Origin of the sequence: Polynucleobacter sp. MWH-HuK1, assembly GCF_018881815.1 — a bacterium.
GTDB lineage: Bacteria > Pseudomonadota > Gammaproteobacteria > Burkholderiales > Burkholderiaceae > Polynucleobacter.
Genome location: NZ_JACVPP010000001.1, coordinates 808,854 through 1,036,478, shown reverse-complemented (window position 1 = coordinate 1,036,478; position 227,625 = coordinate 808,854). Strand labels below are relative to the sequence as shown.

250 protein-coding genes, 1 other RNA gene and 1 pseudogene (2 of these 252 running past the window's edge) are annotated in these 227,625 nt (G+C 44.4%); 64 read left to right on the top strand and 188 right to left on the bottom strand.

Annotation, left to right across the window (positions count from 1 at the left end; all coding sequences use genetic code 11):
• From ICE93_RS05420 to pmbA, 3 genes are all read right to left on the bottom strand, one after another.
• Positions 1–89, bottom strand: partial view of a sulfite exporter TauE/SafE family protein gene (locus tag ICE93_RS05420; RefSeq protein WP_216186307.1) — the 5' end (the start) only. Its footprint begins 697 nt before the window's first position; 89 of the gene's 786 nt are visible here — the first part of the coding sequence; its start codon is at positions 87–89; its stop codon lies off the left edge, out of view.
• A gap of 78 nt (positions 90–167) precedes the next feature.
• Positions 168–1,250, bottom strand: a complete 1,083-nt coding sequence (locus ICE93_RS05415; protein ID WP_216186305.1) for a TRAP transporter substrate-binding protein — start codon at positions 1,248–1,250, stop codon at positions 168–170.
• Positions 1,251–1,269: 19 nt separating this feature from the next.
• Entirely contained in the window at positions 1,270–2,616 is a 1,347-nt protein-coding gene (gene pmbA, locus ICE93_RS05410; protein WP_216186303.1) for a metalloprotease PmbA, read from the bottom strand.
• A gap of 26 nt (positions 2,617–2,642) precedes the next feature.
• Here pmbA and mog point away from each other — a divergent pair, with 26 nt between their 5' ends.
• Positions 2,643–3,266, top strand: coding sequence for a molybdopterin adenylyltransferase (mog, locus tag ICE93_RS05405; protein ID WP_216186301.1), 624 nt, complete (start codon positions 2,643–2,645; stop codon positions 3,264–3,266).
• A gap of 75 nt (positions 3,267–3,341) precedes the next feature.
• Here the strand turns inward: mog and orn are convergent, their stop codons facing one another.
• Complete coding sequence (gene orn, locus ICE93_RS05400; RefSeq protein ID WP_216186299.1) at positions 3,342–3,938, bottom strand: oligoribonuclease; 597 nt, start codon at positions 3,936–3,938, stop codon at positions 3,342–3,344.
• 15 nt (positions 3,939–3,953) lie between these two features.
• Between orn and ICE93_RS05395 the strand changes: the two genes are divergently transcribed.
• Together ICE93_RS05395 and rsgA are read left to right on the top strand one after the other, a co-directional pair.
• Positions 3,954–5,207 carry a M48 family metallopeptidase gene (locus ICE93_RS05395; protein WP_216186297.1) on the top strand — a complete coding sequence of 418 codons (1,254 nt, stop codon included), beginning with the start codon at positions 3,954–3,956 and terminating at the stop codon, positions 5,205–5,207.
• A 2-nt stretch (positions 5,208–5,209) separates the two neighbouring features.
• Positions 5,210–6,223, top strand: coding sequence for a ribosome small subunit-dependent GTPase A (rsgA, locus tag ICE93_RS05390; protein ID WP_216186295.1), 1,014 nt, complete (start codon positions 5,210–5,212; stop codon positions 6,221–6,223).
• Here the strand turns inward: rsgA and ICE93_RS05385 are convergent.
• From ICE93_RS05385 to rpsP, 6 genes are all read right to left on the bottom strand, one after another.
• Complete coding sequence (locus tag ICE93_RS05385) at positions 6,168–7,127, bottom strand: CobD/CbiB family protein (RefSeq protein ID WP_216186293.1); 960 nt, start codon at positions 7,125–7,127, stop codon at positions 6,168–6,170. The two genes, rsgA and ICE93_RS05385, sit on opposite strands and share 56 nt — an antisense overlap.
• Positions 7,124–7,861, bottom strand: coding sequence for a CoA pyrophosphatase (locus tag ICE93_RS05380; protein WP_216186291.1), 738 nt, complete (start codon positions 7,859–7,861; stop codon positions 7,124–7,126). Before ICE93_RS05380 ends, ICE93_RS05385 begins: the two co-directional genes overlap by 4 nt.
• Before the next feature lie 62 nt (positions 7,862–7,923).
• Positions 7,924–8,319, bottom strand: coding sequence for a 50S ribosomal protein L19 (gene rplS, locus ICE93_RS05375; protein ID WP_216186289.1), 396 nt, complete (start codon positions 8,317–8,319; stop codon positions 7,924–7,926).
• A gap of 133 nt (positions 8,320–8,452) precedes the next feature.
• Entirely contained in the window at positions 8,453–9,199 is a 747-nt protein-coding gene (gene trmD, locus ICE93_RS05370; protein WP_216186287.1) for a tRNA (guanosine(37)-N1)-methyltransferase TrmD, read from the bottom strand.
• A gap of 25 nt (positions 9,200–9,224) precedes the next feature.
• Complete coding sequence (gene rimM, locus ICE93_RS05365; protein WP_216186285.1) at positions 9,225–9,791, bottom strand: ribosome maturation factor RimM; 567 nt, start codon at positions 9,789–9,791, stop codon at positions 9,225–9,227.
• 92 nt (positions 9,792–9,883) lie between these two features.
• A complete protein-coding gene (gene rpsP, locus ICE93_RS05360) occupies positions 9,884–10,129 on the bottom strand; it encodes a 30S ribosomal protein S16 (protein WP_011902362.1) in 246 nt (81 codons plus the stop codon).
• Positions 10,130–10,354: 225 nt separating this feature from the next.
• On the opposite strand from rpsP, the gene ICE93_RS05355 reads away from it, so the two are divergent.
• Together ICE93_RS05355 and ICE93_RS05350 are read left to right on the top strand one after the other, a co-directional pair.
• Positions 10,355–10,879 carry an META domain-containing protein gene (locus ICE93_RS05355; protein WP_255554503.1) on the top strand — a complete coding sequence of 175 codons (525 nt, stop codon included), beginning with the start codon at positions 10,355–10,357 and terminating at the stop codon, positions 10,877–10,879.
• 26 nt (positions 10,880–10,905) lie between these two features.
• Positions 10,906–11,352: a hypothetical protein gene (locus ICE93_RS05350; protein WP_216186283.1), complete on the top strand. Its 447-nt coding sequence runs from the start codon at positions 10,906–10,908 to the stop codon at positions 11,350–11,352.
• Between the two features lie 66 nt (positions 11,353–11,418).
• Here the strand turns inward: ICE93_RS05350 and ICE93_RS05345 are convergent, their stop codons facing one another.
• The 5 genes from ICE93_RS05345 to ICE93_RS05325 all read right to left on the bottom strand — a co-directional run bounded on the left by ICE93_RS05345 (position 11,419) and on the right by ICE93_RS05325 (position 17,631).
• Positions 11,419–13,206 carry an acyl-CoA dehydrogenase gene (locus ICE93_RS05345; RefSeq protein ID WP_216186280.1) on the bottom strand — a complete coding sequence of 596 codons (1,788 nt, stop codon included), beginning with the start codon at positions 13,204–13,206 and terminating at the stop codon, positions 11,419–11,421.
• 62 nt (positions 13,207–13,268) lie between these two features.
• Positions 13,269–14,204, bottom strand: coding sequence for an electron transfer flavoprotein subunit alpha/FixB family protein (locus ICE93_RS05340; protein WP_216186278.1), 936 nt, complete (start codon positions 14,202–14,204; stop codon positions 13,269–13,271).
• Positions 14,205–14,960 (bottom strand): electron transfer flavoprotein subunit beta/FixA family protein, encoded by a 756-nt coding sequence (locus tag ICE93_RS05335; protein ID WP_216186276.1) that lies wholly within the window; start codon positions 14,958–14,960, stop codon positions 14,205–14,207. It lies immediately after the preceding gene.
• A 55-nt stretch (positions 14,961–15,015) separates the two neighbouring features.
• Positions 15,016–16,668 carry an acyl-CoA synthetase gene (locus ICE93_RS05330; protein ID WP_216186274.1) on the bottom strand — a complete coding sequence of 551 codons (1,653 nt, stop codon included), beginning with the start codon at positions 16,666–16,668 and terminating at the stop codon, positions 15,016–15,018.
• 42 nt (positions 16,669–16,710) lie between these two features.
• Positions 16,711–17,631, bottom strand: coding sequence for a histone deacetylase family protein (locus ICE93_RS05325; RefSeq protein WP_216186272.1), 921 nt, complete (start codon positions 17,629–17,631; stop codon positions 16,711–16,713).
• A gap of 83 nt (positions 17,632–17,714) precedes the next feature.
• On the opposite strand from ICE93_RS05325, the gene ICE93_RS05320 reads away from it, so the two are divergent.
• Positions 17,715–18,968, top strand: coding sequence for a lytic transglycosylase domain-containing protein (locus tag ICE93_RS05320; protein ID WP_216186271.1), 1,254 nt, complete (start codon positions 17,715–17,717; stop codon positions 18,966–18,968).
• Here the strand turns inward: ICE93_RS05320 and cysM are convergent.
• From cysM to gyrA, 19 genes and pseudogenes are all read right to left on the bottom strand, one after another.
• On the bottom strand, positions 18,965–19,876 hold the full coding sequence (gene cysM, locus ICE93_RS05315) for a cysteine synthase CysM (protein ID WP_216186269.1): 912 nt from the start codon (positions 19,874–19,876) through the stop codon (positions 18,965–18,967). The two genes, ICE93_RS05320 and cysM, sit on opposite strands and share 4 nt — an antisense overlap.
• 41 nt (positions 19,877–19,917) lie before the next feature.
• Entirely contained in the window at positions 19,918–20,343 is a 426-nt protein-coding gene (locus ICE93_RS05310) for a helix-hairpin-helix domain-containing protein (protein ID WP_255554502.1), read from the bottom strand.
• 134 nt (positions 20,344–20,477) lie between these two features.
• Positions 20,478–21,221 (bottom strand): hypothetical protein, encoded by a 744-nt coding sequence (locus ICE93_RS05305; protein ID WP_216186267.1) that lies wholly within the window; start codon positions 21,219–21,221, stop codon positions 20,478–20,480.
• Positions 21,211–21,999 carry a hypothetical protein gene (locus ICE93_RS05300; RefSeq protein ID WP_216186265.1) on the bottom strand — a complete coding sequence of 263 codons (789 nt, stop codon included), beginning with the start codon at positions 21,997–21,999 and terminating at the stop codon, positions 21,211–21,213. Before ICE93_RS05300 ends, ICE93_RS05305 begins: the two co-directional genes overlap by 11 nt.
• Positions 21,999–22,436 carry a hypothetical protein gene (locus tag ICE93_RS05295; protein ID WP_216186263.1) on the bottom strand — a complete coding sequence of 146 codons (438 nt, stop codon included), beginning with the start codon at positions 22,434–22,436 and terminating at the stop codon, positions 21,999–22,001. Before ICE93_RS05295 ends, ICE93_RS05300 begins: the two co-directional genes overlap by 1 nt.
• 44 nt (positions 22,437–22,480) lie before the next feature.
• Positions 22,481–25,630 carry a CHAT domain-containing protein gene (locus ICE93_RS05290; RefSeq protein WP_216186261.1) on the bottom strand — a complete coding sequence of 1,050 codons (3,150 nt, stop codon included), beginning with the start codon at positions 25,628–25,630 and terminating at the stop codon, positions 22,481–22,483.
• Between the two features lie 111 nt (positions 25,631–25,741).
• Complete coding sequence (gene rfaD / locus ICE93_RS05285; RefSeq protein WP_216186259.1) at positions 25,742–26,761, bottom strand: ADP-glyceromanno-heptose 6-epimerase; 1,020 nt, start codon at positions 26,759–26,761, stop codon at positions 25,742–25,744.
• Positions 26,758–27,687 carry a D-glycero-beta-D-manno-heptose-7-phosphate kinase gene (gene rfaE1, locus ICE93_RS05280; protein ID WP_216186257.1) on the bottom strand — a complete coding sequence of 310 codons (930 nt, stop codon included), beginning with the start codon at positions 27,685–27,687 and terminating at the stop codon, positions 26,758–26,760. The genes rfaD and rfaE1 overlap by 4 nt, the downstream gene beginning before the upstream one ends.
• Before the next feature lie 41 nt (positions 27,688–27,728).
• Positions 27,729–29,093: a UDP-glucose/GDP-mannose dehydrogenase family protein gene (locus tag ICE93_RS05275; RefSeq protein WP_216186255.1), complete on the bottom strand. Its 1,365-nt coding sequence runs from the start codon at positions 29,091–29,093 to the stop codon at positions 27,729–27,731.
• Positions 29,094–29,122: 29 nt separating this feature from the next.
• Positions 29,123–30,334, bottom strand: coding sequence for a lipopolysaccharide assembly protein LapB (gene lapB / locus ICE93_RS05270; RefSeq protein WP_216186253.1), 1,212 nt, complete (start codon positions 30,332–30,334; stop codon positions 29,123–29,125).
• Positions 30,335–30,400: 66 nt separating this feature from the next.
• Positions 30,401–30,739 (bottom strand): annotated as a pseudogene (locus ICE93_RS05265) (integration host factor subunit beta); the annotation flags it as partial.
• Positions 30,740–30,791: 52 nt separating this feature from the next.
• On the bottom strand, positions 30,792–32,465 hold the full coding sequence (gene rpsA / locus ICE93_RS05260) for a 30S ribosomal protein S1 (protein WP_068324328.1): 1,674 nt from the start codon (positions 32,463–32,465) through the stop codon (positions 30,792–30,794).
• A gap of 145 nt (positions 32,466–32,610) precedes the next feature.
• Positions 32,611–33,273 (bottom strand): (d)CMP kinase, encoded by a 663-nt coding sequence (cmk, locus tag ICE93_RS05255; protein ID WP_216186251.1) that lies wholly within the window; start codon positions 33,271–33,273, stop codon positions 32,611–32,613.
• A gap of 26 nt (positions 33,274–33,299) precedes the next feature.
• Positions 33,300–34,619, bottom strand: coding sequence for a 3-phosphoshikimate 1-carboxyvinyltransferase (aroA, locus tag ICE93_RS05250; protein WP_216188280.1), 1,320 nt, complete (start codon positions 34,617–34,619; stop codon positions 33,300–33,302).
• Between the two features lie 8 nt (positions 34,620–34,627).
• On the bottom strand, positions 34,628–35,509 hold the full coding sequence (locus tag ICE93_RS05245; protein WP_216186249.1) for a prephenate dehydrogenase/arogenate dehydrogenase family protein: 882 nt from the start codon (positions 35,507–35,509) through the stop codon (positions 34,628–34,630).
• Positions 35,509–36,639, bottom strand: a complete 1,131-nt coding sequence (hisC, locus tag ICE93_RS05240; protein ID WP_216186247.1) for a histidinol-phosphate transaminase — start codon at positions 36,637–36,639, stop codon at positions 35,509–35,511. Before hisC ends, ICE93_RS05245 begins: the two co-directional genes overlap by 1 nt.
• 27 nt (positions 36,640–36,666) lie before the next feature.
• Positions 36,667–37,746 (bottom strand): prephenate dehydratase, encoded by a 1,080-nt coding sequence (pheA, locus tag ICE93_RS05235; RefSeq protein WP_216186245.1) that lies wholly within the window; start codon positions 37,744–37,746, stop codon positions 36,667–36,669.
• Positions 37,746–38,843: a 3-phosphoserine/phosphohydroxythreonine transaminase gene (serC, locus tag ICE93_RS05230; RefSeq protein ID WP_216186243.1), complete on the bottom strand. Its 1,098-nt coding sequence runs from the start codon at positions 38,841–38,843 to the stop codon at positions 37,746–37,748. The genes pheA and serC overlap by 1 nt, the downstream gene beginning before the upstream one ends.
• Positions 38,844–38,869: 26 nt before the next feature.
• Complete coding sequence (gene gyrA, locus ICE93_RS05225; protein WP_216186241.1) at positions 38,870–41,578, bottom strand: DNA gyrase subunit A; 2,709 nt, start codon at positions 41,576–41,578, stop codon at positions 38,870–38,872.
• Positions 41,579–41,737: 159 nt separating this feature from the next.
• Here gyrA and ompA point away from each other — a divergent pair, with 159 nt between their 5' ends.
• The 4 genes from ompA to ssrA all read left to right on the top strand — a co-directional run bounded on the left by ompA (position 41,738) and on the right by ssrA (position 44,201).
• Complete coding sequence (ompA, locus tag ICE93_RS05220; RefSeq protein WP_216186239.1) at positions 41,738–42,307, top strand: outer membrane protein OmpA; 570 nt, start codon at positions 41,738–41,740, stop codon at positions 42,305–42,307.
• 96 nt (positions 42,308–42,403) lie between these two features.
• Positions 42,404–43,093 (top strand): bifunctional 2-polyprenyl-6-hydroxyphenol methylase/3-demethylubiquinol 3-O-methyltransferase UbiG, encoded by a 690-nt coding sequence (gene ubiG / locus ICE93_RS05215; protein ID WP_216186237.1) that lies wholly within the window; start codon positions 42,404–42,406, stop codon positions 43,091–43,093.
• 8 nt (positions 43,094–43,101) lie between these two features.
• Positions 43,102–43,782 carry an HAD family hydrolase gene (locus ICE93_RS05210; protein ID WP_216186235.1) on the top strand — a complete coding sequence of 227 codons (681 nt, stop codon included), beginning with the start codon at positions 43,102–43,104 and terminating at the stop codon, positions 43,780–43,782.
• A gap of 60 nt (positions 43,783–43,842) precedes the next feature.
• Positions 43,843–44,201: a transfer-messenger RNA gene (gene ssrA / locus ICE93_RS05205) on the top strand.
• 77 nt (positions 44,202–44,278) lie between these two features.
• On the opposite strand, the gene ICE93_RS05200 is transcribed toward ssrA, so the two are convergent.
• From ICE93_RS05200 to ICE93_RS05175, 6 genes are all read right to left on the bottom strand, one after another.
• Positions 44,279–46,357, bottom strand: a complete 2,079-nt coding sequence (locus ICE93_RS05200; protein ID WP_216186233.1) for a TonB-dependent receptor domain-containing protein — start codon at positions 46,355–46,357, stop codon at positions 44,279–44,281.
• An 84-nt stretch (positions 46,358–46,441) separates the two neighbouring features.
• Positions 46,442–46,621 (bottom strand): hemin uptake protein HemP, encoded by a 180-nt coding sequence (gene hemP / locus ICE93_RS05195; RefSeq protein WP_216186231.1) that lies wholly within the window; start codon positions 46,619–46,621, stop codon positions 46,442–46,444.
• 3 nt (positions 46,622–46,624) lie between these two features.
• Positions 46,625–47,116 carry an energy transducer TonB gene (locus ICE93_RS05190; protein WP_216186229.1) on the bottom strand — a complete coding sequence of 164 codons (492 nt, stop codon included), beginning with the start codon at positions 47,114–47,116 and terminating at the stop codon, positions 46,625–46,627.
• Positions 47,117–47,345: 229 nt separating this feature from the next.
• Positions 47,346–48,518: a methyltransferase gene (locus tag ICE93_RS05185; protein ID WP_216186227.1), complete on the bottom strand. Its 1,173-nt coding sequence runs from the start codon at positions 48,516–48,518 to the stop codon at positions 47,346–47,348.
• Complete coding sequence (locus tag ICE93_RS05180) at positions 48,519–49,373, bottom strand: pirin family protein (RefSeq protein WP_216186225.1); 855 nt, start codon at positions 49,371–49,373, stop codon at positions 48,519–48,521.
• A 21-nt stretch (positions 49,374–49,394) separates the two neighbouring features.
• On the bottom strand, positions 49,395–49,946 hold the full coding sequence (locus ICE93_RS05175; RefSeq protein ID WP_216186223.1) for a carboxymuconolactone decarboxylase family protein: 552 nt from the start codon (positions 49,944–49,946) through the stop codon (positions 49,395–49,397).
• 168 nt (positions 49,947–50,114) lie between these two features.
• On the opposite strand from ICE93_RS05175, the gene ICE93_RS05170 reads away from it, so the two are divergent.
• From ICE93_RS05170 to ICE93_RS05150, 5 genes are read left to right on the top strand one after another with little or no spacing between them, the layout of a single operon-like run.
• Positions 50,115–50,897 (top strand): sulfurtransferase, encoded by a 783-nt coding sequence (locus ICE93_RS05170; protein ID WP_216186221.1) that lies wholly within the window; start codon positions 50,115–50,117, stop codon positions 50,895–50,897.
• A 23-nt stretch (positions 50,898–50,920) separates the two neighbouring features.
• Complete coding sequence (locus ICE93_RS05165; RefSeq protein ID WP_216186219.1) at positions 50,921–51,898, top strand: D-2-hydroxyacid dehydrogenase family protein; 978 nt, start codon at positions 50,921–50,923, stop codon at positions 51,896–51,898.
• Between the two features lie 14 nt (positions 51,899–51,912).
• The gene (locus ICE93_RS05160; RefSeq protein ID WP_216186217.1) at positions 51,913–52,458 is read left to right on the top strand and encodes a chromate transporter; all 546 of its coding nucleotides are present in this window, start codon (positions 51,913–51,915) and stop codon (positions 52,456–52,458) included.
• Positions 52,455–52,976: a chromate transporter gene (locus ICE93_RS05155; RefSeq protein ID WP_216186215.1), complete on the top strand. Its 522-nt coding sequence runs from the start codon at positions 52,455–52,457 to the stop codon at positions 52,974–52,976. Before ICE93_RS05160 ends, ICE93_RS05155 begins: the two co-directional genes overlap by 4 nt.
• 17 nt (positions 52,977–52,993) lie before the next feature.
• Positions 52,994–53,971, top strand: a complete 978-nt coding sequence (locus tag ICE93_RS05150) for a tripartite tricarboxylate transporter substrate binding protein (RefSeq protein WP_216186214.1) — start codon at positions 52,994–52,996, stop codon at positions 53,969–53,971.
• Positions 53,972–54,011: 40 nt separating this feature from the next.
• On the opposite strand, the gene crcB is transcribed toward ICE93_RS05150, so the two are convergent.
• Genes crcB through ICE93_RS05130 form a run of 4 tightly spaced genes read right to left on the bottom strand, consistent with a single transcriptional unit; the run spans position 54,012 to position 55,538 of the window.
• Positions 54,012–54,389 carry a fluoride efflux transporter CrcB gene (gene crcB, locus ICE93_RS05145; protein ID WP_216186212.1) on the bottom strand — a complete coding sequence of 126 codons (378 nt, stop codon included), beginning with the start codon at positions 54,387–54,389 and terminating at the stop codon, positions 54,012–54,014.
• Positions 54,390–54,399: 10 nt separating this feature from the next.
• Positions 54,400–55,179: a 4,5-DOPA dioxygenase extradiol gene (gene ygiD / locus ICE93_RS05140; RefSeq protein ID WP_216186210.1), complete on the bottom strand. Its 780-nt coding sequence runs from the start codon at positions 55,177–55,179 to the stop codon at positions 54,400–54,402.
• A 9-nt stretch (positions 55,180–55,188) separates the two neighbouring features.
• Positions 55,189–55,326: a hypothetical protein gene (locus tag ICE93_RS05135; protein ID WP_216186208.1), complete on the bottom strand. Its 138-nt coding sequence runs from the start codon at positions 55,324–55,326 to the stop codon at positions 55,189–55,191.
• A 44-nt stretch (positions 55,327–55,370) separates the two neighbouring features.
• Positions 55,371–55,538, bottom strand: a complete 168-nt coding sequence (locus ICE93_RS05130) for a hypothetical protein (protein ID WP_216186206.1) — start codon at positions 55,536–55,538, stop codon at positions 55,371–55,373.
• 28 nt (positions 55,539–55,566) lie between these two features.
• Between ICE93_RS05130 and ICE93_RS05125 the strand changes: the two genes are divergently transcribed.
• Together ICE93_RS05125 and ICE93_RS05120 are read left to right on the top strand one after the other, a co-directional pair.
• Complete coding sequence (locus ICE93_RS05125; RefSeq protein ID WP_216186204.1) at positions 55,567–56,229, top strand: site-2 protease family protein; 663 nt, start codon at positions 55,567–55,569, stop codon at positions 56,227–56,229.
• Positions 56,230–56,293: 64 nt separating this feature from the next.
• Positions 56,294–56,746, top strand: coding sequence for a cytochrome c (locus ICE93_RS05120; protein ID WP_216186202.1), 453 nt, complete (start codon positions 56,294–56,296; stop codon positions 56,744–56,746).
• A gap of 17 nt (positions 56,747–56,763) precedes the next feature.
• Here the strand turns inward: ICE93_RS05120 and ICE93_RS05115 are convergent, their stop codons facing one another.
• Positions 56,764–57,444, bottom strand: coding sequence for a cytochrome b/b6 domain-containing protein (locus tag ICE93_RS05115; RefSeq protein WP_216186200.1), 681 nt, complete (start codon positions 57,442–57,444; stop codon positions 56,764–56,766).
• Positions 57,445–57,487: 43 nt separating this feature from the next.
• Here ICE93_RS05115 and ICE93_RS05110 point away from each other — a divergent pair, with 43 nt between their 5' ends.
• Positions 57,488–58,693 (top strand): MFS transporter, encoded by a 1,206-nt coding sequence (locus tag ICE93_RS05110; protein WP_216186198.1) that lies wholly within the window; start codon positions 57,488–57,490, stop codon positions 58,691–58,693.
• A 28-nt stretch (positions 58,694–58,721) separates the two neighbouring features.
• On the opposite strand, the gene ICE93_RS05105 is transcribed toward ICE93_RS05110, so the two are convergent.
• On the bottom strand, positions 58,722–59,663 hold the full coding sequence (locus ICE93_RS05105) for a 3-hydroxyacyl-CoA dehydrogenase family protein (RefSeq protein WP_216186196.1): 942 nt from the start codon (positions 59,661–59,663) through the stop codon (positions 58,722–58,724).
• 84 nt (positions 59,664–59,747) lie between these two features.
• Between ICE93_RS05105 and ICE93_RS05100 the strand changes: the two genes are divergently transcribed.
• The 4 genes from ICE93_RS05100 to ICE93_RS05085 all read left to right on the top strand — a co-directional run bounded on the left by ICE93_RS05100 (position 59,748) and on the right by ICE93_RS05085 (position 64,699).
• Positions 59,748–60,677, top strand: coding sequence for a 2-hydroxyacid dehydrogenase (locus ICE93_RS05100; protein ID WP_216186194.1), 930 nt, complete (start codon positions 59,748–59,750; stop codon positions 60,675–60,677).
• A 15-nt stretch (positions 60,678–60,692) separates the two neighbouring features.
• Positions 60,693–61,619: a dihydrodipicolinate synthase family protein gene (locus tag ICE93_RS05095; protein WP_216186192.1), complete on the top strand. Its 927-nt coding sequence runs from the start codon at positions 60,693–60,695 to the stop codon at positions 61,617–61,619.
• A gap of 32 nt (positions 61,620–61,651) precedes the next feature.
• On the top strand, positions 61,652–62,602 hold the full coding sequence (locus tag ICE93_RS05090) for a TAXI family TRAP transporter solute-binding subunit (protein ID WP_216186190.1): 951 nt from the start codon (positions 61,652–61,654) through the stop codon (positions 62,600–62,602).
• Between the two features lie 84 nt (positions 62,603–62,686).
• Positions 62,687–64,699: a TRAP transporter fused permease subunit gene (locus ICE93_RS05085; protein ID WP_216186188.1), complete on the top strand. Its 2,013-nt coding sequence runs from the start codon at positions 62,687–62,689 to the stop codon at positions 64,697–64,699.
• 71 nt (positions 64,700–64,770) lie between these two features.
• Here the strand turns inward: ICE93_RS05085 and ICE93_RS05080 are convergent, their stop codons facing one another.
• Positions 64,771–65,904, bottom strand: a complete 1,134-nt coding sequence (locus ICE93_RS05080; RefSeq protein ID WP_216186186.1) for a mandelate racemase/muconate lactonizing enzyme family protein — start codon at positions 65,902–65,904, stop codon at positions 64,771–64,773.
• Positions 65,905–65,964: 60 nt separating this feature from the next.
• Between ICE93_RS05080 and ICE93_RS05075 the strand changes: the two genes are divergently transcribed.
• Both ICE93_RS05075 and ICE93_RS05070 read left to right on the top strand, forming a co-directional pair.
• A complete protein-coding gene (locus ICE93_RS05075; protein ID WP_216186184.1) occupies positions 65,965–66,936 on the top strand; it encodes a 3-hydroxyacyl-CoA dehydrogenase NAD-binding domain-containing protein in 972 nt (323 codons plus the stop codon).
• 65 nt (positions 66,937–67,001) lie between these two features.
• Positions 67,002–68,456 carry a M23 family metallopeptidase gene (locus ICE93_RS05070; RefSeq protein ID WP_370624593.1) on the top strand — a complete coding sequence of 485 codons (1,455 nt, stop codon included), beginning with the start codon at positions 67,002–67,004 and terminating at the stop codon, positions 68,454–68,456.
• Between the two features lie 85 nt (positions 68,457–68,541).
• On the opposite strand, the gene ICE93_RS05065 is transcribed toward ICE93_RS05070, so the two are convergent.
• Positions 68,542–68,982, bottom strand: a complete 441-nt coding sequence (locus tag ICE93_RS05065; protein ID WP_216186183.1) for a universal stress protein — start codon at positions 68,980–68,982, stop codon at positions 68,542–68,544.
• 87 nt (positions 68,983–69,069) lie between these two features.
• On the opposite strand from ICE93_RS05065, the gene ICE93_RS05060 reads away from it, so the two are divergent.
• Together ICE93_RS05060 and ICE93_RS05055 are read left to right on the top strand one after the other, a co-directional pair.
• The gene (locus ICE93_RS05060) at positions 69,070–69,471 is read left to right on the top strand and encodes a DUF2177 family protein (RefSeq protein WP_216186181.1); all 402 of its coding nucleotides are present in this window, start codon (positions 69,070–69,072) and stop codon (positions 69,469–69,471) included.
• Positions 69,472–69,490: 19 nt separating this feature from the next.
• On the top strand, positions 69,491–71,116 hold the full coding sequence (locus ICE93_RS05055) for a SulP family inorganic anion transporter (protein WP_216186179.1): 1,626 nt from the start codon (positions 69,491–69,493) through the stop codon (positions 71,114–71,116).
• Positions 71,117–71,123: 7 nt separating this feature from the next.
• Here ICE93_RS05055 and ICE93_RS05050 read toward each other — a convergent pair whose 3' ends face one another.
• Positions 71,124–71,843, bottom strand: a complete 720-nt coding sequence (locus ICE93_RS05050) for a sulfite exporter TauE/SafE family protein (RefSeq protein WP_216186177.1) — start codon at positions 71,841–71,843, stop codon at positions 71,124–71,126.
• 76 nt (positions 71,844–71,919) lie between these two features.
• Here ICE93_RS05050 and fnr point away from each other — a divergent pair, with 76 nt between their 5' ends.
• Positions 71,920–72,690, top strand: coding sequence for a fumarate/nitrate reduction transcriptional regulator Fnr (fnr, locus tag ICE93_RS05045; RefSeq protein ID WP_216186175.1), 771 nt, complete (start codon positions 71,920–71,922; stop codon positions 72,688–72,690).
• On the opposite strand, the gene ICE93_RS05040 is transcribed toward fnr, so the two are convergent.
• The 10 genes from ICE93_RS05040 to ICE93_RS04995 all read right to left on the bottom strand — a co-directional run bounded on the left by ICE93_RS05040 (position 72,687) and on the right by ICE93_RS04995 (position 81,904).
• Entirely contained in the window at positions 72,687–72,947 is a 261-nt protein-coding gene (locus ICE93_RS05040; RefSeq protein WP_216186173.1) for a hypothetical protein, read from the bottom strand. The two genes, fnr and ICE93_RS05040, sit on opposite strands and share 4 nt — an antisense overlap.
• Positions 72,944–73,150, bottom strand: a complete 207-nt coding sequence (locus tag ICE93_RS05035; protein WP_216186171.1) for a FixH family protein — start codon at positions 73,148–73,150, stop codon at positions 72,944–72,946. The genes ICE93_RS05040 and ICE93_RS05035 overlap by 4 nt, the downstream gene beginning before the upstream one ends.
• A gap of 25 nt (positions 73,151–73,175) precedes the next feature.
• The gene (gene ccoG, locus ICE93_RS05030; protein ID WP_216186169.1) at positions 73,176–74,633 is read right to left on the bottom strand and encodes a cytochrome c oxidase accessory protein CcoG; all 1,458 of its coding nucleotides are present in this window, start codon (positions 74,631–74,633) and stop codon (positions 73,176–73,178) included.
• 12 nt (positions 74,634–74,645) lie between these two features.
• Complete coding sequence (gene ccoP, locus ICE93_RS05025; protein ID WP_216186167.1) at positions 74,646–75,572, bottom strand: cytochrome-c oxidase, cbb3-type subunit III; 927 nt, start codon at positions 75,570–75,572, stop codon at positions 74,646–74,648.
• Complete coding sequence (locus ICE93_RS05020; RefSeq protein ID WP_068324448.1) at positions 75,569–75,736, bottom strand: CcoQ/FixQ family Cbb3-type cytochrome c oxidase assembly chaperone; 168 nt, start codon at positions 75,734–75,736, stop codon at positions 75,569–75,571. The genes ccoP and ICE93_RS05020 overlap by 4 nt, the downstream gene beginning before the upstream one ends.
• Before the next feature lie 34 nt (positions 75,737–75,770).
• Positions 75,771–76,421 carry a cytochrome-c oxidase, cbb3-type subunit II gene (gene ccoO / locus ICE93_RS05015; RefSeq protein ID WP_216186165.1) on the bottom strand — a complete coding sequence of 217 codons (651 nt, stop codon included), beginning with the start codon at positions 76,419–76,421 and terminating at the stop codon, positions 75,771–75,773.
• Between the two features lie 12 nt (positions 76,422–76,433).
• Positions 76,434–77,873 carry a cytochrome-c oxidase, cbb3-type subunit I gene (gene ccoN, locus ICE93_RS05010; RefSeq protein ID WP_216186162.1) on the bottom strand — a complete coding sequence of 480 codons (1,440 nt, stop codon included), beginning with the start codon at positions 77,871–77,873 and terminating at the stop codon, positions 76,434–76,436.
• Between the two features lie 189 nt (positions 77,874–78,062).
• Positions 78,063–78,218, bottom strand: a complete 156-nt coding sequence (gene ccoS / locus ICE93_RS05005) for a cbb3-type cytochrome oxidase assembly protein CcoS (protein WP_216186161.1) — start codon at positions 78,216–78,218, stop codon at positions 78,063–78,065.
• Positions 78,219–78,227: 9 nt separating this feature from the next.
• Positions 78,228–80,660, bottom strand: coding sequence for a heavy metal translocating P-type ATPase (locus tag ICE93_RS05000; RefSeq protein ID WP_216186159.1), 2,433 nt, complete (start codon positions 80,658–80,660; stop codon positions 78,228–78,230).
• Between the two features lie 8 nt (positions 80,661–80,668).
• Positions 80,669–81,904, bottom strand: a complete 1,236-nt coding sequence (locus ICE93_RS04995) for an MFS transporter (protein WP_216186157.1) — start codon at positions 81,902–81,904, stop codon at positions 80,669–80,671.
• A gap of 86 nt (positions 81,905–81,990) precedes the next feature.
• Here ICE93_RS04995 and ICE93_RS04990 point away from each other — a divergent pair, with 86 nt between their 5' ends.
• Entirely contained in the window at positions 81,991–82,974 is a 984-nt protein-coding gene (locus tag ICE93_RS04990; protein WP_216186155.1) for a tripartite tricarboxylate transporter substrate binding protein, read from the top strand.
• Positions 82,975–82,982: 8 nt separating this feature from the next.
• Here the strand turns inward: ICE93_RS04990 and ICE93_RS04985 are convergent, their stop codons facing one another.
• Together ICE93_RS04985 and ICE93_RS04980 are read right to left on the bottom strand one after the other, a co-directional pair.
• Positions 82,983–83,738, bottom strand: a complete 756-nt coding sequence (locus tag ICE93_RS04985; RefSeq protein WP_216186153.1) for a 2OG-Fe dioxygenase family protein — start codon at positions 83,736–83,738, stop codon at positions 82,983–82,985.
• 58 nt (positions 83,739–83,796) lie between these two features.
• Entirely contained in the window at positions 83,797–85,098 is a 1,302-nt protein-coding gene (locus ICE93_RS04980; protein ID WP_216186151.1) for a TAXI family TRAP transporter solute-binding subunit, read from the bottom strand.
• 116 nt (positions 85,099–85,214) lie between these two features.
• Between ICE93_RS04980 and ICE93_RS04975 the strand changes: the two genes are divergently transcribed.
• Entirely contained in the window at positions 85,215–85,976 is a 762-nt protein-coding gene (locus tag ICE93_RS04975) for an SDR family oxidoreductase (protein WP_216186149.1), read from the top strand.
• 14 nt (positions 85,977–85,990) lie between these two features.
• Here ICE93_RS04975 and ccmI read toward each other — a convergent pair whose 3' ends face one another.
• From ccmI to ICE93_RS04880, 19 genes are all read right to left on the bottom strand, one after another.
• Positions 85,991–87,190 carry a c-type cytochrome biogenesis protein CcmI gene (gene ccmI / locus ICE93_RS04970; RefSeq protein WP_216186147.1) on the bottom strand — a complete coding sequence of 400 codons (1,200 nt, stop codon included), beginning with the start codon at positions 87,188–87,190 and terminating at the stop codon, positions 85,991–85,993.
• Complete coding sequence (locus ICE93_RS04965) at positions 87,187–87,660, bottom strand: cytochrome c-type biogenesis protein (RefSeq protein ID WP_216186145.1); 474 nt, start codon at positions 87,658–87,660, stop codon at positions 87,187–87,189. The genes ccmI and ICE93_RS04965 overlap by 4 nt, the downstream gene beginning before the upstream one ends.
• Positions 87,657–88,184: a DsbE family thiol:disulfide interchange protein gene (locus ICE93_RS04960; RefSeq protein WP_216186143.1), complete on the bottom strand. Its 528-nt coding sequence runs from the start codon at positions 88,182–88,184 to the stop codon at positions 87,657–87,659. Before ICE93_RS04960 ends, ICE93_RS04965 begins: the two co-directional genes overlap by 4 nt.
• A complete protein-coding gene (locus ICE93_RS04955) occupies positions 88,181–90,100 on the bottom strand; it encodes a heme lyase CcmF/NrfE family subunit (protein ID WP_216186141.1) in 1,920 nt (639 codons plus the stop codon). The genes ICE93_RS04960 and ICE93_RS04955 overlap by 4 nt, the downstream gene beginning before the upstream one ends.
• Entirely contained in the window at positions 90,097–90,531 is a 435-nt protein-coding gene (gene ccmE, locus ICE93_RS04950; protein ID WP_216186139.1) for a cytochrome c maturation protein CcmE, read from the bottom strand. The genes ICE93_RS04955 and ccmE overlap by 4 nt, the downstream gene beginning before the upstream one ends.
• Entirely contained in the window at positions 90,528–90,722 is a 195-nt protein-coding gene (gene ccmD, locus ICE93_RS04945) for a heme exporter protein CcmD (RefSeq protein WP_255554498.1), read from the bottom strand. Before ccmD ends, ccmE begins: the two co-directional genes overlap by 4 nt.
• Positions 90,716–91,486, bottom strand: coding sequence for a heme ABC transporter permease (locus tag ICE93_RS04940; protein ID WP_216186137.1), 771 nt, complete (start codon positions 91,484–91,486; stop codon positions 90,716–90,718). The genes ccmD and ICE93_RS04940 overlap by 7 nt, the downstream gene beginning before the upstream one ends.
• Positions 91,483–92,148 carry a heme exporter protein CcmB gene (ccmB, locus tag ICE93_RS04935; protein WP_216186136.1) on the bottom strand — a complete coding sequence of 222 codons (666 nt, stop codon included), beginning with the start codon at positions 92,146–92,148 and terminating at the stop codon, positions 91,483–91,485. Before ccmB ends, ICE93_RS04940 begins: the two co-directional genes overlap by 4 nt.
• The gene (ccmA, locus tag ICE93_RS04930; RefSeq protein ID WP_216186135.1) at positions 92,145–92,792 is read right to left on the bottom strand and encodes a cytochrome c biogenesis heme-transporting ATPase CcmA; all 648 of its coding nucleotides are present in this window, start codon (positions 92,790–92,792) and stop codon (positions 92,145–92,147) included. The genes ccmB and ccmA overlap by 4 nt, the downstream gene beginning before the upstream one ends.
• Positions 92,793–92,982: 190 nt before the next feature.
• A complete protein-coding gene (locus tag ICE93_RS04925; RefSeq protein WP_216186133.1) occupies positions 92,983–93,534 on the bottom strand; it encodes a flavodoxin family protein in 552 nt (183 codons plus the stop codon).
• Positions 93,535–93,556: 22 nt separating this feature from the next.
• A complete protein-coding gene (locus ICE93_RS04920; RefSeq protein WP_216186131.1) occupies positions 93,557–93,967 on the bottom strand; it encodes a DoxX family protein in 411 nt (136 codons plus the stop codon).
• 18 nt (positions 93,968–93,985) lie between these two features.
• Complete coding sequence (locus tag ICE93_RS04915) at positions 93,986–94,405, bottom strand: MarR family winged helix-turn-helix transcriptional regulator (protein WP_216186129.1); 420 nt, start codon at positions 94,403–94,405, stop codon at positions 93,986–93,988.
• Between the two features lie 157 nt (positions 94,406–94,562).
• A complete protein-coding gene (locus ICE93_RS04910; protein WP_216186127.1) occupies positions 94,563–95,990 on the bottom strand; it encodes a transglycosylase SLT domain-containing protein in 1,428 nt (475 codons plus the stop codon).
• Between the two features lie 10 nt (positions 95,991–96,000).
• The gene (locus ICE93_RS04905) at positions 96,001–96,414 is read right to left on the bottom strand and encodes a carboxypeptidase regulatory-like domain-containing protein (protein WP_216186124.1); all 414 of its coding nucleotides are present in this window, start codon (positions 96,412–96,414) and stop codon (positions 96,001–96,003) included.
• Between the two features lie 76 nt (positions 96,415–96,490).
• Positions 96,491–97,471 (bottom strand): zinc-binding dehydrogenase, encoded by a 981-nt coding sequence (locus ICE93_RS04900; protein ID WP_216186122.1) that lies wholly within the window; start codon positions 97,469–97,471, stop codon positions 96,491–96,493.
• Positions 97,472–97,503: 32 nt separating this feature from the next.
• Positions 97,504–97,938 carry a DUF2452 domain-containing protein gene (locus ICE93_RS04895; RefSeq protein WP_216186120.1) on the bottom strand — a complete coding sequence of 145 codons (435 nt, stop codon included), beginning with the start codon at positions 97,936–97,938 and terminating at the stop codon, positions 97,504–97,506.
• A gap of 70 nt (positions 97,939–98,008) precedes the next feature.
• Complete coding sequence (locus ICE93_RS04890; RefSeq protein ID WP_216186118.1) at positions 98,009–98,557, bottom strand: DUF3833 domain-containing protein; 549 nt, start codon at positions 98,555–98,557, stop codon at positions 98,009–98,011.
• Positions 98,558–98,560: 3 nt separating this feature from the next.
• Positions 98,561–99,109, bottom strand: a complete 549-nt coding sequence (locus ICE93_RS04885) for a chalcone isomerase family protein (protein ID WP_216186116.1) — start codon at positions 99,107–99,109, stop codon at positions 98,561–98,563.
• Positions 99,106–99,516: a thiol-disulfide oxidoreductase DCC family protein gene (locus tag ICE93_RS04880; RefSeq protein ID WP_216186114.1), complete on the bottom strand. Its 411-nt coding sequence runs from the start codon at positions 99,514–99,516 to the stop codon at positions 99,106–99,108. The genes ICE93_RS04885 and ICE93_RS04880 overlap by 4 nt, the downstream gene beginning before the upstream one ends.
• 61 nt (positions 99,517–99,577) lie before the next feature.
• Here ICE93_RS04880 and ICE93_RS04875 point away from each other — a divergent pair, with 61 nt between their 5' ends.
• Both ICE93_RS04875 and ICE93_RS04870 read left to right on the top strand, forming a co-directional pair.
• Complete coding sequence (locus ICE93_RS04875) at positions 99,578–99,952, top strand: DUF2237 family protein (RefSeq protein WP_216188274.1); 375 nt, start codon at positions 99,578–99,580, stop codon at positions 99,950–99,952.
• Positions 99,949–100,848, top strand: coding sequence for a histone deacetylase (locus tag ICE93_RS04870; protein WP_216186112.1), 900 nt, complete (start codon positions 99,949–99,951; stop codon positions 100,846–100,848). The genes ICE93_RS04875 and ICE93_RS04870 overlap by 4 nt, the downstream gene beginning before the upstream one ends.
• Positions 100,849–100,865: 17 nt before the next feature.
• Here ICE93_RS04870 and ICE93_RS04865 read toward each other — a convergent pair whose 3' ends face one another.
• The 3 genes from ICE93_RS04865 to ICE93_RS04855 all read right to left on the bottom strand — a co-directional run bounded on the left by ICE93_RS04865 (position 100,866) and on the right by ICE93_RS04855 (position 104,200).
• On the bottom strand, positions 100,866–101,417 hold the full coding sequence (locus ICE93_RS04865; protein WP_216861305.1) for a phasin family protein: 552 nt from the start codon (positions 101,415–101,417) through the stop codon (positions 100,866–100,868).
• 203 nt (positions 101,418–101,620) lie between these two features.
• Entirely contained in the window at positions 101,621–103,327 is a 1,707-nt protein-coding gene (locus tag ICE93_RS04860) for an amidohydrolase (protein ID WP_216186110.1), read from the bottom strand.
• A gap of 45 nt (positions 103,328–103,372) precedes the next feature.
• Complete coding sequence (locus tag ICE93_RS04855) at positions 103,373–104,200, bottom strand: hypothetical protein (RefSeq protein WP_216186108.1); 828 nt, start codon at positions 104,198–104,200, stop codon at positions 103,373–103,375.
• 248 nt (positions 104,201–104,448) lie between these two features.
• On the opposite strand from ICE93_RS04855, the gene ahpC reads away from it, so the two are divergent.
• The 3 genes from ahpC (at position 104,449) to ICE93_RS04840 (ending at position 107,442) form a co-directional block, all read left to right on the top strand.
• Positions 104,449–105,012: an alkyl hydroperoxide reductase subunit C gene (gene ahpC / locus ICE93_RS04850; protein WP_216186106.1), complete on the top strand. Its 564-nt coding sequence runs from the start codon at positions 104,449–104,451 to the stop codon at positions 105,010–105,012.
• Between the two features lie 108 nt (positions 105,013–105,120).
• Complete coding sequence (gene ahpF / locus ICE93_RS04845; protein WP_216186104.1) at positions 105,121–106,698, top strand: alkyl hydroperoxide reductase subunit F; 1,578 nt, start codon at positions 105,121–105,123, stop codon at positions 106,696–106,698.
• Between the two features lie 108 nt (positions 106,699–106,806).
• A complete protein-coding gene (locus ICE93_RS04840; protein WP_216186102.1) occupies positions 106,807–107,442 on the top strand; it encodes an NAD(P)H-dependent oxidoreductase in 636 nt (211 codons plus the stop codon).
• Between the two features lie 74 nt (positions 107,443–107,516).
• Here the strand turns inward: ICE93_RS04840 and ICE93_RS04835 are convergent, their stop codons facing one another.
• The 4 genes from ICE93_RS04835 to ICE93_RS04820 form a co-directional block, all read right to left on the bottom strand.
• Positions 107,517–108,089 (bottom strand): phasin family protein, encoded by a 573-nt coding sequence (locus ICE93_RS04835; RefSeq protein WP_216186100.1) that lies wholly within the window; start codon positions 108,087–108,089, stop codon positions 107,517–107,519.
• Between the two features lie 235 nt (positions 108,090–108,324).
• Positions 108,325–109,020 (bottom strand): nitroreductase, encoded by a 696-nt coding sequence (locus ICE93_RS04830; protein WP_216186098.1) that lies wholly within the window; start codon positions 109,018–109,020, stop codon positions 108,325–108,327.
• Positions 109,021–109,054: 34 nt separating this feature from the next.
• Positions 109,055–111,250 (bottom strand): OsmC domain/YcaO domain-containing protein, encoded by a 2,196-nt coding sequence (locus ICE93_RS04825; RefSeq protein ID WP_216186096.1) that lies wholly within the window; start codon positions 111,248–111,250, stop codon positions 109,055–109,057.
• Between the two features lie 93 nt (positions 111,251–111,343).
• Entirely contained in the window at positions 111,344–111,997 is a 654-nt protein-coding gene (locus ICE93_RS04820) for a cupin domain-containing protein (protein ID WP_370624592.1), read from the bottom strand.
• 113 nt (positions 111,998–112,110) lie between these two features.
• Between ICE93_RS04820 and ICE93_RS04815 the strand changes: the two genes are divergently transcribed.
• The gene (locus ICE93_RS04815) at positions 112,111–112,806 is read left to right on the top strand and encodes an SDR family NAD(P)-dependent oxidoreductase (RefSeq protein ID WP_216186092.1); all 696 of its coding nucleotides are present in this window, start codon (positions 112,111–112,113) and stop codon (positions 112,804–112,806) included.
• Positions 112,807–112,831: 25 nt separating this feature from the next.
• Here the strand turns inward: ICE93_RS04815 and ICE93_RS04810 are convergent, their stop codons facing one another.
• Entirely contained in the window at positions 112,832–113,401 is a 570-nt protein-coding gene (locus tag ICE93_RS04810; RefSeq protein WP_216186090.1) for an Rrf2 family transcriptional regulator, read from the bottom strand.
• A 232-nt stretch (positions 113,402–113,633) separates the two neighbouring features.
• Here ICE93_RS04810 and ICE93_RS04805 point away from each other — a divergent pair, with 232 nt between their 5' ends.
• Positions 113,634–113,981 carry a hypothetical protein gene (locus ICE93_RS04805; protein ID WP_216186088.1) on the top strand — a complete coding sequence of 116 codons (348 nt, stop codon included), beginning with the start codon at positions 113,634–113,636 and terminating at the stop codon, positions 113,979–113,981.
• Here the strand turns inward: ICE93_RS04805 and ICE93_RS04800 are convergent.
• Positions 113,973–114,401 carry a DUF2244 domain-containing protein gene (locus ICE93_RS04800; RefSeq protein WP_216186087.1) on the bottom strand — a complete coding sequence of 143 codons (429 nt, stop codon included), beginning with the start codon at positions 114,399–114,401 and terminating at the stop codon, positions 113,973–113,975. The two genes, ICE93_RS04805 and ICE93_RS04800, sit on opposite strands and share 9 nt — an antisense overlap.
• 307 nt (positions 114,402–114,708) lie before the next feature.
• On the opposite strand from ICE93_RS04800, the gene ICE93_RS04795 reads away from it, so the two are divergent.
• Positions 114,709–115,353, top strand: a complete 645-nt coding sequence (locus tag ICE93_RS04795; protein ID WP_216186086.1) for an LON peptidase substrate-binding domain-containing protein — start codon at positions 114,709–114,711, stop codon at positions 115,351–115,353.
• 4 nt (positions 115,354–115,357) lie between these two features.
• Positions 115,358–116,218, top strand: a complete 861-nt coding sequence (locus ICE93_RS04790; RefSeq protein ID WP_216186085.1) for an oxygenase MpaB family protein — start codon at positions 115,358–115,360, stop codon at positions 116,216–116,218.
• Between the two features lie 30 nt (positions 116,219–116,248).
• Here the strand turns inward: ICE93_RS04790 and ICE93_RS04785 are convergent, their stop codons facing one another.
• Positions 116,249–116,425 (bottom strand): hypothetical protein, encoded by a 177-nt coding sequence (locus tag ICE93_RS04785; RefSeq protein WP_216186084.1) that lies wholly within the window; start codon positions 116,423–116,425, stop codon positions 116,249–116,251.
• A gap of 53 nt (positions 116,426–116,478) precedes the next feature.
• On the opposite strand from ICE93_RS04785, the gene ICE93_RS04780 reads away from it, so the two are divergent.
• On the top strand, positions 116,479–116,880 hold the full coding sequence (locus tag ICE93_RS04780; RefSeq protein WP_216861304.1) for a dihydroneopterin aldolase: 402 nt from the start codon (positions 116,479–116,481) through the stop codon (positions 116,878–116,880).
• 104 nt (positions 116,881–116,984) lie between these two features.
• Complete coding sequence (locus tag ICE93_RS04775) at positions 116,985–117,557, top strand: histidine phosphatase family protein (protein ID WP_216186081.1); 573 nt, start codon at positions 116,985–116,987, stop codon at positions 117,555–117,557.
• Between the two features lie 104 nt (positions 117,558–117,661).
• On the opposite strand, the gene ICE93_RS04770 is transcribed toward ICE93_RS04775, so the two are convergent.
• Both ICE93_RS04770 and ICE93_RS04765 read right to left on the bottom strand, forming a co-directional pair.
• Entirely contained in the window at positions 117,662–118,717 is a 1,056-nt protein-coding gene (locus ICE93_RS04770) for an extracellular solute-binding protein (RefSeq protein WP_216186079.1), read from the bottom strand.
• Positions 118,718–118,779: 62 nt separating this feature from the next.
• Positions 118,780–120,336 (bottom strand): iron ABC transporter permease, encoded by a 1,557-nt coding sequence (locus ICE93_RS04765; RefSeq protein WP_216186076.1) that lies wholly within the window; start codon positions 120,334–120,336, stop codon positions 118,780–118,782.
• 68 nt (positions 120,337–120,404) lie between these two features.
• Here ICE93_RS04765 and ICE93_RS04760 point away from each other — a divergent pair, with 68 nt between their 5' ends.
• Both ICE93_RS04760 and ICE93_RS04755 read left to right on the top strand, forming a co-directional pair.
• Positions 120,405–121,475, top strand: coding sequence for an ABC transporter ATP-binding protein (locus ICE93_RS04760; RefSeq protein WP_216186074.1), 1,071 nt, complete (start codon positions 120,405–120,407; stop codon positions 121,473–121,475).
• Between the two features lie 113 nt (positions 121,476–121,588).
• Positions 121,589–122,119: a YggT family protein gene (locus ICE93_RS04755; protein WP_216186072.1), complete on the top strand. Its 531-nt coding sequence runs from the start codon at positions 121,589–121,591 to the stop codon at positions 122,117–122,119.
• Positions 122,120–122,357: 238 nt separating this feature from the next.
• Here the strand turns inward: ICE93_RS04755 and ICE93_RS04750 are convergent, their stop codons facing one another.
• Both ICE93_RS04750 and ICE93_RS04745 read right to left on the bottom strand, forming a co-directional pair.
• Entirely contained in the window at positions 122,358–123,035 is a 678-nt protein-coding gene (locus ICE93_RS04750) for a tetratricopeptide repeat protein (protein ID WP_216186070.1), read from the bottom strand.
• A 90-nt stretch (positions 123,036–123,125) separates the two neighbouring features.
• The gene (locus ICE93_RS04745; protein WP_216186068.1) at positions 123,126–123,881 is read right to left on the bottom strand and encodes a hypothetical protein; all 756 of its coding nucleotides are present in this window, start codon (positions 123,879–123,881) and stop codon (positions 123,126–123,128) included.
• Between the two features lie 81 nt (positions 123,882–123,962).
• Between ICE93_RS04745 and ICE93_RS04740 the strand changes: the two genes are divergently transcribed.
• The gene (locus ICE93_RS04740) at positions 123,963–124,193 is read left to right on the top strand and encodes a hypothetical protein (RefSeq protein ID WP_216186066.1); all 231 of its coding nucleotides are present in this window, start codon (positions 123,963–123,965) and stop codon (positions 124,191–124,193) included.
• A 2-nt stretch (positions 124,194–124,195) separates the two neighbouring features.
• Complete coding sequence (locus ICE93_RS04735) at positions 124,196–124,567, top strand: hypothetical protein (RefSeq protein WP_216186064.1); 372 nt, start codon at positions 124,196–124,198, stop codon at positions 124,565–124,567.
• Position 124,568: 1 nt separating this feature from the next.
• Here the strand turns inward: ICE93_RS04735 and ICE93_RS04730 are convergent, their stop codons facing one another.
• Positions 124,569–125,126: a hypothetical protein gene (locus ICE93_RS04730; RefSeq protein ID WP_216186063.1), complete on the bottom strand. Its 558-nt coding sequence runs from the start codon at positions 125,124–125,126 to the stop codon at positions 124,569–124,571.
• 96 nt (positions 125,127–125,222) lie between these two features.
• Here ICE93_RS04730 and ICE93_RS04725 point away from each other — a divergent pair, with 96 nt between their 5' ends.
• Positions 125,223–125,564: a hypothetical protein gene (locus ICE93_RS04725; protein ID WP_216186061.1), complete on the top strand. Its 342-nt coding sequence runs from the start codon at positions 125,223–125,225 to the stop codon at positions 125,562–125,564.
• Between the two features lie 18 nt (positions 125,565–125,582).
• Here the strand turns inward: ICE93_RS04725 and ICE93_RS04720 are convergent, their stop codons facing one another.
• From ICE93_RS04720 to ICE93_RS04680, 9 genes are all read right to left on the bottom strand, one after another.
• The gene (locus ICE93_RS04720) at positions 125,583–125,789 is read right to left on the bottom strand and encodes a hypothetical protein (protein ID WP_216186059.1); all 207 of its coding nucleotides are present in this window, start codon (positions 125,787–125,789) and stop codon (positions 125,583–125,585) included.
• A gap of 502 nt (positions 125,790–126,291) precedes the next feature.
• Positions 126,292–126,675, bottom strand: a complete 384-nt coding sequence (locus tag ICE93_RS04715) for a hypothetical protein (protein WP_216186057.1) — start codon at positions 126,673–126,675, stop codon at positions 126,292–126,294.
• Entirely contained in the window at positions 126,654–127,202 is a 549-nt protein-coding gene (locus ICE93_RS04710) for a hypothetical protein (protein ID WP_216186055.1), read from the bottom strand. The genes ICE93_RS04715 and ICE93_RS04710 overlap by 22 nt, the downstream gene beginning before the upstream one ends.
• Positions 127,199–128,452 carry a hypothetical protein gene (locus ICE93_RS04705; protein WP_216186053.1) on the bottom strand — a complete coding sequence of 418 codons (1,254 nt, stop codon included), beginning with the start codon at positions 128,450–128,452 and terminating at the stop codon, positions 127,199–127,201. Before ICE93_RS04705 ends, ICE93_RS04710 begins: the two co-directional genes overlap by 4 nt.
• Positions 128,453–128,543: 91 nt before the next feature.
• Positions 128,544–128,870, bottom strand: coding sequence for a hypothetical protein (locus tag ICE93_RS04700; RefSeq protein WP_216186051.1), 327 nt, complete (start codon positions 128,868–128,870; stop codon positions 128,544–128,546).
• A gap of 601 nt (positions 128,871–129,471) precedes the next feature.
• Complete coding sequence (locus ICE93_RS04695; RefSeq protein WP_216186049.1) at positions 129,472–130,383, bottom strand: ParA family protein; 912 nt, start codon at positions 130,381–130,383, stop codon at positions 129,472–129,474.
• 26 nt (positions 130,384–130,409) lie between these two features.
• Positions 130,410–130,823 carry a polymer-forming cytoskeletal protein gene (locus ICE93_RS04690; protein WP_216186047.1) on the bottom strand — a complete coding sequence of 138 codons (414 nt, stop codon included), beginning with the start codon at positions 130,821–130,823 and terminating at the stop codon, positions 130,410–130,412.
• Between the two features lie 12 nt (positions 130,824–130,835).
• Positions 130,836–131,312 carry a polymer-forming cytoskeletal protein gene (locus ICE93_RS04685; RefSeq protein WP_216186045.1) on the bottom strand — a complete coding sequence of 159 codons (477 nt, stop codon included), beginning with the start codon at positions 131,310–131,312 and terminating at the stop codon, positions 130,836–130,838.
• A gap of 30 nt (positions 131,313–131,342) precedes the next feature.
• On the bottom strand, positions 131,343–131,681 hold the full coding sequence (locus ICE93_RS04680; protein ID WP_216186043.1) for a polymer-forming cytoskeletal protein: 339 nt from the start codon (positions 131,679–131,681) through the stop codon (positions 131,343–131,345).
• A gap of 107 nt (positions 131,682–131,788) precedes the next feature.
• On the opposite strand from ICE93_RS04680, the gene ICE93_RS11485 reads away from it, so the two are divergent.
• Positions 131,789–132,250, top strand: coding sequence for a surface-adhesin E family protein (locus tag ICE93_RS11485; RefSeq protein ID WP_370624591.1), 462 nt, complete (start codon positions 131,789–131,791; stop codon positions 132,248–132,250).
• 14 nt (positions 132,251–132,264) lie between these two features.
• On the opposite strand, the gene ICE93_RS04675 is transcribed toward ICE93_RS11485, so the two are convergent.
• Entirely contained in the window at positions 132,265–132,627 is a 363-nt protein-coding gene (locus ICE93_RS04675) for a hypothetical protein (protein WP_216186041.1), read from the bottom strand.
• A gap of 119 nt (positions 132,628–132,746) precedes the next feature.
• Here ICE93_RS04675 and ICE93_RS04670 point away from each other — a divergent pair, with 119 nt between their 5' ends.
• Positions 132,747–133,682, top strand: a complete 936-nt coding sequence (locus tag ICE93_RS04670) for a M23 family metallopeptidase (RefSeq protein ID WP_216186039.1) — start codon at positions 132,747–132,749, stop codon at positions 133,680–133,682.
• 200 nt (positions 133,683–133,882) lie between these two features.
• Here ICE93_RS04670 and ICE93_RS04665 read toward each other — a convergent pair whose 3' ends face one another.
• On the bottom strand, positions 133,883–134,272 hold the full coding sequence (locus ICE93_RS04665; protein ID WP_216186037.1) for a hypothetical protein: 390 nt from the start codon (positions 134,270–134,272) through the stop codon (positions 133,883–133,885).
• A gap of 477 nt (positions 134,273–134,749) precedes the next feature.
• Here ICE93_RS04665 and ICE93_RS04660 point away from each other — a divergent pair, with 477 nt between their 5' ends.
• Positions 134,750–135,316: a hypothetical protein gene (locus tag ICE93_RS04660; protein ID WP_216186035.1), complete on the top strand. Its 567-nt coding sequence runs from the start codon at positions 134,750–134,752 to the stop codon at positions 135,314–135,316.
• A gap of 8 nt (positions 135,317–135,324) precedes the next feature.
• On the opposite strand, the gene ICE93_RS04655 is transcribed toward ICE93_RS04660, so the two are convergent.
• The 32 genes from ICE93_RS04655 to fliF all read right to left on the bottom strand — a co-directional run bounded on the left by ICE93_RS04655 (position 135,325) and on the right by fliF (position 165,937).
• Entirely contained in the window at positions 135,325–136,458 is a 1,134-nt protein-coding gene (locus tag ICE93_RS04655; RefSeq protein WP_216186033.1) for a flagellar biosynthesis protein FlhB, read from the bottom strand.
• A 57-nt stretch (positions 136,459–136,515) separates the two neighbouring features.
• Positions 136,516–137,109, bottom strand: coding sequence for a tetratricopeptide repeat protein (locus ICE93_RS04650; RefSeq protein ID WP_216186031.1), 594 nt, complete (start codon positions 137,107–137,109; stop codon positions 136,516–136,518).
• A gap of 14 nt (positions 137,110–137,123) precedes the next feature.
• Positions 137,124–137,525, bottom strand: coding sequence for a hypothetical protein (locus ICE93_RS04645; RefSeq protein ID WP_216186029.1), 402 nt, complete (start codon positions 137,523–137,525; stop codon positions 137,124–137,126).
• A gap of 27 nt (positions 137,526–137,552) precedes the next feature.
• A complete protein-coding gene (locus tag ICE93_RS04640; protein ID WP_216186027.1) occupies positions 137,553–138,356 on the bottom strand; it encodes a hypothetical protein in 804 nt (267 codons plus the stop codon).
• A gap of 4 nt (positions 138,357–138,360) precedes the next feature.
• Positions 138,361–139,395 (bottom strand): flagellar motor protein MotB, encoded by a 1,035-nt coding sequence (motB, locus tag ICE93_RS04635; protein WP_216186025.1) that lies wholly within the window; start codon positions 139,393–139,395, stop codon positions 138,361–138,363.
• A gap of 5 nt (positions 139,396–139,400) precedes the next feature.
• Positions 139,401–140,261: a flagellar motor stator protein MotA gene (gene motA / locus ICE93_RS04630; RefSeq protein WP_215400165.1), complete on the bottom strand. Its 861-nt coding sequence runs from the start codon at positions 140,259–140,261 to the stop codon at positions 139,401–139,403.
• 19 nt (positions 140,262–140,280) lie between these two features.
• Entirely contained in the window at positions 140,281–141,153 is an 873-nt protein-coding gene (locus ICE93_RS04625) for a flagellin (RefSeq protein ID WP_255554690.1), read from the bottom strand.
• 10 nt (positions 141,154–141,163) lie between these two features.
• Entirely contained in the window at positions 141,164–143,614 is a 2,451-nt protein-coding gene (locus ICE93_RS04620; protein WP_216186021.1) for a flagellar basal body rod C-terminal domain-containing protein, read from the bottom strand.
• A gap of 13 nt (positions 143,615–143,627) precedes the next feature.
• On the bottom strand, positions 143,628–144,071 hold the full coding sequence (locus tag ICE93_RS04615; RefSeq protein WP_216186018.1) for a hypothetical protein: 444 nt from the start codon (positions 144,069–144,071) through the stop codon (positions 143,628–143,630).
• Positions 144,071–145,195, bottom strand: coding sequence for a flagellar basal body P-ring protein FlgI (locus ICE93_RS04610; RefSeq protein WP_304609450.1), 1,125 nt, complete (start codon positions 145,193–145,195; stop codon positions 144,071–144,073). The genes ICE93_RS04615 and ICE93_RS04610 overlap by 1 nt, the downstream gene beginning before the upstream one ends.
• Positions 145,196–145,202: 7 nt before the next feature.
• A complete protein-coding gene (locus ICE93_RS04605; RefSeq protein ID WP_216186016.1) occupies positions 145,203–145,925 on the bottom strand; it encodes a flagellar basal body L-ring protein FlgH in 723 nt (240 codons plus the stop codon).
• Positions 145,925–146,713, bottom strand: coding sequence for a flagellar basal-body rod protein FlgG (flgG, locus tag ICE93_RS04600; RefSeq protein WP_216186014.1), 789 nt, complete (start codon positions 146,711–146,713; stop codon positions 145,925–145,927). Before flgG ends, ICE93_RS04605 begins: the two co-directional genes overlap by 1 nt.
• A gap of 24 nt (positions 146,714–146,737) precedes the next feature.
• Positions 146,738–147,499, bottom strand: coding sequence for a flagellar basal body rod protein FlgF (locus tag ICE93_RS04595; protein ID WP_216186012.1), 762 nt, complete (start codon positions 147,497–147,499; stop codon positions 146,738–146,740).
• A 21-nt stretch (positions 147,500–147,520) separates the two neighbouring features.
• Positions 147,521–150,265, bottom strand: coding sequence for a flagellar hook-basal body complex protein (locus ICE93_RS04590; protein WP_216186010.1), 2,745 nt, complete (start codon positions 150,263–150,265; stop codon positions 147,521–147,523).
• A 57-nt stretch (positions 150,266–150,322) separates the two neighbouring features.
• Complete coding sequence (locus tag ICE93_RS04585; protein ID WP_216186008.1) at positions 150,323–151,021, bottom strand: flagellar hook assembly protein FlgD; 699 nt, start codon at positions 151,019–151,021, stop codon at positions 150,323–150,325.
• A gap of 37 nt (positions 151,022–151,058) precedes the next feature.
• Positions 151,059–151,463, bottom strand: coding sequence for a flagellar basal body rod protein FlgC (gene flgC / locus ICE93_RS04580; RefSeq protein ID WP_216186006.1), 405 nt, complete (start codon positions 151,461–151,463; stop codon positions 151,059–151,061).
• Positions 151,460–151,876: a flagellar basal body rod protein FlgB gene (flgB, locus tag ICE93_RS04575; protein WP_216186004.1), complete on the bottom strand. Its 417-nt coding sequence runs from the start codon at positions 151,874–151,876 to the stop codon at positions 151,460–151,462. Before flgB ends, flgC begins: the two co-directional genes overlap by 4 nt.
• Positions 151,877–152,170: 294 nt before the next feature.
• Complete coding sequence (locus tag ICE93_RS04570) at positions 152,171–153,241, bottom strand: carbonic anhydrase (protein WP_216186002.1); 1,071 nt, start codon at positions 153,239–153,241, stop codon at positions 152,171–152,173.
• 83 nt (positions 153,242–153,324) lie between these two features.
• Positions 153,325–154,098, bottom strand: a complete 774-nt coding sequence (locus ICE93_RS04565) for a hypothetical protein (protein ID WP_216186000.1) — start codon at positions 154,096–154,098, stop codon at positions 153,325–153,327.
• Positions 154,088–154,870, bottom strand: coding sequence for a flagellar biosynthetic protein FliR (locus tag ICE93_RS04560; protein ID WP_216185998.1), 783 nt, complete (start codon positions 154,868–154,870; stop codon positions 154,088–154,090). The genes ICE93_RS04565 and ICE93_RS04560 overlap by 11 nt, the downstream gene beginning before the upstream one ends.
• Before the next feature lie 2 nt (positions 154,871–154,872).
• The gene (locus ICE93_RS04555) at positions 154,873–155,142 is read right to left on the bottom strand and encodes a flagellar biosynthetic protein FliQ (RefSeq protein ID WP_216185996.1); all 270 of its coding nucleotides are present in this window, start codon (positions 155,140–155,142) and stop codon (positions 154,873–154,875) included.
• A gap of 5 nt (positions 155,143–155,147) precedes the next feature.
• Positions 155,148–155,849, bottom strand: coding sequence for a flagellar type III secretion system pore protein FliP (gene fliP / locus ICE93_RS04550; protein ID WP_216188269.1), 702 nt, complete (start codon positions 155,847–155,849; stop codon positions 155,148–155,150).
• A 41-nt stretch (positions 155,850–155,890) separates the two neighbouring features.
• Positions 155,891–156,208 carry a flagellar biosynthetic protein FliO gene (fliO, locus tag ICE93_RS04545; protein ID WP_216185994.1) on the bottom strand — a complete coding sequence of 106 codons (318 nt, stop codon included), beginning with the start codon at positions 156,206–156,208 and terminating at the stop codon, positions 155,891–155,893.
• Between the two features lie 26 nt (positions 156,209–156,234).
• A complete protein-coding gene (gene fliN / locus ICE93_RS04540; protein WP_216185992.1) occupies positions 156,235–156,612 on the bottom strand; it encodes a flagellar motor switch protein FliN in 378 nt (125 codons plus the stop codon).
• A gap of 42 nt (positions 156,613–156,654) precedes the next feature.
• Complete coding sequence (gene fliM, locus ICE93_RS04535) at positions 156,655–157,758, bottom strand: flagellar motor switch protein FliM (protein ID WP_216185990.1); 1,104 nt, start codon at positions 157,756–157,758, stop codon at positions 156,655–156,657.
• 33 nt (positions 157,759–157,791) lie between these two features.
• A complete protein-coding gene (fliL, locus tag ICE93_RS04530; RefSeq protein ID WP_216185988.1) occupies positions 157,792–158,544 on the bottom strand; it encodes a flagellar basal body-associated protein FliL in 753 nt (250 codons plus the stop codon).
• 32 nt (positions 158,545–158,576) lie between these two features.
• Entirely contained in the window at positions 158,577–160,199 is a 1,623-nt protein-coding gene (locus ICE93_RS04525; RefSeq protein ID WP_216185986.1) for a flagellar hook-length control protein FliK, read from the bottom strand.
• 26 nt (positions 160,200–160,225) lie between these two features.
• Entirely contained in the window at positions 160,226–160,672 is a 447-nt protein-coding gene (locus ICE93_RS04520; protein WP_216185984.1) for a flagellar export protein FliJ, read from the bottom strand.
• A 16-nt stretch (positions 160,673–160,688) separates the two neighbouring features.
• Positions 160,689–162,077 (bottom strand): FliI/YscN family ATPase, encoded by a 1,389-nt coding sequence (locus ICE93_RS04515; RefSeq protein ID WP_216185982.1) that lies wholly within the window; start codon positions 162,075–162,077, stop codon positions 160,689–160,691.
• A complete protein-coding gene (locus ICE93_RS04510) occupies positions 162,074–162,868 on the bottom strand; it encodes a FliH/SctL family protein (protein ID WP_216185979.1) in 795 nt (264 codons plus the stop codon). Before ICE93_RS04510 ends, ICE93_RS04515 begins: the two co-directional genes overlap by 4 nt.
• Positions 162,855–163,952, bottom strand: a complete 1,098-nt coding sequence (gene fliG / locus ICE93_RS04505; RefSeq protein WP_216185976.1) for a flagellar motor switch protein FliG — start codon at positions 163,950–163,952, stop codon at positions 162,855–162,857. The genes ICE93_RS04510 and fliG overlap by 14 nt, the downstream gene beginning before the upstream one ends.
• A 17-nt stretch (positions 163,953–163,969) precedes the next feature.
• Entirely contained in the window at positions 163,970–165,937 is a 1,968-nt protein-coding gene (gene fliF, locus ICE93_RS04500) for a flagellar basal-body MS-ring/collar protein FliF (protein ID WP_216185974.1), read from the bottom strand.
• Positions 165,938–166,112: 175 nt separating this feature from the next.
• On the opposite strand from fliF, the gene ICE93_RS04495 reads away from it, so the two are divergent.
• The 3 genes from ICE93_RS04495 to fliE are packed head-to-tail and all read left to right on the top strand — an operon-like array spanning position 166,113 to position 169,187.
• Positions 166,113–167,258 carry a PAS domain-containing sensor histidine kinase gene (locus tag ICE93_RS04495; protein ID WP_216185972.1) on the top strand — a complete coding sequence of 382 codons (1,146 nt, stop codon included), beginning with the start codon at positions 166,113–166,115 and terminating at the stop codon, positions 167,256–167,258.
• 41 nt (positions 167,259–167,299) lie between these two features.
• Positions 167,300–168,817 carry a sigma-54 dependent transcriptional regulator gene (locus ICE93_RS04490; RefSeq protein ID WP_216185970.1) on the top strand — a complete coding sequence of 506 codons (1,518 nt, stop codon included), beginning with the start codon at positions 167,300–167,302 and terminating at the stop codon, positions 168,815–168,817.
• A gap of 46 nt (positions 168,818–168,863) precedes the next feature.
• Positions 168,864–169,187, top strand: a complete 324-nt coding sequence (fliE, locus tag ICE93_RS04485) for a flagellar hook-basal body complex protein FliE (RefSeq protein ID WP_216185968.1) — start codon at positions 168,864–168,866, stop codon at positions 169,185–169,187.
• A 73-nt stretch (positions 169,188–169,260) separates the two neighbouring features.
• On the opposite strand, the gene ICE93_RS04480 is transcribed toward fliE, so the two are convergent.
• The 9 genes from ICE93_RS04480 to fliD (ICE93_RS11480) all read right to left on the bottom strand — a co-directional run bounded on the left by ICE93_RS04480 (position 169,261) and on the right by fliD (ICE93_RS11480) (position 182,149).
• Complete coding sequence (locus tag ICE93_RS04480) at positions 169,261–169,557, bottom strand: EscU/YscU/HrcU family type III secretion system export apparatus switch protein (protein WP_216185966.1); 297 nt, start codon at positions 169,555–169,557, stop codon at positions 169,261–169,263.
• An 8-nt stretch (positions 169,558–169,565) separates the two neighbouring features.
• Positions 169,566–170,618 carry a hypothetical protein gene (locus tag ICE93_RS04475; RefSeq protein WP_216185964.1) on the bottom strand — a complete coding sequence of 351 codons (1,053 nt, stop codon included), beginning with the start codon at positions 170,616–170,618 and terminating at the stop codon, positions 169,566–169,568.
• Positions 170,619–170,636: 18 nt separating this feature from the next.
• Positions 170,637–171,086 carry a flagellar export chaperone FliS gene (gene fliS, locus ICE93_RS04470; protein ID WP_216185962.1) on the bottom strand — a complete coding sequence of 150 codons (450 nt, stop codon included), beginning with the start codon at positions 171,084–171,086 and terminating at the stop codon, positions 170,637–170,639.
• Between the two features lie 35 nt (positions 171,087–171,121).
• On the bottom strand, positions 171,122–172,564 hold the full coding sequence (gene fliD / locus ICE93_RS04465; protein ID WP_216185960.1) for a flagellar filament capping protein FliD: 1,443 nt from the start codon (positions 172,562–172,564) through the stop codon (positions 171,122–171,124).
• A 106-nt stretch (positions 172,565–172,670) separates the two neighbouring features.
• Positions 172,671–173,057, bottom strand: coding sequence for a flagellar protein FlaG (locus ICE93_RS04460; RefSeq protein ID WP_216185958.1), 387 nt, complete (start codon positions 173,055–173,057; stop codon positions 172,671–172,673).
• 71 nt (positions 173,058–173,128) lie between these two features.
• On the bottom strand, positions 173,129–175,471 hold the full coding sequence (locus ICE93_RS04455; protein WP_216185956.1) for a flagellin: 2,343 nt from the start codon (positions 175,469–175,471) through the stop codon (positions 173,129–173,131).
• Between the two features lie 976 nt (positions 175,472–176,447).
• Complete coding sequence (locus tag ICE93_RS04450; protein ID WP_216185954.1) at positions 176,448–176,858, bottom strand: flagellar protein FlaG; 411 nt, start codon at positions 176,856–176,858, stop codon at positions 176,448–176,450.
• Positions 176,859–176,878: 20 nt separating this feature from the next.
• On the bottom strand, positions 176,879–177,448 hold the full coding sequence (locus ICE93_RS04445; RefSeq protein WP_216185952.1) for a hypothetical protein: 570 nt from the start codon (positions 177,446–177,448) through the stop codon (positions 176,879–176,881).
• A 231-nt stretch (positions 177,449–177,679) separates the two neighbouring features.
• The gene (fliD, locus tag ICE93_RS11480) at positions 177,680–182,149 is read right to left on the bottom strand and encodes a flagellar filament capping protein FliD (protein ID WP_216185950.1); all 4,470 of its coding nucleotides are present in this window, start codon (positions 182,147–182,149) and stop codon (positions 177,680–177,682) included.
• A gap of 348 nt (positions 182,150–182,497) precedes the next feature.
• Here fliD (ICE93_RS11480) and flhA point away from each other — a divergent pair, with 348 nt between their 5' ends.
• Genes flhA through ICE93_RS04420 form a run of 4 tightly spaced genes read left to right on the top strand, consistent with a single transcriptional unit; the run spans position 182,498 to position 187,821 of the window.
• A complete protein-coding gene (flhA, locus tag ICE93_RS04435) occupies positions 182,498–184,588 on the top strand; it encodes a flagellar biosynthesis protein FlhA (protein WP_216185948.1) in 2,091 nt (696 codons plus the stop codon).
• A 35-nt stretch (positions 184,589–184,623) separates the two neighbouring features.
• A complete protein-coding gene (gene flhF / locus ICE93_RS04430) occupies positions 184,624–186,270 on the top strand; it encodes a flagellar biosynthesis protein FlhF (protein ID WP_216185946.1) in 1,647 nt (548 codons plus the stop codon).
• Positions 186,267–187,085 carry a hypothetical protein gene (locus ICE93_RS04425; RefSeq protein ID WP_216185944.1) on the top strand — a complete coding sequence of 273 codons (819 nt, stop codon included), beginning with the start codon at positions 186,267–186,269 and terminating at the stop codon, positions 187,083–187,085. Before flhF ends, ICE93_RS04425 begins: the two co-directional genes overlap by 4 nt.
• Before the next feature lie 46 nt (positions 187,086–187,131).
• Entirely contained in the window at positions 187,132–187,821 is a 690-nt protein-coding gene (locus tag ICE93_RS04420; RefSeq protein WP_216185942.1) for a FliA/WhiG family RNA polymerase sigma factor, read from the top strand.
• Between the two features lie 23 nt (positions 187,822–187,844).
• On the opposite strand, the gene ICE93_RS04415 is transcribed toward ICE93_RS04420, so the two are convergent.
• From ICE93_RS04415 to ICE93_RS04360, 12 genes are all read right to left on the bottom strand, one after another.
• Positions 187,845–188,531, bottom strand: a complete 687-nt coding sequence (locus ICE93_RS04415; RefSeq protein ID WP_216185940.1) for a tetratricopeptide repeat protein — start codon at positions 188,529–188,531, stop codon at positions 187,845–187,847.
• A 49-nt stretch (positions 188,532–188,580) separates the two neighbouring features.
• Entirely contained in the window at positions 188,581–188,994 is a 414-nt protein-coding gene (locus tag ICE93_RS04410) for a hypothetical protein (RefSeq protein ID WP_216185938.1), read from the bottom strand.
• 33 nt (positions 188,995–189,027) lie between these two features.
• Positions 189,028–189,363 carry a flagellar biosynthesis anti-sigma factor FlgM gene (gene flgM / locus ICE93_RS04405; RefSeq protein WP_216185936.1) on the bottom strand — a complete coding sequence of 112 codons (336 nt, stop codon included), beginning with the start codon at positions 189,361–189,363 and terminating at the stop codon, positions 189,028–189,030.
• Between the two features lie 93 nt (positions 189,364–189,456).
• Positions 189,457–190,137: a flagellar basal body P-ring formation chaperone FlgA gene (gene flgA / locus ICE93_RS04400; protein WP_216185934.1), complete on the bottom strand. Its 681-nt coding sequence runs from the start codon at positions 190,135–190,137 to the stop codon at positions 189,457–189,459.
• Positions 190,134–191,744: a hypothetical protein gene (locus tag ICE93_RS04395; RefSeq protein WP_216185932.1), complete on the bottom strand. Its 1,611-nt coding sequence runs from the start codon at positions 191,742–191,744 to the stop codon at positions 190,134–190,136. The genes flgA and ICE93_RS04395 overlap by 4 nt, the downstream gene beginning before the upstream one ends.
• 32 nt (positions 191,745–191,776) lie before the next feature.
• Positions 191,777–193,771, bottom strand: a complete 1,995-nt coding sequence (locus ICE93_RS04390) for a hypothetical protein (RefSeq protein ID WP_216185930.1) — start codon at positions 193,769–193,771, stop codon at positions 191,777–191,779.
• Positions 193,772–193,814: 43 nt separating this feature from the next.
• Positions 193,815–194,222 (bottom strand): chemotaxis protein CheW, encoded by a 408-nt coding sequence (locus ICE93_RS04385; protein ID WP_216185928.1) that lies wholly within the window; start codon positions 194,220–194,222, stop codon positions 193,815–193,817.
• Positions 194,219–195,196, bottom strand: a complete 978-nt coding sequence (locus tag ICE93_RS04380; RefSeq protein WP_216185926.1) for a PDZ domain-containing protein — start codon at positions 195,194–195,196, stop codon at positions 194,219–194,221. The genes ICE93_RS04385 and ICE93_RS04380 overlap by 4 nt, the downstream gene beginning before the upstream one ends.
• Before the next feature lie 57 nt (positions 195,197–195,253).
• Entirely contained in the window at positions 195,254–196,063 is an 810-nt protein-coding gene (locus tag ICE93_RS04375) for a hypothetical protein (RefSeq protein ID WP_216185924.1), read from the bottom strand.
• A 44-nt stretch (positions 196,064–196,107) separates the two neighbouring features.
• Positions 196,108–196,866 carry a hypothetical protein gene (locus ICE93_RS04370; protein WP_216185922.1) on the bottom strand — a complete coding sequence of 253 codons (759 nt, stop codon included), beginning with the start codon at positions 196,864–196,866 and terminating at the stop codon, positions 196,108–196,110.
• 9 nt (positions 196,867–196,875) lie between these two features.
• Positions 196,876–197,325: a surface-adhesin E family protein gene (locus ICE93_RS04365; RefSeq protein WP_216185920.1), complete on the bottom strand. Its 450-nt coding sequence runs from the start codon at positions 197,323–197,325 to the stop codon at positions 196,876–196,878.
• Positions 197,326–197,425: 100 nt separating this feature from the next.
• On the bottom strand, positions 197,426–197,608 hold the full coding sequence (locus ICE93_RS04360) for a hypothetical protein (protein ID WP_216185918.1): 183 nt from the start codon (positions 197,606–197,608) through the stop codon (positions 197,426–197,428).
• A gap of 296 nt (positions 197,609–197,904) precedes the next feature.
• On the opposite strand from ICE93_RS04360, the gene rpoN reads away from it, so the two are divergent.
• Positions 197,905–199,293 carry an RNA polymerase factor sigma-54 gene (rpoN, locus tag ICE93_RS04355; protein WP_216185916.1) on the top strand — a complete coding sequence of 463 codons (1,389 nt, stop codon included), beginning with the start codon at positions 197,905–197,907 and terminating at the stop codon, positions 199,291–199,293.
• Between the two features lie 19 nt (positions 199,294–199,312).
• Here the strand turns inward: rpoN and ICE93_RS04350 are convergent, their stop codons facing one another.
• Genes ICE93_RS04350 through ICE93_RS04340 form a run of 3 tightly spaced genes read right to left on the bottom strand, consistent with a single transcriptional unit; the run spans position 199,313 to position 201,060 of the window.
• Complete coding sequence (locus ICE93_RS04350) at positions 199,313–200,020, bottom strand: GGDEF domain-containing protein (RefSeq protein ID WP_216185914.1); 708 nt, start codon at positions 200,018–200,020, stop codon at positions 199,313–199,315.
• The gene (locus tag ICE93_RS04345; protein WP_216185912.1) at positions 200,021–200,515 is read right to left on the bottom strand and encodes a hypothetical protein; all 495 of its coding nucleotides are present in this window, start codon (positions 200,513–200,515) and stop codon (positions 200,021–200,023) included.
• Positions 200,515–201,060 carry a hypothetical protein gene (locus ICE93_RS04340; protein ID WP_216185910.1) on the bottom strand — a complete coding sequence of 182 codons (546 nt, stop codon included), beginning with the start codon at positions 201,058–201,060 and terminating at the stop codon, positions 200,515–200,517. The genes ICE93_RS04345 and ICE93_RS04340 overlap by 1 nt, the downstream gene beginning before the upstream one ends.
• A 244-nt stretch (positions 201,061–201,304) precedes the next feature.
• Here ICE93_RS04340 and ICE93_RS04335 point away from each other — a divergent pair, with 244 nt between their 5' ends.
• Positions 201,305–201,577 (top strand): hypothetical protein, encoded by a 273-nt coding sequence (locus tag ICE93_RS04335; protein WP_216185907.1) that lies wholly within the window; start codon positions 201,305–201,307, stop codon positions 201,575–201,577.
• Between the two features lie 22 nt (positions 201,578–201,599).
• Here ICE93_RS04335 and ICE93_RS04330 read toward each other — a convergent pair whose 3' ends face one another.
• The 3 genes from ICE93_RS04330 to ICE93_RS04320 form a co-directional block, all read right to left on the bottom strand.
• Complete coding sequence (locus tag ICE93_RS04330; protein WP_216185905.1) at positions 201,600–201,923, bottom strand: hypothetical protein; 324 nt, start codon at positions 201,921–201,923, stop codon at positions 201,600–201,602.
• Positions 201,924–202,059: 136 nt separating this feature from the next.
• Positions 202,060–202,533, bottom strand: a complete 474-nt coding sequence (locus ICE93_RS04325; RefSeq protein WP_216185903.1) for a polymer-forming cytoskeletal protein — start codon at positions 202,531–202,533, stop codon at positions 202,060–202,062.
• Between the two features lie 30 nt (positions 202,534–202,563).
• Complete coding sequence (locus tag ICE93_RS04320; RefSeq protein ID WP_216185901.1) at positions 202,564–203,538, bottom strand: RodZ family helix-turn-helix domain-containing protein; 975 nt, start codon at positions 203,536–203,538, stop codon at positions 202,564–202,566.
• Positions 203,539–203,784: 246 nt separating this feature from the next.
• On the opposite strand from ICE93_RS04320, the gene ICE93_RS04315 reads away from it, so the two are divergent.
• Positions 203,785–204,117: a hypothetical protein gene (locus tag ICE93_RS04315; RefSeq protein ID WP_216185899.1), complete on the top strand. Its 333-nt coding sequence runs from the start codon at positions 203,785–203,787 to the stop codon at positions 204,115–204,117.
• A 90-nt stretch (positions 204,118–204,207) separates the two neighbouring features.
• The gene (locus ICE93_RS04310) at positions 204,208–204,603 is read left to right on the top strand and encodes a polymer-forming cytoskeletal protein (protein ID WP_216185897.1); all 396 of its coding nucleotides are present in this window, start codon (positions 204,208–204,210) and stop codon (positions 204,601–204,603) included.
• A 30-nt stretch (positions 204,604–204,633) separates the two neighbouring features.
• Here the strand turns inward: ICE93_RS04310 and ICE93_RS04305 are convergent, their stop codons facing one another.
• The 4 genes from ICE93_RS04305 to ICE93_RS04290 form a co-directional block, all read right to left on the bottom strand.
• Complete coding sequence (locus tag ICE93_RS04305) at positions 204,634–205,524, bottom strand: hypothetical protein (RefSeq protein WP_216185895.1); 891 nt, start codon at positions 205,522–205,524, stop codon at positions 204,634–204,636.
• A 43-nt stretch (positions 205,525–205,567) separates the two neighbouring features.
• A complete protein-coding gene (locus ICE93_RS04300; RefSeq protein ID WP_216185893.1) occupies positions 205,568–206,020 on the bottom strand; it encodes a polymer-forming cytoskeletal protein in 453 nt (150 codons plus the stop codon).
• 568 nt (positions 206,021–206,588) lie between these two features.
• Complete coding sequence (locus ICE93_RS04295) at positions 206,589–207,029, bottom strand: hypothetical protein (protein WP_216185891.1); 441 nt, start codon at positions 207,027–207,029, stop codon at positions 206,589–206,591.
• Between the two features lie 169 nt (positions 207,030–207,198).
• The gene (locus tag ICE93_RS04290; protein WP_216185889.1) at positions 207,199–208,056 is read right to left on the bottom strand and encodes a hypothetical protein; all 858 of its coding nucleotides are present in this window, start codon (positions 208,054–208,056) and stop codon (positions 207,199–207,201) included.
• A gap of 194 nt (positions 208,057–208,250) precedes the next feature.
• On the opposite strand from ICE93_RS04290, the gene ICE93_RS04285 reads away from it, so the two are divergent.
• Complete coding sequence (locus tag ICE93_RS04285) at positions 208,251–208,982, top strand: hypothetical protein (protein WP_216185887.1); 732 nt, start codon at positions 208,251–208,253, stop codon at positions 208,980–208,982.
• On the opposite strand, the gene ICE93_RS04280 is transcribed toward ICE93_RS04285, so the two are convergent.
• The 3 genes from ICE93_RS04280 to ICE93_RS04270 form a co-directional block, all read right to left on the bottom strand.
• Positions 208,979–209,326, bottom strand: a complete 348-nt coding sequence (locus ICE93_RS04280) for a hypothetical protein (RefSeq protein WP_216185885.1) — start codon at positions 209,324–209,326, stop codon at positions 208,979–208,981. The genes ICE93_RS04285 and ICE93_RS04280 overlap by 4 nt on opposite strands.
• A 31-nt stretch (positions 209,327–209,357) precedes the next feature.
• A complete protein-coding gene (locus ICE93_RS04275; RefSeq protein ID WP_216185883.1) occupies positions 209,358–209,924 on the bottom strand; it encodes a site-specific integrase in 567 nt (188 codons plus the stop codon).
• Positions 209,925–210,366: 442 nt separating this feature from the next.
• Positions 210,367–210,825: a hypothetical protein gene (locus ICE93_RS04270; protein WP_216185881.1), complete on the bottom strand. Its 459-nt coding sequence runs from the start codon at positions 210,823–210,825 to the stop codon at positions 210,367–210,369.
• Between the two features lie 407 nt (positions 210,826–211,232).
• Here ICE93_RS04270 and ICE93_RS04265 point away from each other — a divergent pair, with 407 nt between their 5' ends.
• From ICE93_RS04265 to ICE93_RS04255, 3 genes are all read left to right on the top strand, one after another.
• The gene (locus ICE93_RS04265; RefSeq protein WP_216185879.1) at positions 211,233–211,685 is read left to right on the top strand and encodes a DUF6641 family protein; all 453 of its coding nucleotides are present in this window, start codon (positions 211,233–211,235) and stop codon (positions 211,683–211,685) included.
• A gap of 67 nt (positions 211,686–211,752) precedes the next feature.
• Positions 211,753–211,899 carry a hypothetical protein gene (locus tag ICE93_RS04260; RefSeq protein ID WP_015421762.1) on the top strand — a complete coding sequence of 49 codons (147 nt, stop codon included), beginning with the start codon at positions 211,753–211,755 and terminating at the stop codon, positions 211,897–211,899.
• A 174-nt stretch (positions 211,900–212,073) separates the two neighbouring features.
• Positions 212,074–212,220, top strand: a complete 147-nt coding sequence (locus ICE93_RS04255) for a hypothetical protein (protein WP_015421764.1) — start codon at positions 212,074–212,076, stop codon at positions 212,218–212,220.
• A 156-nt stretch (positions 212,221–212,376) separates the two neighbouring features.
• On the opposite strand, the gene ICE93_RS04250 is transcribed toward ICE93_RS04255, so the two are convergent.
• From ICE93_RS04250 to ICE93_RS04185, 14 genes are all read right to left on the bottom strand, one after another.
• Entirely contained in the window at positions 212,377–213,003 is a 627-nt protein-coding gene (locus tag ICE93_RS04250) for a phage integrase family protein (RefSeq protein ID WP_015421765.1), read from the bottom strand.
• Between the two features lie 183 nt (positions 213,004–213,186).
• Positions 213,187–213,417, bottom strand: coding sequence for a DUF2789 family protein (locus tag ICE93_RS04245; protein WP_015421810.1), 231 nt, complete (start codon positions 213,415–213,417; stop codon positions 213,187–213,189).
• Between the two features lie 2 nt (positions 213,418–213,419).
• Entirely contained in the window at positions 213,420–215,768 is a 2,349-nt protein-coding gene (locus tag ICE93_RS04240; RefSeq protein ID WP_216185877.1) for a heavy metal translocating P-type ATPase, read from the bottom strand.
• 17 nt (positions 215,769–215,785) lie between these two features.
• A complete protein-coding gene (locus ICE93_RS04235) occupies positions 215,786–216,286 on the bottom strand; it encodes a TPM domain-containing protein (RefSeq protein WP_255554490.1) in 501 nt (166 codons plus the stop codon).
• 2 nt (positions 216,287–216,288) lie between these two features.
• Positions 216,289–217,152 (bottom strand): YgcG family protein, encoded by an 864-nt coding sequence (locus tag ICE93_RS04230; protein WP_370624589.1) that lies wholly within the window; start codon positions 217,150–217,152, stop codon positions 216,289–216,291.
• A 14-nt stretch (positions 217,153–217,166) separates the two neighbouring features.
• Positions 217,167–217,769: a LemA family protein gene (locus tag ICE93_RS04225; protein WP_216185873.1), complete on the bottom strand. Its 603-nt coding sequence runs from the start codon at positions 217,767–217,769 to the stop codon at positions 217,167–217,169.
• Between the two features lie 86 nt (positions 217,770–217,855).
• A complete protein-coding gene (locus tag ICE93_RS04220) occupies positions 217,856–218,116 on the bottom strand; it encodes a heavy-metal-associated domain-containing protein (protein WP_216185871.1) in 261 nt (86 codons plus the stop codon).
• Between the two features lie 2 nt (positions 218,117–218,118).
• On the bottom strand, positions 218,119–218,373 hold the full coding sequence (locus ICE93_RS04215) for a copper-binding protein (protein ID WP_216185869.1): 255 nt from the start codon (positions 218,371–218,373) through the stop codon (positions 218,119–218,121).
• Positions 218,374–218,437: 64 nt separating this feature from the next.
• On the bottom strand, positions 218,438–218,905 hold the full coding sequence (locus ICE93_RS04210) for a DUF411 domain-containing protein (RefSeq protein ID WP_082784133.1): 468 nt from the start codon (positions 218,903–218,905) through the stop codon (positions 218,438–218,440).
• Positions 218,886–219,392, bottom strand: coding sequence for a plastocyanin/azurin family copper-binding protein (locus ICE93_RS04205; RefSeq protein WP_215350260.1), 507 nt, complete (start codon positions 219,390–219,392; stop codon positions 218,886–218,888). The genes ICE93_RS04210 and ICE93_RS04205 overlap by 20 nt, the downstream gene beginning before the upstream one ends.
• Positions 219,393–219,718: 326 nt before the next feature.
• The gene (locus ICE93_RS04200) at positions 219,719–221,131 is read right to left on the bottom strand and encodes a multicopper oxidase family protein (RefSeq protein WP_215386691.1); all 1,413 of its coding nucleotides are present in this window, start codon (positions 221,129–221,131) and stop codon (positions 219,719–219,721) included.
• A 12-nt stretch (positions 221,132–221,143) separates the two neighbouring features.
• Positions 221,144–222,577, bottom strand: a complete 1,434-nt coding sequence (locus ICE93_RS04195; protein WP_216188267.1) for a TolC family protein — start codon at positions 222,575–222,577, stop codon at positions 221,144–221,146.
• Positions 222,577–222,894 (bottom strand): hypothetical protein, encoded by a 318-nt coding sequence (locus tag ICE93_RS04190; protein WP_216185867.1) that lies wholly within the window; start codon positions 222,892–222,894, stop codon positions 222,577–222,579. Before ICE93_RS04190 ends, ICE93_RS04195 begins: the two co-directional genes overlap by 1 nt.
• Positions 222,895–222,960: 66 nt before the next feature.
• Positions 222,961–223,266, bottom strand: a complete 306-nt coding sequence (locus tag ICE93_RS04185) for a hypothetical protein (RefSeq protein ID WP_216185865.1) — start codon at positions 223,264–223,266, stop codon at positions 222,961–222,963.
• 265 nt (positions 223,267–223,531) lie between these two features.
• Here ICE93_RS04185 and ICE93_RS04180 point away from each other — a divergent pair, with 265 nt between their 5' ends.
• Positions 223,532–224,800, top strand: coding sequence for a hypothetical protein (locus ICE93_RS04180; RefSeq protein WP_216185862.1), 1,269 nt, complete (start codon positions 223,532–223,534; stop codon positions 224,798–224,800).
• Between the two features lie 201 nt (positions 224,801–225,001).
• On the opposite strand, the gene ICE93_RS04175 is transcribed toward ICE93_RS04180, so the two are convergent.
• The gene (locus ICE93_RS04175) at positions 225,002–225,502 is read right to left on the bottom strand and encodes a hypothetical protein (RefSeq protein ID WP_215346988.1); all 501 of its coding nucleotides are present in this window, start codon (positions 225,500–225,502) and stop codon (positions 225,002–225,004) included.
• A gap of 41 nt (positions 225,503–225,543) precedes the next feature.
• Positions 225,544–227,625: the 3' portion of a heavy metal translocating P-type ATPase gene (locus tag ICE93_RS04170; RefSeq protein WP_216185860.1), read on the bottom strand. Its footprint extends 99 nt past the window's final position; the window shows 2,082 of its 2,181 coding nt (coding positions 100–2,181); its start codon lies beyond the right edge, outside the window; it ends in the stop codon at positions 225,544–225,546.

The window sequence follows — 227,625 nt, the reverse complement described above, 5'->3', positions numbered from 1 at the left end:
ATGATGACACTAATCACCGCACACACAAAAAATATGAATGAGTGCGCGTGAAAAGACTGAGTCAATGAAGAGGCAATCGAATCAAACATGGATTAAAAGTAACAAACGTAGAGTCACCAAAAAGAAATAGAGCCCACTAGGAACCCTATCGCTAAATACTATTCTGGTTAAAGCTTCTTATTAAAGCTGTATTGTGAAAACGCTTGTTCGGCCACATTGAACCACTGAGCCTCCATGTTTCTAAAGGCGCGATAGTCCTCAAAAATCTTTTTAAATTGTGGGTTCTTGGCAGATTCTTCTGCATAGGTTTCCTGGCTAGCCTTAAAGCAAGCGTCCAAGATCGTAGTGTTGAACTTACGAAGTACTGCGCCATTTTGAAGTAAACGCTGCAACGCAGGTGGATTGAGCGCATCATACTTGGCGCACATATCTGTATGAGCTTCAAAACAGGCCGCCTCCCATGCTGCTTGGTAAGAGGGTGGTAATGAATCCCATTGCTTCTTATTCACCAGGAAAGATAATCCTGCGGCGCCTTCCCAAAAAGCAGGGTAATAATAATTTTTAGCCACTTTAGCCAGACCCAACTTCTCATCATCATATGGACCCACAAATTCAGCGGCATCGATCGTACCTTTTTCTAAGGCTGAATAGATTTCACCAGCAGGCAACTGCTGTGGAACGACGCCTAATTTTGCGAGCACTTGTCCTGCAAATCCTGCAATACGGAACTTGAGCCCCTTTAAATCTTCTGGAGATTTAATCTCTTTACGAAACCATCCGCCCATTTGTGTACCAGTCTGACCGCCGAGGAAATTCACAATGTTGTAGCTTGCATAGAGCTCGCGCATTAACTTCATGCCATTGCCATGCAACATCCAGGCAGCTTGCTGTCTGGCTGTCATGCCAAATGGAGCAGCAGTATCAAATATGAAAGCGCTGTTTTTACCCAAGTAGTAATAACTCGCAGTATGTCCGCACTCAACTGTGCCGTTTTGAACTGCATCCAATACTTGCAGCGCCGGAACTACTTCACCCGCTGCAAATACTTTGACATTAAATTTGCCATCCGTTGCTTTACGCAATGCACTTGCAAAAACTTCTGGGGTACCAAACAAAGTATCTAATGATTTAGGAAAACTGGACACTAGGCGCCAATTTAAAGTTGGTAAGTTTTGCGCCAGTGACGGGGTAGCTAGAGCTGCAGCACCAGCTCCAATAGTAGCTTTCTTTAAAAATGAACGTCTTTGCATTTATGTCTCCCTCTTAAAATTATTTTCCACCAACTGTCATTGAGCCTAGCAAGATCGACCCTGTTTCTTTGGTCCCACGGATCAGCGTATCACTACCTATAAGCTGAATATCCATCAGCATATCGCGCAAATTACCAGCAATAGTGACCTCTTCAACAGGATATTGGATCTCACCGTTTTCAACCCAATAACCAAATGCACCGCGCGAATAATCGCCCGTCACGTAGTTAACACCTTGACCCATTAACTCTGTAACCAATAGACCTGTGCCCATTTCTTTTAGTAAAGCAGGTAAACCACCCTTTGGCGTTTTCTTGCTTTGCAAAGTGAGATGGTGAGAGCCGCCCGCGTTGCCGGTGGTCTTCATGCCTAATTTACGCGCCGAGTAGGTTGATAAAAAGTAACCTTGCAATACCCCTTTATCTACCACCGTGCGAGCAGAGGTTTTTACCCCCTCCTCATCAAATGGAGCGCTTCCAGTCATTGACTTTAAATGTGGCTCCTCAAACAAGCTGACATGTTTTGGTAAGACTTGCTTGCCTAAGCTATCGAGCAAAAAGCTAGAGCGCCGGTATAAAGCGCCTCCTGAAACCGCTTGTACCAAGCCACCCAATAAGCCTGCAGCCAATGGCGCCTCAAAGATCACAGGGCAACGTCGAGTAGTCAATGATCTTGCCTTGAGCCGAGACAAAGCTCGCTGAGCCGCATATCGGCCAATCGCAGCAGGATCAGCTAGCTCCTCAGGGATGCGTGAACTGGAATACCAATCATCGCGCTGCATATGCGATTTTTTACCGTCCGAACTTGCAATAGGAGCACAGGAAATATAGTGGCGAGAAAATGGATAACCACCCATAAAGCCGAGAGATGTCCCCATCATGAAATGTGCATGATGTGCAGATACAGATGCGCCATCACTATTTTGAATTTGTTTGCTCACGGCAAATGCTGCACCTTCGGCACTACGCGCGATCTCTACAGCAGCAGCTGCATCGATATTCCACGGATGAAATAAATCTAAATCCTGAGGATGTTTTTCTAGCAAGTCAGCCTCTGCTGGACCAGCACATACATCTTCTGCCGTATGTTGAGCAATATGAAATGCAGCGTCTACCGTTGCCTTGAGGGACTCTTTAGAAAAGTCACTAGTACTAGCATTGCCACGATGGTGGCCCAAAAATAATGTAACGCCTACTTGTTTATCTAGGCTTTGCTCGATGGTCTCGACTTCACCCTTGCGAACAGTCACAGATAGGCCTTGCCCCTCGGAAACTTCAGCGACGGCATCTGAGGCCCCCCTTCTTTTGGCCTCTTTGAGCATGAAATCGATGATTTCTTGAAACTGATTCGATGTGTATGTAAACATACCCTAATAATAGCTAGAATAGAAACATGAAGCATACCGAAGCCCTAAAACGAAATAGCCCAAATGAGGTCAAAATTGGCCTCATTTCCATCTCAGACCGCGCCAGCAAGGGCGTCTATCAGGACGAAGGCATCCCTGCGCTACAAGCCTGGCTCATGAAAGCAATTAGTAATCCCTGCGCCTTTCATGAACGCTTGATTGCCGATGAGTCTGAAGTCATCACCGAAACCATTGTTGAGTTGGTGGATGAGTTGGGCTGTGACCTAGTGCTCACTACAGGCGGCACAGGCCCCTCAAGAAGAGATGTCACCCCTGAGGCTACCCGCGATGCCGGAACCCGTGAAATGCCCGGTTTTGGCGAACAAATGCGTCAAATTAGCCTGAACTTTGTACCCACTGCAATTCTTTCTCGGCAAACCGCCGTTCTGAGAGAAGTCGATGGTCATGCTGCGCTTGTCATTAACTTGCCTGGTCAACCCAAGGCGATTGCAGAAACGCTCGAAGGCCTCAAAGATGAGAACGGAAAATCGATCGTTCCTGGCATCTTTGCTGCTGTACCCTACTGTATCGATTTAATTGGTGGTCCATATATCGAAACCGATGAAGCAGTGATTAAGGCCTTTAGACCCAAGAGTGCGATTAAAAAGTAATCAAAATAGTAGTCGCCTGTCAGCAAAGAAAAAGGTCCGCATTGCGGACCTTTTTCTTTTGCGGTATTTATTTAATTACTGCGGCAAGGGTACGATAAATTTTTCGCGGTAGTACTTGAGTTCTTCAATTGACTCCTCAATATCAGCCAGCGCTGTATGGGCCTGCTTTTTAGTGAAGCCTTTGACCAACTCGGGGTGCCAACGTTTGCAGAGCTCTTTTAAGGTAGACACATCGATATTTCGATAATGAAAGTAAGCCTCCAATTTAGGCATGTACTTAGCCATAAAGCGTCTGTCTTGACCAATAGTGTTGCCGCACATCGGCGCAATACCTGCCTTAATGTATTTTTTCAGAAATGCAATGCATTCAGCTTCAACAGTGGCCTCATCCAAAGTGGACGCCTTCACTTTATCGATCAGACCTGAACGCCCATGAGTACCCTTATTCCAGGCGTCCATAGCATCCAAGACTGCATCGTCTTGATGCACAACCCAAACAGGGGCTGTGGCAATAGTGTTTAGATGGGCATCCGTAACAATGATGGCAATCTCCAAAATCCGCTCGGTTTCAGGGTTTAAACCCGACATCTCCATATCCACCCAAATGAGGTGCTCATTGGCTGGTGCCGCTTTGGCTACCGGTGTTGGCGCTGTGTTAATTTGCTCGCTCATATCTATAATGATCTCATGACATTCACAATTATTTTTCTAATCGCTTTTATTGCTAGTTTTGGCTTGCGCCACTGGCTGTCCCAACGTCAAATTCGCTATGTGGCGAAGCATCGTGATGCCGTTCCTGCAGAATTCGCTGAAAAAGTGACTTTAGCAGAACATCAGAAAGCTGCTGACTACACTATCGCCAAATTACGCCTTGGCATTATAGAAAATGGCGTCAGTGCCATCATTTTAATTTGCTTCACCTTATTGGGTGGCTTGCAGATATTGAATATGGCTTTACTGCAGCTTCTAGGTGAAGGCATTCCTCAGCAAATGGCTCTGCTTGTTTCCATTGTGCTTATCTCTGGAGTGCTCGACATTCCATTTTCTTGGTACAAGCAATTTCATCTAGAGGAACGCTTTGGCTTTAATCGGATGACCAAAAAACTATTCTTCTCAGATATGTTTAAAGGGATATCAGTAGGCGGCGCAATTGGCGTGCCACTGCTCTGGATTATTTTGTCCTTGATGGAAAAAGCAGGAGATTTATGGTGGTTATGGGCATGGGCAGTATTAACTGTCTTTAGCTTGATCATGCAGTGGGTCTTCCCCACTTTTATTGCACCACTGTTTAATAAATTCGAAGCCCTAGACGAAGGGCCTTTAAAGACGCAGATTGAAGCGCTTCTCAAGCGCTGCGACTTTGCCAGCCAAGGTCTATTTGTTATGGATGGTAGTAAGCGTAGCGCTCATGGCAATGCCTTTTTTGCTGGCATGGGCAAAGCTAAGCGTATTGTATTTTTCGATACTTTAATTGAGAAGCTCAATCCAGGCGAAGTAGAGGCAGTGCTCGCACACGAGCTTGGTCATTACAAATGCAACCATATTCGTAAGCGACTCTTGGTTTCCTTTGCGTTGAGCTTTGCCATGTTTGCTCTCTTAGGCTGGATTAGCACTAAGGTCTGGTTCTATACTGACCTAGGCGTAATGCCTAACCTCAATGGCTATAACGGCGGACTTGCGCTAGCACTCTTTATGTTGGTATCGCCAGTGTTTAGCTTCTTCTTTACTCCACTCTCTAGCCTAGCATCACGCAAACATGAGTATGAGGCTGACGGCTTTGCTGCAGAAAAATCTTCTGCAAAAGATTTAGTTACCGCACTGGTGAAGTTATACCAAGATAATGCGTCAACCCTCACACCCGACCCAATCTATACCGCTTTTTATAGCTCCCATCCACCTGCGCCCTTGCGTATCGCTAACTTGCAACGGTTTAGTTCATAAGGATGGAACAGTTTCATGCGTTACTCATTGCCTCCTACGGAAGGCATTATTTAGCGCAGCGTTTGATTGCAGATACCAATGGCTGCGAATCACCCAGTGGCCCACTGATTCAAGTAAGTACACCCGCCAAGCAGCATATCGGTGCCGTGGGTGATCGCATGTTGCTTGAAATGACCTCTGCAGATCAAGCGCGCATCATTCAAATTGAGCCTCGAGAAAATCTTCTCTATCGCTCAGACGCATTTAAAAGCAAGTTGATTGCTTCCAACGTTGATCAAATCCTAGTAGTACTCGCAACACAGCCAACTTTCTCGCCAGATCTGTTGGGAAGAGCGGTAGTAGCCGCAGAAGCCAATCAAATTGGTCTACATATCCTGCTCAATAAATGCGATCTCAAAGATAATTTAGAGCACGCTCGAAAAATCATCGCACCCTATGCGCGCATGGGCTATCAGGTCAGCGAAGTCTCTGCCAAATTTGATCCCGCCTCGATAGACTCCTTGCGTACAGCCTTGCAAGGCAAAGTTTCTGTTTTTGTTGGTCAATCGGGTATGGGCAAGTCCAGCTTACTTAATGCCTGGATACCGAATGCCGCAGCGCTGACCCAAGAGTATTCGGTGCGCCTAGATACCGGCAAACATACTACCACTGCATGCCGCTACTTTGAACTTCCAGAAGCCTGGGGCAGAGATGCGACCGGCACGCTCGGCGCACTGATTGATTCGCCAGGCTTTCAGGAATTTGGCTTGGCACATATGTCTGTCAGTGAACTGCAGCACGCTTTTAGAGAATTTAAAGACTTGCTTGGTAAGTGTCGCTTTCATAATTGCGCGCATTTATCTGAGCCAGATTGCGCAGTACGAGAAGCAGTGGATAAAAATGAAATAGCGCCAGAAAGACTGGCGCTATTTAGACAATTGCACTCTGATTCAAAAACAGCGGATGTACAAATTCAGGGAATTAGCCAAGCCAAAGAGCGATGGTCAGCATTAGCAACAAAGCCATCCAAGCGATAACAAGGCGCCAAACCAATCCCACTGCAGAGCGCATGGTGCGCTCATTAGGCTCAAGACCTACTTCATAAACTACTGGCTCACCCGCCTCAGCCATACGCAATGCTTCGTCACTATTCGGCTCGCTCATTGGCTCACCTAAGCGAACACCGAGTGCACCACTACCAGCAGCGAGAATCACGGCTGATAAAGAATCAGACCATTTTTGTGTCAGGTAACGCCAACCATAAACAGCGCCTTCGAAGTTACCAACAATTGCAAAGCCCATAGCAGTAATGCGTGCAGGAACCCAATCCAACACATAGAAGAAATGACGCGCAGCCTCACTAAGATTTAAGTCGCCGCGCTCAGACCAACGTTGCGCAGCAATGTCTGCCAAGCGATAGAGCACAACGCCCGCAGGGCCCATTGGCATCATGAACCAAAACAGAACACCAAAGACATGATGGTGTGAGCCGATAATGGCACGCTCAAGTGCCAAAGAAATCACTTCAGTCTCAGTCAAGTTGGAAGTATCTAAGTCAGGTCCGTACCACTCACCTAAGGCAGCACGAGCTCCCGGCAAATCATGTGCTTCAATTGCTTCATGCACAGCAGTAAATGAATGGCTGAACTGACGAAAGCCAAAAAACAAATAAGCGATAACGATATTCCAAAAAAATCCGAGGATGGGGTATGTCACCATGCAAACGACATACACCATGAAGACTAGGAAGGTTGGCAAGATGAAGGCAACCAAACAGGCCATACGCGCACCTACAGGGCTTGCGCCTTCTTCAGTCTTGCCACCGAATTCAGCAGCAACCCAATCTAACCAACGAGCACAAACACGCGCAATCCAATGGCTTGAAGTTACTGGGCGATATTGCTCAGCAATGAGCGCGAAGAGAATAGAAAAGAAAGTCATACTTTTAATAAATGATAAAGGTTACGCAACATTCCCGCAGTGGCACCCCAAATAAAGCGGTTCTCATAAGGCATTGAATAAAAACGTCGTCCGCCCTGCTCACTTTGCCACAGTCTAACCTGATGGTTGGCGGGATCAAGCAAAAAACTCAAGGGCACTTCAAATACATCCGCTACCTCAAACTCATCTAAGACATATTCTGCCTGAGCTTGAACAAATCCTACTACTGGCGTCACGCTATAGCCGGATACCGTTAAATACTGAGGCATATGACCAATAATCTCAACTCTCTTGGGATCAAGTCCAATCTCTTCATGACTCTCTCGTAAAGCAGTGTCATTTGGGCTTTGATCCTCTGGATCCATACGACCCCCTGGAAAACTAATTTGCCCTGCGTGATCACGCAAATGATTCGTTCTTTGCGTTAGCAGCACCGACAATCCTTCCTCCTTTAATACAAGAGGAATGAGTACCGCTGCTTTAGTAACTTTTCCGGCAGCCTCGCGTTTGGCAATAATATCTGCGGCAATCACATGACGATTTTCATCGGTAATTTCTGGCTGCCATTCTGGTGGAGATTGCAAACGCTGCTTTAAACCGGCTGGCTCAAGAAATTCTTTTGCCACCTTTTTTTCATGAGTGCATACCTGATGAATCGGAACTGCTTGCGCATCAAATCCTGGAGGCGCAGCAACATTGATTGCGTAGTCTTCAGGGCTTGGCGTCTTGGGCATATTCATATTCTAAGGCAACAAAAAAGGCGACCGAGGCCGCCTTTTTTATTTCAAGCCGACATTTATTCTGCAGCTGGAGCTGATGCTGCAGTCTTACGTGCAGGAAGTTTCTCTTTAATACGTGCAGACTTACCTGAACGATCGCGTAAGTAGTACAACTTCGCACGACGTACATCACCGCGACGCTTCACTTCAATACCAGCGATCAATGGTGAGTAAGTTTGGAATGTACGCTCTACACCTTCGCCAGATGAAATCTTGCGAACGATAAAGCTGGAATTGAGTCCGCGATTGCGCTTAGCAATCACAACGCCTTCAAAGGCCTGGGCACGCTTACGTGTACCCTCAACTACGTTTACGCTAACTACTACCGTGTCGCCAGGAGCAAAGCTTGGCAATACTTTGTTAGCACTTAAGCGAGCAATCTCTTCTTGCTCAATTTTTTCAATTAAATTCATTTTTAATCCTTAAACATCATATTAGCGTTTAATCCCGAGATATAAATCAACGGACCTAATAGAGGATGCAGTTAAAACAATTTCACTAAACCAAAAACTAAACCACCTATTCACTACTGCACACTAAAAGTATTTACAGAGAGCGAAGAAATTGTTCATCTTCTCGGGTTAGCAACCCTTTGGTTCTAGCCGATTCAATTAAGTCCGGCCTTAACCTAAACGTCAGCTCTAAAGATTTCTGCCGACGCCAATCCGCTATTTTAGCGTGATGTCCGCCTAAAAGCACGTCAGGAACGGATAAATTTTCATATATTTCAGGGCGAGTGTAGTGCGGATAGTCCAAAAGGCCGTTCATAAAGCTATCCTGGGTAGCTGATTCGCCATCTCCAAGGGCTCCTGGGATTAGCCTAATTACCGCATCCATCATGGCCATAGCGGGGATTTCACCCCCAGAAAGCACAAAATCGCCAATAGATAGCTGTAAATCGACGTTTCGGTCGACAAAACGCTGGTCTACAGCCTCATAACGACCGCAAATGAAGCTTAAATTACCGTAATTAAGGATATCTGTTGCTATCTTCTGAGAAAAGTGCTCACCCTGGGGTGCCAATAAGCAGATTGGACCGCTTTTGATACCCGCCACCTCATGGGATGCCTTGATTTCGGCAACGGCATCTTCTAATGGCTTTGCCATCATGACCATTCCTGGACCGCCGCCATAAGCGCGATCATCTACCGTTTTACGAGGATCAGAGCAAAAATCTCGAGGGTTCCACAAATGGACGCTAGCCAAAGATTGCTCACATGCGCGCCCAGTAATACCCCACTGCGTTAAAGCAGAGAACATTTCTGGAAATAAGGTCACAACATCAAAGCGCATATCTATCTCGAATTATCTTTGAGTTTTATGTCCAGTCAGATTGCCAATCAAGCGTAATCACTTTGCTTGGCAGGTCAACGTTTTGCACTACTTCTTTTACAAACGGCACCAAATATTTGACCGCCTTTGTTTGTGAATCGCCAATCGCGATGATGCCATGCGCTCCATTCTCGGTGACATCGAGCACTTCACCAAGAGTTTCGTTTTGCAAATTGATGACATTACATCCAATCAGGTCTACCCAGTAATAGGAATCACTTTCGACCTTTGGAAAAGCATCGCGGGCAACTAATATTCTGGCGCCCTTTAATGCAAGCGCTTGATCGCGATCACTAACGCCATCAAGTGCCATCACCACATTACCACTGTGCATCTTGGCGCTCTTCACTTTGAATTGCGTTAATGAAGCATACTCTACAGATGCAGAAGCACCAGCATCCCTGCGTGGGATCAGAGATAACCAAATCGATTTAGAAGAAAGAAGTGCTACAGGTTCTGAAGAGTGAGGCCTAACCTTCACTTGACCCTGTAAACCTTGTGCCTCAGATATGGCACCAAGCTCAATCAAATCATCCAGGGAAGGTGTGCTCATTTGTAAGACACCTTATTTTCCCAAAAAAGAACTACTAGAAATTCTGTCACTAAAAGCTTCATCACTTCGACGAAGCTTTTAGCAATCGAATATTAAACAGCTGGATTATTTTTGATCAAACGCACTACTGTTGGAGAGATTTGCGCACCAACACCAGTCCAGTAGGTCAAACGGTCTTGAGCAATACGCATTGCTTGCTCAGTTGCCGCTGCTTGTGGGTTGAAATAACCAATACGCTCGATGAAGTTCGAGTCACGACGATTGCGCTTATCAGTAGCAACGATACTGTAAAAAGGGCGCTTCTTAGAACCGCCGCGTGCCAGTCGAATGACGACCATACTTATTCCTTAAAATCTAAAATGAAAACAGGTTGATTACAACCCAATGAAATTTCTACAAAAAAATCTTGGGCTCCAGCCCACCAAATACAGATACGGTAGAGCGGAAAACCTCATATTCTAGACGAAAACCCCTACTTCTTCCACCTATTTAAGCTGGCTAGCCATTAGAATAGAATGCAGCTAGATATAAAAAGTATATTAAAAACAATAACTTAGACAAATATGACCCTTAACTCCAGCATTTCAAGCACATTCAGAAGTCAAATAAATAGGCTTTTTCTGGCGCTTTCTTGCTTAGGTCTTGGTCTTTTAGTAGGCTGCGCTAACGTTCTTCCGCCTTGTGGCGCCAAAATCAGCCCGCCTAGCAGCGAGCTCAAAAATACTAAATGGGAGCTCACCCGCTGGAACTTGCCCCCAAACAACAATGGCGAGGTTCGCGCCCGCCAAATCCCCCAGGGCGACGCTAGTAATCCCATCCAAATCATTTTTGACGTCAATGGCCAGCGCCTTAGTGGTTCAACAGGATGCAATCGCTTTACTGCAACGATCGATGAAGATGCACGCGGTTTCTCTCTCAAGCAAATTGCCAGCACCAAAATGGCTTGCAGTCCGCAACGCATGGAATTAGAGAATGATTTTCTCTATCAGCTAAATGACTATCGCAGCATTGTTCGAAACGGCGACCAACTGCTCATGATTGGTGCGGATCGCGAAGTATTAAGCTTTACTCAAAAATCAAATAAATAATTATCAGCATTGCTGCAGAAATACTTATGAAAAAATCTAAACTTCTATTTTGCGCACTCGGATTACTTCTTCCCGGAAGCGGCCTCAACTGCTTTTATCTGCAAGGGTTTAAATCCTTTTGGGCATGGGTTCAGTTATTTGCCTTAATTGGTGGTGCAGCGGGTTGGATTATTCTAAAAGGCGCGCACTTTCATTCTGCGCCCGGTTGGATCCTCATAACTTTTGGCTTTATTGCGATTGAAGCAAGCTGGCTTACAACAATTGCGTTTGGACTTCGCTTAGATGAAAAATGGGATGCACAATTTAACCCTGGCATTGAAGAACATCGACGTAACCGCTCTGGTTGGCCAGTAATCTTGACTGTAATTTTCTCTTTAGTATTTGGTGCTGGCGTGATGATGACTTTTCTAGCAGTCTCATTTGAGCAATTCTTTATTTCTCAAATCCATGAAGCAAAAAAGCTATCCCAGTAATTGCAGATAGCTTTTCGTTTACAAGAGCCGCTCTTTGGAGCGGTTTTTTATTCGCCCTTATCCTCTTTAGAACTGCTCCACTGCTAATGCATTAGTAGAGTGTCCGCTTTCCACAATCGATATAGCTAGGGCTTGCGCTTGAGGCATTAGATTCTCTGCGAAGAAACGCGCTGTAGCAATTTTTGCATCATAGAAACTTGGATCACCATCACGCAAACGCTCAGCAGCTAAAAGTGCTCTAGCCATTTGCCAGCCACCCAACACTAAACCAGACAAACGCAGGTAGGCAAAACTTCCAGCGTAAACTGCTTTGATATCCGTCTTAGCATTTGCAACGATATAGGCTACAGCTTGATCAAATGCAGCACGAGCCAAAGCAAGTTGCTTGAGGACTGCTTTAGCATCCGCCGAACCACTAGCAGCTAAATCTTTTTCAGTAGCAGCGATTCTTTGAGAAAGTTCTTTGGCAATAGCACCACCATCACGCACTGTTTTTCTGCCGACCAAGTCATTTGCCTGAATTGCAGTAGTGCCCTCATAAATGGTCAAGATACGAGCATCACGGTAGTGCTGTGCAGCCCCGGTCTCCTCAATGAAGCCCATCCCACCATGCACCTGAACGCCTAAGCTGGCAACCTCAATCGACATCTCAGTAGAGAAGCCCTTAACGATAGGTACCAAGAATTCATAAATGGCTTGGTTAGCTTTGCGTACCGCCTCATCTGGCGCTGCGTGCTGCGCGTCATAGGCAGAAGCAGCGTAGTAAGCCAGGGCACGTGATGCTTCTGTATAAGCGCGCATTGTCATTAGCATGCGCTTCACATCGGGTTGATGAATAATCGCTACTGGGCCAGGAGAGCCAGCTAAGTCGCGGCTTTGTACACGGTCTTTTGCGTATTGAACTGCCTTTTGATAGGCACGCTCAGCTACAGCAACACCTTGCATACCTACTGCAAAGCGAGCTGCATTCATCATGACGAACATATATTCCAGGCCGCGGTTTTCTTCACCGACCAAGTAGCCGATTGCTCCACCGTGGTCGCCAAATTGCAACACGGCAGTTGGACTGGCCTTGATACCAAGCTTATGCTCAATGGAAACGCAATGCACATCATTGCGCTCACCCAATGAACCATCAGCATTGACTAAAAACTTTGGCACTACGAATAAAGAAATCCCTTTTACACCCTCAGGTGCATCAGGCGTTCTGGCAAGCACCAAATGGATAATATTCTTAGCCATATCGTGCTCACCATAGGTGATATAAATTTTGGTACCGAAAATCTTATACGCACCATCACCCTCGGGTACGGCACGTGAACGTACCATCGATAAATCAGAGCCAGCCTGTGGCTCAGTGAGGTTCATAGTTCCAGTCCACTCGCCAGAAATCATTTTCGGAACGTATTGCTCCTGAAGTTCTGGACTTGCCGCTGTTAATAAGGCCTCAATAGCCCCATCAGTCAGTAATGGGCAAAGAGCAAAGGAAAGATTGGCCGAATTGACCATTTCCAAACAGGCGGTAGAAATCAGTTTTGGCAAGCCTTGGCCACCAAACTCTGCTGGATGAATAACGCCCTGCCAACCAGCTGCGGCATATTGCTCAAATGCATTCTTAAAACCAGGAGTAGTTGTCACAACACCATCTTTTAATGAGCTTGGATTTTGATCTCCAGCCCAATTCAGGGGCGCAACAACATCTTGATTGAACTTGGCAGACTCCTCCAAAATAGCCGGTGCTAAATCCACATCCGCGCCTGCTTCTGCATAAGAGGGATAGGCAACAACATCTGATAGCCCAGCTAGTTCATTCATTACAAACAACATGTCTTTCACTGGGGCTACGTATGGCATTACAACTCCTCTTGATTCAAATTAAACACTTCAATTAATTGATTAACACTACCATCTGCAACTTAATCCAAAGCTTTTGTTAACTCAGGCACTGCGGCATTTAAATCTGCAACCAAACCATAATCTGCAACACCAAAGATTGGCGCTTCTGGATCCTTGTTAATGGCTACGATCACTTTGGAATCTTTCATACCAGCCAAGTGCTGGATTGCACCAGAGATACCTACAGCAATATAGAGCTGTGGAGCAACAATCTTGCCTGTCTGACCGACTTGGTAGTCATTCGGAACATAGCCTGCATCTACAGCCGCGCGCGATGCTCCTAAGGCAGCTCCAAGCTTATCAGCTAAAGGCGTAATGAGTTCCTGATACTTCTCGCCAGAACCTAAACCACGGCCACCAGATACAATGATTTTGGCGGCAGTCAATTCAGGACGATCTGATTTAGTGAGCTCGCGACTAACAAAAGAGGATTGCGCTTTGCTGTCAGCTGCAGCTGCTTTTTCAACAGCGGCTGAGCCACCAGTGGAAGCGACTGGATCAAAGCCAGTAGTACGTACAGTGATTACTTTTACCGGGTCGCTTGACTGCACTGTTGCAATTGCATTACCTGCATATATTGGACGCTCAAAAGTATCCGCTGACAACACTTTAGTGATGTCGGATAACTGGGCAACATCGAGCTTAGCTGCAACGCGTGGCAAGACATTCTTGCCATTAGCAGTTGCTGGAGCAAGGATATGGCCGTAACCATTTGCAATAGACAGGATCTGCGCGGCTAAAGGTTCAGCCAGTTGATCAGCCAAATTGGCAGCATCAATTTGAATCACTTTGCGTACACCAGCAATTTGAGCTGCTGCAGCTGCGGCGGCATCAGCCCCGCTACCAGCAACCAGCACGTCTACCTCTGGAGAGCACTGCAAAGCAGCCGCTACCGCATTAAGCGTAGCTGCTTTTAAAGATTGATTATCGTGTTCAGCAATAACAAGTGCGGCCATTTAGATCACCTTCGCTTCATTTTTGAGTTTTTCTACCAAGGCTGCTACATCAGCAACCATAACACCTGCACTACGCTTAGGTGGATCTTCAACTTTGATTGTTTTTAGACGTGGAGCAATGTCGACACCCAAATCTTCCGGCTTCACAATATCAATGGTCTTTTTCTTAGCCTTCATGATGTTCGGCAATGTGACATAACGTGGTTCGTTCAAACGCAAGTCAGTAGTAATCACCGCAGGCAATATCAACGCAATCGTTTCTAAACCACCGTCCACTTCACGAGTCACAGTAGCTTTGCCCTCAGCAATAACTACTTTAGATGCAAAGGTAGCTTGTGGGATATCCATCAGGCTTGCCAACATCTGCCCGGTTTGATTGCTATCGTCATCAATCGCTTGTTTACCCAAAATGATGATTTGTGCCTGCTCTTTTTCAGAAAGCGCTTTCAGAATTTTTGCCACTGCCAAAGGCTGTAAATCGGCTTCAGGCGCAGTTTCAACAAGAACAGCGCGATCAGCACCAATAGCTAAAGCAGTACGCAGTGTTTCTTGGCATTGGGTTGCACCTGCAGTCACCACCACCACTTCCGTTGCTACGCCCGCTTCTTTTAAACGCACCGCTTCTTCAACGGCGATTTCGTCAAAGGGATTCATACTCATTTTGACATTAGCTAGATCCACGCCAGAGTTATCTGATTTCACCCGAATTTTGACGTTGTAATCAACAACGCGTTTTACAGCTACTAAGATTTTCATTTGGAATTCTCAATAATGGTTAATGATCTATTTTATCCGCCCCGAAGAGCAATCTCTAGACATCAATAGCGGTGGCAGATCCAGCCTGCTTGCGCAACTCAAACTTCTGAATCTTGCCAGTCGAGGTCTTAGGTAGCTCGCAAAACACAATCGCCCTGGGAACCTTGAATCCAGCTAAATGTTGCTTGCAATGGGCGATGATTTCTTCTGGCGTTACCGCTGACCCCGGCTTAATCTCCAGGAAGGCGCAAGGGGTTTCACCCCACTTGGGATCTGGTTTTGCAACAACGGCAGCGGCATTCACTGCAGGATGGCGATACAGGACATCTTCCACCTCAACAGAAGAAATATTCTCCCCACCAGAAATAATGATGTCTTTGCTACGATCTTTCATCTTGACATAGCCATCAGGATTCATCACAGCTAAGTCACCAGAATGGAACCAGCCACCTTCAAATGCTTCTTGAGTAGCCTTCTCATTCTTCAAGTAACCCTTCATGGCAATATTGCCCTTGAACATAATTTCGCCCATGGTTTCGCCATCAGCAGGAACTGGTTGCATCGTTTCTGGATCTAGTACTGCAATTGCTTGCTGCATGTGATAACGCACCCCTTGACGAGCATTCAAACGAGCACGCTCACCGATATCCAAATCATTCCATTCGTCTTGCTTGACGCAAACTGACGCTGGGCCATAAACCTCGGTTAGTCCATATACGTGGGTTAGATCAAATCCTAACTTTTCCATACCCTCAATAATGGATGCAGGTGGCGCAGCACCTGCAATTAAACCCTTAACGCCCGCAGGAACGCCGGCCTTGAGCTCATCAGGCGCATTAACTAAGAGATTATGAACAATAGGAGCAGCGCAATAGTGGGTCACGCCATGTTCTTTAATAGCCGCAAAGATATGTTGTGCATCCACACGACGTAGGCATACGTTTACACCAGCACGAGCAGCAATTGTCCATGGGAAACACCAGCCATTGCAATGGAACATCGGCAATGTCCACAGATACACGGGATGCTTATTGATATCCCAGTCCAATACATTTGAAACGGCGTTGATTGCAGCGCCGCGATGGTGATAGACAACCCCTTTAGGATTGCCAGTAGTTCCAGAGGTGTAGTTCAAGCAAATTGCTTGCCATTCATCAGCGGGTACTTGCCATGCAAAACTAGGATCGCCTTCAGATAAGAATTTTTCATAAGTAAGCTTGCCTAGCTTTTCACCAGGAACATCAAACTCTTTTTCTTCTACGTCGATTACTAAAAATTCACGCCCTGATTCTTTCTTTGCAATCTCTAAAGCTTTCTTCATAACAGCTGAAAACTCCGGATCAACAATGACCACTTTTGCTTCACCATGGTTGAGCATAAATGCGATTGACTCAGCATCCAAACGGGTGTTGAGAGCATTTAATACCGCGCCCGCCATCGGAATTCCAAAGTGAGCCTCCACCATTGGCGGCGTATTGGGCAACATCACAGCAACTGTATCGCCCAAACCAATCCCATGTTTTTGCAAAGCACTAGCCAGGCGACGGCAACGCTCGTAGGTTTGCTGCCACGTCTGGCGTAACTTACCATGAATAATCGCTGTTTTATTTGGGTAAATCTCAGCTGAGCGCTCTAAAAAGAGGAGCGGAGTGATTGGAGTGTAATTTGCTGGATTGCGATCCAAGCCTTGTTCATAAATATTTGCCATCTTCAGCTTTCGATTTTGTTTTACTAAATTACAGTTACTTTATTAAATATCAGCCAACGCTTTAACGTGAGCCACTACACTTCGCCCCAATGCCGAGAGGTTATAACCTCCCTCCAGGCAGCTCACAATACGACCTTGAGCATAATCATTTGCAATTTCTTTTAAGCGCTTCGTGATCCAGGCGTAGTCATCTTCTACTAGACCCATTTGACCAAGATCATCTTCACGGTGAGCATCAAAGCCTGCTGAAATAATAATGAGCTCAGGCTCAAAGTTACGCAAAGCAGGCAACCATCTCTCTTCCACAATTGAGCGAACTACATCACCACGAGTTGAGGCTGGTAAAGGTACATTAACCATATTTTCAGCATGATCAAGACCACTGTAGGGATAAAAAGGATGTTGGAAAAAACTGCACATCAAGACACTAGGGTCATTGAAAAATGCCGCTTCCGTACCATTGCCATGATGCACATCAAAGTCAATAATCGCTACGCGCTCAATGCCATAGGTTTCCATGGCATATCGTGAGGCAATCGCCACGTTATCGAATAAACAAAATCCCATTGAGCGAGTTGGTTCTGCGTGATGTCCTGGTGGTCTCACTGCGCAAAAAACATTCTCAACCTCGCCCTTCATTACAGCATCCACTCCAGCAATAGCAGCGCCAGCAGCCCTCAGTGCCACCCTGTAGGTATGGGGGTTCATGATGGTGTCACCATCAAGCATGAAATACCCGCTCTCGGGAGAGCGATCTCTCACAAATGAAACGTGATCAGGGCTATGCACTAACTCAAGTTGATCTTCGGTTGCCAAAGGTGCATCAAGGTGATGCACCAAGCGATCGACACCACTACGGATTAATTGATCATTAATCGCTTGAATTCGTTCTGGACACTCTGGATGATGGCTTCCCATCTCATGTTTCAGAAAGTCTGGATGAGTTATGTATCCTGTTGTCATTACTCAAAATCCTTAATCACAAATTTATAATTTTTATAATCCAATAAAACGTGTTCCATATTCGAAAATCCATTACATTCAGCATGAACTTTCGCATCCCCCTCTTGCTTTTGACTCTTGCGCTAGCGGCGTGTTCTAGCGCCCCTACCCAGCCCACACAGTCGCAACAACCCATCGTAAACCAGACGGATGATGCAGCCACAGAGGCGCGTTTTAGCCAAAACCTCAACGAACTACTTGGACAAGTCTCCCAAACCCAAGAAATACCCCTTCCAGCGCTAGAAATGGGCTTTCTTGATGTTAAAACGATTCCCTCAATTCGAAAACTGGTATTACCCCCATCGGGGACTTTTAAGAAAAATTGGCTGGCCTACCGCAAGCGCTTTATTGAACCAGTCCGTCTCAAGGCTGGCAGGGCATTTTGGGAGCAAAACCAGGCCTTTTTGAGTCAAACCGAACAAAGCTCAGGGGTTCCAGCTGAAATTATCGTAGCCATTATTGGGATCGAAACCATCTATGGGCGCCAAACCGGTAACTTTAGAGTAAAAGATGTGCTTTCCACTCTCGCCTTTAGCTACCCCGAGACCCATAACAAACCAGCACGTGAGCAGCTCTTTAAGGACCAACTCAAAGAACTCATTTTGTTGTGTTGGACTGAGGCAGGCGGCAAGCTGCCTTCGAAGAATAGTAGTCAAGGTATTAATAGTGCAATCTTTAGCTCCTGCTTAAATCAAAATAGTTCCTATGCTGGCGCTATCGGCCTACCGCAGTTTATGCCTGGAAGTATTCGTAGTTTTGCGGTTGATGGCGATGGAGATGAGCGCATCGATCTTAAAAATAGCCCAAAGGATGCTATTGCTAGCGTTGCCAGTTTTATGAAAAAACATGGCTGGCAACCTGGCATGCCGATTTCATTTCCAGTTCAACCCAACGGCATTGAGGCCGCTAAGCAGTTGGCTGATGGCGAGCCACAATTGAAATTCACTGTGCAAGAGCTCATTGATAAAGGCATCCTGACCAAACAACAAGGTGACCTACAAAGTGGTGGCGTGGAACCGCAAAGCAAAGCTTTTATTATTGATCTACCCTACCCTGATAAAGATGGCGCCGATCAAGCGCAATATTTTGTTGGCTTAAATAATTTTCTGACGATTGTTCAATACAACCGCAGCTACTTCTACGCACAAAGTGTTGCGGAATTTGCTGAAGCTCTGGGATACAAGAATCAAAGTGTTGTGCCAGTAGAAAGCCCAAGCAAAAATGCAGGGGCTAAAGCCGCTGCTGAAAAATCCAAGCCTAAGAAATCAAGCCAAAAGAAAAAGGCTAAACCCACTTAAGCAGGAAATACTCCCGTAGATAGGTAGCGGTCACCACGGTCGCAGACAATAAATACGATCGTGGCATTTTCGACTTGACGCGCAATGCGCAAGGCAACTACGAGAGCACCGCCCGCAGATATTCCACAGAAGATACCCTCTTCAACAGCTAAACGACGCGCCATCTCCTCAGCATCAGCTTGAGATACGTATTCAATAAGATCAACCTTATCGCCTTGATAGATTTTGGGTAAATACTCAGGAGCCCATTTACGAATTCCTGGAATTTGTGATCCGTCCTCAGGTTGCGCACCGATAATCTGAATCGCCGGATTCATGGACTTCAAATAAGTTGACACTCCAGTAATCGTTCCAGTCGTTCCCATCGCTGAAACAAAATGAGTAACTTGCCCATCGGTATCGCGCCAAATTTCTGGGCCGGTAGTTTCGATATGTGCTCTAGGATTATCTGGATTAGCAAACTGATCGAGCAATCTACCTCGACCCTCTCGCTGCAATTGCAAAGCGTAATCTCTAGCAAATTCCATGCCGCCAGAAGCCGCTGTCAAAATAAGCTCAGCGCCATAAGCAGCCATACTTTGACGACGTTCAATACTTTGGTTTTCTGGCATCACTAAAATCATTTTGTAACCAAGCATCGCTGCAGTCATTGCCAGTGCAATACCAGTGTTACCACTTGTTGCTTCGATTAATGTGTCGCCGGGTTTAATCTCACCACGCTCTTGTGCGCGAGAAATCATCGACAGCGCAGGTCGGTCCTTCACCGACCCCGCTGGATTATTACCCTCCAACTTACCTAAAATCACATTATTGCGATTCTCATTTTCCAGACCGGGAATACGCTGTAAACGAACTAAGGGCGTATTGCCTACTGTCTGCGAAATAGTAAGGTAAGAAGGTTTGCTCATAAGGTCATTTTAGCCACAAGCTGCCTTACACGCGATAGGGTTTAATTTCGGCGACCTGCTCCCGCACGCTCCGGCTGATTGCGGCCACCAACTTGATTACGAGAATTGCGTCTGCTAGAAGCCCCGCCCTCCTTTTTGGTGCGCCCACTAGGCTCCCGAAAAGAGCTCGGAGCCTCAATGGTTAAGCCATTATCCACCATTTTTTCCACTGATTTCATCCCGATGCCACGAACGCGCTTTTGCAAGTCATTAGCGTCCTGAAAGTGTCCGCCATCTAAACGCTCGGCAATAATTGTTTTTGCCTTGGCTGGACCAATACCTTTGATACTTTCTAACTCAGACTGGGTTGCAGTGTTGACATTAACTGGTGAGGCATATGCTGATATTGGACTTACAGACAATACTGTTGCCACAGCAAGCGCCTTGAATAATCTACTAAATTTACCTAAGTTCAAATATTGAGTCATTTTTTCTCCTCTAGAAAATAAAAAATCCACGGACACAATGTGTGCGTGGATCATGTACAACGACTCAGAATCAATGCAGTTGACTAGTTTTCTAGGGCGACGAATTAATCAGTAAATACTGACAAGTAGTAAATTTAATGACTCAAGATAAACTGGGCTGCACGTTTGATAAGTTCTGGCTCGGTCTGGTTAAACCCATGATAAGCAAAGGAGTCGCACACATTACCCTGGCTTATACCGCCCTCAATAATTTCTAATTGTGAAACAAACTGATTGGGTCTTCCAGAAATAATGCCTTTTGCTGCGGAAATTGGGGTTCCTAGACATTCATCCTGAGCATGATGAATTACCTCAACAGGTAGGCTGACCTCATTACTAAGCACTGCTGTTCTCACTGTTCCTGCAATAATGATCCCTGCCAATAACTTAGATTCATCGTTCAATTGATTGGCAAAATAGGTAGCGGTTGAGGTACCCATACTGTGTCCAAAAATCCAGACTGGTAATTGCGTTTTATTTTTATAGAAACGAACGGTTTCACCTACCCTAGCAAGATGATCCGCACGGTCGCGACGATCGCCCCTCCTCAGATCACCCAAGTCATAAGGGGTATCGACCAATACTGCGTCTATTTGATATTGTGACCAAAGACTAGCTGAGCGGACAAACGTGTGTTGATTCTTAGTGGAGCCATCATCTTTAAGATGTAGCATGCCTCCACCACCCGGGAATAAAAGCACCAAAGCCTTTGCATTGGGCGTTGGTAGCATAAGAGTTCTTGTCGGCTGATCTTGTTGATGAGAAACATCAAATACTTGAGAGTGAGCGCTGGCGGCCACAAAACACCAGAAAGCCACCAATAGAGATTTAGCTACCAATGATTCCCTTTAGGCCGGTGTAAATAGATACCGCAGTAGTTCCCAAGGCAACAATAGTGCCACCATACTCCTGTAACGACTTCATTAAGCCATGTACATTTTTAAGTGAGGCTCCACCATCTTTAAAGTTCAATGCAGCTACTTTCATCATTGAGCTCATTAAGCCAGCCCTACGAGCTCTTTGCTTTGCAGCGTAAGTCACTCCGCCAAGCAACATACCCGTTAAAAAGCTAAATGCAATACTAGCTGAGTATTCCAAAACCTCTTTCCATTCAAATAAGTTTTGCGGCCATATAGGCGAATGATCAACCAAACTAGTTACCCAACTCATGCCAATGACCGATGCAATAGCCAAGAAAATGACGCCAGCAAACCAAGGCATCACTTTATGAGGGTGCTTTTTAAATAAAGCATAGGCAAATGGCAGTGGCAACATAATTGAAATAATGCGCAGATAAATCATTTTGGTGTCATATACCACTGCAATCAACCAATGCGCTAGGAGCAACAACAACAAAGGAATAATGAGATATACAGAAATATCAGCGAGCCACTGCAGTGAAGATCTTCTCTCCAGCTTTTGGTTTTGCTCCTCTAACTGATCCTCTAATTCAGCTATTCTGAGCTCATAGAACTCAGTACTAACCACTGCAGCTAGCTTATTCTCTAACTCAGCAACCTTTGCCATCATCGGCTTAAATAAATAGAGATCACGACTGCAGGTTTTGCAGACGTAAGCCTCTTCAGATACCTCTGACAGGCAATATGGACAATTCATTATTTATTAACCACCAGGTTCATCACAGAATTAGTCTCGCGACCTTCAGAGTCTTTCACGGTAACGCGAATTGTGTGAGTACCAGGAGGAACATCCGCCTTTGCAAAATCAATACCTTTAGCTGAAATTGCACTTTTAAGACGAGGAGTTAGATCAACAAAGGGCGACTTCATATACACCACCTTCACTGAGCTTGGGTCAATCTTTGTATCTCCACGTGGCTCAAAGTTTACCTTGAAGTCAAAAGGTGCAGCTACCGGAGTATCCGCTTCAGGGGAAGCTAATTTGATTGCTGGTCCACGAGAAATACCGCGTGTAGCCAACGTCCCAGCAGCTGGCGGTAATGCTGCCTCTTTAGCACTAATTAAAGGTGCGCTAATAGCCCACTGAGAAGCGAATACAAAGCATGATGCAACTAAAATTTTGGTCAATTTCATAAAAACTTTCAATAATTAAAGTTACTTAATAGGTAAATCTTAAATCAATCCCCAACCACTACAAATGGGGCCCAGAACAAGGGGTGAGCATAGGCGTACCTCATATTACCGCCCTCTTTCATACCACCTTGATCAATTTGATTGAGCATGGCCTGTCTCAACAACTCTGCCTTACTAGTACCTTGGGCTTTTTGCTGATTTTTAAATAAATCGGTCATCATCGTCCTGGAGGCCACCGAATCAACCGGCCAATTGGATACTAAAAGGGCCTTAGCGCCAGCAAAGAAAAAGGCTCTCCCTAAACCAGATACCGCCTCAGAGCCGGCACCTTCACCTGAAGCAGTATTGCAGGCTGATAACACCACCCAATCAGCATCCAACTTTAAAGTAATGACCTTATCCATTGTGAGCAAGCCATCATCCTTATCACCAGTGACATCTGGCGACGACAAGGCAAGCGCTGGTTGGGTTAAGCCATTTAATTCACCGGGAACCAGACCATGAGTAGCAAACATCACCACCTTGCGATTAGATAAATCAGTTGACAACACCTGCTTCACCGAGGCTTGTTGATGCAAGAAGATATCACCATCCCCCGCTCCAATAGCTTTACCAACCTCCTCTAACTCAAGACTGGTATCGGGCAAGCGGGGTAAAAGCGCCAACTCTGCTGAGCTCACGCCAGAAGTCTTCGGCGCACTACGCAAATGAAGTGGAGTGCCACGTGTTGCCAATTGTGTAGCCTTAGTTTGTTTCTGTGCAGCTTTTTCTTGCTCGGTACTAAAGTAAGGATCACCAAAACCAATAAAGTTTTTACGATTAGGGCTACCAGCCGGTAAAGCACGCAAGGCAGTTAATGAGGTCACAGATGGAACCTGAGCAACCGCAATGTCCCTCGTTAGCCATGGCACAGTCTTATAGCCACTAAATGGCGTAGCCCCACCTTTTGGAGGTTGAGCAGTTGGTTTTGTTACTAGCAACGATAAAGGCAACTGGCCAAGCTCAGCATGGGGTACTGTAAGCATGACTTTTTTACCTACGAAGGCACTTTGTACAGGTGCTAGTACTTGTTGGTACAGTTGGTTTGCCAAGGCAATGTCAAATGGTGGAATCTCATCAATCGTAGCCACGCCAGGATCTAGCGATTTGCGTAACTGGGTCACTTCTTTTGCCACTTGATTGCGACCAACAGAGAGTTGCGCAAATTGCACCGGCTTATCTTTGGTGATCGCCCACACATATCCAACGTTATCGGCAAAATACCAAGAAATCAAAACTTCATCAGGCTTAAGAGCTTTTTGAGTCCGCTCTACAGATGCAGGCTTAGGCTCAACCAACTCAGCATAATCCGGAAACTTACGCTCAATCTCTTTTTTAATATCTTCCCTTTGTGATTTAAAGCCGGCAATATCCGTCCGAATCCTTGCCTGAACGGCTGGAAGCTGTTGCTCTAAGGGTGCAGATAAAAGTCCAGTTAAAAGCTCAGAGAGTGTATTAATGCGTTGCTGCAAATCCTGTTCTCGCCTGGCTAATGAGGCTAGCTGCGGATCAGAAATGTTTGCCCGTGCTGCGCTAGAAGTCAAAGCGCGCTGCACTCCACTGCCACGCGCAAGATCTGCAATTTGAAAGGCTTCGGCAGCAGCAGTGCTAGAGGGGTCTGCCTTAGCTTGCTGAGCAAGTGATGCCAAGTATTCCTCCAACACAAAAGTCATTCGTTGGGTTTGACGTATTGTTGTGGTTGCATTCTCTGAATCATTACGCGCCTGGTCAATCAAAATTGGAATAGCCTGTTTAAATTCAGTCAACGCACTAGAACCCTGCCCAGATACCTGAAGAGCTGAGGCATTAAATGCTCGAATCATTGCTAAGCGCGGAGAGCTTTTTTCCATCCTCGCTCCAGCCTTAGATAGCATGTCCGCTGTCATTGCTTCAGCTTTAGATGCCTTTCCTGTTTTTATCAAAGACAATGCCCAATCCAAATCTCCAGACTGATAACGAGAAGCCATCTCCGGATCACTCTTAAGGTTATCGACCATTTCTGCAAATACTTTATCCGCTTGAGTGTATTTCCCATCGGCTGCTAAAGAGGTAGCCAATACTTTTCTTGCATCTGCAATCGCTGGCGAAGCGGGGTAATTGGTGGATTGTTGTGCAGCCTTAAGAGCCGCTGTAGCCAGAAGAACCGCCTCAGGCTGACGACCTTGCTCTGAAATAATACGCGTTAACGTCAGTAAAGCATAACTGGTTCTAGAGGAATTGACTCCAAATTTAGTAATAGATAACGTTACGGCTTCACGCGCCCAATACTCAGCATCTATCAGGCGTTTTTGCCCTAAAAATGAGCGCGCCAAATCATTCATCAGAATGACTCTTAACATGTAGGCAAACTTTGTACTCGACGTTGCATCTTGCACTACCCGTTTTTCATTATCTATGGCGTCCCGCCCAGAATCTTTAATGCTCTCCAAGATATCGCCATTTAACTTAAGCGCTCTTCGAAATCCACGCTCCGCTTCAATAAACTTTCCTTCCGCCATAAACATCTTGGCCCTAGACCACTCATAACTTATTTCCCAGCTGAGGCGAATCTCATACTTGACATTACGCGCACTACCAACAATGTCCGAATAATTTTTTTGCAATCTTTCCACTGCTGCTTTTGCGCACTCAAAATCACCAGTTGAAACACAATTATTTGTAACGTTTCGATCTATCGAAATGTAATACCCTCTAATTTGCGGGGTAACTTTTGAGCGTGCATCTTCTAAAATTTTATTGGCGAATATCCTATTTCCTCGCATACTTTCGGCGCCTGCGTAATACATTAATTCATCCACGGCAAATGCAGGCTCCCTACTTGGGTATTCAGTCACCACTTTTTGCATGTTCTCAGCCGCTTCTTTTGTATTGCCAAGCAATTCATCTGCTATAGAACGACGGTAGTAATAGTGATTTAATACTTCAGAATCGGAAGATATTGGTTTTGGAAGGACTAAGACTGCCTTTGCTTTTTCTACGTCTTTTGAATCTTGTTTAGTAGTATCAAATAAACGCAAAATGTCCCTCACATCCCTTGGGGGCGCTTTCACGCTGTCAAGATCTACTTCATCCTTATTGAGGGATGCATATGCCTGATTACCCCAAAATACAATGCTGCAGCAGAACAACAATGAAATAAGGGAATATTTACGCATAGAAAACTCCTAGTTTTTATAAGGAATATAGTAGTCCAAAAACCAGGGTTTCTATAAATTTATAGCCTAGTAGTGCCACCTAGCAAGTTGCAAAACTGGGTCAAAATTAGTCTAAAGGGGATTAGCCAAGAAGCCCGAATTGGCTTCTAACCACTCAATATATCTACCTACACCCTGCTCTACATTCAGGAAAGGCTCGGAGTACCCAGCAGCTCTGAGCTTAGTCAGATCAGCCTGAGTAAAGCACTGATACTTTCCTCTAAGCGCATCCGGAAACGGAATGTACTCAATCGCCTTTTCTTTAACCAATTCCTCGAGGGAGGCTGGAGCTGCTTTATCAAGCTTGCGCATAGCATTGGCAACTGCATGAGCAACATCGTTAAAGGGTTGTGCGCGACCGCTACCCAGATTAAAGATGCCACTGATTTCTGGATGATCTAGAAAAAAGAGATTTACCTTCACCACATCCTCAACCGATACAAAGTCACGACTTTGCTCGCCAGGACCATAGCCACCATATTCTCCAAAGAGCTTTACATGCCCATTGGCTTTGTACTGATGGTATTGATGAAACGCAACGGATGCCATGCGACCTTTGTGTGATTCACGTGGCCCATATACGTTGAAGTATCTAAATCCAACTACTTGGGCTGTATTGAGTTTCTCAGCAAAGCGCTTACGCATCACTTGATCAAACAAAAACTTGGAGTAGCCGTAAATATTGAGAGGCTTCTCATGCTCACGGCTTTCTACAAAAACGTCTGAGCCCCCATAGGTAGCGGCAGAGGAAGCGTAGAGTAGTTGAACTTTTTGAGCAGTACAGATATCCAGTAAATCCATGGTGTAGCGATAGTTATTCGCCATCATGAAAATTCCATCGGTCTCCATGGTGTCTGAACAAGCACCCTCATGAAAGACAGCCTTTACCTTACCAAAACGACCACTTCTAAACGCCTCTAAAAACTCATCTTTATCGAGATAGTCAACGATGTCCAAATCTGCAAGATTGCGATACTTGTCTGCAGGGCGAAGATCATCTACTGCAATGATATTTTTCTCACCACGCGCATTAAGCGCTTGAACAATATTTGCACCAATAAACCCAGCTGCGCCGGTTACGATAATAGTCACTGTAATTCCTCTGAGGTAACGGTTGCAGTACCTAGCTTACCAACTACGATGCCACCCGCACGGTTTGCAAGAGCCATGGCTTTTTCTAGAGGCCATTTGGCTGCCAAGGCCACGGCCAATGTGGCAATCACGGTATCACCAGCACCCGATACGTCAAATACCTCTCGCGCCTGGGCTTTTACATGACTCACACCAGCATCGGTATATAAGCTCATTCCCTCTTCAGAACGAGTCAAGAGCAATGCTTGCAAGTCGAGAGACTTTCTCAGTCCTTGGGCTTTCTTGGTTAACTCTTCTTCACTACCCCACTTACCAACCACTTGACGTAATTCGCTGCGATTGGGTGTTAAAACAGTGGCACCACGATATTTTTCGTAGTCCTCACCTTTAGGGTCAACCAAAATCATTTTATTTTGGCTTCTCGCTTGCTCAATCATGTGAGCTACTTGTCCCAAAGCACCTTTGCCATAATCAGACAAAATCACTACATCTGCATCGCCAACCAGTTTTTCAAAGCGCTCAAGCTTGTGAGCGAGTGCTTTTGCACTAGGCGTTTCTTCAAAATCTAAACGAATCAATTGTTGTTGGCGAGCAATTACACGCAACTTCACAATTGTCGGCACATCAGCATCAATCTCTAACTGACTATCAACGCCACCTGCTTTTAACAGTTCAACTACACGTTTACCAGGCTCATCATTACCAACAATACCCAAAATCGTTGCTTTTGCATCGAGCGCCGCTACATTTCGGGCTACGTTGGCAGCACCACCAAGTCGCTCATCAATTTTGCCTACCTGCACTACTGGCACAGGAGCTTCTGGAGAGATGCGATTGGTATCACCAAACCAATAGCGATCGAGCATCACATCACCTACAACCAGTAGGCGGGCTTTGGAGAACTGTTCTCGATTGGCTTTTTCCATTTGAATGCTTTATGTGCTTTTATCTTTATTTTTAAATCTACTTAATTATGTCGCCCAATACCATGGTACTCAATACCCAATTCGTTCATGGCTTGTGGTTCATAGAGGTTGCGACCATCAAAAATGATGGGGCGCTTGAGTTTTTGCAGCACTTGCTCAAAATCTGGGCTTCTAAAAGCCTTCCACTCAGTAACGATGACTAGGGCATCGGCATCGTCTAGGGCATTCATGGGGTTATCCACCATCGAGACTTGTTTAAGACCTTCTGGATTACTCTTAAAGTCGAGATCTAGGCAATGTTTTGCCTCTGGCATCGCTACTGGATCATGCGCTACTATCTGAGCACCACGCTTCACCAGCTCGGCAATAATGACTCGACTAGGTGCTTCGCGCATATCGTCGGTATTGGGTTTGAAGGCTAGGCCCCACAGAGCGAACTTCATGCCCTTAAGGTCTTTACCAAAGCGCTTTTCGATCTTTTGCACTAAGGTGTACTTTTGTAACTCATTAACAGCTTCAACAGCATCAAGGATCTTCAGATCCCTGCCATGCTCTTTAGCGGTCTTCGATAGTGCCGATACATCTTTAGGAAAGCATGAGCCCCCATAACCGGTGCCTGGGTATAAAAAGCCAAATCCAATACGAGAATCCGAACCAATACCTTGGCGCACGGATTCAATATCAGCACCTACTAGGTCAGCAAGGTTAGCTAACTCGTTCATAAAGGAGATACGGGTTGCTAACATGGCATTGGCTGCGTATTTAGTGAGCTCAGCACTTTTGACATCCATGTAGTAGGTGCGCTCATGATGACGATTAAAAGGCGCGTAGAGCTTGCGCATCTGCTCTTTGGCGCGCATGCCTGCTGGAGTCGATGCAGTGCCAATCACAATGCGGTCTGGGCGCATAAAGTCTTCTACAGCAGCGCCTTCTTTGAGGAATTCAGGATTAGAGACTACTGAGCATAGTTCTGGCGATAAACCTCTTTTTTCTAATTCTTCCGTAATAGCGGCCTTTACCTTATCTGCAGTGCCGACTGGGACAGTCGATTTATCGACAATCACTTTTGGAGTAGTCATATGACGACCAATATTGCGCGCTGCTGCAACCACATATTGCAAATCCGCTGAGCCGTCTTCATCTGGTGGGGTGCCAACGGCAATGAACTGAATATCGCCATGGGCAACAGAGGCTGCAATATCAGTAGAGAACTGCAAACGGCCTGCAGCGCGATTGCGCTCAATCATTTCTTTTAAGCCTGGCTCATAAATGGGTACGCCACCAGAATTGAGGATCTCAATCTTTTTAGGATCAACGTCTACGCAAAAGACGTTATTACCTTGTTCGGCCAAGCATGCGCCTGTGACCAGACCTACGTAACCGCTGCCGATGATGGTGACTTTCAATTTCTCTCCAAAGTTTTTTTAAATCGTTTTTACATCGATGGGCCGCTAGGTGCAGCACCTTCACTACGTCTTGGGGAATAGGCTTCCCAATGATTACAACCTGGACACTGCCAATAAAATCTTCGCGCCCTAAAGCCACAGTTACCGCAAGTGTAACGAGCCAAACTAGTGGTGCGCTGACGCAATAGCTTCAGAATCGACTGAAGCTCTAACAACCTCTCAGTATTAGCACTACCCTCTTCTAATGCAAGGCGAGTTTCAGCCAACTTTGACAAGGCAATTAAAGTTGGAGAATGCTGCATCACTTCTGACAACATGGCATTTGCAGCTTGAGGGCCCCGAATTTTCATGAGGTGCTTATGCACAATGTCCAGCAACTCACCGGTAGCCTGGGTTTTAAGTAACTCACAAAGACGATCTAGGCCTTCGCCTTCTTTGTTGATAGCTGCATGAGCTAACATCCAGCGGTCCGCCAATAAATGCATGTATGCAGGATGAGAATTGGCGACTATGCTCCAGGCCTCAATGGCTTGAGTGGGTCGATCCATGGCCATTAAATAATCGCCTTGCAAAATTAAAGCACGGGCATGATTGGGCACAGCCTGTAATGCTCGTTGTATTGATTGTTCGGCCTCAATCAAATCCTTACGACGCAATGCTTCTTGACCGAGCTCGCAATGAAATTGTGCAATCTCAGTATGGTGTGATTTACCCTGCAGACCCTCAAGCTCACTTGCAGCAATGATAGCTTTTTTCCAATCATGCTCGATTTGATACATCTCAAGCAAACTTTCTTTTGCTGGTTCGGCATATTTACCTGCGCCCACACGATTAAGTGATGCCTCTGCGCGATCAAGCAAGCCAGCGCGCAAAAAATCACGACCTAATTCATAGGCGGCATGATCACGATCACGCAGCTTGAGATCGTCGCGGTTGGCTAAATGCTGATGCACCCTAATCGCACGCTCAGTTTCACCACGGCGGCGGAATAAATTACCTAAGGAAAAATGGAGTTCAATCGTCTCTGGATCCAGCTGCGCAATTTTGACTAGTGTTTCAATTGCTTGATCAGGCTGTTCATTAAGTAAAAGACTTAAGCCTTTAAATGTAGATCGCTGCTGACGCATGCGCTCACGCTCATCCATACGATTCTCAAGGCGCAAATCCCAGCGTGCAGCCAACCAACCGATACCAAACATGACCGGCAGAAGCAATAACCAAGCGGTAGCTATCTGAATCATGATGTGCAGAATTTAAATAAAAAAATGGCCCGAATGGACCACTGAGGTTTAGCCTGAATCTTAGGCACCAGAACCCTCTTTGGGGCCCGCCTGCTTCAAAGGCTTGTAATCCACTCGCTCGCGCAACTCTTTGCCAGGCTTAAAGTGCGGAACGCGTTTTTCTGGAATCAATACTTTCTCACCAGACTTTGGATTGCGACCAGTACGCGCAGGACGATGATGAAGTACAAAACTTCCCACGCCACGAAGCTCGATACGCTTGCCCTCAGCCAAGGCATGAGTCATTGTGTCCAGCAAAGTTTTTACCGCCAACTCCACGTCCCTAGGCAGAAGCTGCGGAAACTGTTCCGCAAGGCTCTCTACTAGTTCGGAGCGAGTAATTGCTTGTTGCTCTTGATCTGTCATGATCTATCAATAAAAAATCGCCGACTCCCTAATGGAAGACGGCGAAATTGATTTAGCCTTGATTATCCAATTTTGCTTTTAACAAGGCGCCCAAATTGGTTGTGCCAGACTGCGCGTCACCTTGGAGCTTGCTCATTGCATCTTGTTGATCAGAGCTGTCTTTTGCTTTAATTGAAAGATTGATAACGCGTGACTTGCGATCAATATTGATGATCATTGCAGTTACGCTGTCGCCTTCTTTCAATACATTGCGTGCATCTTCAACGCGATCTGTTGAGATCTCAGAAGCACGCAAGTAAGCTTCAACTTCATCAGCCAAGTGAATAGTTGCACCCTTAGCATCAACCGCTTTCACAGTACCAGTAACGAGGCTACCCTTGTCGCTGACAGATGTGTAGTTGTTGAATGGGTCGCCAGACAATTGCTTGATACCGAGAGAGATACGCTCTTTCTCAACGTCAATTGCCAATACAGTAGCTTCAACTTCGTCACCTTTTTTGTATTTCTTAACAGCTTCTTCGCCTGGCTCATTCCATGAGAGGTCTGAGAGATGAACTAAACCGTCAATACCACCAGGCAAGCCAATGAACACACCAAAGTCAGTAATAGACTTGATTGCGCCAGTTAACTTATCGCCTTTTTGTTGGGCACGTGAGAACTCTTCCCATGGATTCGCTTTGCACTGCTTGATGCCCAAGCTAATACGACGCTTGTCTTCATCAATATCCAGAACCATTACTTCAACTTCGGTTCCTAATGCAGTAGCTTTGCTTGGAGCAACGTTCTTGTTAGTCCAGTCCATTTCAGAAACGTGTACCAAACCTTCGATACCAGATTCGATTTCCACGAATGCGCCGTAGTCAGTCAGGTTAGTTACCTTACCGAATAAACGGGTGTTTGGTGGGTAACGACGTGCAATACCAACCCATGGATCATCGCCAAGTTGCTTCACGCCGAGTGAAACACGGTTTTTCTCTTGATCGAACTTCAAAATCTTCGCAGTAACTTCTTGACCAACAGTCAACATCTCGCTTGGGTGACGCACACGACGCCATGCCAAGTCAGTGATATGCAAGAGGCCATCGATACCACCAAGGTCAACGAATGCGCCGTAATCAGTGATGTTCTTAACGAGGCCAGTAACTACTGCACCCTCTTTAAGGTTAGACATCAACTTCGCACGCTCTTCACCTTGGCTAGCCTCAACAACGGCACGACGTGACAACACTACGTTGTTACGCTTGCGGTCAAGCTTGATAACCTTGAACTCCATCGTCTTACCTTCGTAAGGGCTGGTGTCTTTGATTGGACGTGTATCAACGAGTGATCCAGGCAAGAATGCGCGGATACCGTTAACCATTACAGTCAAGCCGCCTTTAACCTTACCAGTAACAGTACCAGTAACGATCTCGGCTTGCTCGAGAGCTTTTTCCAAGTTCATCCATGAGGCCAAGCGCTTAGCTTTATCACGGGAAAGGATTGTGTCGCCATAGCCGTTCTCTAGAGCGTCAATAGCAACAGAAACGAAATCGCCAGGAGCCACCTCAATCTCGCCAGCGTCGTTATGGAATTCTTCAACAGGAATAAACGCTTCAGACTTTAAGCCAGCGTTAACAACGACGAAGTTATGGTCGATGCGAAGAACTTCAGCCGAAATAACTTGGCCGGTCTTCATATTCGATCGGGTTAATGATTCTTCAAATAGTTCTGCAAATGATTCAGACATGTGTATTCACTTTGTACCGCCAGAAGGCCTGACGGGTTAGGTTAAAAAAGTCTCAAAGAAACACGCTAATGAAAAAGGTCGCGTTGTGGGGTTTCTTAAGACGCCAAAACTACTACTTACAGCTCACTACAACTACTTACAAAAACTAGGCGACCGCAGATTGATACCAATCCAAAACCGCCATAACTGCTTGATCTATCGATAAATCTGAGGTTTCAAGCACTTTTGCACCATCTGCAACTAACAAGGGTGCCGCACCTCGACTACTGTCTCTGGCATCGCGCTCTTGTAAATCTTGCAGCAAGTCCTCAAGTTTAGCAGAAATTCCCTTAGCTATCAATTGCTTATAGCGCCGCTCGGCTCTGGCTGCAGCTGTTGCAGTCAAGAAAACTTTCAAAACTGCTTCTGGGAATATGACGCTCGCCATATCCCTGCCATCGGCCACCAAGCCCGGGGATTGACGGAAACTGCGTTGTAGACCCACTAAAGCAGCCCTGACCTCTGGATGAACTGCCAACGCAGAGGCTCTTAAACCGATAGTTTCTGTGCGAATAGCCTCAGACACATCCTCGCCATTGAGAAAAATCTGATTATTTTTGAATGAAATCAATAACTTATGGACTAAAAGACCTAATTCTGAGCCATTTTTGACATCAATTCCCCGTTTTTCGCTGGCAAGGGCAACCAAACGGTAAAGAGCACCACTATCCAAATAATGAAATCCCAACTTTTCCGCCACCAAGGAGGCTACCGTACCTTTTCCTGAGGCCGTGGGTCCATCAATAGCGATGACTGGTGGAAAATTCATAAAAAGTGGATAGTAATGAGAGTGAATTAGCCCACTACCTTTGCAAACTCAGCGAAATAAGTCGGGAAAGTTTTTGCTACACAATTGGGATCGTTGATCTTGAGGGCGTTCGGACCAAACGCAGCTAACGAGAAACACATTGCCATACGATGGTCATCATAAGTATCAATACCTTCGGCTGGTGACTTCCAATCACTTTGTGAGGGCGGTGCTTGCACAACAATGTAGTCCGCACCCTCTTCAACAATGGCGCCAACTTTTTTCAATTCTTTTGCCATCGCCGCAATACGATCGGTTTCTTTAACACGCCAACTAGCAATACTGTTTAAACGTGTTGGGCCTTCGGCAAACAATGCAGCAACTGCAAGCGTCATTGCTGCATCCGGGATTTCCGTGCAATCAATCGTGATGCCATTGAGTTTGCCGTTGGCATTTTTCACACCAGTAACCTCAATCCAATCTTCACCTGCATTAATGTTTGCACCCATTAAAGCGAGTGCATCAGCAAAAGCCACGTCACCCTGGATACTGTCCTTGCCAACGCCCAAGACCTTTACGGGTCCACCACCAATAGCGCCCAGGGCTAAGAAGTAGGAAGCAGACGAGGCATCACCCTCAACGGATAGCTGACCCAGACTCTTATAGACAGCTTCTGAAGTTTTTGCCGGAATAACAAAAGATTGCATATCAGGGCAAGCAACATTTACACCGAAGCGCGCCATCAACTTCAAAGTGATATCAATATAAGGGCGAGAAATAAGTTCGCCAATTACTTCAATTCGTACTGGATCTGTTGCCACTAAGGGCAAAGCCATTAGCAATGCGGTCAAGAATTGACTCGATACATCGCCACGCACCTTGACAATATCTTTAATCTGAATATTTGCCGCAGATATCCGAATCGGCGGATAACCTTCTTGTAATTCGTATTCGATCTTTGCGCCTACTTGGCGCAAGCCATCCACCAAATCGCGAATCGGCCTCTCATGCATACGTGCAACACCTGATAAACGGTAGTTACCGCCTTGCATTGCTAAAGCAGCAGTCAGTGGGCGTATTGCAGTGCCAGCATTGCCCATAAAAAGATCTGCTTCACGCACAGGAAACTGACCGCCGCAACCCTCAACTACACAAACCTTATTCTCTTGATCGATCACAGAGAGGCCGAGCTGGCGCAAGGCATTACGCATCACCTGCGTGTCATCTGCATCTAATAAATTTTTAAGCGTGGTAGTTCCGGATGAGAGAGCAGCTAACAAGAGCGCCCTATTTGAGATGCTCTTTGAGCCCGGTAACACGATCGAGCCTTGCGCTCGTTTAAATGGCCCAATAGTAATATCTGGCAAACCACTCATTAAAGTGCGTCCATTTCTTGGCGTGCTTTGCTCGCCCTGTTGAATAACTTCTCTAAACCAGGGCCATCATTTTCAGCAATGAGTTTGCGCATGTGATTGACGATCAACAAGTACTGATCAAGCTCTTTCAAAATCGCCGTGCGATTGCCAAGGCAAATATCACGCCACATTTCTGGGCTTGACGCAGCAATGCGTGTGAAGTCTTTAAACCCAGCGCCAACATGACTTAACTTTTGATCGGCATCTTCAGAGTTCACAACGCTAGCCATCAACGCATAAGACAGAATATGCGGGAGGTGAGACACAGCCGCGTAAATCGCATCGTGCTGCACAACGCCTATCTTTTTAACCTCGGAGCCAACAGACTCCCAAAATCCAGTAATTAAAGCCGTATCTTCAGGAGAGTTTTCTTGTAGCGGGCAAATAATGGTTTGCTTGCCCTGAAATAAATCAGCCTTCGCAGCTGCTGCCCCATGCTGAGCTCCGCCAGCGATCGGGTGTGCCGGCACAAATTGGCACGCCTTTTTACCCAACACTTCTTTGGCAGCCAAAATCACATCGCCTTTGGTGCTACCACCATCGGTAATCATCGTGCGTGGTTCAAGATGTGGCTCAAGCACCTCAAAGGCACTACGCATTTGTGCTACTGGCACACAAAGCACAATCACATCCGATTGCTTGGCGGCTTCAACCAAATCCACCACACCATCAATCGCGCCCATCTTTTGTGCTTGATCTAAGTTTTCTTTACTGCGGCCAACGCCTAAAACTTTAGTAACAACACCCGCCTTTTTTAGAGCCAAGCCTAATGAGGCGCCAATTAAACCAACACCAACAATAGTGACAGTGCCGTAATTACTTGCTGGATTAATGATGGTCATTAGGAAAGTGTTTCTGAAATTATTTCTTTTAGGGCTGCAATGAAAGCGGCATTCTCTTCAGGCAATCCAATCGAGATTCTTAACCACTGTGGCAATCCATAGTTGCCAACAGGGCGAACAATGATGCCACGCTTGAGTAAGGCTAAATTGATGCGTGCGCCTGCTTGATCATCATCACCCACCTTCACCAGAACAAAGTTTCCGGCGGATGGCAAATACTTCAAACCCAGCTCATCAAAAGCATTTGTCAGTTGAATATAGCCTGCGCGGTTTAGCTCAAAGCCTTGTTGCAAGAATTCTTTATCCTGAAAAGCAGCAATTGCTGCAGCTTGTGCCAAGCTATTAACATTAAATGGTTGACGAATGCGGTTTAGCAGATCAGTTAAATGCGGTTGAGCAACCCCATAACCAATCCTCAAGCCAGCCAAACCATAGGCTTTTGAAAAACTGCGAGACAAAATCATATTTGGGAAACGCTTTACCCAAGCAATCGCATCGTAGCGCTGCTCTGGACCGAGGTACTCGTTATAAGCCTCATCAAGCACCACCACTACATTAGATGGCACTGCTTCTAAAAAGTCTTCAATCTCCTTGGCAGGCAAATAACTGCCTGTAGGATTATTGGGATTAGCTACAAAAACAAGTTTTGCTTTATCACCAGATGACTTAATGGCCGCCAACATCGCCTGCAAATCATGCCCATACAAAGCAGTAGCTGCAACTTCAACGGCGTTTGCGCCAACAGCTTGAGTGGCCAGAGGGTAAACAGCAAAAGCATGTTTAGAGAAAATCACCTCATCACCTGCTTGCGCTACTGCACGCGCAGCTAATTCCAAAATATCGTTACTGCCATTGCCTAAGGTAATCCAATCTGTTGGAACACCTAGGCGCGCAGCAAGGACATTCTTTAAGTCAAAGCCATTGGAATCTGGATAACGCCCTAAATCGCTTGCTGCTTTAAGCATGGCATCTTGTGCTGATTTAGGCATACCCAATGGATTCTCATTGGAAGCCAACTTCACAATCTTGTTTTCATCCAAGCCATATTCGCGCGCAACCTCACTGATAGGACGCCCGCCAACGTAAGGGGCAATCGCATGAATATGTTTTAAACCAATCTTGGATGTCATTCGAGTTTTACTCAGAGTTTAAATTGATCAGGCAGAGTGCGGATAAGATCCTAGGTTCTTATAAAAAGCAGCAACACCCTTCAACTCTTCCAGCGCCTTCACTACTTTGTCATCATCTGCATGGCCAGCAATATCAATGTAGAAGTGATATTCCCAAGTACCTTTGCGAGCAGGACGCGATTCAAAGCGATTCATGGACACGCCATGTTTAGCCAAGGGCGCTAACAAGCGATGTACAGCGCCCGGCTGGTTATCAACTGATAGCACTAAAGAGGTTTGATCTTTGCCGGTAGGTGAACATGCATAGTTGCCAACCACAACAAAACGGGTACGGTTATGGGGATCATCCTGAATTTGCGCAGCCACAGCCTGAAGACCATACGCTTCTTGTGCAGGATCACCTGCAATGGCAGCTAAGGCTGGATCCGCAGCCGCCATACGTGCTGCCTCGGCATTGCTACTTACAGCTTGACGCTTAAGTTGTGGAGCATGAACACTTAACCACTGCTGGCATTGAGCCAAAGCCTGAGCATGCGCACACACTGTTGTGACGCCATCTAAATTGCCGCTCTTCGTTAAAAGATGATGACGAATTGGCAAAACAACTTCTCCACTAATGCGCATTGAGGAGTCGAGCAATAAATCTAATGTGCGAGAAATCGCACCTTCACTGGAGTTTTCTACAGGCACAACACCAAATTGCGCTGCGCCCTTCTCTACCGACTTAAATACTTCATCTAAGCTTGCACAAGGCAAGCCAGCAATGGAGTGACCAAAATAGGTTTGCGCAGCTTGTTCAGAAAATGTTCCGACTGGACCAAGGTAAGCAATGGTTTGACGAGCCTCTAAAGCTCTACAAGCTGACATCACCTCACGCCAAATAGCAGCAATGCCATCCGGGAGCAAGGGACCTTTATTAATTTCTTGTAAGCGCGCTACTACTTGGCGCTCACGCTCAGGACGAAAAACAGGTGATAAGAAATCACCCTTGATATGACCAACCTCTTGCGCTGCTTTTGCGCGCTGAGTCAACAAATCTAAAATCTGCGCATCTAAGGAATCAATTTTGTCGCGAATAGGCGCTAGGCGCTGTTCTTCCGTACTCATTAAGCCCGCCTTTCAAAGTCGCTCATAAATTCCACCAAGGCTTTTACACCTTCAATTGGCATAGCGTTATAGATGCTTGCACGCATGCCGCCCGCGGCTTTATGACCACGCAGGGCAACTAAACCAGCCGAATTTGATTGGGCCAAAAACTCTGCGTTCAGACTCTCATCTTTTAAGAAGAAAGTCACGTTCATGCGTGAGCGATATTCTTTTGAGACACGATTTTCATAGAGACTACTTTGATCTAAGAAGTTATAGAGCAACTCTGCTTTTTCTTGATTGCGTTTTTCAATTACCTTAACGCCGCCTTGCTTGAGCAACCACTTAAAGCCCAAGCCAGCCATATAGATGGAGAAAGTAGGCGGAGTATTAATCATGGACTGAGTATTGGCTTGCACTGCCCAATCCCAAATTGTTGGTGTGATGCCCATGCTGTGACCAATTAAATCTTTGCGCACAATCACAATCGTCACACCAGAGGGGCCAATATTTTTTTGCGCCCCACCAAACCAAACGGCGCATTTATTCACATCCATCTCTTTTGACAGAATGTTGCTAGAGATATCAGCAACCAATAGCATGTCGCCGACATCTGGCACATCTGGAAACTCTACGCCGCCAATAGTTTCATTCGCGCAGTAATGCACGTAAGCAGCATCACTTGATAATTGCCAAGTAGATCTAGCAGGAATCGTGTTAAATTTTTCGGCAGCAGAGGACGCAGCTAAATTTGCTATGCCATATTTTTGCGCTTCTTTATATGATTTTTCTGACCAAATACCCGTTACCAAGAAATCGGCCTTAGGGCCATTCTTAGCCAACGGCATAAGATTCATTGGAATCGCTGCATTTTGACCAAGACCACCCCCTTGCAAGAGCAAGATCTCATATGAATCTGGAATATTCATGAGCGCACGAAGGTCCTGAATGACTTCTTCATAGACCTCCATGAACTCTTTACTGCGATGGCTAATTTCCATCACACTCGTTCCAAGTCCACGCCAGTTCAGCATTTCATCGGCAGCCTGCTTCAATACCTCTTCAGGCAAAGTAGCAGGCCCCGCAGCGAAATTAAAAATGCGGCGGTCAAAAGTCATGATGTGGTCTAGTCTAAAGGTGACGCTTAAGCGTCACCTGCCGTGTCGTCAGCATTGTCAGCTGCTGGGTCCGCACTGATATCGCCTTCTTCTGCATCGTCAGCGTCATCATCTGAGTCGCTTTCAGCAATACGTTGTAAGCCAGACAAACGAGTACCTTCATCCACGTTAATCAAAGTTACGCCTTGAGTAGCGCGACCCATCTCACGGATTTCAGAAACACGTGTGCGCACCAAGACACCGCCAGTAGTGATCAACATGATTTGATCTTCTGGAGAAACCAGTGCGGCTGCTACAACCTTACCGTTACGCTCTGAAGTCTGAATAGCAATCATGCCTTTAGTACCGCGACCATGACGGGTATATTCAGCGATCGGCGTGCGTTTGCCATAACCATTCTCTGTAGCAGTCAATACGCTACTTGGAATCGCAATGCCGTTTACATCAACAACAGTTGCTTCAACACCTTCCGCAGCCTCAGCTGGAGCGACTAACATCGCAATCACTTGATGACCTTCGCCTAAATTCATACCGCGTACACCGCGTGCGGTACGGCCCATTGGGCGAACATCGTTCTCATCAAAGCGCACTGCCTTACCAGCGTCAGAGAACAACATTACATCATGTTGACCGTCTGTAATGGCAGCGCCAACCAAGAAGTCGTTTTCATTCAAGTCGACAGCAATAATGCCGGCCTTACGTGGGTTAGAGAAATCAGACAAACGCGTCTTCTTCACAGTACCCAAGCTAGTAGCCATGAATACATACTGATCGTCTTGGTAACCCTTAATTGGTAAAATCACCGTAATCTTCTCGCCTTCAATCAGCGGGAACATATTGACGATAGGCTTGCCGCGGGAGGCACGACTTCCTTGTGGAACTTCCCAGACCTTTAGCCAATACATGCGACCACGATCAGAGAAGCACAAGATCGTATCGTGCGTATTCGCTACGAAGAGTGTTTCGATCCAATCTTCGTTTTTAGTGGCAGCAGCTTGCTTACCGCGTCCACCACGTTTTTGCGCACGGTATTCACTCAGCGGCTGACTCTTCATATAACCAGTATTTGAGAGTGTCACCACCAAATCTTGCGGCGTAATTAAATCTTCAGTGAAGAGTTCGGTTGCATTCATTTCAATAAATGAACGACGACCTGTATCGCCACCAGCAATACCAAATTCAGATTGAACTTCTTTTAATTCAGTTTCAATCACTTGAGTTACACGCTCTGGCTTCGCTAACAAATCGAGTAAGTCAGAAATCTCCGCCATGACTTCTTTGTATTCGTTAACAATCTTGTCTTGCTCAAGACCAGTCAAACGTTGCAAACGCATCTGCAAAATTTCTTGCGCTTGACTATCTGATAAACGATACAAGCCAGTAGTTTGCATACCGTACTCAGGCAACAATCCCTCTGGGCGATAAGCGTTTCGGCCTCCTGGGGTATCGGTCTCAGCACGCGCTAGCATCTCGCGTACCATCGATGAATCCCATGCTTTACCCATTAACTCTTGTTTAGCAATCACCGGGTTCGCAGCAGCTTTAATAATCGCGATGAACTCGTCGATGTTTGCTAATGCAACCGCTAAACCTTCCAAGACGTGACCACGATCGCGCGCTTTACGTAATTCAAAAATCGTACGGCGTGTAACCACTTCACGACGATGCTGCAAGAAGTACTCCAGCATTTGCTTCAAATTCAACAAGCGTGGTTGGTTGTCTACCAATGCCACCATGTTCATACCAAAGTTATCTTGTAGCTGAGTACTCTTATACAAATTATTAAGAACGACTTCAGGCACTTCGCCGCGCTTGAGCTCAATTACAACTCGCATACCGGATTTATCTGATTCATCACGCAAATCAGAAATGCCTTCAACTTTTTTCTCGTTCACTAACTCTGCAATGCGCTCGAGCAAATTCTTTTTATTAACTTGGTATGGCAATTCGTCAACGATGATTGCTTGACGCGCGCCCTTATCCAAATCTTCGAAGTGAGTCTTTGCACGCATAACCACACGGCCACGGCCAGTGCGGTAGCCCTCGCGAACCCCTTGAACGCCATAAATGATGCCGGCAGTAGGGAAATCGGGAGCTGGAATGATCTCAATGAGTTCATCAATTGTGCATTCTGGGTTGTGAAGCACGTGCAGACAGGCTGAAACCACCTCATCCAGGTTATGAGGAGGAATATTGGTAGCCATACCCACTGCAATGCCAGAACTGCCATTTATGAGCAAATTAGGCACTTTGGCAGGCAGAATCAGGGGCTCTTTCTCGCTACCGTCGTAATTTGGCCCAAAATCGACTGTTTCCTTGTCCAAATCGGCCAAAAGCTCATGGGCGATCTTGCGGAGGCGGATCTCGGTATACCGCATCGCAGCAGCGTTATCGCCGTCCACAGAGCCAAAGTTACCCTGCCCGTCAACCAGCATATAGCGCAGGGAGAAGTCCTGAGCCATCCGAACGATCGTGTCATACACCGCAGAATCACCGTGCGGGTGGTATTTACCGATTACATCGCCAACTATACGGGCAGATTTTTTGTAAGCTCGGTTCCAATCGTTGTTTAATTCATACATCGCAAATAAGACCCGGCGGTGAACCGGTTTGAGGCCATCACGCACGTCTGGCAGGGCTCTGCCGACGATGACGCTCATTGCGTAGTCCAAATAGGACCGCCGCATTTCGTCTTCGAGGGATATTGGTAGTGTTTCTTTAGCGGCTTGTTCCATCTAGAAATAATATCATTTTGATGACAGGTAGGCCCTATGCTAAGATTCTGTCAGTTTGTACGAAATTGAGATGTGTCGCTTTGCAGTTTTTGCATCAAGGTAGGGCGAATTACATTTAAGTTTGACTTTAATTAAAAAAGAGATTTTTGAGGACTAAAAATGAACAAAACCCTAAAAGTGTTGCTGGCTTCTGTTATCACCGTTTCTGCTTCTGCAGCAATTGCATCTGATAACTGGGAAAACAGCTCTGGCTTGAATTGGAAAAACAGCGATGGCACATTGTGCTGGCGTGATAGCAACTGGACACCTGCTACTGCAGCCAAAGGTTGTGACGGTGCATTGGCTCCTAAAGCAGCTGCTTCTGGTGTAAGCCAAAGCAAAATCACTTTGCAAGCTGACACACTTTATGACTTCAACAAATCTGACTTGAAACCAGAAGGCAAAGCTACTTTGGACAAGATCGCTCGTGACTTGAGCAAGATCAAGTTAGAAGTAATTATTGCTGTTGGTAACACTGATAGCGTTGGTACAGATGCATACAACATGGCCCTCGGTCAGCGTCGTGCGCAATCTGTTAAGACATACTTGGTAAGCAAGGGTGTTGACGGTAGCCGCATCTACACAGAATCTAAAGGTAAGAGCAATCCAGTTGCATCAAATGCAACTGCTGAAGGCCGCGCTAAGAACCGCCGTACTGACATCGAAGTTGTTGGTACAGCAGCTAAGTAATTCACTTTACTTGTAAAAAAGCCCGCTTCTAGCGGGCTTTTTTATTTCCGCTATATTCATAAACTTCTCTAATAGCTTTGCAGATACCTAATCACCATGAACGTCGACCAGTCAGAAATCGCCAAATTTAGCGCCCTAGCCCATCGCTGGTGGGATCCTAATAGCGAATTCAAACCTCTGCACGCTATCAATCCTTTGCGATTGGATTGGATTAAATCCTTTGTTGATCTGAATGGCAAAAAGGTAGTTGATATTGGTTGCGGTGGCGGCATATTGGCAGAATCCATTTCACAATCAGGTGCAGATACAACAGGTATTGATTTATCCGAGAAGGCTCTCAAAGTAGCAGAGTTACATGCACTTGAAGTGGGAGCAAACCTCACATATCGCCCTATCTCTGCAGAAGCTCTTGCAGAAGAACAACCAGAACAATACGACGTGGTGACCTGCATGGAAATGCTTGAACACGTCCCTGATCCAGCTTCTGTAGTCCGTGCTTGCGCCAAACTCTGCAAACCTGGAGGCACATTATTTTTTAGCACCCTCAATCGCAGCCCTAAATCCTACCTATTTGCGATTATTGGCGCCGAATATATTCTTAAATTGCTTCCTAAAGGTACTCACGAATATGCCAAATTCATTAAGCCTTCTGAGTTGGTTGCGTTTACGCGACATGCGGGACTGGAGATGGCTGGCATCAAAGGTTTGAGCTACAACCCACTGACGCAGGTGTATAGCCTGGGTGATGACGTAGATGTGAACTACATGATCGCCGTTAGAAAGTAATTCAATAGATGAGCAAGCTTTTCAGCCCCTACGAAGGCATCTTTTTTGACCTAGATGGCACGCTAGCGGATACCGCACCAGATTTGGTTGCTGCAACCAATAAATTGTTAGTTGCCCGCAACCTCACTCCTAAGCCCTATGAGTTTCTGCGCCCTTATGCCTCAGCTGGAGCTCGTGGCTTACTTGAAGGCGCCTTTGGGATCAGTCCAGATCACGAGGATTTTGTTGCACTCCGTGATGAGTTTTTCAGCAATTACGAAAAAGCTCTGCTGGTTCATAGCAAGCTATTTGATGGAATTGACCATTTACTTGATCAAATGGATGCCGCCAGCCTACCCTGGGGAATTATAACCAACAAAAGTGAGCGCTTTACCAACCCTCTAACCGATCTCATGGGTCTTCGTCAGCGCGCTGTTTCCACTGTTTCTGGGGACACTACCCCTTATTCGAAGCCGCATCCGGAGCCGATTCTTCATGCAGCCAGAATCAGCAAGATTGATCCAAGTAAATCCATTTATATTGGGGACGATATTAGAGACGTTTTGGCAGGCAAAGCTGCCGGGATGAAGACTGTCGCTGCCACTTATGGCTACTGTGGCTGCAAAGAGCCTCCAGAGGCCTGGGGAGCCGATTACATCGCTAATAATCCCCTCGATTTATTGCAAATCATCTTTCCCAACAGGGGCTAAAGATATTCAACAATTTAAAGCTAGCGGCTTTAAAATAAGAAGTTCCAATGCATGCAATCTGGGACCGACATGGTTTCGACGTGGATTACAAAGCATCAAGGGCATACCGAGGACCCGTTATCTCGTAAATCAATGGGAATGTAATAACTGCTAACGACGAACGTTACGCACTAGCCGCTTAATTGCGGTTGCCCCTGAACTGATTCTCTCTTGGGTCAGGTAGCGCAAGCTACATCAGGGTCATATACAAGAGATAAGACTATTTTGCGTCACGAAGAATAGTACGAAAACTTAGTGAATCGTCAGCGAGGAACGTGTCAGTCCGTGCCTAACTGATTAAATCAAATGATATGACTAAGTATGTAGAACTTGTTGTGGAGGATTTGCGGACGCGGGTTCGATTCCCGCCGGTTCCACCATTTTTAAGTCTGTAACAGTCCAACGCCACCCACCAGGGTGGCGTCTTGCTTTCCTCTAAACGAATTAATATGATGCGTTAATTAAACTGATAGCTCATGCCAGCCTGAAAGTTGAGTGGCGCCCCAGCAAAAATTCCATCTGGACTACGACTAGAAATATAGCGCTTATCAAATACGTTATTGATGACACCAAATACCTTCCAATCTTTATTAATGGCGTAGTTAGCACTCCAGTTCACGGTTGCAAAAGAAGGAACCTCACCTAGAGTTCCAATGATATTAGGAGCGACAGTATTTGCTGAGTCGGCATACTGGGCAGAAACAAAATTTAGGCTCACCAAAGTATTGAAGCCATTCTTTTCATAACTCACGCCAAAGTTAGAAGTGAGCTTAGGAGTGTAAGGAATTCGGTTACCATCGCGCCCCAAAGAATTCGTCCCAACAAACTTTGCAACCGGTATGTAGGTAGCGTTAACGTTTATAGCCCAACCACGACCAAACTCATAACCTAAGGATGCCTCAGCACCCTGGTGCAAACTCTTACCACCATTTGCTTTGGAAATTCCCGCGGCCAAACTTTGATTCACAATTTGATTGCTAAAGTTCATGCTAAAGATGGCCGAATCATAAGAGAAAGCTCCTGAGCGTCCGCGCAAACCTAATTCCATATTAGTGGAGCGCTCTGGCGCAAGTTGCTGATCAACACCTTTATCGTCAATCGCTGTCGCCAATTGAGCCGGCGCAAACCCTTTATAAATACTGCCATATGCTTGTGCTTGCGGTATGAGCTGCCATGTCGCACCAATTTGCGGAATGGTTTCCACATTTTTTGCGCTACCCGATTTACCGGTGATCACATTTGAGCGAGTCTGGTTATAACTCTCGACTCGCACTCCTGGAATTAATGCGAAGTTATCTGTTAACAAAAATCGATTCTGACCATACAAGGCAATTGAGTTAGCCTTATTGTCCTCATGGAGCGAAACGCGCCCGGAATAAGCCAATGTTCTTGAACTCACCAACTGATTGATTTGGGATTCTGTATGCAAACGCACACCAAACTCAGCCTCGTTAGCGATTCCTAAAGCTTTATAAGCATGATTTACTCGTGAGTCTATGCCCAACATTTGAAACTCTCGATTACGACCGACTTGACAGTCTGAGCCAACATTGCAGGTCTTAAAAATCGTAGCATCTTGGGTGCGCTTCACAATACTTTGCCGCCAATAGTCTCTAGTTAACTTACTCCAATACATCAAAGTATTAATTTTGGTATCTGAATCAATTTCCAAAGAGTGATTTATATCTACGGCATTTCTTTGGGTAATAAAGCGATCATTGGGCGCCGGATTATCTCTCATGCGATTGATATATTGAGTGGGGCGCAGACCCACATAGGACGTATTGATATTGTTATCGTAATGCGTATACTTGACACTTAACCACTGATTTTGCGCAATCTCAATACCACCCTTCATCAAGATGTCGTACATCTTAAAACCATTTCCTTGATAGCCATTGGACTCAGACTGAATCAAGTTAATACCGCCAACTGCACCGTTTGACGATGACTTACCTCCAGCTTCTATCTCTGCCAATCGATATCCATAGTTACCAACCTTACCGGTTAACTTAAAACCCTGTGACGGTGTTTTTGTCAGGTAATTAACTACGCCGCCGATATTAGAGGGGCCATACTGAAGACCTGATGCGCCCTTTAACACCTCTATTCCTCCAATTCGCTCCACTGGGGGGCTGTAATATGAAGCATTGGAAATAAATAAACTAGGCTGAATTGGTGCGCCGTCCTCTAGCAATAGCACTTTTGTACTGCGGGCTGGATTTAAGCCTCGTATGCCGATATTTGGAATAGCTCCAAAACCTCCCTCATCCCCGCGAATATTGACGCCAGGAACCGTTCTTAATACATCCTGCAGTGATTGAGGTTGCAACTCCTCCATCCGCTTCTGATCAATCACATCGACTGTTCCAGGAATTTTGCTAGAGGCATTTTGCTCACGACCAACAATATCAATTCTGGGTAATTCGATGTCTTGAGCCTTTACCCAACTTGAAAAAGCAGTCCCGCACAATAATGCAATTGATGAAAACCAGGCGAGCCTGCTTTGATAACGCAAAACATCTTGATGCTTCATATACCATCTCCAGTGATAAAAACAAAAAATCGCTGGCTATATGCATATGAAAATGCTGTTGCTGGCTAGTAAGCTATTTCAGTTTTACTTCGTCAGAATTAATTTCCCCAATTTAGTAATGCGCAATTGATAAGTACACCCATCATGTGTAATAAACATTTGCTTGCCTCGACCAAGTAGATCCTCACTTGAAATAATCTTTGGCAAAGTCTCGGCGGAGCGAATGTATTTCAGATCTAAGTCTGCAGTTTTGCAATCAGTCAAATGCTACCCCTCCAAACTAAAATGAACGGGAGCCTGAAAACACTGCGAAGACTGATAGAGGGCTGAAGAAAGCGGTAGAAATCTCCATTGCGACAAGGTGGCAAGCGCTGACTGATCTAAACCCTGAAAACCTGAACTTCTGGAAACACTGGCCTCATCCACAAAGCCACCCTGGTTAACGCACAACTTAATCATCACCAAACCCTGCTCCCTGAGTTTTCTGCTCAATAAGGGATAGCTTGGCTTGGGGTTATGTAGAACATGTCTAGGAATGAAGTTCTGTGGGCGACTACTCCCTTTCTTGTCACCGCTCATAGAAGTTAACTCAGAGGGCATTGGGTTGAGATTTTCTGTGGGGCTAATTGCGGTCGTTTTAGCTATTGATGTGTCTGCACGCTTTCTCGGTTGATGTGCGCGCAGATTGACTAAATTCACCATCATGGATTCTGAAGTGAGCGCTCTTTCGCCCTCAAATGCTGAAGGTGAAAAAAACAAGGAAACCAAAAGATGGATTGTGACTACACCTAAAATGACAAAAGTATTTCTAGGTGGGAAACTGCTGAGCAAATGACTTCCTTAAAAGTTAAACATATAAAGAGCATGTAATTAGACTGATAAAACTCTCAGTAACTACGGATTCTTCACAAACATTTTAAGGATGATGCATTTGATAAACAACCACAATCCCAATGGGGACGAGGTTCGTAGGGCTATTGTTGTGTTACTACTTTAGCGCTAAACGCCAAAGCGAAGTGACTTCTTTAGAGCGCGCTGCATATAATGCATCCGCTTGATCAAACGCTTTATGATGTGTCGGTTTAGTATCAACACGTGTGAGAACTTTTAAGTTTGCTTGCTCAATCCAATTGAGAAGCTCAGCTCTTGATCTCAATCCCAAATGCTCAGCCAAATCCGACAGAATTAACCAGCCCTCACCATCATCAAGCAAATGATTCTTTAAGTTACTCAAAAAGCCTTTTAACATTTGACTCTCGGGGTCATATACCGCCCGCTCGAGAGAGGAGCTTGGTCTGGCTGGCAGCCATGGCGGATTGCAAACAATGAGCGATGCCTTGCCCGATGGAAACAAATCAGTCTTAAGAACATTTATTTGAGAGCGCAAGTTTAGACGCTCAATGTTTTCTTGTGCACATGCAATCGCTCTGTCATCCATATCGGTGGAAACAATCTTCTGAATTCCTCGCAAAGCCAATACAACTGAAAGCACTCCGGTACCAACTCCAATATCGAATGCGGTTGAGTTTTTCTTGAGAGCAGCTGGTAGCGGAGTCTTTAATACCAACTCAATATACTCACCACGCACGGGCGAGAACACGCCATAGTGCGGATGAATGCGAACCTCTTCATCGTCTCTAGTCAAAACTTGAACGCCATTTTTACGCCACTCATGTGCGCTAATCACGCCCAGCAATTCACGGAGGGAAATGACATAAGGCTCGGTCTGCTCACCATAAGCCTCTAAACAAGCTTGCGCTACATCTGGTGCACGCCTTAAAGAGACGCTATGGTCTGCATTTACTGGAATCAATACCATTCCCAAAATACGAGCACGCTGTGATTGGGCAAGGCGGTGAAGATTGAATGTATCCAGCGGGCTTTTGGTTTTCTCTTTTGCAACTCGATCAGCTCTAGAGGATTTCTTGGACGGCCTATCCACTCTTCGTGCCAAAGCCTGTAAAAGCTGTCGGGCATTCTGAAAATCACCCTTGTATAGCATTGCTGTGCCTTCACAAGCTAGGCGATATGCACTATCAGCAGTCAGGGTGTCGTCTGCGATCTGAATCTTTTTATGGGGGGCAATACCATTTTCAGAATGCCACAGGGCGCTATGGGTTTGGCCGCCTTCTTCCCACTGAAGAATTGTTGATGGACTCACCTAAGAAACCACAAAACGGTTGTTTTGATAATCATCAATTGCCTGCTCAATTTCAGCACGGGTATTCATCACAAAGGGGCCATATTGAACGATGGGCTCATGAAGAGGCAGGGCTGCCAAAACAATAAATTGTGCGCCAGTAGATCCTGCTTTTACCTTTAAACGATCTCCATCTCCAAGAACAATGGCAGCCTGCTTTGGAACTGATCTCATGGGGCCGCCAATTTCCAACTCGCCTTCATAAACATAAACAAACGCATTGAGCTCTTTGGGAACGCGGTGCTCAAATTCAGTATGGGACGGCAAATGCACATCTAAAAATAAAGGAGTGGTTGTAATTCCCTGAATTGGACCTTGAATTTCATTTCCTTCATGGCCGTAAGTTCCAGCAATGACCTTCAATGAGCCGCCATTCTCCAAAACAACTTTAGGGATATCGTCCACCTGAATATCTTGATATCCTGCCGCCTTCATCTTTTCTTTGGCGGGTAAGTTGATCCACAACTGGAAGCCGCGCATGGCGCCACTCACCTGTTGCGGCATCTCCGAATGAATGATGCCGCGCCCTGCTGTCATCCACTGCACACCGCCAGTCCTAAGATGACCCTGATTCCCTAAATGATCTTCATGCAACATATGGCCCTCTAACATATAGGTCACCGTCTCAAATCCTCGATGCGGGTGGGCAGGAAAGCCTGCCACGTAATCGTTCGGATCGTTTGAAGAAAATTCATCAAGCATCAAAAAAGGGTCTAACCTTACTTGATTTTGCCCACCAAGACTGCGGCGCAATTTCACACCCGCACCATCAGAAGTGGCAATGCCAGGAATAATGGTTTGAATATTGCGGATCATGTTTATTAAGTAGACAATCTTTTAAGCGGGAGGATGATCTTCAGGATTGACGTCTAGTGCAATTAAGAAGCGAGACACCATGTTGTATGCGGCAATGACCGTTACTAACTCTACCGTATCAGTACTTCCTAACGCCTTCTGTAAACGCTTCATCAATTCAGGATCCACCTTGATATTGCGTGTCATCTGAAAAGTGAGTTCAGCGGCATCGTTTTCTACTGGCGAATACAGATCTTTTGGAAAATTTGCCTGTCCAATGAGGCGCAAGCCTTGTACCTGCTCCTCTGTGCCACCCGCCTTTTTGAAAGGTGGTGCATGGTGAAAGAATTCATATTCGGCACCATTGAGCACCGCTACGCCACACATAGCCAACTCACGTAACTTGGGATCTAAAGATAAATTATTCCGAATCTCACCAATAAAATGATTCCAGCCCTCTGCAATCGGGATGCTATGCAAAAGCATGCGGTCAAGATTGATAAACTGACCACCACGTCTTTTGCGGATTGCAGCCACTAGCTCAGCAGGTTCAGCCAAATCCATGGGCTGATAGGGAATTAAACGCTTTGTCATAACAAATACCTACTAAATAGTCTGTTGGATATTGAATATAAATGCGCCTTTTGGCGGCTATTTTTGGAAAAAACTAGGGCGGACATTTACTCTGCAAATATAGTGCTAAGGTTATCACCTCTACGCCCCATTTGCTCGATAATGTGCGGGTAGCCAAGTGAGAGAAAAATGAAGTCTATTTTAAATATTGCCGCCTATTTATTTGTCAGCCTAGATGGCTTACCAGAGCTGCGCACCAAGATGCTTGAAGAATGCAATGCACGCCAACTGAAAGGCACTATCTTATTAACTGGCGAGGGAATCAATATGTTTCTTGCTGGTAAAGCCGATGCACTTCGCGGGTTTTTAGACTGGTTGCGTCTTGATCCTCGCTTTAAGTCTCTCCAAGCAAAAGAAAGCTGGTCAGAAGATCAACCTTTTAAAAAGATGTTGATCAAGCTGAAAAATGAAATTATTCGCATGAACCATCCGACTATTCGCCCAGAGGAAGGTCGCGCTAACTTTATTAGCCCTAAAAAATTACAAGAATGGCTGGATCGCGGCACCGATGATCTGGGTCGCCCAGTCGTCATGGTGGATACGCGCAATGCCTTTGAAGTTGACTACGGTACTTTTGAAAATGCCCTGCATTTCAATATCGAAAAATTTACAGAATTTCCTGCGGCTATTTCCGCTCACAAAGACGAACTTGCAGATAAAACATTGGTTAGCTTTTGCACTGGCGGGATTCGTTGCGAAAAATCCGGTCTCTACATGCGAGAAATTGGCATACAACACAGCTACCAATTAGAAGGCGGAATACTAAAGTACTTTGAAGAAGTGGGTTCTGCCCACTACCAAGGCAGCTGCTTTGTCTTTGATGAGCGTGAAGCCCTTGAACCTAATTTAGACTCCATTCCTGTCGAGCGCTCCATTCGTAAAAAACTGCGCATGAACTCTTCCACAGACTAACTCACTGAAAGCATCATTCATCTATGACCTCATTACCAAATATCGTTATTCTTGGAGACTACGAGCGCGCACTACGCCGCTTTTCTAATTGGGACAAGTTAGACCAACAAGCTAAACTCACTATTCATCATGAACCTTTAAGAGATGAAGCGCTCTATGAAGCTGTTAAAGATGCAGATGCGATTGCCATCGTCAGAGACCGCTCCCCTTTTAATGAGGCAATGATTGCGCGCTTACCAAAACTCAAGTTTTTAATGTTCACAGGCGAACGCAATGGCACTCTAGAAGCGTCCGCATTGGTTTCCAGAAATATTCCCATGGCATGCACTCCTGGTGGCCCCTCAAAAGAAACTACAGCTGAGCTGACTTGGGCACTTATTCTTGGCGCATCGAAGCGCTTGATTGAAGAAAACAAATTGATTTCCTCTGGCGGATGGCGCGATGCCATGTCAGTTTTACCCATGCTTTCAGGTGAGCGCCTAGGTATTATGGGCTTGGGCGCCATCGGTAGCCGAGTAGCTCGTGTAGGCGCTGCATTTGGCATGGAGGTAGTAGCCTGGAGTCCGCGCATGACTCCGGAACGTGCTGCGGCTGAGAATGCAAAAGCAGTGAGTCTTGAAGAGCTCTTGAAAACCTCTAAAGTAGTATCCATGCATTTAGTTGCAGGTCCAGGAACCAAGGGTCTCATTAGCGCAGATCAATTAGCGCTCATGCGTCCAGATTCCATTTTGGTAAATACCTCCCGCTCAGCCCTGATCAACATGTCGGACTTACAAAAAGCGTTAGCAGCCGGCAGACCAGGGCAAGCTGCGGTAGATGTTTTTGATGTTGAACCCCTCCCAGAAAAAGATGCGTTGCGTTGCACTCCTAATCTGTTGGTCACCCCACATCTTGGGTTCATCGCTGAACCTATTTTCGCCACCTTCTCAAAAGGGATCACAGAGACTCTAGAAGCATGGTTAGAAAACAAGCCTGTACCGCACCCTTTTAAGCCGCAATAAGGCTATACAGATAAATGTCATCTACTCGATTGACCTCTCTTCAGCTATTTATTAGCTTTAGCAAGATTGGTCTCTCTGGATTTGGCGGTGTACTTCCGTGGGCAAGACGCACCCTAGTTGAGCGTGACAAGATTCTGACCTCAGAAGAATTTAGCGCCATCCTAGGAATATGCCAAATCGTTCCGGGTCCAAACGTTGTAAATCTAGCTGTCTGCGTTGGATCTCGCTTTGGTGGAGCTAGAGGAGCTCTCGCGGCCGTTCTTGGTCTCACACTTGGGCCAATTGCCATTGTGATGCTCTTAGCAACTTTGTATAAGCACTATAACCACCTTGATGCTGTTCAAGGCATCTTGCGGGGAATTTCTGCGGTGGGTGTAGGCCTCATTGCTTCCACCGGTTTTAAGATGCTGCGTGATGAATTTCATTATCCCGCGATGCTATTGGTTGTTTTGGTCACCATTCTTTCGGCTACCTATTTTCATTTAGGTCTGGGCTGGGTAGTGTTAACAGCATCGCCATTGGCCGTTTTCTTAGCACGCAAAAAGGCTCTTAGAGTATGAGCATGCTCTTGAGTTTATTTCTGAAGCTGTCTGTGTTCTCAATGATTGCATTTGGTGGAGTCAATGCATTGTTGCCGGAGCTATTAAATTTGGCGGTCAATCAAGAGCAATGGATCGATCTACAAACTTTCTCTGATTACTTTGCGATAGCCCAAGCAGCGCCAGGCCCTAACTTTATGACGGTGACATTATTAGGCTGGCACATCTACGGCATTATTGGCGCACTGGTAGCGACTTTTGCTATCGTGTGGCCCTCCTCGATCTTGATCTTCTTCTTGCAGCGATTTATCTTAGGCATTAAAGATCCCGTTAAAAAGAAATCGATTCAATATGCAGCAGCGGCATTAGCAATTGGGCTAGTTTTATCTTCCGCATGGGAGATCGCCTTGCAAATTAACCACGGGGTTGCTGCATACCTCTTGACCATCGCCACTATCGGACTTACCTTATTTACTCGCTGGCACCCACTTTACTTAATTGCTATCGGTGCTGTATTGGGTGTACTGGGATTGATTTAATAACCTCAAGAAAAAATATGAGAATCATTCGAAATATTTCTACTTTCCTACTTTGTTTGTTTACTACTTTCTCAAGTCCTGTATTTGCTCAAAGCAATTACCCCAATAAGCCGATTAATCTTATTGTTCCCTACGGCGCAGGCGGAAGCGCAGATTCGAGGAGTCGTCAGCTTGGTCAAAAGATGAGTCTGATCCTCAAGCAACCTATCGTGATTGATAACAAACCGGGTGCCGGCGGAAATATCGGCACAGAAGCTATCGTGCGTGCAGTCCCGGACGGATACACCATCGGCATGGGCAACTTTGCACCAATGGCTGTGAACAAAACCCTCTTTGGTAATTTGCGTTATGACCCTGAGACCGATTTAACTCCAATCATCCTAGTGGAAAAGGGTCCCTTGGTTTTGGTGGTTAACCCCAACTCGCCATTTAGAACAGTACAAGATATTGTTTCGGCAGCAAAAGCAAAGCCAGGTGTTCTCACATTTTCCTCTGGCGGCATCGGAGGTAGCCATCAACTATCAGCAGAGCTATTTGAAATGAGTGCTGACATTCAAATGATTCATGTGCCCTATAAGAGTGGTTCAGCTGCGTTAACTGATCTCATGGCTGGGAATGTTGATCTCATGTTTGATCAAATGTATTCAGCAGTGCCAAGCATCAAAGCAGACAAGATTCGGCCACTCGCCATTACTAGCAAAAAGCGCTCACCCTTGCTACCTAATGTTCCTAGCTTTGTTGAGTTAGGCTACCCAAAGGTAGAGGTTTTAAATTGGCAAGGGTTCATTGCACCCAAAGGAACACCCAAAGCTATTATTGACAAGCTCAATGCCGCTGCAAACGAAGCACTCAAAGACCCTCAGCTACGAGAATTGATGCTCTCGCAAGGCAATGAGATTGGTGGTGGTAGCCCTGCAGAATTTGCAGCACTAATTAAATCTGAGGCAAGCAAATGGAGTGCAGTAGTAAAAAGCGCGAATATCAAGCCAGAATGAAGGGGATGTAGAAACAATCAAGGGGCTAAGGCCCCTTTATTTATTTAAGCGCTTGGTAGGTTAGGATACCTAAGAAGGTAAGGACTAGTGAGCCAACTAAATTCAACAGCGCGGTACCCAAAGCCCAGGTAAATTCACCGCGCTGCATAAAGCCTACCACCTCAGCAGAAAAACTGGAGAAAGTAGTTAACCCCCCCAAGAAACCCGTCACAACAAACAGCTTCCACTCAGGAGAAAGGTGTGGGTTATTACCAAAAAATGCTACAGCAACACCTATCAAATAACCGCCAACCATATTCGAGATAAAGGTTCCCAAAGGCAGCACAGCTCCAGCAGCAACAGTTAGAAAATTAAAAGCTGCTCTTAATAGAGCTCCTAGACCAGCGCCAAAGAAAATTGCGAAGATTGATAGCCACATAATCTGCTCTTTATTGAATAGAGAAACCCAGCATGCTAATTGAACTCATCTCGATGCCATCAGTATAAATTTTTACTTGCTCGCCCTCTTCTTGTAAAGCTAAGGTATACAGAGCAGGCCAATAATGTTCTGCGGTCGGAATCGACATATGAGCGGCATCACCATAACGCTCCCAATCGATCAAAGACTCATGGTGATTAGTGCGCATCTCTGAAATGAAAAAATCATTGAAGTCTTTTGCCCAAGGATAAGGTTGAGCGTCTTCTTGCCAATGAATGGTACGCAAGTTATGCACCACATTGCCACTCGACAAAATAAGAATATTTTCGTCCCGCAATGGGCGCAACTGCTTAGCCAGCTCATAATGCTCCCGCGCTGACTTTGATCCATCTAAACTCAACTGCACTACCGGAACATCAGCCTGCGGGTACATGTACTTCAGGACTGACCATGCGCCATGGTCAATGCCCCATTCATTTTCTTCAAGCACTACAGGAACATTTAATAACTCTTGCACGCGATCTGCTAATGCGGGACTACCTGGCGCAGGATATTGAATATCAAAAAGCGCTTGCGGGAATCCGCCGAAGTCGTGAATTGTTTTAGGATTGGACATTGCGGTAACCCATACTCCACGAGTTACCCAATGAGCGGAGATCACCAATATGGCGTCTGGACGTTTGAATGTTTTTCCAAGAGCAGACCAGGTCGCCGTAAAGCGGTTGGGCTCTATGGCATACATCGGACTGCCATGGCCAGCAAATACTGCAGGTTGGCGATGGCTAGTCATTAATACAGATTAACCGAATACGTAACCTGTGTGAGCTGCAATCAAAGCAAACAAAATAGCCAAGCTAGTAGCGGCGCCCAACATCACGATCAATGTAATGATCTTTTTGTTGATTTCTTCTTTTGATTCGTTATGCCATTCGTTCATGCTAAATCCTCTGTAAACACATTAATGAGTGGAGTAATTATCCACTATCGACCGCGACCAGCCTTGCGCATCATGCCTTTTCCCCCACCAAAGCCTGCCTGAGGCCTTCCAGCGGGTCCAGATGGGCCTTTTGGGACGGGTGGGCGTACTGGTGGCTTAGCGATTACTGCCTTAGCCGGGGTCTTTGAATCGGGTTTCTTTTCGTCAGTCACTTTGAGCTCCTATGGATATCATATTGCCATGATTACCGACTATTCTATCCAAGCTATCGCAATTAATGCGATTCCCCTGATTTTTGCCATCACCATCCACGAAGCAGCCCATGGTTATGCAGCCCGTCGATTTGGCGACAACACAGCTTATATGCTGGGACGAGTCAGCCTCAACCCCGCTAAACATATAGACCCCGTTGGTACTATTTTTATCCCACTTGCCCTACTTCTAACTGGGTCACCATTTTTAGTGGGCTATGCCAAGCCTGTTCCGGTAAATTTTGGACGCCTCAGAAACCCCAGGATAGACTCAATCTGGGTTGCCTTAGCAGGACCGGGATCGAATTTTATCCAAGCACTGATTTGGCTCATCCTCTTGATTTGCTTAGTAGGCTTTGGGGTCAATGAAAAATTTCTGATATCCATGTCTCAAGCGGGCATTACCTGGAATTTGGGTTTATTGGTATTCAACCTATTCCCCCTGCCTCCTTTAGATGGGGGTCGAGTTCTGGCAAGCCTACTTCCCGCTCGTCAATCGATTGCTCTTGGCAAGCTCGAGCCCTGGGGGTTTTTTATTGTCCTAGGACTGGTATTTACTGGGGTCATTAGTGCTTTGTGGATGACTCCACTAATGAGCTTCTTTGAATGGCTCATTCTTTTGCTGACTAGCCCTCTACGGATGATTTTTTGACCAAAAACGATAAATCTGGGATATGCTGCATCAACATTAAACACTTGATCAACGGAGAATCATCATGAAACTACAAAAATTAGTTTTAGCAAGCACTGCAACTGTTTTAGCAATCAGTGCAGGGGTAGCATTTGCACAATTTCAGAAACCAGAAGATGCTATTAAATACCGTCAAAGTGTATTTACTGTGACGGCTAATTCATTTGGAAAAATTGGCGCTGTTGTTAAAGGTGAGGCACCTTACAACAAAGATGAAGTTGCCAAGAATGCTGCAATCGTAGCAATGATGTCCACTTTGCCATGGCAAGCATTTGGCCCTGGCACAGAAGGTGGAAAAGCCCAACCAGCTGTTTGGTCAGACAACGCTAAATTTAAAGCTGCTGGAGAAAAAATGCAGTTAGCAGTGGTTGATCTCAACAAGGCTGCTCAGTCTGGCGATCTCGAGAGTATTAAGAAAGCCTTTGGCGCAGCTGGCGCAACTTGCAAGGGTTGTCATGACGATTTCAAAAAGAAATAACCTAACTTTGTTGGCAGTTACTTCGCAATAAAGTAACCCACTACTACAGCGATCACACTCAAGATCACAAGAGCCAGTCCTCGCTGTAGCCCTCCGTCCTTGGAGGCCCGACCCAAGTCTGCAGGCAAGTATTGTGCCTCTTCGCTTGGGTCAATTTCTTTGTCACCACTGATCATTGGTTTAATAAGATTTTCACCTTTAAATTTCTTGTAGAACCAGATGGCTACAATATGAATGGTAATCAGCGTATAAATCACCACCTGATTGCCCTCATGAATCTGGGATAGAAATGAGCTTACCGAGCTCGATACATATTTTGCTAGTGGCCCCTGAAAAGCGATTTCATCATCTACAAATAAGCCGGTAAATACTTGAACACTTAAAACAAACAATAAGGCAAAAACAGAGAGTGCGCCAACTGGATTGTGACCAAGAACTTTGGTTGAACTTCCGCTTAAATAATCAAGAATGCCTTTTTTAGATGGAAAGAAAGAGGCGAAGCGCGCGTGAGTGGATCCAATAAAACCCCAGATTATTCTGAAGATCAATAAACACAAAATACTGTAGCCAAAATAGGTGTGCCATTGAATTGCATTGCCACCTATATTGACGCTAATGAAGCTCCCCACAATGCAAAGCACCAACAACCAGTGAAATAAACGGATTGGCAAATCCCAGACGCGAATGATTTTCTTCATGTTTAAAGGATAACTCGCTTCTCCCTTAAAATGCAGGGAATTCATGAATCCCGGCAAAGCCTTTAGAACCTTACTGCTGTACCGCATCGGTGCAACACTCAGCTACCAAATTTCGATGGTGGCGGTAGGCTGGCATCTTTATGAAATCACTAATAGTGTGGTGTCACTTGGCCTCATTGGTCTTGCCGAGCTTGTACCCTACTTTGCACTTGCGCTTTACTCAGGACATGCGGTTGATCACTATTCACGCAAATGGATTGCAGCCATCGCCTGCCTCATTCATATTGCAGTTGGCTTATTTTTAACCTGCATTGCACTTGGTTGGCTCTCTCCAGCAGTCACATTGATCTACACCGCCGTTGCATTTATTGGTGTGGGGCGAGCACTTTTAAGACCATCCTATCAAGCACTATTTGGTCAGATCATCCCAAGAGATCAGTTACCCCGATATACAGCTTATGCATCTTCTGCTTTTCAAATTTGTGTAGTGGCCGGCCCAGGATTGGGTGGACTCATGATTGGCTTTGCAGGCCTTGAATGGACTTACTTACTCGCTGCATTCTGTGGAGCAGTCGGTTTATACGGAATAACCTTTATTACCGCAGCACAAGAAAGGTCGAGCAACTTGTCTGGTCACTTCTTGAGGAGTTTTTTGGAAGGCTTTCATTACGTTCGCAAACATGAACTTATTTTGGGCATCATGGCACTGGACATGTTTGCTGTTCTCTTTGGTGGCGCCGTTTCCATCCTGCCAGCTTTTGTTAAAGAGGTCTTGAATGCAGGTCCAGAGGCCTTAGGGATTTTGCGTGCAGCGCCTGCAGCAGGCGCCGTGATTACCGGTATCTACCTGGCCAGGCGCCCGATTCTGACGGATTCAGGTAAACACCTTCTCATCTCAGTAGCTGGATTTGGCGCGGCGATCATCGCCTTTGGTATCTCCAGCAATTTATGGCTGTGTGCCTTCTTCTTATTTATTTCTGGATGCTTTGATGCCGTATCAGTCGTAATCCGAGGCAGCATCATGCAGCTCACAACACCGGATCATATGCGCGGCAGAATTAGCGCCATCAATGGAATCTTTATTGGTTCATCCAATGAATTGGGCGCACTTGAATCTGGCATAGCCGCCAGCATGATGGGCTTAGTACCATCCATCGTATTTGGTGGAGTGGCGACGATAGCAATCGTTTTGATTACGCATCGCCTTGCGCCACACCTTAGCAAACTCCATTTAAAAGATATTTCTTAAACCAATTTACTAAGTTACTAACTTGCCATTATTTAATTTCCGGCAAGTCTTTCTGAATAATCTTCAGACCAGCTCGCAAGGCATCTTGATAGCGCTCACGCTCCGCTTTAATAGTTTCAGCAGTCCAAGTGAAAAAACCTTCACCGGTTTTCATGCCAAACTTTCCGCTTGCAATACGGTCGCTTAAGCACTTTGCAATCGTTGGTGAATTGTTGAGAGTGGGATAAATGGTTGCTCCGCCAGCGCCATGCACCTCAAGGCCAGCATGATCTCTTTGCATAGCTGGGCCAGCTGCAATATAGCGAAAGCCAAAGCCAAAGCGCACAGCCTTATCAATATCCTCAGGCGTACATATCCCATCATCAACCATAGCAAAGGCTTCACGCGATAGTGCGTGTTGTAGGCGATTTGCCAAAAACCCAGGAAGGTCTTTTTTCACAGTCACTGGTACCATGCCGCAAGATGTCATTAATCGTGAAAGACTTTCACCAACCATTGGGGAAGTCTTTTCACCATAAACCACCTCTACACAAGGCACTAAATGTGCTGGCATAAAAAAATGTAAGCCAATCATTCGGGCGGATGTTCTCAAACCGCTCGCGATTTCACTAATAGGGAAGCTTGTACTATTGCTAGCTAATACCGCCTCTGGCTTTGCATATTTCTCCAACTTGGCAAACAGCTCGCGCTTAATATCCAGGCGCTCCGGCACGCATTCAATTACTAGATCGATATCAGTCCAATCGACCTCTTCTAGAGTTCCGGCAACAGTGAGTAAATGAGTGCGATGCTCGTATCCCAACTCGGCCATCGTGTTGGCAAAGTAATCGGGCAATAAGGCGCGTCGTTCGGTTGTTGGCTCGACCACCTGCACAGCACAACCACCGCGTGCGCATACTGCCGCAACATCTGCACCCATAGTGCCACCACCGACTATTACCACCTTGGTTTCGGCTGGTGTAAATAACATGAATGCTCTCCTAAAAGGTGCCGACTTTTTCTGAAAATTACTCTTACAATGGGGTCATTATTTCAATAAAAAAGTTAGTGAGACATGATCCCCGTCAATTCGGTGCTGCAGGTCGGCCATTTCCCTGAAATTATGCAGGCAGAGATAGATCGGCGCTTTACTCCTATCCTTCATCCCGATCCGCAGGCACCCGCTCCTGCTGGAAACTTTCAGGCGATCTTGATTCGTTCGAATACGAAGCTTCCTGAAGCTCTGGTTAAGCAAATCCCTAGTATTCGCATGGTTGCAACCTGTGGTGTTGGTTACGATAACCTTCCTCTAGGCTATTTAAAAACAAACGGCATTAAGGCAAGTAATACACCAGGCGTCTTAAATGATGCCGTCTGCGAACTTGCAATTGGAATGATGCTCGCCCTGTTGCGTCAAATTCCAGAGGCACAGGAATACGTAAAAAGCACCGCTTGGTCAAAGGCGCCCTTCCCAATCACCACCACCTTGGCCGGAAAGCGCGTTGGCATTGCAGGCATGGGTCGAATTGGCCAAGACTTAGCCGAACGCTTAAAGCCTTTTAAGGTAGAAATTGTCTATTCGGGCCCGAATAAAAAGGCGCTTCCTTACACTTACCATCGAGAAATCAAGGGTTTAGCGAAAGACTGTGACATTCTATTTATAGCTTGTCCAGCCACACCTGAAACTAATAAGGTGGTTAACACCGAAGTTCTTGAGGCTCTGGGCACCAATGGTTATTTAATTAATATCGCTCGTGGCAGCGTGGTGGATGAGAATGCGCTTTTATATGCATTGCAGCATAAAAAGATTGCCGGCGCCGCTTTAGATGTTTTTGAAAACGAACCCAATCCAAACAAAGATTTCTTAAATCTTGATAATGTATTGTTAACACCACATATTGGTAGCGCCACCTTGGAAACACGGATAGCCATGACCAAATTAGCTGTAGATAATTTAGAAGCTTTCTTTAAACAACAACCACTTCCATCGGAAGTAAATAACTAGAAAAACGGAGCCAGCATGACGATTTCTCTGCACCCATCAACCTTACCAGCAGTGCTCTCCCCTGTTCTGACACCATTTAAGGCTGACGGCAACCCTGATGCCCCTAAGTTATTAAAACAATGTAAGTGGCTTGAGGCCAATGGCGTTGGCCAAGCTATCTTTGGCACAAACTCAGAAGCAAATTCGATGTCAGCCCCGCAGAAGATGAGCACCCTGACAACCCTTATTGAGGGCGGTTTAAGTCCTGATCATCTCATGCCAGGCACTGGCGCCACATCGATTGATGCCACTGTCAACATGACACGTCACGCAGTGAGCCACAATTGTGCAGGCGTATTAATGCTGCCACCCTTCTATTACAAAGATGTTTCTGATGATGGCCTATTTGCATACTTCTCTGAAGTGATTCAAAAAGTCGGCAGTGCAGCGCTACAGATCTATATCTACAACATTCCACCGGTTACTAAAATTAATTTAAGCCTCTCTTTGTTGGAGCGCTTAACAAAAGAGTATCCAAAGACCATTGTTGGCATGAAAGATAGCTCCGGTGACTGGGCTTATACAGAATCCGTCATTAAATTATTGGCACCGCATGGCTTCCGCGTATATGCAGGTAGTGAAGTATTCTTAATGCGTGCCCTTCGTGCTGGCGGTGTAGGCTGCATCTCTGCTACTGCTAACGTGAACCCGAAAGCGATTGCCGAATTAGCAGCGCACTGGAGAGAATCCAATGCTGATGAGCGTCAAGCTGGCCTAGATCAAGTACGCGGAATTTTTGCTAAATACCAAATGATTGCTGGTATGAAGACTGCTGTGGCTCATTACAGCAAAGATCCTGAGTGGCTTAGGGTTCGTCCGCCACTCATGCAGTTAACTGCTGAGCAACAGGCGCAATTGCTCAGCGAGTTGCAGCAAATTAATTTCAGTATGCCGGGCCTGTAATTTAAAAACATAAAACCAATTAGGAGACAACAATGAAACTACTTAAGGTAATTGCTTTATCGCTAAGCTTTTTATGTGCAAGCGTGAACGCTCAAAACATTTCTATTGCAACGGGTGGTACAGGTGGTGTTTACTACCCTATGGGTGGTGGACTGGCCTCAGTACTCTCTAGCAAAGTTCCTGGAATGTCTGCCACAGCAGAGGTGACTGGTGGTTCAGTTGACAATCTGAAACTCATTGGCACTGGCAAGCCTTATGTTGGCTTCTCCATGGCTGATGCTGCAAAAGATGCAACTAGCGGTGTTGACAAGTTCAAAGATAAGCCAATTGATGTACGCACTTTGCTCATTCTTTATCCAAACTTGATGCACGTCGCAACAGTTGAATCTACTGGCATCAAAACCATGGCTGATCTCAAAGGCAAGCGCGTAAGCACTGGATCCCCTGGTAGTGCTACAGAAGTCATGGCATTCCGTCTTCTCGAGGCAGCAGGACTTGATCCAGCAAAGGATATCAAGCGTGAGCGCTTGAGTGTTGCTGAATCTGTTAACGCAGTAAAGGATCGCAAAATTGATGCATTCTTCTGGGTTGGAGGCTTACCTACTGCAGCTGTAACTGATTTGGCAAATAGCCCAGGTATGAAAATTGTCATGGTCGACACATCAGCTGAAGTCCCAGCAATGAACAAGAAGTACGGGAACCTGTATTTCCCATCGATCATTACCAAGCAAACCTATAGCGGCATGGCCAAAGACAATAATGTTGCTGCAGTTGCAAACCTATTGGTCGTGAATGCCTCCATGTCAGATGATGAGGCTTACAAAATCGTGAAGGCTGTCTTTGACAACCAGCTCGAGTTAGTTCGTTCACATGCTGAATACCGCAATGTCAAACTGGATGCTCAAAAAGCAAACGCAACACCAGTCCCATACCATCCAGGCGCCTTAAAGTACTTTAAGGAAAAGGGTGTCAAAGTAAACTAAGCCAGCATTTGTAGTCAGGGGTGAGTCAAACTCACCCCTTTTTGTTTTAAAGTAGCGCATAAATATAAATATATAGGTTGAGACATGAATCAAAACGTTATCGATAACGAAACCCAGGAAAAATTAGATGCCTTCATCAAACAAGAGGAAGGTGACTCTAACGACTACAAGGGTCTACTAGCCAAGTTCATCACCCTAGTTGCGGTTGGCATGTCTTTATTTCATCTTTATGCAGCCTACTCGATTGTTCCAACTCAACAGCTTCGTGTGATTCACGTTGCCCTTGTGCTATTTCTAGTTTTTCTCAGCTTCCCAATAGCTGCGCGCTTTAAAAACCGTCTCATGATCTGGGATGTGCTATTCGCACTTGGATCTGTAGCGATTGCTTATTACATCCTAGGTGGCGGCGATGATTTCATGGACAGAAATACCGCTCCTAACTCTACCGATGTGATTATTGGTATCGGTTTGATTTTGCTGATATTAGAAAGCGTACGTCGAACCAATGGCATGGTCTTGGTGACTGTTACCGTTCTGTTCTTGCTATATGCCTTATTCGGCAACTACTTACCAGCGCCTTGGACACACAAGGGTTATGGTCTAGATCGCTTGGTGGGTTACATGTACATGACCCTCGAAGGCATTTATGGCACTGCTGTAGATGTCTCTGCAACCCTCATTATTCTGTTCACCATTTTTGGCGCCTTCTTGCAGTTCACAGGGGCAGGTAAATTCTTTATTGATTTCTCATTTGCAGCAATGGGTGGTAAATCCTCAGGCGTAGGCAGAACTATCGTGATGTCCTCATTCTTATTGGGTGGCCCATCAGGTTCAGGCGTTGCTACAACCGTTACTGTTGGCTCTGTTGCAGCCCCGATGTTAGATAAGGTAGGTTACGAAAAGAATGCAGCAGGCGGCCTTTTGGCGGCAGGTGGTCTTGGAGCGATTATTTCGCCACCAGTGCTAGGCGCAGCGGCTTTCTTGATTGCTGACTTCCTAAAAATTTCCTATCTAGATGTGTTGCTCATGGCAACTATTCCCACGATTCTCTTTTATCTTGGCCTGTTTGTCATGGTAGAGATTGATGTTCGTAAATATGGCATGAAGAGCATCCAGTTTGCTTCAGCTGAAACTGCGTGGCAACTCACTAAAAAGTATTGGTTCCACTTTTTCTCACTCATCTCCATCGTTGTCTTTATGTTGATGGGCTTCTCTCCTGTCATGTCGGTATTTTGGGCAACCGTAGTTTCTGCACTATCTAGCATGTTGCGTGAAGATACTGCCATCATTCCTTGGGCATGGTTTAAGGGGAAGGAGCCTATTATTAAAGGACTCTATAACTCGAACCTCACGAAAGCACTTGCCTCTGGATCAACTGGTGTATTAGCGATTGCTGCCACTTGCGCTGGCGCTGGCCTGATCGTTGGCACCGTTACCCTGACCGGCCTTGGTCTGAAATTTAGCTCGATTGTGATTCAGTACGCTGGCGGCTCTCTTTTACTTACAACAATCTTTACCGCTTTAGTAGTTTGGATAGTAGGTCTCGCTGTTCCAGTAACAGCTTCTTATATTATTTGTGCTGTGATTGCCGCTCCTGCACTCATTAATTTGGGTGTACCTGCATTTGCTGCTCATATGTTTATCTTCTACTATGCCGTGCTATCTGAAGTATCGCCACCAACTGCGCTCTCACCCTTTGCAGCAGCGGCGATATGTAAAGGCAACCCCTATAAGACCACCTTGCAAACTTGGAAGTATGTTGCTCCAGCCATCCTGGTGCCATTCATGTTTGTATTGGATAAGTCTGGTGTGAGCTTATTGCTGATGGGATCTACTACCGCACTTGAACAGGCTGACTGGTCACAAATTGCCTGGGTCTCATTTACGGCTGTAGTCGGAATTATCTGCTTGGCTGGGGGGCTACAAGGCTGGTTTATCGAGAAAACCAAAATCTTTGAACGCGTAATTATGGTGGTCTCTGGAGTTGCCCTTGCCTATCCTTCTACTGAGGCAGACTTAATTGGCTTCATCGGATTTGGTTTGGTTCTGGTTACTCAAACCATTACACATTTCAAACTTAATCCGCGCTCATCTTAAGAAGATGTTTCTCAGAAAATAAAGCCCGCTATTGCGGGCTTTATTGTTAGAAGAGGGCGCGCAACTCTAGCTCATGAGATTTTGGTCCAAGCTGCTTTACCTGCGCACCTCTTTACTGCCGCTTCATCAAACTCAAATCCTAGTCCCGGGGTTTTATGCAATATCAGATCACCATTCTTAAAGGTCAGCTGCTTATTAATTAATCTACGGAAGTTGAGTACTTGGTCATCCAAGAAGAACTCAACGAAACGCGCATTAGGGGTAGCGGCTACCAAGGGCGCATGTAAATCATGCATCCAGTGCGGACAAACAATGATGCCCCTTAGATCTGCATAAGCGGATATTCTTCTCCACTCGGTGATGCCACCACATACAGCGGCATCTGATTGCAAAATGGCGGCGCCACCAGCATCAATCAGCTCTCTAAAACGCCAACGTCCCGCTTCCATTTCTCCGGTAGCAACATTAATCTTCGTTTGACGAGCTAAAGCAGCATGCAAATCGATTGCATCCGGCGAAAAAGGCTCTTCTATCCAGTAAGGGTTATAAGCTTCAAAGCGACGTACGTACTCAAGAGCGGTTGGTAAATCGCGCCAAGCGTTGTTCGCATCTAAAGTAAGCAAAACATCATCACCCACCGCTTTACGAGCTGCCTTAACTCGAGCCTCCTCTTCAGATGGAGATAGGCGACCCACCTTCATCTTCACAGCCTTAAAGCCTTGCTTTACGTAAGACTCCATCTCCTTGCCCAGCTTAGCCGAGGTCTTGCCTTCAAGGTAGTAACCGCCGCTAGCATAAGCAGGCACGCGATCATCCACCACTGAACCGAGGTATTGATGCAAAGGCAAGCCAACCGAGCGCGCATTTAAATCCCAAAGAGCTGTATCTAAAATAGAAATTCCACGCATCACTGCACCTGCACGCCCCTGCAGAATAGATTCGTTATACATCTCCATCCAGAGACCTTCACTGCGGCGGCTATTTTGACCAATTAATTTAGGGGCCAGTAATTGCTCTACAGCAACCTTGGCGATATCCCCACCAGCGCTGCCAACATAACAAAAACCGATGCCTTCATTCCCATCCTTTCCGCGAACTTTGACCAAACAGTAATGACGCTCAGATACAGTACGAGTAGAAAATGAAGTGACCTTATCTAAAGGTACTGCCACAGAAGCAACTTGGATGGATTCAATAATCGGCATCAAAACTCCTTAATCAAAAAATGATTGTATCCAGAATTTAGATTACCGGCAGGAGTCTAAATGAGGAATAATCGACTCATTCCTAAAAGCATACGCAGGTTGAAAATGAGCAAAGTGGTTGTCATCGGAACGGGTACTATGGGTGTTGGTATTGCTGCTGGATTTTTAGCCAGTGGCGCCAACATTGTTATTCTAGGTCGCACCCCAGAAAAGGCGATGGCATGCCTCGACTCTATTCGGTCATGCACAGAATCAATCAACGCCGATTGGCCTAAGGCAAACCCCTCATTGCAAAGCGGTAGCATCGAAACCTGGCAAGACTGGAATGATGTGGATTTTGTAATTGAGACAGTATCCGAGAGGCTGCAATTAAAACAGGACATCTTTACCTCACTAGATCAGCAAGTGCCACCTCATATTCCTATTGGTAGCAATAGTTCTGGCTTTCCTATTAGCGATATTGCAAAGAATCTACCAACAGCACATCGCATGTTTAACGCCCATTACTTTATGCCTGCGCATGTCGTGCCACTGGTAGAAATTGTTATAGGAAAATATTCTGATTTAGCTTTGGCAGAAAGGCTCTGTCAATTTTATCGCGCCCACGGTAAGAGGCCAGTGCTAGTTAAAAAAGATATCCCAGGGTTTTTAGCAAATCGTATTCAGCATGCATTAATGCGTGAAGCGCTCTCGCTTGTAGAAGAAGGTGTAGCCACTCCTGACGATATAGATACTGCGGTACGCTATAGCTTTGGATTTCGCTACGCTGCAGTTGGACCAATGACTCAGAAAGAAATCTCTGGCTGGGAAGGTATGACCTTAGCCGCAGAATTGATATACCCCTCCCTATCCAATATCACCCAACCGCCAAGCTGTGTAACTGATTTAGTTAAAAGTGGCAAAACTGGTATTGCTAAAGGCGCAGGGTTTAAGGACTGGCCTCCTGATGAAGCAACTCTCATGAAGCAGAAGTACGAACAAAGGCTAAAGGCGGCTTTTGAAGTTCTGAAGATCGCGCCAGATCAAGATTAAATCTAATTTGTTGCAGCACAACATATTTATTCGCCTACGCTTTCACATTATTAGATAATTGAGGGGTGAATACAAAAGCATCTTTTCGCCCGCTATTGTGCAGGGCAATTATTGTTTTAACTGGCCTCGCCTTTATAAGCTCAACACCGGGCTTAGCTTATTCACAGACCAATGCAACTCAAGGCACTGGCCAGAGTCGCAACAAGATAACAGTTCAAACCTCTAAACAAGCTGGATTGAAGGATAAATCTGCGGGCTCAAATTCCAAGACTAGCAGCATGAGCCTCAATCCAGCACTCTTTCAGCGCAAAGCACCAGATGAAGTGATGCTCGATAGCGATGCCAATCTTGACTATCGCGTATCACAGGGGTGTTTGCGACGAAGCTTTACTGAAGATAGCTTGCCCGCAAGTATTGGCATCAATAACAGCCAATTCGCTGAATTCTTTAAGAATCAGACCAAAACATTTTTTGATCACATGCGTGGGGACTGTATTCCGTATGCGGTTGCTTTCGGTAGTCGCAATCGCTTTGACTCGCTCAGTATCATGAATGGCCCAATTCAGGACAGTAAAACTGAGGTATGGACATTCACGCCTTCAGCAGTTGGCGGCTTCTTAATTCAACAAGACTTTCTTAAAGATGAATCCAAGCGCTTAACAGAGATACGCATTCCCTTAAGAGATGTTCTGTATGACCCCCGCAAAGTAAGCGACCAACTACCAGTCGAACTGGTTTGGGAATTGAACTCTCTCATTAAACAAATTTATCCAGAAGAAAATAATTCTCTCGAAAATACCAATAGTGTTGTGCGCTTGATTGTAGATTTTGGTGATCGTGAAAAATGGGCTCAAATTTGGGCGGCAGAGATCATTGATCCAGCCACAAATGAAGTTTTTGCAAATGCCTTTTGGATAGAGCGTAATGACATCCCCGGTGGATTTTTTACTGGCTCAGGCGAATCTCTTGAGCGCTCCTTCTGGACCAACCCCTTAAGCTATCGACGCATCTCTCGAGGTGTTGGCATGGTCAGAGCGTCCTCAGGCAAGCGTAGCAAAGCACCTGCGGCAACAAGCAAATCTATGCCCGCAGCTCCTGCACCTGCCCCTAAGCAACGTTATCGTGCCCATATGGGCATTGATTACTCAGCGCCAACTGGTACTCCCGTCTTTAGTGTTGCCAATGGCAGAGTTGCTCACATTGGTTACAGCGGCGCATTTGGGAACTTGATTGTTTTGGAGCATCCAGGTAACTACCATACCTACTATGCTCACTTAAGTAACTACAACGTTGAACTCGAATTAGGCAATGAAGTGCGACGCGGATTAGAGATTGGCTATGTTGGATCTACCGGCAGATCAACTGGACCGCATCTTCATTTCGAACTGAGAAAAAACGGTATTTACGTTGACCCTTATGCACCCAAGACTCAACTTGATTTATGGTCTATGCGCGATAACGAAAGCGGACAACTGACTAGAGAAATATTATTACTTGGTAGCCCCATTAAAAATAACTAAGCAATATTGCTAGCAAGTGATTTAAATTTAATCTAGCCAAACAAAAAGGGTCCATAAGGACCCTTTTTACTGGGCGCTGAGTAAATCAACCCAAAACCAATACCGGTAATTTTGAGTGCACAATGACTTCGTGAGTCTCGCTACCCAGCAAGATACCTTTGATACCTGTACGCTTATGGGAGGCCATCACAATGACATCTGCCTTCGCCTTTTTTGCGCCATCCAAAATACCTTCGGATAAGTTGCTATTTGCAATATGAAGACTCTTTATATTGATACCAGAGCCAAGTGCGGTGGCTGACTTCTTAAATACATCTTTTGCATAAGCCTCGCAAACCTTGGTGTGCTCTTTTTGTGAAATTCCATAACCCATAGTGCTATCTGAGTAGACCATTGGAGGCAAAGGATCAGAAACATACACCAGAGTGACTCCGGCGCCGTCTGCCTTAGCAAGTGCAGCAACCTTCTTCAAGGATTTTTTGCTGATATCCGAACCATCTACAGGCACTAATAAATGCTTAAACATGTTTACCTCCCCCTAAATTAGACTGCTAACCTACTCTTTCCATCATAATGCTTATTATTAGCCTATAAAAGAATAAAGGTAACTTAATTGCTCAAGAATTTTGCTATCTACGTCTCATTTTTATTCACCCTAATCGCAATTGATTTGGTATGGCTTTTAGGTATTGCAAAGAATCTTTATCGAGATCAAATGGGCGACTTAATGGCTAGCGAACCCAAGCTGATGGCTGGACTTGCTTTCTATCTTCTTTATGCCCTTGGGGTCTGTATTTTTGTCATTATTCCAGCACTCTCAAAACAATCCTGGATATATGCACTGCAATATGGCGCCCTTTTTGGGTTGTTCTGCTACATGACGTATGACCTCACCAATCTTGCAGTCATCAGAAACTTCCCGACACAATTAGCATTGATTGATATTGCATGGGGCAGTATTGTTACAGCCGTGTGTTCAGGTGTTGCCTATTGGGTTGGTAGCCGCCTCTCATAGCGTATTTAATATTGAGCTTATGTTTTTTCGCCCACGACTATTAGACACATTTAACGGATATAACCGCACCCTTTTCACAAAGGATGTGTTGGCTGGTCTGACGGTTGGCATTGTTGCGCTGCCACTGGCTATGGCCTTTGCAATTGCCAGCGGACTCAAACCAGAGGCGGGTATTTTCACCGCTATTATTGCTGGTGGTCTCATCTCGCTTCTAGGTGGTAGTCGCGTTCAAATTGGCGGCCCAGCAGGCGCCTTTATTGTGATTGTCTACGGCATCGTCGAACGCTACGGCGTGCCGAATTTATTGTTAGCAACTGCCATGTCTGGAGTTTTTTTATTTCTGATGGGTGTGTTTCGCCTTGGAACGCTAGTGCGCTTTATTCCGATAGCAGTCATTATTGGCTTTACAAATGGCATTGCCTTCTTGATTGGCCTATCTCAAATCAAAGATTTCTTCGGGCTCCAAATTGAAAAAATGCCTGCCCAATTTTTTCAATCTATTCATGCGCTTTATTTAGCTGCAGATACTTTTAATCCTATCGCTCTCGGCTTGGCCTGTGGCAGCCTCGCTTTAGTAATCCTTTGGAAGTTATTTCAGAATCGCCTGGGATGGCTATCGCATCTTCCTGGCACAGTAGTGGCTATGGTTGTGGCAACCATTGTTACCAGCGCATTGAACTTGCCGGTCGACACAATCGGCAGTCGCTTTGGCGGCATTCCCTCTGGACTCCCCTCTTTTGAATGGCTACCGATTAGCTGGGATAACGCACAATATATGGTGGCACCAGCACTTACACTGGCACTACTGGGCGCAATTGAATCCTTGCTTTGCGCGCGTATTGCTGACGGCCTGATTCATGATCGTCATGAATCCAATCAAGAATTAATGGCGCAAGGTATTGCCAATTTCACCATTCCATTTTTTGGTGGCATGCCGGCTACCGGCACGATTGCGCGCACCGTTACCAATGTGGAAAGTGGTGCCACTACTCCGATTGCTGGTCTAGTTCATGCCTTAACCTTGCTGATCATCGTCCTGTTTGCTGCACCACTCGCTAAAAATATTCCGTTAGCTAGTCTTGCCGCCATCTTGATGTATGTCGCCTGGAACATGGGTGAATGGAGAAAGTTTATTGACCTCAAGCAGTTCCGCCTGCCATATCGAATCACCATTCTTAGTGTTTTCATTCTCACGGTTGTCTTAGATCTCACCATCGCTGTTCAAGTGGGTTTACTGTTGGCTTTTATCACCTTTATTTACCGCATCTCTAGCCTATCGCGCTGTGAGCCTGCTTTGGCGAGTGACTTCCCAGGACTAAGCAATCAACAAGGCCGCATAGATGCATATCGTATTCATGGCGCCATCTTTTTTGGCGCAGTCAAACTTCTAGAAAAGATTGAAACAAACTTACCGTCTCACACTCTCTTGCTTGATTTAAAAAATGTAATCTACATTGATACTTCGGGCATGGATACGATCATGGAGCTTGCCCATCTTTGCAAGATTAGAAATATCCGCTTACTAATTTGTGGCTTGGCACATCAACCGCTTGAGATGGCTGAGCGCAGTAACTTCATTGCTACACTACCGCCAGACTCTCTCTACCCTGACCTGATTTCCGGAATAGAGGCAGCGACAACTTAAAAGCGGCTTAAGATATACAGAAGCCGCCTTTTAGCAAAGCTTCAGGCAAAACCCATGATCGATATAAACCAAAGCTACCCGCAATTAGCAAAAGGGATGCAGCCAAATAACGTACCCAGCGGTATTGCCCAAACTGGGTGAGCGCTGCAGAAAATTTAGAGATTAATAATAGGTTGGGCAAAGTGCCCATCCCAAACGCCAGCATCAGCCCAGCACCAGTGAGCACATCACCTGATAAAAACGCAAGCGGCAAAACGCTGTAGACCAATCCGCATGGAACCAATCCCCAAAGCATGCCGCTAAACCAACGCGATGGGCCGCTGGCCATACGCCCCAAGTATTTAGCCCAGTAAGCGGCAATTTTGGAGGTTAGCCATTTACCCCCCAGCAATCCATCAGACTTACTAAGTCTCAGCAGGCGGATACCCATCAATATCAATATGAGAGAAGTTAACGCAAAGAGGGGACGCTGAATAGGAATGAGACTTTGCTGCCAAACTACAACCCCTACAGCAGCGGCAAGAGCACCCAAAAGAACATAAGTGGTCACACGCCCAAAATGCATGATTAACTGCAGGTAAAAAAGCTCCGATTTAGCCCTTAATGGTGCCTCTAATGCAACGGGCCTCTCGATGGCTGCCGCTATACCCCCGCACATCAGGGCACAGTGCCAGCCACTCACAAGAGCGCCCAAAAATACGGCAATTAGTAGGCTAGAAGTTAGCATCCGCTATCGAAATAAGGGTTAAAAAACGAGATTCACTACCCATATAGAATAAACTGACTGCATAATTAGTTCCAATATGAATTACAAGCCTACCGATACCCCAACTAGCAAATGCTCTGTATGCGTACTGGGTCAATTTTGCCTGCCGGTTGGTCTAAACAGCAGCGAAGTCTCAAAAATTGACAGTCTGGTTAAAGAACGTGTTCACCTGCAAAAAGGGGAAAGCTTATATCGCCACGGCGATCCTCTCAGCTCCGTATATAGCGTCCGCTTTGGCACTCTCAAAACTGAATTTTGCCTCCAAGATGGTCGCCAGCAAGTCATTGGATTTCACCTTCCAGGTGAAATCTTAGGTTTAGATGGCATTGGGGAAGGCCACTATCAATCAGATGCAATCGCTCTGGAAGAAAGCGAAGTCTGCATTATTCGCTACGAAGCCTTTGAAGATTTAGCACGTCAAATTCCAGTATTGCAAAATCAGTTTCACAAGATCATGAGTCGCGAGCTGACTCAAGACCAACGCCATCTACTTTCTCTTGGCACAATGCGCGCAGAAGAAAGATTGGCTGCATTTTTATTAAGTCTCTCTCAACGCTTAGCGGCGCGCGGCTATCTGAATAATGAATTTGATTTACGCATGAGTCGTAATGACATCGGCAGCTATCTTGGCATTCAGATTGAAACGGTCAGCCGTATGCTCTCACGCTTTGCTGAATCTGGTCTGATTCAAATCAAACAACGTCACATCAAGCTAATTGATATGAATGGTCTATACGAACTGGCGGGCATTCCAAACCCAGATCGCCAGGGCTGTGCAAACCCAGAAATCCCAATCAAACAGGTTTAAATTAAGCCGCGATCCACTTCTTTGGTGTCTGGTGACTCAATACCAGGCAGGATGTAAGCCGTAAGCGCACTAGATGCAGCGCAAAAGGTCCAAATAGCAAAAAATCCAATGGTGTAAATACCCTCATCAGAGATGTCAGGGTGATGGCCAAAAAATAGCAATTCCTGTGGGTGCACTATGGTGAACAACAAGCCCTCTGCCATGCCAGCCACCAAAAAAGAAGGCCACAAAATCCAGATCAGCAAGCGGTACTTCATTTTTGAACCTGCACATCTTTTATCTGCTGCTCGACCTTTAAACCGCGCTTAACAACACCATCACGCAATGGCTTATCAGCTTGATAGTTGATTGCCAGATAAATAGTGATAATGCAGCCAATCATTGCCACCGCAGGGCCGCTGATTAATAACCATGGCCACAATTGCTTAAACCATGGTTTAGTGATTTGCTGTTCTGTCATATGCATCCTCTCCATTGCTCTTAGCTTAACGGGGAATAATAAAAGTGGATTTCTCATCACGGGTTCTGGTAATCATCTCATTACCAGACATCTCGTGGGCAATCACATCAAAATGAATTGGGTAATTACCTGGCTGGTTGACGCCAGTCTCAGTACTCACCTTAATTGGCATCAATAAATTGCTTGCAGGCGCAACCTCAATTTCAGTAACAACCTGGCCTTGAGAATTAAGAATCTTCAAGCCATCTAAGCCAAGCGCTTTCACCTGCACGTTCATATTATTTTCTGATGCATTCATGATCTGAATGCGGTAAATATTTTCAATTCGCACACCTTCAACCTCGCGCGCTAAAGCCCCGCGGTCACGCATCACATCTACCCTCAATGGATTGCGAGTAGCCAGAGAGACTAGGAAGGCAGACGTAAGCACAGTAATAAAAGCAGTGTAGATCAAGACGCGTGGGCGCATGATATGGCGAATGGCGCTTTGATTTGATTCGCGATCCTCGATTGCTCGTTCAGTCGTATAACGAATCAATCCTTTTGGATAATCAACTTTTTCCATTACCTGATCGCATGCATCAATACAAGCACCGCAGCCAATGCACATGTATTGCAAGCCATCACGAATATCAATGCCAGTAGGACAAACTTGAACACAGATACTGCAGTCAACGCAGTCGCCCAAACCCAATGAAGCATGGTCAGCAGACTTACTACGACTGCCTCTTGGTTCGCCACGCACTTTGTCATATGTCACTAAGAAAGTGTCTTTATCTACCATCACACTTTGGAAGCGTGCATATGGGCACATATATTTACATACTTGCTCACGCATAAAACCTGCGTTACCCCAAGTAGCAAAAGCATAAAAACATAACCAGAAAGTCTGCCAAGGGCCCAAAGACAAATGGATTAATGCAGAGCCTAAGGTGGTAATAGGTGTGAAATAACCAATAAAGGTAAAGCCAGTCCAGAACGCTATCAATAACCAAAGGAAATGCTTGGTAATCTTGAGGCGCCACTTTCTAAAACCCCAAGGCCACTCCTCACCATCTAAACGAATGCGAGCAAAGCGATCTCCTTCTACCTTGCGTTCGATCCACATGAAGATCTCGGTATATACCGTTTGCGGACAAGCATATCCACAAAATAATCGGCCAGCAATGGCAGTAAAGAGGAAGAGTGCTAAAGCTGAAAGAATTAATAAGAGTGTGAGATAGATGACATCTTGCGGCCACAAAACAATGCCGAAGATATAAAACTTACGCTGAATTAAATCAAAGAGAACCGCCTGGCGACCGTTCCAGCTAACCCATGGCAAGCCATAAAATAATAATTGGGTTGCAAAGACCAGTATGAAACGCCACCGGGCAAACAGCCCAGATACTGAACGTGGGTAGATCTTTCGCCGGACCTCGTAAAGAGACTCCTCAATTACTTCTATCGGAATAGGTTTTCCACCCGGCGGAAGAACTGCCACTAAATACTTTTCTTATTTAGCTGCTGCTGGTTGTTTATTGTTAGATAAACCCCATACATATGCAGTTAATAAATGAATTTTCTCAGGACTCAAGACTTTATCTTGAGCAGGCATCATTGCCATGCGACCTTTAGTTACAGTCTCAACAATCGTTGCTTCTGAACCACCATACAGCCATGTCTTATCAGTAAGGTTTGGTGCACCTAAAGCAATGTTACCTTTGCCGTCGGGACCATGACAAGCTGCACAGTTTGCTTTAAACACTTCGGCACCACGCGCTGCTTTGAGATCATCAGCTGGCAAGCCAGAGAGGCTACGAACATAGTTAGCAACATCAACAATTTGCTTACTATCCAATTGTGGAAATGGAGGCATTACACCTGCACGGCCATTAATAAGAGTTGTCTTGATATTTTCTGGTGAGCCGCCATAGAGCCAGTCGCCATCAGTCAAATTGGGGAAGCCTTTAGCGCCGCCAGCATCTGAGCCATGACATTGTGCGCAAGAGTTCAAGAACAAGCGTTGACCCATTTCACGCGCTTTTGGATCCGCAGCTACTTGCTCAATATCCATAGTGACATATTTGGCATATACAGGCTTTAACTCATCATTTGCAGTCGTCATGGACTTCATAAGAGATCCGTCAGTGCTGTAGCCGAGTACACCCGGAAACGAGCCGAGACCAGGGAATAAAACTAAATACACCAATCCAAACACGCAGGATAGTAAGAACATCCACATCCACCAGCGTGGGAGCGGATTATTTAGCTCGCGTAAGTCCCCATCCCAGACGTGGCCTGTATCAGCGACTGCGCCATCAGCCGTATGCACTACTTTAGCTTTACGCTGTGAAAATAATAGCCAAACACACCAAACAATACCCACTAATGAAACTAGGGCGATGTAGCTACTCCAACCGCTGCTAAAAAAGTCACTCATGATTTATCCTTACTGAATTCATCCGGAAGATCAAATGGAAGTTCTGCTGATTCCTGGTTTGCTTCTTTCCTGCCAGGAGACCATGCCCACCAAACAATTCCTACAAAGAAAATAAGTCCAATTACCGTAGAAAAAGCCGAGAGGTAAGGTGTGATCTGTTCCATTTGATTTATATCGTTCTAATTAAAATCCCAGCCTTTACTTGGCCACCACTTCATCAACAACGATGTATCTACGATTTACGCCCAAGCCCTGAAGATAAGCAATCAATGCATCCTCTTCAGTTTTACCTTCTAGCTCTTTAGGCGCATTAGCAATCATTTCCTCGGTATAAGGGACACCCAGGCGAGTCATCGCAATCATGTGAGATTGAATTGTGGAAGCGTTTGCAGCATTTTTTTGTAACCAAGGATATCCAGGCATATTGGACTCAGGAACTACATCGCGTGGATTGCGCAAGTGAATGCGATGCCAATCATCAGAGTAGCGCGCACCTACACGCGCCAAATCCGGTCCAGTTCGTTTACTACCCCATAAGAATGGATGATCAAAGACGGATTCACCAGCCAAAGAATAAGGACCATAACGCTCAACTTCAGAACGCAAAGTACGAATCTGTTGTGAATGGCAACCAACACAACCTTCGCGTTGATAGATATCACGTCCCGCTAAGCGCAAAGCTGTATATGGCTCTACGCCAGGGCTTGGCTCAGTTGTGGTGTGTTGGAAAAAGAGAGGTACGATTTGCACCAAGCCTGCAATCGATACCACAATGATCGTGGCAATAATCAACCAACCAACGTTTTTCTCAAGCGTTCCGTGGGAAAAGAATTTATTTTCGCTAGACATTTTCTTCTCCTTTTAGTATTCAGCAACGGCCATTGGAATAGGCGCATTTACAAAAGTTTTACCTTGTACAGTTTTGAAGACGTTGAATGCCATCAAGAACATGCCGCCGAGGTAACACAAACCGCCCAACAAACGAATCATGTAGAAAGGATAGGTCGCTTTAACGGACTCAACGAAGCTATATGTCAATGTTCCATCTGGCTCAAATGCTCTCCACATCAAACCTTGCATTACACCTGCAATCCACATAGCGGCAATGTACAAAACAACACCGATAGTGGCAATCCAGAAATGCAACTCGATCCACTTAGTGCTATACATCTCTTTTTGACCAACCAAACGTGGAATCAAATAGTAGAGAGAACCAATCGTAATCATGGCAACCCAGCCTAAAGCGCCGGAATGCACGTGACCAATAGTCCAGTCCGTGTAATGAGACAAGCTATTTACAGTCTTAATCGACATCATGGAACCTTCAAAGGTGGACATGCCGTAGAAGGACAAAGCTACAACTAAGAATTTCAGAATAGGGTCACGACGGAGTTTGTACCAGGCGCCTGACAAAGTCATAATTCCGTTGATCATGCCACCCCAAGATGGCGCCAACAAGATTAAAGAGAATACTGTGCCAAGAGACTGGGTCCAGTCAGGCAAAGAGGTATGTTGCAAATGATGAGGGCCAGCCCACATGTAAGTAAAGTTCAAAGCCCAGAAGTGAACAATGGACAAACGATAGGAATAAATTGGGCGCTCCGCTTGCTTAGGAATGAAGTAGTACATCATGCCCAAGAAGCTAGTAGTCAAGAAGAAGCCTACCGCATTGTGACCATACCACCACTGCACCATCGCATCTTGTACACCAGCATATGCTGAATATGACTTCCACAATGTCGCAGGCATTTCCAAGTTATTGAAAATATGCAAAATAGCGATCGTCAGAATGTAAGCCCCGAAGAACCAGTTAGATACATAAATATGTTTCGTCTTGCGCTTCATGATGGTGCCGAAGAACACCACTGCATAAGCCACCCAAACTAAGGTGATCAAGATATCAATTGGCCACTCAAGCTCGGCATACTCTTTTGAGGTTGAAATACCTAATGGCAATGTCACGGCAGCCAAAACAATTACTGCCTGCCAACCCCAAAAAGTAAATGCCGCTAACTTGTCACAAAATAAGCGCGCTTGGCTTGTGCGTTGAACGATGTAATAAGAGGTTGCGAATAACGCCGATCCACCAAAAGCAAAAATGACCGCATTGGTATGGAGTGGACGTAAACGACCGTAACTCAACCAGGGGATATTAAAAGTGATTTCAGGCCAGATGAGCTGTGCTGCGAGAATAACTCCCACGAGCATGCCAACAATTCCCCAGAGCACAGTAACAATGGCAAATTGGCTGACAACCTTGTAATTGAAGGTATCTTGATTACTCCCCACGGTAAGTCCCATGGTTTCTCCTTTTTTGTGACCAAACAGCGACATAATCCAAATAGACTGGATCGATTATCAAAGTAAGGCCACTAAGGGGGTTTGATCTATATCAAAAAGGGTGGGGCAAATTCAGGAGAGGGAGAAAGAAAATGGCTTATTTTCCAAATCTCAGTAAACGCATGACTTTATTTGATAGTAATCACTAACTTATTTAGTCTTTGGAGTATCGTCATCCATCAAAATCGCCTCGCCTGGACCGTCTAAATCATCAAACTGACCACTCTTGATCGACCAGTTCAAAATCCAAACCAATAGCCCGATGAGGACTAGCGACAGTGGGACTAAGAGATAGAGACTTTCCATTCCTATAGTCTAAGCCTTTCGCAAACGCCAGGCATTTAATGTCACAGCAAGCGAGGAGAGTGACATGCCGATCCCTGCGACCCAAGGATTGACCCAACCCATCATTGCAGCCGGAATGGCAAGTAGGTTATAGATCAGAGCCCACAATAAATTCTCTTTAATAATGGTTTGGGTTTTGTCTGCTAGCAACAATGTTTTTGCTAAAGGCTCCAATGAGGTGGCAGTAAGAATGGCATCAGCACCAGCCGCAGCCAATGGTGCACCCGCCCCAACAGCTATAGAGATATCTGCCCGCGCAAGCAAAGGTGCATCGTTTACACCATCGCCAATAGCCCATATAAAACGCCCATCTTTTTGTAAGCGCTCAATGTAATCATATTTATCCTCGGGAGTGCAGCCACCTTGATAGTGTTCTATACCAACATGGTGCGCCCACCAAGCAACTGTCTCACGATCGTCTCCAGAAACTAAATGAACTGCAATATTCCTAGACTTCACTACTTTTAGGAATTGCTCCAGTCCCACCCTTGGCGTATCCAAGAAAACAAAGCTGGCGATCAAACCCTGTTCATCAGCTAAATGCACCTGACCATATTGCCCTTGTTGGGCGCCCAGCTCCACACCCAACCATAATGCACTTCCCAAACGATAGGAACCGGAACTAAGTCCTCTACCTAAAAGATTAATGACCGGCTCATTTAATAAAGGCAGCTTGAGTTCTTCACCTTCTGCAGCACGCAACAAAGAAAGTGCTAGTGGATGTCTTTGCCCTGCTTCTAACGCTGCTGCTAGTGCTAATGCATCCTCGCGGCGATAACCTGGACGAAGATTGATGATTTCTTGAAGCTCTGGCTGGCCCATTGTTAAGGTGCCGGTTTTATCCAGCACTAAATCAGTTGCTTTTACCAAGCCCTCCATCACGTGCCCACGTACGATCAGCAAGCCTAATTTAGTTACAGCGCCTTGAGCTGCTGCCATGGCAGTAGGTACTGCTAGTGATAAGGCACAAGGGCAACTAGCAACAAGAACTGAAACTAAAACTGTCCATGCGCGGCTAGGATCAAAGTAAAGCCAAATCGCCGAGGAAGCAAATGCACTTAGCAATAAAAAGCTAACAAAATATGCCGTCCACTTTTCTGCAAGACTCACCATCACTGGCTTTGCAAGTAAAGCCTGATCTAACAGTGCCGCAATACCTGCAATTCGAGTTGATTGCCCCACTGCCTCAATACGCATAAACAATGGATTGAGAATATTGTGTGTTCCTGCATATACGCGATCACCAATTTTTTTCTCTACCGGCTTAGATTCACCGGTTAGCAACGATTCATCTAATGCGCTTATATTTTCAATTAAGACGCCATCCGCAGGAACTACTTCTCCAGGAGATACTCGCAATACTTCACCCGGATTGCAATTGACTACCGGCACAACTTCAATATCTTGTGATGCAGGATAATTTATTGCACGCTCACAGGTGGCAGGTAATTGCTTTGCTAAGGCCTCCGCCCCACCCTGTGCGTCTTGCCTAGCCAATAATTCAACATACCTGGCGGCCAAGATAAATGCTACGAACATCGTGATGGAATCAAAATAGCTTTTACCAGACCCCATTACTAAATTAATAGTGCCCGCGATAAAAGCTAAACCTAAGGCCAAGGCTATAGGAACATCCATCCCAAGCATGTGCGTCTGATTGACTGACCGCAAACTCTGCCAGGAAGATTGAAATATCGGCCCAGCCGAATAAACAATGACGGGGACAGTGAGAGCCCAGCTTGCCCAACCCATCAACAACTCAAACTCAGGAGTTATGTCGGCACCAGTATAGGTTGGCCATGCATACATCATGACTTGCATCATACCGAGCATCGCAACACCAAGGCGCATGAGCAATTTACGTCTCTCAACTTTTTCCCTATCAAGCGATAAGGATGGTTCGAAAGGCCAAGCCTCATATCCAATGCGCTCAATTTCAAATAGCAATCGCGCTAAACTTGTTTTGATAGGCGAAAAACGTACCATCACCTTTTGGGTGACATAGTTAATTTGCACATCCTGAACACCTGCGTTACGACGCAAATGCTGTTCACATAGCCATACACAGGCTGCGCAACGAATTTTTTCTAAGCGCAGAGTGGTCTCTAAGTCATCTTCTTCTCCGGATGGTCGAGTAAAGCGACCACGCAAAGATGGATCATCATAAGGCTTTAGTTTTTCTGGAATTTCATTACTTGCAAGATAGGCTGCCGGCTTATCACCAGCCTGTGAACGCCTGGCATAGAAAACCTCTAAGCCCTCACCGTGAATGGTTTGCGCAATTGCCATGCAACCTGGACAGCAAAATGATCTAGTCTCACTACCTAATTCTGCTTCGATTAAATCACCCGGAAGAATCTGGCTTGAGCAGTGATAGCAAACTAAAGAATTCGATTTATTCATTTAATTACTCATACACGCGCTGCACTACCCCAACCTCTTCGACGCTCATAAATTACAAACAACACGCCCCATATCACCACAGCAACGTAAGCCCAAACCCAAGCTGCTTGAGAAGAACGTGAGCCTGATACATCCAACACAAAACCAAATATTGCGGGGCCCAATAAACCGCCGCCAAATCCCATGAGCGAGTGCAAACCCATAGCTGCGCCCTTAATATTTTCTTGCGCACTGATGACTAAACCTGCGGTAAGAGTTGATGAATCTGCCATGATGAAAATAGCATGTCCAATAGCGAGAGCAACAATCAACCACCACGATTGCCCTGTTGAACAAGCGAATGCAATACCTAATACAGCACTAGTTAGCATCACAATACAAACCCATTTTTGACGCCCTACTTTTAAAGCAATTTCATTACCCAATATAGATGCAGGCACACCAAAGAAATTAATCACTCCAGCCAAGGTCGTAGCCGCTAGAAAAAAGGATTCTCCTGATGCCACCGCACAAAATGCGAAGAATGCAACAATCCAACTTCTAGAGGCAAAAAGCTCTAATGTATGAGCGGTATAGCCAAAAATAAAGCCAGAAGCATTTTTGTCTTGTAAAACCAGTTTCCACTTATCCACCGGGAAGATATCGCGCAGACGTATATTGATTGGCCCCTGCCACTTGTCATGCTGCAATGCTGGAATAAATATCAAGACAATCAAAAATGCAGCCAATGGTCCTAACGCAATCAAACTAAATACATAATGCCAACCTAGCACACTCAAAATCCAACCGGAACATAAATAAGAAAACCCTGTGCCAATCCCAAAGAAGGCTGTGTAAAAAGCAATGTGTCGCGTTAATTCTCCAGACTGAATCCGATCTGACAATATTTTGAGGCCCGGCATATAGGTTCCAGCAAGGCCAGCCCCATTTAATGCCATAAACAATAGTGCCGTCCAAAAGTTATATGCCAATAGACCCATACCCAGGAGCCCACAAGTCGCAGTAAGACCGCCCACCAAGTAAACCTTGCGTGCATCAACCCGATCGGTCAACGCAGTTGCCAATGGAACTGCCAGCATGTAGCCAAAGAAAAAAGCGCTAGCGATTAAGCCTGATTGCAAATTACTAAGGTGCCATTCCTCTTGAAGAGCAGTTAGCACTACTGCATAGCAAGCAAAGCCCAATAAGGCACAGGTTTGTGCCAAGAGCATGAGAGGGGTATAACCAGCTGATCGTAAGCGCATAAATAGTCAGTATAAACGTGAACTCATTCTACTCGCCCAGATCAAGATTGACCCGCTACACTAATAAAAAACAAGATGGAGGCAATATGAATACCAAGTCACTAACCGTCAGACTCCTGCAAATAGGCGCCTGCCTATTTATTGGACTTAATAGCCCTTTAGCAATTGCCGATACCTACCCATCCAAACCCATTAAGGCAATTGTTCCCTTTGCCCCAGGAAGCACAACAGATCAAATTGGACGTGCGTTTGCAGCCAAGATGTCAGAGACCCTGGGTCAACCGGTTGTTATCGAAAATAAACCCGGAGCCAATGGTTTGATTGGCGCAGATTTTGTAGCTAAGGCAACGGCAGATGGCTACACCATTCTGATTGGGACCAATAGCACCAATGCTGCGCTTAAAAGCTTAGTCAAAAATTTACCGTACAACCAAGACACTGCTTTTACTCCGATTGGATATTTTGGATCAGCACCACTCATTATTGCAATTAATAACGACGTGCCGGCAAAATCGCTGAATGGATTTGTCTCGCTTGCTAAAGCCAACCCTGGAAAAATGACTTTTGCTTATGCCAGTACATCGCAACGGGTTTCCTCGGAAATGCTTGCAAGCTTTGCCGACATCCAGATGACTGGAGTGTCTTATAAAAGCGGACCCAATGCCATGACAGATTTAATCGGTGGTCAGGTCAACATGTTTACATCCGACTTTGGGGTCTCATTACCTCAAGTACAGTCAGGAAAAATTCGGGGTCTCGCAGTGACTTCTTTGAGGCGCTCGCCCGTGATTCCAGAATTGCCTACTGTAAATGAAGCCCTGGGCATCAAAGGCTATGAGCTTATTGCCTTCTTTGCAGCATTTGGACCAGCTGGTATGCCCAAAGATGCCATCTTCAAACTCAATCAGGCTATAAATAATGCCGCCAAATCAAAAGATTTAGTTGAAAGACTTTCTGCCAATGGTTTTGAAACTCAACCCGGTACGCCTGAGGCGCTCGGCCAAAAAATTAAACTTGAAACCGCTAAGTGGGCTAAAGCAATTAAAGAAGCAGGAATGCAACCAGAGTAAGTTATTGCTTATTGCTGGCTGCGATTAGGAGAGTCTTGGAAACCGTTAGAGCGGTAGGTTAAGACTAATGTATCTCGGTATCCATAATCCGCTAATGGCTGAATGGGTGTTGATTCGTGGATCATGCGTTGATCATTCATTAATAGCAAAGACCAAGGCTGTGTGAGAGTGAAGCGTAGACCAGCAGAACCAGAAGCATCAAATATTCTCGTCTCACCACCCTTGATACCTGAACGATCCAACAAGAAGACTGCTACGAAATCTACGCCATCACGATGAGCGCCCTCGGGCGTCGGACGACCGATACCATCAGTTGTATCAATCCGAAATTGATGTGCTTCAACAAACCAAGTATTGACTTGTTTTAAGCCATTCAAAATATGTGCAAGCCCCAGCAATACCGATTGCCAAGCAGGATTACCTAATAATTCTCTCTGAACGGGCTCAAACCAACGCTCAATGCCGCCGTGAAGCGCGTTGTAATCAAGTGATTGCCAGTGCGCTCGATGCGGAACCAGGGTTAATTTATCTCCCTTAATTTCATAACTGGCATGGCGACGAAAACGATATCGGCCACCATCTTTTAAGTATGGATCACGTGGTAAATCCCCCCAAAACTTTGCAAGACTCTGGAGATTAGCTAGATCAACACGACTAAATTGAGCGACAGTCTCAGCAGACACAACCGCAAAGCCATCATCACGCAAGGCTTGGTCAATCTGCTTAAGGGGGGTCAGTGGAGGCGCAAGGCCGGCAATAGTCATCCTCTTATTTTAGGGCAGTTAATACATTCGGGTTTGACCTGTTATCCAGCATTTGATCTTAATGAACTAGATTTAAGCGCCCGCGCACTTCGCCGACATGCCCTTTAAGGTCATACAGCTCTTTTGCATCCAGCATAGACACCTTAATATTGCCAACCCGCTTTTCAATAGCCTCAAGATCTTTGAAGTTCTTTTCCCTAAGCTCAGGGTTTTGAGCATTTCTTTCAATCACCTTAAGCTCTTCGTATACCTGAGCTAACTTTAGTCGCAAGAAGAAATTCTTAGCTGATGGGATGTAAGTAAATAACGGAATCAAAATTACCAATAATGGAATCACAATTTTGACAAAACGACCCGCCCAAACTGCAGTCCAAAAAGGAAGGTGACGATGCAGGAATGAGGGTCCATCTTTTAAATAAATCTCTGCGTCTACATGCAGAGGAAAGTCCAATCCAGCACTTGATGGAAACTCGCCTACTTTTTGTAAGCGCGAATACGATTTCAAAATATCGTATGAAGCCCCAAGAACCAAGGAAACCAATGCTGGATTTATATCCTCATGCGCAACTAGCGTGGCAGTTGCAGCCATGACTTGAATATCTTGACGCGGCTGATCATACTGAATACTTAACAACCCTCTGGGCACTGTCACTTTAGATAAATAGGTGAGATTACGGGTATAAGCATCGGCCTGATCAAAGTTCATCAAACGAATCCCTGGGATGGAGTAAAACTTCCTCAGGATTGGGGCCTCAGCTGCCGCCACAATAAATACCGCATCTAATTCACCACTGCTTAATTTGGCAATAGCTTCATCGGGCTTTAGTCTCTGAGCGCCAATTTCTTTATCGGTAATACTGCTAGTCTGCAATAGATCCTTAGCGAGAGCTAAGGTACCACTACCTTCATTACCAATGGAAACATTTTTTCCCTTTAGCTGACTCAAAATCTTTAGTTGACCACCCTCGCTTTTAAAGGCTCCTTCGCGATACCAAACCCAAATAGGCTCATAAAACATACCTGCTATAGAAACTAAATTAGGATAATCGCTGACGTTTTCAACGCCTCCCTGAACCATCGCAAAATCGACCCCCGATTTAGGATCCTTTAGCAGCGCTAGGTTATCCAATGTTCCTCCAGTTGAGCGAACCTTAAGATTGACGCCTTCTTTAGATAAGTCTGCTTTAAGGCGCTCACCAAACTGGTAATACAGGCCAGTCGGAAATCCCGTAGCTATTTCAATCGATTTCGGCGGTGGCGGAATTAAGATCCAAAGCACACCAAAAAGGATAATTAAAAGTGTAAAAAAGGCGACTGCTAGAGCCAAGGGGTTATAGATCTGTCTTTTGATGAAATTCATTAAAGTCTCTTCATGTTTTTTGCATTATGCCCCGACCATGGCATAAGGAAAAGCTTTCAAATCCAATCACCTAAATCAAGATAAGATGATGCTTTTTAGAAGCCCTAAAGACCATTATGAATTCAGCAAATATCAAGGTAGCCCTAGTGACAGGCGCAGGAACTGGGATCGGGAAGGCAGCGGCCAAGGCTCTACTCAAAGGGGGTTATCAAGTCGTTCTGACAGGACGCAATCTTGATAAATTAGAGAAAGCTATTGCTGATATTGGCGGTGATGAAAGTAACTGCTTTTCCGTATCTTGTGATGTTGGCAAACCTGATGAGGTCAAAAAGTTATTTACCGCACTAAGCAATCGGTTTGGGCGCATAGATGTTTTATTTAATAACGCTGGCATGGGCGCCCCCGCCATTCCCATGGAGGACCTCAGCTACGAACAGTGGATGAATGTTGTGAATGCCAATCTTTGTGGTGCATTCCTATGCTCACAGGAGGCTATTCGCATGATGAAAGCGCAATCTCCCCAAGGCGGCAGAATTATTAATAATGGCTCTATCTCTGCTCATGCGCCACGTCCGATGTCTGCGCCATACACCGCAACAAAACATGCGATCAGCGGGTTAACTAAAACGATTGCTCTAGATGGACGTCCATTTAATATTGCTTGCGGTCAAATTGATATCGGCAATGCCGCAACCGAAATGACTGAACGCATGGCTGCCGGCATTATGCAAGCCGATCAATCCATCAAAGTTGAGCCGCGCATGGATGTTGATCACGTTGGAGAAGCTGTACTTCATATGGCCCAACTCCCACTAGAAAGCAATATTCTATCGATGACGATTATGGCCACCAACATGCCATTTGTAGGCAGGGGCTAAAACAGTCTTTTGGACTATTGACGCACTTCATCGATCAGCAGGCGAACATTACTTGCACCAACTTTAACCGTCTGGGCTGATGAGATTAAGTCTCCAGTTTCTGGTTTAGCCATTCCAGTTTTGGAGATGCGTACTTCGATACTTGCCTCAGATAATTGAGAGAGCGGTGCGCTTGGATTCATTGCTAAAGAATCACTCAAGGTAAAGCTCATTGGGAAATCACTAGCGACTACTTTTAAGACCGCTACCGGCATACGCTCACCAGGCTTTCGAGCAATAACCATCAAAATATCGCCCGACTTAATCTTAGACTTCAGGTCTGGCGATAATTCAATCTTGCCGCTAATCAATTTGCCCGCTACTGAAGTAGGAGCTTGTGAAGAAAGTCCACCCTTAGAGCGAGCTTCAGCAATCGATCCTTGGATAGCACGCGCTTCATCGGTGTCCGCTGGTATCTGTTTTGCTAATTTCTCCCAAGTCTGTACAGCCGCCTTGTAATTGCCAGAGTTATACGCTGCAGTACCCGAAAGCCACAGTGCCATCAAATTATCGGGATCAAGCTTTAAAGCCTGATTAATTAACTGCAAAGGCTTACCAGTAAAGTTACCGTCGGCGTTAGTTGCCAATACATCTGCATAGTCGGCCAATAATTGAGGATCAGAGTTAATAAAGTCGCCAGCACGGGCATATGCCTTAGCAGCATCCTCATTGCGGCCCAAGATGCGATAAGAGCGAGCCAACATCGCCCAACCCTTCAAGTTACTAGGATCTTTTTCCATCTTGATGGCAAATTCAGCCACCATTTTTTCAACGCCCTCTTGAGTAACTGGTGTCTCAGATTTTTTTTGCGCTACACGGACCACATCCCCCAATGAAAAATAGAGTCCTGATGAAAGTACGACAATAAAAATACACAAGCCAATAGCAGTCTTTTTCGTAGAACCCGCAACCTCATGATCATCTTCTACGATTATGTCTTGAAAAAGACGTTGCCGCATTTCAGCATGGGCAATTTCATAGTCAACAGAACTAACTACGCCGGCCTCATGCTCCGCCTGCAGTTTATCAAGCTCTTCTCGATAGATGACCGCGTTCATCTGACGACGTGATGTTGCTGCGCTTTTTGCTGGAAATATAAAAGGGCGCAGTACTAGCGCCAATACCAGAACCAAGAGTAGAAAGGCAGGAATCAAAAAGCTAGTCACTAAATTCATCCTTTTTTCTTATCGGTCGCATTGAGTAATGCATCAATTTTTTGATTGTCTGCATCAGTCAGAACAATATTGGGAACGCTACTGTTACGACGGCGTAGATACATTAACAGACCCGCAATACCGATACCTAGAATGACGAATGGGCCAATCCAAAGTAGCCAGGTAACTGGCTTAACTGGTGGGCGGTAGAGTACAAAATCGCCGTAACGCTCGACCATAAACGAACGAATTTGATCATCAGACTTACCTTCACCAATCAGGGTTCGAATTTCACGGCGTAAATCATTTGCTAAATCAGAGCGCGAGCCCGCTAAAGATTCGTTCTGACATACCAAGCAGCGCATTTCCTCTGAAATACTAATCAAGCGCTGCTCTGTTACCGGATCATCCGCAAGGGGCACGGCATCCTTAGCAGATGCACTACCTAGAGTTACCGCAATCAATGTAGCTAGAAATATCTGCTTCATCATTTTTTAAGCTCGTTCAGCTTAGGGTAAATTTTTTGGTTTAATAAATTCATGGTCAATGGACCAATATGCTTATAGCGAATTACGCCCGCTTTATCAATAATGTAGGTCTCAGGAACCCCATAGACTCCGTAATCAATACCAACGCGGCCATTGCCATCAAAAGCAGAAAGTACGTAGGGATTGCCTTGTTTTACCAACATTGCCAGCGCATCTTCACGCTTGTCTTTGTAGTCCAAACCAATCACTGGGGCCATTTGAGATTTGGCAAGCTCTACTAATACTGGGTGCTCTTCACGACAAGCCACGCACCATGATGCCCAAACGTTTAGGACCCACACTTGACCCTTCATACTTTCTGGTGAAAATGTTTTATTAGGTTCAGCCAATTGAGGAACCTCAAATGCTGGAGCAGCTTTATTGATTAATGGCGATGGCACTTCATGTGGATCGCGATTCAGGCCAATAGCTAAAAAAACTACCAAACCTACAAATAAAACAAGTGGAATTAAAAATTTTGCTTTCATTTGAGCTTGTTCTTTAATTTCATTCGATAACGCTTATCGGACATCGCTAAAACTCCACCTAAAGCCATCAACAAGCAACCGCCCCAGATCCAATCAACAAAAGGTTTGTAGTAAACACGTACAGCCCAAGACTGATCACCCAACTCCTCACCTAAAGATACATAAATATCGCGGGTCAGGCCTGCGTCAATAGCCGCTTCGGTCATTGGCATTGAGGATGAGAAATAGCTTCTCTTTTCAGGATAGAGACTGGTCTGTGAGCCACCATCTTTTGATAATAAGAATGTACCGCGCATTGCTTGGTAATTTGGACCACGAGCAGCGTTAACACCCTGCAATTGAATTTGATAACCACCAACCGTCACCGTATCGCCAGCTGACATGCGCACATCTTTTTCTTCTTGGTATGCACCCACCATCGTGACGCCAATAACAAATACCGCAATACCTAAATGGGCTACCTGCATACCAATGAAAGAGCGAGTAGGTTTCCCCGCCTTTGCTTGGCGAGCAATTTGCATGCAGCCTGATGCAATTACCCAAAAAGCCAACATGAAGCCCATGCCAGCAAGCCAAGTAAATTGCCCCATGATTAACGGAATTACAAATCCCGCAACTAAAGCTACCACGCCCGCAAGCCATAAGCGCTTAATGATGCTGAGTAAGTTACTTTGCTTCCAGCTTGCCCAAGGTCCTATACCCATCAACACTAATAGAGGAACCATGATGGGAACAAAAACACTATTGAAATAAGGAGGTCCTACAGAAATCTTGCCAAGATGCAAAGCATCTATCAACAAAGGATAGAGTGTGCCTAACAAAACAGATCCAGCTGAAACAACTAAAAATACATTTCCAAGCAAGATGAATGTTTCTCTAGAGCTCAAATTAAATTTACCACCCATTGAACTCTTCGGTGCACGCCAAGCGTAGAGCGCTAGAGACGACCCAACAACTAACGACAAAAAGATCAGAATAAAAATACCGCGTCTTGGATCAGTTGCAAATGCATGCACTGAGGTCAATACACCAGATCGAACTAAGAAGGTTCCGAGCAAGGACAAGGAAAATGCAGTAATTGCCAGCAGCACAGTCCAACTTTTGAAACCACCACGCTTTTCAGTCACAGCTAATGAATGCAACAAAGCAGTCCCCACAAGCCAAGGGATAAATGAAGCATTCTCAACGGGATCCCAGAACCACCAACCGCCCCAACCTAACTCGTAGTAAGCCCACCAAGAGCCCAGTGCAATACCGAGAGTCAAGAAAACCCAAGCGGCTGTTGTCCATGGTCGTGACCAACGCGCCCATGCAGCATCTAATCTACCCGACAGCAGAGAAGCAATTGCAAAGGCAAAAGCTACTGAGAAACCTACATAGCCCATATACAACATTGGCGGATGGAATACCAAACCAGGATCTTGCAAAAGTGGATTTAAAGATCGACCATCTTGGGCGGCCGGCAACAAACGCTCAAAAGGATTTGAGGTTGTTAATACAAATAACAGTAAACCACTAGTGACCAATCCTAAAACACCAATTACTCTGGCCACCATGAAATCATCCAAGGCCTTTGAAAGTTGTGCCACCAAGATAGTCCATGTTGCTAATAAGAAAATCCACAACAACAGTGATCCTTCATGCCCACCCCACACCGCACCCAATCGATAAATCACCGGCATTTGCGAATTGGAATGCTGAGCAACATAGAGCACAGAAAAATCGTTACTGTAAAAACTCCACGCCAATATTCCGAAAGCGATTGCCAACAACAAGAAAACGGTTTGGGCGGTAGGCCTTGCCAGAACCAACCAGTCACGGCGGCCAAAGTGGGCGCCCACCAAAGGCAAAAACCCTTGTATGAGAGAAATGCACAGCGCTAAAACTAATGCGTAATGCCCAAACTCTGGAATCATTTAGCACTTCCGTTTTTTTGCGCCTGATCTAAGGCATGCTTAGCTTCAGGAGGCATGTAATTCTCATCATGCTTTGCGAGAACTTCGCTAGCAATAAATTCACCATTTGCGTTCATGCGACCTTGAATTACTGCACCTTTACCCTCTTTAAATAAATCAGGGAGGATGCCGGTATAGGCAACTGGGATATCTTTAGCAAGGTCAGTAATCTCAAAGTGGACAGTGAGACCATCACGCTTTACTGAACCATCCTTCACCATACCGCCGATCCTAAAAGCCTGGCCCTTTGGCGCTTTACCAGCTGCAACCTCACTTGGTGTGACATATAAAGCGATATTGCTGTTGAGTGCATTCAAGATCAACATCGCAGCAACTCCAATTGCTAGTAGTGCGGCAACAATAATCAATGCGCGTTTATATCTAGGCTTCACTTACTAATCTCTTTATCAAACTGTTCTGCCATTTGCTGTTGCTTTAACCTACGCACAACCGCCTTAAAGCGAGCCCGAACAAATAAAGGCTCCAATATCAAAACCAAGGCACAAATGCCAAAACTGCTCCACACATAAAGTGCATAGCCACCCATAGCAAAAAACTCGGAAGGACTATTCCACATCAGCATTTCACCTCAATTGATTGTCTCACCCAATCTGCATGGGCTTCACGCTCCAAAATGATTGCCCTCACTCGCATTAAGGTAACTGCAATGGTGTACATCCAGAAACACAAGGCCATCAATAGCATTCCCCAGAGCATGGTTTGTGCCATAGCAGGCGATTTGGTTAATGAAACAGATGCGCCTTGATGCAAGGTATTCCACCATTTCACTGAAAAATAAATAATTGGCACGTTTACTACACCCACCAAAGCCAAGATGGCGCTAGCCTTATCAGCACGACGCGGATCATCAATAGAGGCTCGCAAAGCGATAAAACCTAGATAGAGAAACAATAGAATCAGTTCTGACGTGAGCCGTGCATCCCATACCCACCAGGTACCCCACATTGGCTTGCCCCAAAACGCACCAGTCCATAAAGACAGAAATGCCATCCAGGCGCCTATTGGCGCAAGCGCCTGCGCCATCATGGCAGACAAGCGGGTATTAAAAACAAGTCCAAGCCCAGCCCAGGCAGCCATCACCAAATAGATAAACATCGACATCCATGAAGCAGGTACATGGATAAAGATAATGCGATAGCCCTGTCCTTGAACAGCGTCGACTGGAGCAACAAAAAAACTAACCCATAAACCGACGGCACCAAATAGGAACGTTAAAACCCAGAAAAATGGGATGAGTTTACCCGCTACCGGATAAAAGGTGCTGGGGCTTGATAACTTAAACCAGTTAATCAAGCGGTGGCTAGAAAAGTGATTTATCTGACTCATTCGATTGCAATCTTTACAGCGGCAGTGCTGACCCAAGGAACAAATGCTAATGCCAAAATTAATAATGCGCCCAGCAACGAAAAATGACCTGATGCATCTAAACCAACGCTATGGGCATATACAGCGCCAGCACCAAAAATAAGGACCGGAATAAATAAAGGCAATATCAGCAAACTCAACAACACGCTACCGCCCCTCACTCCCAAGGTCAACGCAGCGCCTATTGAGCCCAACAAGGATAGCACTGGAGTGCCCAATAGCAGAGTACCCATCAGCACATATAAAGAGCCGGCATCCAAATCAAACTGAATACCAATAATCGGGGCTAAGAGTACCAGTGGTAGACCACACACAATCCAGTGAGCAATAATTTTTCCAGTTATAAACAATGCCAAAGGTTGAGGTGACAAAACGAGCTGCTCTAAAGACCCGTCTTGATAGTCGGTCGCAAACATTCGATGCAAGCCTAGCAAGGTAGATAACAAGGCTGCCACCCAAAGAACACCAGGTGCAATTTTGCGCAACAAGGCAGCATCAGCACCTATTCCCAACGGAAATAAGCTCGTCACAACGACAAAAAAGAATAGGACTGTCAGCACCTCACTCTTGCGGCGCATAACCAACAACAAATCGCGGCGGATGATCGCTAGCAAGGCTTTCATAGATCAAGTACCCTGACATGAGGAAGCATTACCTCTTGATGACTAGTCAATACCACCAGGCCGCCAAACTCCACGTGCTCAGCAATAAGGCCTTGCAAAGCTTGCACCGCATGGACATCTAAAGCATTGAATGGTTCATCCAAAATCCACAGCCTTGCTTGGCGCGTCAACATACGAGCCATCAAGACGCGTCGTTTTTGTCCTGCCGATAAGCAACTGACCTGCAAGTGTTCGCGCCCGCGCAAACCAAAACGCCAGAGAGCGGACAAAGCTTTCTCATCCGGCAAATGAATATCATCTAGAGCAGCGTAAAGTTTTAAATTTTCCAGCGCAGTGAGATCTTCCTTTAAGGCATCACGATGCCCCAGAAATAGAAGCTCACGATGATAGGTAGAGGCATCCTTGTTGATGGATAAGCCGCCCCACAAAATCTCACCAGCCTCTGGTTTAGATAAACCTGTCAGCAGTCTTAGCAAGCTAGTTTTTCCAACGCCATTCTCACCACGTACGTGCAGACATTCTCCACTTGAGACTGTTAAGTTGAGTCCTTCAAACAATCTTCTTTCACCGCGCACGCATGCAAGAGCTCGTGCTTCAAGCGTCAAAGCAGGGTTACTGGAGGAGGAAGATATATTGACTGTCATGTAGGGCAATGGCTTGATTCAAACCACCCCAAGTATTGTCTGAGAACCTAATGGCACTCACAAACCAGAAAAAGTGGAATTAAGGGAATAATCCCTTTCAATTCAATTACTTATGAAATTATAAACCGAGTCTAGAGAGAATAAAAAAACCACCAAAAGGTGGTTTTCTCAATTAAATCAATTACTTAGATCAATTCAAACGCTTAGTAATTTCTGCAATACGCTGTCCATAGAGTCTTGCGGTCTCTAAGTCACCCGCATTCACCTCATCCGCACTTGCGTCTGATGGGGTCTGCATCATCGCTCCCGCGGATGAGCCAACGTAGTTAATGTCATCGCGTTTGGCGGCTTTTGAGTTAGAGGGCATCAGTCCAGTTCCAACCCATATGCCATTGTGCTGCATGGCTAAGGTGAAAAAATAATGCAAGGTGGAATGCTTGTCACCATTCATCGTGGCTGAATTCGTAAAGCCGCCGAATACTTTATCTTTCCATTGCTGTGAAAACCACTGTTTGGAACTTGCATCAGCAAACTTTTTAAACTGCCAGCTTACAGTTCCCATATAAGTTGGTGAACCAAAAACGATTGCATCAGCTTCATTCAAGGTTGCCCACTGCGCATCCGTCAAATTTCCTTCAGCATCAATTGCTACCAATGTAGCATTGGCGCCTTTTGCAACTGCCTCAGCTTGTTTTACGGTGTGGCCATAGCCACTATGAAATACCACTGCAATTTTTTTCATCAGAGTCTCCTTTAAAAAGTTATTACTTGCTTTCGAGTTTGGCATCTAGGGAATATCCTCCGGCCCCAAACACAGTTAAGAAAAATAATCCGCCTGCCATACTCAAATTCTTCATAAACATAATATTCTGTAGGTAGACCTGCTCAGGTGGGAAGGCCCAGAAGTTATGGAAAATAAAGGCTGCGAGGATGGTAAATCCTCCTAATAAAAATCCGGCTACACGAGCCTTATAGCCAATCACAATCGCAGCACCACCCAATATCTCAAGTGCAGTAGTGAGGGCGGCAAGTACAGCCGGAGCAGGCAACCCTTTTGAAGCGATATAAGCAACCGTTCCGTCAAAGCCAAATAGCTTAGAGAAACCGGCAGAAATAAAAATAGCTGCCAATAAAATTCTGGCAATAAGTGTTAGTTGTTTTGAAAATGAGTACATGCTTACCCCTATTAAAGATTAATTTGTAAAAATATGGTTAATCGCCTGAAAAGACTTAGTCACTTCTGCCAACTCTTTTTCAGATAATTTTGAAAATGCTTTTTCTAAATGCTGAAGGTGTGCTGGAAATACCTTTTCAAATAGTGCTTGACCTTTTTCTGTCAGGCAAATCATTTGACTACGTGCATCCTCAGGATTTAATTTCCGCTCCAAAATTCCCTTGGCTTCAAGACGCTCCAATACACCAGTGAGCGTCCCCTTGGTTACTAACGTTTTTTCACCCAACTCCTTGCAAGTCATTGGTGGCTGATTACCCAATGTTGCAATCACATCAAACTGTGTTGTGGTTAATCCCATCGCCTTTACATCCGGAGCGGAATAACGCTCAAATGCTTGATATGCAGAAACCAGATTTCGCAGAGCAGGTAGAAAATTCATGAGATGCCCATAAAGTACTAATTAGAACTATTTTAGTACTAATACGAACTAAATGCTAGAAAATAGTGAATTTCTGGGTTTATTCAATGATTTCAGTGACTTAAAAAGAAACAATCTAGCGAAGACTGTTGCCGACATCGTTTACAGAAAGATGAAATTACGGCTGAATACTTTGAATTTTGTTGAGTTTTAGCTCGTAAGAAATGAAGTATTTGTAAACATTGCGCACATAAATCATTGGCTCGTAACCCATGCGCTGCGCAGCAATGAACTCCACATTTTTAAACCACTGGTCTGGATTAAAGCCAAGCTGCTTTGCTTGGTCTCTTGCTTTAGCAACATTATTTGGACCAATGTTGTAAGAGGCGATAGCAAACAAGGCGCGGTTATCACTATCAAATTGCGCATCCGGAAAGTATTTAGTAATTAGCTGATTCATATAATCTGCCCCAGCATGAATATTGGGCTCTAGTAGATGAATATCCCCCACTCCAAGCGATGCTCCAGTAGCCGGCATGAGCTGCATCACTCCAATTGCCCCTACTTTGCTAACTGCGTTTTGATTTAGTAAAGTCTCCTGAAAGCCCAGTGCAGCAACAAACAATGGATCTAGTTTGTACTCAGCGCCATACTTATCGAATAAAGAGCGCATAGACTCAAAGCGTGCCCATGCTGATTTTTCAATCGGATCCTTCAGGCCCTGAATATGTTCTTTGAATTCTTGATTCCGATAAGCACTTAACGCACCATCAAAGGCACTAGATTCATAAAAACCTTTGAGATCATTATTAAAGTCTGCGTTTGATGAGCGGACAGCCCAACCAATCCAGCCGGTATCTTGCGCAAAAATATCATCATGAACAACCATTCGCTTATAGGTAGGCTCCCATAGCTTTGCCTTCCAGTCACTAATAATGACAAAAGGAATTAATCCTGCATCCACCATCTGTAATAGATCTTCACCATCTAGCGTGCCCACAGGAGAAAGAATGTTTACCAAAGGCTTGCCTTCGCGCTTCAGTTTTTGATTAAGCTCTTTTAAGGTGGCATGAAAATTAGTATCGCGGCCACCGTATACCGTTTGGCCAGATAAATCATCGGGGCCACTAATCGCCGGGGAATCTGGCCCAGAGACTAATACCTCTCGCACAGATTTAGTTCCGTGATTAAGGATATAGTCACGAGAATTTTTAACTGGCTCATAAAGACCCAAATCACCAATGGCCATATCCGCCTGTCCCGCAGTTAGCGATGTTAATAAGTTGGCACTATTGACTGGGATCAGCTTTACAACGATTGACTTGGCTTTTTGCTGGCCAGCATACTTCGTATTGAGCCACTTTGAAATCCCTTTGGCCATCTCGGGAGCCAATCCTCTTGGACTACCTTTGTCATTCATATACACCGTACGGTCATATGGAACTGCAATACGAATCAAACCACGCTGCAACATCTCTTGATAGCTACCAGTCCAAACTTCTGACTGGGAACTTCTTGACTGAATGGATTGCGCCAAAACAGCGCTTGAGAAAAGCAGAAGACTAGCAGCGATGATGCTGCTAAAGAGTCTCTGAGTAAATGCCATAAGAATTAAATTATTTCCAGAATAAAGAGGCTTTTTGCAAGACATTTGCTTTGATGCTCACCACTCTCTTTTGCTCCACACCCTCGTAGCTAGCAGCAATGACATAATCCCCTGGCTCTAAATTAATGAGCATATAAGGGCCTTCCGCTTGCGCATCAAAGACCAATTGCTTCTTAGTTGAACCCATGATTTTGATAGTTGCACCAAATATCCAGACGCCTCTGCCATTTTCAATTTTGGACATTTCCAAAAGCAATGGCCATTGCTTAGCCTCGGCAAGAATGGCTGTAGCCTCACTCTCACCAACACCGCCAGTGATATAAGAAATTCCTTGTGAATACTGCGTATCTGGGATTTGGGCCAGGGCCAGGGAGCTCACTAGAACCAAATAGGCGGATAGGATTATTTTTAAAAGTGCTTTCATACTTCTATCCTACGCCTGATTGAGTCATAAAAAAAGCCCCGAGACGAGGCTTTATTACATGATAGAACACTTCAGCTTACGGTGTCATAACTATTGCACCAGAAACTTTTCTACCCTCAGCAGCACGATGTGCTTCCGCCGCTTGTTCTAAAGAAAACCTAGCGCCAATTTGTACTTTGACGTGGCCTTTAGCAATTGCATCAAAAACAGCCTTGGCATTTTCTTTCAATAAGGCTGCAGTTGCATTGTGCGGGAACACAGAAGGTCTTGTTAAAAATAAACAGCCTTTCTTGTTTAAGATTTCTGGCTGTATTTCTGGAGCAGGGCCAGAAGCAGCGCCGAATAAAGCAACAGTGCCAAATGGAGCGGCACAATCTAATGAACCCAAGAAAGTAGACTTTGCAACAGAGTCATAAACCACATTGGCTTTTTTGCCGCCAGTCGCCTTAATGACCTCTTCAATCCAATTAGGCTGAGAGTAATCAACAACTGCATCACAACCTGCCTCTTTAGCAGCAGCAAACTTTGCGGGAGAGCCAACTGTGCCAACAACAAAGGCGCCTAAGGCTTTTGCCCACCCTGCCAAAATCTGACCAACACCACCTGCGGCTGCGTGCACAAGCACCACGTCACCAGATTTTACTTTGTATGTTTTCTGGACAAGATATTGCGCAGTCATCGCCTTGAAGAAAACGGCTGCAGCTACCTCATCAGAAATGCCGTTTGGTATTAACACCAACTTATCCGCCGCAACATTACGTGCGCTTGCGTATGCACCGATACCGGCGTTCATATAAACCACGTGATCGCCAACCTTAAAATCAGCAACACCATCGCCTACAGCCTCAACAACGCCAGCAGCTTCATGACCAAGGCCAGTAGGCAACTCAAGTGGGTAAACACCCGAGCGTTGGTAAACGTCAATGAAATTAAATCCAATCGCGGTTTGGCGAATTTGCACTTCACCCTTTGCTGGTGGAGGCAATTCTTTGTCTATTAATTTAATTACGTCTGCGCTACCTAATTGAGTCAGACTAACAACTCGAGCTTTTGTCACGTGTCACCTTATTGTTTTTATAGAGAAAATAATCATACAGTAAGGGCGTCTTCTTCAATTACTGCCCAGGTACTATCGCCCAACTTCTTCACTGCCATCGAATACGTCCAACCATCCGGAATACCGCAGCTCCATTCTCTTGGGCCATTCTGAATTAAGACATTGACGCTATTTCTGTTGTCGTAATAGAGGTGGTAAATTTTTCCGTGGATTGGATTAAAGCTAAATTTGGCACTATGCACCATCTCAGTAGCATCAAGCCTTGCTTGTAAGGCTTTTGCTTGCTTCATTAAGACCTCAGCTTGCTCCATAATGCGGTCGTATTCCAACTTTGCATTCTGGCGCGCTACGTTAACAGCCTTATCTTTTTCTTCTGTGACCTTGATAGGCGCAAATACAGGGGCACCCACTTCCATTGGATATTCAATCCCCGCATGACGCGCTGGGTCGGTATCTTCGATTCTCATGAAATGCCCTGTATTTCCAAGTTAACAAATGAAGCTTATAGAAAGTGTGACATAAATTCTTGGCTTTTGCTCAGCGCTTGTAGAAGCTCAAAGTGACTTCTCCAAGCTCAATCCCGAACTTACTCATCTTAGCCTTATTGAGCATTACTTTAGGTGTAACTAGATACATCCAATCATTAAATTGAACGTTATAAATCGTGCCATCAACAGGCAAGGCAAGGGTATAGGTCCAATTTAGGGCATTGCCAGCCAATTGACCCTGCGCATCTCCCACCACGTCATCCGCCCTACCAATGTAATTTCCCGGAGACTGTTCTGTAAGTGTCCAAATGCGCTTTTGCTTAGTGCCATCGGAGTATTCAAAGCTTTCATCCAGGGTGCCTACTTTTTTTCCATCTACCATGATCCAATTTGCTTTGATTAATACTGTAAAGCGTTTCTTCACTTCGCCACTGCGGTCAGTAAATATGCCATACGCATCAATCGTTCCGGAAAAATATTCACTTAGATCGAGGATGGGTTTTTCATTCGCATATTGAGAAACTTGTGGCGTTGAGCATGACACTAAAAATAAGCCACAAAATATCAATACGGTGATTTTTGAAAAAAGTCTTTTCATGAATTAACAAGCCTCAGTAAAAATAGGTGGAGGACAAGATTGCCCAAGTAACTCAGTCCGCAACTTAGGAGCACTTGTTTTTGGGTCAAGCCAAATCCCAAAAAACGCTTTTGAAAATTCAACCCCTGGTACTTGAGCGATCTGCTTGCCGTCGTGATAAAAAGTGGTCCCCTGCTTGGGGGAATAAATTGCTGTCAAGGTTTGCCCAGACTCTACATTCGGCAAGAAAGCATTTAACTCTTTCCCCCAAAGCACTGCTTGAGCCTCTGGCACGCCAATACGCTTCATCTCTTCAGCGCTGCGATTAGCAATTGATGCTCCTGAAAACGATTTTTGGTAGCGCAAATTCAATGCGAAATCGGGGGAAGAAAGTGAGCCAACTCGATAAAACGAAGCATCATACACATGGAGACCAAACCAAGTAAGTCGGCCACTACCCTGCAATTTTGCAGAGCTGATATTTGGAGGTAACTCAATTGGTTCGCGAGCAAAGCTAGTGGGTAATAATGCGACCAATAAACTCAGCACCAGAAACAATCGCATCTTCTTCATGAGGAGACCGCTCCTGATTTGGACTTCACTAAACGAAGTGCGGTCGGCCCAAAAAGGCTAGAGATTGCATGTCTATTCTTAGCAAAAAATAAATACCCTAGATTTAAGAATGGCTGCAAAGACTTTCTTGAAAAGAACCAGGCAAGGCGCGGCAAATCTGCTCGGTGATAAGCCTCAGGAAATACAGCTACGCCTTGAATTAATTTGCCACTAGAAAATTGACCATACATGGCTGCTAGTGCAGCCTCACATGAGACACCCACTTTTTGAGGGTCAAACTGCTCGGAATTAATGTCAACAAAACCCAATAAGTTGGCTTGATCACGTCCTGACAAAAAAAGAATCTCCGCCTGACATAGCGGGCAAGCGCCATCGTAGAACAAAGTGAGTTTTTCTAGTTGAGTCATGGTTAAGCAAGTTTACGGCTTATTCAATAAACTGGTTGGCACTAATACTATTAAGGTTGTTATGCAAAATGAGATTGCGCTGAATGTATTTGGAGAGCCGCTGATTCCCTGCTCTTTTGATCCCCTAACAGGGTTTTTTAGGGATGGCTGCTGCAAAACCAATGAAGAGGATGTAGGCAGTCATTTAGTATGCGCCATAGTGACAGATGCATTTTTGCAATTTAGTCTGCAAAAGGGGAATGATCTCATTACCCCCAGACCAGAGTATCGGTTTCCTGGCTTGCTTGCGGGTGATCAATGGTGCCTATGCATCAATCGCTGGGTTGAGGCATTAAACGCCAATTGCGCGCCATATATCAAGCTAGAAAGTACACACATTAACGCGCTGGAGACAGTGCCGATGAATATCCTCAAGGAATACGCGAGAGAAGTTTGAAGGCTTTTTATACCGACCATTTTGTATTGCCGCTACCGGCAGGACATCGCTTCCCAATGGAGAAGTACTCCCGCTTACGAGATTTGGTAACCAAACAAATAGGTATTCAGTTAATTGAAGCGCCGCCAGTGACTGATACCCAAATTTTGTATGCACATGATCCTAGCTACCTCGTTAAGGTAATTGAAGGAACGCTCTCAACACAAGAGCAAAGAGAAATTGGTTTCCCCTGGAGCGTTCAAATGGTTGAGCGTTCACGACGCTCAGCAGGCGCCACTGTAGCTGCAGCTAAATCCGCTCTGAACGAAGGCATTGCCGCCAATCTAGCTGGGGGCACACATCACGCCTATCGTGATACTGGAAGTGGATTTTGTGTGTTTAATGATTCCGCTATCGCAGCACGCACTCTGCAAAAAGAAATTAACCCATCCCTAAAAGTTGCCGTGATTGATTTGGATGTTCATCAGGGAAACGGCACTGCAGCCATTTTGCAAAATGATGATTCCATTTTTACTCTCTCTATACACGGGGAAAATAATTTCCCATTTAAAAAAGAACAAAGCAATTTAGATATTGGTCTTGCTGATGGCTGCAATGATGAAGTCTACTTGCGCTCACTGAGCACAGCTCTTGACCAATTAGATGGACGCTTTAAGACGGATTGCCTCATTTTCTTAGCTGGCGCCGATCCACATGAGGGCGATCGACTCGGAAGACTGCACATCAGCAAGGAAGGGATGCGTCTGCGAGATGAAATGGTATTCCAGTACGCATTAGATCGACAGCTGCCTATTGCATTTTCAATGGCGGGCGGCTACGGTAAAGAAATTGAATCTACCGTAGATATTCATTTTCAGACTATCAAAACCGCCCTGCAATTTCAGAAACAATATTGAACTCTACCCTTAAAGGCTTAACCCTTCTTTTTTGAAGAACCTTTTTGACCTGAAAGACTACTGACATTCTCAACGCTCTTCTCAAAATTGGCGAATGAATCAGCCATTGCAGCACGAATCAATTCAAAATTCTGTAGCGCATTATTAAAAGATGTTTTAAATACGGATACGAAAGCCTCGCTACCAACTGGCGCATTATCAGTGGCTTCATTTACAAAGTGAATGAGGTCAGCTTTAGATTCTTGAATCATTTTTTCAGCAATATCTGCCAACTCTTGATTACCACTCTTCAAAACTTGCAATAACTGATTGTGATATTGAGTAATTTCTTTGGCTGCATCCTGCAATACCTCAGCATGAACATACTCGAAAGCAGATTTAGGGTCTTGTGTCTTCATGAGCTCAGACACACGATTTTGAATCATGGAGGCCAACTCTTGTGTAGCCTGTTGATTGATCTGTGCGATCGCCTGAGCACTTTCTATTGTCACGCGTCCAGCAGCCCTAGTCGCATCAACGGCACTTTGCTGACCTAGCATCGCATTCATATTAAATGGTTTCTTGCTCATATCAACCTTTTAGATAAGTAGTGTCAGTTACCAATCTACTCTCCTGCGGATGGGTTTCTATAGAGAAATACCAGTAGACCAAGACAAACTGGTTTCGATTGCTTACTTTTGGCTGCGCTAATGGGGTTCGGCATTATTAATACCGAACCGCGAAATAAAGAGTGCCGTCTTAGTTAGACAGCAGGACTTAGCAAAATGGTTATTTATTGCAAGCTAACGGGTTTGCCATCAATCCATGTGCCTTTTACTTTAATGTTACGAATATCAGCAGGTGCGGTTTGGCGAGGATTCTTCTCCAGAATGACCAAGTCAGCTTGTTTACCAACTTCTAAGCTACCCACGATATTGTCTGCAAATAATTGATAAGCAGCATCAATAGTAATGGCGCGGATTGCATCATCAACTGATACCGCTTGATCTGGCCCCAACACCTTTTGTGGCGGCAACTGCCATAAGCGTGTTACTTCTTCGCTAATGTAATTCAAGGGGCCGACATTTGAAACAGGTGTGTCACTATGCAAAGTAAATTTACCGCCTGCACGTTTGAAGTCTCCAGCTGGATCTATACGCTTGGCACGCTCTGATCCAATAATGTGGTCATTAAATGCTGCGCCCCAATAATTGACGTGACCAATGGTAAAGCTAGGGACCACTCCAAGCTTAACAGCCCGCTTCACTTGCGACTCATTATTTACAGTGAAATGCTCTATGCGCAAACGACGATCTTGCGACTTAGCATTTCCCGCCAACAACTTTGTATAACTAGCTAAAGTTTGGTCAATAGCTTTATCACCGTTAGAGTGAGTAGAAATTTGCCAGCCCTGATCAAAGAAGGCTTTCATGGAAGCATAAATATCAGCATCCTTATAGTTCAGCGCCCCACTCCATTTAGAGTTTTTTGGATAGGTATAAGGCGCATTGAGAGCAGCCGTTAAGCCTTGAGTAGAACCATCTGAAATATATTTAATACCTATAAAACGTAATTTGTCATCACCCTCATTTGGTTTAACTGAAGTCTTACCTCCAGGCAAAGCCTCGCTAAATAAATATCCACGCATTCGAATTGGGGCAGTATCTTTGGCATATATTGCTTTGTAGATAGCCACCTCTTTATCAACGCCAAAATTACCACCAACACTCATCTCAGAAGCAGTAGTAACACCTGTTGAGGCAATTTTTTTCATGGTTCCCTGAATAGCGCCAAATAATTGCGCTTCAGTGGGAGCCGGCATCTTGGCCATAAATGGTAAGTAAGAAGGTGGCTCGATTAATTTACCTGTGAGCCTACCTTTAGCATCCTTCACAAAAATACCGCCGCCAGGAGGATTGGGTGTTTTATCGGTAACGCCGGCTAACTCCAAAGCCTTGTGATTGACATAGCCAATATGACCGGATTGATTCACGATAAAGATAGGAACGTCTTTAGAAACCGTATCCAAATCATCCGCAGTGAGCTCAGCCATAAAAGGCGTGGTGCGCGATGGGTCAACACCAAAACCAAAAAGCCATCCGCCAGCAGGCACATCTTTGAGGGCGGCCTTCATTTTTTTAATCAATGTTTCTTTCGTGTCATAAGGCAAAGTAAAGTTGCTTAAATTCAAGCCTAGACCTTCAAATACTGAAGTCAACAGAATATGTACATGGGGCTCTACAAAGCCTGGCATCAAAGTTTGGCCTTTAAGATCAATCACTTTAGTAGATTCAGTCTGCCATTCCTTAGTAACTGCATCTTTAGTGCCGACCGCAACAATCTTTCCGTTTTGTACTGCAAGCGCCTGAACCTCTTCATTCTTGGCATTCACGGTAACAATGGGGCCCCCATAAAAAATCGTTTCCGCATTGCCTTTAGCAAAGGTTACTGCGCATTGCGCCATTAACAATACGGAGAGTAGTTTTGGTACAAATTTCATGTTGATCTTTCGGTGTCTTATTGATTACTTAAGAATGCTGCGCGTTTAAAACTTAAATGTTGCCGCTAACTGCGGGCCCTTGAATGTAGTTTTTTGCAGCAGGCCATCACCCTTCATATCGTAGTACAAAGTACGGTAGGCAAGTGATACGTCCACCCATTTTTCAAATGTTTTACCCACACCAAGAACACCCTGCCAAGTCATATTGGTGGTGCCACCACCACCGCCAATATCAGCATAGAAAGGGATGTACCAAGTGGAGTCAACAATGCGATAGCGCCCTTTCAAACCAATAATAGGATCAAGAGTGGAAATAGATTTTGAGTCAACAAAAGCCTTGGAATATCCGAATGCAGACAAATCTGCCGAGACAGTAGCGGTTGCCATAATGCCACGCGCACCCAATAATCCATCCAGGTAAATATCCTGATTTTTGAGAGCGGTATAGGTTACCGCTCCAGTAATAATATTTTGTTGCAGCGTTACTTTATCTGCGACATTAACTGGTACTGCTGCGCCACCTAATTGAGGTGGCTTCACAGTAAGATTTGAATTACTTGTCGTTTGTAAAGTTGCAGAGACCAGATCTCCCATAATGCCCCAATTACCGTAATGCGCCTCTGCAGCAATCATGCCTCCGGATTTCAAGTCACCCAGTACGTTGCTAGTGGAAAGGTTTGCAGTATTGAGATAACGATCGTTATAAAACAGTGTGGATGAAACACCTGAACCCCAAATATACGGCGTTACTTCAAAGCGCCACTCATCAGCAATTTTTGGGAGCGGTGATAAAGCTTGCTCTGCTTGAGCAACGCTCGCGGCAGTCGAGATTGCTAAAGTCAAAAGAATTGATGTCAGGATTTTCATATTCATACAAGCTCTATTGAAATAGGGTTGGCAAGGCTAATCATTTTTGTTTTAAGAATGATTATAGACAAGCGAATCTACTCAAAAAGCCTGTTTCAAGCCTTTAAACAGCTAATGTGGTGTTAATGGCTATTTATCTATAAATTCGATCATAAATATCAAATTAATTCATTAGACAAATAATCCACCGAGGTTCACAATTCATACAGTTGCATTAGCTACTAAAAATTGATTAACCAAAACAAGGAGCACAGATGTCTATTATCAATACTGCAGTTCAACCATTTAAAACTGAAGCTTTCCACAACGGTAAGTTTGTAACCATCACTGACGAAAGCCTCAAAGGACACTGGTCTGTTCTGATTTTTATGCCGGCAGCATTTACATTCAACTGCCCAACAGAAATTGAAGATGCAGCCGAGAACTATGCCGAATTCCAAAAGATGGGTGCTGAAGTGTATATCGTTACTACTGATACACATTTCTCACACAAAGTTTGGCATGAAACATCTCCTGCAGTTGGTAAAGCAAAGTTCCCACTCGTTGGCGATCCAACACACACATTGACTAATGCATTTGGCGTGCACATTCCTGAAGCAGGTTTGGCATTGCGTGGCACTTTCATCATCAATCCAGAAGGCGTGATTAAGACTGCAGAAATTCACTCTAACGAAATCGCACGTGACGTTTCTGAAACATTGCGCAAGCTAAAAGCTGCACAGTACACAGCTGCACACCCAGGCGAAGTTTGCCCTGCTAAGTGGAAAGAAGGCGCAGCAACATTGACTCCTTCTTTGGATCTCGTAGGCAAGATCTAAGCTGCGAAGTTAAATAGCTAATCCATAGACTCTCTATAAGAGAGTCTATTGGAGAGGACGAGATCCTGCCCAATAGACTCACCTAAAAAATTACCCAAGGAAAACATCATGTTAGATACCAATATCAAATCACAATTAAAAGTGTATTTTGAAAAGATTGTTAGTCCAATCGTTCTCGTGGCTAGCCTAGATGATGGCGATAGCTCAAAGCAGATGCTTGAGCTTTTAAATGAAGTGGCCGAGCAATCCGACAAGATCACCGTTGAAACGAATGGTAACGCAGCGCATACTCCTAGCTTTACCGTAAGCAAGGTTGATCAAGAAGCACGCATTACTTTTGCAGGCCTGCCAATGGGTCACGAAATGACCTCTTTCATTTTGGCTATTTTGCAAGCTAGCGGTTACCCAGCAAAGGTTGAACAAGAGATCATTGAGCGCATCACCAAACTTGATAGCAAGCTCAGCTTCCAGACATTTATTTCGTTGTCATGCCATAACTGTCCTGACGTTGTGCAAGCGCTCAATCTCATGGCAGCCCTTAATCCCAACGTCACCCATGAAATGGTTGATGGGGCCCTCTATCAAGAATTGGTTGACCAGTTTCAAATCATGGCCGTACCAACCGTAATCTTGAATGGCGAGGTATTTGGTCAAGGCCGCATGAGTGTTGAAGAGATTGTGACTAAGCTCGATAGTGCAAGCCCTAATGAAGAGGCTGCAAAACTTTCCGCTAAAGATCCATATGACGTTTTAGTTATTGGTGGCGGACCTGCTGGCTCAGCAGCAGCAATCTACGCAGCCCGCAAAGGCATTCGCACTGGTATCGTGGCAGAGCGCTTTGGCGGTCAAGTCATGGACACCATGGGTATTGAAAACTTTATCTCAGTTAAAGAGACTGAGGGACCAAAATTAGTTCAAGCACTTGAGCAACATGTAAAGAGCTATGAAGTTGATATTATGAATTTGCAGCGCGCAAATGCATTACGCAAAACTGCCGACGGTCTCGAAGTCGAATTGGTTAACGGCGCAGTACTGAAAAGTAAATCCGTTATCTTGAGCACTGGCGCTCGCTGGAGAGAAATGAATGTTCCTGGCGAACAAGAGTATCGCGGTAAAGGTGTTGCGTATTGCCCTCATTGTGACGGCCCTTTATTCAAAGGCAAGCGTGTTGCTGTCATTGGTGGCGGTAACTCTGGCGTTGAGGCAGCAATTGATTTAGCCGGCATTGTGAGTCACGTCACTTTGATTGAATTTGATAGCAAATTACGCGCTGATGCAGTGCTTCAGAAAAAAATGGCTAGCTTGCCAAATGTAACCGTCATCATGAGCGCCCTCACGAAAGAAGTATTGGGCTCAGGTGGCAAGGTCAATGGTTTGCGCTACCAAGATCGCACTAATAACTCTGAACACACTCTCGAGCTTGAAGGCATCTTTGTGCAAATCGGCTTACTGCCAAATACCGATTGGCTCAAAGGCACTATCGATCTTTCAAAGCATGGTGAAGTCATTGTCGATGCAAAAGGCGAAACTTCCTTGCCCGGCGTATTTGCAGCAGGTGATTGCACGACAGTTCCATATAAGCAAATCATCATTGCCATGGGCGAAGGTGCCAAAGCCTCTCTCGGAGCTTTTGATTATTTGATTCGCTCATCTGTTACTGAACCCGAAGAGGCATTGGCTGCTTAATCAGATTCAGCGAATCTAAAGTAGAACAAAGGGGTCTTCGGACCCCTTTTCATGTGGCAATAAACTACACTGAACTATCTTTTTGATTTACCCATCCTCGAGGAAAAAATGAGCTTAATTGAGAAACTGCAATGGCGTTACGCAACCAAAAAAATGGACCCCACAAAATCTGTACCCCTGGTGAAGGTTGAGAAAATTCTGGAAGCCATTCGCCTGACTGCTAGCTCTAGCGGATTGCAGCCATACGAAGTTCTAGTGATTACCAATAAAACCATTCGCGAAAAGATTAAAGCTATTGCTTGGGATCAAACTCAGATTGTTGATTCTTCTCATTTGCTAGTTTTTGGGGCCTGGGATACCTATACAGCAGATCGCATTAATCAATCATTCGATATGACTGAGAAGATTCGTAATTTCAAAAGTGAAGCTGGTGATATCTATCGTCAAAAGTTACTCAGCGGTTACACAGCTCGTGATGCTGAAACCAATTACACCCATGCGGCGAAGCAAGCTTATATTGGCTTGGGAACAGCTCTAATAGCCGCAGCATACGAGGAGGTTGACTGCACCCCAATGGAAGGCTTTGATCCGATAGCCTTAGATGAGATTCTTAATCTCAAAGCAAAAGGCTTGCGTAGTGTGGTCATGCTGCCATTGGGTTATAGAAAGGCAGATGAGGATTGGTTGCTTAACCTGAAAAAGGTTAGAAAACCCAAGGAAAGCTTTATTACTTGGATTGAATAAAGATTCTAATTATCAGAAAAACAAAAGCCACCCGAAGGTGGCTTTTGTTACAGCAAAATTAACTATGGGGTTAATTAAGCAGCTTTACGGCTTTTAGCAGCTGGCTTAGCAACAGCGTATTGACCTTGAATGTTTGCCAAAGCAGCATCAACACTCTTTTCGAAGTTTGCAAATGCATCAGTTGCAGTTGCGCGAACTTGGTCGAACTGTTGGAGTGAAGCTTCAAATGCAGTTTTGAATGCAGAAACATAAGCCTCAGAACCAGCAGGAGCTGTCTTAGTAGCTTCTTTAACAAACTTAACCAAATCAGCACGTGCGTCATCAATAGAAGCGTCAACTACTTGAGCAACTTCTTTGTTACCGTTACGAACTACTTGGTTTACTTTAGCTTGGTAAGCAGCAGCATATTTAGCAGCTTCTTGAGCAGCTTCTGGCTGAGCCAATTTAGCCAATTGCTGTGGATCTTTGATTGCTAACAATTGTGAGCTTGTATCTTGAGCAGCAACTAAGGCATCTTTAGCAGCAGCTTGGTTGATTTCAGCTAATTCTTGAGCACTTTCAACAGCAACTTGCGCCAAATGTTTAGCGTTTTCGATAGCTTTAGCTTGTGCAGCAGCGAATTGATCATTTAATTGAGTTTGAAACATGATTTATCCTAACTTTAAGTAATTGTGGTTTTTTATTGCGATGCACCATTTTAAGAGCCGCATTTTCTAAAAGCAAGATATTTTTGTTGCAAAGCAACATATTTTTGATCTGGGTCAATTTAAAGGCTTTAAATGAGGCTTTTCAATGACTTAGCCAGACCCCTTACCGGGAAAATTGCTTAAAAATTGAGCAATAAAAGAACTATTGTGACAAAAAATACTGGGCTAGATGCCTTTATTTAACCCAAGTAGTGAAATCCTCGGCAGCTACCCTGGGGGTGTGGAAGGTGTTTACCAAGGCGCTCTTATCGGCATACCCTAGTGCCATGCCACACACCAGCATTTCATTCTCTTGTGCGCCAATAGCCGGAAGGATGATCTTTGCATAATCGTTCCATGCGGCTTGCGGACAGGTATCCAACCCCTCACCCCTAGCGGCGATCATGATGTTTTGCAAGAACATTCCGTAGTCAAGCATTGAGCCCCTACCAAGCTCTTTATCAATTGTGAAAAACAAACATGCGGGAGCACCAAATGCTTCAAAGTTTTTTCGATGCTGCTCGTGCATTTTATGTTTATCACCTTTAGCAATCCCCAGAAGACCATACAAGCCCCAACCATTTTCACGACGTCTATCGATATAGGGGCTAAACCACTTCGCTGGATAGTATTCATATGCTGGCTGATATTCTTTTGCTAACTCGGGATTGACGGCGATGCTGTCGTATGCTGCGCAAACCTTCTCACATAAATCTTTGAGAGCAGCCCCTTCTAATACATAGACCTTCCAAGGTTGCGTGTTAGTGCCAGAGGGCGCACGCGCAGAGACATTGAGTAACTTCAGGATACTCTCTTTTGAAACAACCTCTTTTGTGAATGCACGCACTGACATGCGCGATGTAATTGCCTCAGCTGGAGTTAATGATTTCATCGCCGACCTTTAGGGTATATAAAATATTGACTATTTAAAGACTCTTCTTGGCACGCGCCTTGTGCAGCTTTCTATAGCTGTCAATTAGGCGATGATGCCTATCAAGCCCCTCTAACTTCATGCTTGTTGGAGTTAATCCAAAAAAGCGAACGCTGCCATCAATGGAGCCCAGAACGACATCCATACGCTCATCCCCATACATCCGACGGAAATTCACTTCGTAATCCGCCATCTCAAGTTCATCATCTAGCTGGACCTCCAAAGCTGCATCCATGGCTTGATAAAACAATTTGCGCTCGACCGTATTGTCGTTGTACTGAAGAAAGGCTCCAACTAAGTCATGCGCCTCTTCATACTGTTTTAAAGCGAGCTGAATCATCAGCTTTAATTCGAGCACTGTTAACTGCCCCCAAACAGTATTCTCATCAAATTCAATTCCGATGAGCGTAGCAATATCGCCATATTCATCCAACTCATTATTTTCTAAGCGCTCGAGCAAGGATGTTAAGCAAGCATTATCCAAGCGAGATAAATTCAGAATATCTTCCCGGAATAACAATGCCTTATTAGTGTTATCCCAAACAAGATCCTCAATTGGGTAAACCTCAGAATATCCTGGCACCAAAATTCTGCAGGCAGTGGCTCCTAACTCGTCATATACAGCGACATAGACTTCTTTACCAAGTCCTTTGAGGATGCCAAATAAAGTTTCAGCTTCTTTAGCATTCGAGTCTTCACCCTTGCCCGAGAAATCCCAGTCAACAAATTTATAGTCGGATTTTGCGCTGAAGAAGCGCCAAGACACGATACCACTGGAGTCAATAAAGTGCTCAACAAAGTTATTGGGCTCAGTTACAGCCTCACTTGCAAATGTAGGTGGCGGCAAATCATTCAGACCCTCCAAGCTACGCCCTTGCAATAACTCCGTCAGACTTCGCTCTAAAGCAACCCCTAGGCTGGGGTGCGCACCAAAAGAGGCAAATACACCACCCGTGCGTGGATTCATTAAAGTCACGCACATCACTGGATAAAGCCCTCCTAGTGATGCATCCTTTACCAACACCGGAAAACCCTGCTCTTCTAAACTTTGTATCCCCGCCAAAATGCCAGGATATCTAGCTAGCACTTCCTGTGGCACATCTGGAAGGGCAATTTCACTTTCTAGAATCTCTCGCTTGACCGCCCTCTCAAAGATTTCTGATAGGCATTGAACTTGGGCTTCGGCAAGTGTATTACCCGCACTCATACCATTACTTACAAAGAGATTTTCAATCAGATTTGACGGGAAATATATTGTCTTGCCATCTGATTGACGAACATAAGGCAATGAACAGATACCACGCTGAGTATTTCCAGAATTGGTGTCCATCAAATGGGATGCGCGCAACTCACCATCTGGATCATAAATTTTAAGGCAGTACTCATCTAGAATTTCAGGTGGTAATGCATCTTTTGGGCCCGGCTTAAACCATCGTTCGTTGGGGTAATGCACGAATGCCGCATTAGCAATATCCTCACCCCAATACGCACCCGCATAAAAATGGTTATTACTTAGACGCTCAATGTATTCACCCAAAGCAGATGCCAGCGCACTCTCCTTGGTTGAGCCTTTGCCATTGGTAAAGCACATTGGTGAATGAGCATCACGAATATGCAAGGACCAGACATTAGGAATGAGATTGCGCCATGAGGCAATTTCAATCTTGATACCGAGATTTGCTAGCAATGCTGACATATTGGCAATCGTCTCTTCCAGCGGAAGATCTTTACCAACAATATGGGTGCTAGTTCCAGCGCTTGGCTTAAGAGTTAACAAACTCTGTGAATCTGCATCTAGGTTAGCAACCTCTTCAATAACAAAATCAGGGCCTTCTTGCACTACTTTTTTAACAGTGCAACGCTCTATAGATCGCAAAATACCCTGACGATCAGCCGCAGAAATATCTGCCGGCAATTCCACTTGAATTTTAAAAATCTGCTTGTAACGATTTTCTGGATCGACAATATTATTTTGCGAGAGGCGAATATTCTCAGTAGATAAATTACGAGTCTCGCAGTACAACTTCACAAAGTAGGCAGCGCATAATGCTGATGAAGCCAAGAAATAGTCAAAAGGTCCCGGGGCAGAACCATCACCCTTGTAGCGAATAGGCTGATCAGCAATTACCTTAAAGTCATCGAACTTTGCCTCGAGACGAAGCTTATCGAGAAAATTGACCTTAATTTCCATGAGAGTGATTCCAAAGTAACGCAAATAATGATGTGAACACTATTATCCATCGCAATGCCATTGGGGCGCTGGCATTACTTCGGAGTACTTCAATCAGTCCAGTAAATGGCCTGTCTTCACAAAAATTGTGCAACCTTCTTTGCTAAATGGCTGATGAAGGCTCATATGAGGGCTTCTAATCCAGGAACCAGCCGGATAGCGCCCATGCTCATCTTCAAATACTCCATCCACTACAAAAATCTCCTCACCACCATAATGCTTGTGAGGATTGAAAAAGGTTTGAGGTGCCCATCGTACTAAAGTAGAACCACTACCCTGCTTCATCAGCGGCATCACATGAAGACCGGGCACCATTCCCTGAAACCAGGAAGCGGTGTTCGTATTCACGACCTCTCTCTCGACTTGATCTGAGCCAAGGTGTCGCAACTTCACAAAAAGAGTGCAGCCAGACTGGCTGAATGGCGCATGCGAAGATCCAGGCGGATTCATAATATAAGCGCCAGCAGGATAATCTCCAGTCTCATCACTAAAGACACCATCTAAAACCAATATCTCTTCACCAAATTCATGGGTATGCCTTTGAAATTTGGATCCCGGTTGATAACGAACAATAGAGGTCGCCTTTGCCACTTCATCACCCATACGATCCAGCATGCGCCTCTCTACCCCAGGCTCTGGACTAGGGACCCAGGGTAGATCATGGTGGTTAATGACAACCCTCTTACTGTAATCGGAGTGGATATTCACGGAATGCATCTCTTATCTATTAACAGGGGTAAGAATAGCAAGCAAATGGGATGCTTGCTTAAACAAGAAGTATGCCGCCTATACACATGCGCAAATTGCGATAAAGTCTTCCAATGAGCTTACTTCCCAATTCCTTTCGTGCACTAGTTATCGGCTCCTCTGGGACTATAGGTTCTGCCTTCATGGATCTCTTAAAAGCCACCCCCGCATGCACAGAGCTTGTAGGGATTCATCGCAATTCTGAATTTCCAATTGATTATCAAAACCCAGAATCTATTGAATCCTGTGCAACAGCACTTTATCGTGCAGCACCCTTTCAGCTCATCATCAATACCATCGGGGTTTTGCACACAGATAAGTGGACGCCTGAAAAAAGGCTAGATGATCTCAATGCCGAACAGCTCATGGAACTCATGACTGTCAATGCGATTGGGCCAGCACTGACTATTCGTCACTTCTCTAAATTACTAGATCCTGCTAATAGCATCCTGGTTACTCTGTCTGCAAAAGTTGGCAGCATTGAAGATAACCGTCTTGGTGGTTGGTACAGCTATCGCACCTCTAAGGCTGCGCTCAATATGCTGGTGAAGACAACATCCATTGAGTGGGCCCGTACAAAGCCCAATACTGCGCTAATTGCCATGCATCCTGGCACTGTGAACTCTAGACTCTCAAAGCCATTTCGGGGAGAACAAATTGGCAGACCCGCAGATCAAGCGGCCGCAGAAATATTTAGCGTAATTGAAAAACTTCAAAAAGAAGATACGGGCAGTTTTCTTACGTATTCAGGTGAAAAGATTCCCTGGTAACAAGCAATTCTTTTAAATCTGAGTTTTAGCTAGGGCTGCGATCTAAGAAGTTAGCAAGGTCGAATACTGAGTTTGGTCCACGCGGCACCTCTTCGACCTTCTTAAATTGGGCCTTCATTACTTTTTGAACTTCGCCCTTTTGTCTCTTCTCTTTTTTGGGGTCAAGAGGAATGAAAGCTGTACGCTCAGGCGCCTTTTTGACATCGCTAAAGCTGGGAACATAATCCCTGATAGTGGATGATAATGTGACATTCGCCATGCAGCTGAGCATATATGCCTCTAATGATTGATATAACTCCTTGGCAATATCGGATAACTCGACCTTACGCTTTTTGATGCGATTCATTGCAAGCACAATATCTTTAATCGTAATTAGGCGAGGATCTTGAGAGAGTACATAACCCCCTCTGCGACCCTTAGTGCCCTTAATAAATCCAGATTCCCTTAAGGGGCGCAATAACAGCTCAATCCTACTAATGGATAAGTTCTGCCTCTTGGCCAACTCCGGAACAGGTACCGGTTGACCGTTGATTGAATTGCTAGCAATGTCTATTAGGGTATTCAGAGCTGCTTTTGCTGCTTTGGTGAGATCCATTTTTAACTTAGCAGAAATATTAGATTAGCTCTAGTATCAAACTGAATTGAACTTTATGCTGCGATGCAATTCTTAACCCTATTTAGCCCATGGTTGAAAGTACTCAAGACCAATATCAATTTGCTAAGCGATTTTTGCGATTTATCTCATACCTATTATTAGGCGGGGTCATTGCGCAACTTTTTAGCTGCTTAACTGCCTATTTTTTATTGGTGATACACAGGCGGCAGGCATGCTGGCGCACATACTGATACAGCAACTGTCTTATTACGTATTGGCTTGCACTTTTATTATTTTGAGCCTTGCTAATGTGTTGATAAAAAGAGGTCAATACGACCTCAGGGCAATTCGAATTCCCTCGCTGCTACTGATCTTGGTTACGGCAACAACCAGCTTTCTGCTGATACCCCGCATGGATTACCTGCGGGAGACCGCATTGCTCGATGGCATGCCAGTAGCACTCTCACCGTTTGCTAATTATTTTGCCATTCTGAATACATTGACCTTTATATCGGCAATTATTCAGATTGTCTGCTGTGGGCTAGTGGCATGGCGCCTTAGCAAGCCGCGATTAGCCTAAATAGCGCCTCACTGAGGCAATAAGCGGGAGCTGCTGCTCTTGCCTTATGAACTGACCGATCTCGACCCGTAAATTAGATTGGCTAATAAAAAATGTTTTTGCATCATCAAGAGGGATCTCTATCTTTGCCCACTGAGTATTAAATTCGTAAATCTTTTCTTTGTAGCCAATAAACTTTTTAACAGTCAGGCGTTTGCCATCGATCTCAATCGTTTCACTATCGAGGGCATGTCTACAGTAAATTAAAAATCCGATCGTTACCGCAGTAATCTCAACGATTGTAAATATCGGAATAACCCAGACTCCCGCCAACAGAAAGCCGATTGCCACGATAAAGGAAAGGCATACCAAAGCGATATAAAACTGTAGGAGCTGCTTTGGAGTTAACGCACAGTTTCTACGCATTTGCCAAATCTTCATACCAAGTCCAATTGCAGGAGGTGAATTACTTGTTTTTTCGCTCTTGCGCTTTCGCCAACTGGTCAGCACTTCTTTGCTGAAAGTCGACCATGTTGTGGTAACCCATTTGATAGCACGGGCAATACTCCCCCAATATCCAACAGGCAAGCTTAATGCGTAGTTTTTGTACCATTTTGGATCTCCAAGAATTGTGCATCTAATGTAAACGGAAATTGGGTTTATTGCTGGCCGCGGGCACAAACACGAGGGGATTACATCAGTGAGTTGGTCATCAGCAAAAAGCACTCAAATCCATTACATTGAATGCATGACTAAATCCAACCCCATACCACGAAAAATCCCGCTATTTCCCCTGGGCACAGTACTTTTCCCGGATGGTGTTATCGCCCTCAAAATTTTTGAAGCTCGTTACCTGGATATGATTAAGCAGTGCTTGCGAGACAAGACTGAGTTTGGGGTGGTTAGCATCATCAAAAATTCTGAAGTTGACGATCAGGATTCGCCCCCTACTTTTTCCAATATTGGGACGCTAGCATTGATCGAAGACTTTGATCCTGTGCAGCCAGCTTTGTACATGACTAAATCATTTGGTACACAACGCTTTAAGATACTAAACAGCGCTCAGCAAGATAATGGGCTTTGGGTAGGCGACGTTGAGCTTTTAGATAAAGATCCACTAATACCCATCCCCCAAGAGCATCAAGGCGTTGCTAAGTTGCTAGATGAAATTATTTCAGTTATTCAAAGTGAAGATTTATTGGGTGATGCCCCATTTAAGAAACCTTTCAAGACTGATGACTGCGGTTGGGTTTCCAATCGACTGGCAGAGCTTTTGCCAATTTCTCTGGCACAAAAGAATCACCTCTTAGCCCAAACCAATCCCCGAATTAGACTCGATCTCATTACCGAAATCATTGAGGATGATGATTTAAGAAATCTAACGATGCACTAAGCCCATGTTGGATGAGCTAATTCGGAAAACGATTCGAGAGATGGTGGGCGGAAGCGGTCCACCAATAGCCTTTTTAACGCCAAAGGGTGATCGCGGTTTATTCGGTCCTGAATCACTTGCCTGGAAAGTGCATGCGGACTTTATTTCCATGATGATTGGCGGCATAAGCTCATTAGTTCTTCAGGCGCTGCATCCCCAAGCTTTGGCTGGGGTTTGGGATCACTCCTCATTTAGAGAGGATTTGAAGGGTCGACTTGGTAGAACGGCTTTTTTTATTGCCGCTACTACCTATGGCCCAACTGATATGGCCAATAACATTATTCAGAAGGTCAATCAGATTCACACCAAAATTACGGGTCTAGATGAATTTGGTAAACCATATTCAGCTACAGACCCACATTTATTAGCTTGGGTTCATCTCACCGAAACACGTAGCTTCATGAGCTCTTTTGAGGTTTACCGAAAAGAAAAATTAAGCACAAAAGAAAAAGATCAATATTTTTTAGAAATGAAATCGCTCGGCGAACGAATGGGTGCTACCGATCTTCCGAATACCTATGCAGAGACTGAGAACGCCATTAAAGCTTACATACCCGAACTCTATTTTGGTGACCGAGCTAAGAGCATCATTGATTTACTCGATCATTTTCCGAGTGACTTAACAGCCAAACCCTTTATCAAGCTGATTAGTCGTGCAGGCTTTCTAAATCTACCAGACTGGGTGTATCCCGTTATCAAAAAACCAATGCCTACTTATTTAGAACGCCTTGCAGTCCAGAAAAGTATCGAACTGATTGCATACCCCGTACGTGAGGCTCTGAAAGATGGGGTAGCTGCGCACTCTCTGCGCAGAGTGTATGGATAACTCCCCTCCAAAGACTGCAATAGCCTTAGGCTACTGCTCAGACTTAGGCTTATCTGAGTTGTTATCTGAAGCCTTATCCTTTGATGACAAATTCAAAGTTGGTGCAGCCATCTTTTCACCGTCCCAAACTTGGCCACACCAACATTCTCCCGCATCATTAATGATGCAAACGCCTGATCCACAACAACGCTTATCTGGGGCTTTCATAACTAATGCCTTCTTTCCGATATCGGCTAATAAAAAATTTACTTGGGAACATTATGACCACTAATGCATGTATTGAATTAAAAGATCTTAAACTGCAAACGCAAATTGGAACTTATGGGCCTGGCGCTATTGTTCCCAAACAACATCTGTTGGATTTAACCCTATGGATTGACTCAAAACTAGCCCTCATTTCAGATGACGTCATGGAAAACGTGTTTGACTATGACCCATTAGTCGTTGAGATCAATAGATTGGCAAGTGATGGTCATTATGAAACCCAAGAGCGGCTCATAACCCGCATTACGCAAGCATGCACAGCCTATTCTCAGATTAAATCCTTAGAAATTAGCCTGAGAAAACTGCCTGTTAGTGCGGGCTCTGGCTCGCTAGGCGTTCGGCTCTCGATCGATAACGCCACCCTCAATAAAATGAGGAATCACAACTTATTACCGTAGATTGACCCGTATGAAACTAAGGATCTCATCGAAAAACAGTCGAATTTTGCACACTAATCTCATGTACCTGCCATCTTAAGCGATTCTATTTAAAGTTAATTATCATGAAAATTCTTGCCTCATTATTTCTAGGCACTTTGTTGACTTTATTTGGATTACCAGTCAGCGCAAACCTTGCTGAGAACCTGATCGATGGTCAGCATGTATTGCTGATGCGTCATGCCGATGCGCCGGGCTATGGGGATCCTGCAGGATATCAACTTGACAAATGCTCCACCCAAAGAAATCTTGGTGAGAGGGGTAAGAAGCAGGCAATACTGATAGGGCAATGGTTAACCAACCAAGGACTCACATCTGCCAAAGTGATCAGCAGCCCCTGGTGTCGTTGCATTGATACCGCAAAACTACTAAACAAGGGTCAAGTTAGCATCGCCCCAGCCTTAGGTTCTTTCTTTGATGATATGAGCCATGAAAAAGAACAAACCCGCAATCTAGAAAAACTCATTCGAGCCCAACTCAATGAAAATCCCAAAACACCTATCATCTTAGTCACGCATCATGTAAATATCCAAGCTTTCACAAGTAAAGTAGTGAATGTTGGTGATATGGTTCTAGCTAAAGTGAATAAAAACGGTCAATTTGTTTCTCAACAAATTTACTCTAGTCCAAACTTTTAACACTGTCACCTAAAATCCAAAAGAAAAACCACCCGAAGGTGGTTTTTTTAATTTCGCTGGGTAAGCCAAGAATTAAATATTGAAAAACCACTCAAACGGGCAACTTACTTATAAGCTACGCGATCGAGAATGCGCTGAGCGGCAATCTGATTTTTACCAATAGAGGCAACCGAAATATTTTCAGCCTTAAATGGCCCTAACATTTTAAGTCCTTCATTCTCAATCTTGACTGTCTTCACTGCAGGCCACTCATTGTTGCCATTCGCAAAATACTCTTGAGCAGAATCGCTGGCCAGGTATTCGAGAAACTGGATTGCCGCTGCAGAATGAGGCGCATTCTTGGCAACCCCGCCACCCGCAATATTAATGTGCGCTCCAGAAGTTTTCTGATTTGGCCAAATAAATCCAATCTTGGAAACCACGGTCTGATCTTCCGGTTTAGTAGAGCGTAAGAGTCTCACAAGGTAATAGGAGTTCGTTAAAGCCACTCCGCATTCGCCTGAGGCAACTGCTTTAATTTGGTCGGTATCACCACCCCTTGGTGGGCGGGCCATATTGGCCACCATATCCTTAGCCCACTCTTCCGTGGCAGCTTCACCACGACGTTCAATCATGGCACCAATCAATGACAACATGTAGGGGTGAGCACCAGAACGGGTGCAAACCTTACCTTTATTTATTGGCTCCGCCAATTTTTCATAAGTATCGACATCTTGCGGATTCACCTTTGCCTTGTTGTACACCACGAGACGTGCTCTAGTTGAAAATCCAAACCAAGTTGACCCATTAGGCTCAGGCTTCGATCGCAAGTTTGCAGGAATTCGGCTTTCTAAGTATTTAGACTGAATCGGTTTAAAAAACCCATCGATTTGAGCGCGCCATAATCTCGCAGCATCCACCATCAAAATCACATCTGCAGGACTATTAGCACCCTCGCTTTTCAATCTCTCCGCTAAAGCATTGTCATCTGCCTCAATTCGATTAATTTTGATCCCTGTCTTTTTAGTGAACTCACCATACAGCGCCTCGTCAGTTTGGTAGTGACGGGCCGAATACAGATTTAATTCTTTGGCATCTTGCGCGTGCACCGGCAGAAATACCAAACTGCCTAGTAACAATACATTGGCGACTAGGAATTGATGGATTTTTTGAGTTGGCATTACTGTATTTGTGATCAGAATCAGAATAAAATCAATGTATCACAAATACGAATGATTATCAATTAGTTCTTGGAGATGACCCTGGAAAGAAGTAAAACAGGGAAAAGCCCCACTAGGACAATGGTGAGTGAAGGTAAAGCCAGCTCTGCAAGGCGCTCATCCGCGGCCAATTGGTAAGTTGCAACCGCCAAGGTGTCAAAGTTAAATGGCCGAAGTAACAGGGTTGCTGGCAATTCCTTCATCACATCGACAAAGACAAAGAGGCCTGCAGTGATCAAACTGCGCTTTAATAAAGGCACATGAACCCGCTTCAGAATCTGCGCCCTAGAAAGCCCCAGAAGTGCTGCTGAGGCATCCATAGAGGGCGTGATGCGCGCAAGCCCCGCTTCTACGCTTTGCAAGCTAGAGGAAAGAAATCGAACCAAATACGCGTACACGAGAACTAACACGCTAGCAGACATCCACCAGGCAAGCGAAAGGATTTCCAAAAATGAGAGGATACCGATAGCCAACACTGCACCAGGTAATGCATACCCAAACCCCAGCAAGCGGTTAACCCAAGCTAAGCGTGTATTCATTCTCACGGAATAAGCAAAAAACACGGCAAGAACAACAGAAATGAGTGCAGTCAAAACAGAAACTGATAAAGAATTTCTTAACCAACCCAAGTATCGAATGTCGATAGTGATGCCCTCTTTGAAGAGCAGCTGTAAGAGTGCAAATGCCGGCAGTAGAAATCCACAAAGCAAGGTCGCACCACAAAAAGCAAAGGCAAAAAAAACGCTCTTACCTTGTAAAGACTTCGCCAAAGACATACCCCGGATTGAAGAGGCATAACGTAATTTTGAGCGACTGCTTTGCTCAATAAAGAAGATGAGCAAGACAAAGCTCAACAAGCCTAAAGCCAACTGCACCGCCGCCACACGGTCGCCAAAAGAAAGCCAGGCCTTAAAGATACCCGTTGCAAATGTTTGCACCCCAAAGTAGGAAACCGCCCCAAAGTCTGCTAAGACCTCCATGAGTGCTAAAGCCATACCAGCAAAGATAGCTGGCCTTGCCATCGGCAACACCAACTTCATAAACCCCTGAAACGGGCTATAGCCTAGCGTTTCTGAAACCTCGATCAATCGTGCGCTGCGCTCTAAAAAAGCGGTGCGTGTAATTAGGTAAACATAAGGAAAGAGACAGAAGGAGAAAGACCAAATAGCACCACTCAAGGATCTCGGGTCCGGAAAGAACCAAAGCGAATCGACTCCCAGTAAAGCGCGTAGAGTAGTTTGTATGGGACCTGAAAATTGCAATAGATCAACAAAGAGATAAGCCATCACATAGGTGGGCATAGCCAAAGGCAGAATTAAGGCCCATTCGAATATCTTCTTGCCAGGAAAATCATAGCTCGCAATGATCCATGCGTTACCCACACCCAGAATAAATACCCCCACCCCGACACCCAAAATAAGCACTAAGGTCGAAGCAATATATCCACCCAGTACAAAGTTCCATAGGTGGCTGAGAGTGCCACCACCCAATAGATCAATGCCGGGAAATAGGAGAGGCACCGCCAAACCCAAGAGAGGTAAAAATAACAACAGGGCAAGTGATACAACAATACGATTCATGAAATCGGCAATCCGTTTAGACTCTAGCTATGCATTAAACCACTAGCTTTAATGAGAAAATTATAGGGATGAACTCCATTCGCGCACTACTTTCAATCAAACAGCTTGAAATCGACTACCCAAGTCGGGATGGTCAAGGTCGCGTCACCGCAGTTAAAGACCTTAACCTGGAACTTGCCCAAGGTGAAATTGGCTGCCTATTGGGCTCATCCGGCTGTGGGAAATCTACCGTGTTAAGAGCTATTTGCGGGTTTGAGCCCCTTAAAACAGGAGAAATTTTCCTGAGAGATAAGGTGGTGAGCTCTGTCATCGTTCAGCTCCCGCCAAACCAAAGAAAAATTGGTATGGTCTTTCAGGACTTTGCCCTTTTCCCTCACTTGAATGTCTTAGAGAATATTGCCTTTGGCTTGCAACACCTGTCCAGCAGTCAAAGATCCTCGGTAGCAATGAATTGGCTCAAGCGGGTATCACTCGCAGATAAGGCGGATGCCTACCCCCATGAATTAAGTGGTGGCCAACAACAACGTGTCGCATTGGCTAGAGCAATGGCTCCAGAACCCGACTTAATTTTGCTAGATGAACCCTTCTCCAGCCTTGATATTGAACTTAGAGAGCGTCTTGCAGGAGAGATGAGAGAGATCCTCAAAACAAATAACATTACCGCCCTATTGGTAACTCACGATCAATTTGAGGCTTTTGCAATTGCTGATAAGGTTGGTGTGATGACAGAAGGTAAGGTTCTGCAGTGGGATATCCCATATCAGCTTTACCACAAGCCCATCAATCGTTACATCGCAGACTTTATTGGCCGTGGAGTATTTGTTAAAGGTGTAGTTCAGGCCAACAATAAAGTGAAGATTGAATTAGGTGAGCTTGAGCTAGAAGAAGATCGCAGCGATGACATCGGAAAAGAAATTGATGTACTTTTGCGTGCCGATGATATTCAACATGATGACCACAGCACCTTATTAGCAGAGGTAGTACGCAAGACCTTTAGGGGTGCCGATTTTCTGTACACGCTCAAACTATCATCCGGCAATGAAATTTATGCCTTTGTACCAAGTCACCACGATCATGCGATTGGTGAAAAAATTGGTATCCACTTGGTAGCTGATCACGTCGTAACTTTTAGCGAGTGAAGCTAGCCCCTCATCAATACAAACAAGGGCAATCTTTTTTCATCGTTGCTACCGATCTCATTCGCCATTGAACCAGATTTTAAAAAGCCTAAATAGCTATGCTCATACAAATTATGAATCTCCTTCTTCAAGTGCTAGTCAGTATTGCGGCCGGAGCTTGCTTATTAAGGTGCTACCTTCAATGGCTTGCCTTTAATCTAGGAGCAGGTCAGAGTGGAACTATCGGCGCATACATTTTTCCACTCACCAATTGGATTGTGATTCCACTTCGCAGAATTATTCCCAGCATTGGTCGTTTTGATGTCGCCAGCTTTTTAGCCGCTTATCTACTAGTTGCAGCCAAAACAGCAATACTTTTACTACTATCTCGAGCCGCCCTATCGGATATCTCATGGCTTTTGCTAGCTTTGATCGACTTTATGGACCTGATACTCTCTAGCTTGGTTGGCTTGGTTCTTGCGGGCGTCATTCTCTCGTGGATTAGTGCTGGATCTCAGATTCAGTATTTGGTCTCGCTTCTAGTAGATCCCTTGCTTGCACCCATTAGAAAAGCCATACCTAGCTTTGGTGGTTTGGATTTATCGCCTCTGGTATTGCTTCTAATTTTACAAGTATTGCAGATTGTGATTGGCAATCTCAGGTAACTACTGAGAACTGAAGCCAAATAATTAGGGTGTGGATCTCAATAATAAGTTAGCGCGCTAGCCTTAGCTTTAAAAATTTGACTAAAAAGACCTTGGCCCAACGAAAGCTAAATTATTTTCACGTCAAAATTATCCCTAATTAGCCAAATTGGGTTCTGAATTTAAAGTCTTAGGATCAATATAGATACACATAGCGCTATTGGATTTAATCTTCACAGCCAGAAATCATCGCCCACGACTAAACGCACTTATACAGCAGGCGCAGATTCTGTATTTTCCCGAATTGATACTCAGCAGCCTCCATTTCTGCGTCGTAGTTTTCTTTATGCGTATGCACAAAAATATGCAAGACTCTTTTGGCTTGGTCGTGCCCTTGCAAGGCTGCTAGAGATAAAAAGTAAAACGCTTTCTTTAGATCCAATGGCACAAATTCCCCCTTACCAAAGAGCGACCCCAAAGTGTATGCACACTGCCGACTACCCTCTTCCGCCCCGATCGTAAGATATTTAACCCCTAGCTCTACATTTCGTGGAACACCCTGTTCCATACCTAAGCCAAGAGCATAAATATTTCCCAAATTACAAAAGGCATCTTTAACTTCCTCTTTAATTGCTTTTTGATAGTACTCAACAGCAACTTTATAACTTTGGGGAACCTTACCCAGACCCCGCTCATGCATCAAGCCGACATTAAAGAGAGCATAACCATTGCCTATACTGGTATGGCCATTTTGCAATTCATAAAATTTTTCCATTTGCTCGGCATTTAAATTGCCGTCAAAGGTCATTTTGGTCAACAGAAAAAGAGCGTCATCGTTTTGATCGTTGACAGCACAGTCATAAAGAATATCAAAGGCAACCTCATATTTACCTCTTTGCAAATTTAATTGCGCTAAATCTATTGCTCCGTAACTCATAAATACTTTCTGTTAATTATCAACCTATGAATACTAAAAAAATTTATTTAACCAATAGATGGTGAAAAATCCAATTTAAAATTTAGGAAATTAACTCCAGGATGCATCTTGATACCAATAATTGATTCGACGATTTACTCTTGCATTTTGAATGGCTAATCTAGTGCTATAAAACTCATTTAAATTTAATTTGGTTGGTTCATGTAACTCACATCCCACTCGGATACGAGAAGATTCAAGTGGACTAGGTCGCAAACTCCTAATGATAAGGTCAAACTTTGCCGTCTTGGCAGTCAAGCGCTCAAGAGTGCAATCTTTCCAGATTTTACCGATTTCCATCTCGGTTGCTCCTAAGCGTAAATCAAGCTGTAAGCCATAATCAGAAATATCGACGATATCCCCAATCATTTCCTTGCCAACAGTAAAGAAAATAAGCGCCTTAAACGCTCTATCAGGAGGGGCTTTTTCCCTAAAGTGTTCTCGCCTTTGAAGCAAGGACATTGTCTTAGGAATATCACAAGTCAATAACCCCGATTCGTTAGACCTCAAACCACTGATCGGAAACTGCAGCTTTCCTAATGAAAGACCAGCAACAAAATAACATTCTTGGTTCATAAATGAGCTTAGAGTGCTCTTAGGCAATTCCCGAACTTTTAACAGAATGCCCTTTTTTGGATCTAGGTCATCCACACTAACTGGAAATTTTTCGGCAGTTTTGATGTTTACTACACTTGAAATAGGACCTGAGGATAGCATGCGCTCCAAATTCTTATAGATAAAGCGGGGATCAATTCGGTATTTAGCAGCGACCTCACCAAGATCGGGAGCATATATTTCAAATGTCATTTAAAAATTTACTAGTTATAAGATGGATACTATCTCTATTCATTTACATACTTACACACAAAAGAGTTATTACAGTTGGGCATGAAAAAATATGAGATTCTCTCAATTGAAGCAAGCGTTTTAGCTCATTATTGGGTTATTACTTATATTTTAACGGATGGCGAAATCCAAAAAGTAGTTATGGAAGCACTCGACCCAAATCAGGCATTCATTAAATTTCGCAATGAGATGATTATTAAATCTAAGTTAAACACTAAAAAAATAATTAAAAGCAAGTACAATCAATTCAAAGTGCGCAAGGAGGATAATTAAGGATGACACCGGCAGAACTTGAAAGACATGCTGATTTAATACGAAGAGCTAAGATTCTGAGTGCTGCTAGTCAAGAATATTTCAAGGCAGCTCAAGCAATTGAAATGGGAGACCCTGAAGAATCGAGCTATCATCACACCAAATCCGCTAAAAAATCTATTGAAGACGCCTTTCCTGAGGTTTTTCAATTACGCCATGCAACCCCAAGATATCAAATAAAAGAGGAAAACGATCACCGTCTAATTAAGACTATCGGCATCGTGTTCCTAATTTTAGGCGTTCTATACGGATTCGTGAAGTTTGGGCCAACCGGCGACCTCAGTAAAACATGGACAGCGGACGATATTCCAAAAGCAACCGCTTACCCAAAATGATCTACATCTCAGACGCTACCTGGGCTTCAGCAAATTTCATCTCCAGCGCCAAGCGCTTAAATCCCGACTTATCAGAATACGTTTTAGAGAGATAGTAAATCAATTCGCGGTCTGTCTTGCCATACTGATGTTCTTTAAGCATGGTTCGAAGTGCCCAAATAATCTGCAGGGTATTTCGCTCATCTCTAAGTAAATTTGCCTTCTCTTCAGCATTCTCATCCAAAGCATCAAGATCAACTCCTTGAGCAAACGCCGCAAGTCTTGGTGGCATTTGCCATTTCCGAATATGGCGCGCCCAAAATAAGAAACGTTTGAAATCTACTCGTAAATTTTGTGCTGAAAAATTTTGAATCCAGGCATTCTCGGTCAACAAATCAAGCGTTAAACGAAATTCCTCATAGCGACCATCAAAATTTGTTTGATCAAAATGGAGTTCTCCAGCGGCATCTCGCACTGGAAATTTAATTTGCTTGGGATTAATCCCATGTATTAAGGCTGCAGCCTGCCAAGTATATATGTAGGGTTTTGAGAACCAAAAATCCCAGTCAATGGCTACCATAAGTTATCCTTATTCGTATCGAATACCCAATAGCTTACTATGGGCTCAATAGTATCTGTTAAATTGGAAGCCTAACTCAATTGCGTAAGAGGCATCATGATTAAAACCCTCCTAACCCTAATCGGGGCCCTAACCACTTTTCAAGCCTATGCTGATCTAACAATCACTGACTTTGAAAATAAAAGTAAAACGCGATCTACGAACACCTATTTGCTAGGTCTTAGTGCAGGTCTGAATGCTGCGAATAATAAACTGACCTCTATCAATCAAGTACCTCTGTATTGCTTTCCACCCTATTTAAAACTGACAACAAACAATTACAGAGAAATTATTTCCTTAGGCATACAGGATCTAACGCCAAGCAACCCAGTAAAGCCTAGTGTTGACGAAGTTTTACTTCAACAACTGATCAAAATTTATCCCTGCGGATACAACTAGACTTATTAAGTAATAGGTTTATGGTTGCGCTCTAGAACTGTCTGCCTCCTCCTTGGCATAAGCCTCGGCTAAAACTGTAAAGTGATGAAGTAATTCAGCATCCAACAAGCCAGCGCTGACTTCTACAGAGTTATTTTTCGGCGGCAACCCAAGAAGCAAATAGACCGCTACTAGCATAGAGAAAATGGTAAAAACGAGTGGCGCCAACCAGTCCTTTGTGCGCATGATTTTCATCGCACAGCAACTAAACAAGGGTCTACTTTATGGATGACGCTCGGCAACATATCACTCGGATAAGTACGCCTATTAACCTGCTCATGCCATCTCAGGCAATCCTTAACAAGATCCCCTATATGAAGCTCTACAAATACATCTGAATTTGCAACAAGCTTATTAATCTCACTCTTTTGCCCCATAGAACCCCCTCAAAGAAGGAAAATATTTAAGACAATCCTAGCGGCAATTTTTTAATACGCAAAGTAAATAGATGCTTAAAAGTAAATTTCTTACCTGCTGAAATTTTGCTTTATATATTTGATTTTTAAGTATTTTATTTTTTCTGAGGATATTTAATCCAAAGATAACAAGGCTGTAAGCTTAAATGCTGACGTTTACCTTATAAAATGCTTGCAACCTGATGATTTTGATAGTTTTTATAAAACATGAAGCAAGTCTATATAAGAAAAAGTAACGTAGGCAGCTTTTCTCATCTCAAAATGATCTAAATCTAACCTTTCATCAATAGACGGCTTAATGCGCCACGAGCTTCTAGCACATTTAGATCCATTGCCAGCTGTAGCAAACTTGTAGCTTTAGCAATATCTCTAAAATGCCCCTTCACAACCCCATAGTTATATATCGCCTGGGGATTTTTATTTTTTACCTCACGCTCTAATTCATTAAAAAGCACATCTAATTGTGCCTGGTTAAGCTGACCATCCATAGCCATCATGCAAGGCTTTAAAAAAGTGCACTCAAAACTACCCACCTCAAGGGCCATGAATGCCTCAAAAGCTTGGGGGTATAAACCCAACTTCAGATAATGCTCGGCTTGATAAAAATCAGAGTTATCCATGGCAAGAGCCTCAATTAAACTTGAATTTGTTCCCACGAGCCATTTAATTTGGCATGAAATGGCTCGTGGTATCGATAAAATTCTATCTCCTTGAATTGGCTCTCGGTTTCTAATATGCGGTTCGACAACTCCGTAATATTGGACGGCCTCCAGCTAAAGTCAGGTTGCTCGACCCAAGCCCGAATCCCCTCCTCGCGCTTAATAAAGTGATCCATAGATCCAATCATCTTAGTGATGTCAGCGCCATAAGTGACAAGCGCCCTAAGATACTTAGGCGAATCGGCAAAAGCAAGCTGAATAACAATATAGGGTAACGCGAATGCAAGAGTCTTATGTTTCCGAACATTCCGAAAATAAACCTGCTGAGTAATATTCCACTGCTTATCAGTGCTATTCAATGAGAGATCAAATATCCAATTTCGGCTATAGAAAAAAATGCACTGCTGACCAACAATTTCGTCACTAATAGTACGTATATGAGTCTGCTCGCGTAATAGTCGCAGCTGCTCATATGGCTGCAAGTAAGGTCCCGAAGGGACTTCTAGTTCTGATGATGAACTCATTCTTGTTTCTTGAGCTGTTCGATTACTACATCAACCTTATCACCAAGATCTCTACTAATACGGTAAACGTAATTTTGATCGTAGATGAAAAAATATTTTTTAAGGTAGGGGTCCGCCAAAACAATGCGCTTGAAATTTCCATCACTTAGACCATTAATTAGGGATAAGGTCTTTTGTGCATCCGGCTTGAGTATAGCCCCAGATTCTTGAGCTCCCGAGATTCTGGCTAGTAGGTCAGATTTATTGGTAGCGCCCTCATAAAATGCTAAGCAACACTCGACCACCCCTTTAGGCCTGGTTCCGGTCCAAGTAAAATCCTCATCGTTGAATCTCAACTGATTTGCGTTTACCACAAGCTTTAGCTTGGTGCCATCAACTATCCAAGTTCCAATCCATCGTTCATTGATTGGAACTGTAGCTACTGATTTAGTCGATTCCTTGGAATTATCAACCCCTGATACCTCTTGGGTCGGTATAGATCCAGACACAACTTGATCAGAATTAGGTGCTACGGGTAAAGCCAAATCTGGAGATGTTGGCGCAACAATCTTGGGCGCATACGTCACCGAATTGGAATTGGCATAGTACAAGCCGCCTAATACAGTAGCAAACAAGATAGCGCCTGAAATACCAATAACCTTAAGTCGCTTAATCTCATCCCATGGTTGCACTGCAATTTGATTGGGCTGATTTTGAATATCTTGAAAGGGATTTTTTAGACCTCCATCTATAGAAGGCTCAATACGCTCTGATAGCCGAGCAGGACTTTCCTCAACAGGATCAAGAGGCTCGCTCTCAGTTAAATGATTAATTGAATCCGGCGCATCCTTGGCATTTAATGGACACTCAATTAGATGCACATAAGACAAGGCCTCATTAATGGAGGGAAAAATTTTGTCGCAAACAATATGTTGATCTAGTACTAAATTTTTTTCAATTTGATACTTATCTAACAAATATAAAATGTATGAATCATTACTAAGATCTTTTGCTCCAATAAATTTTTTTTTCTCGCTTACTTTAACGGGAACAAAAAATATGCCGGCCGTTATAAAAATAATTCCGCACAGCCATTGCAGCTGAGTCGTACTCTGGACTTGTCTTGAAAAAAAGCTCAAAAACTCATGCAGGCTTGGTGACCCGATATTATTAGAGTAAGCTGATCCAATTAATAATGTAAAGCCGCAAGTGATGGCAATAATTTTGAGGGCCAACTGCAGTTGCCTGGATTGTGGGGTAGCGTCTTGCATCAAGATCCTTACAGGGTGGAGCCTTACCAGCCAGAAATTATCCACTGGCATGTAAAGGTTAACGCATCGATTTTAACCACATTACGCCAGTTTATTCAGACCTGGAAGGCTTTGTAGTAGGTTCCGCCCCAGTACTATCCTCTTGGCCATCCTTAGACTCTAGCTCGGGCCCGCTTGGCGGGATATCATTCAACTGCTCAGCAACTGGCTCAGAGTATGTATCGATTGAATCGAAGTTTTCCACCCATGTAAATTGCTCTAAAAATTCTGCTTCTGGCAAAAAACGTAAATTTGAATCTAAAAGATTTTTATATTCGACAAAGGAAATGCCTGAAGCATTAGGAGGGAAAACCTGCTTAATAGCAACCCGTGTTCCGTTTTTATCTTCAAAAATATCGTGTCTTTTGGGATCGCTCATCTTAGGCCTAACTAAATTTACATTGGAAAAGTTTTCTTGGTGCCCAAATAGCTTGGTTTGCTTTGTATTTTCTATTGACCGAATATAAATGTCAATTTAAGTCTATAGAATCTAAATGGGAGCTTTCTCAAGAGCACTGCACTTAAAATAATCCCCTAAGCAAATTTCTAGTACCCCTTACCAATTGGTAGATTAATCCAAGCGAGTAAACAGCTCCATCGGGAGGTTAGGTTGATGCCAAATATTTGGTAGCCAGCAATCTATTAGTGATAGCTAAAATCTCATCCCGGTGGGGGCATTCAATTTGCCATACTCAGAAATCCAAATTCCAATGGCAACGCTCTTTTCATTACTTGATCCAACTTTATCTGGATCAAACTACTCACTGCTAGCACATGTATTTTTATGGTGGGCGAAAACACACTAACCAACGCAAATTCTTTTTATGAGATGCTAAAACCACTACTGAGGCCGATTAGAAGAATAAGCCTCCAAGATATCGGGTGCAAATAGGTCAACAATTATCTTGTTCCTACATATTCAACTTATCAGCTCAGAAATCAATAGCACCCAAAGGTCACCAATAACAGCGATCTAAATGCTAATCTTGATTTTTTCGTAAAAAACCAGGGATATATTGACCTTGAGCAGATTTTGCAGTCAAGTCATCTTGAGTTTTATCAGCATTGGAATCCTGCTTTAATTCAGCCATCGCAGCTCCACCATAGAAACCAAGATTTTTTGCTCTATTTCGGTAGTCGTCTAGGACGCTAACTTTCTTCGCAATTTCACGATTGATTGAAGGACCCGATATAGACAATGTTTTTAAAGTCTCTTTGCGCTCGACAATTTTTTGAGAAATATATTTACCAAAGGCAGAAAAATTATCGGCTATTGCTTTATCAGAACATACGCAGAAGAAATCTTGATAAACATAGCTATCCATGTCCGGAATACGATATATTGGTGGCGCAATGAAGCAGTTAGCCAAAAAATCTAAATTTGTAAAGGTTCCATGAGAGGCATATCCGGGGTCAACTCTACTTGGAATCACGATCAAATTTTGCTTGTTAGCGGCCAAACGTGCCATCTTTTTTTGCACGTACTCTAGAATAAAAATTTCGGTACTAGCCATTTCAAATTTTGCGCTGGAACTTGGAATTAACACCATATCGAAGTCCATCATAAAATCTTCAGACATTGCTGGCGTCCAAGTTAGATCACAAATACAAATTTGCGATCCCGATGAAAATTTACGTAGACTGGCACGCGCACTTAACAGAGCCAAGCCGGCGCTTTGATAATCAATTTCTGCCTGTGCTACCCGAATTCCAATATCAGGGGCCTTTTTGGTCCAACGAGAAGAGGATGCCTGTCTATCAAAATCAATTAAAGAGACTCTTAAATCATCCTGAATAGCGAGATATGCCGCCAAATTTGCGGAGATAGTGCTTTTCCCAACGCCACCTTTTTGGTTGGTAACTAGTATTTTGATTGGTTCGTTAGTTAGCATAACTAATTTATATCAATCAACTAGAGCTAGCTACCCAAGTGATCATCGGATAGTAATTCCTGCTCAGTAATCTTAGAAAGCAGTCCGCTTAAACGAGCGCCTTGTTCAATACCAATTTGGGCATAAATTATGTCTCCATGAACATCAGCGCCACTGTGCAACTCAACACGCTCAGTCGCCCGAACATTACCCTCAACTCGTCCAGCCACTAAAACTCGTCCGGCAGATATATTTCCCTGAACCAATCCAGTTTTACCAAGGGCAACACAAACGTCCGCGCCCTGCTTGGTTACAACATCGCCAATGATCGTCCCATCTATTCGCAAACTCTTAGTGGCTACAATCCGTCCATATATTTCCAGGTCTGAGCCAATAATGGAGCCAAATGTTTCCCGCGAAGGATCTAATATTCGTATCGCATGACTTTGTCTAATTGCCATGAAAATTAGAGATTAGTTCTTGATAAACTTGCCAGCAACCTTGCCACCACGCTGAATGTGAATATATTTATAGCTAATATTTCCATCCACATGAGCAATCGGACCTACATTTAGGTCCTCGCAATTCACTTCACCCTTGAGTTGACCCTTGATTACCAGCTGCTCTGAGTTTAGTTCGCCGTCAACTTGGCCGGTGGAGTCAATCAATACCGACTTGGCAGTAATTTTTCCGCGAACTGTTCCAGCTATATTAAGGACACCATCAGAAGTGATAGTACCCTCAAAAGTAAACCCCTCGCTAATGATTGAAGGCTTGGATAACACGCTTGGTCGACTTGCTGACTCTAATCGAGTTACCGGCTCAGGAACATACGCTTCTGAATCGTGTGTTACCTCTTGAGATAGCGCCTCTTGAACAATATCCTGGCTCTCATTAGAGCTTGAATCAGTATCGGTGGTAGGTTGATTTTTGGAAAAAATAGACATCATTCAGTATTCGGAAATAAATTTAAAAAGTAATTAAGAATGTGGATTGAGATTATGCAAATCACCATGCAAGTGACCGCCCTTCTCAATTTCAATTTCTGAGTAATGGATAGAACCTGTCACCTTACCAGTGGAGCGAATTATTAAACTGCGAGATGAAGAAACTTGCTCATTTACCTCGCCGCGAATATCGATTGACTCTCCACTGAGTTTGCCACGCACAATTCCAGTGGCTTCAATTAATATTTGCTTGGCTACCAACTCACCTTCGACGGTTCCTGAAATAGATGCAATATCGGGCACCTCAAAGTTGCCCTTGAGAACAACTCCCTCACCCACAAATAGGCAACCCTGTTGATTTACTTCAGCCATACTTAGCACTCCTTAGCGAGCATTATCATTAATAAAGATTTAGGCAATTCTAGCAGTTGATCTACACTTTTGGGCTTTAAAATGCATAAAATTAAACATAAATAGCCATGTCAGCCACAAACCTAAAAATGCGACCATTCCTCATAAAATTAAATTTATTGGTTATTGCGTCCTTTTTACTCAATCCTATTACCCCAGTTTTTGCTAAATGGGTTTTTCTATCGAAGGATAACGTTGGTAATTCTTACTATTACGAGGATAGTAAAACGGTCAAAGACCCTATAAATGAACAAGTAAGCACATGGCAGCTCATTAGTTACACGGAAACCCTCTCCGCGCCAAATGGGGAGCCAACCGCATCGGTGATACAGGATGTGTCATATTTCTGCAAAATAGGGTACGAGAGCTATAAGCAGTTCTACATTGGCTATTATTCTGGACCCGATGGATCGGGCATTAGCGTAGACCAACTAGACACTTCAAACTCGAACTGGGAAAGGGTTATCCCCGATACCATGAGTTATGTGCTCTATAAATTCTTTTGCAAGCCGCCTAATATTCCGAGCTAGTTAAGCGAAAACGCCTACTGCTTTGCTTCGGCAGGGGTATCTGCCCTACCGGCTTCAGCAGGTTTTGTGAAATAGCTCATCGGAAATGTAGATTCCGAACCGTATGGGCCCTTAAGCCATATTTGGTCGTTATATCTAACATAGCAACTTCGAGTAACGGTGCCCACGGCATTAACCGAATAGGAAAAGTACCAGTTAGGCTCAACTCTGCCCGTTTCAGATGTGCAAGGTTCGGAAGTAATGTATAAAACCTCACTAAAAGAGGGCATTTGGCCAATGATGGCAGCATTTACCGGCAAAACGACCGCGGCAAACAGGAGGGTTGATAACAAAAAAGGGGATTTATACACACCCAAAAGGGTTTTTAATTTGTTCACAAGGCTATATTAAGGCTAAAATTGATTGCGAAGTAAGATTCAGAACAATAATTATAGGTCTTTTAGGGACCATATACGTAGTAAATAATTTATATATATCAGGCACTTATAGTAACCAAATGCAATTATTTTGGGTATCTGGCTCTACTGGGGCTATTAAGCAAATCAACATCACCAAGGAGCGCCTGACGCGTGTCGCCGTGATTGCTGGTGCATCATTTCTACTCTTAGGAATATTGATATTCTCCACCGGTATTCATATAGCTCTTGAGGTAAACCCAGACCTTGCCAGAGAGGTCAGTGGCGTAGTAACTGTGAAAGAGCGCATGGCTCTTGATAATAAATACGCCAAGCAACTCAAATCTATCCAAGATCAGCTTGCTAAAGCGTCAATGCAATTTAATGAACTCAAATCGATTAAAGACCGATACCTAGCTATCTCGACCCCTTACACCATCAAAAATAAATTCAATGAATCTATTAGCATCGGTGGACCATTAAAGCCTCTGAGTTTTAAGTTTGAACCCACCAAAACCTTAGTGGAGAATTTTGAGGACTCTGTTTCCAAGTCTACCGAGATGGCGGTAATTTTTGAGAAATCTCAACCAGAGTGGGAAAAACAATATCGCTGGTTACGAACCCTGCCGATCGGACCGCCCATTGATGCACGCTTGGGTATGACAAGCAACTTTGGCGTTCGTGTTGACCCCTTCACCAAGCAACTTGCCCAACACTCTGGCATTGACTTTGTCACCCCTTCAGGCACTCCGATTGTGGCAACAGGCGACGGTACAGTGATTAAAGCTGGGTTTGATCCCGCCTACGGAAACTTTATTGAAATTGTTCACGGCGATGGCTTCGTTTCCAAGTATGCCCACAATAGCAAACTATTTGTTAAACCTGGTCAGGCGATTACCCGCGGTCAATTGATTGCCAACTCGGGCTCTACTGGACGCTCCACAGGCCCGCATTTACATTACGAAATACATCAAAACAATAGCTACTTAAACCCGGCAAAAATTCTGGTGTACGCCCCACCTTCTTCCTACTGGTAGATCGCAATTCATCGCTTTTGCTTTTGTGCATCCTTAAGAAGAAGCACAAAATAGTTATACTGTTCTAGTAGCATTGCATTGCATTGCTTGAATTAGCAACAGTAATAACCCACCTGCATTTCTTAGGCTCATAGTTTGCCGCAATTTGAGGATGGGAGTCTTGAGCTCCCATAACAGTCTTCGATCGTAGATATGGCTAGTCAGTCTATCTTGATCTTTTTAAACTTACTTAATAGCGCCAAGCTGGCTAAAATTTTGTTAGCCATCGACGCCGCTAAATTGCCCTGAGCCATCCCATAAAGGATTTGATCCGCCCTCTCGCGCTCGGGCGCGCCTAGTAAAACTTTAAACACTTCGGCTTCACTCATCTTCATATTAAATTGTAAAGGCGTCAGTTTGATGTCCACGCATCCCCCTTTAATACCAAAACGCACCTGCGCAAATTCAATAAGCTCTAGCTCTTGTTTTTCTTGAAGCTGAGCCAAACTTGGCATGGAATCGTTGGTAGGAATAGACTGCGGTTTTTTATATTTTGTGTATACCAGATCATCCATATTTAACCCCTCTGCCGCATGGGCGTCTGTTCGCATTTGAGCCTAAAGTAATTTCGCAATCCTTTGGTAGGCACTGATACGTCTATCAGCGCTCATCGGAATGGAGTCAAGCGGATTAGGGCTATTCACTTTCACATCAAGGTTGACTGATTTAACTGATGGCCCTGGTTGAGCGATCTTTAAATCTTGAGGATCTGGATGAGATCTACTAACCGCCGCCCTTGGAACCGCTGTCTGCCGTTCGTGAATGGTGCCCCCACTCTTCTGGGAGGAGGCATTTAAATACTGGGCCTGTAAATTTAATTTATCCAAGGTACGCAAAAGAATGAAGTCTATTAAGGGCTATATTAACAAATAATCCATTAAATGTAGGGCGAAAATTCGGCATTAAAACCCGTTTAGATATTAAGCAAATTTCCTGATCTGCTGGGGTATGATTATCAAAAAGGTACTTTGCGCTTAACCTATTCCTAACTGGATCCACCCCAACCCCAAAACCCTGTCGAGATTGTTATGGCACTGAATAAAACTTGGATTTATCCTATTTTTACCGCTGGATTGGCACTAATGCTTAGCTCCTGTGGCAACAAAGAAGAACAGGCCAAAGCAGAGATTTGGCTACCAGACACCAAGGTAGTCAAAATGCCCATGGATGACTACGCTGGCATTCCCTTTAATACCACCCGTGAAGAAGCAAAAGAAAAATTCAATTGCACTGCTTATGAGCTGTCATTTAGCTGCAAGGTGAAAGTGGATGATAAAGAGGAGGCGATTTGGCTCATTTATAACGAAGCAGGACGCCTTGTTTTAATGAAAAAAGAATTGGGTTACTACAACAAGCAAATCGCTGATACGATTATTGAGCGGTTCACCATTAAATATGGTCTTGACTACACTCCATCCGAGGGTCAAGAGAGCGCATTTGCTGCAGGCATTCGCAAATCAAAGACCTATATTTTTGGTGGCGGTCAAGTTGCCTTCCAAATTGGTCGCAGCTTAAATAATCGCAATGAATTAATGTTGGTTTACTTCTTTCCAGAGGATGTAGGAACCACTTTTGCCAAAAGCGTCATGAATTAAGTCCAGATTTACAGCAAGGGCCTATTTGGCCTTAGCTGCTCTGGAATGAAATTGACTTCAGGTATTTCACCCTCAATACCACCAGACTGTTTTACCTCATAAGCCCAAGCCAATATTTTGGCAACTGCTTCAAATAGAGACATAGGGATTGCTTCCCCAATCTCCAATTGACTATAAAGATACCGTGCTAGCGGGGGAATTTGGGCAACCGGCACTTCATGCTCTCTGGCCACCTCTTGAATGCGCAACGCAACCAAATCCATTCCTTTGGCAACCACAATTGGTGCAGACATTTTCTCCATGTCATAACGCAATGCCACTGAATAGTGATCCGGGTTAGCTAAGACCACATCCGCGCGTTCTATGGCAGCCATCATCCGTGACGAGGCAATTTGACGCTGTCGTTGACGTAGGCGTTGCTTAATCTCTGGAGACCCCTCGGACTCCTTCATCTCCTGCTTCATTTCCTCAGGACTCATGCGAATTTGCTTACGAAAGTTAAACCATTGCAACCAGCCGTCGCCTACGGCAATCAATAGCAATGGAATCATCAGCAGCAAGAAGCCATTTAATATGAAATAAGAAGTATGTAAAAGCGCAGCATCAAAATCCTGACTCACAATGGACCTGATGTAAACGAATAGACCGGATAAGTAGGCCATTCCGATACCTAAAACAAGGATCGTTTTCAGAATATTCTTAATCAACTCTGACAATGCATTTAGAGAAACCATTCTGCCAAGGCCAGAGATAAAATCCAGACGCTCCATATCAAACTTGGGAGCAAAGTAGGCTCGAAAGTTGACCAAAGATAGAGGTGCAAAAACTGCAACCAACCAAATAGGCAAAAAAATCAAACTCAACAAAAGTAGGACAACAAGAAATGCCCCACCTAACCACTCCTGAATATGATCTAAAAGTTCAATTGGTTTAGAAAAAATAAAACTAGACTTGGTCATTAAAACCAACTGTTGCATTAGCAGAGGACCTGCTGCTATTACAAAAATAATAAATACTGTTAATAGCGCAAATGTTGCTATGTCTCTTGACTGCGGAAGCTGACCCTGTTCGCGGGCACGTAGTATTCGCCGTTCACTCGGCTCTAGTTCCCGTTCTTGAGCGTTATCTCCGCCTTCAGCCAATCTTTACCTCTTTAGAGTACATTTCCATTAGAGGATAAACGATTTGGCGACAAAGACCTAAGGTAAAGCCTTCTTGAGCTTAACTATCATCTCATCGGCTTTTTCTAGCTCTGGAGGGCTTAATTTCGCCTTTAATTGCTTGGCTTCTGAAGCAGCCATTGGATTACCCGAGCGATGAGATAAAACCATCCAAACATAAGCCTGCACTAAATCCACCGGAGTCTGGTTGCCATCCTCATACAGATGTGCCAAGTTGTACTGGCCAGCAGCACTTCCGGCCATTGCCGCCTTCTGAAACCACATAAATGCCATTTGCTCAGAATTTTCTAAGGCAGGACTCTTTTGGTAGCGCACTGCCAACTCCAGCATAGCTTGAATATTACCGCCGTTAGCGGCTCGATTCATCCAAACCCAGCCTTTTTCAACATTTTTACTTGTGCCGATACCCTGTAAATACATTTGCGAAAGGTCGTATTGCGCTTGACTATCACCTGCATTAGATAGTTGCTCAAAGATATGTAAAGCTTTTGTATATTCTCCTGCTTCATAGGCGGACCTTGCTTTACGATAATCCGAGCAAGCAATCAACAAAATGGCCAGCAAGAAAACAAACGGCACTCGTATTATGGAGTGCCAATTGATCATTCGCATAAAACACTTAAATGTTATTTTTTAGCAGGAGCTTGCTTATCTTTACCTGCAGCAGGCTTGTTATCCTCCAAATCCTCCTCATCCTCAGCGGGTGCATCCGACGCTTTCAAATTAAGAGCGGGCGCTATTGGTTCAACACGATAGCTAGCCCCAAGGTCCCCGCCAATCATTCTGGCGTAAGCACCAAAGTAACGACGACTAAGGTCAGGGTAGTAAGGAGCGGTTGCCAAATATCCTTTACTACGAATACATGCAGCGTTATTCATGGAACCCTCGCAACTGGCGACCGCAGAAAGCCTACCCACCTCAAATTGTTCGCCCAAGATAAAACAAAAAATGAGTAGCACTACAGGCAGAATGAACCATAGCAAGACTTTTTTGAGAAGCCCAACAATACGCTCTAATTTTTCATTCATGCTATGCAATCTCCAATGTATTGAGTATTAATGCTGTTGCGTTTTTTTACTTGCAGGCTTTTGCACCAAGTCACTAGGTAACTTTCTCCAAGAGGCAATAGGCTCTTCATTATGCAGCTTTGCATATACCTCAACAATGCGAGAGTCTGCTGGGTTGGCATTCTCCTTCATTGCGTTGTACATCTTAGCGCCATCGATCTTATTGCCTTGATTAATAAATTGTGTAGCGGCAGTATAGTAATAATTAGTTGCTTTATCTTTTCGAGGCGCACCCAGAATAGTTGAACTATATACATTACCCAAATATTGGCAAGCATAAGGGTTTTTTTCTTTAGCCGGAATAGCTAGATACTTTTCGGCAATCAAAAACTGCTGCTTAGCATACCGACGATATACGGTGGCGGTCAAAATAAAATCAGGGTGCGTAATGATCTCAGCTTGGGTGTCGTAGTAAACACCACGCTCGTAGGCTATCAAACCACGATAATAACTTGCCTGAACGTCGCCCTCGGCAGACAACTCATCCAGTTTTTGCAGTATTCGCAGCGCCTCTTTGCTATATCTGAGAACCTCATCTTCAGGCTCAATACATTTGGGATTGCGTACACAAGCGATTGCTACTATAGCCTTATCAGAGGCTTTTTTATAACGTTTATAAAGTTTTTTTGCCTCAGATGGAGGACCTACAAATGGCTCGCTAGAATTTGTTGATCCAGATTTAGATACCACTACTTGAGAAGTCCCTGCTGGGGTATGAGCGTCACTTGCAAAACCTGTCTTGCAAATAAAAGCGATTAATAGAAATAAGCTAAACCTGGAGATTGTGAACAAGGATCTACCTCGCTGGCTTATCCGCAGGCGGGCTTAACTTCGAAGGAATCTCCATTGCTGGCGCCTTAGGTGCATTATCTTTCGATAAGAACTGGGCTGGTGCACGTAAATTGGGTGGAATTTCTTGCGCACCCTTTTCAATAGTTTCGGGCACTTTTTCTACTGGGCGAACAATTGTTTTTTTCTCCTCTTGCTTGGGTTTTTTATTAAGCAAGGTAATAGAAATTCGGCGATTAAGTGGATCGTTCAAATCTTCTGGATTTAGTGGGACAGTATTAGCAAATCCAATTACCTGCACAACCAGGGCAGGATCCAAACCTCCAGCAATCAATTCTCGACGTGCCACATTTGCTCGATCGGTAGATAACTCCCAGTTTGTATAGCCACTCTCGCCATTGCCGAACTTAGCCCCATCAGAGTGACCCTCAATCCGTACCGGGCCGGGAGACATCTGAATCGACTTTCCAATAATTCGCAGTAATCTTCTTGCTGAGACACTTGGCACCGTTCCACCACTACTGAACAAAGGCTTGCCTTTTTCATCAACAACTTGAATGCGCAAACCTTCACTATTAATATCCATAAATACTTGGCCCTTAGCATTCTTGAGCTCAGCATCAGCCTCTATCTTCTTTTGGATATCTTCTTTAACTAATTCATTTTTGGTCTTGTCTTTTCGCGCATTCTCGACATCGGTAACCGAAGAATCGCTGATGCGGCGTTGCTCAGTGTCGGCATCGGCCCGTGACTCCTCGCCCACAGTTTTTGTGATGTTATCTCCGCCGCCTCTAATAATGCGGGTAGCATCACCAGAGCCCTGTCCGCCAGACAATGAAACACGCAATGGATTTTGAAAGTAGGCAGAAATACCTGCCAAATCACCCGCTGTTGTTGATCCCAGCACCCACATCAACAAAAAGAAGGCCATCATGGCCGTTACGAAGTCAGCGTAAGCAATTTTCCAGGCGCCACCGTGATGACCGTGACCACCCTTCTTAACGCGCTTAATGACAATAATGGGCGCGTCGTTCTTAGCCATACTGCTTATTTCCCTTTAACGGCTTTAGTGCCCTCATCGAGCTCAGTGAATGTTGGACGCTGATAACTAAAGAGAACTTTACGACCAAACTCTACTGCCGCTGCAGGAGGGAAATTATTTAAGCTGGCAATCAAAATTGCTTTAACCGCCATGTAAGCACGGCTATCAGCCTCTGCGTTTTGCTCAAGCACTTTCGCTACCGGGGAAACAATAGCGTATGCGAGCAAAATACCCAAGAAGGTTCCCACAAGAGCCGCGCCAATCAATTTACCCAGTTCAGCTGGAGGCAAACCAATAGAACCCATGGTATGCACCACCCCCATAACCGCCGCCACAATACCGAACGCAGGCAAACCATCGCCGACGTTAGTAACTGATGCTACTGGGATATGGGTTTCCTGATGATGAACTTCTAGTTCCTGTTCCATCAAACTCTCAATCTGAATTACATCGAGAGAGCCGCCTAACATCATGCGTAAGTAATCGGTAATGAAATCGACCAAATGATGGTCTTTCATAATGAGTGGATATTTTTCAAAAAGAGGGCTTGCCTCAGGCTCCTCAATATCACCTTCTAAAGACATCAAGCCATCACGTTTAATTTTTTGCAAAATCTCGAACATGAGGCAAAGTAAATCTAAGTGCATCTGCTTAATGTTGCCCTTGGATTTAAATGCACCACCCAAGGCAGAAAGCGTCTTTTTTAGATTAATCATGCTGTTGGAAGCAATCATGGTTCCAACAGCAGCACCCACAATGGTTAAAACCTCCGTTGGCTGCCATAAAACCATAATATGGCCACCATGCAAGGCATAGCCTCCCAGGGCACAAGCAAGCGCAATAATCCACCCTAAAGGAATATTCATACTTCGATCAACTCAGTTTTTATAGTTTAGAAAACAAGTTACTTTGTTGCAGTCTAGCAAACATTGCCTGGGCTGCATTAAGTAAGGTCTGAGCTCTAGTATAAGACGCTGTGGCTGCCGCCATGTCGGTATCCAGAAGGGCTGACTGGGAAGCGGCCATTTGGGTGCCAAAAGCGGTCATGGCGTTCCTGGCGTTATCCACCTGGGCAGCTACTCCACCGCTTCTCTGCTCGGCCATGGTTAGCTGGTCAAAAGAGGTATTTAAGCCATCCGAAACCAAGGTAGCAGCCTTGCTCGGCATGGTTCCAGTTGCCATTTCCCCTAAATAAGTCACAAAATTATTGATATTTTTGTACAAAGAGGAGTTTTCTGGATAAGTCAAATTGCCGTCTGTCCCGAAGGCTCTTTGGAAGCTTACCCCTGATTCGACCATTACATTAGGCTCAATTTGAACCTTGTTAATCTCTGCTTCATTATTAAAAATAGGGTTTCCAGTTGCATCCCTAGCTGTCATTTGAGTTTTTATCGTGTCGCGTATCTGCTCAGCTTGAACTTTCAATGCAGCAAAATTTGACTTATTGAGCGCACCACTTTGCGACTGCACAAACAGCTGTTTTAAGCTATTCATCTCGTTAATCATGCTATCCATTTGGGTTTGGGCATTGGCATGACTACTCATCACAAAATTTTGATTCGTCTTAAACATTTCCAGACGAGAAATATCAAAGTCTAGACGAACGCCCCGCGATACTGCATAGGCATTATCCGACGCTTTACTGTATTGTTTGCCGGATGTGACTTTTTGGTTCCATGACATTGCATCTGCCAAAGCATTATCCATGCCCTGAACCCCCGCATCTACAACCTGATTTGAACTAAATCTTACGCTCATCATTCACTCCTTAGTTCATGATTGATAGAAGGGTATTAAACATTTGATTTCCCGCTTGCAATACCTTGGTAGAGGCCGTGTAAAGCTGCTGGTATTTCAATAGATTTGCAGCCTCTTCATCTAAATTAACGCCAGACACGGAATCACGCTGCGCTTTTAAATTTGATAGAACAACATCATCTGCTTTTTGATTGCTTCTCCAGGTCGCAACCTTAACACCAACATCATTAACTAAATTTGACACCGAGGTTCCAAATACAGCACTAAGCTTTTGAACTTCATTCGCTTTCTCAGAACTAATTAATGGGGTATTGCCATTAAAGTAGCTCGCAAAATTGCTCGGAGCCAAAGAAATAAAATTGCTAGCATTTAAACCGTAGTTAACAAGCGGATTAGAAATCCCGCTAACCCGCACTTTTTGACCATTTAGGGCGGCTGCAATATTCTCTTTTGTATCTTGCGCACTATTTAAGGTAATACCAGCCGATACCTGGATTTTTTTAGCATCAAAATACCCAGCAATCGTAGCAGCCGTTTGAACTGGAGTACTGGAATCAGAAACTTTGAATGAAATACCGAGTTGATCAAAGTTTAAAGTCTGCCCTGCAGACACACCATTTCCAACCACAATTGTTTGTCTTTTTCCATTTCCTGCAAGAGTCAGATTGGAGCCATTAACGCTAAACGTATATTCACCAGCTTTGACGCCACCCAGTACCGATAACTCAGAAATTGTTTGGGTTGGGTTGATTGCAGGCAAAGTGGTGCCGGCTTTAATATCCCCTGTAGATACTCGAATGTTACTGAAGTAGGTAGCGATATCACTGGCAGATTTAACAGGAACACTAGAGTCGCTAACCAAAAAAGAGATGCCCATCTGGTCAAAATTAAGAGTTTGTCCAGCGCTAGCGCCAGGCATCACTGTTATTGTTTGACTACCGCCAGCAGCGCTTGTTAACGTGAGCTTATCACCTACGCTAGTAAAATTCAGCTCACCAGGTAGCACATTATTTTGTATAGTGACATTAGAAATTGTTTGGGATGCAGGTCCACCAATTGGTAGGGTGGCATTGTTTCTAATCACGCTCGAACTACTAACCGCACTCAGAGAGGGGCTTGTATTAGCCAACTGCAAAGTAATGCCCAACTGATTAAAATCAAGGGTTTGCAATCCGCCGGATAAACTGTTTACCAATGAAACTATTTGTGATTTTCCAAAGGAATCTGAGAGTCGCAATTGGCCATCGCCAAAGTTTGTTATCGTGTAGTCGCCTGCTAGAGTGTTTGTTGAGGCAGTCAAAGAGGTTACTTTAGTGTAGGATCCAACACTACTGCCAACTTTAATGTCGCTGTCTGAGGATATTGCATTACCTAAACTACTATACAGATCCAGTAGATCATTTTCACTTGCAATCGCCGGTAAATTTCCAGTTAAATCATTTGCGGCAAGACTCGAATAAGTCTTATCGGCAACCTTAAATCCAAAGATTGCTAGATTTGTAGCAATACCAGGACTCGTTTGTGCTGCACTATTTGCTACCTTTACTAAACCCATAGCAACCGTATCAAGGCGTTTTTGTATGCTTGGTACAAAGCTATTTGTTAATTCCAAAAGAGCGCCAGCCTGACCGCCCTCTAGGGTCTGCACAGTTTGTAAAAAACCTTTATTTGGCCCATTTTGCAAATTAAATGTTAAGGCAACATGCTGTTGATCTGCATTTACAGTTACCTTGTTCGCAATTGCTCTTTCAACAAGCGGCATGCCTGCTACAAGCTGTGTTGCCGTTCCGTCAGAATTAATTAGACTTTGTCCACCAACTAATTTTTGTAACTGAGAAAGCAAACGATCACGTTCATCTAATAAATCAGCAGATGGCGCTGAAACCCCTGGGCTATTACCATCAACAATCTTTTGATTAATATTAGCGAGTGCAGGCAATAAGGTATTAACTTGTGAAACAGTTTCATTTAGTGAGCTTAGGGCATCACTTTGAATCTGGTTTACCAAACTACTCATTCCAGTCATGCGCTGCGCTACGGCATTAGCAGTACCGGTAATTGCCCCAGCCATCGCTTTATTTGTAGGGTCTGCAGCATATGCGCCCATAGCATTGAAAAAGTCGCTGATAGCTGAATTTAACCCCGCTGATTTATCTGCCACCAGACTATCAACTGAATTTGTGTACTTAACTAGGGTGTCTGAATAACTTGATTTTGCTTGTTGACTCAACAACTGCGCGCCAATCAATGATGAATATTGACGGGTGAACCCTTCAACAGCAAAACTAGACCCATTTAACATCAGTGAATTAGGCGCCAGCGCGTCCATAATTGCATTTGCATTGCGACGAGAATAACCCTCTACCGAAGTACCCGCTACGTTTTGCGAAGTCGTCAAAATTCCTGCTTGTGCAATGTTCAAGCCAGATATTGCTGATTCAGTGATGGAGTAGATTCCCATTGTGCTTCCTTACTTATTTCGCCGTTCCCAGAAAACCATCAGGCCTTTTGAGGGCGTTTAAGGTTTCGGGCGAGGCAGCACCTTCTCTAGGCGCATTTAATGGTCTAACGGCAATTTCAGCGTTTCCGATTAGTTTTCCAGCATTTACCTGCTGAATGAGTTGCTCGGCCATTTTGGTTGCAAAACCGATGCCATTACCCCTAGAGAGCATGTCTGCCACATTGTCATCCATGATTTCTAGATAAGATTTAGAGCTATTGCTAGCCTCGTCGGATCCACGCAAATTCGTACTTCTGACGGTACTTAACATTTGACGGATCAGCGTACGCTCAAACCCCTGGGCGGCTTTCTTAAGCTTATCTTCACTCGTCGAAACCGGGACATCGATCTTGGCAGGCATTAATAGTCTTGCACTATTGTGATCAATTGGCGCCGAAATGGCATTAGAGCTTGACATTAAATCACCTCCAACTCAGCTCTTAGAGCTCCAGCAGATTTTAATGACTGCAAAATAGAAATCAAATCTTGCGGGGTGGCACCCATCATATTAAGCGCCTTGACTACTTGATCAAGCGATGCACCCGATGGGACAGAAATCAAACTGTTTTCTTTGCCGCTATCATTCAAGGTTGCTGTATCTTGAGTAGCAACTGTTGTCTGTCCGCGACTAAATGGCAACGGCTGACTTACTGTTGGTGTTTGTTGAATTTTTACAGTTAAATTACCGTGCGCCACCGCAGAAGGTGATAGCTGCACCGCTTGATTCATAACCACAGAGCCTGTTCGTGAATTAAGAATGACTCTTGCAGGACCACTCACCATTGGCACATCCAAATCTTGTAAGGCGGCCATAAATGCAGTACGTCTTAGCGGCTCAACCGGCACCCTTACATTTAATGTCCTTGCATCGACAGGCAAAGCAGTTCCCAAGCCAAATCTTTTTCCAATTGTTTCAGCTGTTCTTTGCATTAGAGAAAAATCCGCTCTGTGCAAATCAAGCTGTATAAATTCATCGGCGAGCAAAGAAGGTACCGCCTTTTCAATTAATCCACCCGATGGAATGCGCCCAGCATTCAGATGGTTAACCGATGTGGCTGCCCCACCCGTAGCCGCCCTGGACCCACCAATAACTAGATTGCCTTGAGCTTGCGCATAGACCTGTCCGTCAGCTGCTTTTAGAGGTGTCATCACCAACGTACCACCTTTCAAACTAGTGGCATTTCCCAAAGAAGAGACAGTGATGTCAATTTGCTGTCCGGGACGAGCCAAAGCTGGAAACTCAGCTGTCACCATTACTGCTGCAGTATTTCGAATTTGAGTTTGACCACCGCCCTGCGGAATCGTAACGCCCAGAACACCAATCATTTGCAAAACACTTTGTAATGTAAATGGAGTTTGTGTAGTTTGGTCGCCAGTACCATCCAAACCAACAACCAATCCATAACCAACTAACTGGTTTGAACGTTGCCCAGCAATGTCTGCAAAATCTTTGATGCGGTCGGCAAAACTATTGCCCGAAAACATTCCAAGACTTACTAATATCAGCAAGCCTTTTTTTAGCGAGAATGTTGACATATTCATGATCAAATTAGAACGGCGCTAATTTCAAGAATAGTCTTGTGAGCCAGCCAGTGCCCTGAGTGTCATCTGTTGCACCTCTGCCGCGGTATTCAATACGTGCATCAGCCACCTGCTGAGATGAAACTTGATTAAAGACTAAGGTATTAGGATTTACCACTCCACCAAAGCGAATGATTTCTTCTTCATTGCTGACCGCAACCTGCTTCTCACCAGCCACCACTAGGTTGCCGTTGGAAAGCACCTCAACAACGGTAACTGTAATGGTGCCCGCAAAAGTATTACTTGCTGCACTTGCACCTGTGCCCTCACTTTTTATATCACCAGTTCCACCAAAGTTCGCAATGTTAGCAATACTAGTGTAGGGGCCAAATGACATTGGTCCAGTATTAGAGAAGTCAGATGCTGCATTAGCTTTTCTTGCAGCAGACATACCACTATTCTTAGCCGCACTCGTTGTTTCATTGAGCACTACAGTAAGCGTATCACCTACATTACGTGCACGACGATCCTCAAATAATGGGCGATGACTCACTGCATTTACATATGGACCGCCAGAGTTTGCAGGATAAAGACTTCCCATATTTGCAGATGTTTCCTGAATGGGGCGAGGTCTCGCAGTCACTGGAGTCGTCAATAATGATGGACGGTCGGCACTCGCACAACCCCAAAGCACTATTGCACTAAAGATTAGCGCTATATAGTGACGATATTTTTTAGCCAGTCCGCTCATTACTGTCCCATATTACTTACACGTTGCAGAATTTGGTCTGAAGCAGTTACTGCGCGAGTATTGATTTCATAAGCACGCTGTGCAGCTATCAAATTAACCAACTCTTCTGCTACGTTGACGTTTGACTGCTCAATGTAATACTGATTTGTTGTGCCCATGCCGTTCGTACCAGCAATATTGTTTTGGGCTGTTCCCGATGCAGGAGTTGGAATAAAGTTACCGCCACCAAGCGCAAACAACCCTGCTGGGTTTACAAAGTTAGCCATAGTAATTTGGCCAGCGGTAATTGCAGTTTGATTACCCTGCAATGTATATTGAACAAGACCTGCCTGGTTAATAGTTACCGATGTCGCATTTGCTGGAATCACTCCCGCACCCGCAACCACATTACCTGAGGATGTCACAATCTGACCAGTTGCACTTTTACTGAATTGGCCGTTTCTGGTATAGGCTAATGTTCCATCTGCCAGCTGAATTTGAAAATATCCATTACCCTGAATTGCTACGTCCAGCTGATTACCAGTCTGTACTAATGTCCCTTGAATATTGTTCCGCTCTGTTGATGTCACCGCAGCACCAGCACCGACTTGTAATCCAGTAGGCAATAAATTCTGAGCATTTGCGGCCGATCCCGCGGTACGTAAAGTGGTATACAGCAAGTCTTGAAACATTGGCTGTACACGTTTAAAGGCTGTAGTCTGAGAGTTCGATAGGTTATTGGTAATAACATCTAAATTGAACTGCTCTGCATCCATCCCAGTCTTAGCGATCCATAGTGAGCGTATCATCTTTTCTCTTTTTCTTATTTATTATTAGGCGCGTGAAAGGGACAGTAATGTTGTTGCTGATCGCGCATTCTGATCTGCAAAGGTAATAGACCTAGTATTCAAATCAAACATTCGACTTTGGTCGATCATTTGAACCATAGCTAGTGCCGGGTTGTTATTACTTAATTCAAAGGCGCCCTGCACCACTCTGACTTTAGGGTCTGCGGCCGCCTGTTCACCTGGAATATCAAATAATCCATCAGCCGCTCTTACTAAGCTCTCCGTATTAGGATTGACTAACTTAAGCTTACCTGCTTGATTAAGATATTGATTTCCTGGAATCTGGGTATATACAGCACCATCCTCAGCAATTTGTACGGATGCACCAACTGGAATCGTAATCGTGCCACCCGTACCAACGACTGGAATATCTTTTCCAAGCATGAGCAATCCTTGCTCATTAGTCATGAATTTGCCTGCTCGTGTGTACGCCTCTTGCCCATCAGGACGACGAACCACGAACATGCCATCACCTTTAATTGCAACATCCAATGAATTTCCAGTAGTTTGAATTTGCCCCTGATTGAAATTACTTCCCGGAGTTGTATCAACTACAAAAACCCTTGAATCAGCTCCATTGCCTCTAAATGGCTCACCATCACCCTTTAGTGGAACAGCCCGAAACGCGCTAATCACCTCACGGAACCCTGGCGTTAAAGCGTTTGCCAGATTGTTCGACGTCACAGCCAACTGCTGCGTTGCAGAAGTTGCTCCTGTCATTGAGGTATAAGCGTAGCGATTAATCATGATTACTCAGTCAATTCACTCTTATCTACCAATATTGATAGCATCATCAATTAAGGTTGCGGCCATGACTTTAGTCGCTTGTGAAACCGCTGAATACTGACGTTGCAATACCATCAATCTCACTAATTCTTCAGTTAAATCAACGTTAGATTGTTCAACAGCTTTTGATCGAATTGCACCTAAAGTTCCATCACCCGGGAAACTTAGCAATGGATCACCTGAAGCGGATGACGCCTCGTAGGTGTTATTTCCATTTGGGATCAATCCTTCCAAATTATTAAAATAGGCTAATATCACTTGTCCTTTGACTACAGATTTACCGTTGTCATATTGCGCAACAAGCTTTCCGCTATTGTCAATATTGAAAGAGGCTAGCTGTGACGTAGCTGATCCATCCTGATCATTTGCGTAGGTTTGGCCAGCTGATGAATATGCGGTCATATTGGTGCTTTTTAATGTGAATTGCACCACACCACCATTGTTTGTTTGACCCCAACCGTTTCCTGATCCGCTAGAAGCATCGATCTTAAACTGTGTATCAAATTGAGGCGTTCCAAATGCATCTCGCGATAATGAATCAAGATTTTTACCGCCAACAAAAGCCACTGTGCCTAAAGAAGTTTGTTCATCAGTGAGGATGCCGCCAATTTTTACTTTAGTAATAGCACTTCCAGCGGCATCTTGTCCAACTGGATTTCCATCTAAAGTTGCAAATACTGCATAGCGATCAACGTTCACTACATATTTTGGCGTACCATTACCTGCTTCACTAACTTGCGTGAGGGACAGATTGGTCCCATCTGATAGCTTGAGGTTGTATGTCGAACCTCTTGTTCCCTTACCTGCCGCAATTTGAGTATTTAGCCCGCTAATAGCTATTGCAAAGCCAGACCCAGTTCCGCCTACCGAGTTTGGATCCACTGACAATGTATCTGTTGATTTATATCCAGTTCCGCCATCGGTCATGGTAACTTTCGTAACCAATCCATTTGAAATCACAATTGATGCCTTTGCGCCAAAACCAGTGGCTGATCCAGTAAGCGGTACATCCTCATAAATTCCATCGGTATACCCTGTGCCAGCATTAGACGGTGCTGCAGCCAATGTCTTGATCCCGGCTCTTTTTGCGCCAACAACTCCCTCGAATCCACTTCCATTGCCATTACCAATGCTTGCTGCTGCAATACCTAATGTGTCGGTAGGCAAATATCCAGTGCCCCCATTTGTTAATGCAACATGAGCAACCTCCCCAGCAGAATTTACGGTAACTGTTGCCAAAGCTCCAGTACCAGATCCGCCAGTCAACGGCACATTTTTATAAGTAACAATGGCAGGCGCATGACCTGTCGCATTCGTGAGAGCCCCCAGTGTTGCAGCCGGTCCTGTTGCACCTCCACCAGAAATTGTTGCGATAGGTACCGTGATATTTGACCCGCCATAACTTCCGATTGCAGAATCTGCAATTGTTAAGGTATCACCAGCCGTATACCCTGTACCAGCTGTGGTAAGCGTCACAGTTGCCGTTCCATTGGCCGAGACAATTACCTGTGCTTTTGCACCTGTACCCGTACCCCCAGTCATAGATACGTTAGTGTAAGTGGTTGCTCCATATCCGCTGCCACCGGTAAGAGCTAACTCTCCAATACCGTTGGTAATTGTGGTGTTAATAGGGATTGAGAAACCAGACCCAGTTCCGCCGACCACATTTGGCATGACACTTAAAAACTCACCAGCTTTATACCCTACCCCTGAAGCTGTTAGCGTAACATCAGTAACGTTACCACCTGCACCAACTACGATGTTTGCACGTGCACCCTGTCCAGAGCCTCCAGATAGCGCTACATTTGAATAAGAACCCGGCAAATAATTAGAGCCCCCTGTTATTCCACCAAAAGTACCAATTTCTGAATCAAGGGACTCTGAGCCACCGCTAACGTAGGTTAATACCGCATTAGAAATTGTTTCAGTAGTTCCGCCCGTTGCTGCCAACGGCTTAGAACTTGTAGCAATTTTGTTAGTTTGCTCACCAGCTAAAGTAGTTCCCAAATCTTGCTGCGGAGTAAATGTAAAGGTTGTACCACTGCCATCTCCCTGCAACTCAAGGTTTGTTGAATGCATTTTTTTGTAATACACAGCCAAAGTGTGCGCCAAGCCTTTGTCGTCATATACAGTCTGGGAGGTAGTTTGACTGTAACTAGTAGGCTCAGTTTTATTAAATGCGTTCCCAGTAATTGAATTCACGCGATTGTCTAAATTCAAATTAATGTTTGAATTTTTTGTCGCCTGCTGCGCAAGTGGAGATTGATCAAGAATCAAGACAGACTTTGAGCTGGAAATAATTTTTCCTGACGCATCTGCCGGATAACCCACCAAGAACATTCCGTTTTCATTGACGATACGATTCTTGTTGTCAACCGCAAACTGGCCGTTACGAGTAAATTGGAATTTAGTTGGATTTTCTGTTGGCACAGTGCCATCCACAGTCTTGGCTAACATAAACATACCTGGTCCAGTAATCGCCATATCTAGGGGATTTTGAGTGTTCACCACCGTACCATAGCTACCAGTTCTGCGAATCGCCATGCGATAAGAACCCATACCAGCACGATCGACAGACTGAGGATCTTGAGCTCTAAAGAATTGATCGGAGAATACATACTCCCCCGACTTATAGCCTACGGTCTGAGCATTCGATATGTTATTACTGGTAACGTCAATTGCTTCGGAGGCTGATTTCAATCCTGATAATCCGATTCCATATCCCATTTTTATTTCCTCTGTCTATCTGTGTTTATTCTGTTTATTAATGCTAATTACAATTAATCAACTAATCCATTGCTGTACATCTGAAGAGCTAATCGCTCTACCATCCAAAAGATTTAATATTGCATCGCCATTGCTACCCTTGGTTACTGAAGCGACTGCTGACGCCACATAAGCTGTCGGGTTTTCTGTTGCATTGTCTGAATTTGTACCGGAGAGGCTTAAGTAATACATACCTGCTGGAACAGTGCTGCCACTAGCATCCTTGCCATTCCAAATAAAATTCGACATTCCAGCATTTACATTCCCGAGATCTACGCTATTGACCACATTGCCACTTGCATCAGTAATCGTCGCCACTACTGATTTCAATGGATTAGTTGCATTTGCTCCAAGCATCACTTGGTTTGTGCCATCGAATGCAATTCCATTACCAGCAACTACCGGACTATGACCAATCAAGGCAGCTTGATTCATAAAGTTCACACTTTGCATTTGCGCAAGCATGGCAGTCATAGAAGTATTCATATTGCTCATACTGCTTACCATGTTGAGCTGCGACATTTGTGATGTCATAGTCGATGCATCCATTGGTGCCATTGGGTCTTGATTCTGAATTTGAGCAATTAACAACTTTAAAAAATTTTGTGTTTGCTCTGTAGCAGAACCACCTGGCGTGGAGCTTGAGGTTGCATCAGCAGGCTTATTCGCCGTAGCTGGGTCGTAAACTCTGAGTCCGCTTAATGGATCGGTTGCCATGATTTCCTCTTATCTCTTACTTTGCAGGCGCTACTATTTACTTACCTAAATCTAAGGTCTTTAACATCAACTGACGTGACACGTTCATTGCTTCCACATTCATCTGATAAGAGCGTGACGCTGAAATCATATTCACCATCTCCTCCACCGGATTTACGTTTGGCATCTCAACATAACCAGCAGCATTTGCCTTTGGGTGTCCAGGTCGGTATTCAATCCGCAATGGAGCATTGCTCTCAATAATCTTGCTTACCTCAACACCAGCACCAGGCTGCCCCGGTTTATATACAGCACTAAATTCCACCTGACGAGCACGGTATGGACGACCATCAGGTCCAGATACGCTTTCTACGTTGGCAATATTGGAAGCGGTCGTATTAAGCCGCAAAGACTGAGCAGTCAATCCAGTAGAGCCAATATCAAATGCACCCAATAAACTCATGAGGCCTGTCCTGTAATAGCCGACATACGAGAGCGAATTGTGCTACCCAACATATTTAATGCGGACTCTGTAAAAACAGAGTTCTTGGTAAATTCGCTTAACTCAAAATCGCCATCTACCGTATTACCATCCATCGATGGTTGATTAGGAATGCGATAGAGCAAACGTGGATCATCCTGAGGCGCCTTGCCCTGAATATGTCCTGAATGGGTAATAGACAAACCAATCGCATTAGATGGTGAAACACCTTCTAATTGAGCCTTTAGTACGTCAGCAAAGCGTATATCCCGCGCTTTAAAGCCCGGGGTATCAGAATTTGCCAAATTATTACCCAGCACTTGCTGACGGAAAGTCCGCAATTTAAATGCGGTTTCACCAAAAGTAAGTGGGTCGTACTGCGGCACTGCGTTCATTTAATCTCCTCCCTATTCGGGGACGATGACACCTGAGGGGAAAGTCCTCACGTATGAATATGCAAAGACCGTGCCAAAGTCGATTTTTAGAAAAAAGATAAGTGATCGCTAACCTATTTAGACATGAACCCTCTTGAGTCTAAAACTTAAAAAATAGAATAAAAACAATAAAAAAGCCCTATTTCTAGGGCTTTAATATAGTAGGGGGCAAATTTTGCCGGGTTTAGCTTCGTATGAACCCCTAATTTTTGGCAAATCCTGCCAAATCATGACTTATACAAACTTGAAGAACCTCTAGCTTCCCCGAGTTTCTTTGATTAAGCGATCACCTTTAGGCTGCAACGGGCGCGCATTCATAGGATAAATACGGTCAAAGTTCTTAACCTGCTCTTCACTTACATAAATAGGGTTTTTCATCACAAACCAGAGAACATTCTCGCTACAAGGCGGAGTAGTTAAAGAACCCATGTATGTGAAATAGCTTCTATCTGCTGGCAATAACTGATTTACATCGATTATTACGCCAGGCATTTCAGTTTTACCCTTGATTAATGGCACATTATTCCAAAGCGTCTGAATCATAGGATTTTCTTTAACAGCTTCATCCCCAAACCATGACTTTCTTGCTGGACTTGGCTTCTTTGTACTCATTAATACCCCAACCACAACTAAACTACCATCGTGATGCTGGTGCACTAGGTGTGCCACCATGTCAGTGCGATCACCATTAATGGCCTCTTCGCTCGGTTTATGAAAATGGAATTGAACCAAGCGATATTGACGACCATCAACAAGCAAATTACTGCCTTCACCGTAGTTGACCATAACCGTATGTCCATTATCAACAATAGACAAAGGGGATGGTCTGTAGAGAAACTCCAAAGGAGCCAATTCCGCTTTAACAGCCCGATCGATATTAATATTGATCGGGGACTGAGTCTTACCTTTCGAGCATGCTAGATTATCTTTACTAAGATTTCCCCAGTTTTCAGGACCGCCAGGGCCATCCACATAAGACCAATGCACATCGTGAGCATCTTTATCGACTGGTTTTGCAGCCGCTTTCACAGCCTTAGGTTTATCAACGGGCTTACTTTCGCTCGGCGTCGCACCAGCAGGCAAATCACCAGTACGAATAACAATGTCCCCAGAACCCTTGCTAATCTTTTCAAACAAGGCTTTGCTCATTTGATCGTCACCCGCAGCAGGAGGCGGCACCTTTGCTTTAGGTGCTGCCGGAGCTGAAGCTGTTGCTGGAGCAGGAGCGTCATGTGAATCATTGGAGAACGCATTACCTGTAATAAGCAAGCTAAAAAGGGCGCAAGCTATACCGATAAAACGTGGAGTTTGTGAGATTGTTTTCATAAGTTCGCTAACGGCTTTTGTAGAGATAGTGTTTATATTGCCATATAAATCAATGCTTAAGCCAAACAAATAAGCATCTTTGTCTAATTTGAGGCAGCTTTTTTGGCTTTAGTTTTCTTTACTGGAGCCGGAGTTGGTGCCGGACTTTGGTCCGTCAAACTCCCGCCAGGCAATACATCGATGACTGGCGAACGACTACGCGAGAACATCCAATCGCATTTCATGAGTCCAGCCGTATCTTGCTTGCTTTCCAATGGGGTTGATTGCTTTAAAGCTACCTCGAGCGCCTCATCCGTTGGCGGAGGTGTAAGGTCATTACTAGTCGCCCATCTTAAAAAACGTTGGTACCAGCCTTGCTTAGGCATTCTTCCTGGATCAGCATAAAAATTAGCGCTACAGATTTGCAAGCGACGTTCAATTTCACTGGCAGCCATGTAGTAGCCATCCACCAAAATATTCGCCACACTTGTATTACATCTTGCCCAAGCTGCTAACTCAATCTTAGAGCCAGTAGTGCCGCCAGAGGGTTTCTCAGCAACCAACGCATTAATTTCACAAATCATCCTTTTGCCGCGTATTTGCAATTTTTTGCAAACATCCGCACCATTTTCCGCATAGGGATTGTTCGCAGTAGATGCTGGAAACGGATACTTCAATTCACAATCATCTGGTCCAGTTGGCGCTTGGTCTAATGAATTTTGATTAAGCTTATTCTTTTGAGCAGCACTCAGACCATCCTCTGCAGAGGCATTTGAGGGCGCCTCTGAATAGATCTGCGCCTGAACCAAGGGGCTAAAACTGATAACCGTAAGAGCCAAACTAGCTATGAAAATATTAAATGAAGGTTTACTGGACATTAGGAGCCTCTATGCCTTGGCGAATAAGTTGCAATGGATTTTCAAGAGAGCGCTCCAAAACGATTTGTAAATCTGGAAGAATCATAAATATAACCAAGAATGCTAAAGGAATGCTAACAGCAAAGCCTACAGAGAATAAATTCATCTGTGGACTCGTTCTTCCCAAAAAGGCCTGTGTTAGGTTAAACATCATATACACCAAAAGGATAGGCATTGAGAGAATGAGCCCCAATCGGAAGGACGCTGACACTAAATCCACAACCCCTTTTGAAGACCAAGCACTTGGCCAGGCACCAACGGGAATACTTTTAAAGCTTTGCAAAACGATGTCGATTAGCACTAAATGGATGTTGAGGGCAAAAGCTAGGGCAATCACAATCAGGCCCAAAAATTGCCCCACTAAACCTGAGTCTAAGGTTGGATCACGAAAATAAGTTGAAGCGAAACTAAATCCCGCCTGAAACGAGAGCACTTCCGAGGCAATATCAATCACCATAAAGCCGACTCTAATGACAAAACCAATAAAAGCCCCGATCGCCAACTCTATGATCGATGCAAAAAAAGTAATACTGCCTGGATTGGGAATTTGCTCACCACCAATTAATGGCATTACATAAAAAGCAAATGACAATGCTATTAATAGGCGAAACTGCATTGGAAATGTTCTAAAAGCAAACATAGGCGTAGTGAGAAACATCCCAAACACCCGCAGCGAGGCAAACATGAAGATTGCCATGTACTGCTCAATTTGCAGACCAGTGATGGTCAGCATGATTAATTTACCAAACCCGGTATGCGGGCGAAAAGTTCTTTTATATAGTCCAGGAATAACGACAAACTCACTGGACCAATTAACAGTATCACTATTCCAAAAACAATTAGTTTTGGGACAAATGCAACGGTTGATTCATTTACCGAAGTAGCAGCTTGCAAAATACCAATAATTAAACCCACCACCAAGAGCGCCATCAATATCGGGCCAGCAAGAATCCCAGCCATGCGCAGAGCCTGAAATACTAAATCGAGGATGACTCCACTTTCCATGTTGCTTAGTTAATGTAACTTTGCACCAGAGAGGTTGAAAGCAAAGCCCAGCCATCAGCTAAGGCAAAAACAATCAATTTCAGAGGCAAAGAGAACATCATGGGCGACACCATTACCATACCCAATGAAGTCAAAATGCTAGCAACCGCAAAGTCTATTACTAAGAATGGCAAGTAGATGACGAACCCAATCAAGAATCCCGTTTTAATTTCTGAAATAGCAAATGCGGGAATTAAGACTGTAAACGGTACATCTTCACGAGCTTCAATTTTTTTTCCATACAGCTTGGCAAATAGATTCAAATCATCTCGCCTCGTTTGCTTGAGCATAAATTCTTTGAGCGGTACTGAGCCTACCTCTACCGCCTGAGGAAAGCCCATTTTTCCGGCAGAATATGGTTGATAGGCATTTTTATAAATCGACTCAAATACGGGATTCATAATAAAAAGAGTCAGAAAGAAAGAAAGTCCAATCAATACGATATTGGGTGGCATGGTCGTTAAACCCAATGCTTGCCTGAGCAAAGAGAAAACAATCAAAATACGCGTGAAACTAGTCATTAAGACTAGCGCGGCCGGCAAGAAACTTAATGCAGTTAGTGCCAGTACAGTTTCAACAGGCACGGCATAGATTGTTCCGCCGCCACCTTGTTTAGCAGTCACAAGGGGTAGAGTTTGACTCCATGCAATTAAGGGAAATAACCCCATGATGGCTGTGATTGCAAAAGACCACCAAAAAATTTTGCGTTTCAACCTAATTTCCTTTTCACAAATTGTTTTAAATTATTTGCAAAATCGACATTAGGACTTTGTGGTTTTAAGTTCGCCACATCTTCTGGCTCCAACTCTGTAAGCAACGAAATTTGCGAAGGGGTATGTCCCACCACCAATATTCTATTGAGCACATTGACAATAATAATCCGCTCTCTAGGACCGAGAGCTTGCTGAGCCAAAATTTTGACATGCGGATTACTTGCCCGCATTGCGCTATCACGCTTTACTAAAAATGCTACTACCCAAATGAGAGCCGCCGCAAGTGCGAGCCAAATAAACGAAAAGAGCAACATACCTCCGACCGAGGAGCCCATTTTTGTTAGCGATTGATCTTACGAAGTCGTTCAGCAGGAGTCACGATATCAGTTAAGCGAATACCATAGCGATCATTGACGATCACCACTTCACCTTGAGCTACCAAACACCCATTGACAACAACCTCTAAAGGCTCACCCGCCAAAATATCCAACTCAATTACAGAGCCATAAGTTAAATTGAGCAGGTTACGAATTTGCATTTTTGCCCGACCTAACTCAACAGTGACCTGCACTGGAACATCCATGACCAAGTCAATCTCATTGAACTCAGCACCAGATTTGGCGCCATCCTCCAAGGCATTGAAAGTTGCCTTCCGCAATGAACCAGATACGTCAGTGCTGGTAAGTGATTTTGCTAAATCATTGTCATTTTCAGCCATGGGGATTCTCTGTTCTTCGCCTTTAAAATGCGTTAATACCAATTAAGCGTTAGGGCCATCTGGCATTACGCCATCAGCAACAGTGTCCATTGTAGCCTCAGAAGCAATAGGTGCCAGGTTTTCTGGATGACTTTGAGCAGCTTCAGGCAGTTGCTCATAAAGTTCGCCTTTTTCAGCACTGCGCATCATACTTGGTCCGAGACGGGCCCTCTCAAGCGGGCTCTTTAAGAATTCAGCAGGATGCTGGATTGTGCCTACTTTTACGGAATATCGGCCATCTTTAGTGCCGTATTGGCCTTTAATAACCGGCAAACCATCAACGTAAACAGTTACAGGGTCATTTATCTCAATCGGAATAATATCCCCAACAGATAGCGAAGTTATTTCCCGTAATAGCATTTGTTTTCGCGCCAAAACCGCTACAGCAGTAACCGGGGCCTCGTGCACTTGATCATTCAAAAGATCGGTCCAGTGCTGATCAGGCTCGGTAGCGAAGCCCTGCATGTTGTTATACAAAATACTCTTAACAGGCTCTAACACCCAAAAGGGGATGCATAAATCGATATCTCCTGGACGGCCATTAATTTCTATCGTGAATTTAGAATGCAACACCATTTCACCGGGTGATGTAATCTTGGCAAATCCAAAGTTGGTTTCTTGGCGCATGAAGTCAAATTTAATCTCATAAACAGACTTCCAGGCTTTTTCATACTCATTCAAGAAAGCGTCAACTAGACGACGAATGATCCGCAATTCGGTAGGGGTGTATTCGCGCAAGTTTAAGCGAGGCGCAAGACGCCCCTCCCCGCCAAACATATTATCGATAGCAATATAGACAACGCCGGGATCGACGATCCAGCAACCAACACCACGCAGCGGGCGAATGCCTACAATATTAATATTGGTGCGCTCAGGAAATTCATCTACGAACTTTTGATAGCTTTTTACAATCGGAAGATGCATTTGCACCTCGATTGGCGCACGTATCATATTAAAAAGGGTTAAACGAACTGCACGACTGAAACGCTCGTGAATGAGCTCCAGCGTCGGCATGCGGCGCCGAGCAATAATTTTCGATTTATCAAACATTGCACGCTGATCTTCAGCGTCAATATTCATCTCGACATTTATCTCATCTGCCGCCATGATTTCCTAAATGGACTTTCTAGGGGAAGTTGGTTATTGCATTACAAAAGAACTAAACAGCACTGCTTGTACTGGCAAATCCATCTCGGTGACGTTCCAAAATTCAGCAGCAGCCCTGGCAGCCTCTCCTGTAATCTTTTGCCCTGATGAAGTCTCTTTTGGCATAGCCCCAATACGCTCAAGATTCTGCATATCAGCGGTTCCCGGTTGCTGCTGCAAGACATAAATTGCGGTCAATTGTGGTGCAATTATGGAGTTAATCACCAGCGCAATTTCTCGAGCCATCATCACCTTGCCTTCAACAGTGGCCAATTCTTGCATTTGACGTGATGACAAAACAGTGATGATTTTGTCACGAATCACAGGCATGAAGTTTTTTATCTTACCTTCTGTTGAGGAATCATTCGTTCTCAATACAATTTTGGTTTGCAAGTAATGCTCACCACCACGCCCCGGTAAATTAACTACCATTTCCTCAAGAGGAATGTAGATAGGAGGCGCATTCTCTTTGCGTTCAGTGAGCTGTTTCTTGAGAATATTTTCTGGTCGTTTTGCCTCTTCTGCAAGACGATGCTTTTCTTCAGCGGCATGTTGGGTGTACATGTATCCACCAATACCACCAGCAATAACTACCACCAAGCCAATAATGACAAAAAGTTTGGTTTTACTCTTAGGCTTGGGAGCATCTTCAACGGCATCATTTCCAGCCGCAGGAGCAGGGGCAGCTGCCTGTGGGGCAGCAGCGCTTGGATCTAAAGTTGGTTCGACGCGCTCTTCATCAGCCATTACTACTCCTCTTTACTTAATGCTCAATAATATCAAGCATACAGGTGAACTGTACTGCTATTTTCCCTATTATCACCTGAACCGATAGAATTGACCGAGGCTACCGAGCCTAAGCCTCGAGTATCTGAAGAAAAGCTGGCGTAACCAGGCTGACGACTACCAAAAGATGCTTGATCACGCATATGCTGGGATTGAGTACCCTGTCTCAAATCAAGCGAGAGATTAAGACCCATTTGGGCGAACTCATTTTTAAGGTTCTGGCCGCCCTGGTCTAAGCGAGACTTCGTGGCATCACTAGCACCCTCAACTATCAAATGCGCTTGTCCAGCCGAGTTAATGCGCAAATCAATACGAATTGTTCCCTGCTCGGGAGGAGTTAACTCCAAAAGAATCCTGCCCCCGCCGGATTTAGCAGCACCCATCACTTCAGTATGCAAGGGGCCAGAAATAAGGGATACGTCTGAAGCTTTTAGCTCCATCCTTTGAGCCGAGGCTGTAGGATTGCTATCCAGTCGCATGAGACCACTGTTACTGTTTGCAGCGCTTAATACATTGAGATCTGCCTGAGCGAAATTATCTTGCTCGCTCAAATTTTCGATTTGGGTAGATTTAACTGATTCATTTTGCACCTTAGCAATTGCTGAGATTGCATCATCAATCAACCCGCCTGATTTAGGATTGCGAAACTTATCGTTAACTGCGTTCAGAGCAAGTGGGGTCTCTAATGTTTTCCCTTTTTGCAATTTTTCTGCGGCACTAGTTATTGCGCCAGGCACAACCTGAGCTTTGTTAGCTTCAGTCAAATTTTGAATAGTTGTTGCTTTTGTAGGATCAACCGTGCCGGCCTGAAGGGTGGCGTCACCCTGAACTCCAAGCAATTTAATGCCAGATGCTTGTTCGTTACCTTGATTAATGAGGCTAGTTAATTGAGTTTGAAGCTCGGGAGGAAGACTAATACCGTTTTTTTGAGCAAATGCCTGAATCGCACTTGCAATCTGAGCTGGGGTTTGGGTATTGGTCTGATTCAAGAGTGGGTTCTGAGGATTTTGTGCGGCACCACCTTGCAAGGACTGCAACAATGCCGCCACCTGACTTTGCATCAAGGCATCAGGGGACTGCCCACTCTCTTTCATTGCTTTTGTTAAAGCCTGGCTTATTAATGCTGCCTGCTTTGAGTCGATCTGTTGACCCATCAATGCCATTAAATCTTGGCTAGATCCCCCAGCAGCTTGTGCATTTAGATTGGCCATCAGAGCCTGAACAGTCATGGACTGGTTCGAGGACTCTCCAAGAGATGCCTTATCCAAGCTATTAGAGTTTGGTAACGCAGCATTCTGCACAGCCAAACTCTGCGCCAGTAGTTGAGCCATCAAAAGCTGTAATGGATCGGAACTTTTTGCAGTGTCTAAAGGATTTTGACTAGAAGTAGGCAAATTTTGCCCACGTGTCGCAACCGGCAAAGCATTTTGATTGGCAAAACGATCTGAATTGCCTCTCGCGTTAAGACGAGCCATCTGCGTTTGGTCTAAGGCTGCCAAGAAAGCTTCAAATCCACCTGATGAGGCAGAGCTGCCAGGCATAGAGCCAGGCTTAGCCATAGCGCTATTTGCACTATTAGCCGCTGCTTGCATCCGAATTTGACTTACTGTTGGCATAGCCTCTCCAAAAGGAACACTTCTTACTATGCATCTTTCGTGCCAGAATTGGCACTCAGCCTTCCAGCATAGCTATCCTCAAACTGATTCATCTCAGCTTTAGCCTTCTTTAGCCTGGCTTCGTGGCGTTTTTTTTCAACCAATTTTGTCAAACCGCGTGTGCGCATTCTTGCTTGGGTGGCAGTCATTAACGTCTCTTCGGAGGCTCTAGTAAGCCCCCGAATTTGACTATCCATCTCAACCGAACTTTGGATCAGTTTTTCCCTAAAAGCATTCACATCTTGAATAAAAGCGATTGGTAGACTGCCCGAAGTGGCTGCTAACATTTGCCCCTCATACTCTTTAGCGTATTCAAGCACTTGATTTTTAAAGGATTTTGTCTGATTTACCTGACCAGCAGCTCTTTTTGCCCTAGCCATTGCTTGATCCTCACGAATTTTTGCTAAGCGAAGTAATAGTTCGATGGCTGACATTTCTAGACCTAAATCGTTATTGAACCATTGGTGGCGCTATTTCAAACAGCAACTTCTCAGTCTGATCAATGGGAATTGCAACCTCCGCATCTTGTTGCAAAAACGCTTGTATTTTGGGCCAAGCTGCCAAAGCTGCATCCAAGTCTGGATCGGTGCCAGCAATGTATGCACCCATAGAGACTAAATCCCTGCCTCGCATATACCTACTATATAACTGCTTTAGACGACGGGCTGATAACAGATGCTCTTTTGAGACTACTTTTGGCATCACACGGGAAATCGACTTTTCAACATCAATCGCTGGGTAATGGCCGCTATCGGCTAATTCTCTAGATAGGAAAAAATGTCCGTCCAGGATTCCTCTGGCCGTATCGGCTACCGGATCATTCGTATCATCACCCTCTAAAAGGACTGTATAAAACGCTGTAATAGATCCATCAGGGTTAGCTCCATTGCCAACACGCTCAACTAACTCGGGCATTCTGGCAAATACACTAGGAGGATAACCACGCGCCACTGGGGCCTCGCCTAAGCTTAAGCCTATTTCTCGCAAAGACATAGCGTAGCGTGTCAATGAATCAACAATTAACACCACATGCTTGCCCTGATCTCGAAACCAAATCGCCACATCTGTGGCATAGGAGGCACCTTTTGATCTCGCTAATGGTGACGCATCTGCAGGGGCAGCAACCACCACTGCGCGCTTAAAGGATTCCGGACCTAAGGTGTCTTCACAAAATTCTCTGACTTCCCGGCCGCGCTCGCCGACAAGTCCAATCACAATCACATCAGCAACACAGTTACGCGCCAGCATTCCCAACAAAACACTTTTACCAACGCCAGAGCCTGCAAAAATGCCAACACGCTGACCGCGACCAACGGTTAATAATCCATTCACCGCCTGGATACCAACATCTAAAGGTTCATGAATCGGTGTTCGATCCAAAGGATTTAAAGTGCGCTGAATAAAGGGCGTAAGTTGCTTCTCGCCATAACCCTTACCATCAATCGGTCGGCCAAGGCCATCGACAACGCGCCCTAACAAGTCTTCACCAATCGGCAATGGGTCGCCAATGCTATTTGAGGTGTATCCACTTCCTGAATTAAATGGCGTGTTTGTTGGGTAAACCAGGGCACCAGGAGAAATACCATCCATTGCATCAATCGGCATGAGATACGTAATCGCACCATTAAAACCAATGCACTCAGCATCATAGGTTTTACCGCCAATCTCTGAAAGAATCGTAGCGCCAGCACCAATACTCATTGGCAAGCCCTCTACTTCCAGCACAATACCTGAGACACGCTTTAACTTTCCCTCGCGAATCGACAGTGGGGTCTCCAATAAATGCTGCTTGCGCATCTCTAACTGATTTGCCAATTCAGCAGGCTGCAAGTGACTCACTCTGGCTTTACCTCGTCATCCAATAATGGGGAATTCTGAGAATCATCTTGAGGGTACTGATTAGATAAATCGGGGTTGTCTTGATGACTCAGATCTTGATCCGCTAAATCTTGCTCTTTCTCATCTCGATCCAGACCAAGTGCAGCGCGAACCAATGCAATGCGAGCTTGCTTTCCTACATCAATTCTTGCTCCACTAACTTCTACGTATGCATGCCCTGGACTTATGTCTGCATCAACTAGGATGGTACAGTTAAATGGCAAACCAGGATCATCAACAATTTTCCTCCATATCTCCACCTCTTCTGCATTGAGACGTAGATAAAGATTTTCACCTGGACGAGGTAAGCGCATTAATGCCTCTTGAACTGCAGCAACAAATGGCGCTCGCTCCATAGAAACATTCGCAGCCAAACGTGATGCTGTTTCAAAAGTAAACTCGGTCAACGGCTGAGCGATAGCTTCCGGCATGCCCCTTAGGGCCTCAAGCAATTCACCAAGGGCATTTTGGAGTCGCCGAGTCTCAGTATCGGCATCAGCATAACCCTGCTCGTACCCTTCACGATACCCTGATTCTTTACCTTCTTTGTAACCGGCATCACGACCCTCAACAAATCCTTGGTTATTTCCCAGCTCATATGCTTCTTTGAATGCCTTCTCGCGAATCGCTTCTACCTCCTCTACTGTAGGGTAAAGGACAGGGGCAACCTTGGGGGGCTTTGGGGGCTTTGGAGGATCAAAGGAGGGAGGCTCCCACCTCGTCAGCAAAGAGTCCTCATCAGAGGAAGGCATCGGCTGACTTACCCCTTTCCATAATCATGCGGCCTTCTTCTGCCAAGGTACGTGCAATACGAATAACTTCTTTTTGCATCTCTTCGACTTCTTGCACCTTGACGGGTGGACGAGTCTCTAAGTCTTCGCGAACGCCATCGGCAGCACGCTTGGCCATATTCTTGAACAACTTTTCGCGTAGCTTTGGACTTGCCCCTTTGAGGGCCATAACCAAGGTTTCTTGAGGAACTTCCAAGAGCAAGGTTTGCAAAGAACGATCTTCGATATCGTTGAAGTCTTCGAACACGAACATCTTCTCTTGAATAGCATCAGCCAATTCAGCATTGAAGTCATGGATTGTTTTAAGGGCTTGCTTATCAAGGCCGCCAGATAGCATATTAAGAATTTCGGCAGTAGGCACTACACCACCAACAGTACTGCGACGGAAGTCAGCATCTGGACCAGCAGAACGTGACATAACTTCGTTCAATTCTTTCAGAGCTGCAGGTTGTACTTTTTCTAACAAGGCGATACGCAAAATCAGTTCGTTACGCAAATCATCTGGGAAGAGCTTCAACACAGAAGCTGCTTGACCCGGCTCCAAGAACACCATCACTGTTGCCACAATCTGAGGATGCTCACCCTTAATCATTTCATAGAGCACATCCGGCTCCATCCGCTTAAGCGTCTCAATTCCCGACATATCGAGAGTCGACTCCAAGCGACCGAGCAAGTCAGAAGCTCCTTCTGCACCCATAGCCTTAGTGAGCATGTTCTGCATGAAATCATCGGTATCAAACGCCACATGAGAATTATTCTGAGTGACATCCTTGAATTGCCGCAGAACTTGTAGCACTAAATCACGACTCAGAGAGCGCACGACTGCCATTTTCCCAGAAAGTCTTTGCACTTCAAATGGTGTCATTGTTCGCAAAACATTTGCAGCTGATTCAGCACCAACCGCGAGTAGCACAACGGCAGCACGTGAAGCACCATCAAGCTCTTCAAAGGTTAAAGCACCAGTTTGAGTGGCGCCTTTTACACCCTCTTTTAAGGCCTCTGCAATCGAAAGGCTTTTCGGTGCTGCTACATCTTCATCAGCCATATTTTCTACTCTTTACCTCAACCTGCAGCTGCTGCAGCTGCATTGGCATTATTAGTTTTTTCCGCATCTGCAGCTAACCACTCTTTAAAGATACCAGATACCACTTTAGGATTCTCGGCAACAAAGTCTGTCGCGTACTTGAGAAGCGAATCATATTCGTTCTTCTTCTCTTCTTCTTGACGATGACGCTCTTCTTCCATGCGTTTTTTCTCTTCTTCAATCCGCTGACGCTCTTCTTCTTCAGCAATCCGCTGACGCTCCTTCAATAGCTCCATTTCCATACGCCGTTTCTCGCGTAGTTTTGGATCCATTTGGGCCATCTCAGCTTTAATCTTCTCGTCAAACTCTTCTTCAATACGCTGCTCTTCCAATGCATCGTCAACTTTCTTCGGAAAGAGTAATGGCTTCACTACGCCAAAGAACATAATGCCAAGCGAACCTAAGATGATGGCAAATTTGAAGAATTCTTTACTAAGCTCAATAACACCAGGCTGCTTATAAAACGCTGGCTCATCAGGCACTTCAACCTTAAAGGGAATGTTAGCTACGCTCACGCTGTCACCACGCTTCTCCGTGTAACCCACAGCATCACGAGCAAGATTATTAATCTGATCTAACTCTTTAGCACTAAATGGCACAGGCTTTAATGGCTTACCATCTTTATCAACACCAGTAGGCTGTTTGTAATTAACAACCACTGCAGCAGACACCCTTCTGACCTTGCCTTTCTCAGACTTAATTCGCTCAATCGCGCGATCAAGCTCATAGTTCACCGTCATATCTTTTTTGATATTGCTTGCTGATGAACTAGAGCTCGAGGGTGGTGCGTTTAAATTTTGTGGGCCAGCGTTAGCTGCAGCACCCCCCGGCGCCGCAGCACCTCCCGGCGCGTTAATTGGAGCTTGACCAGGGGCTGGAGGTTGGTTTGTAAGGGCGCCAGGCACACCAGATGCTGATGAACCTGGTGTTGCGGCCTCATTACTCTGCTGACTACGAATCGAGGACTGGTTCGGCGGAGAATTTCGACCAAACGTTTCTTCAGTGCGCTCCAACTCTCCAAAATCCATATCCACCGTAACTTGCGCGCGAACATTCTCCTTACCAGTAACAGGTTCCAGAATGGCTTGCACGCGCTTTGAGAGTGCGCCCTCTAACTCAGCCACATATTTAAGTTGATTGCTATCAAGACCCATTAAACGCTGAGCATTCGGGGCCAACAGACTGCCCTCAGCATCCACAATAGTGACGTTAGCTGGACCCAAATTAGGAACAGACGACCCCACCAAATTGGTAATCGCAGCCACTTGCTGCGCATCCAAGAAACGACCGGGATGCATGGTCACAACTACTGATGCGGTGGGCTTTTCTTGCTCCCGCATAAAAGCAGTTTGTTTTGGAATTGCTAACATTACCCTAGCTGATTTAACCTGCGCCAAGGAGCTGATGCTGCGAGCCAATTCACCTTCGAGGCCGCGCTGATAATTCACCTGCTCAACAAATTGGCTGGTGCCCATTTTTTGGTTTTCAAGCAACTCAAAGCCAACGTTACCTGCTTTGGGCAATCCTTGACCAGCCAAGCGCAAACGGGTTTCGTAGACGGCTGATTCGGGAACCAAAATTGCAGCCCCGCCCTCCGTAAATTTATAGGGCACATTCATTTGTTGCAAAGCCGCCACAATGGCTGCGCCATCACGCTCATTTACGCTAGAAAAGAGCACCCGATAGTCGTCTTTGCTCCGCCCGGAAAAAGTAACAAAAATCAATGCGGATATGAATAGAAATAAGGCAGCTGCAACAATGAGTCGTTGCTGTAGTCCCAGCGCTTGAAAGCGCATTTGGAGCTCCCCTAATTTTGAAGGGAGTTTTACCTTGCCCGCACGCGGGCCTGATGCTGGAGCAGCTGAGGAAGCGGTATTAGAGCCAATATTGACTACCGCCGCATCCTTTTCGCTTCCCTGTATTCCGGGCTGTGCTTCTTCGCTCAATGGCTCATTTCCGTAAAATCAGGCAAAAATTCTTAAAAAGATAATAGCACTAAATATAGAACCTTTTTGCCTATTTTCTCTAAATATTGATATTCTATGCGTGTATTTTGAAAAAAGTGGCAAAATTTGCCACCCCACCACTTAAGAATAAATCTGCTCAATCAATCCAAACCCATTGATCAATTCTGAACCCACTATAACCTCAAGCAATACGAAGAGTCTAGATGTTAAACACCTAGAAGAGGCTTTTGCGATCTTCTATGCAGAATCCCAAAAGCTTGAAGCCCAACAAAGCGCACTTCAGGAAAAAATTAACCAGCTAAGCGAGGAATTGCAAAAGTCTAACCAACGCCTTGGTATCCTGGTCAACGCTATACCAGCCGGCGTAATTTTGCTAGAAAACAATATTGTGCTTCTTCACAATCCAGCAATGTTGCACTTCTTACCCTCCCTAAGTGCTGGACAATCCTTTGTGATTCCGAGTGATTGGCAACCATCGATTGCCCCAGGGGAATATGTCATTAATACCCTTGATGCCGATAGCTCCAAACCACAGAAGACTGTTCAAGTGGTGCGCATTGACGACGGCATCCGCAGCTATATTCAAATTCAAGATATCACCGCAAACATTAGCCTTCACCAAGAGACGCAACGCGAAAATCGCCTATCCGCCATGGGAAAAATGGCAGCTGGCATTGCCCATCAATTTCGAACACCATTGGCAACTGCCCTACTTTACTCATCACATCTGTGTGATGATGATCTAGCGCCCGAGATGTCTAAAGAATTTGCACAGCGCCTTCGTAAACAATTATTAGACCTGGAAAAGCTATCGCAAGATATGTTGCGCTTTATTTCCAATCGTCCAAGTAAAACCATTCTGGTTAGTGCTAGACAAATAATTGATGAGGCAATTGCAAGTATTCAAGCCTTATTTGAGAGCAAGCATGTGCAACTGAAGATCGAGTGGAATGCTCCTACATCGACATTGTTGTTAGTCGAACCAAAGTCGATTCCAAATGCGATCGTAGCCATTTTGGAAAACGCACTAAGCGTTTCAAAGCCTGGTGATCGGGTGCTCATACAAGCAAAAGTTGAATCAAAAAAGTTAGGCATCAGCATTGAGGATCAGGGTCCCGGAATTGCATCAACCATCATCGATTCTTTATTTGAACCCTTTTTTACTACTAGCGCAAACGGCACTGGCCTTGGGCTTTCAATTGCTAAAAATACGATCGAAGCACACCGTGGAAGTATTGCTGTAGAAAGCTCTGCCAAAGGTGCAGTTTTCAAAATCACACTTCCAGTTACCTCAGAATAACTTTAATTTCATATCCACCTTACCAAGCGAACAAACAAACCATGACCGAGTTTTTAGATGAGCTCTTCCCAGTGATACTTGTTGAGGATGATGAGGACCTCAGAGAGGCAATTGCGGTAACACTGCGCATGAAAGGTATAGATTTTGTGACGCATCAGCGTGCTGAGACCGTCGTCCCCCTACTGCGACCAGATCTCAAAACAGTCCTGGTAACCGATTACAAATTACCAGGTATGACAGGGATTGATTTACTCAAAATCGCCCAAAAAGAATGTCCTGATTTGCCAGTCGTAATCATGACAGCATTTGCAGATGCCAAGCTTGCTGTTGAAGCTCTTAAAGCTGGCGCACGCGACTTTTTGATCAAACCATTTGTACCTCAACAACTCACTGAAATCATCTCACGTTATCGCACGCATGCTGACGCTCCCGATAGCGCCTCGAGAAATACAACAGCTGCACCCAAAATTAACTCAACAGATAGCACCAAGAATGAAGCAATTGGATCAGAAATTCGATCCGCTGAGCATAGAGTCATTGCAGTTGACCCCCAAACAGTGGCAATTTTTTCACGCTGCGAGCGCGTAGCGGGAACTGATACAAGCGTATTAGTTACCGGTGAATCTGGTGCTGGCAAGGAAGTGGTAGCGCAGCATATTCATAAGACCTCCAAGCGCGCTAGCGGGCCTTATGTAGCAATCAACTGTGCAGCAATTCCAGATACACTTCTTGAATCTATCTTATTTGGCCATGAAAAAGGTTCATTTACTGGTGCTACAAAAGCACAAGCCGGCAAGTTTGAACAAGCCAATAAAGGCACTCTATTTTTAGATGAAATTGGCGAAATGCCAGCAACCCTTCAAACGAAATTATTGCGAGTCCTGCAGGATAAAAAAATTGAACGCATTGGCTCAACCGATTCGATTCAAGCAGATGTGCGCATCATCGCCGCAACTAATTTGAACCTCCAAGACCAAGTTAAAGCAGGAAAATTTAGGGAGGATTTGTACTTCCGTCTAAATGTTTTTCCTATTCATGTTCCCGAGCTTCGCAAGCGCCCGCTAGATATCATTCCTCTTGCCGATTTTTTCCTCAAGCGCTACAGCGTCAATATTGGAAGGGATAACTTAAGTCTAAGTTTACCGGCCAAAACCATACTTCAACAATATAGTTGGCCTGGAAATGTACGAGAACTCGAAAATATTATTCAGCGAGCGGTACTGCTGGCAGATGGAGATGAGATCTCAGCGCAGGATCTAGAATTAGATTCTCATCAAGAAGGTCAACTCACCCCTACTAGCCATCAAAATTCTCTAGCCTCAGAGACGCCACAAAATCCAAATTTAAGCCCTAAAACTGGGCATAATGGCATAGAAATTGCATCTATTAAGAGTGAAATAGGTCAAGATATTGAGTCGGTAGAGCGAGAGCACATCCTCAAGGTTTTGGCTGAAGTAAATGGAAACCGTACTAAAGCCGTAGAGATATTAGGAATTTCAGCTAGAGCGCTTCGTTATAAGCTTAAATCCTATAAAGAAGCTGGCTTTTTAAACGAATAAGCAAACTTAGTGATTTTTTGAGTGTTTTTGATAGATAATTGAGCCGATGAGTACAAGCAACGTTGATTCTATGATTACCCGGATGCAGGCCTTGGCCGCTGCAGCCAGCGGTAAACCTGTTGCTAGCGAAAACCCAGCGGCTAATGGCGTTGACTTCTCCGCCGTCCTTAAGAACGCTATTGAAAACGTCAATACCGCTCAAAACAGCGCCCAAGCTAAAGCGCAGTCTTTCTCGACCGGCGCTTCTGACACCTCATTAGAAGATGTGATCGTCTCTTTACAAAAAGCCAATCTCTCTTTGCAAGGGATGATTGCCGTGCGCAATAGGCTAGTAGATGCTTACAAAGAAGTTACTAATTTGCAGGTTTAAGCCTTCTCAGGCCATCTAATAACAAAAGCCCGAGCATTCGGGCTTTTTATTTTAGGGTCTATCTTCAAAACTTTTAACGCTCTATGGTCACGTTATTGGGATTAGGAATGACTTTGCCGTCCACTTCATATGCCCAAGCCAAGACTTCAGCAACGGCAGCATATAGCTTAGGTGGAACCAATTCGTTAAGCTTGAGCTGCATCAGAAATTCAACCAACTCTGGTTCCGTCCTAGTAGGAATGCCAAATTCTTTTGCTTTAGCCAAGATTGCATCAGCCACAAAACCCTCACCCTGCCCAGTAACGCGCGGAGCAGCGCTATTGGTTTCATAAGCAAGCGCCACAGCCTTACGAATCTTTTTTTCATTCATCAATCACTTTACCCATCTTTTAAGCTTACTCTGGCATCAGGATCTACTTGGGAGCGCATTTGTTCTAGCAGCTGTGCAAAAGAATTTGCCAATGTTGACTGGGATTCGGGGCTGGCCTCAATAGCCACATGGACTCTCTCGCCAAATTGAGTACCCACTACTTTGAAGGGACCTAAATTAGGCAGGGTTACCTCCATAGTAATTTTGCTACCTTTTTGCATTTGACTGGGGTCTTGAGGGTTGGCTTCCCAAGCATCCTCTCGATACAGCCGGCCCTGAACATTAGGCATCAACTGTCCTTGCCATAATAAATCACCGCGCAACAATAGCTTTACCGAGTCCTGAACTGCTGGAGCATTGGTAGCAATTTGGGAAATCAGTTTTTCAGTTTCCGCAGAAACGTTTGTAATGCCGCTAGCCTGGACTTCACCATCTTCACTTGCCGGAAACAAAAGTCTTTTCAATTGGTCAGCGGCAAATATTCCGGATGTCTGCAAATTTTGATACAAGATATTCATTGCTATCTTGGGGTCTGACGTATTTGCAACAACTCCGGCAGGTAAATTAGAAAGTCCCGGCCAGCTCACAACAACATTCTGAGCAGTATTTTTATTGCCCGAATTAACGATCTGCCCTAGTTCAGGCACCTCTACTTCCAGGATGTCTGAAAGCAATTGACCTAGTGCAGCACCGCCTAAGTTATCCATGCGACTTAAGCTTTTTGACAACAGATTATCAATTTGTGATTGGGATGGATTTGCAGCAGCCTCTGCTTGGTCGGCAGTCAAGCTAGATATTTCTAACAATACTGCCTGATCAACAGTGGGCTCGGTAAGAGCTAAAGCGCCTTGACCTCGACCAACAGCACTTTGAAGCGCATCTTGTAATGCACCCCCTGCGGAAGAATCCACCACTGGCAGAGGCATAGTTAACGCAACTCGTGGATCAATGGCGCCTAAACTTTCGACAACGGCAGGAGGCGACGGAGGCGTAATTAAATCGTTGCGATGAAAATCAACTAATGAATTAATTGGCAAATTGGGAGGAATTGGAATTGCCATAATCCAGATATGCCAGCTTTATGAGTTGGCAACCCGTCTTTCTAATGCTGAATTAACCATGGAGTCATCAGCTGATAAATGATTAATCATCTCTTTTGGGGAGAGCTCTAACCAAGCCTCATATAAGGGCGTTAAAACATCAATCACACCCTGAATTTTTTCTGCTGATTTACTTGCTCTTGCAGCAATGATTTCCCGCAAAGACCACTCATATACAGCAGCTAAACTTTGAGAGATTTCACCACCCTCTTCAAAATCCAGGCATGCTAGTAGACCCTGCTGAATGAGGTCGTGCGCTTTTGTAAAAGATTCAATGGCATATTCGCCTTGCTCTAATGCAAGTTTGCCAACTTTCAAATGATCAAAGACGCGCTCATAAACCAGAATAATCAAATTGCCCGGGCTAGATGAAGCTACTCCTGTTTGCACTTGAGTGCTTGCGTATGCATTCGCTGCTCTTGCTCTCATAATTTGACCTGTTGTCCAGTGCTTAACCTATTGCATTACTTATTATTAGAACTCATATTAGTCAATGCCGTTAATGCACTTGACAATGAGTTACTAGTAGAACTCAACTGAAAGAGTAGTGCATTCAAGGCTGAGTACTGTGAAATGTAATTATTCTGAATGCTCGCCAGGCGTGTTTGTAACTCCTCCTGACGTTTCTGTAAATCAGCGACAGAATTGTTCTGTGCTTGAATTTGCTGACCAAGGGCACCGCTAAAACTGGTCTGAGAGGTCACAAAAGTCATGAGTGAATTCGTATCACTGACATATCCGACCTTAACACCCTTAGATAAAGTAGCTTGCAGGCCATTTGCAACTGCCTGCATGTGGGTTAAAGAGTTGTACTTAATGGTTCCATCAAGTTGTAAGTCCATACCCAAAGACGCCAAACTCATGACTGGCTTTTTACCAGTCTCGGGATCAACTTCACCGTAAGAGAAACCAGTAGCAAAACGAGACTTAATGTCACCAATGAATGCGAGTATCGTTGGATTATTTGCAAAAGTACCAGGTGTTTTAGAGTTGGCGCTATTGGCCGTCAAAGTCTGATACTGAGTCACTAAATCGTTATAAGCGGTTACTAAATTCTGAATCACTTTCTCAGAATTATCCGAGCCTGCAGATACTGCAATAGTTTTCGTAGCGCCAGCAGTTGTAGTACCCGCTAAATTGAAAGTTAAGTCATTTACCGCATCATTGACGGTATTGCTGGAACGCTCGAAAGCAATTCCGTTAATCGTAAATTTTGCATTTTGCGCAGCAACTGTTGCTGCATTATTCACGGTTCCGGTAGATAGGCCTGCATAAGTTACGGCATTGGCAGATCCAGCCTGCGTACCCTCAATAGTCAATGCCCATTGATCACTGGAAGTCGTTTGTACGACATTCGCTTTGACAGATACGCCCAGACCATTGATCCAAGACTGCAGATCAGATACAGTTGGACTTGCCTTTAATGCTCCCACAGTTCGATTGCTAACCACACCATCAACCGTGACAACGCCACTGCTACTATATTTAGTATTGCCAACGGTGATTTCAAAACCATTGGTTGAATCTACAGTGATTGCATCAGTGGTCGATGCAAATCCAGAAATACCATATTTAGAAGCTTGGGCCAACTGTTCAACGCTAATCTTGTAGCTACCAGCTGTTGCACCATTTGCGGCAGTAGCTGTTACTACACTTGAGTCGCTTGATGAAGCTACTGCATTGTTATAAGAATTTGGGTCCTCAAAAGCCCGCAGCGCATCCTTAAAAGTAGAGACCTTGGCCTTAACAGCCCCCAAGTCACTGATAACAACCTGCTGTTCAGTAATTTTTGTTTTGATAGCATCAAGCGGCTTATTCTCAGCAGTCATTAACTGCGAGACAATCCCAGCCACATCAATTGAGGCGGTGCCGCTAGAAGTTGATGAATTTGTTGGTGAAACAGCCATGATGCAAGCTTAAATCCTTGTTTGATAGTAAAAAATAAGCAAAATACTTACATCAAGATAAGCAATATGTATGCCAGATTGCTCCAGCATACATACTTTTTCATACTTAAGCCCTTTGGCTTACCAAAGCATTGTTAAGGCGCTGGAAATCTCGAGCAACTTTTAAAAGCTCTTCAGATGGCAGCTGACGAACCAGCTCACCAGTATTTGGGTTAACAACACGTACCACATGATATCCCGTTGTTTCATCTACGGAAAAGCTTAAATTGCGGCCCATAGATTGCACAAAATTCTGCAAATCAGCAGCAGCTTTTGCTACAACTTCCCGTGCAGGCTGACTAGTTTGATCAATGCTAGATGGCTTAATTACGGTTGCGGCAACTTTTGCCACCACCTCAGCATCACTTCGAACTTGAACTGCCTGCGGAGCAGAAGCATTTACCTGCATTGCAGCAGCTTGAGCAGCACTATTGCCGGTATTAATTGTGCTCATAATATTCTCCTACTTGAATTGACTAAAACCTAGGACAGTTTCCCGCCCTAGGTTAAGCCATGCATTAAAGATTACTTCAACAAAGACAAGATGACGTTTGGCATTTGATTAGCTTGTGCCAACATCGCTGTCGCTGCTTGCTGCATGATCTGACCCTTAGTCAATTTTGCAGTTTCAGCTGCGAAGTCTGTATCAATAATTGCTGAACGTGAGTTCTGCAAGTTAGTGCTTTGAGCAGTCAAGTTAGTGCTGATGTAGCTCAAACGATTCATTTGTGAACCATATGTAGCACGCTTGGTAGAAATAAACTCAAGGGCATTATCAACCGCAGCTGCCGCATTCTTAAATGCTGTTTGCCATGTATCGATTGTGTCAGTCAAGCCCAATGTGCCCAGGTTACCAGCACCAGATTGTGAAATTACAGAACCTAAATTAGTCATTGCCAACTGATCGCCAGCATACTGTCCAGAATTTCCCGTTTGAACGTTAATAGTATCAATCTGAATATAAGCATCAGAGTTTGGACCGCTTTGGAATTTGAGTGCACTATTGTTACCAGTAGCGACTACAACCTGACCAGGGCCACCAGATACTGACTGACCCACGCCAGTATTTAACGTAGCTAAAGATGTGCCGATTTGGTCAGCAGTCTGCGCTTGATAACTCTTTACATCGAAAGAAATACCAAAACTGTCAAAATCGAAATTTTGTGTTGCAAGAGCAGAATTAGCACTAACAGCCAAGCTTTGTGTAGTAGCAATTCCATTTACAGTGCCTGACATTGTCAGTGTTGATGAACCAGTCGCGGAGGCAATATCTTGACCAACCATAATGTTTGATACAGTCTTTGTGATAACTGCAGTACGGTCAGCCAATGCAACCGCCACATCTGCCCCAGTTGCATTGCTCAACAATAAATTTGAACCAGAAGCTGTAGCTGTAAGGCCCGTAGTGAATGAACCAGATAAGGTTCCCACAACGCCGCGTCCACTAATTGATATGCTTCCATTCGCAGAAGCCATCGCCGTAGCAAGTTGGGCAGCGGTAATATTTTGTGTTGCAACAAATGTTTTGCCGCCAACATAAATAGAATCGCCAGCATTAACGTCTTTTAATGCGTTAGTTTGTACACCAGTAGTTGCCTTAATGGAACTTGTAGTAGAGGTACCATCAACTGTTGCAGTTATGTTGGTTGCTTTAGTTCCGGTTAGCAGATCTCCGGCCTTATAGCCCGATCCAGCAGCAGTTACCGTTAATCCAGTAATAAGGCCATTTGCATCATAATCAACAGTAGCGGTAGCACCAGTACCAGATCCGCCGCTTAGCGTAATAGTCTGTCCTGTTTGCAAAGTACCTGCTGCACTAATACTTTGTCCTAAACCTGCGGTAAGTGAGCCCACTCCGCCAGTTCTGTTGTAAGTCATTGTATAAGTACCAGGTGCAACACCGGATAGATTTACGTTTGTTACTTCAGCACCTACGCCGTTAATTTGAAGGTTTTTGTATGTTGACGAGGCCAATTGAGAAGCAATGGTAGATCCTGTAATACCGTCGCCAGTGCCACGAATAGAGCGCAAATTGATAGAAACGCCGAAGTTACTAAAATCAAGAATTTGATCCGTTGTGGTTGATTGACCACTAACATTGCTAGCAACAGCATCCTTCACAGTTACGGTCTGTGATTGTGATAATCCGTTATAAGTGCCGGTGAGCGTTAAGTTTGCACCGTTACTTGTCAGTACATATGTTCCCGGAGCCTGCTTTAATTTATCAGAATTCAACTCTACTTTGTATGTGCTTGCAGAAGTGCCTGTATTTGCAACACCGCCCAAAGCGCCCAAAGCGCCATCCGCTAATCCTGTTGCACTACCAGTGCCAACGCTTGAATAGTAACCAAGTCCCTTGGTGTTATCTGATGTAACAACTGAAACAGCTGTATTTTGCAAACGTGTGCCAACCTTAAGATCTGAGTTGTTCAAATCAACACTTGATCCGCTTGATAGGAGGTTGATGCCATTAAAAGCGGTACGTGACGCAGTAGCGTTAATTTCATTGTTCAAGTCTTTCATTTCTTGAACAATATTGAGTTTTTGGCTTACAGATAATGATCCATCGTAACCTTGGGTAGCCAATTGCTTTAAGCGCAACAACATATCTTGTACTGTTGACAAAGATGAGTCGGCCACTTGTAACAAGTTTGTTGCGTCGCTCAAGTTGCGAATAGATTGATTTGTGCCGTTGATTTGGCTTTGCATGTTTTGCGCAATAGATAAACCAGCTGCATCGTCTTTTGCGCTATTGATACGCAAACCAGAAGACAGACGCTGAACTGAAGTCGCCAAATTGTTTTGAGCATTGGAAAGGCTATTTTGAGCAAACAAAGAAGCCAAGTTGGTGTTAATTACTGTAGGCATTTCAATCTCCTAAATCTGTTAAGGGACTAACCAACATGGTTTTATTTCCCCAGTAATTCATATAACGGACATGCCAACCTGAGCGTTTAGAACAATTTGTCTTTCTTTTCTAGAATTCCCTTTTATATTCATAAGTCCTTGTTTTTATTAGATATAAAATCCACTTAAACGTCGCCTACCAAACCTTGATCCAGTTGATGCGATCTATTTTTTTAGCAATAACACTCAAAAATAAGGCGGCTTAAGCTCCATCCTCCCCAACAAATTAGGGTTCTGTGCTGCGCAGCAGCATCAGTTATTCACTAATTGCAGAGTAGAGAGGACGCTTCAGGGTGGCTTGATAACACATCGGTAGATCGAACTCAGCCGGTGGCAGGCCTATTCCCTACATCATCAAATTTTTAATTTTCAGTGGGCACCCAAGGTTCCAGCAGAACATAGCCCCAATCAATATGTCGGTGAAATGGGTCTTTTAGATGGCCAAAAGCACCGCCTCGGTCAAAGTGTTTGAGAGTGGAGAAGTGATTTATACCAACGGCAAGGTTTGCTACGCTAGCTCATAGTTATCCATACATCGCCAAAGAAGTTGAGAGCTCATTTTGCGACATGATTAACAATCGACCCAAACTAGTTATCAGATCAAAAGAGGGTCTTAATCAAAAATAAACAACTTGCTCCAAAGCAATCAAATATGAAGGGGCTCTGCACTATTTTGCGGGAACATATTAAGAATATTGCTATCATTGCAAGGCAAAAACCGCGTTCAATAATGTAGCCTGCTTTATACATTAGCGAATAATGACGCAAGTTAACAGCATTTTTTGCTCAAACAAACTCCAGCTTTTCTGAGTTAATTAATAACAAGACCTGATTGATAGTACTAAAGGGGGAATCTCATTGCTTGAATTACATTCCACCGCGAGATTTAAAAAATCTGCCCATTGGACAGATTTTTGTTTGGGGATTTAGTAAAGCTTTAAGCCTTGCGATTTAAGAACAAACCGTCAAACTTAGGCAAGCTTTGTGCAATCTTGAGCAGCTCTGGGGAAGGCATTTGACGAATGACCTCACCTGTTTCGGGATTAGTCACGGTAACCACGTGGTATCCAGTATTGCCATCTACGGAAATACTAATACTGCGACCCATTTCATGTACAAAACTCTCCAGCTCTTGAGCCGCTTTTTCAACAGCAATACGAGTAGACTGCGCCATCTCATTTACACCAGAAGGCTTGATTTCAGTGCTGATCACCTTGGATACAACTTCAGCATCGCTTGGGATGTTGACCTTTGGAGCGCTACTTGCAACAGGCGGAGTAGGGGCAGGCAATACGCTATTAGCGTATTGCGCTCCTGCTCCATTTGCGCTGTTGATCATAGTGCTCATTTAAATCTTTCTCTCACAAATTATGCCGTAATGTTTACTAAGCTACCAGTACCAGAGTCATCCAATAGTGAGCTCTGTAAACCCTGGAGCAAACCGCCCAATGTATTGGCATTGCTTGATAAACCTGATGCTTTTATTAATTTTTCAGCACTTTGAACCACAGAAGCATCGATGTATGCCCCACTATCCACAGCACCGATCATTTTTGAAATACCATCATTTAACTGCTCTAGCGAGCCAACTGAATTTGACGCAGTACCATCGACCTTGGGCTTAACAGCCGAAATCACCGATGTTAAAAAGTCCATGGCATTTTTCTTAATATCTTGGACGTGCGCGCCCGATTTCGAAATCCCCTCGGGCTTACCCCCTGAAATGCTTGCGCCCATCTGGCTTAAGGTCTTGAACACATCTTGAACCAATTTGGGAATAACAGGCTCTTTTACGCCTGCTTTTGGCAATGGTAAGCCCGATACTTCCTTAGCATCCTCAGAATCGCGACCCGTAATCGGATTAATCCGATTAATTTGCAATAGGCTGGCCAAACTTGGTGGCTGCGAGCCTGTACTTGCAATGGTTGAAATCGTCATAAAACTCTCTCTTGATCGATATGCTTATAAATTGGTTACAAAAGTCTTCAAAAACTGGGCTTTTACCAAACCCAAAGGAGACTTTCCTTATCGTTAGATACGGCAATATCCGAGAAAGTGTTTAGTACTTTTTTAGTATTTTTTTAAATTTTTATAAAATAAAAAAAATTTCAATGAAATCAATGGCTTATAAAAAATAATTGCGCAAAGATTATGTTTGGCTTTTAGAATCTATTTTTTTGAATTCATATTGGTCAGACTATCAAGCGCGCTTCCCAAGCTGGTACTAGTGGAATTTAGCTGGAAAAGCAAAGTATTTAGGCCTGAGTACCTGGCAATGTAATTTTCTTGAACCTTGCTTAGGCGGGTCTGTATATTTTCCCTCTCCTTCGTTAGGCTATTGATATTGTTGGTTTCATTTTGGATTTCTTGGGCAATAGCACCTAAATTACTTGATTGGGCCGTCACAAAACTCATTAAATTATCCGTAGCACTGGTGTAGCCAATCTTGATGCCCTTCAAAAGCTTTTCCCGTAACCCAGAAGCCTGTGCCATTAGATAAGATACAGCGTTGTACTTTAAAGTGCCATCCAACTGGTAATCCAATCCCAGACTTGCAAGGCTTAATGTGTATGGCTGGCCATCCGCATTGTTTATCCCGATGTTATAAGTCAGCCCAGTAGCAAAGCGGCGCTTGATACCCTCTATAAAAGAGAGTGTTGTTGGATTATTAGCGAAGGTGCCAGGGGTGCTTGAATTAGCGCTATTGGCAGTCATACTACTGTAAGTCTTAATAAGATCGTTGTATGCATCTTTTAGACCTGTAATGCTTTTTTCAGTGTTATCAGCTCCCAATGCCACCTTTACATTAGTGGTTCCTGCTGTACCCATTAAGTTAAAAGTAACCCCTGAATAAATATCGCTAATCGAGTTACTTGATCGCTCATAAGCAATGCCGCCGATGCTTAACTGAGCATTACGTGCGGATGTATATTGATTAATAGTAAGGCCTGTGCCAGAGATTGTTCTAATCACTGAGCTCGCTGTTAAATCAGTTACGTTTGTTCCCGCTGCTGCAGTTGAGGTGAATAAAACCTGATCACCGCTAATTACTGCGCCAGATGTATAACCCAAAAGTGATCCGGAATAGCTTCCGTAGCTAGATCCAGCGCCCGTTGCTGCATTGTTAGCAAGATTGGCAAATGCACCCGATAGCTCAGCAGAAGTCAAAGCCCTTCCAGCAGTAAATGTCAATCCACCGATAGTGATGGAATCACCCGATTTGATACCAGCGGGTGGGAATTTGAATTGCACGCTTTCTTGGGCTGCAGCGCCACCATCAGAAATAGTGGGTGCACCAAATACCGTAGTAGAGGCAGTACGACCTACTATGGCTCCAGAGAGATTGGCTGCATCTCCATTAGCAGAAGCGGTAAATGTCACTTTACTGCCATTCGCTAAGCCTGATGCATAACTAGCGATGTTAGTGCCGCTAAATACTCCGTAAATATTGGACTCCTTAGTTGTACCTGCAGCAATCCCGGCAAATGCTTGAGCTACTTTTTCTGCTGTCAGGTCCTGGTTCGCGGTGTAGGTAATTGATCCGCCACCTGCTTGCGATACGGTTACCGCATCTCCTGCCTTCAGTGCACTGAAACTAAATGTCCACACTTCTTTAGTGCCCCCAGGATCGGCCGTACCGGCTGTTGAAGAATCAATGGTAAGGACGCCGCCACTTGATGCCGTCCGATTAACAAATGAAGAGCTAATATTGCTGACATCCGAACCTGCCGTACTCGAAGTAAGGATTACCTGACTGCCATTGACAACCGAACTAAATCCCGTCAACGCACCAGAAAAGTTTGCATAGTTAAGTGCATTGCCTACCGCCACCGAAGCAGGGTTACCCACTTCGATAACTCCCGGAATCGGCAGACTAAATTCACGCTTTAGGCTATTTAAAACAGTAGAGCCTGCGCTGGTGTTGTACTCGATCACATAGGCAAGGGTTGAGGATCCACTTAAATCATTCCATTTAAAAGCGTGGCCTGTTGAAAAGTTAGCGTAGTCCTCGCCAGAACCATAATCGTTTGGCTCATTCGTACCCCAGTTACTATAAAGATTGATGTCGCGGATTTGAAAGTTAGAAAGGGCTCCGCTGGTTATTGCACCATTTACCTTGCCAGTAAAACTTAAAGTGGCGCTTTGAGAATTAGCAGCAACACTATAGGTAAAGTTGTAACTCGAAAAAAGCCCTAAAGTATTTACCACATTGTTATCGGTTACATCAACCGAATAAGCGCCAGCATTGCTTACATCGGTTGTGACCCCAGAATCAAAGTAAGTCTTTAGATTTGTTAATACCGTGGTGATGTCCTGAGCAGAGCCTGATAAATTTTTGTAAGTTAGAGTATCTGTAGTGTTATCGGCAGGATTTACCAATTGAAAACTAATCGTGGCGTTGGCGGCAACCGTCAGTGCACTGGAATTCGTACTCTCCAGATTCCATGTGCGTACTTCTTTTGAGCTAACCGTACCAGCAGTAACAATTGATGTTGCACGTTTATCTGTTGGGTTTGTGGCCGTATAAAACTCCACACCCGCCTCAGGTCCGGCTGCCCATACCCATTTCCCCTCTACAGCCGAATCATTGGCGCCAATCCAAGTGGTGGTATTTACTTTGCCCTGAATAAAATCATTCTCTTCTTGGCTTGTAATGTTCGTTAGAAAACCTGTGAGCCCCTTAAATCTACTATTCGAAGCAGCTAGAGTTGCAGCGTTAACATCAAACGAGCCAGATACCACTTTGTAGTAGGAAGCATCACCCGTAACAGAATCCGTCCTAGAAATAATGTCAGACGGAACAATATTGATTGATATCTTGCCAAGTCCATCAGGGCTATTAGCTTCTAGGGTGGCTAAGGCTGCATTAAGTTGAGCCGCAGTACCAACAAAGGCTAGCTCGGTCACTAAACCATCATCCATAGCGGCTTTATTAGCGTAGCCATAAACCTCAGTAAGTGCAGCAGTGGTAGCAGCTCCAATACGAAGCTTGGTGCTACCCGTCGTCGTGATGACTGCCTTCATCAGATCGCTATCACCAAGACTCAGATTGGTTTTAGCAGTCTCTGCCCAATTTGCACCTGGAACAGATATCCATGCATTGGCAATAGCAACAGGATCAGCAGCGCTGGCATTGACGATCTTTGCCGCAATCTCTGAGGCAGTTTCAACATTCGTTGCTGCCAAAGATGTGTTGACATTAAATGATCCGAGCGATCCAAAGCTTAAGGTTGTAACACCATTGAGTGCGCCAGCAAAAAGTACTTTTGGTGGCGTGGCACTAGCATCACTAGCCCCCGATGTCACCAGCTCAATCGAGGAAGAAGCAACAGCGCTACCACTGACATATTTCGTCATCGTTAAGATGGCGCCATTGCTAGTCAAACGATATACACCTGAGTCAGTGGGTAATGCAACATTACTCAATCTGACTGTGGATCCACCACTCACTGGGTCTGAGCTCTTACCATTTAATATACTGGTTTGCAGCGGCGCAGTTGCCCCCGATTGCAAAGCGTTAAAAGAAGCAGCGGACTGAGCAGCGGTTAAATCCATCTTAGCAGTCATCGTCAAGCCAGCAATGGTGATAGAGTCACCAGCCTTCATAGCAGGAAATGTAAACGTTGCAGTCTCATCACTAATACCCTGGGTCCTTGAAACTACAGTAGGGTAAGTAGAGCTTGCATTAACACCAGCGATGGCCAAAGTCTTAGCGCCATTGCCCGCTTGGGTGATCTCCAAACTAACACCTGTTGCATCGGCTACGATTGCCGCTGTAAGGCCAAGCGTATTTGCAGTAGACCGGGCATTAATCCAAGTCACTAAATCGCCCAAGGTTACAGAGCCCGCTAAGCCCGTACCTACAATCGCCGTAACATTGCTACCCGCCCCGCTAGTTTTATACGTCACACCGTCGGCCGTTAACTGGAATCCGTTTGCTTGATCAAGTAACACCAAATCTGTCGCAGCAGTAAACCCTCGAATACTAGCCCCAGTCTGCAATCCAGAAATCGAAAAATCGTTACTCAAACCTTCTTGAGTTCCATTGAGAACTAAACTCCAATGACCTGCAGTCATCTGCGATAAGCTTGCAGTGACATTCGTGGAGCCGCTAACACTATTAATCCAATCTTTTAATGTAGTGGCAGTCGGATTTGCGGCCAGTATCGGGATAGCGTTTGCTGTTGTAACACCCCCTACCGTTTTATTTCCATTGCTACTGTATACCGTTGTACCAACAGTAATTTGAAATCCAGAGCTTGTTGTGAAATTGAGCGCATCTGTAGCGCTAGCTAAACCAGTGATGTTGTAGGTACTCTTTTGCGCTACCTGTGTCACACTTACTGCATAGGTTCCAGCTGCTGCACCTGTTCCAGCTGTAGCACTCACAATGGCCGTATTGTCTGAACTTGCAGACATATTTCCGTAGGTGTTGATATCCTCAAAAACTGTCAGAGCATCTTGAAGTGCGGCAACTTTACTCTTAATAACTCCCAAATCGCTAATCACCACTTTTTGAGTCGCAATTTTGGCATCAATGCGATCTATTGGTTTGTTTTCAGCCGCCATCAGCTGCGTAACGATAGCTGACACATCAATCGAAGCGGTAGTTGCCGAACCAGTAGAAGAAATTGCCACAGAAAATACCTTTAATTTAGGTCAAACCTTCACAAAAAAGGTTTTGCAAAGGGATAAACGGCTAAAAAGCTCATAAGCTTTAGATTTTCTGGAAAAGTGGGATTCTGCGGATAGAAATTGAGGTCCAAAAAAACCTTAAATTGGAGCTTTAATCCTACTTTTTTAGGTAGTGGCAATTTTTATCGGAAAGTGCGGCAATTTTTGCCATTTTTGATGTTTTTTCCCCTGATTTACAGTATATTTAGGGTCTATTGGGGCGCTAATCACTAAATATAGGTTGGCGCTTACTGATTTAACGCTTTCTTGAGCGATTTTTTTAATTATTTATCAGGCAATAGATCTATACGCATGAAAATCTTGGGTTTTGACACCTCTAAGCTGCCGAGCCCCTCGGCACAAGGCGCCATCCCAATTCTGGTTTTACTGATTTTGATCATGATGCTGGTGCCATTGCCAGCCATCATTCTCGATATTCTGTTCACCTTCAATATTGCGCTATCGATCATTGTTTTATTTACGGCGATCAATATTAAAAGCTTCAAAGATTTCGTTGCATTCCCAACAGTTCTACTACTCACCACTCTACTTCGTTTATCACTTAACGTTGCTTCCACCCGTATCGTTCTGCTAGATGGTTACAAGGGAACTGATGCCGCTGGTAAAGTGATCGAAGCATTTGGCGTCTTTTTGATTGGCGGAAACTTTGCGGTTGGTATCGTGATCTTCGTAGTCATCACCATCATTAACTTTGTGGTGATTACAAAGGGCTCTGGACGTGTAGCTGAAGTATCCGCACGCTTTGCTCTGGATTCGATGCCTGGTAAGCAAATGGCAATTGATGCTGATTTAAATGCAGGCCTGATTCAACAAGATGAAGCAAAAGCACGCCGTGCAGACGTAGCCCAAGAAGCAGATTTCTTTGGCTCCATGGACGGTGCGTCGAAATTTGTGCGTGGCGATGCGATGGCCGGAATCATGATTTTGGTCATCAACCTTATTGGCGGTTTGATGATCGGCGTCTTACAGCATGGTATGGATTTTGGCAAAGCGCTCTCGACCTTCGCATCCCTGACAATTGGTGACGGTTTAGTTGCACAAATTCCAGCACTCATTATTTCAACCGCTGCCGGCATTTTGGTAACCCGTGTTGCTACTGAAGATGACTTTTCTGGTCAGGTTTCCAAACAATTTGAAGCCAATAGCAATGCGCTAGGTGTTGTTGCGGCTGTCCTGGGCATTTTAGGTGTGCTGCCAGGCATGCCACACTTTATCTTTATAGCTTTTGCTGTGTTGTTTGGTGGGCTTGCGTATTTGACACATCAGCGCATTAAAAAAGAGGCTGCACAAGCAAAGATCGCGGCGGCACAACCGGTTACAAATGAAGAGCTTGAGTGGAAAGATGTTCCGATTGTTGAGCCACTCTGCTTGGAGTTAGCTTACCGCCTTATTCCTTTGGTGGATAAAGGTGATGATAGCGATTTAATTAAGCGTATTAAAGCAATTCGTCGTAAGTTTGTAACTCAAGTTGGCTTTTTAATTCCATCCGTACATATTCGGGATAACTTACAGCTTTCTGCAGAAACTTATCGCGTCTTACTATACGGTGCAGAGATCGGTCGTGGGCAATGCTTGCCAGATCGCTTACTGGCGATCCAGCAAAGCGGCACAGAAAAAATTCCAGGTATCGAAGTTAAGGATCCTACTTTCGGCATGCCTGCCGTATGGATTGAAAGACGTCAGCGCGATGAGGCTATCGCCAAAGGTTATACCGTCGTAGAGCCAGCCGTAGTCATCACCACCCATTTGGATCATTTGATTCATCAGCATGCCGCCGAACTCTTGGGCCGTCAAGAAACGCAAGACTTACTCGACCACTTCAAGATGAGTTATCCAAAATTGGTTGATGATGTTATTCCGAAAATTGTTTCTGTCGCACAGTTACAGCGCATCTTACAACTACTATTAGAAGAAAATGTGCCTATCAAAGACTTGCGCACCATCTTGGAAGTAGCAAGCGAATATGCAGGCAAATTGAATGACCCTCTAGAAATTTTGCCGCACATTCGGTATGCATTGCGCAGAACAATTGTGCAAGACACCCTAGGCGATGGCGGCAACTTTAAAGTCTTGGGCATTCAGCCAGAGTTTGAGCGCTTAATTGAGCAGTCTATTGGTGCGGGTGCAATTGCTCCTGATGGCTTAATTGAACCATCCTTAGCACGCATGTTTGGGGAAGAGGTCATCAAAGGGGTGCAGGAAATGGAAAATGAGAACCTGCCCCCAGTCATTGTCAGCGGCACTCGCACTCGAACAACAATCTCCAGAATTGCTCGTCGGGTTTGCCCCCAAGCCATCATTTTGGCCCTAAACGAGCTACCACCGACTGCAAACTTGGCTTTTTACAAGGTTCTTTGTTCCCAAACGGGCAAAAACCCATAAAATCACTATTAAAGAGAATGATTCGGAGTTAGCACATGGGTCCCCAAAAATTTATTGCAGCCAATACCGCTGACGCCCTAAAGCTCATACGCGCAGAGATGGGTCCCGATGCCATGGTTCTCTCGACTAAAGACACCGATCAAGGCGTTGAAGTAATGGCAATTACCTCGAGTGACTTAGCAAACCTCTCCGCCCGCTCTGAGCTTCTTGATCCACAATTTGGTGAGCCTAGCGCTTTTTCTGAGCGCTCCCTAAAGGAATCTGGTCTTTCAGATAAATTTGCTAATGCCATTGCTAGGCGGGCCGAACCTGTGTCGCCGACTTCATCTGCAGGCACTCCTCAAAGAGTAGTACGCACTGATGTTCCAAATGGCGTTTTGCGTCGCAATCCCGCCAGAGTGGAGCGCCCTATCAGAGCACCAGGCGCTGAAGCATTTTTACCTACTTCATTTAATAATGCAGAGCGTATCCCAAGAGGATCAACCAATGTCATTAATCCATCCAATAACGATGCTATTTTTAACGCCAGTCTTGCAGCCAATACCAAGGCAGCGCAAGAGGCTGCTGCCCTTAATGCACTAAAAAGCGCTGCCCAAGGTGCCGCTCAGAAAATTCGAGCATCAAGCAACCCAAATGAAAATAGCCATGCTGCACCTAGCGTTTCAGGTGCCTCAACCCCAAGCATTGCAGCACAAGCTGAAACCTCACCCAAAGTTGAAAAGCTATTATCAGAAATAAGTGAAGTTAAAAATCTCTTACAGTCTCATGTTGCCGCTAGCTTTTGGGGCAATATCCAACAAGAAAATACCCACATCACTGAGGTCGTCAAGCATCTACTCAATAGTGGCTTTTCACCAAAATTAGTATCCGAGATTGCCCAAAATCTACCCGAAAACTTAAGCACACCACATTTACTAAAAAATGCGCGTGAGCAAGTCAAATGCATGCTTAAAACTTCGCGAGCTTTTGACATTTTCGATCGTGGCGGAGTATTTGCTTTTATTGGTCCTACTGGTGTTGGAAAAACTACAACGGTTGCCAAAATTGCAGCGCGTTGCGTTCTGCGCTACGGTCGCAATCAAGTCGCCCTGCTTACTACCGACACCTATCGTATCGGCGCTCAGGAACAGTTGAAAACGTTTGCAAAAATTCTGGGGTTATCGGTTACCGCTGTTCGTGATAGCGAAGACTTGGCTGCAAAAATCAAAGATTTTTCCAATCGTAAAATTATTTTGCTAGATACTGCTGGCGTTAGTCAGCGCGATGCCCTGATGGTAGAGCAGTCTCACTTACTTGAGCACGGCTCTAGTAAAGCACGTCGCATTCTCGTGATGAGTTCTACTACGGATTTGCGAACTCAAGAAGAGGTAATTAATTTACACAATCAAGCGATGCAGAACACCGATGGTGAGAAGCTTGATTCCGTAATCATCACCAAAATTGATGAAGCAGCCCACCTAGCACCAGTCATTGATAGCGTCATCCGTCATGATCTATCGATCCTATTTGTCTCTAATGGACAACGTGTTCCGGAAGACTTAAGCCAGCCAGATGTGAATTATTTAAGTCATCGCGCAATGGCTATGCGTGCTTTTGCAGAAACCTTCTCATTAACTGATGAACAGGTTCCTGCATTACTCTCCGATCATTTGGGTGACTGGATTCGCAAAGTCAATCAATGAATACAGCAAGCACTGTTAGCGGCAACGATCAGGCCGCAGGATTACGCGACATTTTTGGCTCAGAGTTGTGTCGCATCATTTGTATTGCCAGCACACTAGACCCCGACTCGACAGTTCATTTAGGTCACAGCACTGCCCACAGTATCAAGCAGCTTGGCCACCGAGTACTACTTGTTGATGAAGTGCCCTTAGCCGACCGCAAAACCATGTCAGGTTTTTTATATCCAGTACGTTACGACTTAGGCCAGGTTTTTTCAAACTCCATAGAGCTGCATAAATCGCTCAAACAGATCGAAGAGAACCTTTGGTATGCTGCAAGCGTAAAATTACGCCCCGAAATATCCAGCCGGTACGCAAAATACCCTAAGCTAGATGAGCGCCTTGTTAAGCATGAAATCGATATTGATTATGTGATTTATCCAACCGTTGATCCTCAGGCTACTATCGTTGCCTACTATGGGAGCAATATCAAGCGTATTTTGGTCGCGTCTACCGAGGATTCATGTTTAAAAAGAGCGCTTGTGATGATTCGCCAAATGGCAGAGTTACAACTTGACGAGCCTTTAGCTGTCCTGATCGTTGGCGGCAATGATGAGGCAACTGGAACTGCAGCATTTGAAAAGCTGCAAGATGCATCCCAGAGGGCTCTTGAACAAAGCATTGAATTTTTAGGCTGGATTAAAGCACTTACAGCGCAACGCGTTGAAATTGATCTTGACGATATGAGCCTTAACCCCGTTAAAAAGGGGCCAACTCATGAATTTGTCTTGCCTCATGGCTTCTTCAAAGCAATTTCTGCCAAAATTACAACTTAAGCATATTTTGAGTTTCCCGATTGATATTTCCTTGCGCGAGATGTGATTGAAGCCATCTAGTTATAACCAGTCAGTTGATATTGATCTAGCCATCAAAGAACACTTGCCGCTTGTAAAGCGCATTGCCCACCAGATATGTTCGCGCTTACCTCCTAATGTTGAAGTAGATGACCTAATCCAAGAGGGCCTTACAGGTCTTTTAGATGCATTAACCCGTTATGAGCCACAAGCAAATCTCAATTTTGAAGTCTATGCCCGCACCCGAATTCGTGGCGCAATTTATGATGCCTGTCGCAAAAATGATATTTTGCCGCGCAATCAACGCGACGAATTAGAAGGTCTCGAGAAAGTCACTCGCAAGCTCGAACAAAGCCTAGGACGCCATCCCTCTGAGAGGGAGATTGCCGCTAGCGCAGAAATGACGATCGAGGCTTACCATGCCATCATGGCGAATATGGTCCATTTGATGCCGCTTGATGATTTGTCAGATGATCTATTGCCTTCAGATACTGATTCATCAGACCCAATGAGAGCGGTTGCGATGGGACAACTGGCGGAGCGTATAGCCTCAATTTTGGAGGGTCTCCCAGAAAATGAGCAACTCGTCTTTGCACTTCATTATCAAGAAGACTTGTCTTATCGGGAAATTGCCCAAGTGATGAATATCACACCAGGGCGTATCAGTCAGATTCATACTCAAGGCATGATCCGCATTCGAGCCAAACTCAAAATTTAGCTTTAAAACCTATCAAATTCTAGCTATAAGCACTTATAGAGTCTGCGCATGTTTTTAATTCTTCCATACTGCAATTCTGCTTCATCAAATTCTTTATTGAAATCACCCTTATTGGTGTGCTGAAAAATAATTAAGACTCGATGCGCTTGCTCATGACCCGCCAAAGTTGCAAGCACCAAGTAATAACAAGCTTTACGGTGATCTTGGGGAATAAATTCCCCTTTTTCATAAAGACATCCTAGTGTGTATGCCGCCTGTCGACTACCCTCTTCAGCACCTTTGGCAAGATACTGAATTCCCTTGTGCATATTACGAGGGATGCCTTGCTCCTCACCCAACCCCAAGGCGTAGATATTACCTAAATTGCAATAAGCATCAACAACCTCTTCTTTGATCGCCTTCTCGTAATATTCAATTGCCGTTTTATAACTTTGCTTAATTTCACCCATACCCCGCTCATACATGAGGGCTACGTTAAAGTGGGCATAGCCATTGCCAAGACTGCTATTAGAGTTTACCCATTCAAATAGTTTGGCGATCTGCTCGGCATCTAAATGCCCATCAAAGCACATTTTGGTGAGTGCAAATTGAGCCTCTTCATCCAGATCATGGACGGCTAATTCATAAAAGAGCTCAAATGCCGCCTGATAGCGCCCACGATTTAGATTTTGCCTAGCGATATCTAGACGAGCATTATCAAAAAATTGCATACTTACCAACAGAAATAAAAATACACGGCTGCAAAATGCTGTCTACTGACTACACCTTACGTGAAAGGACTCCACCAACAGACCCTGGCACACCCCCCTCGCTATCGTAGGTTGCGCTGGGCGCTTGCTGCGCAATAAAAGATTGCATTGCAGCGCTTCGTTGCATAGCCAAGCGAATTAGATCGCCATTAATTTGATGGTTGACTGATGCCTCGTCCAACAAGGACATTAAACTTCGCTTTTGCTCTTCCGGAAATAATGCAATATCTGCTTTGAGACTTTCTGCGCCACCAGGGTATTGGTTAATTGCATCCAGAGCTGTGTTGGTAAGATCTAAAGCGGTTGGCAGTCGATCCATGTCATTTGCTTCTAATGCACTGCGTAAGTCTAAAACTGCGCTGGCAATTTTTTGCAAAAATGATTGCATCCCATCAAATGGCATTGATGGGGATTGTCCTGACATAAACTAGATTAATTGGAAGCCGAAAGCAGAAGCTTAAGCTTGCTTTGGCTTTTGACCAATAGCGGCAACAACATCTTTCAGCATTGCCTGAGAAATCTTTTTGTAATCAATTTTAAATTCGCCGTTTGCAACTTGATTGCGGAGTTTTTCAATCAAAGCTTCATCAGTCACATTATTGGCTTTAGAATCGCTTTGCACTTCCGCAAGCTTTGCTGTCAAACTAATATCTAGATTTACAGCTGGACCAGCGACAGCATCAGCGGCAACTTTATTGGCGCCCGAGTTAACAGAGGTCGAGTTTGGGCTGGAATTGGCCTTACCAACTCCTGAGCTTTGCGGAATTAACACTCCATTCTCGTTAACTTTCATCTCACTCTCCTCAGAACTGCGTACAGTTTACTATTCTTTGCATTAGCCTACAGCTGACAGCTTTAGACAGTACTGTAATACAAAAAGCGTTGCCTACTCAAGCATCACCACTACAACAGATGGCCTCAAAACTCGGCCTTGCAAGACCTGACCATCAGCCAATCGAACTCGGACCATGTCGCCAATCATCCCAGCCGTTTGAGCCACTCCCTCACCAGAAACCTCAAAATCCTTACCTTTTAAGACAAGCCTTACAGGATCTCCTACCTTTATTACGGATGATTCCTTTAAATCGTTTAGTCCAACAGGAGAACCCATTTGCAGGGAACGGCTCAAAACACGGTCGTAGGCATTTTTAGGGGTTCGGAGCACGTCATCAGGTAATGTACTTAGCTCACCTTCAATCACTCGAATATCGCCAGGCTCGAGTTTTTGACCCGCAGGAAGATACTGACTCGCCACAACATAATTACCAAAAACGCGAATATTAAAAGGTACATTAACCATCCAACCCGCCCTGGCGCAGCGAAGTTGAAGTATAGTTCTCCCCCAAATTCGGGCGCCTGGTTGGGCGCCGATCTGAACAGAGCCCCCAATGCAGGCCGGCACAGTGATATTTGGGTCCACAAGTTCAATCTGCACACGCAAGCCATTAATAGCAGGACTGGATTGCACAAAGCGGAATATTTCCTTTTCCAAATCAGAGGGCAATGCAGCCAGGGCATTTGTGCCTAAAAAATAGGCAAATAGGATAATAACCCGCCAAAACATCATCGAGAGTGCCGGTCTAAGGCAATCCAAGAGTAAACATTGTTAGAGCCGTCGAGCGCCACTCCCGCCATCCAATATGGGCGCTCTAAAGAAGATGGAAGATTTTGATGCACATTCATGTTTTGCACCCCCAAAAACTCATGGGCGTGAATCATATAGTCCTGATTTCCAACGCGAATAAAAATTCTTCTGGCAGGATGAATAATCTCACCCAAAAAATCGATGCTCGAGTCTACGGCCTTATTTAGCAGCTCCTCACCAAGATACTGAATGGCAGAAACAGCATAATGCTCGCCGTGTCGAGTGAAAAAGGCCATTGGCATCCGCAACAAGCTCGATGGACAAGACAAGCGCACGCCCTGATAGTGAACCTCCAAAGATCCGCCGATCTCAGCCATCATCGAACTTACCGCCAATAAATGCTCGCTCGATAACGTTACATGATCCAAATCGATAAAAATCATGAGCTCTTGTTGAACTGCAAAAATACTAGGGCACGGGGGCAGAATACTCAAAATCGTCAGAAGTTGCTGAGCAATATCTGGATCAGCATAAACTTCGTCGATCAACAGTTCATCTGTAAGATTTTCAAAAATATGCCTTAGCGATTGCTGACCTGAACGTATCAATTCATCCTGCTCACGACCAAGCAAGAAATCCACTTCAGCACCATTCCAGTTATCCACCTTGCCCACAAGGTTACGGGCTTTTTGCATACGGTTCAAGTTGCTAACCCTATCTAGCGTGTACTGCTTATCAAGATAACGTACCCTGCTAGAGTATTCGAAAGAGCTTTCGCGATCAATCGGCTTTGCCAAGTTCTCAGGCAATGAGAATGGCTTGGGCTCTGGGGGCGTAAATAGGGCTGGCGGAGATTCTCTTCTTGGTGCAAATAACTGACTTAATTCATTAACTGCTCGATCTAAAGTTTGTTCAAGCTCCTGCTCGCGATAGGGTGAGATATCTTGATCAGCAAATTTCGCCTGAACCAAAGCATCCTCATTTCCCTGTGCGCGCTCTTGTTCATCAGCAGAACTCTTTTTTGACTGTAAGCCCTGAAAAAGTTCAGAGGAAAATTCCTGATTAGGAAATGCATCCTCAACAGCATCGTCAACTATAGATACTTTTTCACTCACATTTAAGGTCGTTATATCCTCTACTCGCTCTTGAGATAGCGGCGCACCCTCATCAACCTGCTGAAGCTCTAAATCAACCAGGATGGGCTCCTCGGAGATAGGTTCTCCCACTTTTAACTGCTCTAATTTTTTTGCAAAACTAAATTTAGCCTCTTCGAACAACGAGCTACTGACATTTTCATGCGACGTATCTGCAGGATGAATAAGTGCCACTCCAGCGCTGGTCAATGCAATAAAATCATTCACCAAAAGGAAAGACTGTAGTTTGTCCGCCTTTATCTGATTTGCAAGCTCTTGAGCAAAAACAGATAAATCTTCTAAACCCGCACCATCTAAGGCATTGGCCAGATCGATGCAATGAATAATAACTGCCTCAGCTTTTGGAGGTACTGCCGTCTTTTTTGGCATAGATGACAGCAAACCCTCGATCGCACGATCAATGTCTACTAAGAAAAGAGGTTTTTCTTCGGCCATAGGATGTTAGATCAGGTACTCTTTCAACTCAATCAAGCTTTAATTTCGCGCTTAAGGGCAATAAAAGCTTGGCTCAGCCCGTCAAATTCGCCTTGCCACAAATCAAGGTCTCGCATAACTTGCTTGACATCCATATTTAAAAGCTCGACAACTTCTGGAGAAATTTGCTGGGTAGCAGCCTGAGCATCGCCGACTTGGTCAAGCGCCTGCGCCAATGAAGAACGCATTTTTGATACGGTTGACTCAATCCGCTCAACCAAGAGGTTTAATTGCTCAGTCTCTAGCGCCAATTGCTTACTAGAGTGATTATCCAAAATGGCTAAATACAATCGAACACCCTGTTGCTTAAGTGAATAAAACGCATCCTGCAATTGATCCAAAGGGCCGCCACGATTAACGCCAACACCGGCGTCAAGAGATTCAGAAGATCCAAGACGCATTTGGGAACCTCTATCCTGCAGGGTGCTCACTGAGTGACGCAGCTTAACCCCCACTTGACCAAGAACTTTCATGCGGGCTTCGATGCCCACAACTTTCTCTCTTAAGCCCTGACTAAATTCAGTAATGACATTAACTACCGTTTTTAACTCTTTCTTGCCAGAATTGACAAGCTCATCTTGATCATCATTGGCATTGGGGTTAGAGGGGGTGAATAACTGAGGTTCTGATTTTTCTTGAGGTTCCTTAACAGTACTCGACTCAGATTTACTTAAATTCAAATCGATAGAACCCAAAACGCCATCTGCTGCTGCAGCCATCTTAATAATGCGCTGATCTTGAATTGAACTATGTCGGCTATTTTTGAACCACATTCCCCCGCCCAGCCCTACGCCAAATAAGCTGATGACGCTAAGCAAAGACAATCCTAAAAATCCGCCAGCCGTACTAAAGTTAAATAAGCTTAAGCCCTTGGAATTCTTTAAAGCGACAACGCGCAGGGCCTCATGATCTGAGGCAAAGTCACGCACGATCTGAATATTATTAATATACAACTTTAGCGCCGCAGCACTTTCCTGAGGCAACTTTGTATGCCATGGACTTTGATGAACTTTAGGCATCGCTTGAGTAAGACTTAGCGTTGACTTCCCAGAAGTTTTTTTACCTGCCTCAATCTCAATTAATACTTTTTGATCTATTACAGTACCAAGTGCTTTTTGTAATGTAATAGATGCGGAAGCGCTCGTGATATTTTTTTGCCACGCAGTATTTGCTTTTGCAAATTCAGCCAAGCTCTCGGCATATTTTCTCGCAGGAGAGTCTAGAGCGATTTTATCTATGTCCAGAGGGCCTTTTGCCGAGATTAGCAACTCTGCCGATTTGGCCAGAATATCGAGTCCAGCCAAACTTTTCTCTTGCGCTAATACGATTGCAATCGACTGCTCAGCTGTTTTAGCCCCGAGCAAAATGTCTTGAATGTCATCGGCTTTTACCGACTTTTGTTGAGAGGTCTGCGCATTCGCAGCAGGATCGTCGTTCACAGATTCAGCATACCTATCTGGTTTGCCAAATAAGATATTCATAATCTTGGAATCTAACTTTTGAAAAAAAGCTAACGCTGGATTATCTGATAGCGGTACAGTTCCAGAGGCCTCTTCAGATGATGCTTTGCTTGAGCTCTGAAGCTTGCCATTACTCGACATTGATGTTGTCTTTTGGACTGCCGAGGAAGGTGGAGTGGAATTGGGTGTAGCGTTAGCGCTGGCAATATCAACCAACGGAGCCTTCACGTCATCCGTCATTGATCTCAACAAACGATCTGCCTTCTTTAGATTGTTGAAAAATTCTGAATCTAATGTGTGAGTACCCGAAACTTGTTGCTGCAGATCTTTAAGCGCAGGAATGAGGCGTAAAACTTCAATTTGCTCGATGTCAATCGCTTGCAAATATCGACCATCACCCAACCAGCTACGCGCCGTTAGAAACGCCCCAACACTTGAGAGTATTGCAATCGAAAAAGAAATGAAAGCTAACCACTGCCAGAGCTTGGTCGAGTGCTGAAAGACGTGATTCTTATAAATTTTGCGCATAATGATTGTCTAACTATAAGGTCTAGCCGCTAGTACGGCAACTTTATAAAACCTCTACCAAATAAAAATCGGAATCGTTGTATTGAAGAAATGGTGACTCGAGAGCTACAGCACAATGAAATGGCCCGACAATATTGTTAACCCTAAAACCAAGACCTTTACCGGGACCATCTTTTAGTACAACAATCCAGGGGGCATGATCACGTTTTAGCACTTGTTGCCAGGGTACGGCACTTTCAATCCCGCGACCCGCTTTTAACAACTGAAAATGATTGCGCAAATAAACCGGTTCACCATCATGAACCACAACGCCACTGATCTTCAACTCTTTGATGGATTGCTCCGGCTCAGGGTGAAGAAAAACAGTATGCACTTGAGATGCAGGTAAAGCATAGCGCTCGTTATTGATTCGCAAACCCAGCCAATAATCTTGGCTCTCTAGGGAGTTCATGATTTTTTCCCGGCCGCTCGGCGTTGATACCAAAACAAAGTCAAGGCAATCAAAAAAATAATCAAACTACATACAAAACCAACAATCGCATCACCCATACCAGTTAAATAGAAAGCATTTTTGTTTTCTATTTTTCTTCTTTGGGAAAAGTAGCTATCAATTGCTTCAAGCACTTTTTTATGCTGCCAATTTAATACGTCTTTTGTCTGAATCTTAGCTGAAGATGGGCCCGCCGAATCAACAATGCCCTTAGCAATTAAGTTGAGGCGTTTGGCATTTTGCATAAGATTATTTGCCGCCTCAGTTCGCCAATCAACCGAGATTGCTGGAAGCATTTCACGGCGATACTGATCGGCCATGCGCTTACTATCACGCTCAGTTAGATAAATTACCTCAGGCGGAACAGCGAACTTGATACCACCATTACTTTCCGTGATAGGACCCTTAGCAGAATTTTTAAGCACCACTGATACAGTACCCTGCTTACCCCGAAGTAGCTTGAGGCCAATCTCTTGAGAAAGCTTTTCATTTAAAGCTTGATAGTACCCCATGACCGATTCAATCTTATTGGAGCCAACATAGAGAACAAGATCGCCGGACTTTACACCTGCTATGTCCGCAGGTGATCCAGGCTCAATTGACTCCACGGTTGGTAGGGTTACCGTCAGTACAGGACCCGAGCGCTTATTTTCAAACTCCGCAAAATACTGAAATGCACGATTCACTGCATCATCCAAATTGACTGCTACGATCGCATCATCAGCCAACTTTGGAATATCGCTTGGTTTTAATCGACGAGTATTTAAAGTGGAGTTATTTAGACGAAAATCGATTGCCTGATAGCTTACATACTCCTCAATATTGGGCATAACAACTTTTAGGCTTTTCAAATCAGAAGATGAGCTTGATAACTCACCCGCCGCAGTCAATAAAGTGGCCAAAGAAAAGATGAACAAAAGGCTTGAAAAAGCCAAAAACCAAAAGTAAATACCTTTTTGAGTGCGGGGAAGGTTAATTTTTAGCACGTTACTTTACTTTTTCTTTGCTGCTATATCGGCTTTAGCACTAGCCAACTTATTACCACCATGACTCAAAATGAATCGCTGCTTCAATAGTTCGACCTCACGATGCTCGGCCATCAATTGAACTTCTGTTTTGCGCTTATCCATGAGCAAACGACAGCTAGCAATATCATCAACCCACTCGCCTGATTTCATTTCTATGATTGCTGACTCCAGGATGTCTCTGCCATTTGCCTCATTGGCCTTAATGCGCACAACGAACAAACGAACATCGTCTACATCACGTAAAGTGAGCTCAACAAAGTACGTCCTAGCAAATCGATGGTTAATTGCAGTGAGCTTATAGGGATAGTTATGCAAAGTGAAGTAAATTTGAGTGCCATCATCCAATGGCATCGGCTCCACCTTTAATTCGGAAATTCCAGCCTGAGCATGCCATTCAAGATCGGTTTGCTGGGCCTCTAAACTTTTTTTCGGGAATGCACGTGTTTCAAAGTAAATTTGATACAGCGTTTCGGGTAAATGTCTCTCTTTTGCTAAATTTTTTAAAACTTCAGCGGTGGATGTAATTCTGAGTCGCTCAGCCATTAAATCCAACTTCATGTTGGCTATTTTTTGATTAATTACCTCTTCGAGTTGATGAGTTTTTTGCAAGCTGGCCACTACGACAGGCTCAACAGGCTTAGCCTGTTGACCTTTAACCTCATCTACAACTTTTCCATAAAAATCCCGAATAAAAAAATAAATCAAAGTAATGAGCATGAGAAAACTCACAACAATGATTAATTTTCCAGTGGTAAATGAGGCAAAAAAATTCATATTGAATTTATATCCTTAAGCCTGACAATACTTTATATAAGGCTTTACTCATGCCAAGAAGCTCCTAAATACCAACGATTTAAGCGACCCTGAACGCGAGCATTCTCAATTGCACTACGAGTACTCTCAAATTCTTTGAGCACTAATTTTTTTGGCTCGTACAACTCACATCCTGCACGAATACGGTCAATGTCCGCGCCTGGGCGAACATTTTTAATTACCAAGTCAATTGTTGTAGATCGTGACCTGAGACGCTCGAAATAGCCTGAATGCCAATAGCGACCGACCTCCACCTCAGTAGCCCCCAAACGAATATCGAGCAATATCCCATGATCAGAAATATCAATTACCTTGGTAAGCAATTCTTGCCCTGCACCTAGACAGAGAACAAAACTCAAGTCCTCATCCGCAGGTCCTGGAGTTCTGAACTCCTTACGACGCTGAATCAGTATCAAGTCTAATGGCAGTGGACAAACTAAATTAAGATCCTCGTTCAACCTTAGGTTTGCAGCCAAAAATTGCATCTTGCCACTTTCGCCACAAAGAACCAGAATTCGCTGTCCACCAATGAAACTTGTAAAGCCTCCTTCGGGCTTAATTTCTGGCTTCATTACTATTAGCCCCTGGCGAATTTCCACAAGACTAACAGGCAGTGCTGGCCCGTTTCCATCAATTGGATAGAGTCCAGCCAATGGCTTTCTACTCAATTCGCGCTCGATAGTTTTTGCAATTGCACGAGGCTCTACATGAAATTTCGGCTCAATGTTTTTGAGCCCTTCAGGGGGGAAAATATTAAATCTCATAGTATTGAATTAGGAGCTGCAAACTTGGGTGTAGATGATAGCTAATGGGGTACCCTCTGGAACGGGGTCGTCGTTTAACTCAAAACCGGTCTCAGTCTGCAAGCTAGGCCTTCCCTTGGCATTTGGCTCCGCATAATTAACAACCGCTAAAGTTGAGTAGGTATTACGCACGCAGTTAAATAAAATGTTTCGACGAATCGATTGAATTCGCTCCGGGGTCGAGTCTGGCTGTTGTTTGCGGTTAGTAATGGTCCACACCTTCTTCCAATCCGGAGGCAAGGCTTTGATGGAGCTCTTGAAGTAGGAGATGCTGACTTGGCGACCATCTAAAACCGTCACCAAATCATCATTTAATTGAGCAAAGGCAAATCCGCTACCCAAAGTAGCAAAAAGGATAAAAAAAGAGGTTTTTTGAAAAAGGGAGCAACCCATGCATGGAACCCACATTAAATGGGTCATTATACGGATTTCCTAAATTCCAGCCCCCTAGAATAGCTTCAAAAACACAAAATTCCAGCCAGAAAGTCTGCTGACATACTACCGCCAGCGCAAATCTGACCTAAGGGTTAACTTGGGTTGATTCTTCCTTTGTGAGCGCTGTGTTTTTGCCGTCAATTACATTTTTTACCCAATATCGCGCAGCAGCAATATTGGTTGTATAAAAAGCAATTTTATTGCGTCTCTCTATTGTGTAAAAGCGCTCACCACGAATACGATGCTCGGTAATTACAGGATTTTCCATAATATGAAATTCCTCTTTTTCTGTGACAGGGAAACTATAAACGGCTAATTTGCCAAAAGCGATTAACTTGAGATAGGAGATGCGCTGCCTCAAACTGATAAAAATTCATAACTATTTGATTTAAATAAATATTTTTAAAAAATATGGTCTACCCCACCTCAGGCAAAAAACCTAATTGTTGATTTTAGCCCTAGGGGCTCGACTGATGCCCTCTATTTCAAAAATAGACAATTAAACTAAGCTTATGAAATTTATGCTTTTTCTCTCCCAAACCATCCTCTATCGTTAAACACTAAATGGCCATTTCACTCAATACTCGAATTAGCCAGACAGTCAGCCTCACGCCACAACTACAGCAGTCAATCAAGCTTTTGCAACTTTCCAATTCTGAGCTAGAACAAGAGTTAGCCAAAGAGGCCGAGGAAAACCCTCTACTCGAATTTGAGCCAAACCCTGAAATTGAATCAAATATCTCCCAAACCAGCGAGCGCCTTGAGATCAATCAAAGCCCTTGGACATCAAATCATCGCATTTCTCAAGAAGATGATGAGGATTGGGGTGAGCAATATGAGCGCATCGCACATAAACAAACTTTACTAGAATACCTAGAGGAGCAAATCCACCTCTTAAACATTGGGGCAGAAGAGCAATCGATAGTTGCCTATCTCGCAGGATGCCTTGATGATCGCGGATACTTACCTGAAGACCTGCAAACCATATATGCTGATATAGAGACACAATTATCAACCGCAGATTCATTTGAGCGTCTTGAGAAAGCCCTCACAAAACTGCAATCACTTGATCCGCCAGGTGTTGGAGCCCGTAATCTTGCCGAATGTCTTTCACTCCAAATCAACCGCATTCTTGAAAACGTAGATACCGATCGAGAATCCTGGGAGCTAGCCAAGGAGATTGCCAGCTCTCACCTTAGTAAAGTTGGAACAAAAGATTGGCAAAAAATTAAACAGGCAAGCGGCAAGACCGAGGTTGCAGTTCTCAAAGCGGTAAATCTCATTCGCACTCTACAACATAATCCAGGGTCACAATTTGAACGTGAAAACGACCAATGGATTCTTCCGGATGTCGTCGTCAAACTCAAAAATAAGCGCTGGACTGCAGAGTCCAATCCCAATGCAAAACCTCGACTCTCATTAAACAGTGAATATGCCAAGATCTTAAAAGAGCATGGTCAGAAAAAAATTGACGGTGCTCTCAAGCAAAAGATGATAGAAGCTAGCTGGTTAGTCAAAAACATTACTCAACGTGAAGAAACTATATTAAGAGTTGCGCAATCAATTGTCTCAAGGCAACAGCAATTTTTTTCTATCGGCGCAATTGGCATGAGGCCACTAGTTCTTAGAGAAATCGCTGAAGAGCTAGAAATGCATGAATCCACCATTTCCCGGGTAACCACGCAGAAATATTTAGCCTGCCCACTCGGAATTTTTGAGTTCAAGTATTTTTTTAGCAGTCAAGTGAGCTCTGAAAACGGAAGCGGCATCTCGTCCACAGCAATACAAGCATTAATCAAAAAAATTGTTGGGGAGGAGTCTCCAAATAAACCCATCTCCGATACCCAAATAGCTCAACTATTAGGCGAACAAGGCTATAGCATCGCTCGACGAACTATAGCTAAATATCGCGATATTCTTCGCATTCCACCGGTACACCTGCGCAAGCAATAAGCCTCTGAATCACTATTTATTAGACAGCAGCAAACTGAATGCGATTTTGACCTGCCTGCTTAGCCAGGTACATAGCCGCATCGGCTGATTCAATAAGAGCAAGCGCATCTTGAAGTTGATGAACATTCGTAGGCCCGACAACTGAAACTCCAATGCTTGCGCCCAAGAAAAGGGTAAGGGGATCATCAACACTGAGCCTCAATGGGCTTGAAATCGCATTGAGCAATCGATTTGCCAAACTCAAAACCAAATCTTGATGACTAATATCTTGCAAAACTACGATAAATTCATCGCCACCCCAACGACACAATAAGTCTCCAGAACGGATTGAATTTTTCAAGCTTCCGCCGACCAGTCTTAATGCTTGATCGCCAATAAGATGCCCATGTTGGTCATTAATTTCCTTAAAACCATCTAAGTCAATAAAACATAGCGCCACATAATTACCACGAAGGCGAACATCAACCAAAGCTTTATTTAGACACTCTAGCAAACTCGATCTCAGCAAAAGGCCGGTTAACTCATCATGCGCAAGAGAAAATGAAGAGGGTTCATCGTAAATGAGTTCATTAAAAACATGTCTTTGAAGCTGAGATAAATGCGGATTCGTCTGAATCAATTCAATAAGATCCTGATGCTTAGCTTCTTGAGCTAGCTTTTGCATTTGCTGAAATAAAGATAAGAATTGCTCGATCGCGCGAGATAGCCCAGCCTGGTGATCCATCATTTAATTACAGATGATGGATTTGACGCTCGACTCAATCGTGTCTGGATTGATAGACATGACACTAGATTTACTCTTGTTAAAAAATACTTCACCTAACGCTTTCGTTTTGGGATCAAAGTACATATATGAGGCGCGATAAAAGAAAAAATGGTTTTCTTTGCAATCCTGGGCGCCACTTAGGCTAAAAAGATTAAACAACTTGCCATTTGGCGCCAATTGGTCTTCATTAAAATGGGCTGAAACTGTGTACCAAACATAAGGCTCCTCTGCCTTACCCCACCCTGACAATAAATACAGAGTAGATTGGGAATTTTTACGGAGAACAATATCCTTGTCATTGCCAGCCTTAGATCCCCCTTTAGCAACAACCGCTTTTGCAGGGCTTGCTTCGTGATGGTCCGACTTTGCTTGTGCACTCAGAATAAAAAAAACATTCAATAGAACAAAAAGGCGAAACACATAAGAAAATAACGAAGCTTTGAATAAGGCATTCATCACTTGCCCCCCTCAATGACGATATTGGGATGCCACTTCATAAAAGCTGGTGGAATCAATTTTCCATCTTCGACTCCGTAATAAACAATCCTGCCATTTTGACTAATTGCCGCAAAATATTGACTGGTTTCCGGATCAATAACAAACGCTGCCTCAAGTTCGTTACATGCTTGTTTTTTGCATCCGGATCCTAAAATTTGCTTGCCTACATAAACCATTTGAGCACTATCTTCCATTGCCTCTTGGAATACCTTGTAGTCAGCTGATAGCAAATAGGTAAAAATAAAATTGCGATTTCCATCCATAAGATACTCATAGGATGGGGCACCAATCATGAGTGGAACATAAGAAGATTGATCTTTGATGAGATCATCGTACTTGGCTTTCTGTTGACGTTGAACGGCCAATTGCTGTGCCCGATTACCCTCCAAGGAATAATAAGCCCATACCTTGAATCCAATATAGATCAAGACCAATAAAACTAACAAAATGGCGAAGCCCCGCAAAATTAATTTTGCTAAGACTTTAACTTTAGCCGCTATCATCAACCCTTGATATCCATTCTTTTTAACAATCCAGCACAATCATTAGCTATGCTCAATTAGTGCTTAGATTCATTTAATGACACTATAAAGCAATTATCAATACACCCCAACTCAATTGAAAAATTAGGCTAATAACGTAAATTTCATGGAAGACTTATGAAATTTGCAATAATCAAGTATCACTAATAAAACTTAAAATTGGCGCTATTTAAATGTACAGAGCCAATTCCGATTTGGAGCGTTCATGGGAAATCTAGACGATGCAATTAAAGAGTTAAAGGAGATTAATGCTCGCTTAACTGAAATTAGCACCGCGATTCAAGGCAGGGATAAAAAATCGGATGAGAGCCTAAATACCATCAGAAAAGATCTTTGGAATATCAAGAATATCGTTGTTGATGAAAATATTCAAAATAAGATTGTTCAAAAAGGGGTAGAGCGAGCTTTGGCTAAGGCGGCAATTTACGTAGTAGTGTCATCATTGATGCTCTATATTATTGGGAAGTTTCTCCTTTAGAGGATCTTGTTGCCACGACCAATTACTTCACTGGCTCAATTTTTTGAATCTCGACAGAATATTGAACAGCGTCGACAAATTTATTAAGCCAGTTTTTTTCAACCAAATCATTTACTACGACATAGATAAGGTCGTAGTTACCCTCCGTAGTGACTAGAGTAGCGGCACAAGATCGGCGAGATTCGCTATGAGAGAGCTCTCGAATGCGATCAAACGCTTGCGTTCGAGCATTTTGAATAAGAGTCTCATTACTCCTAATGTTTTTATTTAATAGGATCTGAACAGACTCATCTTGACATTTTGGAAGATCTCGATAGTAATAAACATTGACTAGCGCACCAACCACTATTAACAGAATTAAACCCGCCAAAAAAAAGGGGGGAATTCTCCTGCGAAGAGAATCCTCCTCTAAGGACTCCTTTAGATGGTGCATCTGGCTTTCTGGTATTTGAGCCATCTCAATAAGCCCTAACTACTTACCTTTAAGCGCTCTCAGATTTTGTCAGCGGCACAACGTTGTTATTCAAATCCTCAAAATCTGATGTACTAGAAGTGATTTTTAGTGAGTCTGGTAGCAAGCACTTCAGATTGCCATTTACCTTAGCGTCAGGGTGAACGTTAATTTGGGAATAGGTAATGTCGCCACAAACTACAGCGCCTGGATAGACCTCAACCCTCCCTTTTGCAAGGACCGACCCATTAATGCGCCCGATAATAATTGCATGGGCACTGTGAATATCGCCCTCTAAAAACCCGGTCTTACCTATCACTGCGGTATACCCATTTTCTGCTTCAGGACCATTCTCATCTTGATGAATATCACCCACAAGATGTCCTGATAACAGCATATTGCCTCTGTGCGTAAAATTTCCAGCTACTTTTGAGCCTGCACCTATGGTTGTTAAATACGTTAACTGCGAATCAGCCATTGGGCCTTTTTTTGAAAATTCAAACATGTTAACTCCTCCTTATCGAGTGAATCTTATTCACTGCATGGCAACTTCAACCAACTTCATTTCCTTCACGCCGACATTAGGCGGCCTGACTCTCCATCCTTGATAAAACATTTCGACATTATCCAAATCCTGAGCAACTACTACAAAAGGAGGGGCACCCTTAAATGAATGCGCCGTATTGGACTCCAGATCTACCGAAACTTGCTTGCCATGGCTATCAGTCACACATACCACTTGCTTCACTAAAGTCTTAATATTGACAACATCACCTAACTTGGATGGATTGGGAGACTTATAAACAACCAACTGCTCAGCGCGAACTGATGGGCATTGATTCTGAGAAGATGCCGCCACCGAGGTATCGGCCGAAGACTCTGTTTTTTCTAAAACCTTCTCACCCCCCTGAGTCTGCTGCTCACCTTGCGCAACAAGCCCCCCTGGGGGATCGGGTAATTCTAATTTTTTTTGGCTGTTTTGCCCCAGAAAATCAATCACCTGGTCGGAAATATGAAACCGGCTTTCAAAACCATAGAACGCAACACCTCCCAAAAGCATAACTAGCGGAATACTCATCCACCTAGATCGTTGCGTATGAGAACTTAAATGTGGAAGTGAAGTTCCAGCATGAGTACTTTCATAGATGAGGTCATCCACCTGCTCACCTTCATTTGCAACTGATTTAGCTGCATTTACCAGAACCAATCTTTCATCTGCCTGTAGTTTGGCATTTTCCGCAACTACAGAACCTTGATCCTCCCCAACAACCGCAGGGAATTCCTGCAAATAGTGCTCAAGAGGCAAACCCAAATAAGAGCCAACCTTTTTTGCGACAGAGACCTTTAATTGGAAATTGTAGAAAGATGAAATACCACCCTCTTCCAACTCAACAATCATTTTGGTGGAGAGGCAACATTTAGACGCCAGTTCAGCGCGCTCCATCCCCTGCTTTTCTCGAGCATCTTTTAATGCAAGTCCATTAATTTCAGGAGATCGAGCCTGGGACATAAGTTAAGTGTATTGTGAAAAACTGTGAGGTAGCACAGAATTGGATTGGTCTCTTTTAGTGATAAAAGTTTTTACTTCGATATTAGCACCAATAGGGCCCAAACCCACAAAAATACTGGACTAAACTTTACAAAACAAATAAAAACGTCCAAAATTGCACTCGGCGCCCAACAGATTGGACCAACCATAAACCCCAATACCTCTAATTAAATGCAATTAATTTGGATTTCGGGCTCGACCTCGACAATGAAACAAATCAAAATCACGGGGAGATCCGTGATTAAGCTCGCTATTTTGTCGTTCAGTGTATTTATTGTGATTGGTATAGGAATTCATTTTCTGGGTTTTCGAGTGGCAATTCGCTTTAGCCCGGAAATGACCAAAGAAATGGGCGGGGTTATCACCCGCAAAGAATTTGATGAGATTGAAGCAATGTACCGCGAAAAGCTACAAATTCTCGAGCGTCAACTGCCAGCAATAGAATCAAAGATTGCTACGCTTAGCGTTCTAAAAAATCAATTCTCCGAATTAGCAACCCCCACACCAATTAAATCCAAACCTCAAAACAACGAAAATTAATGCACTTTTTTGGTGCATTAATTTTATATTCTTTAAAAATTCAGCAATGCGATATGATCTAACCACATCTATTAAATCAGGAAAATAATTATGGATAACAATCCGAAAGGGTCTCTTTTTGTTGGCGAGGGTGTAGTAGTTAAAGGCACATTTGAGGTTCCCGAAATGGCAGTTGTTGCCGGATTAGTTGAGGGTGAATTGAACACCAAAGAGGTTTTGGTAGACGCCACTGGAATCGTGAATGGCAGAATTAATGCGGAAGTCGTTGAAATACGTGGAGAAGTAACCCAGGGCTTGCATGTCACCGATCACCTCAACATCAAGTCCAGCGCAAAAATTACTGGCCTCACTCAATATGCTGAAATGAGTGTAGAGAAAGGCGCAAAACTGAGCGGAGAGTTGCGAGTGATTGAGTCCAGTCACCCATCCCCTTACTCATCAAGCGCTTCATACAGCTCAAGCGTCACACCAACAGAAGACGAGTAAATCACTTTAGAAATTTGAGAAGCGCAGTATCTAGCGCCTCTCAAAAATGGGCTCTCCACTCACATTAAGCATAGAAAGCATCTGAAAATATGCTGGGGGGCTCAAGTTGTATTCCGAGTTTTCAAATGCAGCAATCTGTGTTTTATCAATTGCCTTAAAAATTTCCGAATCAAAATGGATGCCCCTGCTTGTGTTCTCAAGCTCATAGCTGTCTTGATTCAATTTTTGCACAGCTTTAAATACGTCTGCTCTGCCATTTTCAATCCTTACAATCCAAACATCTGAGAACCCAGTGGAATCGCGAAACAGCGTCCACCTACCCCAAGTTACATCCTCATTTTGAATATAGGAGTCTTGCTCCAAAACCTTAAGTACGCTACCACTGTACTTGAAGCTCGAGCTGAGAGCCTCATTCAAGCCATCTAAGAAAAAATGGATTTTTGTTGCATCATCAAAACGAACTGGATTTAATTGCGCAATTTGGTGCTCATATTGGTATAGATTTCTCATCAACCTATCTACACGACCCTCTGGATTACTCGGGAATGGAGCACCCTTCATGGCAACCTCTTGAGCCAAAGCCTTAGTCAAAGATTCTTCAGCTTGAGATTTAACCACTCCAAATAAAGTTAGCGATTCAGGACTTGTGCCAAATTTTTTATTCCAATACTTCTCAAGCTCTAAACATGCTTCGGACAACTGCGACCTCAGCATATCATCTTTGGGGTACTTTCCAACTTGTGCATATAAGTTGTCAACCTGGCGAATCTCTCTTCCATCAGGACCTGTTATTTTTGAATGCCAGAAACTTTGAAAATCTTGAAATTGATGCCTCAAACTATAAAACCGAAAAACTGCTGCATCAAAATTTGCCTGCTCCATATATTGCGGCGCATTTGATCCTAAATTAAATAAAGCCATAAATTTTATTTGCTCTTAGAAAGAAAGGGTTGCTTTAAAGGATCTATCGACTTTTAATCTTAGCCCAGTTTGCCTGAAAAACCGCCGCAGACGAGTCAACCACACCTTCTGGTTCTTCCCCATTTCTGGAAATCATTAAACCGTTTAACTTGGCCCCATGCTCTATACCCAGCTGACCATAGGTAATATCGCCGCGAACCTCTGCACCCTCATGCAATTCAACTCGCTCGGTTGCATAAATATTCCCCTCAACCCTGCCAGCAACTAAAACCCGGAACGCGTAGATGTCGCCCTGCACAAGCCCTGTTCGTCCTAATGCAATACTGACGTTTTTTCCCTGACGTGCCTCGATATTCCCAATTACACTGCCGTCGATTCGGAGACTTTCATTTGCAACCAATCTTCCATGAACCTCTGTTGCTGGTCCAACAATCGTCTCAAAAGACTCCATGGTAGGCTGCAAAAATTTAATAGATTGAGATTTCTTAAAAAGCATACTGGTACCTTCTTAAGTCATTGGGTGATTGAGGTGGACTTTGGCTTCATTTTTACTTTCATACGGACAGCCAAGTGGAGCTCAATTCTAGCCTCGTTTTCCGCCATATATGAAAATATTTGTGAGTAAGCACTCACTTTTATATATTCTAAATCCGCATTGGCTTGCTAAATAACTGAAGTAGTTACAAAAACCAACCTTGCCGCAATATTAAGCAAACTTCTTTTAGCGCCTCTTATAGACATAGGGGTCATTGCGAAATGAAACAAACTTGATAAATTTAGGCAAAATATTTATGTGCATAAGCAGCGAAGCAAACCCACTCCATTTCTGATGAGGGTTTGCTTATCTGGTGGGCCCACCAGGACTTGAACCTGGGACCAAAGGATTATGAGAGCAGAGGACCAAATTGGCCGTTGTAAATACAAGGGTCTAGCGTTGGTTGACCTCGGTGTGTAAGAAAGTGTGTAAGCAATTAAGCAGCAACCGATACTTCTGATGCTGGAAAACTGTAAAAAAGCCAGCATGAAGCTGGCTTAAAGTGAGATTAAATAGTGGACTGGAATGACTAAGCCGCTTGCTTATGTCTAAGTTTGGGTAAAGCAACTTTTTTTAAATAATCCTCAGAGTAAACACGATTGATGCAGCCTGGATATATAGGTCCAATTTTCGAATCTATTGGTGCAACAAAGGTATCGTTTCCAGCATTCCCGTAATAAGAGGGCATACCCCCAATAATTACAACACGTGTTACCTCAACCCAAAATTTTTCTATTGGAAGACCGATCTTGTTCCAGTTGGCAGATATTTGAATAAAGGACCCAACTCCAATATTTTTAATTTCACTTAAATCTACCTGGGAATAAGAGTCTGGATAGTGAATACTTAAATAATCGTTATCTTGAATGCCAAAAGAAATTAATTTCCCCTTAACTTGAACTGTTGATTCGTATGCAAGATCATTATCTAGATAACTTTTTGCTTGAAATTTTTTATAAAACTTAAACATTTTTAAATCTCCTTAATGGTGAACTATCACAGCGATAATTCATAAATCAATGATATAAAAAGTAGATTTTTTTGAATCTAAATAAGCGTTTCAAATCGGTTTTGTTAATCGTCAAACCCAAAAGAAAATGCCACCCGAAGGTGGCACCGTTACTGCAAGTAACACTTGATTAAGTAGCTAGCGCCAATTGTGGCACTGCCAGTTGTTGGGCCACTTGTTTTTTCGACCGACGCTCTTGCTCCGCCCTATCACGCTCTTCTTGCATTTTTAACTGATAAGCAGGGGATATGATCTCTTTAGCGCGAGCAATTTGCTGTTTATCCACCTCTGAATATGAGCCCTTAGAGCCTAAGTCTATAAACACACGACTAAGAATTTGTTTTTCAAAATCTATATCCATTGGCACAACACCAACCACCTTATACCCACCAAGAACCCCCATGCAAATTGGATAAAAGAACGTGCTCACCCCCATAGAATCATGCACCTGACTAGACCACTCGTGCGGAATGCTAAATTCAGTGATTGGCGTAGCTGCTTTTTCATCCAATAAAGCCTTTATAAACTTGAGCTCATGCTCACTCTTAGCTTTTTTCTTTCTTACAGATTCTAAATTGGTATTGCTTGCACGAATACGATCAATGCCGCCATTCTGACGAATGAATTCTTCCAACTCATTAGCCATTACGTCTTGCCTATAAGCCATATCAAGCACTCTGGCATAAACGTGGGCATTTTTACGATTTGTGCGCACCACATACTTCACAATAATCGTGAGATCAGAGGTATTTTTTTGAACTTTGATGTTGTGCTTGGCTGATAAAGTACTGCGCATTTTGGCAAATATTTCTAACTTATAGTCAGATTCCAGAACCTGATCGCTATATCGCATTAAATCAGCCAATAGCCCATATAAAACATCATTGGCTTTCATAATGTAGTTGTCGTAAAAATCAGCTTGCTGCTGTGCCAATAAATCCCCTTCTGATAACACTTGCTCTACTAATAACTTTCCATTCTTTTTCATCCTATTTCTCCATAGTTATGCGAGTTATTTCGCTATATAAGTCTATGAAAATAGAGAGTCTTTTCGGATGAATAATCAATTTATGTCAGTATTGTTAATACTTTTTTAAGGGGTAAACGCCAATCAATATAGATAAGAATTGTGCTTATACTTTTCATATCTACTTTTAGCGCGTTATTTCAATATAGGTTTATATGTCAGATGAAAAATTGGGGCTCTACAAAGAGATTCCTGGCGGACTTCACAAAGATCGCTCCACAGCCGATGACTGGCGCAAAGCAAAAGATACGCTGTATTACGAGTGGTGGCGCTGCCTCAATGCGAGCAATGAATACCTAGAATGCCGTGCAAAAGGCGGCAAAAACCATCCCTTAACCGATACATATGCGCTATTCGGGGATGTAAATGTCTCGTGGGCGCAATGGTGGGTAAATATTGGAAAGCACATTTTTAGCGAGAGACGCCAATATCCCAAAGTTCGCGCAATTGACCAAGATGAAGCTTTGAGTAAGTTGGAAGTCGAATCAAAAGATTTTTTAATTCTCGACATTCCTCTGAATTTACGCCGAGTAACCATACTTGAGCATATCAACAAGCTCCTGGATGAACATCATAATGGCAAAAATTTAGATGTCAGAGCACAAAGTACTGCGCTAGTGCAGCTAGAAACTACCAAGTTGCAACATAAAACAATCCCAATCTTGGTGGATGTAGCTGAGATTCTCTATCGCAATCCTGATATCCAGCTTTATCAACTAGCCCAAAGAGCCAAGTTAGCCGAGCATCACTTAGGAAGAGCAGTTAGCGAGGCCTTGAGTGCCGACGAAGAAAAGCAAAGACGCCAAATGGCTGCAACTAGATATAAACAACAGGCGCAAAGATTGGTTTACAACGCGGCGAGACTGAAGTTCCCATCGATTGATTAGACATTCTTTTCAAATTTAATTATCCATTTTAAAAATGGATAAGGATTAATTTCATTCAGATCGCTATCTGGGTAACCAATTTCATCCAATACGTCCTCATCCAAATCTATCAATAGAAAACTTCCCCCGCAAAACTCTCCAAAATTAAGCGAATAATCACTAAATTCCAGGAATAGAGATCCAGTAGTTGTATGTGTATTATTTAAATTAATAACGCCGTTAGACTTTAATTCCTCATAAGCTTTATCCAGCTGCTTTGATAATTTATCAACATCATTTGCGCTATTCACAATGAATTCAATAGGCTCATGGTTTTGGAGATCGTCAATTACTAAGGTTGCCATGGGTACGTCCCTTTAATATATTCAATTCCCACTAGATTAACTCAACTGCATTACGCATAAGATCGGGGTTTACATCAATATATTTCTGGGTAACTGCTATTGACTTATGTCCCGCCAATCCAGCCAACACCCTTACTGAAATGCCTTTGTTTGCCAACGTAGTAATGAAGGTTCTACGCCCGCTATGACTTGAAGCTCCGGCAATACCTGCACTGCGGTATGCCCAAAAGAACCATTGGCATAAAGAATTTGCCGAGAATCCCAGTCTTTTTGCAGTATGAAAGAATGGCACATCCGGAAATTTTGCATAACGAGTAGCCAAATAAATCGCCAGTTCATCTTGTAATTTCTTTGGTAAAAACACCGTTCTTGGCTGGCCACCTTTAGTCTGCGCGGCACTTAAACGTACTTCATTACGAATACTGCCATCTTCATTTACTACGTCCCGATTTTTTAAACTGGCTATTTCGGCAACACGAAGCCCTGAATAACAGCTGATCAATATCAACGCCCTATCGCGTTCTGGATACTTCTTGGTTGCAACATATCCTAATACCTTATCTAGCTCTTCTGGGGTCAATGTCTTTGCTTGTGCCATTTGTTTTTCCTTTGCATTTAATAAAAAGCATGTATGTAGTGTGTTTTCTTTTGTGGGAAAGGTCGACCTCTATTTGCCATAAGGTACTTTTGAATTCTTGTGATTTGTCATCTTTGTACTAGGTTCCCAGTAAAACCATGGGTTTCCAAGATCTTCCAAGAATCAACGACTTGCATCATTCACAAAAGAAAAGCATTTTTTTCTTATGTGCACACTACGCTTAATATTTAGCTGTTTTGTGTGAGATCTAGACAACAAATTGACTAAGAATTTGAGGCGCTTATATGCAAATACTGTGGGTTTTAGACACACCGCTAAAAACACCTCAAATTCACGCTGTATTGCGTTTATGCAATCTCAGCTACTTGGGGCTAAGAATGCAAAAAGCCCGCGTTAAGCGGGCTTTTTTGAGGGGTTTATTAACAATCTTATGTATTGGCTATTACTGCCAAACTGTTAAATCCACATTAGTAGCAATAAACACAGGAAGCTTGGGCCCTGCATTTTTGCAGTGGCGCACTGGCAAGTCCCAACTCCCTTTTGTCCCCCGTTGCTCATCGCCAATACGCAAATGCATTTCCCCGCTATCTGGCAAATACGCACAGAATCCCGGCACCGTTTGTTTAATCTTTGCATCTCTATCCCAATGCAATATCCATGACATCAAGATATTCGGCGCTTTAGGTAGGTCTGTATTAATTAGCTCATTAACAATATCTATTTGCTCTTGTATCTGAGCGCGGCCCTCCCAATGTATGTAGCTATAAAAATCGACTAAATACTTTTGCATAGGGTTATGTAGTTCGATTGAGCCGTTATAAGCAGCGCGATTAAACACCATATTTCCATAGCTTCCTGAAAATTTTTCATTAATAAACATTCTGACTGCAATTTCTCTCATTTTTATCTCCTTTTAGATGAGTGATGTTGCAAGTCGCTTGGTTGATTAGTTTCTTAGTTGGTTGCTAGTAGAAGAGATCTCAAAAGATCGTTACTTGGTGATTAGTTGCTTCTCTCAATAGAGAGAGGTGCTTTTGTGTTGCTAGTCAGAGTTATTCATTTGCCACTAAGTGACTTACTTAACTCCATTAGCTACTACTTACTCAGCTAGTAACGCTTTTTCTCTACCTCGGTAACCCACTCTGTCGCAACCGAGCAACTCACAAAAATATTTATCCCTTGATAAGAAAGACCGCATTTTTTCTGTCCAAAATGCTCTGAATTCCACAGAACACCAAATAGAGGTCGCCCTCAACCCAAGATCAACCATATATTGCGCATGTCCCCCACCTTTATAAGGAGAACACAATGAGCGCACCAAATTTGCTAAGCAATCTGCAATTTATAGATACCGTAAGACCAAGATCTATGCCAGCAGTACAGCAAAGAAGAAACAAACTTAGCAACCAACTATGGCAACAGATCCAGCTAGCCAAAAGCCAAATAGAACATACCCACTTTGTCGTGAAACGCAGGGTTACTGTTAAAGACGTAGAAGGTAACTATAAGAGCATTGAACGTCCAAAACGCATTAAAACCTGGTGGTTTATGTCTAGTGACGGCTCTTTATGTCTATCAGTTTTTTACGGAAGCAAACGTATTGAGATTGTTCCTGGCAAAACCTTTATTTCAGTAAAGAATATAGCCGAATTAGTAAAAACACTGGAACTACTAAAGTCTGAGACTGAAGCTGGGAGCTTGGATCGGGCTATTGAAAATGCCAGTGGCGCACAGAAATTGAACTTTAATAAAAAAAGTTAGCGATATAAGCGTTACTTGAAGTAACGCTTGATTTATTGCAGGTTGATAAGAAAAGCTAAATATTGATATGAAAAGATATAAGGCAACAGTAAATGCAAGCGGACTATGGGTTGAGACGATTCTCTTTGCTCAAAATCAAGCCCAAGCCTATGCACTCTTCAAGGCAATCTTTGGTTCAAGTAACGTGCCGCATCAACCATTACAGATTGGGTAACTATGAGATTTGATGAAATAGCCCCAATCAAACCATTAAGCCCCGAGCAAGCTAGACTTAAATCAATGAAGGATCGTGTTAAGCGAGATCAAGAGGCTATAAAAGCGGAGCGAGCCAGGCAGAAGATCAAAGCTGGGCAAGCAGAACTTATGCAAATAGAGAGCGCAGTACAAAATGAATAATGCCTATACCGCCTGGATGACTGCAGGCACTTATGGGAACTTTAATGGTGCGCTATCAACGGCACTACGCAAAAAGAAAGCTGGCGCTATTGCAGTACAGATTCAAGATGTCAATAAAGCTGTGGTGTACAGCTCTTAGAACAAACTTATTTCTCCAACTTTGGCTCAACTAAATTCGCATCTGCAGGGTCAGAACCCACATCAATTACAAAGGTTGTTCCTCGTATGCCGATTACAGCAGTTGGCGTAGATCACTTAATGCTGATTCTAAATCCTGCTAGCTTGTTAGTTAAAATCAAATAACCACAAAATCGCTCGCAGACAAGCCTGTAGGCTTGTTACTCAATACAGCAAAGGTAGTCGCGCTATAACTTGTGCCCGAGCCATCCTGATCGAAGGCTAAAGCGCCAGTACTGCTGTTATAGCAGACACGACTTGAATTCGACCACGTATCGGTTGCAAACAGCGTACTATCAAGGCATCCGGACGTATTAAACGCGCCAGTAAAGATGCTGCTTGATAGGTCAATCTTGTCTTCACTGTGCACAAAGTCAGTAATGGTCACGAGGCTTAGGCCTGATTTGGTCACATAGGCATCCGCTCTGACGGTCCCGCTGGTTACAAAATCAACCACGAGGTCTTCTTCAGCCAACTGCTTAAATGACTTGGATTTGAGGCTTAATTCCTGGCTTATCTTAGCCATGGTCTGCTCATAGAGTGCTATAGAGGTATGCTTGGCCTCCTCAAGATCCGCCTGGCCAGTGCTCATGGAGTGCCACTGACAATTGGGCAACCTAAAGCGGCATTGCCATTGATTGCTGCCTGATCGCTTAAAGAGACTTACTAAACCTCGGTGGAGGTGAATTACATCAGCAGACTGGGATGCACTAGATTTGAAGAAAAGCTGGTTTAGATTTTGCACTCAAGTGTCGTGTTTCGAGACACTTGTAGCTTAACTTCAGATTTCAGGAAGGTCGATCGGAAAATTTGTCGAGTAAACCGACATTTCATGTGTGGATATCTGGTAGGCAGACTCCGACCCAAAGCAGACCATCAATTCAATAATCTGAGTACGCTAACTCTCACCCAAAACTGAGCGACCTGCTTAACGTAAGGCTTTATTTAACTGATCCACAATCTCGGCCCAATCAGCATCTAAAAGCAACTCATCACGAAGAAGCCTTGCTTGAGATGGTGTCCACAATGGTGCATCCGCTAATTCAATCGCTTCATCTAAAGGAGCATGCCGATCAATGAATGCCTTAATACTATTACCATCAGAAGGTAGTCCTAATTGAAGGAATAACTCAGAGAATGGATGAAATGACTTTTCCATGATTAATTTCTCCTTAAACGTAACGCATTTGTAATGACCGAGGCTGAGCTCAAGCTCATGGCAAGTGCAGCAATTAATGGTGAGAGTAACCATCCAGTGAAAGGATATAAGAGACCAGCAGCAATAGGAATGCCCAGTGCGTTATAAAGAAACGCAAACACTAGGTTTTGCTTCATATTGCCTACCGTATCGTCTGAAAGCGACTTAGCAATCGCAATACCTCTGAGATCACCTTTAACTAAAGTAATTTGGGCGCTATTCATAGCAACGTCAGTACCGGTGCCCATAGCAATACCAACATTGGCTTTTGCTAAAGCTGGAGCATCATTGATGCCATCACCTGCCATTGCAACAATCCGACCTTCATTTTGTAGTCGAGTTACCAATTCGAGCTTATCTGCTGGCTTAACCTCTCCATAGACCTCTTCAATCCCAAGGCGCTTGCCAACAGATTTAGCAGTTGTCAATCCATCTCCCGTTGCCATCACAATTCGCAATCCCGCCCCTCTTAAGGTTTGCAAAGCCTCTGGCGTAGTAGCCTTAATAGGATCAGAAACAGCTAAAAGGCCAGCAAGCTTTCCGTTGATAGCTAAATGCATCACGCTAGCGCCTTCAGAGCGGAGCTCCTCTGCTTGGGCTTTCAAAATATCAACAGAAACTCCCAGCTTATCCATCAATGCAGTATTACCCAACGCCAAATGAAACAAGCCAACGCTACCTTGAACTCCAATTCCTGAACTTGATTCAAAGTTTTCGGGTTTCTCTAATGGCAAATTACGGTCTCTTGCGGCGCGAACAATTGCATCGGCAAGGGGATGCTCACTGCCCTGATCAAGACTTGCTGCAAGCTTTAAGACCTCATTACCATCAAAGCTGGGCGCAGGAATAACTCTATCAAAAATTGGCTTACCCTCTGTTAAGGTGCCTGTTTTATCAATAATGAGGGTGTTCACCTTACGAAGATTTTCAATGGCCGCAGCGTCGCGGAACAAAATTCCTTTTGTCGCCCCCTTACCAGTAGCAACCATAATCGACATTGGCGTGGCAAGACCTAGGGCACAAGGGCAAGCAATGATTAATACCGAAACCGCATTGATTAAACCAAAGACCCAACTTGGTTCGGGGCCAAAGATCCCCCAAATGAAAAAAGTCAGTAAAGCTATCGCTACAACCGTTACTACAAAATATCCCGCAACAATATCTGCCATTCGCTGCATTGGCGCTCTGGAGCGTTGGGCTTGAGCTACCATTTGAACAATTTGAGCCAGCATGGTTGAAGAACCAACACGCTCGGCTTTAATAATCAATGCGCCATTGGTATTCATCGTTGCTCCAATCACACGATCACCGATACGCTTAGTAACCGGCAATGGCTCCCCGGTAAGCATAGATTCATCAAGCGCACTAGAGCCTTCAACAATGACGCCATCAACAGGCACTTTTTCACCTGGGCGCACCCTCAATAAGTCTTCAATATGCACATTTGATAAGGGGATGTCTTCCTCGGATCCATCAGCCTTAATTCTTCTAGCCGTTTTAGGCGCTAAGCCCAAAAGTGATTTAATTGCCGCAGAAGTTTGTGAGCGTGCCTTTAGTTCCAACACCTGACCAAGCAGAGTCAATGAAATAATGACGGCGGCTGCCTCAAAATACACACCAATCCTGCCCATAGACATAAAGGAAGCAGGAAATACTTGTGGAGCTACCGTAGCAACAACGCTATAAAAAAATGCAGCACCTGTTCCCAATCCAATCAAAGTCCACATATTTGGACTACGATTGGCTATGGATTGCCAGCCACGATGAAAGAATGGCCATCCTGCCCATAAAACAATTGGTAGGGATAGGAATAATTCAACCCAGGTTTGGGTTTGAGACTCTAGTAGATTAAGTTTATGGCCAAACATCGCAAGGACAGTCACCACTGTCGTCAAAGGCAGCGTCCACCAAAATCGCCTTTGAAAATCAACTAATTCTGGATTTTCTTCTTCCTCTAATTCAGGCAGCAGAGGCTCTAAACTCATCCCACAAATTGGGCAATTACCAGGATGATCTTGTCGAATTTGCGGATGCATGGGGCAGGTATAAATTGTGCCAGCCACCGAAGCAGGCGACTCTGAGTCCTGTAGCCCCCCATCTAGATACCTGCTGGGCGCTCCAATAAATTTTTCTTTACAACCATTGCTGCAAAAGTAATACGCAATATTCTTAAGCGAGTAACTATGCTTAGACTGAGAAGTGACCGTCATGCCACAAACAGGATCCTTCAAGGAATTTTCATCTGAAGAATGTTCGTGATGGGAGTGATCGTGTCCATGCTCATGATGATTGTTCTCATTGTGCTTACTCATTGCAAATCCTTGTTTACCTAATCTATTAAAACTGGCGTATCTGGGATTTCATTATCTGAAGATGATTTCCCCGGGAATTGACTTTGCAATAGTTGACTCACCATTTCAATTCCAGACAAAATGCCAGCCTGATATTCATTGAGCGCAAATTTGGATTCGATCTCATGACAAATAACATCCCACGCACTGGCATCCGCATTTGAATGAATGCCTCTATCGGCAATTATCTCTACAGCATGATCGGCTAATAAAATATAAATGAGCACCCCATTATTGTGCTCGGTATCCCAAACTCTGAGATTGGTAAAGACTTCAATTGCACGATCTCTAGGGCTTAAGTCTTTTAACAAGGCAAGCGTATCCAGGGCACCTTCCACGGCAAAACAGATTTGACCCGAATGTTGAGCCTCACTATCTCGAATCGCATTTGTTATTGCGGCAAGATCTTCCTTGGAAAAGCATTTCTCTACCTTGCGACTATGAGACCAGAGATGTTTTATTAATCGATTCATATTCATGCTTACCATCTCCCCGAGGAGCCACCGCCACCAAAGCCGCCACCGCCACCACTAAATCCACCACCTCCACCATGGCCTCCACTGCTATAGCCACCAAAGCCATGTCTACCCAACCCCATTCCGGATAGAGCAACGACCAATGCCACAACACCGGCGATTAAGGCCATAGAAAACGCACCGAACATAAACCAGGCGATAAGAGCTACAAATCCTCCGGTAACGAGGGATCCAGGCAACCTGCCGAGCATCGATCGTAAGATTCCACCAAGCACTAAAGCCACAATAAAAATGATTGGTAAAAACGAACGAATATCCCCGGGGTCACGCATTTCTGTATTAGTTGGGTTTGGCGCTGGTAACGCCTCACCATCAACCACGCTAATCACAGCGTTTACGCCATCCGTAATGCCGCCATAAAAATCCTGCTGTTTGAATCGGGGCACAATGATTTGGTCGATGATTCGCTTGCTAGTTGCATCAGTTAATACTCCTTCAAGGCCGTAACCCACCTCAATCCGAAGGGCTCTATCCGCTTTAGCAATAATCAGAATCGCACCATCATCTACTTTTTTCCGTCCAATCTTCCATTGCTCAGCTACGCGAATAGCATATTGCTCAATAGCTTCAGGGGCTGTAGATTGCACCATTAACACCACAATCTGACTACCCTTTTTAGCCTCAAAATTGCTTAAGGTTTGATCTAGAGAGCCAATCTGACTGGGTGTAAGAGTACCTGTTTGATCAATGACCCGCCCTGATAAAGCTGGCACCGTCTGCTGCGCCACAGAAAACTGAGGCCAGCAGAGCAGCGCCAAAAGCGTTAGCAAGGCGAATAGGCATTTAGGCAGCCAGAAGATGCGGGTCACGAAAGTTGCTCCAATTATTTCGCCGCAGGAGTATCAAATGAAACGCTAGGAGGGGTCGCTAATTCCTTTTCATTCTCAACGGCAAAGTTTGCCTTAGCTTTATAACCAAACACCATTGCTGTTAAGTTAGATGGGAATGAACGAATCGTGACGTTGTACTCCTGTACAGATTTAATGTACCGATTACGAGCAACTGTAATGCGATTTTCAGTACCCTCTAGTTGCGCTTGCAAATCTCTAAACCCTTGATTTGTTCGTAAGCTCGGGTAGCTTTCTGTAACGACCAATAACCTGGATAAAGCCGAAGTGAGCTGCCCTTGCGCTTGCTGGAATTTCTGGAAAGCTTCTGGATTATTTACCAAATCAGGAGTAGCTTGAATTGAGGTAGCTTTAGATCTAGCCTCTACCACTTTGGTCAGGGTATCTTGCTCAAACTTAGCTTCGCCTTTGACCGTGCTTACTAGATTAGGAATCAGATCCGCTCTACGCTGATATTGATTCAATACCTCAGACCAGCTAGAAGTTACCTGCTCATCTTGGGACTGAATTTGGTTATACCCACAACCTGATAACAATACCGCTGCTATTGCCAACAGACCGATAAGATATTTACGCATTTGTTACTCCTTTACTTAATTGAAGTTTGAGTCTTTAAGAACAGTTACCTTTTTGGATGTCTAAAAATTGGGAATTAAAGAGAGTGTTAACCACAACAGCAACCACCAGATTTTTTCTGTGGCGCCTGAACGCTGCCATCAAGGTCCAAAGAAGAGGGGTAACCATCCTCATTTAGCGCATGAATCAAATCATCACTCTTCCAGCTCACCCTATCTAAATGCACTTTTCCTTTTTGCAAGTCGACATGGATATTGGATACGCCATCTAAAGATTCAAGTGCCTTGGTAACGTGGTTAACGCAAGATCCACAAGTCATACCGGCGACATTTAAATAAATTTGACTCATTTTCATTCTCCCTTTTTTAATTCGACGACATATAGCTTTCCACCTTCGCTTGATGCCACAAATTCCACTTGGTCTCCAGACTTAAGACCATTTAAAAGGGCTTTGTTTTTCACGTTAAAAATCATGGTCATTGGGGGCATATCTAAATTCTTGATTTCCTCGTGACGAATGGTGACTTTGCCTTGCTCCAAATCAACTTTGCGTACCTGACCAGCCGTATATGCACCAGTAGATTGGGCGCTTACTATATGAGTCAAGATTACTCCTGATAGTAGAAAAATAACACTCAAATATTTTTTTAGATTGTTCATAATTTAATTCCTATCGATAAGATTGATAAATTTGGGATTGACCATTTTTAGAGATCAATAAAACGTCATAAGGATCTTTTCTAGATCCATACTCAGGACCATCCATTCCTGGAGAGCCTATGGGCATCGCTGGTACAGCAATCCCTACAGCATTGGGCTTCTCGGCCAATAAACGCTTAATTTCCCTCGCCGGGACATGGCCTTCGATTGCATAACCATCAATGACTGCGGTATGGCAAGACCCAAACTGAATGGGCATGCCCATCTTCTTTCTAATCTGGTCATTACCATCGCTGATCACTTTAGTAGCAAAGCCATTTTTCTCCACATACGAAATCCAATCCTTGCAACAGCCACAAGTTGGACTCTTCCATACTGTGATCAATGGTTTTTCACTGACAGCACTGGATGCAAACGGCACTAGCACCAATCCCATTGCTATAGCCCTTCTTGTTAAATTAATGTTGATGGGAGCCATGGCCGTCCCCTTTCTGTGCTGGTGAAACAGATTTAGGTCCAGCTACCGAAATTGATCCCTTCATTCCCGCATCGTAATGGCCTGGTTGTAGGCATGCAAATTGCACTTTTCCAGATTTCGTAAATTGCCAAATAATTTCACCTGTTTGACCAGCGCCTAAGGTAACCATGTTTGGCTCGGCATGCTCCATTTCTGGAAACTTCATCATCTGCTTATAGTGCTCTTGTAGCTCTTGATCTGTACCAAGCACCATTTCATGTTTTGTTTTACCCAGATTCTTGACTACAAAGTGGATAGTTTCGCCTTGCTTGACTTGAATACTGCTAGGATTAAATCTCATGTTGTCTGTCATGCGAACTCTAATTGTTCGATTTACTTTGGCTGCAATACCCGGCTGTCCAACACTAGAATTTTCGCTGGCATGATCATGACCACCACTAGCGCCATGGTCATGAGACATTGCGCCCATGCCACCCATAGCCCCCATGCCTGCGCCTGATCCCTGCATCTTGTCATGCATCGCCTTACATTGACTAGCACTCATCTCAGGATGCATTTGTTGGCACATTGCCACCCTTTGTTCAGGAGTCATTTTTGCCATATTCTCGTGCATCGCCTTACATTGATCAGGACTCATTTCAGGATGCATTTTTTGACACATCGCTGCCATTGGATCTTGGTTCATGGCCCCTTGATTCATCATCCCCATACCGCCAGGTTGTGTTGCACCTTGCGCAAACACCAAACTAGATGCTGCCATCGCAATTGCTGCCAATGTAAATTGAATATTTTTCATTTTGTTTTCCTTAATTATTAATGTCCAGAATGCCCATTGGGCTTTCTTACTTGCACTTCGATTTCTTTTGTAGAGCTTGGTCTTGTTGATTGCATAGGTTTTGCAGCATTTAGTTGCGTTGGAGCTGCAGGTAATGCGCCTTTGTAAGCCTCTGCCACCGTACCAGCCGGATGCTTATACCAACCCGGATCTGCATAATCGCCAGGCTTTTGATCCTTACGTACTTTTAATACGCTAAACATACCACCCATCTCTACCGACCCAAAAGGACCCATACCCGTCATCATGCGAGCCGTGTTATCAGGAATAGGCATTTCCATTTCAGACATATCACCCATACCCCTTTCACCCATCACCATATAGTCAGGTATCAGACTGTTGATCTTCTTGCCAACCCCCCGATGATCAACGCCAATCATGGTGGGGAGGTTATGCCCCATTGCATTCATGGTGTGGTGGCTCTTATGGCAATGGATCGCCCAGTCACCCTCTTCATCTGCAAGAAATTCAATTTGCCGCATCTGCCCAACAGCCACGTCAGTGGTTACCTCAGGCCAACGAGCAGTTTTTGGAACAGGGCCTCCATCAGTGCCTGTGACCGAAAACTCATGCCCATGAAGATGAATTGGATGATTGGTCATTGTTAAGTTTCCTACTCTGATTCGGACCTTGTCATTTAGGGCGACATTCAAAGAATCTATGCCAGGAAAAACGCGGCTATTCCAGCTCCATATATTGAAGTCAACCATCGTGGCTACTTTTGGTGTGTAACTACCAGGATCAATGTCATATGAGCTCAATAAAAAACAAAAGTCCCTATTAACATCATCAATAAGTGGATTTTGATCTTTAGGATGCGTAATCCACATACCCATCATTCCCATTGCCATCTGCGTCATTTCATCGGCATGGGGGTGGTACATGAAAGTCCCCGGGCGGCGAGCAACAAACTCGTACATAAAGGTTTTTCCCGGCGGAATACCTTTTTGAGTTAAACCTGTTACACCATCCATACCATTTGGTAATCTTTGGCCATGCCAATGCACTGAAGTCTGCTCTGGTAACCGGTTAGTAACAAATATCCGAACTCGATCACCTTCCACCACTTCGATTGTTGGCCCAGGGCTTTGACCGTTGTAACCCCATAGGTGCGCCTTAAATCCAGGAGTCATTTCTCGCACTACTGGCTCAGCGACTAAATGAAACTCTTTAACGCCTTCATTCATTCTCCAGGGCAATGTCCAGCCATTTAAGGTAACAACTGGATTGTATGGGCGACCTGTACTAGGTGTTAATGGTGGCATCGTATTAGCGTTTACCTGCGTCACTAATTCTGGGGCACCAGATAAGGCATAGCGGCCAACTGCTGCAACCGCGACAGCACCGCCAGCAATACCGGCATATTTAAAAAAATCTCTTCTTGAACTCATTATTTTTCCTTATCAATGTCCGGCAGGGTTTGCTAACATCCCCGCCCCAGTAACGCTAGGCACCTGGAGTATTGTTGGTCTGCCAATTAAGGAGGACTGCAAAGCAGCATCTGTTAACCAAAATTGTTGCTGAGCATTAATTGCTGCAATTACTGCAGAGACCTGATCTCTTGAGTCGGCAATCAACTCAAAGACACCAATAATCATGCCGTTATAGCGAAGCTGACTTTCTTCAGCGATGGCTTTGCGTACAGGTATTACTTCTTTTCGATAGTGTTGGGATATATCGTATGCAGTTCGATAGGCCGAGTAAGTCTCCCTCAAATTGGAACTAGCATTTCGAGTAACGCCCTCTAGCCGATTAAATGCGGCTAAAGTTTGGGCATTCATGGCATCCCTACTCATATTTCCCCAATCGAAAATTGGTAGTCGAATCGAAATTTCATAGCCCTGCTTTGGGGTGCTCTCACCAGATGCTGAATCAAATTTAGTGCCGCGATTAAAGCCCAGCTCAATATCGGTAAAACTGGTGATGTTGTTAAGCCCCTGGGCCTTCGCTGCTGCCTCTAAAGTCGTTGTAGCCAAGCGAATATCTAGCCGCTCCACGCCAGCTTGCTGCGCAATAAATTCAGTATTTGGCGGTTGCTTAGGCAGATCAGGTAAACGATTGGGCAATTTGAGTTCTTTTGCCTGAGCTTCACTTAGCCCAAGAGCACGAACAAGCTCCTCCCTACGGCTTACTGAAGTCTGTTTTGCATTAGCAAACTGCGTGGCCGAATCTGCATAAAAAGCTTGCTGCCTTGCACGAGTAATCTTATTGAGATTACCTACCGCCTCCATGCGCCTTGCTAGCTCAGCACTTGCTTCTGCACTTCGAAAAACTTGATCGGCATATTTGAGGGATTGCTCTGCTGCAACTGCACGAACCCAAGCCTGGCGAACCAAAGTCACTTGATCAATGATTTCGGTAGTTAAACGCAATTGAGCTTGTTCAATTCGCTTATCAGCTATTCCTTTGCGTTGAGGCAAAGTAATCAGATCTAATAATCCAAATACAAACCAGCGATTAAATTCGATCTCTGGACTAGTAACCATTCGCTCAAAAGCAAAATAAGGATTAGACATTCTGCCTGCTTGGGCAGCAGACGCTGCTTCAGACCAATTCTGGGCAATAAGTGCTTGAACGGCTGGACTATTAATCAAGGCAAGCTGAACAGCATCGCTTTGATTTAAATTCTTAGCCAGCAGTTCCTGAGCTCTACCCTGAAGAACATCACGCTCATCTGACGATTTTGCTAAAACAACCTGGCCATTAGTAAATTTACTCGAATCTAGATTCGTTTTTTGTAAGGCCTCGTCAATATTGACGCTAGCGCATCCAGTAAGAGCACTCGCAAATAAGATTGATACTATTTTGTATCGTTTATTGAAAGGCATGGTCATCATCATTTAACTCCCTCGTGATGATTTTTCGAGTGCTCTTCGCTTGTTGGCGCCACATCAGCCTGAGCAGCTTCTTTTGCATACACTTTCCATCCGCCGATCTTTTGGACGGTAGCGTTAGCCTGCCTCCAAGGAATGATCTCCTCTTCCGAATAAGGCTGATAATTTTTAAATACTGACGTGTACTGCAGCGACTCGGCAATAGACTTTGCCGAAGAACCATTTACCGCCGCATCTTGCGCCGATGCAACTGGACTACCTAGTAATGTGAGCGCCAATAGAAACATTCCATTGCCCCACATGCATTTAAATATGCTCATAATTTCTCCAATAGACAAACGTAGCGACAAGACTTGTCGCCAAAATCTACTTACTACTGAGGAAATTTAAATCCGAGGGGGTTTGTAAATGCTACCTAGCGATTGGCCGAGTGCCAAAGTAGGATCGTAAGGCAGTAGATTGTCCGCATACTGCAAAGGAGCAACTACGGAGGATGAAACTGTTAAATCAGCAATACCAACGCAGCACTGAGAAGCGGTATGGCACTTTGTAGCCACTTTCTTTGCCGACTTTTCTATCGATGAAGTGCAATCGTTACATTGCTTATGCTGCATATGAGAGTCAGCATTATCAGCATGAGTCGCAGCTTGGGACTGGTGCGCATGGTGTTGATCGGAAACGAATACGGGCATGCTAGCCGCATGAATCAGGCTAATAAAAAAACTTAAACATAAGAAAACGCATACTTTCCGCATTGTTTAATATTACACTGAATTTAGCGTTTTGTCGGCCTTACCCTTCACATTTTGAGTCTAGGCATTAACTTATTGAGCTATTGAGGCTATAAACCCAAGCAAATTCAAGAGGATGTGAATAGGGTTTGGGAAGGTGCGTTTATCGTAAAGTGCTACAAGAAACCCCACCATCCCCACCGAAGAGATAGTAGATACGAAATCCATGTCAGATAAAGCCACCAAACTCAATGCCCAGTGCAACTGCATCAGCGTTGACAAACAGAAACTAGATATTGAGGTTCATCGCCTTATTAGTGATCTGGACCTTGCTGATTCAACTGCTACAACGATAGGCTCGATGCTCTCAAGTAGCGGAGTATTTATTGACCAAGCCGCCTTAGATCAGATGAAAGCATTAGTAAAAGCGGTCTATAAAGTTTGCGAAATGCCTTTATTTCAAAAATTAGTTCTTGAGCAAGCTCCATTGATTGCTAGGCATCAACAAAGTACAAGTGGTGTTTTTTATGGATTTGATTTTCACCTAGGGGTAAATGGCCCGCAATTAATTGAAATCAATACCAATGCAGGCGGCGCTATGATTTCTGCCCTTGAAATTGGGGCATCGAAAAATTGCTGTGAGCCAGTAGAGAGACGCTTGGGAGTAAGAAATATGCCCAATGAAATTTATGAGACTTTTCTGGATATGTTTACCCAGGAGTGGAGGTCCTTCAATAAGGATCCTTCTGCCCAATTAAAGACAATTGCAATCGTTGATGAGAATCCAACTGAACAATTCTTATATCCTGAGTTTCAACTCTTCCAAGCCCTGTTTCAAAAGCATGGAATCACGACAATCATCACCTCTCCAGACGGCCTCACCATTAAAGACAAAAAGGTTTACTTCGGTAAAATTCAAATTGACTTAATCTACAACCGAACGACTGACTTTTATTTTCAAGATTCGTCATACGAAGTGCTTAGAGACGCTTATCTTCAAGATTATGTGGCTATCACCCCAAACCCCTTTAATCATGCAGTATTTGCCAATAAAGATAACCTTTGCATCTTAAGCAATCGGGAACATCTTGACTCCCTAGGGGTTGACTTGTCTATACAAGAAATACTCCTGAGTCACATTCCAGAGACTGTAAAAGTTTCCTCTAAAAACGAAGAATCTCTTTGGACCAATCGTAAAGAGTACTTTTTCAAGCCCAGTCAAGGCTATGGGAGTCGCGCTGTATATCGCGGAGATAAATTAACTAAAGGTGTATGGGGTCAAATTAAGGATAAAAGCTATATTGCACAAAAAGTAATTCCACCAAGCAAACGAACCATCAAGATTGATGGCAATGAGGCTGATCTTAAAGTCGATATTAGGGATTATGTCTTTGAAGGTAACTCACTCATTACAGTAACACGCATATACCAAGGACAAACTACAAATTTAAGAACCTTGGGGGGCGGCTTCTCGCCTCTTTATAGCGTTGACTAAGATTGATGCGGTTTAAGATACAATTTAAATTTCTATCTTCTTTAATTCTGAAATTGTAATTAAATGAGTTCAGTTACTAGAATTGCAGTGACTACTTCCGGCCGATTTGAGTCATCTGAGTGAATTCAATCAATTTGGATCTTATCGACCCAAGGGAGACCTTGGAGGACAAGTCCAGTAACTCATCCCCCTAGTGTGTTACTACCTTGACCGATCCATCCACATATAGTTCTGCTGCATCATTTGGTTCATCATGTTCTGCTGCATACCCATGTATTGATCCATCATGTATTGGCGTTGCTTTAACTGCTCAGGTGTTAATTTAGAGTAATAGGGGCCCATACCATTCCAACCCATCATGTGTCCACCCATCATGCCGCCGTTACCACCACAACAACCCATCATTCCCGAACCCCACATGCCTTGCATCATATTCATGTTGCCCTGCATTGTGCTCCAGTGAGCCTGCATCAGCTTTTGCCTTTCTTGCGGATCTTGAGTTGCACGGATCTGATCCATCTGCTGTTGCATCTTTTTAAAGTTCTCTTGAATTTGAGCGGCTTGCTTATCAAACTCCGCTACATCAACATTTTTTTGTTGTGTCTGTGAGGCTTTAGTGCCTGCCCCTGCTGATTGCGCCAAAACGGGCGCACTTAATAAAACACCCAAACTTAAAATCGCAACACATCCTAGCTTTTTCATCTTAGTACTCCTTGAGTTAAATGCTGAATATTGACTACTGTCTAACTTCTTAATAACCGCAATCCATTTGCCACTACTAGCAAGCTCGCACCCATATCCGCAAATACCGCCATCCACATCGTGGCTTGCCCTGTAAAGGTAAGCACAAGGAAAATAGCTTTAATGCCAAGAGCAAGAACAATGTTTTGAGTCAGAATTAGAGCGGTTGATTTGGATAGCCGAATAAAGGTAGCAATCTTGCGTAAATCATCATCCATTAGCGCAACATCAGCAGTCTCTATCGCAGTATCGGTTCCAGCCGCCCCCATCGCAAATCCAATACTTGCTCTTGCTAAAGCGGGGGCATCATTAATGCCATCTCCAACCATGCCTACCTTTACATTGGGATCCTTTTTTAGGCGACTGTCAATTATTTTGAGCTTATCTTCAGGCAATAAATTACCCATAATCTCATCGACACCCACCTGTTTACCTATTGCCTTAGCGGTGTGCTCATTGTCACCAGTGAGCATGATGGTAGTCACGCCTAATTGGTGAAGCTCATCAATAGCCTGCTTGCTTGTTTCTCTAACAGTATCGGCCACCGCAATAATAGCTAAAACCTCTGTTTGGTTGGTAAGCAATACGGCCGTTTTGCCCTGCTGCTCTAGTGGTAATAAACGATTCTCAATATCATCAGAGCACAAACCCAATTCTTCAATCAGTCGATGATTGCCAAGGTAATACAAATTACCCTCAATAACGCCTTTGACACCGCGACCCAGAATCGCCTCAAAGCTATCTACAGTCTTTAAATCATTCTTTTGCTCTTGATTAGCATGGGCAATTGCTAGAGATACGGGATGATCAGATCGTGCCGCAAGACTGATGGCAATTTCGTGAATATGCTTGTCATTGCCACTTAATGCAAAAAAGTCCGTTTGTGCAGGCTTCCCGTAGGTGAGGGTCCCTGTCTTATCTACTGCCAAGACCTTCATGCTCCGTCCTGCTTCTAAAAAAGCGCCCCCTTTAATCAAGATGCCTTTTCTTGCGGCAGATGCTAAGCCACTCACAATCGTTACTGGTGTTGAGATCACTAAGGCACAAGGGCAGGCAATCACTAACATGACTAATGCTTTATAGATCCACTCTTGCCATGACTGCGCCATTAACAATGGAGGCAAAACAGCGACTAATACTGCAAGCAAGAAGACCGCTGGGGTATAGAGCCTAGCGAATTGATCAACAAAACGCTGGGTAGGCGCACGACTTCCTTGCGCTGCTTCTACTGCATGAATAATTCGAGCTAGCGTTGAATGAGTCGCTTCTGCAGTAACTTTGTATTCGAACGATCCTGTCTGATTGATCGTTCCTGCAAATACCTCATCGCCAATTATCTTATCGACAGGTAGGCTCTCACCCGTGATTGGCGCTTGATTTACTGCCGAGTTACCACTAATTAATATGCCATCTAAAGCTATTCGCTCTCCGGGACGCACTCGAACTAAAGCACCTAAAGCAATAGCCTTAACATCTATTAGCACCCAAGAGCCATCGGCTTGCTGAACGGTTGCGGTTTCAGGGGTGAGGTCTAATAAGCCACGAATCGCATTACGAGCACGATCTAATGACTTGGCTTCAATTACTTCAGCTAGAGTAAATAAGAACATCACCATGGCGGCTTCTGGCCAACTTCCAATCGCCATCGCGCCTGTGACTGCAATTGACATTAAGGCATTGATATTGAGATTGCCATTCTTTAATGCAATCCAGCCCTTTTTATAAGTGGTAAGGCCCCCTGAAGCAATTGAGGCGATTACTAGAGCAATGACAATCCACTGATTACCAAGTTGCAGCAATTCCATGATTTCAGCCAAGGTTGCAGTGATACCTGCAATAGCCAATGGCCACCAATTGGTTTTAGGCATAGGCTCAAGTGAGCTGTCCTTTGTAGAAGTCTCACCAATTTGTAGCACCGCCTGCATTCCAATTGAACCCAAAGCGGACTCGATAGCGTCAAGTGAGTTGAGATTGTGACCAACCGTGAGTATCCTTTGCATTAAGTTAAAATCCAGCGACTCAATGCCGCTTACACTCGCTAGCTTTTTACGAATAAGCGCCTCTTCAGTTGGACAGTCCATATT

Bases quoted from the DNA above. Each gene is read 5' to 3' on its own strand.
- flgG (WP_216186014.1), bottom strand. From the start codon at position 146,713: ATGATACGCTCACTATGGATCGCTAAGACTGGGATGGATGCAGAGCAG.
- ICE93_RS04460 (WP_216185958.1), bottom strand. From the start codon at position 173,057: ATGAGCACAATTAATACCGGCAATAGTGCTGCTCAAGCTGCTGCAATG.
- pmbA (WP_216186303.1), bottom strand. From the start codon at position 2,616: ATGTTTACATACACATCGAATCAGTTTCAAGAAATCATCGATTTCATG.
- flgA (WP_216185934.1), bottom strand. From the start codon at position 190,137: ATGATGTTTTGGCGGGTTATTATCCTATTTGCCTATTTTTTAGGCACA.
- ICE93_RS04190 (WP_216185867.1), bottom strand. From the start codon at position 222,894: ATGAGCATATTTAAATGCATGTGGGGCAATGGAATGTTTCTATTGGCG.
- ccoS (WP_216186161.1), bottom strand. From the start codon at position 78,218: ATGGAAAGTCTCTATCTCTTAGTCCCACTGTCGCTAGTCCTCATCGGG.
- ICE93_RS04480 (WP_216185966.1), bottom strand. From the start codon at position 169,557: ATGAATGAAAAAAAGATTCGTAAGGCTGTGGCGCTTGCTTATGAAACC.
- ccoP (WP_216186167.1), bottom strand. From the start codon at position 75,572: ATGAGTGACTTTTTTAGCAGCGGTTGGAGTAGCTACATCGCCCTAGTT.
- ICE93_RS04730 (WP_216186063.1), bottom strand. From the start codon at position 125,126: ATGGTAGCCATTGACTGGGATTTTTGGTTCTCAAAACCCTACATATAT.
- ICE93_RS05090 (WP_216186190.1), top strand. From the start codon at position 61,652: ATGAAACTACTTAAGGTAATTGCTTTATCGCTAAGCTTTTTATGTGCA.
- lapB (WP_216186253.1), bottom strand. From the start codon at position 30,334: ATGATTCAGATAGCTACCGCTTGGTTATTGCTTCTGCCGGTCATGTTT.
- ICE93_RS04910 (WP_216186127.1), bottom strand. From the start codon at position 95,990: ATGGCATTTACTCAGAGACTCTTTAGCAGCATCATCGCTGCTAGTCTT.
- ICE93_RS05295 (WP_216186263.1), bottom strand. From the start codon at position 22,436: ATGAAATTGACCAAAATTTTAGTTGCATCATGCTTTGTATTCGCTTCT.
- ICE93_RS04800 (WP_216186087.1), bottom strand. From the start codon at position 114,401: ATGAAGATTTGGCAAATGCGTAGAAACTGTGCGTTAACTCCAAAGCAG.
- ICE93_RS04775 (WP_216186081.1), top strand. From the start codon at position 116,985: ATGAAAATTCTTGCCTCATTATTTCTAGGCACTTTGTTGACTTTATTT.
- ICE93_RS04260 (WP_015421762.1), top strand. From the start codon at position 211,753: ATGAAAAGATATAAGGCAACAGTAAATGCAAGCGGACTATGGGTTGAG.
- ccmI (WP_216186147.1), bottom strand. From the start codon at position 87,190: ATGAATTTAGTGACTAGCTTTTTGATTCCTGCCTTTCTACTCTTGGTT.
- ICE93_RS05320 (WP_216186271.1), top strand. From the start codon at position 17,715: ATGAACTTTCGCATCCCCCTCTTGCTTTTGACTCTTGCGCTAGCGGCG.
- ICE93_RS04780 (WP_216861304.1), top strand. From the start codon at position 116,479: ATGACCACTAATGCATGTATTGAATTAAAAGATCTTAAACTGCAAACG.
- ICE93_RS04350 (WP_216185914.1), bottom strand. From the start codon at position 200,020: ATGATGGATCACCAGGCTGGGCTATCTCGCGCGATCGAGCAATTCTTA.
- ICE93_RS04560 (WP_216185998.1), bottom strand. From the start codon at position 154,870: ATGCTGACCATCACTGGTCTGCAAATTGAGCAGTACATGGCAATCTTC.
- ICE93_RS04225 (WP_216185873.1), bottom strand. From the start codon at position 217,769: ATGCGTAAATATCTTATCGGTCTGTTGGCAATAGCAGCGGTATTGTTA.
- ICE93_RS04670 (WP_216186039.1), top strand. From the start codon at position 132,747: ATGCAATTATTTTGGGTATCTGGCTCTACTGGGGCTATTAAGCAAATC.
- motA (WP_215400165.1), bottom strand. From the start codon at position 140,261: ATGAATATTCCTTTAGGGTGGATTATTGCGCTTGCTTGTGCCCTGGGA.
- ICE93_RS04425 (WP_216185944.1), top strand. From the start codon at position 186,267: ATGAATACAGCAAGCACTGTTAGCGGCAACGATCAGGCCGCAGGATTA.
- ICE93_RS04180 (WP_216185862.1), top strand. From the start codon at position 223,532: ATGTCAGATAAAGCCACCAAACTCAATGCCCAGTGCAACTGCATCAGC.
- ICE93_RS04385 (WP_216185928.1), bottom strand. From the start codon at position 194,222: ATGAACTCCCTAGAGAGCCAAGATTATTGGCTGGGTTTGCGAATCAAT.
- serC (WP_216186243.1), bottom strand. From the start codon at position 38,843: ATGACTTTTGACCGCCGCATTTTTAATTTCGCTGCGGGGCCTGCTACT.
- ICE93_RS04595 (WP_216186012.1), bottom strand. From the start codon at position 147,499: ATGATTAATCGCTACGCTTATACCTCAATGACAGGAGCAACTTCTGCA.
- ICE93_RS04750 (WP_216186070.1), bottom strand. From the start codon at position 123,035: ATGAGTTACGGAGCAATAGATTTAGCGCAATTAAATTTGCAAAGAGGT.
- ICE93_RS05125 (WP_216186204.1), top strand. From the start codon at position 55,567: ATGATTACCGACTATTCTATCCAAGCTATCGCAATTAATGCGATTCCC.
- ICE93_RS04665 (WP_216186037.1), bottom strand. From the start codon at position 134,272: ATGCGAACAGACGCCCATGCGGCAGAGGGGTTAAATATGGATGATCTG.
- ICE93_RS04855 (WP_216186108.1), bottom strand. From the start codon at position 104,200: ATGAATATGAAAATCCTGACATCAATTCTTTTGACTTTAGCAATCTCG.
- ICE93_RS04520 (WP_216185984.1), bottom strand. From the start codon at position 160,672: ATGTCAGCCATCGAACTATTACTTCGCTTAGCAAAAATTCGTGAGGAT.
- flgC (WP_216186006.1), bottom strand. From the start codon at position 151,463: ATGAGTTTATTGGGTGCATTTGATATTGGCTCTACTGGATTGACTGCT.
- ICE93_RS04310 (WP_216185897.1), top strand. From the start codon at position 204,208: ATGGATAACAATCCGAAAGGGTCTCTTTTTGTTGGCGAGGGTGTAGTA.
- ICE93_RS04745 (WP_216186068.1), bottom strand. From the start codon at position 123,881: ATGACATTTGAAATATATGCTCCCGATCTTGGTGAGGTCGCTGCTAAA.
- ICE93_RS04770 (WP_216186079.1), bottom strand. From the start codon at position 118,717: ATGCCAACTCAAAAAATCCATCAATTCCTAGTCGCCAATGTATTGTTA.
- ICE93_RS04340 (WP_216185910.1), bottom strand. From the start codon at position 201,060: ATGATAGCGGCTAAAGTTAAAGTCTTAGCAAAATTAATTTTGCGGGGC.
- ICE93_RS04650 (WP_216186031.1), bottom strand. From the start codon at position 137,109: ATGCGAATGATCAATTGGCACTCCATAATACGAGTGCCGTTTGTTTTC.
- ICE93_RS04245 (WP_015421810.1), bottom strand. From the start codon at position 213,417: ATGGAAAAGTCATTTCATCCATTCTCTGAGTTATTCCTTCAATTAGGA.
- ICE93_RS04785 (WP_216186084.1), bottom strand. From the start codon at position 116,425: ATGAAAGCCCCAGATAAGCGTTGTTGTGGATCAGGCGTTTGCATCATT.
- ICE93_RS04315 (WP_216185899.1), top strand. From the start codon at position 203,785: ATGAAACAAATCAAAATCACGGGGAGATCCGTGATTAAGCTCGCTATT.
- ICE93_RS05345 (WP_216186280.1), bottom strand. From the start codon at position 13,206: ATGCCATACGTAGCCCCAGTGAAAGACATGTTGTTTGTAATGAATGAA.
- ICE93_RS04765 (WP_216186076.1), bottom strand. From the start codon at position 120,336: ATGAATCGTATTGTTGTATCACTTGCCCTGTTGTTATTTTTACCTCTC.
- ICE93_RS04285 (WP_216185887.1), top strand. From the start codon at position 208,251: ATGTCAGATGAAAAATTGGGGCTCTACAAAGAGATTCCTGGCGGACTT.
- rpsA (WP_068324328.1), bottom strand. From the start codon at position 32,465: ATGTCTGAATCATTTGCAGAACTATTTGAAGAATCATTAACCCGATCG.
- ICE93_RS05035 (WP_216186171.1), bottom strand. From the start codon at position 73,150: ATGACAGAACAGCAAATCACTAAACCATGGTTTAAGCAATTGTGGCCA.
- ICE93_RS05155 (WP_216186215.1), top strand. From the start codon at position 52,455: ATGAGCATGCTCTTGAGTTTATTTCTGAAGCTGTCTGTGTTCTCAATG.
- ICE93_RS04455 (WP_216185956.1), bottom strand. From the start codon at position 175,471: ATGCCTACAGTAATTAACACCAACTTGGCTTCTTTGTTTGCTCAAAAT.
- ICE93_RS04995 (WP_216186157.1), bottom strand. From the start codon at position 81,904: ATGCGCTTACGATCAGCTGGTTATACCCCTCTCATGCTCTTGGCACAA.
- rsgA (WP_216186295.1), top strand. From the start codon at position 5,210: ATGGAACAGTTTCATGCGTTACTCATTGCCTCCTACGGAAGGCATTAT.
- ICE93_RS04690 (WP_216186047.1), bottom strand. From the start codon at position 130,823: ATGGCAATTAGACAAAGTCATGCGATACGAATATTAGATCCTTCGCGG.
- ICE93_RS05135 (WP_216186208.1), bottom strand. From the start codon at position 55,326: ATGAACGAATGGCATAACGAATCAAAAGAAGAAATCAACAAAAAGATC.
- ICE93_RS04205 (WP_215350260.1), bottom strand. From the start codon at position 219,392: ATGGGGGCTATGGGTGGCATGGGCGCAATGTCTCATGACCATGGCGCT.
- ICE93_RS05065 (WP_216186183.1), bottom strand. From the start codon at position 68,982: ATGTTTAAGCATTTATTAGTGCCTGTAGATGGTTCGGATATCAGCAAA.
- ccmA (WP_216186135.1), bottom strand. From the start codon at position 92,792: ATGACAGTCAATATATCTTCCTCCTCCAGTAACCCTGCTTTGACGCTT.
- ubiG (WP_216186237.1), top strand. From the start codon at position 42,404: ATGAACGTCGACCAGTCAGAAATCGCCAAATTTAGCGCCCTAGCCCAT.
- ICE93_RS04290 (WP_216185889.1), bottom strand. From the start codon at position 208,056: ATGAAAAAGAATGGAAAGTTATTAGTAGAGCAAGTGTTATCAGAAGGG.
- ICE93_RS05395 (WP_216186297.1), top strand. From the start codon at position 3,954: ATGACATTCACAATTATTTTTCTAATCGCTTTTATTGCTAGTTTTGGC.
- ICE93_RS04865 (WP_216861305.1), bottom strand. From the start codon at position 101,417: ATGAGCAAGAAACCATTTAATATGAATGCGATGCTAGGTCAGCAAAGT.
- fliD (WP_216185960.1), bottom strand. From the start codon at position 172,564: ATGGCTGTTTCACCAACAAATTCATCAACTTCTAGCGGCACCGCCTCA.
- ICE93_RS04790 (WP_216186085.1), top strand. From the start codon at position 115,358: ATGTTGGATGAGCTAATTCGGAAAACGATTCGAGAGATGGTGGGCGGA.
- ICE93_RS04965 (WP_216186145.1), bottom strand. From the start codon at position 87,660: ATGATGAAGCAGATATTTCTAGCTACATTGATTGCGGTAACTCTAGGT.
- ICE93_RS04760 (WP_216186074.1), top strand. From the start codon at position 120,405: ATGAACTCCATTCGCGCACTACTTTCAATCAAACAGCTTGAAATCGAC.
- ICE93_RS04735 (WP_216186064.1), top strand. From the start codon at position 124,196: ATGACACCGGCAGAACTTGAAAGACATGCTGATTTAATACGAAGAGCT.
- ICE93_RS04955 (WP_216186141.1), bottom strand. From the start codon at position 90,100: ATGATTCCAGAGTTTGGGCATTACGCATTAGTTTTAGCGCTGTGCATT.
- ICE93_RS04270 (WP_216185881.1), bottom strand. From the start codon at position 210,825: ATGAGAGAAATTGCAGTCAGAATGTTTATTAATGAAAAATTTTCAGGA.
- rpsP (WP_011902362.1), bottom strand. From the start codon at position 10,129: ATGGTCGTCATTCGACTGGCACGCGGCGGTTCTAAGAAGCGCCCTTTT.
- ICE93_RS04605 (WP_216186016.1), bottom strand. From the start codon at position 145,925: ATGAGCGGACTGGCTAAAAAATATCGTCACTATATAGCGCTAATCTTT.
- ICE93_RS04620 (WP_216186021.1), bottom strand. From the start codon at position 143,614: ATGGGAATCTACTCCATCACTGAATCAGCAATATCTGGCTTGAACATT.
- cmk (WP_216186251.1), bottom strand. From the start codon at position 33,273: ATGAATTTTCCACCAGTCATCGCTATTGATGGACCCACGGCCTCAGGA.
- ICE93_RS04375 (WP_216185924.1), bottom strand. From the start codon at position 196,063: ATGAATTTTTTTGCCTCATTTACCACTGGAAAATTAATCATTGTTGTG.
- ICE93_RS04685 (WP_216186045.1), bottom strand. From the start codon at position 131,312: ATGATGTCTATTTTTTCCAAAAATCAACCTACCACCGATACTGATTCA.
- ICE93_RS05000 (WP_216186159.1), bottom strand. From the start codon at position 80,660: ATGAATAAATCGAATTCTTTAGTTTGCTATCACTGCTCAAGCCAGATT.
- ccmB (WP_216186136.1), bottom strand. From the start codon at position 92,148: ATGAAAGCCTTGCTAGCGATCATCCGCCGCGATTTGTTGTTGGTTATG.
- ICE93_RS05340 (WP_216186278.1), bottom strand. From the start codon at position 14,204: ATGGCCGCACTTGTTATTGCTGAACACGATAATCAATCTTTAAAAGCA.
- ICE93_RS04975 (WP_216186149.1), top strand. From the start codon at position 85,215: ATGAATTCAGCAAATATCAAGGTAGCCCTAGTGACAGGCGCAGGAACT.
- ICE93_RS04835 (WP_216186100.1), bottom strand. From the start codon at position 108,089: ATGTTTCAAACTCAATTAAATGATCAATTCGCTGCTGCACAAGCTAAA.
- ICE93_RS04390 (WP_216185930.1), bottom strand. From the start codon at position 193,771: ATGCGCAAAATTTATAAGAATCACGTCTTTCAGCACTCGACCAAGCTC.
- ICE93_RS05385 (WP_216186293.1), bottom strand. From the start codon at position 7,127: ATGACTTTCTTTTCTATTCTCTTCGCGCTCATTGCTGAGCAATATCGC.
- orn (WP_216186299.1), bottom strand. From the start codon at position 3,938: ATGAGCGAGCAAATTAACACAGCGCCAACACCGGTAGCCAAAGCGGCA.
- ICE93_RS04860 (WP_216186110.1), bottom strand. From the start codon at position 103,327: ATGAAATTTGTACCAAAACTACTCTCCGTATTGTTAATGGCGCAATGC.
- ICE93_RS05355 (WP_255554503.1), top strand. From the start codon at position 10,355: ATGACCCTTAACTCCAGCATTTCAAGCACATTCAGAAGTCAAATAAAT.
- motB (WP_216186025.1), bottom strand. From the start codon at position 139,395: ATGGCTAAGAACGACGCGCCCATTATTGTCATTAAGCGCGTTAAGAAG.
- ICE93_RS05105 (WP_216186196.1), bottom strand. From the start codon at position 59,663: ATGTTATTTACACCAGCCGAAACCAAGGTGGTAATAGTCGGTGGTGGC.
- ICE93_RS05050 (WP_216186177.1), bottom strand. From the start codon at position 71,843: ATGCTAACTTCTAGCCTACTAATTGCCGTATTTTTGGGCGCTCTTGTG.
- ICE93_RS05210 (WP_216186235.1), top strand. From the start codon at position 43,102: ATGAGCAAGCTTTTCAGCCCCTACGAAGGCATCTTTTTTGACCTAGAT.
- ICE93_RS04220 (WP_216185871.1), bottom strand. From the start codon at position 218,116: ATGAGTCAAATTTATTTAAATGTCGCCGGTATGACTTGTGGATCTTGC.
- ICE93_RS04570 (WP_216186002.1), bottom strand. From the start codon at position 153,241: ATGAAAACAATCTCACAAACTCCACGTTTTATCGGTATAGCTTGCGCC.
- ICE93_RS04345 (WP_216185912.1), bottom strand. From the start codon at position 200,515: ATGAATGCCTTATTCAAAGCTTCGTTATTTTCTTATGTGTTTCGCCTT.
- ICE93_RS04365 (WP_216185920.1), bottom strand. From the start codon at position 197,325: ATGACCCATTTAATGTGGGTTCCATGCATGGGTTGCTCCCTTTTTCAA.
- ICE93_RS04680 (WP_216186043.1), bottom strand. From the start codon at position 131,681: ATGGCTGAAGTAAATCAACAGGGTTGCCTATTTGTGGGTGAGGGAGTT.
- fnr (WP_216186175.1), top strand. From the start codon at position 71,920: ATGAATTACAAGCCTACCGATACCCCAACTAGCAAATGCTCTGTATGC.
- ICE93_RS04940 (WP_216186137.1), bottom strand. From the start codon at position 91,486: ATGAGTCAGATAAATCACTTTTCTAGCCACCGCTTGATTAACTGGTTT.
- ICE93_RS05170 (WP_216186221.1), top strand. From the start codon at position 50,115: ATGAAGTCTATTTTAAATATTGCCGCCTATTTATTTGTCAGCCTAGAT.
- ICE93_RS04610 (WP_304609450.1), bottom strand. From the start codon at position 145,195: ATGAATATGTCAACATTCTCGCTAAAAAAAGGCTTGCTGATATTAGTA.
- ICE93_RS04885 (WP_216186116.1), bottom strand. From the start codon at position 99,109: ATGAAGAAGATGCGATTGTTTCTGGTGCTGAGTTTATTGGTCGCATTA.
- ICE93_RS04200 (WP_215386691.1), bottom strand. From the start codon at position 221,131: ATGAGTTCAAGAAGAGATTTTTTTAAATATGCCGGTATTGCTGGCGGT.
- ccmD (WP_255554498.1), bottom strand. From the start codon at position 90,722: ATGCTGATGTGGAATAGTCCTTCCGAGTTTTTTGCTATGGGTGGCTAT.
- mog (WP_216186301.1), top strand. From the start codon at position 2,643: ATGAAGCATACCGAAGCCCTAAAACGAAATAGCCCAAATGAGGTCAAA.
- cysM (WP_216186269.1), bottom strand. From the start codon at position 19,876: ATGAGCAAACCTTCTTACCTTACTATTTCGCAGACAGTAGGCAATACG.
- fliL (WP_216185988.1), bottom strand. From the start codon at position 158,544: ATGGCTGATGAAGAGCGCGTCGAACCAACTTTAGATCCAAGCGCTGCT.
- ICE93_RS04705 (WP_216186053.1), bottom strand. From the start codon at position 128,452: ATGCAAGACGCTACCCCACAATCCAGGCAACTGCAGTTGGCCCTCAAA.
- fliO (WP_216185994.1), bottom strand. From the start codon at position 156,208: ATGTTGCTCTTTTCGTTTATTTGGCTCGCACTTGCGGCGGCTCTCATT.
- flhA (WP_216185948.1), top strand. From the start codon at position 182,498: ATGAAAATCTTGGGTTTTGACACCTCTAAGCTGCCGAGCCCCTCGGCA.
- ICE93_RS04175 (WP_215346988.1), bottom strand. From the start codon at position 225,502: ATGAAAAAGCTAGGATGTGTTGCGATTTTAAGTTTGGGTGTTTTATTA.
- fliE (WP_216185968.1), top strand. From the start codon at position 168,864: ATGAGTACAAGCAACGTTGATTCTATGATTACCCGGATGCAGGCCTTG.
- ICE93_RS05120 (WP_216186202.1), top strand. From the start codon at position 56,294: ATGAAACTACAAAAATTAGTTTTAGCAAGCACTGCAACTGTTTTAGCA.
- ICE93_RS05165 (WP_216186219.1), top strand. From the start codon at position 50,921: ATGACCTCATTACCAAATATCGTTATTCTTGGAGACTACGAGCGCGCA.
- ICE93_RS04410 (WP_216185938.1), bottom strand. From the start codon at position 188,994: ATGTCAGGACAATCCCCATCAATGCCATTTGATGGGATGCAATCATTT.
- rpoN (WP_216185916.1), top strand. From the start codon at position 197,905: ATGGCCATTTCACTCAATACTCGAATTAGCCAGACAGTCAGCCTCACG.
- ICE93_RS04280 (WP_216185885.1), bottom strand. From the start codon at position 209,326: ATGGCAACCTTAGTAATTGACGATCTCCAAAACCATGAGCCTATTGAA.
- ICE93_RS05300 (WP_216186265.1), bottom strand. From the start codon at position 21,999: ATGAATTGTCCATATTGCCTGTCAGAGGTATCTGAAGAGGCTTACGTC.
- ICE93_RS04960 (WP_216186143.1), bottom strand. From the start codon at position 88,184: ATGAAAGCAAAATTTTTAATTCCACTTGTTTTATTTGTAGGTTTGGTA.
- ICE93_RS05200 (WP_216186233.1), bottom strand. From the start codon at position 46,357: ATGAAGCATCAAGATGTTTTGCGTTATCAAAGCAGGCTCGCCTGGTTT.
- ygiD (WP_216186210.1), bottom strand. From the start codon at position 55,179: ATGACTAGCCATCGCCAACCTGCAGTATTTGCTGGCCATGGCAGTCCG.
- ICE93_RS04815 (WP_216186092.1), top strand. From the start codon at position 112,111: ATGAGCTTACTTCCCAATTCCTTTCGTGCACTAGTTATCGGCTCCTCT.
- ICE93_RS04925 (WP_216186133.1), bottom strand. From the start codon at position 93,534: ATGAAAAAAATTGCAGTGGTATTTCATAGTGGCTATGGCCACACCGTA.
- ICE93_RS04985 (WP_216186153.1), bottom strand. From the start codon at position 83,738: ATGACTATTGCCGGCCTTGCGCCTCCACTGACCCCCCTTAAGCAGATT.
- ICE93_RS04625 (WP_255554690.1), bottom strand. From the start codon at position 141,153: ATGAGCGTAAGATTTAGTTCAAATCAGGTTGTAGATGCGGGGGTTCAG.
- ICE93_RS05350 (WP_216186283.1), top strand. From the start codon at position 10,906: ATGAAAAAATCTAAACTTCTATTTTGCGCACTCGGATTACTTCTTCCC.
- ICE93_RS04805 (WP_216186088.1), top strand. From the start codon at position 113,634: ATGCTGGCGCACATACTGATACAGCAACTGTCTTATTACGTATTGGCT.
- ICE93_RS05175 (WP_216186223.1), bottom strand. From the start codon at position 49,946: ATGACAAAGCGTTTAATTCCCTATCAGCCCATGGATTTGGCTGAACCT.
- ICE93_RS04915 (WP_216186129.1), bottom strand. From the start codon at position 94,405: ATGAATTTTCTACCTGCTCTGCGAAATCTGGTTTCTGCATATCAAGCA.
- ICE93_RS04840 (WP_216186102.1), top strand. From the start codon at position 106,807: ATGAGCTTAATTGAGAAACTGCAATGGCGTTACGCAACCAAAAAAATG.
- ICE93_RS04695 (WP_216186049.1), bottom strand. From the start codon at position 130,383: ATGCTAACTAACGAACCAATCAAAATACTAGTTACCAACCAAAAAGGT.
- ompA (WP_216186239.1), top strand. From the start codon at position 41,738: ATGAACAAAACCCTAAAAGTGTTGCTGGCTTCTGTTATCACCGTTTCT.
- ICE93_RS04720 (WP_216186059.1), bottom strand. From the start codon at position 125,789: ATGCGCACAAAGGACTGGTTGGCGCCACTCGTTTTTACCATTTTCTCT.
- ccoO (WP_216186165.1), bottom strand. From the start codon at position 76,421: ATGTCTAGCGAAAATAAATTCTTTTCCCACGGAACGCTTGAGAAAAAC.
- ICE93_RS04755 (WP_216186072.1), top strand. From the start codon at position 121,589: ATGAATCTCCTTCTTCAAGTGCTAGTCAGTATTGCGGCCGGAGCTTGC.
- ICE93_RS04475 (WP_216185964.1), bottom strand. From the start codon at position 170,618: ATGGCAATTCCAATTCCTCCCAATTTGCCAATTAATTCATTAGTTGAT.
- ICE93_RS04895 (WP_216186120.1), bottom strand. From the start codon at position 97,938: ATGAGAATCGAAGATACCGACCCAGCGCGTCATGCGGGGATTGAATAT.
- fliG (WP_216185976.1), bottom strand. From the start codon at position 163,952: ATGGCTGATGAAGATGTAGCAGCACCGAAAAGCCTTTCGATTGCAGAG.
- ICE93_RS04360 (WP_216185918.1), bottom strand. From the start codon at position 197,608: ATGGAAAATCCTGTAATTACCGAGCATCGTATTCGTGGTGAGCGCTTT.
- ICE93_RS05095 (WP_216186192.1), top strand. From the start codon at position 60,693: ATGACGATTTCTCTGCACCCATCAACCTTACCAGCAGTGCTCTCCCCT.
- ICE93_RS05180 (WP_216186225.1), bottom strand. From the start codon at position 49,373: ATGATCCGCAATATTCAAACCATTATTCCTGGCATTGCCACTTCTGAT.
- ICE93_RS04235 (WP_255554490.1), bottom strand. From the start codon at position 216,286: ATGAATATGAATCGATTAATAAAACATCTCTGGTCTCATAGTCGCAAG.
- ICE93_RS04510 (WP_216185979.1), bottom strand. From the start codon at position 162,868: ATGCCTTCCTCTGATGAGGACTCTTTGCTGACGAGGTGGGAGCCTCCC.
- ICE93_RS05085 (WP_216186188.1), top strand. From the start codon at position 62,687: ATGAATCAAAACGTTATCGATAACGAAACCCAGGAAAAATTAGATGCC.
- ICE93_RS04660 (WP_216186035.1), top strand. From the start codon at position 134,750: ATGGCACTGAATAAAACTTGGATTTATCCTATTTTTACCGCTGGATTG.
- ICE93_RS04295 (WP_216185891.1), bottom strand. From the start codon at position 207,029: ATGTTTAAGTTTTATAAAAAATTTCAAGCAAAAAGTTATCTAGATAAT.
- fliP (WP_216188269.1), bottom strand. From the start codon at position 155,849: ATGGGGTTATTTCCCTTAATTGCATGGAGTCAAACTCTACCCCTTGTG.
- flhF (WP_216185946.1), top strand. From the start codon at position 184,624: ATGGGTCCCCAAAAATTTATTGCAGCCAATACCGCTGACGCCCTAAAG.
- ICE93_RS05325 (WP_216186272.1), bottom strand. From the start codon at position 17,631: ATGACAACAGGATACATAACTCATCCAGACTTTCTGAAACATGAGATG.
- ICE93_RS04450 (WP_216185954.1), bottom strand. From the start codon at position 176,858: ATGAGCACTATGATCAACAGCGCAAATGGAGCAGGAGCGCAATACGCT.
- trmD (WP_216186287.1), bottom strand. From the start codon at position 9,199: ATGCGCTTTGATGTTGTGACCTTATTTCCAGAAATGTTCTCTGCTTTA.
- hisC (WP_216186247.1), bottom strand. From the start codon at position 36,639: ATGACATCCAAGATTGGTTTAAAACATATTCATGCGATTGCCCCTTAC.
- ICE93_RS05330 (WP_216186274.1), bottom strand. From the start codon at position 16,668: ATGGCAAATATTTATGAACAAGGCTTGGATCGCAATCCAGCAAATTAC.
- ICE93_RS04830 (WP_216186098.1), bottom strand. From the start codon at position 109,020: ATGAAATCATTAACTCCAGCTGAGGCAATTACATCGCGCATGTCAGTG.
- ICE93_RS05080 (WP_216186186.1), bottom strand. From the start codon at position 65,904: ATGCCGATTATTGAATCCATCCAAGTTGCTTCTGTGGCAGTACCTTTA.
- ICE93_RS04615 (WP_216186018.1), bottom strand. From the start codon at position 144,071: ATGTCAAGCTCTAATGCCATTTCGGCGCCAATTGATCACAATAGTGCA.
- ICE93_RS04305 (WP_216185895.1), bottom strand. From the start codon at position 205,524: ATGGCTTTATTTAATTTAGGATCAAATGCGCCGCAATATATGGAGCAG.
- ICE93_RS05245 (WP_216186249.1), bottom strand. From the start codon at position 35,509: ATGACCATCATTAATCCAGCAAGTAATTACGGCACTGTCACTATTGTT.
- ICE93_RS04875 (WP_216188274.1), top strand. From the start codon at position 99,578: ATGCAAAATGAGATTGCGCTGAATGTATTTGGAGAGCCGCTGATTCCC.
- ICE93_RS05160 (WP_216186217.1), top strand. From the start codon at position 51,913: ATGTCATCTACTCGATTGACCTCTCTTCAGCTATTTATTAGCTTTAGC.
- ICE93_RS04980 (WP_216186151.1), bottom strand. From the start codon at position 85,098: ATGAATTTCATCAAAAGACAGATCTATAACCCCTTGGCTCTAGCAGTC.
- rfaE1 (WP_216186257.1), bottom strand. From the start codon at position 27,687: ATGGAAAAAGCCAATCGAGAACAGTTCTCCAAAGCCCGCCTACTGGTT.
- rimM (WP_216186285.1), bottom strand. From the start codon at position 9,791: ATGAGCACACCTTCCCTGGATGATTTGATTGAGCTTGGTGCCATATCT.
- fliS (WP_216185962.1), bottom strand. From the start codon at position 171,086: ATGAGAGCAAGAGCAGCGAATGCATACGCAAGCACTCAAGTGCAAACA.
- ICE93_RS04395 (WP_216185932.1), bottom strand. From the start codon at position 191,744: ATGGCCGAAGAAAAACCTCTTTTCTTAGTAGACATTGATCGTGCGATC.
- ICE93_RS04825 (WP_216186096.1), bottom strand. From the start codon at position 111,250: ATGGAAATTAAGGTCAATTTTCTCGATAAGCTTCGTCTCGAGGCAAAG.
- ICE93_RS05040 (WP_216186173.1), bottom strand. From the start codon at position 72,947: ATGAAGTACCGCTTGCTGATCTGGATTTTGTGGCCTTCTTTTTTGGTG.
- ICE93_RS04210 (WP_082784133.1), bottom strand. From the start codon at position 218,905: ATGGCTCCCATCAACATTAATTTAACAAGAAGGGCTATAGCAATGGGA.
- ICE93_RS04265 (WP_216185879.1), top strand. From the start codon at position 211,233: ATGAGCGCACCAAATTTGCTAAGCAATCTGCAATTTATAGATACCGTA.
- ICE93_RS04645 (WP_216186029.1), bottom strand. From the start codon at position 137,525: ATGAATGAAAAATTAGAGCGTATTGTTGGGCTTCTCAAAAAAGTCTTG.
- rplS (WP_216186289.1), bottom strand. From the start codon at position 8,319: ATGAATTTAATTGAAAAAATTGAGCAAGAAGAGATTGCTCGCTTAAGT.
- ICE93_RS04920 (WP_216186131.1), bottom strand. From the start codon at position 93,967: ATGTACTCATTTTCAAAACAACTAACACTTATTGCCAGAATTTTATTG.
- ahpC (WP_216186106.1), top strand. From the start codon at position 104,449: ATGTCTATTATCAATACTGCAGTTCAACCATTTAAAACTGAAGCTTTC.
- ICE93_RS05150 (WP_216186214.1), top strand. From the start codon at position 52,994: ATGAGAATCATTCGAAATATTTCTACTTTCCTACTTTGTTTGTTTACT.
- ICE93_RS04810 (WP_216186090.1), bottom strand. From the start codon at position 113,401: ATGGATCTCACCAAAGCAGCAAAAGCAGCTCTGAATACCCTAATAGAC.
- ICE93_RS05380 (WP_216186291.1), bottom strand. From the start codon at position 7,861: ATGCCCAAGACGCCAAGCCCTGAAGACTACGCAATCAATGTTGCTGCG.
- ICE93_RS11485 (WP_370624591.1), top strand. From the start codon at position 131,789: ATGTCAGCCACAAACCTAAAAATGCGACCATTCCTCATAAAATTAAAT.
- ICE93_RS04255 (WP_015421764.1), top strand. From the start codon at position 212,074: ATGAATAATGCCTATACCGCCTGGATGACTGCAGGCACTTATGGGAAC.
- ICE93_RS05415 (WP_216186305.1), bottom strand. From the start codon at position 1,250: ATGCAAAGACGTTCATTTTTAAAGAAAGCTACTATTGGAGCTGGTGCT.
- crcB (WP_216186212.1), bottom strand. From the start codon at position 54,389: ATGTGGCTATCAATCTTCGCAATTTTCTTTGGCGCTGGTCTAGGAGCT.
- ICE93_RS05290 (WP_216186261.1), bottom strand. From the start codon at position 25,630: ATGCGTAAATATTCCCTTATTTCATTGTTGTTCTGCTGCAGCATTGTA.
- ICE93_RS05115 (WP_216186200.1), bottom strand. From the start codon at position 57,444: ATGAAGAAAATCATTCGCGTCTGGGATTTGCCAATCCGTTTATTTCAC.
- ICE93_RS04740 (WP_216186066.1), top strand. From the start codon at position 123,963: ATGAAAAAATATGAGATTCTCTCAATTGAAGCAAGCGTTTTAGCTCAT.
- ICE93_RS04320 (WP_216185901.1), bottom strand. From the start codon at position 203,538: ATGTCCCAGGCTCGATCTCCTGAAATTAATGGACTTGCATTAAAAGAT.
- ahpF (WP_216186104.1), top strand. From the start codon at position 105,121: ATGTTAGATACCAATATCAAATCACAATTAAAAGTGTATTTTGAAAAG.
- ICE93_RS04185 (WP_216185865.1), bottom strand. From the start codon at position 223,266: ATGCCCGTATTCGTTTCCGATCAACACCATGCGCACCAGTCCCAAGCT.
- ICE93_RS05335 (WP_216186276.1), bottom strand. From the start codon at position 14,960: ATGAAAATCTTAGTAGCTGTAAAACGCGTTGTTGATTACAACGTCAAA.
- ICE93_RS05020 (WP_068324448.1), bottom strand. From the start codon at position 75,736: ATGGAACAGATCACACCTTACCTCTCGGCTTTTTCTACGGTAATTGGA.
- ICE93_RS04370 (WP_216185922.1), bottom strand. From the start codon at position 196,866: ATGAGATTTAATATTTTCCCCCCTGAAGGGCTCAAAAACATTGAGCCG.
- flgM (WP_216185936.1), bottom strand. From the start codon at position 189,363: ATGAAAGTTAACGAGAATGGAGTGTTAATTCCGCAAAGCTCAGGAGTT.
- ICE93_RS04525 (WP_216185986.1), bottom strand. From the start codon at position 160,199: ATGCCAACAGTAAGTCAAATTCGGATGCAAGCAGCGGCTAATAGTGCA.
- ICE93_RS05100 (WP_216186194.1), top strand. From the start codon at position 59,748: ATGATCCCCGTCAATTCGGTGCTGCAGGTCGGCCATTTCCCTGAAATT.
- ICE93_RS04415 (WP_216185940.1), bottom strand. From the start codon at position 188,531: ATGCAATTTTTTGATAATGCTCGTCTAGATATCGCTAGGCAAAATCTA.
- ICE93_RS04795 (WP_216186086.1), top strand. From the start codon at position 114,709: ATGACTAAATCCAACCCCATACCACGAAAAATCCCGCTATTTCCCCTG.
- ICE93_RS05110 (WP_216186198.1), top strand. From the start codon at position 57,488: ATGAATCCCGGCAAAGCCTTTAGAACCTTACTGCTGTACCGCATCGGT.
- ICE93_RS04275 (WP_216185883.1), bottom strand. From the start codon at position 209,924: ATGGCACAAGCAAAGACATTGACCCCAGAAGAGCTAGATAAGGTATTA.
- ICE93_RS04555 (WP_216185996.1), bottom strand. From the start codon at position 155,142: ATGGAAAGTGGAGTCATCCTCGATTTAGTATTTCAGGCTCTGCGCATG.
- fliM (WP_216185990.1), bottom strand. From the start codon at position 157,758: ATGGCGGCAGATGAGATAAATGTCGAGATGAATATTGACGCTGAAGAT.
- ICE93_RS04195 (WP_216188267.1), bottom strand. From the start codon at position 222,577: ATGATGACCATGCCTTTCAATAAACGATACAAAATAGTATCAATCTTA.
- ICE93_RS04300 (WP_216185893.1), bottom strand. From the start codon at position 206,020: ATGCTTTTTAAGAAATCTCAATCTATTAAATTTTTGCAGCCTACCATG.
- flgB (WP_216186004.1), bottom strand. From the start codon at position 151,876: ATGAACGCAGTGCCGCAGTACGACCCACTTACTTTTGGTGAAACCGCA.
- ICE93_RS04490 (WP_216185970.1), top strand. From the start codon at position 167,300: ATGACCGAGTTTTTAGATGAGCTCTTCCCAGTGATACTTGTTGAGGAT.
- ICE93_RS04240 (WP_216185877.1), bottom strand. From the start codon at position 215,768: ATGAGTAAGCACAATGAGAACAATCATCATGAGCATGGACACGATCAC.
- ICE93_RS04880 (WP_216186114.1), bottom strand. From the start codon at position 99,516: ATGACTCAACTAGAAAAACTCACTTTGTTCTACGATGGCGCTTGCCCG.
- ICE93_RS04590 (WP_216186010.1), bottom strand. From the start codon at position 150,265: ATGGGATATGGAATCGGATTATCAGGATTGAAATCAGCCTCCGAAGCA.
- ICE93_RS04990 (WP_216186155.1), top strand. From the start codon at position 81,991: ATGAATACCAAGTCACTAACCGTCAGACTCCTGCAAATAGGCGCCTGC.
- ICE93_RS05055 (WP_216186179.1), top strand. From the start codon at position 69,491: ATGTTTTTTCGCCCACGACTATTAGACACATTTAACGGATATAACCGC.
- ICE93_RS04335 (WP_216185907.1), top strand. From the start codon at position 201,305: ATGGGAAATCTAGACGATGCAATTAAAGAGTTAAAGGAGATTAATGCT.
- gyrA (WP_216186241.1), bottom strand. From the start codon at position 41,578: ATGGAACAAGCCGCTAAAGAAACACTACCAATATCCCTCGAAGACGAA.
- ICE93_RS04710 (WP_216186055.1), bottom strand. From the start codon at position 127,202: ATGAGTTCATCATCAGAACTAGAAGTCCCTTCGGGACCTTACTTGCAG.
- ICE93_RS04700 (WP_216186051.1), bottom strand. From the start codon at position 128,870: ATGAGCGATCCCAAAAGACACGATATTTTTGAAGATAAAAACGGAACA.
- fliN (WP_216185992.1), bottom strand. From the start codon at position 156,612: ATGGCTGAAAATGACAATGATTTAGCAAAATCACTTACCAGCACTGAC.
- ICE93_RS04725 (WP_216186061.1), top strand. From the start codon at position 125,223: ATGATTAAAACCCTCCTAACCCTAATCGGGGCCCTAACCACTTTTCAA.
- ccoN (WP_216186162.1), bottom strand. From the start codon at position 77,873: ATGGGACTTACCGTGGGGAGTAATCAAGATACCTTCAATTACAAGGTT.
- ICE93_RS04585 (WP_216186008.1), bottom strand. From the start codon at position 151,021: ATGGCAACCGATCCATTAAGCGGACTCAGAGTTTACGACCCAGCTACG.
- ICE93_RS05310 (WP_255554502.1), bottom strand. From the start codon at position 20,343: ATGACTCAATATTTGAACTTAGGTAAATTTAGTAGATTATTCAAGGCG.
- ICE93_RS04445 (WP_216185952.1), bottom strand. From the start codon at position 177,448: ATGACGATTTCAACCATTGCAAGTACAGGCTCGCAGCCACCAAGTTTG.
- ICE93_RS04325 (WP_216185903.1), bottom strand. From the start codon at position 202,533: ATGTTTGAATTTTCAAAAAAAGGCCCAATGGCTGATTCGCAGTTAACG.
- ICE93_RS04890 (WP_216186118.1), bottom strand. From the start codon at position 98,557: ATGAAAAGACTTTTTTCAAAAATCACCGTATTGATATTTTGTGGCTTA.
- pheA (WP_216186245.1), bottom strand. From the start codon at position 37,746: ATGAGTACGGAAGAACAGCGCCTAGCGCCTATTCGCGACAAAATTGAT.
- ICE93_RS04565 (WP_216186000.1), bottom strand. From the start codon at position 154,098: ATGTCCAGTAAACCTTCATTTAATATTTTCATAGCTAGTTTGGCTCTT.
- ICE93_RS05075 (WP_216186184.1), top strand. From the start codon at position 65,965: ATGAGGAATAATCGACTCATTCCTAAAAGCATACGCAGGTTGAAAATG.
- ICE93_RS04905 (WP_216186124.1), bottom strand. From the start codon at position 96,414: ATGAAAGCACTTTTAAAAATAATCCTATCCGCCTATTTGGTTCTAGTG.